The sequence below is a fragment of the Paraburkholderia sp. RAU2J genome (genome assembly GCF_003634845.1).
GTDB lineage: Bacteria > Pseudomonadota > Gammaproteobacteria > Burkholderiales > Burkholderiaceae > Paraburkholderia > Paraburkholderia fynbosensis.
In genome coordinates this window covers 2,176,326-2,406,128 of sequence record NZ_RBXG01000002.1, presented here as the reverse complement: position 1 = coordinate 2,406,128, position 229,803 = coordinate 2,176,326, and the positions used below count along the sequence as shown (strand labels likewise).

Below are 229,803 nucleotides of genomic sequence, written 5' to 3'. Positions count from 1 at the left end.
TTCGACCGTCAGGCACACCGATCGCGCTATTTGCGTTGCACGCCGGCCTCGCGCACCAGTCTTGTCGAGGTGCGTTGTGTCGCACTCGACGAGGCGCGCACCGAAGTATGCGTGAGCTACGAGCTCACGGCGCTCAACGCTGCGGGCGAACAGGCGCTTCAAGATTTCGAAGGCGAGCGCTTCGCTGCAATGATTGACGACTGGGCACGTAAGATCGCGGCTTGTCGCGAGTTGCTGCTGGCAGCTTCAATCTGCTGAGTCGCTCGGCCCGCGGCTGCGGCGGCTTCGCAGCTTCGGCGACACCGACATCCACCGCCGATTGCGCGAGGTGCCGGTCAAATCTGCGGATTGCGGACTTGCTGCCAGTAGCCGGGCCTTCAGCAGGACTCGATACGATTTACGCGCCGCTGTATCGCCGTTCACCGAACCACCTTTTACCGACGACAATGGCCGATCTTCACACGCGAATTGCAAACAGCTTCAACGCGCAGGGGTTGATGCTGACACTTGGCGCACAGCTTCTCCTCGTTAAAGATGGGGAGGTGCAGATCGGCTTGCCTTTTTCTAGTCATCTATCTCAGCAGCACGGCTATCTCCATGCGGGCGCTACGACGAGCATTCTAGACAGCGCATGCGGATATGCAGCGCTGACGAAGCTAGCGCCTGATTTTGACGTGGTGACAGCCGAGTTCAAAATTAATCTCTTGCGGCCAGCTGTTGGTGAGCGCTTTCTGGCTATCGGACGGGTACAGAATGCAGGCAAGACCCTTACCGTCTGCACAGGTGAAGTCCGGGTGTTCTCCGGAGTGGGCGACGAGCATAAGGTGATTGCGATCATGCAGGCAACGATCGCGAATATCCGTCGATAGCGCGATTGACACCGCCACTGAACCGCCAAGTTTTATAACGGCAGGTGTGGCCGATCTCCAGCCAAGCGATGTAGCCGATTGACAGCCGCTGTACTTTGGAGGCTGAGGAACCAACACCCCCGCGTGCCCAAGCGCCAATCTCGCCTCCGATCCACTTTTGTTATCGCCCCCTCCAATACTCGAATTGTTGACGCATCGCACCGCTCGTATATTGCTGAACTATCAGCACGGATAGCAGCGATACAACAACTTACAGGCACGCCCGCCGGGGCGGCCCACAGGAGCACAGCGATGAATAAAATCGATCTGAAGGGGCGCGTTGTCGCCATCACGGGCGGCGCGCGCGGCATCGGCTACGCGGTCGCGCAGCGGGCGCTGAACTCTGGTGCGTCAGTCGCGTTGTGGGACGTCGACGCCGAGCGCCTCGCGCGCAGCCAGCGCGAACTGAGCGAGCTGGGCAAAGTCAGCGCGGTCACGGTCGATCTGACTCAGGAAGCCGCCGTCGCGCAGGCCGTCGAGCAGACCGTCGCCGGGCACGGCGCGATCGACGTGCTGATCAACTGCGCCGGCATCACCGGCGGCAACGGTGCGACGTGGGAACTGGAGCCCGACGTCTGGCGCCGCGTGATCGACGTGAATCTGATCGGCCCTTATCTGACCTGCCGTGCAGTGGTGCCGCAGATGCTCAAGCAAGGCTACGGGCGCATCGTCAATATTGCGTCCGTGGCGGGCAAGGAGGGCAATCCGAACGCTTCGCACTACAGCGCGTCGAAAGCCGGGCTGATCGGTTTGACCAAGTCGCTCGGCAAAGAGCTGGCAACCAGAAACATTCTCGTCAACGCGGTCACGCCGGCCGCGGCCAAAACCGAAATCTTCGACTCGATGTCGCAACAGCACATCGACTACATGCTCTCGAAGATTCCGATGAACCGCTTCCTGTTGCCTGAAGAGGCTGCGTCGCTGATTCTGTGGCTGTCCTCGGAGGATTGCGCGTTCAGCACGGGCTCGGTGTTCGACCTGTCAGGCGGACGCGCCACGTACTGAGCGCTCATAGCGCGCACCCGAACGTCGGCGCCGCAGCCGCTTTCAGAACGGGACAGACACGCGGAGCCGCCGCGCGCGCTCCACGAAGGAGACGACATGGACCCCCACGCGCCCGTTTCACGTCAGGCGAGTGATGGCGGCGCAATGCGCCGCCATCATGCTCACCCCAACACGCCTTCCCGCAACTTACTGCATCGCGCCTGCTAGGCGCATTGTCGACAGTACGTTCGACGCATCGATAACGGAGCTCCTTTCATGGCCATGCCTACTATCCGGCACGTGCGTGCCTTCATCGTTCGCGGCGGCGGTGCGGACTATCACGATCAGCCCGGCGGACACTGGATCGACGATCACATCGCCACGCCGATGGCGCGCTATCCCGAGTATCGCGAGAGCCGCCAGTCGTTCGGGATCAACGTCCTCGGCACGCTGGTCGTAGAGATCGAAGCGAGCGACGGCACGGTCGGCTTCGCGGTGACGACGGGCGGCGAGATCGGCGCGTTCATCGTCGAAAAGCATCTCGCGCGTTTTCTCGAAGGGCAGCTCGTTACCGACATCGAGAAAATGTGGGATCAGATGTATTTCTCGACGCTGTACTACGGCCGCAAAGGCGTGGTCCTGAATACGATTTCGGGTGTCGATCTCGCGTTGTGGGATCTGCTCGCAAAAGTGCGCAAGGAGCCGGTGTACCAGTTATTGGGCGGACCGGTGCGCGACGAGCTGGTGTTCTACGCGACCGGCGCGCGACCCGATCTCGCGAAGGAGATGGGTTTCATCGGCGGCAAGCTGCCTTTGCAGCACGGTCCTGCCGAAGGCGAAGCCGGCCTCAAACAGAATCTGGAGAAGCTCGCCGACATGCGCAGCCGCGTCGGCGACGATTTCTGGCTGATGTACGACTGCTGGATGAGCCTCGACGTGCGCTACGCGACGCGGCTCGCGCAAGGCGCGCACGAATACGGCCTGAAATGGATCGAGGAATGTCTGCCGCCCGACGACTACTGGGGTTACGCCGAACTGCGCCGCAACGTGCCACGCGGCATGATGGTGTCGACCGGCGAGCACGAGGCGACGCGCTGGGGTTTCCGCATGCTGCTGGAGATGGAGTGCTGCGATCTGATCCAGCCGGATGTCGGCTGGTGCGGCGGCATCACCGAGTTGATCAAGATTTCCGCGCTCGCTGATGCGCACAATGTGATGGTGGTGCCGCACGGTTCGTCGGTGTACAGCTATCACTTCGTCGTCACACGGCACAACTCGCCGTTCGCCGAGTTTCTGATGATGGCGCCGAAGGCCGACGAAGTCGTGCCGATGTTCACGCCGCTTCTGCTCGACGAGCCGGTGCCCGTGAATGGCCGGATGAAGGTGCCGGACACGCCGGGCTTCGGCGTGAGATTGAATCCCGAATGCGCGCTGGTGCGGCCTTATCCACGTTGAAGCACGTTCAGGCGCGTTGAATGCGCACGGAGTGAGCGTCGGCCGCACGTCGACGCTTGCAGTTTCGATGACCAGGCAAAGGAGAATGACGTGCTGCTCAAGGATAAGGTCGTGATCGTCACCGGCGGCTCGCGTGGCATCGGCCGCGCAATCGCCGTCGCGTGCGCCGCCGAAGGCGCGGACGTGGCGATCAACTACTGGGGCGATAACGACGCATCCTATGGACGCCGCTCCGCCGTCGCGGAGGTGGTCGAAGAAATAGAGGCGTTGGGGCGGCGCGTGATTGCGGTCGAGGGTAACGTCGCCGCGCGCGACACGGGCCAGCAACTCGTGCGCCAAACCGTCGAAGCATTCGGCAAGGTCGACGTGCTCGCGAGCAATGCGGGCATCTGCCCGTTCCATGCGTTTCTCGACATGCCGCCGGACGTGCTGGAATCGACGGTAGCGGTCAATCTGAACGGCGCGTTTTACGTCACGCAAGCCGCCGCGCAACAGATGAAAAAGCAGGGCACGGGTGGCGCGATTGTCGCGACGAGTTCGATCAGCGCGTTGGTGGGCGGCGGCATGCAGACGCATTACACGCCGACCAAGGCGGGCGTGCATTCTCTGATGCAATCGTGCGCGGTCGCGTTGGGGCCGTACGGTATTCGCTGTAATTCGGTGATGCCGGGCACCATCGCGACCGACCTCAATGCGGAAGACCTCGCCAATGAAGCGAAGAAAGCGTACTTCGAAAAGCGCATTCCGCTTGGCCGCCTGGGACGTCCGGACGATGTCGCCGAGTGCGTGGTGTTTCTCGCGTCGGATCGCGCGCGTTATGTGACGGGCGCCGCGTTGCTGGTCGACGGCGGCCTGTTCGTCAATCTGCAGTAACGCGCGGAACGTGCGAACGTGCCAATACTGCGCGCGATGCCGATTTCAATGCACCGGGTCAGGCGCGATCAGCGAGTCCGGCGCGGACAGCGCGGCGAGATCGTCGCCGTCGCGAGCGAGCGTGCGCGAGAAGCCGCGCAACAGGTCGATGAAACGCAGCGCCGGTTCGGCGAGCGCTTCCCCCTTGCGCGTGAGAATGCCGAATCCGGCAAGACTCTTGCCGATTTCGAGCGGCAATGCGACCAGCAGCTTGCCGCGCACATGATCACGCACGACCGACTCCGGCAGCATCGCGACCGCGTCGTAGTTCTCGAGCAGTTGCAGCGTGGCGAAGATCGACGCGCATTCAGTCAGGTTGACCGGCGTGGCGAGTCCCGCACGCGCGAGTTCTTCCTCGAACAGCACGCGCGCCGGGCTGGTGACGGGTTGTGCGACCCACGGCCAGTCCACCAGTTCGGACAACGTAATGCGCGTGCGCTGCGCGAGCGGATGCACCGAACGCACGACCAGCAGCAAAGTCTCGCGCGCGAGCGGTTCGAAACTGAAGTCGTTGTGCTGCAGCGGACTGGTCAGGCGGCCAAGCGCGAGATCCACTTCGCGGCGATGCAGCAATTGCACGACCTGGTCGCTGGTTTCGCCGAGAATGCGCACGTTGAGCAAAGGGCTTTCGGTTTTCAGCGCGGCCACCGACATCGCCAGCAGATCGGGCGCGGCGCCCATGATCGCGCCGACGGTCAATTGCCCATGACCGCCGCGGCGCTTGACGTCGAGGTCTTCGGCGAAGCGGGTCAATTCGGCGAGCGCGCGCCGCGCGTAAGCGAGCGTGACGACGCCGAGCGGCGTGGGTGTCATGCCGCGCGCGTTGCGCTCGAACAGCAGGAAGCCGAACGCTTCTTCGATGTCGCCGAGCATGCGGCTCGCGCTCGGTTGCGCAACGTTGACGGCCTCGGCGGCCTGATGGAGATTGCGCGTGTCGTCGAGTGCGACGAGCAACGCGAGGTGCTTGAACTTGAGCCGGTTGACGAGTGCGACGGCAGCTGAATATTGGCTCATGGTGGGGGTGCGATTCGGTTTGTGGATCGCCCAATCCCAACTACGGATTGAGTTGCTATCGACGCAGGAATTATAGTCGCATCAGACGCTTCTCCGGAAAGCGCCCCAATACGACGGGAGACAGGCCGCAATGGAAACAATCGCTTTCCGCATGGTGCTCAACCCCGGCATGCGCGAGGAGTACGAACGGCGTCACGCGCAAATCTGGCCCGAACTGGTTGATGCATTGCACCACGCCGGGGTGCGAGACTACCGGATTTTCTTCGATCCGGACTCGAACCACCTTTTCGCCATACTGACGCGGACCTCCAATCACACGATGGACGAACTGCCGCAACTCGACGTGATGCGCAAATGGTGGGATTACATGGCCGACATCATGCAGACCGCGCCGGATCACACGCCGCTTCAGCAGTCGCTCGAACCGGTCTTTCATTTGAATTCGCTTAGCTGACAGTTCACCGCACGACCACGTTAATTGACTTCGAAGTGATCCTCACCGGACGGAGAGTGCTGCATGCAGGTTGTCGATTCGCATATCCACTTGTGGGATCTGAAGACGCATCGCTATCCGTGGCTGGAGAACCCCGGCGTGTCGTTCGTGGGCGACGCGCGCGAGCTCAAGCATGACTACCTGCTCGACGATCTGCTCGGCGAAGCGGGCGATATCGACGTACTGAAACTGGTGCACGTCGAGGCGAATCACGATCCCGCCGATCCGGTCGAAGAGACGCGCTGGCTGCAGTCCATTGCGGATCGCGCGGACTCGCGCGGCATGCCGAACGCGATCGTCGCGGCGGTCGATCTGTCCGCGCCGAATGCGCCCGCGCTGCTCGAGGCGCACGCGTCGTTCGCCAACACGCGCGGCATCCGGCAGATCCTGAACGTGCACGAGAACAAGCTGTTCGATTACGTCGGCCGTCATTTCATGCGCGAGCCGCAGTGGCGCGAACATTTCGCGCTGCTGCGCCGGTATGACATGTCGTTCGATCTGCAACTGTATCCGTCGCAGATGGAAGAGGCCGCTGCGCTGGCGCGTGCGCACGGTGACACGCTCTTCATCGTCAACCACGCCGGTATGTTCGTGGATCGCAGCAGCGTCGCCGGGTATCGCGCGTGGCGCGACGGCATGCGCCTGCTCGCGGGCTGCCGCAACGTCGCGGTGAAGATCAGTGGGCTTGCGATGTTCGATCACCGCTGGACCGTCGAAAGCCTGCGGCCTTACGTGCTCGAAACGATCGATACGTTCGGCGTGGAGCGCGCGATGTTCGCGTCGAACTTCCCGGTCGACCGGCTGTTCGGCTCATATACGGACTTGTGGCGCGCGTATGCGGCGATCGTCGACGGTGCGAGCGTCGCGGACAAAGAGGCGTTGTTTCGCCGCAATGCCGAGCGGTGTTATCGAATCTGATGCGGCAGCAGGCGCATCACGGACGCACCCCGAACGCGAAAAAGGAAAGAAGGAGACAGGCAGTGCAGCAACCCACATCCGCTGTGCCGAGGCTCGAACTGCGGCACGCGAGTAAATCATTCGGCCGCGTGCGTGCGCTATCCGACGGCGACCTCGCGCTCTGGCCGGGCGAAGTGCATGCGCTGCTCGGCGAGAACGGCGCGGGCAAGTCGACGCTCGTGAAGATTCTCGCCGGCGTGCATCAGCCGGATACCGGCGAGCTGCTGGTGGACCGTGCGGCGCGCCGGTTCGCGACGCCCGCCGAAGCGCGCGACGCCGGGCTCGCGGTGATCTATCAGGAACCGACGCTGTTCTTCGATCTGTCGATTGCGGAAAATATCTTCATGGGGCGGCAGCCGGTCGATCGCGTCGGGCGCATTCAATACGACGCGATGCGCCGCGAGGTGGACGGCCTGCTCGCCTCGCTCGGCGTCGATCTGCGCGCGGATCAACTGGTGCGTGGTCTGTCGATTGCCGATCAGCAGGTGATCGAAATTGCCAAGGCGCTGTCGCTGAACGCCAACGTGCTGATCATGGACGAACCCACGGCAGCGCTGTCGCTGCCCGAAGTGGAGCGGCTCTTCGCGATCGTGCGCAAGCTGCGCGAGCGCGACGTCGCGATCCTGTTCATCACGCACCGGCTCGACGAAGTATTCGCGCTGACACAACGCGTGACGATCATGCGCGACGGCGCGAAAGTGTTCGACGGACTGACCGCCGATCTCACCACCGAGTCGATCGTGGCAAAGATGGTCGGCCGCGATCTGGAGACGTTCTATCCGAAGGCCGACTGCGCGCCCGGCGAGGTTCGGCTGTCGGTGCGTGGCCTCACGCGCGTGGGCGTCTTCAAGGACATTTCCTTCGACGTACGCGCGGGCGAGATCGTCGCGCTGGCCGGCCTCGTAGGCGCGGGACGCAGCGAAGTCGCGCGGGCGATCTTCGGCATCGATCCGCTCGATTCCGGCGAAGTCTGGCTCGGCGGCGAGCGCCTGGCGACGGGCCGGCCGGCCGCAGCGGTGCGCGCCGGCCTCGCGCTAGTGCCGGAGGACCGCCGTCAACAGGGCCTCGCGCTGGAACTGAGCATCGCGCGCAATGCGTCGATGACGGTGCTCGGGCGGCTCGTCAAACACGGTCTCATCTCGACGCGCAGCGAGACGGACCTCGCCAACCGGTGGGGCACGCGGCTGCGCCTGAAAGCGGGCGATCCCAACGCGCCGGTCGGCACGTTGTCGGGCGGCAATCAGCAGAAGGTCGTGCTCGGCAAGTGGCTCGCCACCGGCCCGAAAGTGCTGATCATCGACGAACCCACGCGCGGCATCGACGTCGGCGCCAAAGCCGAGGTATATGGCGCGCTGGCCGAGCTGGTGCGCGACGGCATGGCCGTGCTGATGATTTCGAGTGAGTTGCCCGAAGTGCTCGGCATGGCCGATCGCGTGCTGGTGATGCACGAGGGACGTATCAGCGCGGATATAGCGCGCGCCGATGCCGACGAGGAGCGCATCATGGGCGCCGCACTCGGTCAACCGCTTCCTCCGTTGGGAGCCGCCGCATGATGCGCCATTCCTCGACTCATCCCGCGCCGGTTCAGCCGCCGCTGCCCAAACGCTCCGCGGGCACGCCCGGCGGCTTCGTCGCGAGCCTCGCGAAGAGCCGCGAGACCACGCTGTTCGTCGTGCTGGTTCTGCTGATCGTGGGGACCGGGCTCGCGAAGCCGCAGTTCCTGAATCTGCAGAATCTGCGCGACGTGCTGCTGAACGTGTCGATCATCAGCTTGCTGACGGCCGGCATGACCGTGGTGATTTTGATGCGCCATATCGATCTGTCGGTCGGCTCGACCGTCGGCATCAGCGCCTATGCGGTCGGCAGCCTGTACGTCGCGTTTCCGCATATGCCGGTGCTGGTGGCATTGGCGGCGGGGCTCGCGATCGGGCTCGTCGCGGGCGGCATCAACGCGCTGCTGGTCGCGGTGGGACGCGTGCCTTCGCTGGTCGCCACGCTGTCCACGCTGTACATCTTTCGCGGCGCGGATTACGCATGGGTGCACGGCGGCCAGATCAACGCCACCAGTTTGCCCGACGCGTATTCGCGTCTCGCGACCGGCACGCTGCTCGGGATTCCGAACCTCGCGCTGATCGCGCTTGTCGTGCTGGTCGGCCTCGCCGTGTACCTGAAGCAGTTTCGCGGGGGCCGGGAGCACTACGCGATCGGCTCGAATCCCGAGGCCGCGCGCCTGGCCGGCGTGAACGTCGAGCGGCGCGTGATGTCGGGCTTCCTGTTGTCCGGCGCGATTGCCGGTTTCGCGGGCGCGTTGTGGCTGGCCCGTTTCGGCACCGTCGACGCCAGCACCGCGAAGGGCATCGAATTGCAGGTGGTCGCGGCGGCGGTGGTCGGCAGTGTCGCGATCACGGGCGGCGTCGGCACGATACTCGGCGCCACGCTCGGCGCGCTCGTGCTCGGCGTGATCAGCATCGCGCTGGTGGTGCTGCACGTGTCGCCGTTCTGGGAGCAGGCGATCGAAGGCGCGCTGATCGTCGCCGCCATCACCGTCGATACCTTGCTGGCCCGCTCCGTCGCCAAACGCATGATGAGGAAACGCGATCATGGCTAAACCCGATTCCGCGCTGCTCACGCGCAAACGCGAAACGCCGTTGCAATGGGAAGTGTTGCTGGTGATCGTGCTGATCCTGTCGCTCGGACTCGGGCGCTGGCTGTCGCCGGTGTTCCTCACCGGCGCGAATCTGAGCAACGTATTGGCCGATCTGACCGAGATCGCGTTGATGGCGCTGCCGATGACGCTCATCATCGTCGCCGCCGAAATCGATCTGTCGGTCGCCTCGGTGCTGGGTGCGTCGAGCGCATTGATGGGCGTGCTGTGGCACATGGGCCTGCCGATGCCGGTCGTGATCGGACTCGTGCTGATCGCCGGCGCGTTGGCCGGCCTGCTGAACGGGCTCGTGATCGTCAAGCTCAATCTCCCTTCGCTCGCAGTGACCATCGGTACGCTCGCGCTGTTTCGCGGCCTCGCGTATGTGCTGCTCGGCGACCAGGCGGTGGCGGATTTTCCGCCGGCTTATACGGCGTTCGGCATGGACACGGTGGGGGTGAGTTTCATTCCGTTGCCGTTCGTCATCGTGATCGTCGGCGCGGTGCTGTTCACCGTGTTGCTGCAGTCCACCGCGTTCGGTCGCAGCCTCTATGCGATCGGCGCGAATCCGACGGCCGCCGCGTTCTCCGGCATCGAAGTGGCGAAGATCCGCCTGCGTCTGTTCGTGCTGTCCGGCGTGGTGAGCGCGCTGGCGGGCGTGGTCTACACGTTGCGCTTCACCAGCGCGCGCGGCGACAACGGCGAAGGCTTCGAGCTGTCGGTGATCGCGGCGGTGCTGTTCGGCGGCGTGAGCATCTTCGGCGGACGCGGTTCGATGATCGGGGTGCTGCTGTCGCTGCTGATCATCGGCGTGCTGAAAAACGCGCTGACGCTCGACGACGTGTCCAGCGAAACGCTGACTATCGTCACTGGTGTGCTGCTGCTCGCTTCGGTGCTGATCCCGAATCTGGTTGCGCGCTGGCGTGCCGCGCGCGACCGGCGTTTCATTGCGAAGTCGGCCGCTTCTTCATAACGTTTCAAAGGCGCAGGCAAAAGCAGGTTCAACAACTGATAACCCGGACACCACCCCGTCCAACAACAAGGCAGGAGACACTTCATGTTCAAACCTCTTCTACGTCACACCGGCACGGCCGCACTCTGCGCCGCGTTGCTCGCGGCCAGTTGCATGGCGTCGGCCGCCGAGCTGAAAAGCGGCCTGAAAATCGCCTTCGTGCCGAAGCAGATCAACAATCCGTACGAAGTGATCGCCGACGACGGCGGCATGGCCGCGATCAAGGAGTTCAAAGGCGTGGGCAAGGTGGTGGGGCCGTCGGATGCGGGCGCGTCGTCGCAGGTGCAGTACATCAATACGCTGATCACGCAGCGTCAGGACGCGATCGTGATCGCCGCCAACGACGCGAATGCGGTGGTGCCGTATCTGAAGAAAGCGATGGGGCAAGGCATCAAGGTCGTGACCTTCGACTCGGACACGGCGCCCGAGGGACGGCAACTGTTCGTCAATCAGGCGAACGCCGAAGGCATCGGCCGTGGCCAGGTGCAACTGGTGTCGAAGCTGATGGGCGGCGAGGGCGAGTTCGCGGTGCTGTCGGCCACGCCGAACGCGACCAACCAGAACACGTGGATCAAGTGGATGCAGGAGGAACTGAAGAAGCCCGAGTATTCGAAGATCAAGCTCGTGAAAATCGCCTACGGTAACGACGACGATCAGAAGTCGTTCGTCGAAACGCAGGGCCTGTTGCAGGCGTATCCGAACCTGAAGGCGATCGTCGCGCCGACCACAGTCGGCATTGCCGCGGCCGCGCGCTATATCTCGACGTCGTCGAGCAAGGGCAAGGTGGCGGTGACCGGTCTCGGCACGCCGAACCAGATGCGCGCGTTCGTGAAGAACGGCACCGTGAAAGCGTTCCAGCTGTGGGACCCGAACCAGCTCGGCTACCTGGCGGCTTACGCTGCGGCGGCGCTGTCCTCGGGTGCGATCAGCGGCAAGGAGGGCGAGTCGTTCGACGCGGGCAAGCTCGGCAAGCGCACGATCGGGCCGCAAGGCGAAATCATTCTCGGACCGCCGACCACGTTCGACGCGAGCAATATCGACAACTTCAATTTCTAGTTCGGACTGCGTGAGGTCCTTGCGATTTGCGGGGGCATCACGCGTGTAACGAATCGATGCGCGAGGCGCGTTGGGCGACGGGAGCCGCTCACGCGCCTTATCGGCTAGCGGCGAATCGCAAAGCGCTGCGCGTAAGCGGCCGACGTCGCGCCGCTGCCCCACACCTCACCGTCGATCAACACCCGCGTCATCTCTTCATCAGGCACCGCCACGTTCACGCGTGCGGCCGCCTCGCGATACAACTGCGTCTGATTGATCCGCGCCGCGATCTGCGCGTAATCGGTGCGCGCGTCGATCATCCCCCAGCGTTCGAACTGCGTGAGAAACCATGCGCCTTCGAAGGGATGCGGATAGTTGACCGTGCCGTCGTCGAAGAATCGCACCGGCGGATTGCGCGGCGAGACGCAAGCGCTGTAGTGACCGGCGCCGACGCCCGCCCGTGCGCCGAGCCGCGCCGCGATCCGTGTTTCATCGATGCCGATGTAGTCGGGCCGCGCCAGCCAGCGCGCGATGTCCTCGCGATGCCCCGCGCCGTCGAGCCAGCGGCACGCTTCGAGCATCGTCTGCACGAGCGCGCGGGACGCGTTCGGATGTGTGTCGACGAAATCGCGCCGGCACGCGAGCACCTTCTCGGGATGATCGGGCCACACCTCGCTCGTGTACGCCACCGTTCTGCCGACCCGTTGCGCTTCGGCCAGCGCATTCCACGGTTCGCCGACACACAGGCCGTCGAGCTTGTCGTCGGCGAGCGCCGCAACCATTTGCGGCGGCGGAATCACGACGCTCTCGATGTCGCGCAACGGATCGATCCCCTGCGACGCGAGCCAGTAATACAGCCACATCGCGTGTGTGCCGGTCGGGAAGGTCTGCGCGAACACCGGTTTGCGGCCGAGCGCCGCCAGCGCGCGAGGCAGCGTGCCGTGTTCGGCGAGCGCATCGGCGAGACGGTTCGACAGCGTGATGGCCTGGCCGTTGCGGTTGAGGACCATCAGCACCGCCATTTCCGTGTGCGGCGCACCGAGCCCGAGTTCCACGCCGTAGACGAGCCCATACAGCGCGTGCGCCGCGTCGAGATCGCCGGACAGCAGTTTGTCGCGCACGGCCGCCCATGACGGCTGACGCTGGAGTTCGAGCGTCAGGCCGTGCGCGTGGCCGAACTCGAGCAGCTTCGCGGCGATGAGCGGCGCGGCGTCGGACAGCGCCACGAAGCCGAGCCGCAAATGGGTCTTTTCGAGCCGCCCCGAAGGGGACGATGCGTACGGCGCGGCGAGGGGAGCGGGAGTAGTCATGAGTGGCGCTTCATTTGAGCGAGTCGGCCGACGCGACGACAGCGCGCGCGACTTCGGCGAGTTTGACGCCCTGGTTCATCGCGCGTTTGCGCAGGCAGGCGTAGGCGGCAGGTTCGGTGATCTTCTGCTGATCCATTAGCAGGCGTTTGGCGCGGTCGATCAGCTTGCGTTCGGCTAGTTCGTTCTCGACTTGCGCGAGCCGTTCGCGCAACTGCGATTCCTGCGCGAAACGCGCAAGGGCGACTTCGAGGATCGGCGCGAGCCGCTCCGTCGCGAGGCCTTCGACGAGGTAGGCCGTGACGCCCGCATTGACCGCGTCGCGGATCAACTGCTGATTGGCGTCGTGGCTGAACATCAGCACCGGGCGCGGCGCGGTGGCGTTCATCACCGCGAGCTGTTCGAGCGTGTCGCGCGACGGCGACTCCGTGTCGATGATGATGACGTCGGGCCGCTCGTTCTGCACCGCGCGGTGCAGCGCCTGGGGTGTCGCCGTGCCGGCCAGCATCTCGCAGCCGAGGCGGGCGAGGGCATCGCGCAGATCGCCGATCGGTTTGTCGGTATCGGTGACGAGGAGAACACGCAGCATGGGGTAGGTTTATCGACGGCCGACCACCGTTCAAGCAACAGATATGCCAAGCGGCGCCCTCGGGTGTGACTGCAAGGCAATCATGGGGTTGGCGGCGGTCTCCGCGTGAACCGGCCCGGCCCGCTGCACCCCGACGGGGCACGTGCAGCCGATGCACCGAAGCGGCGCATCGGCGCGCCGCTCATGTCGTCAACGCCAGCGTCCGTAGCTGCGCGGCGAAAACAGCACGGTCAGCGCCATCATTGCCGCGACGCAGACGGCCAGCATGACCTAGGCGGCACCGAAACCGCCGCTCCAGCCGCGCACGAATCCGGCCACGACCGGCGCAATGGCCGCCACGATAAAGCCGACGCCTTGCGTGAACGCGACCAGCTTGCCGGCCACGCGATGGTCGGTCGAGTGATCCATCGCGGTGACGAGCGTCAGTGAAAAGGTCCCGCCGAGCCCCGCGCCCGCGACGCCGACCCACAGCAGCGGCGCCGCGTCGGGCCAGACGATCAGGCCCAGCAATCCGGTCAGTTGCGCGGACAAGCCCAGCATCAGCCACGGCCGCCGTCGATGAATCCGTGCGCCTCGCCGGCCAGTTTCACGTGCTGCTGACGGACCTGGCGGGCGGCACCGAACTGCTCGGACTGGTCGGGCAACTGGTCGCGAAGACCGAGTTGTACAAGGCGCTGTTCGATCCGTCGAAGGGTTCGGCCTGTTCCGCCGACGAGCACGCGCGCATTATCGACGCGCTCGATGCCGGCGACCTGGCCGCGGCCCTGGCGGTGATGCGGGAGCATCTCTCGGAACTGGAGGAGCGGGTGGTGGAGCAGGTGCGCAAAAGCGCCACCGCAGAGGATCTCGGGGCGGTGTTCGGGCTGTAGAGAAAAAGCGGCGCGGCGCGCGGAGATGCGCAACATCCGCTGAGGATGGGAAAGGGCGCGGTGCTGAAGGAACTTGCGCAGCGGCGCATGCGCCAGCATCTGCGCGAAGCGCTTTCCACGCTTGCACAGCAACACAGCTTGCGCTGCAGAGCGAACGACCCGTACGTGAGCAAGCCACCTGAACGACCCTCGGTGGGCCGCCTGCACAGCACGGACAAATTCATACGACGCCAAGGTGCGCCGCTCAGGCTCGAATCAACCAGTCAGCGACTCAAGCCGGAGAAGGCGCGCGAAAGGCTTCGCGTACAACTCAATCGCAACGATCACATGACGACCGAGCCCAGCGCGGTCAGCGTACCGTCAAGCCTTTAACGGCGACGGAATTGCGTATTGCGGGCGCCGCCGCCACCGGTGGCGCGCTCGTCTTTGTGACGGAAATTGATCCGGCCTTTGGTCAGATCGTAGACCGACAGTTCCAGCGTCACACGGTCGCCCGCAAGAATACGGATGTGGTTCTTGCGCATGCGTCCGGACGCGTAAGCGCCAACCACGACGCCGTTGTCGAGCGTCACGCGGTAACGGCTGTCCGGAAGTACTTCGTCGACGATACCGTCAAGTTCAAGCAGTTCTTCTTTCGCCATGCATAACTCCTGGTCGATGGGATAACGGGTTGCCGGGTCGCCTAAAGTCGGGCGGCACAGCATTGGATACGGTTGACAGCGGGTTTTCAGGCCCGCTGCGCTTGCGGCATCAGCCTATGCGCTGATAGTACCGCTCAAAGATCGGCGACGGACTGGCCATCCACACGGCCGTCGATCAGTTGTTCGGCGTGAGCCATGCACGCGATGCGCGCCTTGCCCGTGCCGTCGAACGGAAACAGATACTGCAAACGGAACACCCGGCCGTCGGCCGCGGCGTTCGCGCCCACGCGGCAGATGCGCACCGACGCGTCGTAGCCCGCGTCGGGATTGCGGCCCGTCTGCCCTTGAGCCGGGCGGCGCGGATAGACGAGCGGGTGAATTTCGTAACCCTTGTACGTCTTGACAACTGAATTCATGAAGCATGTGTCCTGTAATACGTGGCCGACATGTCACGCGTGTGTTACGCGCGGCACGACAGGCCGGCGGCGCTGCACCCAGGGGCGCGCCGCCATGGAAAAAGTTGGCACAGGCCCGATGGCAAGGGCTTGAGCACGGCCGCGCAAAATCGCGGATTCGACGGAGAAGAAACACGCTGAAGTCGCGCAGACATCGGGCGCGTAAAGCTGAACCGCTCAGCTGTACAACTCGCGACGGCGAATGCATGCGGCGCATTGCCGGAGTGACGGGATCGCCGACGGGCGGCGGTCGAACAGTCGGGGGTGGTGCGGAGATGCCGGGTTGAGACTGCCTGCAGCTGTTGCCTGATGTTGCCGGTGCTACGAATGCGGATACAGCTATTCCAATATGATGCCCTAAATGGGGCTAATTAGATAGCAGAAAGTTCCGCGCAAGGGCAAATCGCCCGTCTGGCGGGACTTTGGGCAATATCCGGTGGGGCGCCGACGGCGCGCCGCGCATGAGCGGAGCGCCGTGTGTGCAGGGCGGCGTTCCGAAACGGAGGCGGATCGGAAGACCGGAGGTCTTTTAGCGCGATGTCTCCGCGACGCGCTTCTGCAATTCCCGGGCGGCGGCAAGCGGGATGCGGGCGTCGTCCCAGCTGGCCAGCCATTCGACCTCTTTCGACGTGAAGATTTGCCCGTGATTGCGCAGCGCGTATTGGAGCGAATCGATGATGTGATTACGTATGATTTCGGGCGTGCCTTCGTCATCGAGCACGGTGCGAAACGCTTCGAGCGTGGCCATCTGTAGCTCCGTGAGGTGAATGGCTCTCTTATCGCATGAAAAAAATCGCCCCGCCACGTGGACAAAAATCGCCGGGTCGCGGTGGGACGCTCGAGCGGGCGCGTGGCGGATTTTGATCCGTGCGGCCCGCGCGGCGGTCGCGAGGGCGGGGCGGGGTGGCTACAATGGCGAGTCGCCGCGGGCGAGGACCAACGTCTTCCTGCACGGTTACCCGCACCGGCTCCGTTTTCGGCATCGGCGCATTCTCACCACTTCGCGCTGGCGCAAACCACGCCGCATCCTTCGAACACTGCGATTTACCATGCGCAACACAAACGTGTCTCCTGTGAAAGACCTGCTGCTGCAGCGTTACGCTCCGATCGCCGACGGCATCGCGGCGCTCCTCTATCCCTGTGCCGAAGTGGTGATTCACGACCTGTGCGATCAGACCATCGCGTACCTCGTGAACAATCTGTCGAAGCTCGAAGTCGGCGGGCCGTCGGTGCTCGACGAGGTCCATTACGCGGCGCGCGGGCAGACGATCGGACCGTACGAGAAACTCAACTGGGACGGCCGGCGCATGCGTTGCGTGAGCAACATCCTGTTCGATGACGACGGCAAGCCCGCCGGCATGTTGTGCGTCAACTTCAATATCGCGGTGTTCGAGGACGTGCGCTCGACGCTCGATCTGTTCATCAAGGGCGGCAGCCTGTCGGACGCGCCCGCGGAAGACCTGTTCCGCGACGACTGGCAGGACCGCATCAACACGTATCTGCACACATGGCTGCGCGAACGGCAGATCGGCATCAATGCGCTCACGCGCGAACACAAGCGGGAAATCGTCGAGGCGCTGCACGCGCAGGGCGCGTTCCGCGGGCGCAGTTCGGCGAACTACGTGGCCGCCGTGCTGACGATGGGGCGCGCGACGGTCTACAAGATTCTGAAGCAGATGAAAGAGGGCGGGTGACGCCCGGAAGAAGGAAGTTTCCTTTGCGGGCGGTTAGCCCGTCGCCACGCTGAGCCGTGGCGGTTTTCAATCACGAGGAGGGATGGCAATGGTGCGTTACCGGCACTACAAAGGCGGAATTTACGAACTGGTGTGCGAGGCGACACTGGAGCCCGATCCGAAGGTCACGATGATCGTCTACAAAGCCGCCAATGGTACGATCTGGACGCGTCCCGCTTCGGTGTTTTTCGAACTGATCGAGCAGGGCGGCGTCAAGGTGCCGCGCTTCGCACCGATCTGATCTGGCGCGGGCGTTCAGTTCATCTCGCCTCGGCTCATCGGGGCTCAGACGAACGCGCACCGTCATGTACTCCCAACAGGAAATCTGAATGCGTTTATTGCTTGCCATCATTCTGCCGTGGTTGCAGTTCTTCACAATCGGCCGCCCGTTTGCCGGCATCATCTGCCTGATTTTGCAGATCACGCTGATCGGCTGGATTCCGGCCGCGATCTGGTCGGTGTACGCGTTGAGCCAGTACAACACCGACCGGAAAATCGCCCGCGCGATGGGCAACGGTGGTTAACACCTGCTTGCGATGAGCCCGCGCCTGCGGATCGAGACCGACACCAAGACCGAGATCGAGGGCGCACGCGCCGCGCTGTGATGCGCGAGCTTGAGGCCGCGCCGTGGTTTATCGCGACGACGGCATGTCGACGGCGTCCGGCGCTTCGATCACCACATCGGTTTCCGCGATCGCCACGCACGGCAGGATATAGCCTTCGGCTTTTTCTTCGCGGCTCAGACCCGGCCATTCGATCGTGTAGCGCACGCGGCCGGCGGTCATCCTGCAGATGCAGGTCCGGCATGTGCCGTTACGGCATGAGCGTGGCAGACGCAGATTCGCAAAGCCGGCGGCTTCGAGGATGGTCAGCGAATCGGGCGCTTCGAAGCTCTGGCCGAGCGGTTCGATGCGAACGCGAGGCGGGCGGGTTGGATCGGACATCGTGTGACGAGGGTGGCTGCGTGCGCGACACTTTACACGGGATGGACCAGGTAGGATTGGTCGCTTCGTGGTTGTGGCAGATCGAGTTGGGTATTTGCCGCTCGCAGCACGCGCATTAAGGCGTGCGGTTCACGTCAAAGGCCGCACGCACCGCCGCGCGCCTCGACAATCACCACTCGATCATCATCCCTGCGCCACCTCAATGCGTCGTCCCGCCGCGCCGCAAATATCGGTACACCGTATTGCGCGCGAGCCCCAACTCCCGCGCCGCGGCAGATACATTGCCGTCGAGCCGCGCGAGCGTCTGTGCGATCAGCGTGGCCTGCCAATCCTCCATCCGCGCTGGCGCGCCACGCGCCGTTCCGGTGCCGTCTCCATTCAGATCGTTACCTGATCCCGCCACCGCCGACCGCGCACTCGCCCCATCCGCCGCCTCGACACAATCCGGCAGAAAGTCATCCGGCAAATCGTCCACCTCGATCTGCTCCGCGCCCTCGGCCATGATGCTCGCGGTGCGCAGCACGTTGGCCAGTTGCCGCAGATTGCCCGGCCAGCGGCATTGCTCGAAGCGCGCGAGCACCGCAGCCGAGACGCGCCGCGGCAAATGCTCGCCCTCCGGCTGCAAGGTCAGCATGCGCGTGACGAGCGCGGCCAGATCGGTGCGCTCGCGCAGCGCCGGCAACGTCACGACGAGGCCGTTGATCCGGTAATACAGGTCTTCGCGGAACGTGCCCGCGTCGATCATCTCGCGCAGGTTGCGGTGGGTCGCGCAGACAATGCGCAGATCGACCGGAATCGGCCGCGTCCCGCCGAGCGGCACGACGGTGCGTTCCTGCAGCACGCGCATCAGACGCACTTGTTGCGCGAGCGGCATATCGCCAATTTCGTCGAGAAACAGTGTGCCGCCATCGGCCTGCACGATCTTGCCGACGCTGCCGCGTTTCTTCGCGCCGGTGAACGCGCCGTCCTCGTAACCGAACAGTTCTGCTTCGATCAGCGTATCGGGCAGCGACGCGCAATTCAGCGCGACGAACGGCGCGGACCGCCGCGGCGAGTCGTGATGGATCGCCCGAGCGAGCCATTCCTTGCCGGTGCCGGTTTTGCCGAGCACGAGGATCGGAATATCGCGGCCACGCAGCTTGGCGACACGCCGCAGAACCGCCGTGACCTGTGCGTCGCCGGTGTCGAGCGTCTCCAGCGTGGCGGGCGGCGCGGGCTCGGCGCAGCGCGGCGGCGTGTGACGGGTGCCGCCCGGCATCGGCGTTCGCATCGCGCCGCCTATGTCCTGCGCCGGTGCGGCGACATGCGCAACACGGCGCGGCGCCGCATATTCGCCGCGCGCGATCACCCGCACGCCGCTTGGTAGCGTCAACAGAATGCTTTCGCCGGGCGAGCGGGCGATCTGCTGCAACAGCGCCGCGAAGGCGACGCCGAACAGCGCCTCGAACGGTTGCCGTTGCAGTTCGGCGAGCGGCTGCCCGAACTGGAACAGCGCGCTGCGGTTTGCCGACAGAAACACGCCGTCCGGCGCGAATGCCGCCAGACCTTCGAACAACGTACCGATGAATTCCGCGCGCGCGTGAAAGTGCACGCGAATCGCGTCGGCGAATTGATTGGAGAACAGATGATTTTCGATCATCTGTGCCGACATCCTGACGAGCGCCAGGGTGTGCTTATGAAAACCGCGCGTGTCGCCGCTTACGTCGAGCGCGCCGATGGTGCGCCCGAACGGGTCCGCAATCGGCGCACACGAGCAGGTGAGAATGCGGTTCGCGTGCAGGAAATGCTCGTCGGCATGCACGACGGTCGGCTGCTGGTCGACCAGGGCGGTGCCGATCGCATTGGTGCCGCGATCCGCTTCGGCCCACGACACGCCCGGACATAACGCGACGCGATTGGCTTTTTCGACGAAGTCGCTATCGCCGAGACTGTGCAGGATCACGCCGTGATTGTCGGTGAGCAGCACCATGCTTTGCGTGTCGACGATCTGCGCGTGCAGCGTTTCCATGACGGGGAGCGCATGCGTATAAAGCGATTGATTGCGCTCGACGAGCTCGCGCAGCGCGGGCCGGCGCAGCGGCTGAAAGTCCGGCGTTTCCGACGCGCGCAGGCCGATCTCGAGCGAGCGCGCGTGCGCCTGCGCGATGACATTGGGCCGGCTGATGCAGGCCGCTGGATCAGAGCGATGAGCAGGGCGATGAGTCAAGGCATGTCTCCGGTGATCGGACGCGCGGCGGGTACTTGGCCCGCCGTTCGATGCCGCAGCGCAGCATGCGCGCGTGTGGCCAAATCCCGATCTTACAGGACGAAACGCGCGGCGCGCGGCAGCGTAAACATCGGAATCGTGCAGGCCGCGTATCGCAAAAATACGTGTGGGGCACCAAAATCAGGCAAACGAAAAGGAAAACTTGCGCGCCGCCCGAAGTCGTCTACAGTGAATCAATTCACCTCCGCGCGGTGCGAAGTGCAGCGCCGTCGCAGCGGGTGACGAGCCCGCGTCGTCAGCATTGGACAAGGAGGAGGAAGCTGCTGGCGCGATCAGATGCAACCGGCGCGCGCACTACCTGGCCACACCATGCGCGGCCCAACCTTCCAGGTGAACCCATGCAGATCCTATTCCCCAATGAAACTCCTGAATATTCAGGTCGCGAACTCACCTTGGCGTTCCCGGCGATGGTCGATGGGCAGAGGGTGGAATGCATGATCACCGCGGAGGCGCTCGAAGATCACTTCGGCGCCGCCTCTCCGCGTCTGGAAGACATGGTCGGCGCATTCGATGCGCACCGCGCCCGGATCGAAGCTGCCACGCGTCGTTTGCTGTCGGAAACGCGGGCGCAGTGTCTCGTGCTCCGCAGCGGCTACGTGCGCTTCTACGAGGCGAACTGGCGCAATTGACGCAAGGCCGTCGAGGTTGCGGCCGAGGACTGTGGGCGCTTCCGGCATCGGACGGCGCTGGAAATATTTTCACGCCATCAAGCTCGCACGGGCAGGAAAGCCGCGCGTCAATCACGGGCCGTCGAAACCCGCGCGCGGCGCGCGCCGTTCGAACCGGCGGTGGCCAGACGTGCTGCCGTTCTTTCTGAGCGCGCCTGACGGTGCCTCGGGCACACCACGACAAATCACACGTTCGACGATGCAGGCGCTTCACGTGCCGCGTGAACGCATGCGAGCACGCCTACGATGCCGACGAGCGCGGCACTCAATCAGACTATCCGCCGCAGCGTCCGGTCCTTGAAAATCACGTGATGCACAATCGCCGCCAGCGCGTGCAGGCCGATCACCCAGTAGAACAGATTGCCGAGCCATTCGTGCGCATCCTTGAGCAGGGGCCGCGCGATCGAATCAGCGCCAATCAACGTCAAGCTGATGTTGACCCGCGCGAGGTTCACCGGCCGTCCGCCGGCATTGACCATCAGGATGCCGAGCAGCGGCTGTGCAAAGATAAACACATAGAGCGCGAGATGCTCCGCGCGCGCGACGAACGCAAGCAGCCGGTTGCCGGTGAGTTCCTCCGGCGCGCCGGCCCACAGTCGCCAGAGCAGGCGCAGCACTGCGAGAGCCAGCACGAGCGTGCCGGCCCAGAAATGCACGCTGGTCCAGAACGTGCGGCTGTCCGAGCCGCGCGGCCCGCATACTTCGATGGCCAGATAGGCCAGCGCGACCAGCAGAAAAATAGCCCAGTGAAAGAAGATCGCGGGCGACGTGTAACGGTCTGCGGGGCGGCCGTAGGACATGGGGCTCCTGCGACCTGGTCGATCGGTTCTGGAATCCTGCGATCATAAACGGTGCTGGAGCGGCAGTGCGCTCTCAATAAAGTACCGTTGATCCGGGATCGGATGCGGCGCGCCACACCTGACCTCGCGCGCGCCGCTCGCCGCTTACTCGCTGCCGAGATAGAAATAACGGAACAGGAAAATCGCCGCGATGATCCACACCACCAGCTTCACCTGACGCGCCTGGCCGGTCAGCAGCTTCAGGCCGGCATACGAGATGAAGCCGAACGCGACGCCGTTGGCGATCGAGTAGGTGAACGGCATCAGCAGCGCGGTCAGCGCGGCCGGCACGACTTCGGTGGCATCGTCCCACGGCAGGTCGAGCATTTCGCGCAGCATCAGGCACGACACGTACAGCAGCGCCGGCGCGGTCGCGTAGGCGGGCACCACGCCCGCCAGCGGCGCGAAAAAGAGCGCCAGCAGGAACAGCACGCCGACCGTGATCGCGGTGACGCCGGTGCGCCCGCCCGCCTGCACACCCGACGCGCTTTCGATGTACGCGGTGGTCGACGAGGTGCCGAGCATCGAGCCGGCCAGAATCGCGGTGCTGTCGGCGAGCAGCGCGCGGTTCAGGCGGTGCATCTTGCCTTCGACCAGCAGCCCCGCGCGATTGGCCACCCCCATCAGTGTGCCGGTCGCATCGAACAGTTCGACGAGGAAGAACACCAGCACCACGTTCAGCACGCCGGTGGACAGCGCGCCGCGAATGTCGAGCTGGAACAGCGTCGGCGTGATCGACGGCGGCGCGGAGACGATGCCGTGGAACTGGTTGCCGCCGAAGAAAAAGCTCAGTACCGTCACGCCGACGATGCCGATCAGGATCGCGCCGCGCACCCGCAGGTAGTCGAGCGTGACGATCGCAAAGAAGCCGATCATCGCGAGAATCACGTGCGGTTCGTGCAGATTGCCGAGCGTCACGAGCGTGGCCGGGCTGCCGACCACCACGCCGGCTTCCTTCAGCGAAATGATCGCGAGGAAGAGGCCGATACCGCCGGTGATCGCGATGCGTATCGAATGCGGGATACCTTTGACGATCACTTCACGCACGCGAAACAGCGTGACGATCAGAAACAGGCAGCCGGAGATGAACACCGCGCCGAGCGCGGCCTGCCACGTGAAGCCCATGCCCTTGACGACCGTGTACGCGAAGTACGCGTTCAGCCCCATGCCGGGCGCAAGCGCGATCGGGTAGTTTGCATACAGACCCATGATCAGCGAGGCCAACGCGGCCACGAGGCAGGTCGCGACGAACACCGCGTCCTTCGGCATGCCGGCGTCGCCGAGAATCGCCGGATTGACGAAGATGATGTAAGCCATCGTCAGGAAGGTGGTTACCCCGGCAAGCACTTCGGTGCGCAGGTCGGTGCCGGCGGCGTCGAAGCCGAAGTAGCGTTTTATCGAGTCCATGAGGCGGGTCTCTCGTCGTTCAGAAAGCGTTTCTTGTGGGTGGTGGAGGCAGATGAGGCGTAGCGGTCCTGCGGGTGGCCTGCTGGCCGACGCGGCGCGGGGCTACGGGCGGATTGTAATCATGAATGGCGGGCGCACGCGGTGCCGCATGGCTGATTCAGCGTGTAAAGGCGGCTCAGGCGCGCGGTTCGACGCGAGAGTGTGGCGTCGGCGCATCAGAGCGCATCGGCGCGCGGCGGCTGGCGCGCGAGCCAGCGATCCAGTTCGCCCGCGAAGCTTTTGCTGTCGCGCGCACTGAAAGCGGCCGGGCCGCCCGTGTCGACGCCGCTCGCGCGCAGCTGGTCGAGCATCGAGCGCATGCGCAGCCTCTCTTCGATGGTTCCGGGCGTGTACCAGTTGCCGCGCGGGTCGAGCGCCTCGGCGCTTTGGGCGAGCACGGCGGCGGCGAGCGGGATGTCGGCGGTGATCACGAGGTCGCCCGCGACGACGCGCTTGGCGATCAGGTCGTCGGCGGCGTCGAAGCCGGCGGGCACCTGGATCGCGCGGATCAGCGGCGACGGCGGCACGCGCAGAAACGCGTTGGCGACCAGCGTCAGCGGCATGCCGGTGCGGCGCGCGGCGCGAAACAGCATGTCCTTGATCACGACCGGGCAGGCGTCGGCATCGACCCAGATTGGCATCGTTCGGATTCCGGCAGCGGGGTTTATCGAAGGGGCGAGATGATACCTTGCCTGCGCGGGGCGCGCGGAGCAAGGGGCGTGAGCGCAGCGGCGGGGTGATGGCGAAGGAGTCGCCGCCTGGCTGCGCAGGCGTACGGCCCGGTGGCATTCTGAAGGTTTGGACTACGACAGGGAGAGTCGGCGATTGAATGTGCAGCCAGTTCACCCGGCCACGCGGGCGCACTACAAGCAAACGTCACCCCTTGGTCTGCCGGCAAAACGCAGGCCATCAGCCGTCGAAGCAGCGTGCGAGGGCCCTATTCGTCGGCGACCATGACAGTCGTCGCGTCCAGCCCGTCAGCCCGCCGCGAGTTATTGCGTCAGCGTCCCGCCCGCCTGCTGCGCGCGCCGTGCCGCGACGATGCGGCCCGCGCGCTGCGCATTTTCCGGGTAGTCGATCCAGTCGAGCGGGTCATAGCCGGCGGCGCGCCATTCGATCAGATCGGCCCGAACCTGCGCCCGCGTTTTCGGCGCCGACGGGTCATTGGGCTGCGGCTGCATCTGCGCGAACGCGGTGCCGATAGTCATGGCGGCCAACAGCGCGCCGAATCCAACTTGAGAAACCATTTTCATGATGAGCTCCTTGGGGAGCGGTTAACCAAACAAGCCCGTCATTCTAATTTCCGCTTGCCTGTCGAGTAACACGATAGAAAGCAATGCATCGTTTCGTGTGGCGGCATGGAACGCGTCAGGCGCGCAGCAACGCGTCGAAGCCGCGCCGGTTTGCGGGCATCCACAAAAACTCTCCCCGCGTCACGGCGCCGTCGGCTTGCCTAAGCGGTCGAGCAGCGCGTTCAGCAGATCGATCGGCAGCGGAAACACGATCGTCGAATTCTTGTCGGCGGCGATCGTCGTGAGGGTTTGCAGGTAGCGCAATTGCATCGCCTGCGGCTGCCGCGCGAGCGTCTGCGCTGCTTCAAGCAGATGCTGCGAAGCCTGCAATTCGCCTTCCGCGTGAATCACCTTGGCGCGCCGTTCGCGCTCGGCTTCGGCCTGGCGGGCAATCGCGCGGATCATTGTTTCGTTGATGTCCACGTGCTTGATCTCGACGATCGACACCTTGATGCCCCACGCGTCGGTCTGCGCGTCGAGCACTTTCTGGATGTCCGCGTTCAGTTGCTCGCGCTCGGCGAGCAGTTCGTCGAGTTCGTGCTTGCCGAGCACCGCGCGCAGCGTCGTCTGCGAAAGCTGGCTGGTCGCCTCGAAGTAGCGCGCCACCTGAATCACCGCTTTCTCCGGATCGACCACGCGGAAATAGACTACCGCGTTGACCTTCACCGAGACGTTGTCGCGTGTGATGACGTCCTGCGGCGGCACGTCGAACACGACGGTGCGCAGATCCATCCGCACCGCCTGCTGCACGACTGGAATGATCAGCACGAGGCCGGGGCCCTTGACCTTCCAGAAGCGCCCGAGCATGAAAACGACGCCTCGTTCGTACTCCCGGAAAATGCGCACCGACGACGCAATCAGCGCGGCCACCAGCAAAATCAGAATGCTGCTGAAACCGAATGTGAAACCGATCATGAGCGTTCTCCTTGTAGGGCTTCGCCCGACGCGACCGGCACCACGGTCAGCGTCAATCCGTGCCGTGCCGTGACGCGCACCGGCTGGCCCGCCTCGACCGGGGCCGCGCTGGACACCCGCCAGCGCTCGCCGTGCACGCGCGCCCAGCCTTCGGGCGCGCCGCTCGCCGTCGCGTGCTCAGTCGAGAGACCGCCGTCGAGCACCACGCCGACGCTGCCGATCAACCCCTCCGAGCCGGTCACCACGGGCCGGCGCCGCGCACGCAGCGCAAGCCGTGACACGCCGAGCACGAACAGCACGCTGAACACGACGACGGCGGCGATCAGCGGCAGCGGGATGCCGTAGCCGGGCACGTCGGTGTCTATCAGCATCAGCGCGCCGATCACGAACGCGACCACCCCGCCGAAGCCGAGCGAGCCGAAGGTCGGCAGAAACGCCTCGCCGATCAAAAACGCGATGCCGAGAAAGATCAGGCCGAGGCCGACGTAGTTGATGGGCAGCATCTGCATCGCGAACAGGCCGATCAGCAGACTGATCGCGCCGACCACGCCGGGCAGAACGAAGCCCGGATTGGCGAATTCGAAGAAGAGGCCGTACATGCCGAGCATCAGCAGGACCAGCGCGACGCTCGGATCGGTGATGACGGCGAGGAAATGACTGCGCCAGTCGGCTTCGAATGTCACGAGCGGCGCGTGGGCGGTGTGCAGCGTGACGTTGCCGCCGCTCGTCGCGATGGTGCGGCCGTCCACCTGGCGCAGCAGGTCGGGCACGTCGCGCGCGACCACATCGACGACGTGCTGCGCGAGCGCGTCTTCCGCCGACAGGCTCACGGCTTCGCGGACCGCGCGCTCGGCCCATTCGATGTTGCGCCCGCGCATCTGCGCGAGGCCGCGGATGTAGGCGGCGGCGTCGTGGACCTGCTTGCGCAGTTCGGTCGATTGGGTGTCGAGGGGAAGGGGGGCGCCTTCACTGGCCGACGTGCTTGGAGCGGGCGTCGAGGCTGACGATTCGCTAGCACCGGAGGCGGAACCAGCGCCGGAAGCGGCACCAGGCAGCCCGGGCACGCCTCGTCCCGGCAACCCCGGCGCTCCACCGCCCGCAGGCGGCTCGCCGCCGCCGATCCCTATCTGCACCGGCGTCGCCGCGCCGAGATTGGTGCCCGGCGCCATCGCCGCGATATGGCTCGCGTAGACGATATACGTTCCGGCACTCGCCGCCCGCGCGCCGCTCGGCGCGATGAACGTGGCGACCGGCACAGGCGAGCCGAGAATCGCCTTGATGATCTGGCGCATCGACGTATCGAGCCCGCCTGGCGTATCGAGTTGCAGCACCGCGAGTTGTGCGTGCTCGTCGGCGGCGCGCTGCAGGCTGCGCACGATGAAGTCCGCGCTGGCCGGACCGATCGCGCCACTCACCGGAATCACCACGACGCTGTTGCGCATGAGGGCGGCATAGAGCGGCGGCGCCATGAATTCGCACGATGCGAACCCAAACGCCAACAGCACGCCGAGCGCGATCATGCCGCGCATCAACCGGCCCACGACGCCGCCACGGATATGCGGCCGGCGCGGACCAGACTGCCGGAACGGGAGACGCACATACGTGCTCATCGCTGACGGCTGCCGCGCCCGGCCAACAGGTATGGGCCGGCGCGGGCCGATACCCCAGAAGAAGGCTGGCCTGCCGCTTACAGCTTAGTCCGATTCCGCGCGCTGCGTGAAATCCGCGCGCGCCGGCCGGTAGTCGCCCGGCCGCATGCCGGTCCACTTGCGAAACGCGCGATGGAACGCGCTCGGCTCAGCAAAGCCGACTGTGCTGGCGATGTCGGCGATCGTGCGCTCGCCGCTTTGCAATTCGCCGATGGCGATGTCGCGCCGCAAGTCGTCCTTGATCGACTGGTACGTATGGCCTTCCTGTTTCAAACGCCGCCGCATCGTCGCCTCGGCGACGTGCAGGCGCGCGGCCATCTGATCGGCGCCGGGCCAGCCGGTGATCGGCAGTGCGCGCAGTGTTTTGCGCACGCGCGCCGCGAGCGAACCGGCGTTGCGATACTTGACGATGAAGCTGCCGGGCGCATCGCGCAGGAACGGCTTGACCGACCTGGTCGTCTGGATCACCGGCAGGTCGACGAAGAGCGGCGCGAGATCGACGTACGACTCGGGCTGCTCGAAGCTCATCTGATCGCAGAACATCAGCCGGTACTCGTGCGCGGCAGGTGGCGCGGCGCAGCGAAAGCGCGCTTCGAGCAACGGGATGCGCCGTCCGACCAGCCAGCACAGCAACCCGTACACGAGGATGAACCAGGTCGCGTAGGCGAACATGGCCGGCGCCGGCGCGCCTTCGCGTTCGACGAATCGGAGGCGCACGCGCTCCGTGCTGGTGTCGATCTGCGCGCCGAGGTCGTCGAGCACGAGGCGCATGAAGCCGACTGCGCGCGCCAACGCCTGCGCGCCGTTGCGCGCGGTGAGCGCGGCCTGCGTCATCGCGATGAAGCTGCCGCTTTTCATGCGGTGCGAATCCTGGCCGAAGAACTCGTCGTCGAGCGCGCGCGCAATCGCGGCCCACAGCGCGCCGTATTGCGCCGACGACACCCGGCTTTTCGGCGAAGCCAGCATCGGCGCGGCGATGCCGGCGGCTTCGGCGAGCGGCAGCGCATCGAGGCCGCGGGCGCGGGCGAGTGCGAGGGTCTCCTCGACCAGACTGACAGAAATCGTGCCCTTGTCGTTTTTCATGGGGAGGCAGGCTGGCTGGCAAAAGCGCTCAGTGTTTTCCTTGTGATGGCTCGCTAAGTCCTTGAAATAGCGGGCCGAAGAAGGTTTGTATAGTAGCAGTATGGCAAATGCGCTCACTCAGAATGATCGCGCTGAGCATCGAAGCCATCCGGCGGCTTGCCTACACTCTGCGTCAACCGGGCCGCGTTCGTGCTGGTCATCGAGCGCCGCGACCGGCCGCACAGCAAGATAGAGGACCGGACTCATGGATAGCTTCTACACCGACGAACAACGGATGATCCGAGACGCCGCGCGCGACTTCGCCACCGAACGCCTTGCGCCGCACGCGGCGCAATGGGACCGCGACGCGCAACTGCCCGCCGACGTCGTCACGCAGATGGGCGAACTCGGCTTCCTCGGCATGATCGTGCCGCCGGAGTGGGGCGGGTCGTACACCGACTACGTCGCCTACGCGCTCGCGCTCGAAGAGATCGCCGCCGGCTGCGCCGCCTGTGCCACGGTGATGAGCGTGCATAACTCGGTCGGCTGCGGGCCGATTCTCAACTTTGGCAGCGCCGCGCAAAAAGATCGCTATCTGCACGATCTCGCGACCGGCCGACGGATCGGCGCGTTCTGCCTGACCGAGCCGCAGGCCGGTTCCGAGGCGAACAATCTGCGCTCGCGCGCGGTACTGCGCGACGGCCAGTGGATTCTCAACGGCAGCAAGCAGTTCGTGACCAACGGCGCGCGCGCGGACCTCGCGATCGTGTTCGCCGTCACCGATCCGGAGCGCGGCAAACGCGGCCTGTCCGCGTTCATCGTGCCGACTGGCACGCCGGGTTTCAACGTCGGCAAGCCGGAGCACAAGCTCGGCATTCGCGCGTCGGACACTTGCCCGATTTCGCTCGACGACTGCGCGGTGCCCGACGCCAATCTGCTCGGCGAACCGGGCGAGGGCTTGCGCATCGCGCTGTCGAATCTCGAAGGCGGGCGGATCGGCATCGCCGCGCAGGCGGTCGGCATCGCGCGGGCCGCGTTCGACGCTGCGCGCCACTATGCGAGCGAACGCGTGCAGTTCGGCAAGGCGCTCAAGGATCATCAGACCATCGCCAACATGCTCGCCGACATGGCCACGCGCCTGAACGCCGCGCGCCTGCTCGTGCATCACGCGGCGCGGCTGCGTTCGGCGGGTAAGCCGTGTTTGTCGGAAGCATCGCAGGCGAAGCTGTTCGCGTCGGAACTGGCCGAGGAGATCTGCTCGAACGCGATCCAGATTCACGGCGGTTATGGCTATCTGGAGGATTACGCGGTGGAGCGCCATTACCGCGATGCCCGCATCACGCAGATTTACGAAGGCACCAGCGAGGTACAGCGGATGGTGATTGCGCGTCATGTTTAGACGGCAGCGGCACGGCGTTTGAGCGCAAAATAGCTTGGCCCGGCGAGTGTAGGTGAAGCATGGCGCCGGCAAGGCAGCAAGGCAAGACGAAGTATCAGCGGGACAAAAGCAGAGCGCATACCGCGCCATCCACGAGCAACCATGTTGCATGGGACCAGAATAAGTGCTGTGCATGGGGGCGGAGTAAATGCTAAAGCACCAACTCCGACCGACAGCTAAAGCGCCCACTCTGGTCGACAGGAGACGACGATGACTGCAGCGAAGGCCTTTTTCGACGCGCGCGATCTGTTATTGCGCCACCGAACCGACTACGACCGCGCCTACCGCGAATTCACCTGGCCGGCATTGGGCGAATTCAACTGGGCGCTCGATTACTTCGACGTAATCGCCCGCGACAATCACAACCCCGCGCTATGGATCGTCGACGACCCCGCCACTGACGGCCTGTGCCTGTCCTACGCGCAGATGTCCGAGCGCTCGGCGCGCATGGCGAACTTCCTGCGCGCTTCGGGCGTCGGCCGTGGCGACCGCGTGCTGCTGATGCTGCCCAACCGCGTCGAACTGTGGGACGTGATGCTCGCGGCGATGAAGCTCGGCGCGATCGTGCTGCCCGCCACCACCCAGCTTTCCGCCGACGATGTGCGCGAGCGCGTGCAGATCGGCGGCGCGAAGTTCGTGGTGGTCGACAGCGCCGAGCTGGCCAAGTTCGCCACGCTCGACGTGCCGCTCACCCGCTTCTCGGTTGGCGCAGCACGCGACGGCTGGTTCGATCTGGCCGCAGCCTGCGACGCGTCGCCGCAATTCACGCCCGACGGCGTCACACAAGCCACCGACACGCTGCTGCTGTACTTCACGTCGGGCACGACGTCGAAACCGAAACTCGTCGAGCACACGCATCAGAGCTATCCGGTCGGTCATCTGTCGACGATGTACTGGATCGGGCTGCAACCGAACGACGTCCATTGGAACATCAGCTCGCCGGGCTGGGCCAAGCACGCGTGGAGCTGCTTCTTCGCGCCATGGAACGCGCAGGCCTGCGTGTTCGTGTACAACTTCGCGCGCTTCGTGCCGAAAGACACGCTGAACGCGCTGGTGCGCTTCAACGTCACCACCCTGTGCGCGCCGCCGACCGTGTGGCGCATGCTGGTGCAGGAGCGGCTCACCGACTATCCGGTCAAGCTGCGCGAGATCGTCGGCGCGGGGGAGCCGTTGAATCCGGAGATCATCGAGCGCGTGAAGCACGCGTGGGGCATCACCATTCGCGACGGTTTCGGCCAGACCGAGACCACCTGCCAGATCGGCAACCCGCCGGGACAGCCGGTGGTCGCGGGTTCGATGGGACGGCCGCTGCCGGGCTACCGGATCGAACTGCTCGACGCGGACGATCAGCCTGTGACCGAAGGCGAAATCGCGCTGCCTTTGAACGAGCGTCCGCTCGGTTTGATGACCGGCTACGCGAACAACGCGAACGCCACCGCGCAGGCAATGCGCAACGGCTTCTACCGCACCTCCGATGTCGCGCTGCGCCGCGACGACGGCTACTACGTCTACGTCGGCCGTTCCGATGACGTGTTCAAATCGTCCGACTATCGCCTGAGTCCGTTCGAACTGGAAAGCGTGCTGATCGAGCACGAGGCCATTGGCGAAGCCGCCGTGGTGCCGAGCGCCGATGCGCTGCGCCTGGCGGTCCCCAAAGCGTTCGTCACCGTGCGCCACGGCTACGAAGCGGGGCCCGAACTCGCGCGCGCCGTGTTCGCGTTCTCGCGCGAAAAGCTCGCACCGTATAAGCGGATTCGTCGTCTGCAATTCAGCGAACTGCCGAAGACCATCTCCGGCAAGATCCGCCGCGTCGAATTGCGGCGCCGCGAAATGGAGCGCGCTGCCGAACCCGCGCGTTTGCCCGGTGAGTACTGGGAAGAGGATTTCCCGGAGCTGCGTTGATCATTTTCATTCCGCCATTTCCCCGTCATTCCGATTATCACCGTCACTCTAAGGCCGCCGGGCGGCCCACGCACAGGAGTTTCAGCATGAGCGCAATTGCTTCGCACCAGGCCGTCGCCAACGTCAAGCTGCTGATCAATGGCGAGTTCGTCGATTCGACAACCCGCGAATGGCGTGACATCGTCAATCCCGCCACGCAGGAAGTGCTGGCGCGCGTGCCGTTCGCCACCGTCGACGAAGTCAACGAAGCGGTGCGCAGCGCGCACGCCGCGTTCAAGACCTGGAAGGACACGCCGATCGGCGCGCGCATGCGCATCATGCTGAAGTACCAGGCGCTGATTCGCGAGCACATGCCGCGCATCGCGAAGACGCTGAGCGCCGAGCAGGGCAAGACGATTCCCGACGCCGAAGGCGACATCTTCCGCGGACTCGAAGTGGTCGAGCATGCGTGCTCGATCGGTACGCTGCAGCAGGGCGAATTCGCGGAGAACGTGGCGGGCGGCGTGGATACCTACACGCTGCGCCAGCCGCTCGGCGTGTGCGCCGGCATCACGCCGTTCAACTTCCCCGCGATGATCCCGCTGTGGATGTTCCCGATGGCAATCGTCTGCGGCAATACCTTCGTGCTTAAACCGTCGGAGCAGGACCCGCTGTCGACGATGCAACTGGTCGAACTCGCGCTCGAAGCCGGCGTGCCGAAAGGCGTGCTGAACGTCGTGCACGGCGGCAGGGAAGTGGTCGACGCGCTCTGCACGCACGAGCTGATCAAGGCGATTTCGTTCGTCGGTTCGACGGCGGTCGGCACGCACGTGTACCGCCTCGGCAGCGAGCACGGCAAGCGCGTGCAGTCGATGATGGGCGCGAAAAATCACGCGGTGGTGTTGCCCGACGCGAACCGCGAGCAGACCTTGAACGCGCTCGCCGGCGCGGGCTTCGGCGCGGCCGGACAGCGCTGCATGGCAACCTCGGTAGTGGTGCTGGTGGGCGCCGCGCAGCAGTGGTTGCCGGAGCTCGTCGCGAAGGCGAAGACGCTCAAGGTCAACGCCGGCAACGAGCCGAACACCGACATCGGCCCGGTGGTCTCGCGCGCGGCGAAGCAACGCATTCTCGGCCTGATCGATGCGGGTGTGAAAGAAGGTGCGACGCTCGCGCTCGATGGCCGCGACGTGAAGGTGCCCGGCTACGAGCACGGCAACTTCATCGGCCCGACGATTTTCACCGACGTCACCACGGAAATGGAAATCTACCGCACCGAGATTTTCGGCCCGGTGCTGCAGGTGCTGAACGTCGCCACGCTCGACGACGCGATCGCGCTCGTCAATCGCAATCCGTTCGGCAACGGCGTCGGCCTCTTCACGCAGAGCGGCGCAGCGGCGCGCAAATTCCAGAGCGAGATCGACATCGGGCAGGTCGGCATCAACATTCCGATTCCAGTGCCGGTGCCGTTCTTCAGCTTCACCGGCTCGCGCGGCTCGAAACTCGGCGACCTCGGCCCGTACGGCAAGCAGGTCGTGCAGTTCTATACGCAGACCAAGACCGTGACGGCCCGTTGGTTCGACGACGACACGGTCAACGACGGCGTCAACACGACCATCAGCCTGCGCTGAGCGGCGCGCGAAAACGGAGAGGACATCATGAAAATAGGCTTTATCGGACTCGGCAATATGGGCGCGCCGATGGCGCACAACCTGCTGAAGGCGGGCCACGCGCTCAACGTATTCGACCTGAACGCCCAAGCCGTGCGGGCGCTCGTCGATGCGGGCGCGAAGGCGGCCGGCTCACCGAAAGCGGCCGTGACCGACGTGCAGTGCGTGATCACGATGCTGCCCGCCGCTACGCACGTGCGCAGCGTACTGAGCGCGGACGACGGCGTGTTCGCGGGCATCGCGAAGGGCGTGACGATCATCGATTCGAGCACGATCGATCCGGCCAGTGTGAAGGCCTTCGCCGAACTCGCGGCGCAGCGTGGCAACACCTTCGTCGATGCGCCGGTGTCGGGCGGCACGGGCGGCGCGGCGGCGGGCACGCTGACCTTCATGGTCGGGGGCAGCGCGAGCGCGTACGAACAGGTCAAGCCGGTGCTCTCCGCGATGGGCAGGAACATCGTCCATTGCGGCGACACCGGCACCGGGCAGGTCGCGAAGATCTGCAATAACCTCGTGCTCGGCATCACGATGGCTGGCGTGGCCGAGGCGATGTCGCTCGGCGAGGCGCTCGGCATCGACGCGAAGGTGCTGGGCGGCATCATCAATACGTCGACGGGGCGCTGCTGGAGTTCGGACACGTATAACCCGATGCCCGGCGTGATCGATACCGCACCGTCGACGCGCGGCTACACCGGCGGCTTCGGCACCGATCTGATGCTCAAGGACCTGGGGCTCGCCACCGACGCCGCCCGCAGCGTGCGTCAACCGGTCTATCTCGGCGCGCTCGCGCAGCAGCTTTATCAAACGATGAGCACGAAAGGCGCGGGACGTCTCGACTTTTCGGCGGTCATCAAGCTTTATCGTCACGCGGCCGACGACGGCACGCAAGGAGGCGCGTGATGATCGAACTCGACTACGCGCACGACGGCGCCGTCGCGCAACTGACGCTCAAGCGCCCGCCCGCGAACGCGTTCACCGCCGATGGCTTGCTGCAATTACAGCACACCGTCGAAAGGCTGAACGGCGAGGCACGCGTGCGTGCGATCGTGATCACCGGCGACGGCCCGAAGTTTTTCAGCGCGGGCGCCGATCTGAACACGTTTGCCGACGGCAACCGCGAAGTCGCGCGTACGGCCGCGGCGCGCTTCGGCGCGGCCTTCGAGACCTTGCAGAACGCGCGGGCCGTCGTGATTGCGGCGATCAACGGCTATGCGATGGGCGGCGGACTCGAATGCGCGCTTGCGTGCGACATCCGCATCGCCGAACAGCATGCGCTGCTGGCGCTGCCGGAGACCGCGGTCGGCCTGCTGCCGTGCGGTTGCGGCACGCAGACGCTGCCGTGGCTGGTCGGCGAAGGCTGGGCCAAACGGATGATACTGACCGGCGAGCGTGTCGATGCGGCGACCGCATTGCGCATCGGTCTCGTCGAGGAAGTCGTGGAAAGAGGCGCCGCGCTCGGCGCCGCGCTGACGATGGCCGCGCGCGTCGCCGGTCTCAGTCCGCAGGCGGTCGGCTTCAGCAAGACGCTGATCCATCAGGCACGCAACGGCGTGCCACGTGCGGCGGCGCTTGCGCTGGAACGCGAGCGCTTCGTCGATCTGTTCGATAGCGCCGATCAGCGTGAAGGGGTCAACGCGTTCCTCGAAAAACGCACGCCGCACTGGCAGGCGGACTCGCGCACGCAAGCAGGGCAGACCTCCCACGCACAGACGGAGATTCACGGATGAGCGCCTTGCAAAGCGTCGCGCCCGATGTGAGCGCGCAGGCGCAGCGCGAGATTCTGTTTCGCGTCGTCAACCGCGTGGCGATCATTACGCTGAACCGGCCGGCCGCGCTCAATGCGCTCTCGCATGCAATGGTGCGTGAGCTTGCCGTGCTGGTCGAACATTGCCGCCATGACAGCGGCATTGTCGCGCTCGTGCTCAAGGGTGCGGGCACGAAAGGCTTTTGCGCCGGCGGCGATGTGCGCGAAGTGCATCGGCTGGCGAAGAATGGTGATCATCGCTGGCTTGCGTTTTTCGTCGACGAGTACCGGCTCGACTACGCCCTGCACACCTTGGCGAAACCGGTGGTCGCGCTGCTCGACGGCATTGCAATGGGCGGCGGGATGGGGCTCGGTCAGGCGGCGCGGCTGCGCATCGTCACCGAGCGCAGCAAGATCGCGATGCCTGAGACGCGTATCGGCTTTTTGCCGGACGTCGGCGCGACGCGTTTTCTGAACGTGCTGCCGGTGGAACACGCGCTTTATGTCGGGCTGACCGGCGTGACCTTGTCCGGCGCCGATGCGTTGCGTCTGCGACTGGCCGACCTGTGCGTGCCGGCGGAATGGCTCGCCAGCTTCGAGGAACGTTTGCAGCGCATGTCGCACGACGGTGATTTGATGGCCGCGTTGCGCGGTGTGTTCGAGCCGCCGTGTAACGTCGTCCCGCATGCGGCGTTGGAGCCGTTGACGCAATCGATCGCGCGGCACTTCGACCGGCGCTCGAGCGTCGAGCGGATCATGGCGACGCTGCGCCACGATCTGGAGCGCGAGCCGCCGCGCGAGGTGAAGCAGTGGCTGCAGTCGACTGACGACGCACTGACCAGCCACTCGCCGACGATGCTCTGCGTCACACGCGAAGCACTGTTGCGCGGCCGGCAGATGACGCTCGCCGAGTGTTTCCGCATGGAGCTGGGCATCGTCAAACGGGTGATCGAGGAGGGCGATTTCTGCGAAGGGGTGCGGGCGCAGTTGATCGACAAGGATCGCAACGCGCGCTGGGCGCCCGCGACGCTGGCGGAAGTGCGGCCCGAACGGGTCCGGCATTTTCTGGCGTCGCCGTGGAAGAGCGAGGCGCATCCGCTCGCGGGGTTGGGGGGCGAGTCGTCATCTGACAATCGTTAGCACGTCTGCGACCACAGCCTTGCGCTGACTGACTCGCGCATCCGATCACGAAGGCCGCATCTGCGGCTTTTTCTACTGGCACGCCTTTCCTCCGACCCCTCGGGCACAAAGCGTGCTCAGATCCCAAAGTTGTTGCTCCGAAGCGGATCGCGCAAAGCGAAGCGGTCCACGAAATGATGCTGGGGCGATGCGCGGGTCGAATGCGTGTGCAATGCAATCCATGCACGGCATCGGGCGACGTGCACGGAAGCGGTACAACGAACCGCAAGCCGTGCTCACGATCAACGCGCTGACACATAGCACGCGCAACATTGCGATCAACCTGGCAATTCATGCATCCCCGCAGCATCACTCGTCTGCAACCTAATCGTTTGAGGAAGACGTCATGGACAAGAATCGTGTCGAAGGTGAAGCGATGCAACTCAAGGGCTCGGTGAGGGAAGCGATCGGCAAGGTCACAGGCAATCGCATGACGCAAGCCGAGGGCGCGGCTGAAAAGCTGGCCGGCCGGATGCAGGCAAAGCTCGGCGAAGCGGTCGACGCGCTGCGCGATCGCGCGAAAAGCTAGCGCGATCAACGCCACGCGCCGCAGCGCTGCCGCTCACCCAGTTCAAGCATGTGAAGCGGCGCATGCCCATCAGGCGCAAATTCGCCGCTGCGTCCCTAACGTCAAAGGACCATCACGATGAACGCAAACCAGCTCGACGGAACGTTCAAAGACGCGGCAGGCAAAGTGCAGGACGCCGTCGGCGGCTTGACGGGCGATCTCGACTTGCAGGCAGAGGGCAAGGTCCGCGAGCTATCAGGGCAGGCGCAGGCGAATACGGCGAAAGGGTCGAGCCGATCGCCGAAGCGACGCATAATCATCCGCTCGGCGCGTTGTTGATCGCGGCGGGCGTCGGCTTTCTGCCAGGCAAGCTGTTGTAGTCGATCCCGCGCAAATCCGGCGCCGCGCCGCGTGGCTGCTGCCGTCGGCAACGAGAGCGGGCACGCCACGCGTTCACAATCCCGCGGCATCCTGATATTGTCCGATGTTCCCGGCGCGCTCGCGGCGCCGGATCTCATCGTCTACTCGAGGAAGGTTCATGCTGGGATTCGATGTCTGCACGGCCAGAAAAGTCTGGACCGCGTCCTTGATCGCACTGCTGTTTTTCGTCATTTATATCGCGTCGACCACGGTGCTGGTGGTGGTGTTCGCGGTGTTTTTCAGCTATCTGATCTACCCGATGGTCGAGTTCGTCGAGCGCGTCAGGCCGCGCCGCATGCCGCGGGTCGCATCGATTGCACTGGTGTTCGTGGTCGTCGTCGCGGTCATCGCGGTGGTCGGTTCGATCTTCGGCGTGCAATTGCAGGACCAGGCGACGCATCTGTTCGCGCAACTGCCCACCTTGCTGAAGTCGGATGTGCCCAGTCGTTTTCCGTTGCCGCACTTTCTCGAACCATTGCGCGAACGGATCGTCGATTTCGTGCGCAGCCAGATCGAGACCGGTTCCGACAAGGCCGTGCCGGTGGCGCGCAGCGTCGGGCTCGGCGTCGTGCACGCGGCCGGCAACCTGATCTACCTCGTGCTGATTCCGATCTTGAGCTTTCTGCTGATCAAGGAAGGTCCGCAGATGCGCGACGCGTGTCTCGAACTGCTGACGGCGCGGCATCGCACGTTGTGGGCGGAGATCGTCACGGACCTGAACGTGCTGTTGTCGAAGTACGTGCGCGCGCTGCTGTTTTTATCGCTGGCCACGTTGATCTGCTATGGCGTCGTGTTCTCGCTGCTCGGCGTGCCTTACGCGTTTCTGCTCGCGGTGAGCGCGGGCTTGCTGGAATTCGTGCCATTTGCCGGACCGCTCGCCGCGGTCGCGATCACGCTGATGGTCGCGGTTTTCAGCGGCTATCCGCATCTGCTGTGGCTGGTGGTTTTTATCGGCCTGTACCGGCTGTTTCAGGACTACGTGCTCAATCCTTATCTGATGAGCGAAGGCGTGGAGGTCAGTCCGTTTCTCGTCATCGTCGGGCTGCTGGCGGGAGATCAGCTCGGCGGCGTCGCGGGCATTTTTCTGGCCGTGCCCGTCATCGCGATGTTGAAGATCATCATCGGCAGAGCGAGGGTTTTTTACGCGACGTCGCACGCGGAGGGCGAAACCGCGAGGCGCGCATTGACCGGGAAAACCGACTGAGGGCAAAAGCCCAACGCCCGCTGACTGTCGGCCCAGTGCAACCGCAGTGGCAGGTTACAAAGTCCAGCGGCCATCTACGACTCAGCACGGCGGGTGATTGACCGGGGATCGACGTGGATGCGCAGTGCACACCTGGGCTCACCGATAACGATGGACTCAGCACACCTCGGGACGATGCCCCCGAACCGTCGCAGACGGCACGGGGAGCGGGTTGGCCGCCGTGGTCAGAATTTCGGGACGGGGCGGGCGCCGAGAGAGTAATCATGCGTATACCACCAGACGTTATTGATGTATTCGGCTAGGCGGTGGTCGATCATGCCGCCCGTGATGGCCGACATGGCGACGCGATCCAGGACTTCGACATCAGGTAGGTCATTAATGGTAAGGGTCGTCATGGCAGTTCTCCTAAAAGATAAGTCAGTGAATAAAAAAGTTTGGCGACATACCGCTCGCGGTGCCGCTAACTGATTTAAAGCACATGGCGCGCCATGTCTCGGCAGAGCGCCGAGAGACTGCTCGTAACAGCTTAAATAGAGCGATATATCGATCTCGGTCGGGTGCGTACAAAAGGGCGCGCGTAGTACCTGATGGTGGGCTGGTACCCAACACACCACAACGTACTGTTGGATCGCGGGCCCTCGAAGGGCTGCTCCGCGTAAGCGGGTAGAGCCGACGTCGTGGCATAGAGCTTCGTACACTCACTTCATCTTTCAAATGGTCCGTACCGGACGGCCCATGGATACGGAGGATCGCGAAATATCGAACGCGCTTGCGCTTGTGCTTATCCGCGACGCTACTGAAATCGGACTCAACGGGGATCTCGAGGTTGAAGCTTTCATACTCGTAGCTGAGTATCATCGTCGCCTCAACAGGTGCTTTAAAAACAGACCGCTAGAACACAGTCGCTGCGAGCTCGCCTTGCAGTGACTTGCGGCGGGAAAAGCGGGATCGGCGCGAGCTTGTGGAAGCCATACTTGACGGACGATTAAGCGACGTCCGAGCCATCGCGCCGACCATGCCGATTTATGGTCATCGAGCCCAATCCCATCCGAACGGAGCGGGATCACGGCTGACGTTGTCATCGCCATCGCCGGTGTCGCGCATCGCCACGTTAACCGTAAAGGTGCTCTGTGCAACTATGTTGTCGGATGCATTGCCGACGTAAACCGTATAAGTCCCCGCGGCGATTTTCCAGCTCTGCGCTGCATTGTCCCAATAGCTAAGCGCGTGAAAACCGTTAATCGGATAGATGTACATCGAAAGGGCCCTCTTCTCGCCCGGTTTGAGCAGCACTTTCTGGAATGCAATCAGCCGCTTCGTGGGTTCGCCGAGGTTGGGCGGCAAGCCCAGGTAGACCTGTGCGACCTCCGCGCCTTCCCGCAGCCCGGTATTCTCCAGGGTCAGCGCGACCAGAATCGGGCCGTTGCCGGTATAGCCACGCGGCGAAACCTGGACGTCGGAAATCTTGAAAGAGGTATACGACAAGCCATGACCAAACGCGAACAACGGTTTGACCTGTCGCGTGTCATACCACCTGTAACCGACCAGTAGACCCTCCGAATATTGCACAACGGGATTTGACCCGGACGTTCCGGGGTAGCGCTCCGGCATGCTGGTAGGAGTATCCGTAGCCAGTCGTGGATACGTCACCGGCAGCTTGCCGGAAGGATTGGCCAGTCCAAACAGCAATCGCGCGACGATGTTGCCGTCTTCCTGTCCCGAATACCATGTCTCCAGAATTGCCGGAACCTGATCGACCCAGGGCATCAGAACCGGGTCGCCATCCTTCAGAACGACGATCGTTCGCTTATTGCGGTTCGCGACAGCCGCTATCAACTTGTCCTGCCCTTTCGGCAACGACAGATCGGGACGGTCACTCCCCTCTCCGGTCACGACGCCCGCCATCACGATCGCGACGTCGGCCGTCGCCGCAGCCGCGGCGACCGCAGCGTCCATGCTGCCGTCGTTCGGCGCGGCGAGCGTCTTCACGGTCGCACTGGAGCCTAGCTGCCGAAGTACGTTCGTGATCCCTTGCTGTGGGCCGACGGTGTAGGTAGGCAGTACTCGCGAGCTACCGCTTCCGCCAGCGATAGCATCATCCACATAGGTATTGTGGCCAACAATCGCGATCGATTTGACCGCGCCCGACAGCGGCAGCAGATTGCCGCTGTTCTTCAGTAGCACCGCGGACTGTTCTCCGATCGCACGGGCCTCGGTTCCGTCATTCTGGATCGTCGTGGAATCGAGCGGCGTACGGACTACCGGACGATCGAAAATGCCGGCTTTGAACATCTGCGTGTAACGACGGGTCAGCGCCTGGTTGACCGTCGCCATGGTCAACGCGCCTGTCGCCAAGGCCTCGTTAAGGTTTGGCGGCGTGAACCAGATACCCGACTGCATCTCGAGGTCCAGACCGGCATTCATCGCCGGTGCAGTCGAATGCGTTGCGCCGAAGTCGGACTGCACGTAGCCCATGAAACCCAATTCACCGCGCAAGATGGCATTTAGCGTTCGCGGCGTTTCACAGGCGTACGTCGAGCCGATCCGGTTATAAGAACACATCACCGAGGCGACGTTGCCCCTTCTGACGGACACGCCGAATGGCAGCAAATAGATTTCGTGAAGCGTACGGTCATCGACGACCACACTCACAGTGTTCCGATTCGCCTCCTGTTCGTTGAGTATGAAATGCTTGGCCATCGCAATGACGCCGGTCGCTTGCGCACCGCGGATCTCGTTTTCGGCTATGACGCCGGCGAGTACGGGGTCTTCACTGAGGTACTCGAAGTTTCGGCCACCCTGTCCAACGCGGACCGCGTTCATGCCGGGCGCTTCGACCACGTGCAGGCCCAGCATGCGTGCTTCACGGCCCAACACGTCGCCGTACGCTCGGGCAAGGGTGGGATCGAAGCTCGCAGCCAGCGCCATCGACATCGGCAATGCGGTCGCCCGGTCCTGCGGCACGCAGTCGCCCGCCCCAATGCCAACCGGGCCATTCGTAATCCGGAACGTCGGGATGCTCAGCGCCGGTATGCCCGGGATGTGACGGGTACTGTTTCCACACGCCGGCACCTCGGCTATCGTGCCGCTTTGGCCATGCAACTGGGCGGCTTTCTGATCCAGTGTCATCGCACTGACCAGCAATGCCGCTCGCCGCTCGGGAGCAAGAGCCGTATTCATCCACGGCGGCCCACTTGCCGCTTGCGGCGCACCCGCTGACAGCGAAACGAACGCGGCAACGGAAACGGCGCTTTCACATGCGACCCGGATCGCGTGATGCGGGATCCAGCGTAGATGAGGTGATGCTTTGAAATTCGACATATATCGGTTCCTCGATCGAGTGATCAAGGAAAAGGGGACCCGATATGCAATGAGCCTCTTCGTTGTTGGTTTACTGCATTGCGAATCCAGTCGCCGTTTTTCTCGAGTCACGGTTCATCGGAGTGACACTCGGCGAGCCCCTCTTAGACCGGCTGCTGAAAATGGATTCACACAAAGTAGTTACTTCAGCGGACGCAGCCGCATCGATCGTCGTCTTATGACTGATTTTAGTGCTGCCGTTCGACGCAGCTTCTATCTCGTAAACCCTGCTGAACAGGCCAACCGTCCCGTCCCGTCCCGTCCAGTAAATCGCCGCGACGTGGTTCTTTGCTCCTGCTTCAGCAACAAAGACCTCGCCCAAAAGGTACGCGCGACCGACGGGGTGATCGAGCTTACCGGGGGCGCTATCGTCGTGGCCACGCCATGGGGTCATACTTGACGATCGCGGGCAGCGGCATGGCACGTTTGCCTGATGAGAGCACGATCCTGCGGTTTTGCCAGCTGCTCGAAACGCACGGCCTGGCGGCGCAGGAGCTCGCACTAGTCAACGAGGTCCTGATCGCGAAGGGCCTGATGCTGAAAGTCGGTTCGGTGGTCGACGCCACGTTGATTTCAGCCCTAGGTTCAACGAAGAACAACGCCGGGACGCCGTGACCCGGACATGCGTTCGACGCAGAAGGGCGGTAACTGGTACTTCGGAACGCGAGCGCTCGACGCGGCTCAAATGTCCGCACTTGGCGAGTGAGCTGCCATCAACGTCCGGTAAGACAGTGCGCGTTCATGGCCGCTCTGTGCCGAACGCGGCAGTCGCTCGTCGACCCCAAGGCGACACTCACAATTCCCCACAGCGGCCATTCAAATTGGCGAAAGTACGCCCAGTGCGGTTTGAGCAGAGCCCGATTGGCACCCACTCGTTCCGCACGATGGCCAATACTGTCGTGGTGCACTCGTGGCCCTTTAAGCGTCGATCATTGACGCGTTCTGATTCAACACGCTTTCCAACCGTTTTTCAGAGCCTTGCCGCCTTGTTCTCCGACGTCTCCGCAAAGACTCGCTGAACTGCGAATTCGAGGAAACCAAATTGAAGCGAGGCGACCATTAAGTGATTGTGCTTATCTCGCCGCAATGCATTGTCACGCGATCTGCTGAACCCATTGACTCCGCCAACCTGGCGCTTCAAAGGGATCTGAAAAGTACTGGGTCTCGTGAATGACCTTGCTGTTGCGGAACTCCATAATGCTTACCGTGTAAGCCGGCCGCCCGTTATAGGTGATGGAGTATTCCGTGATCCATAGATTACCTTCTCCCTGAATTCGCCTGACATCGAAACCTGCCGGCTTGCCTGGATGATGAGTCCGCAGCGCCTGCAAATTCATTCGTCCGACGATTCGTTCACCTGACTGGGGATAGTCACAGATGGCATCGTCATCGTAAATGTCGTGTTCTGCGTCGAGATCGCCGGCCGCCGACGCTTGCCAGTGCGCATTCAGGGCTTCACGTATTTTCTCTTCCTGCATTGAGTGCCTCCGGTTACCGTTTACGTTCACCTATTGCGTGCATCGTGGAATAAAACCGGGCTCCCGTCTTGACGACTTCGAGACTCCAGGAAGCATGTGCTCAATGAGTGCTCTTACCGCGGGAAACAGAGGTCTCAATTTCATCGTGATGGGCCGTTGCTAGCAAGGGTACGGCTTCACGAATTGTCTACGATCTTCGAGCCGGTGTGTCGAACGATCGTTTCTGGCCGATCAGTGCCTCATGGAAGCGGCATGCGCACGCCCAAACCGCGCGATGCAGTCATCGGCAGTAGGCGGACCCGTTGGGACCATTCGAACATGAACTGCGGCCGTCTCCTTCCAGGCGGGGACCGGCCAGTCGTAGGTGGTCGGCCAAGGAAGCGGCCGGTCCTCGCACGACGACCGCCTACCTGATGCAATGGTCGAGGGCGTTCACCGGTTGGTTGTCACCCTGGAGCTTGCAACGCCCGAGCGCCGGGGGTTGTGCGTCTGGTACAGGCTCATGAAATCGATACCTCAAGGCATACTTCCTTGCCTTCAGCTACCAAGTCGCGCAGTTCTTATATGATGTCTCCCATGGTTTGCAGGAACACCGTCGACGAGTCGGCATTTGCCCCGGACGTCGCGCTGGCCGCCGAGGCCACCGCGCGGTCGGTCAGGTGCCAAGGCAGGTGCGACGACTCCGTTTGCGAAAATCGCTGACTATTCGGTCATGTTGAAGGAGCAAAACGCATGTTCGGCCTGACGGTGCTCGACCTCGCCCGTTTTCAGTTTGGCTTCACGATATCCTTTCACATTCTGTTCCCTGCCATTACGATCGGCATGGCCAGCTATCTGGCCGTCCTTGAAGCGTGCTGGCTGCGCACCCGCCAGAACGTCTATCGCGATCTCTATCACTTTTGGCTGAAAATCTTCGCTGTCAATTTCGGCATGGGCGTCGTGTCGGGCATCGTGATGGCCTACCAGTTCGGCACTAACTGGTCTCGTTTCGCGCAGTTTGCCGGAGGCGTGACTGGGCCGTTGCTGACCTATGAAGTGCTCACCGCGTTCTTCCTCGAAGCGGGCTTTCTCGGCGTCATGCTGTTCGGATGGAACAAGGTCGGCCCCGCGCTCCACTTCCTGGCAACGCTGCTGGTCGCGATCGGTACGCTGATTTCGGCGACGTGGATACTCGCGTCCAATAGCTGGATGCAGACGCCACAGGGATACGAGATCGTTAACGGTCGCATCGTGCCGGTGCGCTGGCTCGAAGTCATCTTCAATCCTTCGTTTCCGTACCGCCTCGTTCACATGAGTCTGGCGGCGTTTTTGGCGACCGCCCTGTTCGTGGCCGGGTCAGCGGCATGGCATCTGCTGCATGGCAATGACAACGCTGCGATCCGCAAAATGCTGTCGATGGCGATGTGGATGGTGCTGGTGGTGGCGCCGATCCAGGCGGTCGTCGGCGATGCGCACGGCCTGAACACGCTGGAGCATCAGCCCGCGAAGATTGCCGCGATGGAGGGGCATTGGGAGAATCACGGCAATGAGGCGGTGCCGCTGATTTTATTCGGCTGGCCTGACATGCAGCGCGAACAGACACGCTTCGCCGTCGAGATTCCTCACCTGGGCAGTTTGATTCTCACGCACAGCTGGAGCAGGCAGTTCAAAGGCCTCAAGGACTTTGCTCCCGAGGACCGGCCCAATTCGACGATCATCTTCTGGACGTTCCGGGCCATGGTGGGACTGGGGATGCTGATGATCATGCTCGGTCTGTGGAGCCTTCTGCTGCGCCCTCGTGAGCGACTCCACCGAACTCGCCCGTTCCTGCGCGCGACGCTGCTGATGGGTCCGATGGGCCTGGTCGCGCTTCTTGCCGGCTGGCTGACAACGGAAATGGGCAGGCAGCCGTGGGTCGTCTACGGCCTGCAGCGCACTGCGGAAGCGACCTCGCCAAGCGGCATGCCGCAACTGGCGCTATCGGCCACGTTATTCGTAGTGTCGTACTTCTTCGTGTTCGGGGTTGGCATCGCCTACATCCTGCGCCTTGTGCGAAAGGGACCGTCGCAGTACATCGAAGAAGGGCCACCGTCAGGCGGGCCGGGGCAGGAGCGCACGCCGGCACGACCGCTGTCGGCTGTCGGCGACGAGTCGCCAAGAACCACGCTGCGTGAAAATTCAAGGAGCCGGCGATAATGGGCGTCGACATCTCGTTGATCTGGGCCGCGATCATTTTTTTTGGCGTGATGATGTACATCATCATGGACGGCTTCGATCTCGGCATCGGGCTGCTCTTTGCGTTCATCACGTCGCGCGCCGAACGCGACGTGATGATGAACACCGTCGCGCCGGTCTGGGACGGCAACGAAACATGGCTGGTGCTGGGCGGCGCAGGCATGTTAGCGGCATTCCCTATAGCGTATTCGATCCTTCTCAGTGCGCTGTACCTGCCGCTGATATTCATGCTGCTCGGGCTCATTTTCCGCGGGGTCGCTTTCGAATTTCGCTTCAAGGCGAACGACCGGGAGCGCCCCATGTGGGATGCCGCGTTCATCGGGGGCTCGCTTGTCGCGTCGTTCTTCCAGGGCGTATCGCTCGGCGCGTACATCGACGGCGTGCGTGTCAGCGGCTACGCGTTCGCGGGCGGCCCACTCGACTGGCTGCGGCCGTTTCCGGTGTTCTGCGGTATCGGCGTGCTTGCCGCGTACGCGCTGCTCGGCGCGACATGGCTTGTCATGAAGACGGACGGCAAACTGCAGCAGGCTATGGTCCGTTTTTCGGGACGGCTCGTCTGGACGCTGCTCGCGGCGATCGTCGTCGTCAGCATCTGGACGCCGCTCTCGCAACCGCACATCGCTCAGCGGTGGTTCACGCTGCCCAATCTGCTCTGGTTCTGCCCAGTGCCCCTACTCGTCGCCCTGTGCGTGTATGCGCTGCGAGGTTCGCTGCGACATGAACCTGACATGGGACCGTTTCTCTATGCACTGGCGTTGATCTTCCTCGGCTACAGCGGTCTGGCGATCAGTATCTGGCCGAACATCGTGCCGCCGGGCATCTCGATCTGGGACGCAGCCGGGCCGTTGCAAAGTCAGCTGTTCACGCTGGTCGGCGCACTGTTCATCATTCCATTCATCCTTGTCTATACCACGTGGTCGTACTATGTGTTTCGCGGCAAGGTGCGACCGGGCGAGCACTATCATTGATGACAAGACAACACGGCGTATTGCGTGTCTGGGGCAAGCGCGTCGCGTGGCTCATCGCAATCTGGGCGGCGAGCGTCGCCGCGCTCGGTATTGTTGCGAGCGTGCTGCACATCGCAATGCACGCGGCCGGACTGAGCCACTGAATCGTCAGCGCACCGCGCGACGCCTGGCCTGCCGCGCGTGCCCGGTTTCAACTTCCTGGCTTACGATTGGTCCGCACTAGCCAGGCAGTACCGCTCAAGCCAGCAATATCGCTGCTGATGACCCGCTATTCGACGGGCGCATGCCGACCATAAGTCCAGGGATTTCATGTTGAACGGCCGCTGTTGGGCAGCGGATGGCCATGTATGATGCCCTGCAACACCCCATCGCAGGAGTTTCGCAATGGTAGATGCAGTGAACCCGATGGAAGTTTGGGCGCCATTCGGCACCTTCTCTATGGCGGTCATTCAAGGCGATGGCCGTATCGCTCACCTGAAGGGCCAGGTGTCGCTCGATCGACATGGACAAATCGTCGGGCGAGGGGACATCCGCGCGCAGGTAAGGCAGGCTCTGGAGAATATTCGCAGCGTCCTGGCGTCGATTGGCGGACAGATGGCGGATGTGATTTCGATGGTTCACTATGCAACGGACATTGAGGCCTTTATGGCCACCGGCGGCATTCGCCAAGAGTTTTTTGGCGCGCCGTATCCTGTCACGACGACCGTCCAGGTCCAACGTCTATACCGGCCTGAACTGCTAATCGAGATCGCGGCGATCGCCGAAATTCCCCGCTCGCGGTTTCGCCATCCCGGGCCGGACAACCAGGCACTACGTGAGTGATTTCCTCGCACGGCCAGGCTTGGCCGGCTAGCGCCCGACGACCAAGCGCGGCGATCGCCGCGGGCGCGGCCTCTCACACAAAGGGCATAAGGCGACCCTGAAGGGACATTGGCCTCGCTCCATAACAGCCGTTCCTAGGAATGCATCTGCGCAGCACATTGACGAGTGACGGGACGCCCGCGCCGATTTGCGTTACCCGCAGTCATGCCATACTTCGAGCATCATTTACCTCGCGATAAACACAACCCATATGGCTGCACCGGGAAGCCTTCATCACCTGGAAATCAACGTTTCATCACTCGAAAGGTCGCTGCGATTCTGGGTGCCGTTACTCGAGCGGTTCGAATATACCGAACATCAGGTTTGGAACGGCGGCAGAAGCTACATACGCGACACCACTTACCTCGTGTTCACGCAAGTCGACAAGGTCGATGGCGCTTACAACAGAAGGAGCGTGGGTTTGAACCACCTTGCATTCCATGCGGCGTCTCAAACGCAAGTCGATGAAATAACGCGATGGGTGAAGTCAAATGGATATCGCGTGCTCTATGAGGATCGTCATCCTTTCGCCGGCGGCCCCCAGCACTATGCCCTCTACTGTGAAGACCCCGACCGGATCAAGGTCGAAATTGTCGCCCCGGCCGGCTAGACGTCCAATGCTCGGGATGCCGCTCGAATGATCGACTCTAGCCGACCCGCTTCGGCCTGTCGGTGCAACATTCCTCCAGAGGCAGCTTCGAGGGTTGACGGCCATTCCTGCTGCCGCGGCGACCGACACGCTCCCCGCCTGAAGAGGTGCGAGCAGGCTTTGAGTGCATGCGCCAATACCGGTTTGTCTTTCGAAACGCGCTGCTACCATTAGGCTGTGTTGTGCGGTATGGCGGCTTTCGCGCCTTGCCTGGTCGCAACAAACTGCGTTCCGCGACAACGACTTTCCACGAACCATGTTTCGGGAGGGTTCATGTCGCGTCATTCGTCCAGACTGGCGATCCAGTCGCCCCCAACCCCACGCAATGGGCTGTGCTTTACGCTGGCGTATGCCGGCGCGGCACGCATCGCGCCTCGGTCGCGGCCTGCCGCGTGGAGCCGTGTTCTGCGCCCGCTGCCGCTTGCGCTATGGGTGCCGCTGGCGCTCGCCGCGTGGTGCGTGCCGATGGCCGAGGCGGCCGGACCGCTGCCGCAGGGCGGCGCCTTCGTCCGGGGCCAGGGCGCGATGACGAGCGGCACCACTTCGCTGACGATCGACCAGTCCTCGTCCCGCGGCGTGATTGACTGGCACAGCTTCTCGATCGGCAACGGCAACACCGTCGCCTTCAACAACGGGTCGGGCGCGACACTGAACCGTGTAACGGGCGGCGATCCGTCATCGATCCTTGGCAAGCTCACCGCCACCGGCAGCCTCTACCTGATCAATCCGCAAGGCATCCTCGCGGGACCCTCGGGCGTCGTCAGCACGGGCGGACGCTTCGTCGCGTCCACCCTGGATATCTGCAACGACGCCTTCATCAAAGGCGGCGATGCACTGACGCTGTCGGGCAAGTCGGACGCGAGCGTGATCAACCTCGGCAGGATCAGTTCCAGCGGAGGCGATGTGTTCCTGATCGCCCGTCAGGCAGTCGTCAACGCGGGTACGGTCAAAGCGCCCAGCGGCACGGTGGAACTGGCGGCCGGCGAGACGGTGCTGTTACAGGACTCGGCCAGCAGCAGACAGGTGTTCGTGCAGGCGGGCAGTCACGGCACGGTCGTCAACGAGGGGCGCGTCAAGGCCGCGCAGGTCAGTCTTCAGGCTGCCGATGGGAACGTCTATGCGCTCGCGGGCGGTGGCACGCGCATCCGCGCGACGGGCTCGGCTACCCGCGATGGCCACGTCTGGCTCATCGCGGACAGCGGTCTCGTCAGGCAGCAAGGCAAGATCGCGGCAACGAATGCCGACGGCAGTGGCGGCACGGTCGACACGCAGGCGGCGCAACTGGCGTTCGGCAGGCACGCAGCCGTTCACGCGGGCCAGTGGAATCTTTCAACGCCTGCTTTTATGATCGATGACGCCGCGGCACGGACGTTGCAGCGCAGTCTGAGCGCGGGCACCTCGGTCGATGTCACGACCACGGGTGGCAACGGCGCAACGGGCGACCTAAGCATCGCTTCGCGCCTGCGCTGGCAGGGACCGGCCTCGCTCACGCTTGCAGCATATCGCAATGTCTCCGTCACGGGCGGCACGACGATCGCGAACGAGGGCGCGGGCAATCTGACCTTGCGCGCCGACGCTACGGGCGCCGATAACGGTGGCAGTGTCTCGAACCTTGGCACCGTCGACTGGTCGAAGAGCGCCGGCATCGTGAGCCTTCTCTACGACATGAACGGTCGCTACAGCCCCGGCACGCTGCTCGGCAACGCTTCGTGGACCGCCCCGGTCTACACCGGGCTGGTCACGCAAATCACCGCCTACAAGCTCGTCAATTCGCTGACCGATCTGCAGAATGTTTCGCTCGACCTCGCCGGCAATTACGCGCTCGGCAAGGATATCGATGCGAGTGCGACGATCCTTACTTCCACCCACTCCAGCGGAGTGGACTTCATCCCGCTGGGCAGCGCGGCCACCCCGTTCACTGGTCAGTTCGATGGGAGGGGGCATGTCATCGACCAGTTCAGCCAGAATGAGATTTACTCGCCCTCAGGTACCAAAGCGATTGGCCTCTTTGGCGAGATCGGGACTGCGGGCGTGGTGCGCAACGTCGGCATCACGAACACCGCATTCTATGAGGGACAAGACGACATCCTCGACAACGTGCCGATTGTTATCACTTTCGGCATTCTGGCGGGGCGCAACCGGGGCCTGATTACATACGCATATACGTCCGGCTACCGGGGCGCCACTCACTATGGAAACGCGCCGATCGGCGGCCTGGTGGGCACCAACGACGGTCTGATCGAGCGCTCCTGGAGCAGTGCTACCGTAGGCGACGCCGGTGACGCGGGAGGGCTCGTGGGCGCCAATCTCGGACGGATCGTTCAGTCGTTCGCGACCGGCCGGGTCGTCACGCAGACGTTCGGCTCGCCAGGTGGACTCGTCGGCGTCAACAGCGGCACGATTTCGCAGTCATACGCTGCCGGTAATGTTCTCGGACTTTTTGGGGCCGGCGGATTGGCTTACGCGAATAGCGGTGTCATCGAGCAGTCGTTCGCAACAGGCCCAGTTCTGGGCCCGTCGTATCAGGGGCCGGGCTACGGCACTTACGGCGGTATCGTCGCGTACAGTGTCGGCGGCACTCTTGCAAGTAACGTCTATTGGGACAAAGAGACGACGACACGTACGGTGAGCACCGGATATGGCTCTCAACTGCCTGCGTCGAACGGGATCACCACCGCGCAGATGAGCAATCCGTCGAGCTTCGACGTGTCCTGGGACTTCAGCCCGACCGGCGTGTGGGTCATGCCGGCCGGCGCGACCCATCCGATCCTGCGCTGGCAACTGGCCCAGTAGGCGCTGCTGAGAACCCGCGTGCCTGCACGAGCAGGCACGCGGCGGCATCTCAACGGCCGCTTTCGGCGGCCTGAGCGGACGACCGGACAAAGTAGCCGGTAGCCGCGAGTGTCCACTATCAAAAGCGAACAACGTACAGTTGTCGGCCCAACTGCGCTTGACGTCGCGAGAATAATCGCCTCATCGACGACGTGACGTCTGAGCCGCTCCCCTCGTATCGGCGACTTCCCGTCATGCCGGCGAGATTCGGGCTCCCTTCAGTTAAAGTATCTGCGTCTGTTGCCGATATGCCGTGTGAGCGCCGACCCGTCAAGAGCTCTCCGCAGCCCTGTTTTATAAACATTCAGGTGCCGATCGATAGGCGTCGTCGATGACAAAAGATCGGCCGGCAGCGAGAAGGACCTGTGACGAAAATGCCCAGCGGCGGACCGGGCTTTCGTCACGATTTATCGCTGCAGAGACGCAGCCATGGTTACGCAATCGACTCGACCGCGACGAAAGCCCCACCGGTTCACCATCGAATGCGTCACTGGCGTCTGCCGAGGGGCGCCCAATGCATGCCGAACCTGAAAGTGAACCCAAGTGCGACAAACTGAGTCTGCATCGTGGCTGTTGGTCCTGGCCTGTTTCATTCTTTTCTCGTTGTGTGGTTGCCATCAGCGGGACCACGGTTCTTCGGGCATGAGCGCGCCGACCGGTACCGCCATCACCGCCTTGGTCTGGGCTCCCGACTGGCCCGAGGAAATGCTCCGGATTGCCGCTGAATTCAGCAAGCTGAACCCGGACATACGCGTAAACGTGCAGTTCATGATCGGCAATTCGGTCGAAGAAAATATCAAGCCGCGGATCGCGACCGGCAATTTGCCCGACCTGGTCAGCATCAACCCGAATGCCTATGGGGCCGACCTGGCCGATCAAGGGCTGCTGGCCGACGTCAGCAAGACGTCCGCCTGGAAGAACATGCTGGATCCTCTCAAGAAGGACTGGACCAGCCGCCAGTCCAGGCACTTTGGAATAGCGGGAGGGATGGCCACCACTGCGATCTATTACAACGAGGAGATGTTCGCGAAAGCAGGCATCAAGAACCTGCCCACCAATTTCAACGAATTCCTGGCAGTCTGCGAACAGCTCAAACGCGCTGGCTATACGCCGATAATGTGGAATGGCGGGTTCCCGAATATGCTCGGCAACGGTCCCTTCAGTTCGGGCTTTGCTAACAGCGTGGTTGCGCGCGAGCCGGACTGGAAGAACAAGATCAGCGATGGCACGCTGGATTTGAATACCCTTCAGGTAGCGGAAATTTTCGCCCGGATCAGGCTCGTGCCGGAACGTGGTTTCGCACAGGAATCATTCATGGCGACAGGCTACGACGACGGCATCCGGCTATTCAAGGAAGGCAAGGTAGCGATGGCTTTTCACGGTAGTTGGGCAGCCGGTCTGTTGCTGCACGGCAATCCCTTCGAAGTTGGCGTGTTCATGCCGCCCTGGAACTCGCCAGGCGAGCAGGTAGTACCCGTAATCGGCAGCGAAACCGGCTTTGCGGTGTCTGAAACGCCTAATAAGGCTGCGGCCATGCGCTTTCTCGAGTTCATCGCGGGGCCGGGATTTTCTATTCTCCAGATGAAACGCCAGAACATTCCGCCTTTCAAGCAGTTCCCCGGGACGGTCGTGAGCGATCAGAAGATGGTTGACTACACGAACGCGGTCAGTCGCTATGCTGTAACTGGCAGCCCGTACTATTCGGTTCTACCGTCTAATTCCATCGAGCGCTTGCATCGATTGATGCAGGATGTGCTGTTCGGAAAGATCACGCCAAGGCAGGCTGCAAAACTGCTGGACGACTCCGTTAAGAATGAAGCGAAGATGCACTACAAATGAGTCCACTGATCGCCTGGCTGCGAAGCGCATTCGCCTACTTCTCGTTGGATCTGCTGCGCCGTGTGGAAATTCACTACCGGCTGATAACCGCGTTCATCCTGCTTTCGCTGATACCGATACTTGTCTCCAGCTACATTTCGTATGTGGAGTCAACAGCAGCGCTCAAGCAGAAAGCGGAGATATTTTCCAAAGAGGTCGTCAAACAGGTATCCAAAAACATCTCCTTGCGGATGGAGCAGATCGAGAGGGAGAGCAGCCTTCTGGTGCTCTCCGACCAGGTTCAGGACGCGCTGACCCGCGTCGCACGCGGCAATGAAAAGGAGCAGAGCGAAGCTCGCCAGGACCTGACCCGGCTTCTCCTGAAGCATTACGGCGCGGTTGATTTCATCAACCAGAAATATCTGCTCGACAAGGACAACCGGATCACCGACTCCCAGGCGTTCGCGCAATTGACGCGGGGTGTGGTGCGTCTGGTCGAGCAGGCTCCCGATCGAAATGGCCGGCCTTACTGGGGTAGCTATGACAACGGGGCCGGTCAGCAAGATCTGGGGATGGTGCGTGCAATCATCGGCAAGAGCGACAATCGGCAGATCGGTAATCTCGTTCTAGTGATCCGCCCAGAGTACTTCTCAGCGATTTTCAATGACGTCGCCGTGGGCAGTGGAACGCAGATCTATGTACTTGACGCCAGCAGCGACAAGCTGATCGTTGGTGCCGACGGCTCTTCAATGAACACCGACGGAAAGGCTGAAGCGGGTCTGCTCGAAAGAATCACCAACGCCAATCCACGCGGCGAGGCAAATGGCTTCGTCGACTTCCATGGCAAGCATGGCGGCCGATATCTCGCTGCATACACAGGTATTGCCGGCACGAAATGGTATGTGGTCAGTACGATCCCGGAGAAGAACCTGACGGCGGAGGCACAGTCCGTACGCAACCAGATCATACTGGTGGGCATTTCGGGGTTTCTGCTTTCGATCTTCCTCGCCAACTTCATTTCCCACAGCATCTCCGCACCGCTCAAAGATCTGGTGCAAAGGATGGATGACGCTGGTAGCGATGCAGGCGCAGAGGTGGCAGCGTCGGTGGAGCCGAGCAGTGAGATTGGCGTAAAGGATGAATTGGGCAGATTGGCGCACAGGTTCGAACGAATGAGTGCGGCGATCGGGCAGAAGATCCAGAAGATCAACGAGATCAACGCTTCGCTGGAGCAGACGGTCATCGAGCGAACGGCGGAGCTCGTCGCCAAAGAGCAGGAGTCGCGCACGTTGATCGAGAATTCACCTGACACGATCACACGCTACGACCGGGAGCTGCGCCGCACCTACGCCAATCCGGCTTTCTGCGTCTCGGCGGGCCGCAGCCTTCGCGACTCGCTCGGCAAACGGCCCTCGGAGATTCCCGGCGGCGCTAACGCGTTCGCGTATGAGAAAAAGATAAGCGAAACCATTACAACCGGGAAAAGCCGCCACTTCGAACTTAGATGGCTCAGCAAGGACGGACAGGAACAGTGCAGCCATATTCGGCTCACTCCAGAGATCGACGCGTCGGGTCAGGTGAATTCCGTGCTGGCGGTCGGTCGCGATTTGTCCGACCGGATGGCATTCGAGGCCACCATATGGAAACAGGCCAACTACGATGCGCTGACCCACCTGCCGAACCGCCAGATGTTCCATGCCCGTCTGGAGCACGAAGCCGGTGTTGCGCATCGCTCTGGGCGGCCGATGGCCTTGATGCTGATCGATCTCGATCGCTTCAAGGAGGTCAACGACTCGCTCGGACACGATATGGGCGACATCCTGCTGATCGAGGCCGCGAGGCGCATTACCTCGTGTGTGCGTGAATTCGACACGGTCGCTCGACTTGGCGGTGACGAGTTCACGGTGATTCTGCCCGAGTTGGACGACACCGGCCGCATCGAACAGATCGCGAAGACGATCATCGCCACGCTGGCCGAACCCTTCCAGCTTGGTCCGGACGACGCTTTTATTTCTGCGAGTGTTGGTGTCACGCTTTACCCTGGCGACGGGACAGAACTGGATGTTCTCTTCAAGAATGCCGACCAGGCCATGTACGCGGCCAAAGCCGCGGGGCGCAACCGTTTCAACTACTTTACGCCCGAGTTGCAAGTGGCGGCAGAAAAGCGCCGGCGTCTCACCAGCGATCTACGTACCGCCCTGCAAGCCGAACAGTTCCGTGTTTATTACCAGCCTATCGTCAATCTGGCGACTGGCGAAATTTACAAAGCTGAAGCGCTAATTCGCTGGCTGCACCCTGAACGCGGCACGATCAGTCCATTGGATTTCATCGCATTGGCCGAAGAGACGGGGCTCATCGTTCCTATCGGCGATTGGGTGTTCAAACAGGCCGTGCGACAGGCGCATCAATGGCGCCGACGATTCCATCCATCGTTTCAGATCAGCGTCAACATTTCGCCGGTGCAGATTCGCCAGGACAATCTGGTGTGTATCCAATGGTCGGAGTACCTCATTCGGCAAGGCATGCCTAGACAGAGCGTGGCAATTGAAATAACCGAAGGGCTGTTACTGGACGCCGAATTGAACGGGAAGTTGCTGAGTTTCCGCGAGGCAGGAATCGGGATTTCGATCGACGACTTTGGGACCGGTTACTCGTCCTTAGCCTATCTGAAGCGCTTCGACATCGATTATCTCAAGATCGACCGTTCATTCGTACAGAACCTCGGCTTCGACGGCGGCAATCAGGCGCTCTGCGAAGCAATGGTCATGCTGGCGCACAAGTTGGGATTGCAGGTTATCGCCGAGGGGGTCGAGACGGCGGATCAACGTGATTTTCTCGCCGCCGTGGGTTGTGACTTTGCGCAAGGCTTCTTGTATTCCGAGCCGGTTCCGTCTGATCAATTCGAGGAGCGGGTGTGGCCGACAGTCAGGGAGGCGGCTCACCAGGAGGCGCGCGACGAATCGTGAGCAATTGCCGAACGAGTGTATGCCAGGTATCGAGAAACGAGCCCCGGTCACGGTAGTCTCGAACGGTTGAAACAGTTCGGGACCGGACGGTTGGCTTGCGCCGGCATGCAGCTCAATTAGGGTTAACCCATTCAGAGCTGTGCCGCAAAGTACATACAGTTCTTGCATACGAGCTTGTTCAGACGCGGGGGCATCGCCGCCCAAGGTCGTCTTGCGGTGTTTCCTCAGTTCCACGAACTCGAAGGAGATGACAAATGGAAATCCGCAACCCTTCCCCCGGCCTCTACAACGAAGATCTCGCACCCGCCAGGGTGCGCAACTGGGGTGCCTTTAGCATTTTCAACGTCTGGACCTCGGACGTGCACAGCCTTTGGGGCTACTACCTCGCCGCCAGCCTGTTCCTGCTGTGCGGCAGCTTTACCAACTTCGTGCTGGCGATCGGGCTCGGCTCACTCGTGATCTTCGCACTGATGAATCTGATCGGCTACGCCGGCGAAAAGACTGGCGTGCCATACCCGGTGCTGGCGCGCGCCTCTTTCGGCGTGTGGGGCGCCAACCTCGCGGCGCTGGTGCGCGCCGTGGTGGCCTGCTTCTGGTACGGCGCGCAGACGGCAGCGGCTTCGAGCGCGATAGTCGCGCTGTTGATCCGCAGCACCAGCCTGATGGAGTTCCACAAGGGCACGCACTTCCTCGGCCACTCGGGGCTGGAAGTGATCTGCTACTTCATCGTCTGGGCGCTGCAGTTGCTCATCATCCAGAAGGGCATGGAAACGGTGCGCAAATTTCAAGACCTGGCCGGTCCGGCGGTGTGGATCGCGATGCTGATCCTGGCGATCGGCCTGTGCGTCAAGGCCGGCGGCTTCTCGTTCGAGCATGGCATTCCGATGGACGCGCTGCTCGAGAAGACCAAAGACGCCGGCGTCAGCGGCGAGCCCGGCTCATTCTGGGCGCTGATGGCCGTAGGCGCGACCTGGATCACCTACTTCGCGGCGCTGTACCTGAACTTTTGCGACTTCTCGCGCTATGCGAAAAACCGCGACGCAGTCAAGAAAGGAAATCTGTGGGGCCTGCCGGTCAACCTGATTGCGTTCTCGCTGGTCGCTGGCGTCACCACCATCGCCGCCTTCAGGGTGTACGGCGAAGTGCTGCTGCATCCCGAGCAGATCTCAGCCAAGTTTGACAGCTGGATACTGGCGCTCATCGCGGCGGTGACCTTCGCAGTCGCCACGCTAGGCATCAACGTGGTGGCCAATTTCGTCTCGGCGGCGTTCGACATCTCCAACACGTTCCCCAGGCAGATCAGCTTCAAGAAGGGCGGTTTCATCGCTGCAGCCATCGCGCTCGCGCTCTACCCGTTTGCGCCGTGGGAAGGCAACGCCGCGCACTTCGTCAATGCCATCGGCGCCACGATGGGCCCGCTGCTGGGGATCATCCTGGTGGACTACTATCTGGTGGCCAAGGGCAACATCAACGTCGCGGCGCTCTACCAGGAGCACGGCGAGTATCGCTACGAAGGCGGCTGGAACGTCAACGCGCTGGCCGCGGCGGCGGTCGGCAGCGTGTTTTCGACCTTCCTGCCTAACTTCACCGACCTGCTGCCGGCCTGGTGGAATACATATGGCTGGTTCTTCGGCGTAGTGATCGGCGGCGGCGTGTACCTCATCATGGCGACGCTGCGGCCGCGTACCGCGATCGCCCCGACCCGCGTTTAAGGGTCTTTCCATCCCGATCAGGTAGGGTCAAGCACTGGCGCGGCACCGGCGGGTGCCTCCCGGAAGCGGGCGGTCGGTCACGATAGCCGCGTGCAGCTCGCGAGTCGCAGATTTGGCCGACGACCCGCCTGACGACATCGTTCAAAGAAGGGCACTTTCGGCCAGAACCCGACGTTCGAATGTCCGCGCAACGGCGTCGACGAACGTCTGAAAATGGCTGAACGCGGCCGACGGCGAACGCACCAGATCGACCCGGCTCGGCCGTTCGCGCATTCACCCACCGAACGGCGGTTTCCGGAGTACATCGGTCGTCGCAATTGATCAGTGTCGGGTACCGCGGCAAGGCGGATCTTGCAGAAACGACGCCGGCGCGCCGCGCAACGCGGTAGACGCCTATAACAGCGTCGGCTCGGAGACCATGGTTCAGTGCGGGGCGACTTGCCAGGCGAGAACGGGATGGGTCGCACCGGGTAGCATCACCCACACGCCGTTAGGACCGAAGTCCCACCCAGCAAAACTTTTCGGGTCGCTCATCTGGGCGGTAGTGAGCCCGTTCGACGCCGGCAGATTGCCGCCGCTCGACGGTTGGCCCGTCGTCTGGACGTCCCAGTAAACGTCGTTCCCAAGACCACCGCAGCCTCTGGCGCAGATACCGCCGACCTCAAGCGATACCGCCGCCGTCACGGGGCCCGACGCGAAGGACTGTGTGACCGTTCCGCCGCTGAACCCCCCGACTAGTCCTCCCGCTGGACCGTGCGAGCTAAGTCCCGAGACTGGGCCAGTGGCGTATGACTCGGTGATCGTACCTTCGTTACCGATAACCAGCCCACCGACATTACCATCCGCCGTGACGGTAGCGCTGCTGCCCGATCGCGCGATTAACCCGAAGTTGGTGGCGACAAGCCCGGCGTACTCGTTGCCAAGGTTCCATGAGGCAATGACCCCAGACGTAAACACGTTGGCAATGACGCCGTGATTCTGAACGGCGAGTATCGCGGTCCCGTTAACAAAGTAAAAATACACTTGGCCGACGTTCGCGTTGACGTTCACGTCGCGCACGACGCCGCTTGGACCGATATCGCCAAACACCGCATCGAAGCTCGGCGAGAGGTTGGAGATCGTATGCCACCTACCGTCGAACTGCCCCGTGAACGACGTGCCGGCAGCGAAACCAAGCGTCTGGAACGCGGAATTGCCAGCGTCGAGGTCTTTGCCTAGCGCGTAATTGCCGGCAAGATTGTTTCCGATGTTCTGAAGGTCCGTGACCGAATTGACGAGTTGATAGCCGGTTATCTGCGTGACGAGTCCGCTGTAGAGCGGCGCTTGCCAGGTCGCATTGCTGACGAGCGTGCCGGGGCTGAAACTGCCGTTCATATCGTAGAGCGCGCTGACGATGCCCGTGCTCTTCGACCAGTCGACCGTGCCGCCGTTGACGACACTGCCGCTGTTGTCGATTCCGGAGGCGTCGGCACGCAAGGTCAGATTGCCCGCACCGCTGTTCGCGATCGTCGTGCCGTTCGCGACGGAGACATCGCGGTATGCGGCAAGCGTGAGCGAAGCGGGACCGTGCCAGCGCAGGCTCGACGCGACGCCCAGGTCGCCCGTCGCGCCGTTGGCGCCCGTCGTCTCGACGTCCACCGAGGTGTCCGCGTTCAGGCTGCGCTGCAATGTATGCGCAGCCGAGTCGTCGATCGTGAAGTCGGGCGTCGACAGATTCCATTTCCCCGCGTGAACCGCTGCGTGCCTGCCGAAGACCAGTTGTGCCGCTTGCGTATCGACGGTTCCGCCGCTGCCGTCCGCGTTGCTTGCGGTGATCTTGCCGAACTGCTCGACACGGCCGCTGTCGGCGACCAGCCACACATGGCCGCCGCGGCTGGCCGTGCCCGTCGCGCGGATGCGCGTGCCGCCGCCCGCGAGCGCATACACGTTGCCGTCGGCGGCCTGCAGACTGATCTGCGCGGCGGTTATCCGCCCCTTGTTGACGACCGTGCCCTGACTGCCTGCCTGTACGAACACCTGCCTGCTGCCGGCCGAGTCCTGCAGCAGCACCTGCTCGCCCACGGCCAGTTCGGCCGTGCCGTCGGGCGCTGCGACGGTGCCGGCGTTGATGACGTCGTGTCGCGCAATCAGGAACACATCGCCGCCGCCCGAACTGATCTTGCCGAGATTGATCACGGCTGCGTTCGAGTTGCCCGACAGCGTGAGCGAGCCGCTGCCCTGCACGAACGCGTCCTTGCAGATGTCCAGCGTCGACGCGACGAAACGTCCGCCGGTGGTAATCACGCCCGATGGCGCGACCACGACTCCCTGCGGATTGATCACATAGAGGCTGCCCGTCGCACTGAGCCTGCCGAGGATGGCAGAGGGCGAACCACCCGTCACCCGGTTCAGCGTCGCGCCGGAGCCGTTGTCGAATGTAACGCTGTTGGTTTTGCCGATCGAAAAGCTGTTCCAGTCGATCACCCCGCGCGTCGAACCCGGTTGTGTGATCACGAGGCCGTTGCCCTGGCTTGCTATCGCGCCCGTGCCGGCCACGTATGTGCCGCCTTTTGGAAGGACGCCCGCCGCGAGCGTCGCATGTGCAAAGGACAGCCCGATAAGCGAACTGCCGATGGCGAGCCACATGCGTCCGGTTAACTGCCGACGACGCAGTGCGCCCCGCGCGGGCCGAGATGGGTTTGGACGTGACATACACCCCCCTTTCCGCGTGGGACGCGGAATGGCTGCCGACGACCGGCAGAGCCGACCGGAAACGCGTGAGTCGCAGCATCTGAAGAATAGGGCAGTTGGCGTCGCGGATGCACGCCGATATCTCAGCGTTTTGTGCCTTCCCGTGGGACCTTTTGTGCCACTTCCGTTGTGTGGCAGGACTATGCTGCACCTACGAAATCCCAGTCAAACTGCTCAAGGACGCGACCGTGATTTCTCAGTTGGTTTGTGACACGAACTGTGGACAGCAGATCGCGATAGACAATAGCGGAGTCCGTGTCCAAAGGCCGGGGCCCGGTTGCAATGCGGAGCCGATGTCTGAACGTCCGTCCAACGAGAGGGGCGAATGACGCTGGATCGCCGAATTCACGTATTCGCCTCCATAGGACGGACACCGCGCGCGTAGCCGGGCCTTGGCTCGCACGAATTAGAACAGTATTCGTGTTGCGTCATTGCGGCCACCCAGCCACCTGGTAATCGCAGCCAAATGCCTGCCACACGCCTTGTCTGCGCCCAACCCGAGAATTCTTCCGGTTAGTGCCACAATAAGGTGGCACCAGTGTGCAAGCCAATTCTGGTTACGGAGGCGGACGTGATTCACATCGCAAATGCAGCGGCTTCGGCGACGGGGAAGGAAATCTGCGAGTCCCGGTTCTTCCGAAATTTTGCTTCGGTTCTTGTTGGCGCGATGTTAGCAATAGGTTCAGTACAGGCTCAGTCCACTTCGTTCGACTCGTTTGCCATTCCCTCCGGCAGCGCACCGCACGATGTCGCGCCAGCGCCTGGCGGCGCCGTCTGGTACACCGCGCAGGCGCAAGGCGCAGTCGGAAGGCTGGACCCGCGCAGCGGCAAGACGGAGCGGGTCCCGCTCGGCAACGGATCGGCGCCGCACGGCGTGATCGTCGGTCCGGATGGAGCAGCATGGATTACCGATGGCGGGCTGAACGCGATCGTACGCGTCGATTCGAAGACACTCGCTGTCGCGCGCTTCCCGTTGCCCAAAGACCGACAGAACGCCAACCTGAACACGGCCGTTTTCGACAAACGCGGGCACCTGTGGTTTACCGGACAAGGCGGAATCTATGGTGAGCTTGACCCGGGAAGCGGCAGCATGCGCGTGTTCAATGCGCCGCGCGGGCCGGGTGCCTATGGAATCTGTGTCACCCCTGACGGCAGCTTGTACTTCGCTTCACTAGCTGGCAGCTACCTCGGCCGCATCGATCCGGAGAGCGGCGCGGCGCAAGTCATCGAGCCGCCAACAGCGCAACAGGGAGCGCGCCGGGTATGGTCCGATTCAAAAGGACGCGTCTGGATCAGCGAGTGGAACGCAGGGAAGGTGGGAGTGTTCGACCCGGCGGCGCATCGGTGGCGCGAATGGAAACTGCCGGGCTCCGATCCGCATGTGTATGCGATATTCGTCGACGACAAAGACATCGTCTGGCTCAGCGAATGGAGCGCTAACGCGCTAGTGCGCTTCGACCCACGAACGGAACGATTCGAGATGTTTGCGCTGCCGCGCCCACACGCGAACGTACGCCAGATGATGGGCCGGCCGGGAGAAGTCTGGCTGTCCGAGTCTGGTACGGATCACTTGCTGCGCTACCGGTCCGGCGCAGCGGTTGTCGGCAGCAAGTGACGCCTCAGCGACCGTTACCGTCTCCAGGCAACTCCATGACAGAGGATTCCGATCGCGATCCCGATTCCGATCCAGACAAACTGAAGGGCCCCTGGTGGCATGACGCTGCGGCAAATCCACGAACAGGGGCAGAAATCCGTTTAGCGGAACCGTGAGGCACGAGCCACGCACAACTCGCCCACGTCTAAAAGTCGATGGCAGCGTAAGACGGCCCCTTTAGGCCGTCGATGGCTGTAGTTGACCGCGTGAAATCGTCACAGCGCCCGCGTCGCGTTTTTACACGACCTGGGTCGCGTCCTGCCGTTCGCAGACACGCTATGGCTGGCCGGGCTCGGCGATGCATGTTTGCTCCCGACTCGGCAACCGCGACCGGCGCATTGCGTATCGAGCCATCGTTAGCGACGGCCGCTGCGGCCCCACACGTAGCGTACCCAGCGTTGCCATCGGCTCTGTTGCGCAGCGGTAGTATTGCGCTTTGCCTGCTCTTCGCGGTCGCGCTCGACGCTCTTCTGGACCTGTTGGTGGATCTGGCGCAACGTCAAGCCACCGGGTCCTTTCAGTTCGTCCGGATCGGGTTTGTCTGTCATGGGAATAGCTCATTCCTGAGAAGATCGATTTGATCTTGATACATACGGGCGGTCGCGGCAAGCACGCGACCGCTGCCTTCGAATCTGTAGGACTGGCACAATCGAGATGAACTTCTACCCGCTCGGGAATCCTCATGCCAGACGCTGTCCCGCCTTCAATCGGCCCCCTGTTTGCCCTGTTTCCCTTCATGCGCCCGTATGCCGGGCGCTGGGCGCTCGCGTTCCTGGCGCTGGTGACGTCGGCGGGCGCCACCCTGGCGTTGCCGGTGGCGTTCAAATACCTGATTGACCGCGGCTTCGCCGCGGGTGACCGTGCGCACATTGATCGCTATTTCCTTGCGTTATTCGCCGTTTCGCTGGTACTGGCCGGCGCCACGGCACTGCGCTTCTACCTCGTGTCGTGGCTGGGCGAGCGGGTCACGGCTGATTTGCGAAGTGCGGTCTACGACCACGTGCTGGAGATGAGCCCGCAGTTCTTCGAAACCACGCAGACCGGAGAGGTGCTGTCGCGGCTCACCACCGACACCACCTTGATTCAGACGGTGGTGGGCAGCAGCCTGTCGCTGGGGTTACGCAACTTCTTCCTGCTTACCGGTGGCGTGGCGATGCTGGCAGTGACCAGCCCTGTGCTGTCAGGCTACATCATCGCCACGCTGGTGGTGGTGGTCGCTCCCATCGTTATCTTCGGTCGGCGCGTGCGGCGCCTCTCGCGCGCCAGCCAGGACAAGGTAGCGAACGCGAGCGCGCTGGCGGGCGAGGTCCTCAATGCCATGCCGACCGTCCAGTCGTATGCGCAGGAGCCCTTTGAGGCGCGGCGGTTTGCCGGCGCGGTGGAGGTGGCCTTTGAGACCGCGCTCACGCGCATTCGGGCGCGCGCCTGGTTGACCGCCGTGGTTATCGTCCTGGTGTTCGCCGCCATCGTGTTCGTCCTCTGGCTCGGGGCGCAGGATGTGCTGGCCGGGCGGATGACGGCTGGCCAGTTGTCCCAGTTCATCCTCTATGCGGTGTTCACCGCCGGTGCGGTGGGCGCAGTCGCTGAAGTGTGGGGCGATCTGCAGCGGGCCGCCGGCGCCACCGAACGGTTGTTGCAACTGCTGGCGGCACGCTCGCCGGTGGTGCAGGCCGAGGCCACGGTCACGCTGCCGGCGCGCGGGGACGGCATCCGCTTCGACAATGTTAGCTTTTCGTATCCGTCCCGCCCCGGTATCGCTGCACTCGCCGGGCTCTCGCTCGACGTCCGCGCGGGCGAACATGTCGCGCTGGTTGGACCGTCCGGTGCCGGCAAAACCACGCTGTTCCAACTGCTGCTGCGCTTTTACGACCCACAGGCCGGCAGCATTCTGATCAACGGCGTCCCGACGCGGCAGGTGCCGCTCGTCGAGTTGCGCAAGGGAATCGGGGTGGTGCTGCAGGAATCGGTGATCTTTTCGGGCAGCGTGCTCGACAACATCCGCTACGGCGCGCCCGACGCCACACTCCCGCAAGTGCAGCGGGCCGCCGAAATGGCCGCTGCGGCCGGCTTTATCGAAGAACTGCCGCAAGGCTACGACACGTTTCTAGGCGAGCGCGGAGTACGGCTGTCTGGCGGACAGCGCCAACGCATTGCGATCGCCCGCGCGATCATGAAGAATCCACCCATCCTGCTGCTGGACGAGGCCACCAGCGCGCTCGACGCTGCGAGCGAACGCCTCGTACAAAAGGCGCTGGACAATGCCGCGCAGAACCGCACCACGCTGGTCATCGCGCACCGCCTCGCGACGGTACAGCAAGCGGACCGCATCGTCGTGCTGGAGCAAGGCCGCATCGTCGCGCAGGGCCGTCACGCCGACTTGCTTTTGAGTTCGCCGCTCTATGCCCAGCTTGCCGCCCTGCAGTTTGGCGAGCAGGTTGCGCATACGGGACAGAGCGACGCCGAGTGCGATCGCGTCGACTCGGCGTGAAGACACGATCCAGGTCGGCACGGGCAACTGCAGGGCTCCAACGGACCGACGTGACGCGGTAGCGTAAGGCAATAAGCGGCCAGGAAGGGACATCCGCCATACCGCGATGAACGGCCGAAAAAGAACCTCTAGCGGCGCTTTGTCTTGCGGTTCGAGCGCGGAGAAATGACCAGCCTGCCTGCAGTGACGGCCTTTGCCCGCAATTGCTCAATCCACTCTACAGCGCACGAGTTATCGTACAACCAGCCCCTCAGTGACGATCAGCGCCAGCGGACGACCGCCCGCGCCCCCGGCCAAATACGGGCATGCCCGTCGAAACGTCTATTTGTTTAAAGAGATCGATCGATCTGCCGTAAACAAGTCATCGTACAACGGTGGACTAAAGCGGCATGCGACACGTATCGGTTCGAAAAAGCCTCCTTGCTATCTTCCTGATCTTTGCCACGATGATTTTGGTCGGCGGGGTGCTCGGCGTCACCACGCTCAGTCGTGCGAATGCCAATCTTGCTCGCATTCATCAGATTGCGACGCAGGAAATCCTTGTCAACGACGGATACAAGGATTCCACACGCACCCGAGCCGCGCTGACGCGTGCCTATTCGGCCTTGAAGGAACGCAACGACGAGGCGACACGAGACTCGGCGTTGAAAAGCGCCGGGACGACGCTGGACCGGGCGGCCACGGAAACGCAGTCGTTTCGTGGTGCGGCCTCTTTTAGTGGTCAGGATGACGGGTTGAAACGACAGCTGGTGGAATCGTCGACCAATCTCGCGGCGATCCTGGAGAAAGCCGTCGATGCCGTGCGTGCCGGTGATACGAACGCCTATGTCGCGATCAACGATCGCGACATTACGGCGGCCGGCGCAGCGTATTCGGTGAACGTCGAGAAATTCCAGAGCTTGGCGAACACGCTGTCGAACGATGCCATTGCGCAGGCCGAGCGCGAATATCAATGGGTCGTCAGTCTGGTCGTTATCGGGGGGGCCGGCGCGCTTGCGCTGATCGTCGCCACCCATTTCGCGCTGCGGCGTATCGTGACGACGCCGCTGAAGGAGGCCGCTGACCTGCTCGATCAGATCGCGGCGAACGATCTGACGGCGCTCATCCCCGAAGCGAGCGGTAACGAGATCGGTCAGCTTTTCGCAGCGATGCAGCGGATGCAGCGCGGTTTATCGCAGACCGTGGCGAACGTGCGCAACAGTTGCGAGGCGATTTACGGTGGCGCGGGGGAGATCGCGGCGGGCAACCTCGATCTGTCGAGCCGCACCGAGCAGCAGTCTGCGGCGCTGGAACAAACCGCCGCGAGCATGGAACAGCTGACGTCGACCGTCAAACAGAACGCGGACAATGCGCAGCAGGCAAGCAGACAGGCTTCGAGCGCGGCGGATGTCGCGCAGGGCGGCGGCGAAGTCGTCGAGCGCGCCATCCAGACGATGAATGCAATCAGCGAAAGCTCGCGCAGGATCGCCGAGATTACCGGGATGATCGACAGTATTGCGTTTCAGACCAATATCCTCGCATTGAATGCAGCGGTTGAATCGGCACGGGCGGGCGAGCAGGGACGCGGTTTCGCCGTGGTCGCAAGCGAGGTTCGCAGTCTCGCGCTACGCAGCGCGGACGCTGCCCGTGAAATCAAGGCCTTGATCGGCGCCTCGGTCGAGGACGTGGCGAACGGGAATAACCTGGTCGCGCAGGCGGGGCAGTCGATGAAGGAAATTGTCGGCGCCGTACGCAGCGTGGCCACCATCATGAATGAGATCAAGGCGGCGACGATCGAACAGAGCTCTGGCATCGAACAGGTTGGCCAGGCGGTCACGCAAATGGACCAGGTGACCCAACAGAATGCGGCGCTCGTCGAGGAGGCGGCCGCCGCCGCGAGCGCTCTTGAGCAGCAGGCGCAGTTGCTGACGGATGCTGTCTCGGCGTTTCGTCTTGCCGCTTGACAGACGGCGCGAACGATCAACGCCCGTCGCCGGTCAAGCAACCGTTTCTCAAGTAAAACCGCATCGTTGCTCGTCGTCCGATGGTGGGCGCCGGCCAGCGTTTGGCGATTTCAACCATTTCTATCCGGAGTGTGAGCATGAACGTTAAAGGTGTTCTCGGCGTAGCGGCAATCGGGTTGGCCGCTGTGGTGTCCAGCGCCTCGCAGGCCGCAACGTACGCATACGTATCGAATGCCGATAGCAAGGATATTTCTGTTTTCAGTCTCGACAAGTCGAATGGCTCGCTCGCGGCCGTGGAGACCGTGACGGTCGGCGCAACGGTGATGCCGATGGCGTTTTCGCCCGACCATCTCCGGCTTTATGCCGGGCTGCGCTCGCAGCCGTATCGCGTGGTGAGTTTTGCGGTTAATCCGCTCGATGGCCGGCTGATCGAACTCGGCAGAGCGCCGCTCGCGGAAAGCATGGCGTATGTCTCGACGGATGCGAACGGCCGCTACCTGTTTTCCGCGTCATACGGCGGCAACCTTCTGGCGGTGAACCGGATCGGTGCGGATGGGGTGGTCGGTGAAGTGCAGCAGATCATCAAGACGGGCCCGATGGCTCACGCGATTCGCAACGCGCCTGACAATCGCTACGTGTTCGCGTCGGTGCTCGGCTCGGATGCCTGGCTGCGTCTCAAGTTCGACGCGTCGAACGGCCAGTTGACTGAGGACGCCGCGCCCGCGTATTCGTTGCCACCGAAATCGGGACCGCGCCACTTCATCTTTTCGCCCGATCATCGGTTCGCGTATCTGATCGATGAGCTTGACGGCAAACTGCATGTGCTCTCCTTCGATAGCACGCGCGACACGGTCAAGCCGATTCAGACGATCTCCATCCTGCCGCCTGATTTCTCGGGTGACAAACCGTGGGGAGCCGATCTCCACCTGACTCCCGACGGGCGTTTTCTGTATGCGTCGGAGCGCACATCCAGCACGCTCGCCGCGTATAAGGTCAGCATGCGCTCGGGCAAGCTGACGCGTATCGGCACGTACCAGACTGAAAAGCAGCCACGTGGGTTCAATATCGATCCGTCTGGCGCGTACCTGCTGGCGGTCGGTCAGTTGTCGGCGAATCTAAGCGCTTATCGTATTGACCGGAAGTCCGGTGCGCTGAGCGCGATTGGACAGTATCCGGTGGGTAAGGGGGCGAACTGGGTTGAAATCGTCGAGTTTGATGGTACGAGCACCGATTGACGGTTGGTGAGAGGCCGCCGCGCAGTCCCGAGGGGTTGACGGCGGCCTGGACGTAGACCCGGTTTCGACCAGACGCCTCGTATTGCGAATGGCTTCCCGGATCTTATCCTTGCACTGTTCGGTTCAGACATTGGGATGCATGCTCGCTCGCCGGTCGGCATGGTGCGCCCTCTGATGCTCGTCGAATGCGAGGCGGAGGTTGAGATTGAATGACCGCGCTTGCAGCCCCTTGCGATTGTTATGAGCTTTAAACGCGGGCATGTATTGACCATCGGCAGTAGCGGTAAGCGTCGGTGCCCACGCCAGAATTTTTGAAAGCCATTTGGCGGTCTTGCCGGGTTGCTTGAATGTATTATTAGCAACGAGCAGCGGAACGGTGCCGCGTTATTGACCGACCACCTGCGGCTGGCCGATACAAGCCTGGAAGGGGACGGCCTCGATTCGTGTTCGAATGACTCCAACGGGTCGGGAGCGGGTGTTCCCTTCGCGCTACCGATGTAGGCCGCCGCCTCGAAGAGGTTGGGCATCGCGGGCAATCGGTGCCTCGAGAAGACAACCAAACTCGCGGGCAAAGTCGACAGAGACGCGCGCGTGGACGGCGCCCTGCTTGTCAAAGAACCGCTGGGTTCCTTCGAGAGTGAACACACCTTCATGCCAGATGTTTGGATGGATGTAGAGGCCCTGCTGTCCATCAAAGCGAAAGCACACGAAGTTCTCTGGCGCTATGTCGTCCCCGGGCAGCGCCAAGGGAACGTAGAACGGGCGATGGTCGAGAGGAAAGAACAGTTGTCCACCGTCTGGGTGGTAGTTCGCGTGCCAAAGCAACATGCGCTCCGGTACATTGGTGTTGTCGTCACGGGCTGCTTCAGGCTCCACTGCGTACGCAAGGATGTAGTTGCCGCCCACAGCATCGTTTCGACCGTACAAAATGTCCCCACGCCATTCGCTCACAAACGTGCCTTCGGTGGTGCCTGCCTCATCACCGGTTCCAGGGTCAACGGGCCTTGCACCCACTGCCGGCCACTGCACAATCTCGATCGAACACTCGCTCGGGTCTGCTACAAGCCTGCCGAATCCATCAAGCGTTGTTGGGGTCGCATCGACCACGGGCATTGATACGCGCCGAAGGCCAGAAGGAAGGCTGGGATTGAGGTAATCGATTTCCTGGTTCATTGCGGCAGTCTACAGGAGTAGAACGTACCGACCGCCGATGGCCGAACAAAGTGTTTGACCGCCCCTTGTCCACGTGGAAACGGCCATTGGCACAATGTCGACCTGACGTCGGAAGTGGGTCGAGGGCGGTCCGTCGCGATAGGCGCCGTTCTGCCCATCACAAAGGTGACCTGTGGGACTGGGTTCGGCCATGACGCGCCGCTCGCCCTTTATCGACAGGTTCCCATCTTCGTGAGGACGTGCTTCTCGTGCGACGGGCCGTCGCGAGGCCCGATGTCCCGGCCGGGGCGCAGCGTGCCGGACTTGCGGGCAGCGGTGCTCGCAACAGGTCGTCGGGCTATTTGCTAAAATATGAACGTCGTTTATTATGGCGAATGGGCGGCCGCAGTCCGGCGGCGATCTAACGCTAGTCATATGTGGGTGCTCTGTCATCTCGCAGGTATCCGGCTCGGCTTTAACCTTTACGCCGAAAGTTGTGCGTGGGTACGAGGTTTGGGGCCGCACTACAGGAGGAACTCGCCGTGCCACGCGAAGCCGTCACCGCCTGCCGCATCTGCGCCGGCAACTGTTCATTACGCTTGACCCTGGACGACGCCGGACGCGTCGTTGCTGCGCGCGGCGACCGCGACAATCCGCTCACGCGCGGCTACGCCTGCATCAAGGGCGCGTATCTGCATGAGGCGCATAACAGCGCGGAGCGGCTCTTGCATCCGCTGAAACGGCAGCGCGATGGAAGTTTCGTGCCGATGCCGCTTGACGTGATGCTGGCCGAGATCGCGGCGCAACTCGAGGCACTGATCGAGCGCCACGGCGCCGATGCGGTCGCAGCCTTTCGCGGCACCATGAACTACTCTAACCTCGCCGCCAATCATATGTTGCCCGCCTTCCTCGCGGCGCTGGGTTCGAATTCGTTTTTCTCTACTATGACCATCGACCAGTCGGCCAAATGGGTGGCATTTGAGCGACTGGGCGGCTGGGCTGCCGGCAAAGATCCGTACGCAAGCGCCGACGCGCTATTGTTCGTCGGCACCAATCCGCTGGTATCGCTATCCACGTTCAATTTCGCATTGCAGAATCCGGTCAAGCAGCTCCACGAAGCGAAGGAGCGCGGCCTGAAGCTGGTGGTGATTGATCCACGAGAGACAGAGACCGCCCGCCATGCCGATGTCTTCCTGCAGGTGCTGCCGGGCGAGGACCCGACCGTCCTGGCTGGCCTGCTGCGCATCATCCTGTGTCGCGGCTGGCACGATGATGAATTCTGTGCGCGCTACGTCAAGGACCTGCGACGACTGGCGCGCGCGGTCGAGCCGTTCACGCCCGAATACGTCGCCGAGCGCGCCGGCGTAAGCGTCGAAGCGCTCGAAGCCGCCGCTGCGGCCTTCGCGGAACCCGTCCGGGAGGCCGGCGGCCTGCGCCGCAAGCGTGGCTCGGCCGCGTCGGGAACCGGGCCCAACATGGCGCCGCACTCCAATCTGGCCGAACATCTGGTCGAATGCCTCAACGTCGTGTGTGGCCGCTTTGCTCGCCCCGGCGACCCTGTACCGAATCCCGGCGTGGTCGCCCCACGCTACCAGCGCCGCGCCGAAGTGATTCCGCCACGCCGTTCTTGGGAATCCGGCTGGAAGAGCCGTGTCGGCGGCTATGGCATGCTGTTCGGCCAGAAGATGAGCGGCACGCTGGCCCAGGAAATCACTACGCCTGGCGCCGGCCAGATCCGCGCGCTGTTGGTCGACGGCGGCAATCCAGTCGATGCCGTGCCCGACCAGCGCCGCATCGCCGATGCGCTGCGCCAACTGCAACTGCTGGTATGCATCGAGCCATTCATGACTAACACTGCGCGGCTCGCGCACTATGTGATTCCACCGAAGCTGATGTTCGAGCGCGCCGACCTGCATTCGCGCGACTACGAGTCCTACATCATGTTCCAGCCTTACGCACAATACTCGGGCGCCGTGGCGACGCCGCCGGAGGGATCCGAAGTCGTGGACGACTGGTTCGTGTTCTGGGATCTGGCGCGGCGCCTGGGCAAGACCATCATATTCGACGACGTTCCCCTCGATATGCGCGCAGCTCCGACCACCGACGAGCTGCTTGCGATCCTGGTTCGCCACGGCTCGATCTCATTTGACGAACTGAAGCTGAACCCACAAGGTAAAATCTACGAGGTCGAACCGATGATCGTGCAGCCCGGCGAGCCAGCGAATACCGCGCGCTTCGACGTGATGCCGGACGACGTCGAGCGCGAACTGGCCGGTGTACTGAACGAAGCGGGGGCGCCGCCGGGGTTCACGCATCGCCTGGCCGTGCGGCGCGTGCGCGACGTGCAGAACACCATGTACCACCACCTGCCCGCGGTACGCCGACGCATGCCGTTCAATCCGGCCTTTGTGCATCCCGATGACCTGGCTGCTCAAGGACTGACCGAAGGCCAGTGCGTGGCCATTGTTTCGCCGCACGGCCGCATTCGAGCTATCGTCAAAGCGGACCCGGCACTGCGCCGAGGCGTCGTGTCCATTTCGCACGGTTGGGGACCGATGCCCGACGAGGAGCCCGAAGAGTACGCCGGCGCCAATCCAAACCAGTTGCTCAGCACAACAGTTGGCCTTGATCCGATCAACGCCATGCCGGTAATGAGCGCGATGCCGGTACGCATCGAAGCTGTAGATTGAATCGCAAGAGAGAACCCCCGTTTGAATTGAACGGTTTGTTTTCGAGCGCGACAGTTGAAATCCTTAAATCCGAGCATCGGTCGGGTTCGGCGTTTGATGGCCCAATGGTCCCGCTCCACGATGTTATTCAAGTACTTGATCTGACGAACCCTGCGCGCGCGTCATTCTGAGTGGTATCGAATTGATGCACATGATTAAGAAAGGACAGGTGAAATGTTCGGCAAAAACTTCGTTGTCTGCCGCCCAGCAATTTTACTCGTTGGTTTCATAAGCGATCCTTCGCATATCGCCTTTGCTTGACCCGCTTACCTTACTGCGACGGGAACCACTGGCATGCCATACACAGTAGTCGTCCTGATTGCCCCAATAGCCGTTGCACGCCGCCACACCTGCGCAGTCGCCGCACTGCCGGCTGCAGGTTTTTCACACATTAGCGAAAGCGATCTATCCTTAAAGAGTTCTGCGTAACAATTTCTCGTTTCCTTCCAGAGGAGGTGCGTCATGTCGATGTCTGCCACTCTCCAGGACTGCCTGCGCAGCAAGGGCACCCAGTACGAAGTTGTGCGTCATCCGCTCAGCCATTCCAGCGTCGAAACCGCGGCAGCAGCCCATATTCCCGGCGATCGCCTCGCCAAAACCGTGCTTCTTGAAGACGAGCACGGCTATGTGGCGGCGGTGCTGCCATCCACCTACGCAGTGCGGCTGTCGTCGCTTTGGGCACAGACCGGACGTCAACTTTGGCTGGCCAAAGAGGTCGATTTGCGGGAACTGTTCAAGGACTGCAACGTAGGCGCGCTGCCGCCGGTCTGTACGGCCTATGGCATGCAAACCTATCTTGACGAGAGCCTCACCCGCCAGCCGGACGTCTATTTCGAGGCCGGCGATCATGAAGAGTTGATCCACATGGGTACGGATCAATTCCTCGATCTGATGGACCGGGCCGAGCGGGCACGCTTCGCCCGTCGCATGCAGGGTATGCCATCTTCCTGACTGGCGCCCGCCTGATGCGGTAAGGCTTGCGCAGTGCGGCATAAAAGGCACTGCGTCGCTCAACCTTTGCGCGAGGCAGATCATGCAACGCAGCGATGCGGTCTTTAAGCAGGTGATGGCAGCCTTCGAGCGGGAATCACACCTGAAGCTCCACAATCATGCCATTCATATGAGTTTTGACGGCGACGCCTTGACCGTGACAGGCGAGGTGCCGGATATCCCATCCAAGAAACGCCTTCTTCGCTTGAGCCAGATGCACAGCGAGGGGACACGTGTGGTGGATCAGCTGCGTGTCACCGCCGATCCGGCGGTCGGTGACGGCGAGTTGCGCACGCGTATCTGCGAACGGCTTGCGCAGGCGGTTGAGTTCCGCCACTGCGTGATCTGCGCGCGCGTCAAGGGTCAGCTTGAAGTACTGCGCGGCACGATGGACCCGGCGGGCAACGACGGCAGCGGCGTCGTCGAGGTGACGGTCGACGATGGCGTGGTGACCTTGACCGGGCAAGTGACCAGCCTGTCTCACAGGCGTTTCGCGAGCGTGACTGCCTGGTGGGTCGGCGGGTGCCGCGATGTGGTGAACCTGCTGGAACTGGTGCCCGCCGAAGCGGACGGCGACGATGAGATTTCCGATGCTTTGCACCTGGTGCTCGAAGCCGATCGGCGTGTGCGCGCCGAACAGATCACGATCAATGTGGAAAATCACCGGATCACACTGGCAGGGTGGGTGGCGACCGAAGCCGAAAGACGGCTGGCGGAACAGGACGCCTGGTGTCTGGATGCGATCGACGGCGTCGTCAATCGCATCCACGTGCGGGCCTGATCCGGCCGCCGGTCCGCGTCGGGTACTTTTTCTGCTGGAAAACGTCTGCTCTCTAGCCGGGCAGGCCGGCTAGCGGCTAGCGGCGAGCGTGACGGGACATGAGTGCGTGCAAGTTTCTGTCGGCCGTGACGATGGCCGTGTTGTTCGGAGGATCTCTGGGGGCGAATGCGGCGGGTTCGTGTTCTCCGGCGTTCTCCGAGGTCGATGTCAAAGACGGCCTCAAAGTACAGGCCAATTGTGGAGTCCCCGTCCGGGCCCTCAACCGCATGGTTACCGAATTGAACCGTTCGGTGAAGGGCGCCAGACTCTCCGATCTCCAGATCGTCTCGCTCGCGAGAGCCGCCAACGTGATACTGGCTGCCGTACAGGTGCGTTCGGGCCGCATTGAGCACGGCACCGATACCGCGTTCGCCAACATCGGACCGCTTATTGGACGCCTTGCCGGGCAAATCAGCGCGCGGCCCGACGCGGACCCCGTGGCCGAAGCCCGGCAATGGGGCGTGCGTTACGACGATCTGCTACGCAGATCGTCGATCGCACGGAGTTCCGATCCTCTTGAACTGCAAATAGATGAAGCGCTCGAGCGCTTCGATCTGGACGGTGCATCGCATCGACTAACGAAGCTGCTTGGAGAAAAACAGGGAACCGCGCAGGTGCTCGCGGCCCGTAGTTATGAGGCTGGCGAAATCGAGTTGCTGCGCTTCACGCCGGGCAACGCAGTGCCGTACCTGGAAAGGGCCTACTCGTTGCAACCGGAAGACACCGACACTGCGACTGCGTTTTCGGACACGTTGGCTGAGCAACGCGAGTTTGAACGTGCGGAACCGATTTATCGCGCGCTGCTGTCGCGCTATCAGGCGCTTGCACAGGAGAAGCCCGCAGCCTACCAACCCCACATTGCGCGCATGCTCGAGAAGCTTGGTAACGTCTACGTTGGGCTGCAACGGCCAAGGGAAGCGGAGGCAGCCTACCTGCGGGCGCTGGAGATCTATTGGCTACTCGCGCAGCAGAACCCGCAGGCCTACGGCTCTGCGGTGGCAGAAACCTTCGACAACCTCGGTGTCCTGTATCGCGATACACAGCGCCTGACGGAGGCAGCGCAGGCATATCGCGAAGCGCTGAACATCGATCGTGCATTGGCCTATCGCGACCCCGCGACCTACCAGCCTGAAATCGCGACGATGCTTAACGACCTCGGCATCCTGTACGACGCTACACAACGCCCGAGCGACGCGGAACAGGCGTATCGCGAGGCACTGGAGATCCAGCGGGCTCTCGCGCGCGGCAACCCCGCGGCCTATCGACCGGCGCTTGCGCGTACGATCAACAACCTCGGGAACCTCTATAGTTCCACACAGCGACTCCACGAGGCAGAGCATGCCTATAAGGAAGCGCTCGCGATCCGGCAGCAGCTTGCCCGCAAGAGTCCAGCACTCTATCTGCCCGACGTGGCGCGCACGCTCAGTAATCTCGGCGCGCTTTATCGTGCCACGCAACGGCCGAAGGAGGCTCAGCAGGCTTATCAGGAAGCCTTGCAAATCTATCGTTCGCTTGTGCCGGACACTCCCGCTGTCTACAAGCCAGACGAAGCGCGGATGCTGAACAATCTAGGTGTCCTGTTCACTCATAGCGGGCGTCCGCGCAAGGCGGAAGACGCCTACCGGAGTGCGCTGGACCTTTACCGGACTCTGTCGCGAGATGACCCCGTGACCTACCGTCGGGATGAAGCACGGACTCTCGGCAACCTCAGTGCGCTTTTCAGCCAGACCCGGCGACCGCGCGAGGCGGAAGAGACCCGGCGTGAAGCAGCTCGTCTTCTCGACACAAGAGAAGCGCCGTAAAACAAAGATGCGATTGTTTGGAAACCTAAATAATCACGTAGACTTTCCGCATCGTTTCATGCATCTGCCACAGCCCTTAGGTGTTCGCTTCGAAGAACAACGCATCGCCGCCGGTGAAGTGAATCGTGTCTTTGCCGCCTGGCGTGAAAGCATGGGTTCGTCAAGGCGGCTGCCCGCGTCAACAACCGTGCAGAGAACAGCCATCAGCCGACGCGTGAACGCGAACGACGCATGAGAGGGTTCCGGCTACCCGAACGCACGCAGGTCTTCCTCTCGTGCTTCGGGCCAATCCGGCAACACTTTGCGCTCAAGCGTCATTTGCTGCGCGCTTCGCTTTATCGCAAGCAGCTCGCCGCGCGGTTGGTCGCATGGCCCAAATTCACCCAACCTGCCCAGAATCCGTCCGCAGTCTTCTGAGTGATTGACTTACCTGCCTATGATTCGACGGGTGATCGGTAATGTGACAACGCCCTCACGACGCATCCTATTCAGAAGATCGACGAGCAGGTCTTCGGTGCCGGTTCGTCAATCCGCCGCTGTGCACCTTTGGCGACAATCTGGACCGCGAAACCTGTCGCCGCAACGGAACCTTCGTTCCGAATGAGGTGTTCGTCATTGCCGGTGTCGACCAACGTCGTACCATTTGCTGTACCCGGTCCGTACACTTGCGGCGTACAGTTGGCGTGGTACTCGGTTAACTGTCCCGACGTGATGACTATCAGGCTGTGCCCGGGGTGCCTATGCCAGCCAGTGGTTCCACCCGGCGCCCAAATGTTGGTCTGTATGTACAAGTCTGACGGCCCCTCGGTCTTTTCGAACGAGGACCAAGTATCTCCAGGGAATCCAGGAGCAAACTGCTGAAGCTGGTTCTGTGTGAGACGGTTCATGACTTGAAATTCGGCGAAAGTCCCTTTGGCCAGAGTCGTGCCAGTGAATCCGCTGGCCGGGGTCGCATGGGCAGATGCCACGTGAGAGAGGGCCGCGACCATCCATACGGCAAACCACAGCGGCAACGAGATGTCCCGCCGCAGCCGTTTTCGGCTTGAAAACCGTGTCGTCGAGGCGAGCCCCTCGGCCCAGCGATCCTTCGCCGCGTCCTTTTCATCCCCGAGATCGAGCTTCTTCACCGCACCGCCATCGTATTTCATGTCATCGCCTCGTTTTCAAGTTGGTTGTCCATCTCCTGTCGAGCCTCTCGCGCCCGTGAGCGGTGCGACGTGTGGCGTCGCGGCCGGCAGACCCTGCAATGCCACTGGTTGAAGCGGTAGGTGCGGACAGCGTCTGACGAAACCTCGACACTAACGCAGTGCGTTAGATTCCGATGTCAGTGACGCGTTCCGATGGTGGGCGCCCCCGAGAGCAAAGATGCGCGAGCCCATAATTGGATCTCCGCCCGCGATGGACGGCCGATCCGGAGACAGACGAAACGAGCCGCGGAGGGGAGACCGTTCGTATCGAACCCGGGAGGATGCACGGGCATCCGTGACGAACTCTGGCTGCGGGTGGTTAGCCCGAGGTTGTCGGCGACAAGGCGCTTCAAAGGAGATCGACAAGTTGCGCATGGCGCTCGGCCTGGCAGAATTCGCCCAAGCCAGCGGCGGCTTTGTGGTGCCGCATCTCAGCGGGCACTATCGGCCAAGATGCCTCGGGCAGCACGCGGCCAGGAAGCGTCGTTCACTCACACCGTTGCTTGAACGTTCGGATGTCCGCTGCCCAGTTGCCTCATCATGACGAATCACTCCCGTCGATTGATGTCAGGATTCCAGCCGCATCGGACCACTCCGCGGTTTCCTCCCTCGAGGCTCATTGGGCGCCTGCCCACACGCGCCGCAGCACACTCACAGCCATGTGAATGAGGGCAGGCGTCCAATAACCCTGATATGACTTTCCGTGTCAATCGGAATGTGTGGTTTGCAGTCTTCTCATGCGCAAATGAATTCCCTGATATGACTTTCCGTGTCAATCGGAATGTGTGGTTTGCAGTCTTCTCATGCGCAAATGAATTCCCTGAGGGCGGCGTAGCAGTAAATCTCGACGGTGGATCATCCTGATATCCGCGGGTTGGTTACCGCATTACATGGACCGTCTCATGAGCCTGCCGCATTCTTAAGCCGCAAGTCGGGTGATATCCGTTGCGGGGTTGTGCCGCGGGTTACTCGAGTAGCCGGGCTACGCCGCCTTCAGGAAACTCGTGGATCTATGGGGTGAGCGACGTGGTGCTTCGTAATCAGGTTGCCTCTGTGCGATAAGGTAACGCGAGCGACATCGCCAAGCGCCCGATGTCCCAGATGAAACCTGACAGTTCACGGGCGACGGCCACGACCGTCGTATTGGCATTCTTGCCACGCGCGGCCAGCCTCCGGTATCGGCGACATAGTCGAACCTGCGCGTCCCAGGCGCGATCGATGATGGCCTTGGGAATGCCTTCATGCCGACACTGAATGTCGGCGCTTACACGTGCCGGATGCCGATAGCTCCAGGCCGCCTCCACGAGCAACTTTCTGGCGTAGCTATTGCCGGTCTTGGTGATGCTTCCCTGCCGTCGCTTGTCACCCGATGAGTGTTCTGACGGGACGACGCCGAGCCATGCCATCAATTGACGCGGATGCTCAAAGCGTGACAGATCGCCGAGTTCGGCAAGCATTCCAACGGCCGTGGTGAACTGCACACCGCGCATGGCCTGCAGACCCAGAACGGTCGGATAGAACCGCCAGTTTGTCACTGCCTCACGCAAGGCGGCTTCAACACGCTGGCATTGCGCGAGCCGATCTTCGATCGTACGCCGAAGTTCCTCGAACGCGAATTGTTGCCATTCGCTACCGAACGCATACTGGCTCACCCAGCGTCGGTGAGCTGGTCCCCAGTCGGCATGACCGGCATAGCGTACATCGTGCGCGAGCAGGAACGACTTGAGCCGCTGCCGCGCCTGTCTCAAATCGTCTTTGGCCGTCATCCATGCGCGGGCGAGGTCGCGAAATGCCTCGTCCTCGACGGTCGGCACGTACACAGCTGACAGGTCACCGGCCCGTAGGGACCGCACAAGCTTGACCGCATCGCGCCGATCCGTCTTGACGCGCTCGCCGGGCTTTCTGGGAATCAATGACGGCGCGCACACCATGCAGTCGAATCCCTTCTGGACCAGTTGCCGGTAAAGGCCGTAGCCACATGGTCCTGCCTCGTAAACAACGCGTACGTGTCGCGCTTTCGATTGAAGACGCTTGCACAGGCGATCGATATCCGTCTTCGTCGTACCGGTCTTGCCGGGCAGTTCGACCTCGCCGGTGCCGAACGCATAGGCGACAGTGATCGAATCCTTGTGAACGTCGAGTCCTACGTACAGCGTGCTATCGTGTTCCATGCTGGCCTCCCGTGCGGGAAATCGCCGGGTGTGGCACCGTCCACACCGTGCGGCTCTGGCAGCGATGCTAACCCGCGTTTGATTCCTCACGGCGGGCCAGCCTCTACCTCACGGAAAGTCATAGTGTCTTAACGGGAGTGTGAGTTCGCTGATGCAGGAAGCTGCCGCCGGGCCGCTCGATGCCGCGACCGTCGGCAATCCGTCCCACTGCTGACGTCCAGCCCAGCCCAGTCCTGTCTAACGTCGGCATTGGCCGAATTGTGCGAATAGCATGTCGGTCAGGTGACGGGGTCCTCCTGCCGTTCGCCCATCGGGTCAGGCGGTGGGTGTCGAGTGCCGGGCGGAACCCGTCACTTCGAGGCAACGGCACATGGCTGAGCCGCCACCGTCGGTGGCATAGGGGACCTGCGTGTACTATTCGTGTTGAACACAGCGGACGACTGCTACGGACGTAGAGCATGAGCTGTGTAATTGCAGCTCGCCTCGAAAGCGGTACAGGGAGACGATGAGATGCGCGTACTGATCGTCGATGATCACGATCTGTTCAGAGCCGGATTGGCACTCCTGCTGAGAGAGTTCTTCCCGAACATCGAGTTGCTGCACGCGAGTACGTTGTCTCAAGGCGTGAAGCATGCGCTTGGCGAGTTCCTGCACATCGTATTTCTCGATCTCGATTTTCCCGATGGCCACGGTTGCGGCGCGCTTGCCAAACTGAAGGAGTCGCGCCCTTCGTTACCGGTGATCGTGATATCGGCCGATGAAAGCGTGGAAACCATCGGTCGGTGCATCGAACTTCGCGCCATGGGATACGTCCCCAAGTTGTCACCTCCTGAAGCACTTCATGCAGCGATAAGCGCAGTGCTTGCCGGGGCGTGTTCCTGCCCGCTGCCAGCATCGCGAGGCTCAGGCGTGACATGGGCACGGACGAGGCTCCGGTAAGTGGGCCTGGGAACGCACAGCCGAGCGGTAATCCGGAAATGAGCAGCGCATCCGAGCTGGGACTCACTCCGAGAGAGTTCGAAACGTTGGCGTGGCTGGTGCGCGGGCTTCCGTCCAAGGCGATTGCGCTGAGAATGGGGCTCGAAGACATCACGGTACGAAAATACGTCAGTCATTTGCTCGCGCATTTCAATTTGCGGCGCCGTACTGAACTCATCGTCATGCTGGCGGATAAAGGGATCAAACTCGGCGTCCCGCCAGTCACGGATCCCGCACATGATCGAAGCCTGTCGGCCGTTGGGCAGCGACGAACCGACTGATTTCAGCGAGCGTGCTTTCCGGCGCGGAAGACTTCCGCAACAGCACGAACGGCTCGGCGAAATCGCGAAGTGCGTGCGGAGACACCAGTTCGCCAGTGATGAATGCGACGGGAAGCACGCCTGCCCAGGCGAAATGCTGCCTGATCCGTTCAGCGACCTTGATGCCGTTCGGCCCGTCCCGTAGCCGGATATCGGTGACGATGATGTCGGGTGCGCGGCCATCGTCGGCGAGAATCGCTTCGAATCCCTTCATTGACCCGGCAGAATCCACCAGTGCGCCAGCACTGAGGAACAGCCGGCGCAGGCCCTCGAGAACGGTCGGTTCGTCGTCGCAAAGCAGGATGTATCTGCCGTTAAGGATGGACGTGCATGCGGCGTTCGCTTGATCTTTAGTCTCAATGACGGGTGCTGATTGCGATATCGGGGCGTACAGGGAAAAACGTGATCCGCGCCCTTTGACCGACCAGAAACGCATGCTGTGCTTCGGCAGAATCCCGACTATCCGATTGACGATAGACAACCCAAGTCCGAGGCCTTTCGACCGATCGCGGCCAGGATTGTCAATCTGATAGTACTCGGCGAATATCGCGTCCCGATGCGCGGGCGAGATGCCGACGCCTGTGTCCCACACGTCTATGCGAAGCCGTTCCCCGATCTCCACCCAGCCGACAACGATGCCCCCCACGGAGGTGTATTTGATCGCATTCGATATGAAATTGGACAGTGCCCGTTTGAACAAAGCGTGGTCACTTTCAATAGGCGGCGGGGAGCGCCGGCGCAGGGTGAGTCTCAACTCGATGCCCCGCAATCTCGCCGGCTCGAGGTATTGCTCGAAGACCTCCATAAGCACGGTCCGCGTATCGACTGGCGCCAGGTGCGAAACGTATGAACCCAGTTCGCTATAGTCCTGAATATCCTTGAACATGTCGAGGAGGTCACGTGCCGTTTCCTCGATAACGTCGAGATCATGGCTTGCGGCGTGTTCACTTTCGAGTTTTATCCGTGCGCTGCGAATAAATAGGTTGATCGCGGCGAGAGGCTGCTGGATGTCATGGTAGGCCGATGAAAAGAACCGCTCCTTTTCTCTGACGACTTCTCTCATGCGTTCATTTTGTTGCTTGATCACCCGGGAAGCGGCGTCGACTCGTGCCTTGGCTGCGCGCAACGTCCGCCGGAACACAAATTCGCGCCGGGCAGCGAGTTCAAACTGAATGCAGACGACAATGCCGGCAAGATACATGAGAGACACCGTATTCCCACGGGAAACCCAGGAAACCCAGTGAAGCCTTGGCGTGGAAACAGTACTCCGTAGCCAGAGGTAAATAGCGAGACGGAAGGTTACAACGCATAGGCCGACCAACCATGCTGCCGTGATTGCGCGGAGTCGGAACGATGTGAATATCAGGAAAGTGATAAGAAAATATTCGGGGAAAGTTTCCTCGAAGACCCATCTCGCCGGATAAACGTTCATCAACGCCAATTGGGAAAACCAACAACTCAGTATCACTACGCAAAGTAATCTGACGGACCGGCGCTCGTCAAAGGCGTGTGGTCCCCACATCAACCATAACGGCAGGGCCATACCCAGCGCACCTGCGAGTCGCACATAGCCAACGTGGAGCAGAATGCTGGGATCAAGCGCGTTCAGCAGCCACCAATCACGCCAAACAAACGCGATCCATATCAGTATGAGGCTGGCGCCAGCCAGCCTGCGTTGGCTCGCGTAGCGACGCGCATAGTCCATACGGAACGCACGCTCCATCGCCGCCGACCTGAACTTGCGTACTACGAAGCCTGACGATCTCATAGCCTGCCTGAATCCGGAAAGCCACCGTGGGCGGATAGTGCGCGACATAGAGAGGCTTTATCGGCGCACCACGGGTTAGACAGGTCCCCCGTCACGGATCCCGCACGTGACCGAAGCCTGTCGGCCGTTGGGCAGCGACGAACCGACTGATTTCAGCGAGCGTGCTTTCCGGCGCGGAAGACTTCCGCAACAGCACGAACGGTTCGGCGAAATCGCGAAGTGCGTGCGGAGACACCAGTTCGCCAGTGATGAATGCGACGGGAAGCACGCCTGCCCAGGCGAAATGCTGCCTGATCCGTTCAGCGACCTTGATGCCGTTCGGCCCGTCCCGTAGCCGGATATCGGTGACGATGATGTCGGGTGCGCGGCCATCGTCGGCGAGAATCGCTTCGAATCCCTTCATTGACCCGGCAGAATCCACCAGTGCGCCAGCACTGAGGAACAGCCGGCGCAGGCCCTCGAGAACGGTCGGTTCGTCGTCGCAAAGCAGGATGTATCTGCCGTTAAGGATGGACGTGCATGCGGCGTTCGCTTGATCTTTAGTCTCAATGACGGGTGCTGATTGCGATATCGGGGCGTACAGGGAAAAACGTGATCCGCGCCCTTTGACCGACCAGAAACGCATGCTGTGCTTCGGCAGAATCCCGACTATCCGATTGACGATAGACAACCCAAGTCCGAGGCCTTTCGACCGATCGCGGCCAGGATTGTCAATCTGATAGTACTCGGCGAATATCGCGTCCCGATGCGCGGGCGAGATGCCGACGCCTGTGTCCCACACGTCTATGCGAAGCCGTTCCCCGATCTCCACCCAGCCGACAACGACGCCCCCCACGGAGGTGTATTTGATCGCATTCGATATGAAATTGGACAGTGCCCGTTTGAACAAAGCGTGGTCACTTTCAATAGGCGGCGGGGAGCGCCGGCGCAGGGTGAGTCTCAACTCGATGCCCCGCGATCTCGCCGGCTCGAGGTATTGCTCGAAGACCTCCATAAGCACGGTCCGCGTATCGACTGGCGCCAGGTGCGGAACGTATGAACCCAGTTCGCTATAGTCCTGAATATCCTTGAACATGTCGAGGATGTCGCGTGCCGTTTCCTCGATAACGTCGAGATCATGGCTTGCGGCGTGTCGATCTTCGAGTTTTATCCGCGCGCTACGGATAAATAGGTTGATCGCGGCGAGAGGCTGCTGGATGTCGTGGTAGGCCGATGAAAAGAACCGCTCCTTTTCTCTGACGACTTCTCTCATGCGTTCATTTTGTTGCTTGACTACGCGGGACGCGGCTTCAACGCGTGTCTTGGCTGCGCGCAACGTCCGCCGGAACACAAATTCGCGCCGGGCAGCGAGTTCAAACTGAATGCAGACGCCAATACCAACGAAATACATCAGGAACACCATAGCCCCGGTGGTAAACCAGTGAGACCACGGTGTGGGGATACCCCAGATGTATTGGAGCAGTTCTATAAGATTGTAGGTTGCAACGCATAGTCCGACTAACCATGCTGCCGTGATGGTACGAAGTCGGAATAACGTGAATATCAGGAAAAGGACAACAAAAAAGCCGGGAAAAATCTCCTGTCCGACCCGGAGTGGTGGGTAAACGTTGACCAACCCCAATAGGGCGAACCAGCAGCTTAGCGTCACTATGCAAAGTAATCTGACGGCCCAGCGTTCGTCAAAGGCGCGTGCTCCCCACATCCACCAGACCGGCAGGGCCATACCCACGGCACCAGCAAGTCGCACATAGCCAATGTGGAAGAGGATGCTGGGATCAAGCGTGTTCAGCAGCAACCAATCACGGATAGCAACCGCAGTCCATATCAGTATGAGGCTGGCGCCGGCCAGCCTGCGTTGGCTCGCGTAGCGACGCGCATAGTCCCTACGGAACGCGTGCTCTACAGCCGCCGAGCCAAACTTGCGTACCAGGAAGCCTGAGAATCTCATAAGGCCGCTTGATCAGGAAAGCGCCGTACGCGGAGAGCGCGCGACGTCGAGAGGCTCTATCGGCGCACCGCGGGTTAGACAGGTCCCCACCGAACGTGGCTAAGCGGTACGACGGCACATGCCGGTGAAAGCGGCGCTGGTGGTCATCGGTGCGCAACGCCTTCGTGCGAAAACCCATATGAACAGAATAACAGGTCGCCATTTCTACCATCAGCCACAAATGTATCAACAAATGGGATGTGTTCTTGGCTGCACCGGAAGGTTCAGCAAGGCGCTCCGCCATCATTGAAGGCGACCTGCTGATACGTCACTGGGATCGGCTAACGGGCGTGCATACATCTTTCGTCGGCGTTGCGGGTCCGTCGCCTACGCATGTGCGTTGCGACGGCGTTGCGTCTGACCAAGAATGAATAGGACAGCAACGCTGAGGGGGCATTCGTCGAGTGTACCCGGAGCGCTTGGTCATCGTGATGAGCTGCACCGGCCTTGGCTCTTGCGAAAGACTGCTGTAGGTCGACATGAAGTGAACAGGCTGATCGCTTTAACTCCAAACGAGCCCTCTCAGGAAACCTTATCAATCGATCGCCACCTGTATTGCGGCTCGTGCGCGACACGCTCGATGCGCGTGGATTTCGAGCTCGGGGCACCAGAATAACGAATCGCATGAATGGAAAACTCAACGTAGATAAAGGAACCAACATGAAATCACCACTGATAGTCGCATCCGCTGTCGTGCTGTTTGTCATGGCCGGTGTTGCGCATTCGCAAGGCACACCGCAAGCCTCTCAACCCGCCCCGCAAGAAAACGCCGTAACACAACCCTCTGACCCGAGTGCGGGGACGGAAGCATACGGCGGTACGCCCGACACACGGGTACAAGGCGGTGAAAAACATGCCAGACCGTGCCGGATGGATCCACAATGCAACGTTTTTTTCGGAGGGAGCTAACAAAGAACTGACGGCGCGCGAGCCATGACTGGAAAGTACCCGATGCCCGTATCGCGAAGGGGACGAAATCCTTGGTCCGGCTTACCGCGTTCGCTGTCACTCTTTCAGGTGGTGTCTCCTGAGAGAGGCGGCACCTCGACACGCAAGAGGCGCGACGGCTTCAGGAGCAAGCGGAGGGGGCGTCATAACGAGCATTTGGGCGGTCGCGAAGCTTGAGTGCGAAATCGCCGCGCCAGTTGCAACTGGCAGGACGTCAACGTTGGTGCGGGCCAAGGCCAACTCTTCTTCGCGTCAATTAAGCCTTCGCGGGACCGCTCACTTAAAACGACGTCTCGCCGCGCACTTGTGGAAATTCTTTCCGCGGGCGCAAGTTCGGCGTCGCTGACGCAACCCGTTGATGACGAAAAGGTGAAGAAATGAAAGTGCAACCCTTGGCTGTAACCATCATGCTATTCCTGCTCACCGCGGCCGGCGCTGCCGACTCTCAGGAAATGCAACCGTCAGACGTCGCTAGCCAGTCGTCCAGTCAGCAACCACTAAATTCATCGCAGCGGGCGATGCCGATGGACGGCGGCAGTCCGTGGGACTATGGAGCCCAATCGGGCGGACGAAATGGTTACGGCAAAACCCGAGACGGTCAACCGTGCGTGGCGGGCCTGTCGTGCGATATCTATCAGGGTAGTTAACCTGGCGGCTGTGTCGCGATAAGCCAACTCGCTATCTGAAACGACCGAGACGACCGATACGATAGATAAAACAGATGCTGAATGGGGGCGAGGCGTGAGGGCACCGATCGAGGAAGCTGCCATCCGACTGCTCGACGCCGCCACTGGCAGCAATCCGCCGCCCATAGCTGACGTAGAACCGAGCCCGCTCGCACGTCGGCTATGGCCGAATTTTTGTCACTGAGCGGCGCTACCTTGCGACTGCGGGACCCTGAGACCGGGCGTTTAACCTCTCGCGCCGCGACCGGCGGTGGTGGGGGCGACAGCCGCCAGATGAGTCCGACCCAGAGGCCCGCGCGCGGCGGGCCGGAATCCATGGGAAGACATGGAGGAGACGGGTTAGGTACGAACCCTAGTTCAATCTTGTGCACGCCCGGAGTGGGAAAACCCGCGCCACCGACCTGGCCGGCAGCGCCGCTGCCGGGCAGGGTGGGGCGCCGCGCCGGGGCGGGGCCGGCCGCGTGTCGCGACCTCGGGGTCGGCCAGGGCGTGGCAGGTTGCCCGCGATAACTGGCGTTATCGCGGCTGACCTCCAGTGAGAAATGTAAGTGAACGACCATCGGAAAGTCGTAGATCTCGCAAGGGGGTCAACCCTCCCCAACGCGCCGTGGGACCCATGTCCAGAGGGCCTTTGTAGCCTAAGTCGACACCCTCTGACCAGCAGAAAACCTCATGGTGAACTGCGTCAGCGCGAGCAGCCATAGCAGACGGCGCTCATGCCGGGTACTGATTGAGTACATCGGTCGATTCCTTATTGTTGTTGTTCGACGCGCGGCGTCTGCGCGAGCCTACACCGCCTGCTCATCGCGCTCGCCGATGCCAGCGCGAAACGCGCTGTCCGGTGAGCGCGCACGTTCAATCGTCGAGCGATTCGTGAACCGCTTGCGCGCCCTGTTTCCAGTAACTGGCCGCGCGAATGCGCGACTTGTCGACGCCGCGTTCCGCGCACAGATGCTGGCGCACCGCACGCATTGTCGCGGCTTCGCCGGCGGCCCACACGTAGCCTTCGCCGTCTTCCGGCAGATAGATCTCGCGGACCGCCTGCAACAGCGCCGCGCCGTGTTCACGCGCTTCACTGCGATGACACCAGACCAGATGCAGCTCGGCTTGTGTCGTGAACTCGATTTGCGCCGACGGATCGGCCACTTCGATCACCGCGGCGGCGCGCGTGCCGGGCGGCAGTTCTTCGAGGCGGCGGGCAATGGCGGGCAGCGCGGTATCGTCGCCGACCAGCAGATGCCAGTCGAACGCGATAGGAATCACGAGCGAGCCGCGTGGGCCGCCGATGCCGAGGTGCTGGCCGACTTTGGCCTGCGCCGCCCAGTTCGCGGCGGGGCCGGCCTCGTGCATCGCGAATTCGATATCGAGCTCACGCGCTTCGCGATCGAAACGGCGCGGCGTGAAATCGCGCGCCGTCGGACGCTGGCCTGCCGGAAACACTGGACCGTCGGGACCGGCTTCTGGCAGCGTCGGTTTGTCCGAGCCGGGCTCGGGGAAAAACACCTTGATGTGGTCGTCGAACGAAGCGGAGACGAAGTCGCGCAGATCGTCGCCCGTGAAGGTCACGCGAATCAGGTGCGGGGTCAGCGCGCGCACCTGCTTGACCTGCAGCAGACGGAATTTCAGCGGATGGCGCACACGATGCACGGCCAGGTCGGGTCGATTGTCATTGCTCAGCATGAGGGTGATGCTCCTGTTGGGTTTGAATCGCGCGGGGCGGCCGCGCAGCGGTGCTGCTGGCGTGCGGACACGCAGGCAGCAGACCGCGTGATCTCAGGCGGCGGGTTTGCCGCCGCTGCTTTCGCTATCGGCGCCTTCGATTTCTCTTGCCGCACGCATCAGGATCGCGGCGATACGGCGCTGCTCGTCGGCCGGCGCGTTGTCTCGGCGCAGCAGGGCATGCTTCAGCGTGCGGCGCGCTTCGTTCAGCTCGGGCAGCCAGCCGCCTTCGCTGATGTCGGCGGGTTCTTCGCCGGCAAAGGCGCGGCGCACCGAATCCATCTTGCGGGCGATGTGAGTCAGCTTCGCCAGCATCAATTCGACGCGCTCGCGATTGGCGGCCAGATAGTCACGGCCCATGTCTGCCAGTTCGTAGCGCTTGCGGTTGCCTTCGAGTTGCACGGTGACGTAGCCGAGTTCTTCCAGATACGTGAGCGCCGGATAGACCATGCCGGGGCTCGGACTGTAGAAGCCGTTCGAGCGCATTTCGAGCGCCTTGATCAGTTCGTAGCCGTGACTCGGCTGGGCGTCGATCATCGACAACAGCAGCAGTTGCAGGTCGTCCGAACTGAACTTGCGGCCGCGCGGAAAACCTTCGCCGTCGCCGCCGAAGCCGCCCGGGCCGCCGCCGAAGCGCCCGCCACGACCACCGCCGCGCGGGTCCTGATGACGGCCGATTGCGTGCCACAGCAGCGCTTGCGGCGAGAAGCGGTGGCGGCCGTGCGGGCCGTGCTCGCGTGCATCGGCGTGGAGTTCGCGGCGGCTGTGGTGACCAGCGGCGTGGCCGTGAAACTCGCGTTCACCGCGTGGGCGACGTTCACCGCGTTCACCGCGCCGGCCAGATTCGTCGCTGGAGAACTCGTGGCGCTCGCCGTGGCCATGTGCATTGCCGTGCGATGCATGCCAGTCGCCACGTCCGCCGTGACGGCGTTCGAACTCAGCGCCGCCGCGCTCGCCGCGCTGCGCCTGATCGCGGACGAACGCATGCCAGAGTTTATGGAACGTTGTACGGTCGGGGGTTGCGCAGAAACCGTCATCCGCGCTGCGCGGATGGGAAAAGCGAGGTTGATCTCGCATTCGGGGCACTCCCGTGAATGTCTTAAGATGTGTCTTAAGATATATATCTTAAGATGGTCTGTCAAATTTTTTTGCGACCCGTTATGGGCGGACAACAAAGTCTGCGGGAAGCGGAAAAGGGCCGTTCAGAGACAACAAAGTCTGCAGCAACGCCAATTTACGTTGTGCGATGCACAATTTTTAGGGTGATTGGCCTTCAGTGCGGCCTGCGGCGACGCAAGCTGCCAATAGACGAAGCTTGTGGTGATCGCAAAGTGCGAACTTGCTCTCGTATCGCGGCTTTTTGCCAGCACTCGTCCGTTCTCAGATGAGGCAATTGCATCGCGTCCGCGCGCACCGCTACAGCCGCCGACCAGTGGAGACGTCTCATTCGAGCCATCGGGACGCGCCAGCAACACCGGCACGAGTGATTCGTCCCGTGCGCCTGCAACTTTACCGATTGACCAATTCACGCGGAAAGCAGAGCGCCAGGCACCCGCCAAGGAAAATGAAACCTGCCAGCATTGCCATGCTTGCGGTAGCCGTTCCCGTGAGTTCGCGCAACCATCCTACTGCGTAAGGCCCGACGAAGCCGGCCACATTCCCCATCGCATTCACAAGGGCAATACCTGCGGCAGCTCCGGCACCCGCGAGGATCGCGGTCGGGAAACACCAGAAGAGCGGGAGCGTAGTGAGAATGCCCGTTGTGGCAAGCGATAGCGCGATCATCGCCAGCGTCGTGTTGTGCGACCAAGCGACTGCAAGAAGCAGCGCGACTGCGCCACAGAGCGCGGGCACCGCCGTATGCCACCGACGCTCTCTATCCGGCTTGTTGCAGCCAGATAGACTGCGATGATGGAAGCGTCGGACTTAAGGTGAGTTTGCCAACAGCTTTAACCGGAGGGAGGGTGTAATGAAATATAGCGGAATTGACCTGCATTCGAATAACAGAGTCGTGACTGTCACCGACGAGGCGGACCGGTTGGTCGCAGGAACGCGCCGGCCTAACGGGTACTAAAAGACTGCGCCCGTCTGATCTGCCGGTTCACGAGTACTCCGGTTGTTTCGGAGGACTCATGTTTTCCACGTCGGCACATTGATGGCGTTGGCCCGTGAGGATCCAACTTCCTTTGTTCTCACGCTCACGGGCGGGACGCGTACATTCCATTCATCGAGATGACGCAAGCCAAGTGGATAGGCGACGTACTAGCGCACTCAGGTCAGGTTCATTTCCAGCGGACAATGTAGCCGTTCAAGCACGCGTGCCTCACTAGAACATCCTATTTCGACGGAGCCCTGCGAACGGCTTACCCCCTATCATTCAATCCGGTTGCGCCGCCCGCGCACAACCGGACCATGGCCCTGCCTACTTGGCCGCCGCTGCGACGGCCTGTTTGATGGCCGCATAAATCGGCTTCTGCCCGGCGCTGCTCGTCAGAATGCCGTAATCGCCGGTCGGGTCATCGTACAGTTCGTACCAGTTGAAACCGATCACGTTGTACGTGGCTTTGGCCGCGACGAGTTCAGGAATCGTCTTGGCGATGTACTCCTGTGCTTGTGCGGTGGTGAAGTCGGTGTTGACGCCGATCTCCGTGAACATGATCGGGAGATTGTATGCATCGTGCAAGGACTTCAGAACGTTGTAGTTCGTGCCCGTCACGCCCCACGTGTTCTCAGGATCACCACCGTCAGAGTACCAATGCAACTGAATGATGTCGGTCTTCACCACCGGGTGTCCGGTCGTGCCGTCCGGCTGGACGCCGGTCAGCATGCCTTTGTACCAGCCCAGATGGAGGAAGCCCACAGACGCGGTGGCGATAATTTTTGTCGAGCCTGCAGTGTCAACCGAACGCCAGCCGTCGTACGAGCCACGCAGCGCGCCGCGCCAGATTGGCCACGTGTTGTTGTCGTAGTCGGAGACATTGGCGCCGTCATTGGCCACCGGTGTATCGCCATCGTTGTCGTACTCGTTGCCGAATTCCACCACCGGTACGCCTTTGAGCTTGGTCGCAGCATAAGCCGCCATCGAGTAGGCATATGCGTAAGCGCTCGCCTCTGTCGGCGTCTTGCCGTTGAGCGACGGATCATCCCATGGATAGGCATCGATCATCGGCATGATCGTGATCTTCGAGCCCATGCCTGGAATGACTGTATTGGCCACGGCATCAATCTGATCGTAGCTGTGAATGTCCTGCCGGTTCGCCGTCAAACCCAGGTCGGACAGTGTTGCCGCTTGAGTCGCGAGCGGGATCGACGTGTAGATGCCGCCGTAGTTGTAATGCTCATTGATGCCGAAGAACGGGATCGCTGCCGCGGTAGCGGGAGCGCTGGCAGCAGGACGCGGATCGGCAGACACCACCCAATTGTTGTTCTGCCAGACCCACCAGTTGTTGCCGGTGTTTTGCGCATACATTTTGCCGGCATACCAGAGCAGCAGCTTGACGTTTGCCGTCGACCCAACTGTCTGGCCCGCCCGATAGACCACGCCCTTCTTCACCGACCAGACTGCACCCGATGAATCGTTGAGCGAGGTGGCGGGTGGAATTGCGGTGCCGCTTACCGACGGCGGATGCCTCGCGACATCGACTACAGCCACCGGATCGACAGCGTTGGCGGCGACGGCTGCTGCGTCGCTTTTGTCATCACCTCCACCACCACACGCCGCAATAATTGGGAGTGCTAAGTAGAGTGAACAATTACGTAAGGTTTGAAATTTCATTTGAACTACGAGTGAGTTTTTTTGAAAGTCCTGAACCAAGCAAGCGCTCGTCCTAAGTCCCTTGGAGGGAACTGACAGCGACTGAACACCGATGAAAGGTAGGCGTAACGACCTACGCGCCCCGGTATAAGAGAGACAACTAAATTACGCACGTCCTGCCTTGTTTAGAACGTTCGCTCCCTGCCCAGGCAATGAAGCCGCGATGTTACGCGGCTGAAACGTTTTGAACGAGTATTCCGTCGTAACAATATGTAACGCCGGATAATAAATCGGTTGACTATACTTTTATATTATTAATACTAATGTGTCGAGTTATTTGGCCCTTTAAGACGTCCGCAGATTTAAGAGTGGTGGGAAATGCAGATATACTCCGCGTGCCCGACGGGGAGGGCCTACAGAGAGGGTATTTTTCGAATATTCACTCCGATTTACCGGCGCCACTTCGTATTTGCCCCATTTCCCTAGGCGACGCGATATAGGTGCCAGATCTAAGTGGATATCCTGATTCATCTAAACATTTAGAGCGTGTTTTTTCTCGGGTTTCCCCTGATACCCGTCAAATCGTTGTCGGTAATTTCTGCCGTTAAGCGGGGGAGATTAGCGCGGTAAGCGCGGCTGAAATAATCGCGCCTTACAAACTCGTAAGGCTGCGTCTGGGTGGCGGTACGGAAATTGCTAAACTCCCGGAAAGAATATTGATCTGCAAAGAATCTGGGGTTAGTAGTGGTCACTAATAAACGGGCCCTGATTTCTTTCATAGTCGTCCGCACTCGATGATTGATCGGCGCCAACCGGCCAGCGTCACGGTAGGTCGCGCATGCACGGGCAATAAGGACTGGTCGTCGGTGCATGGACGTTTGCGCGCAACTCCTACGACGACCGCACGCCGGCGGAGCCACTCGACAGAACGCCATTCAACTGCACGATCTGCCCGGGACGTCGCAACCGAACTCCTCGCTGGTCGATCTCGGCTTGCGTGGCGTCGACGCCGAAGCATCGTCAGTACAGCTTTCTAATCGTGGCAAACACAAGACACTGAGCAGCACGCAGCGACACTGGCTCAAGTGACGGCAGCGGTTCGAACCGATCATCGGCCCTGCACTGTGTACTCGTCAGTGAGAATCGGTGTCGGAGGCTTGTTGAACTACTTCGCGAGCTCGATCACTTCATCGGCAAAAACGGTATCACAATGCCACAAAGTCATTAAACAAATGACATACATGCTATCGAGAAATATCCCAGAAACATCGAGAATGCGTTCCAAAGCGGCATTCGCCGTCATCTGAGGAGCGAAGATCATGTTTGCAATTACCGGTGTGACAGGACAGGTGGGCGGCGCGGCGGCGCGCGCGCTGCTGGATGCGGGACATGCGGTGCGCGCGGTGTTGCGCGACGAGAGCAAGGCGGCGCAGTGGACGCAGCGGGGTGCCGAGGTCGCCATCGCGTCGTTCGAAGACGCCGATGCGCTCACTGCCGCGTTTCGGGGCGCGGTGGGCGTCTTCGTGATGATCGCGCCGAACTTCGCGCCGCAGCCGGGCTATCCGAATGCGTACGCGGCGGCCGCGGTGTTGAAGGAGGCGTTGACGAAGGCGAAGCCCGAGCGGGTGGCGGCGCTATCGTCGGTCGGCGGGCAGTGCGAGTCCGGCCTCGGGCTCATCACGCAGGTGCACATTCTCGAACGGGCGCTGGCCGATCTGCCGATTCCGATCGCGTTCATGCGGCCCGCGTGGTTCATGGAGAACTCGCTGTGGGATATTGGGCCGGCTCGCGAAACCGGGGTGATGCCGAGCTTTCTGCAACCGCTCGACCGTGCATATCCGATGGTTGCCACGGCGGATATCGGCCGTGTGATCGCGGACACGCTCGCGCAGTCGTGGCAAGGGCGGCGCGTGATCGAGATCGAAGGTCCGCAGCGTTATACGCAGCATGAGATTGCCGCACTGCTCGGCGGCGTGCTGGGGCGCCGGGTCGAGGCGCGGGCGGTGCCGCGCGACGAGTGGGACGCGCGATTCCAGGCGCAGGGCACGGCGTGGCCCGCGCCACGTATCGAAATGATCGACGGCTTCAACTCGGGCTGGATCGACTTCGAGGACGGGGCGAACGAGCGGGTGATCGGCACGACGGCTTTTCAGCGGGTGTTGGCGGAGCTGGCGGGACGAGCGGGATAACCGGCGGGGCGGTCACCTCTCCTGCAGGTTCGACCGCCCGCCGAGCGTGGACCGTCGCAGCCGTGCTTCCCTTCTCACGTCCCCACAAAAGTCCTCCGCGCGAGCCGTGCTAATCTTGCTGCCTTCGTGGAAGCAACGCGGCAACCCGGACCCCCAGATGGAAGCCTTCGATCCGAACGGCGTCGACCAGACGGTCTTCGTGGTCGGCGAACGCCATGACACGCTTGACGAGCCGTGGCGAGCCTATCGTCACGCACGGCTGATTCACGTAAGCGACGGCGTGCTGACCGTGCGTACCGAGGCTGGCCGCTGGGTCGTGCCGCCCGGGCACGCGGTCTGGATCGTGCCGAACGTGCTGCACTGCCTGCACGCGACGCGTCCCGTGCAACTCTATTCGCTCTATGCCACCCCGGACGCGGCGCCCTTGCCCGTGCAAAGCGGCGCGCTCGTGCCGGACGCGCTCGTGCAGGCATTGCTGAGCGCCGCAGCCGGTCTGCCGCGCGACCAACCGTTCGACGCACCCGCCAGCCGTCTCATGCAGGTGCTGCTCGATCGCCTGCCGGGCTTGCCCACCGCGCCGCTGGGCCTGAACTGGCCGGGCGACCCGCGCATCGAGCGGATTGCCACTGCGCTCAGCGCCGACCCGGCGCAACCCGCGGTGCTCGAAGAGCTCGCGGCGGCCGCTGGTGTCACGGCGCGCACGGCGGCGCGTCTGTTCGTCAAGGAAACCGGGCACACTTTCGGTCAATGGCGCCAGCAATTGCGCCTGCTGGTCGCGCTCGAACATCTGGGCGGCGGCGCGAGCGTCACGCAGGTGGCGCTCGACGTGGGCTACAACGACGTGTCGTCGTTTATCGCGGTGTTCCGCGAGGCGTTCGGCGACACACCCGCGCGCTATTTCCGCTGACGCGCTACCGGCGCGACGCGAGCGCCGGCTGCGTCACCGTACGCGAGAGGCGTGGAGAAAGCGGACCCTCGCGCCCGCGCGCACGGAATGCAACAGCCCATCAACTCGCTCAATGCGCGCCCGCCGCGCCCGGACCGCCGCCGCCCTTGGCCGGCCGCGTAATCCAGATCAATGGAATGATCAGAATGAAGATGATCGCCGACACGAAGAAAATGTCGTTCAGGCCCATCATCGCGGCCTGCGTGTTCACGGTGAAATCGAATAGCGCGTGCGCCGATTGCGTGTCCAGCTGCAGCAGCGACTGGGTCGTGTCGATCTGCTGGTTGAACGCGGGGTTGTCGATGCTGGCCTGTTCGGTGAGCCGCGCATGATGGAGCACGGTGCGGTTATTCCACGCCGAACCCGCGATCGACGTGCCCACCGCGCCGCAAAACACCCGCGCGAAATTCGACAGGCCCGCGGCTGCCGGAATCTTGCTCGGCGGCTGGCCGGACAGAATGATCGAGGTCAGCGGCACGAAGAATAGCGCCATCGGAATGCCTTGCAGCAGTGTGGGCAGCACCAGATGCCAGGTGTCGATTTCGATCACGTACTTCGAGCGCATGTAGAACACGATCGCAAAGCCGACGAACGCCAGCGTCGAGATCACTCGCGCGTCCGAGCGCGGCAGCACGCGGCCCATCACCGGCGCGAGTATCACCGCGAAGATGCCGAGCGGCGCGGTCACGAGACCGGCATCCACGGAGCGGTAGTTCAGATACTCCTGCATCCATTGCGGCAGCAGCACGAGGTTGCCGAAGAACACGCCGTACGCGACCGAAATCGCAATCGTGCCGCCGAGGAAGTTGCGCTGCTGGAAAAGCCGTAAATCGACGATCGGATTCTCTTCGGTCAGCTCCCACACGAGGAAGAACGCGAAGCTGATCAGCGCGGTGATGCCGAGAATCACGATCACCGGCGACGAGAACCAGTCGAGGTCCTTGCCCTTGTCGAGCATGATCTGCAGCGACGCGACCCACGTGATCAGCAGGCCGAGCCCGACCACGTCGATCGGCGGCTTGCGGGTCGGCGACTCGCGGGTGCGATAGATCATCCACGTGACGCCCGCCGCGAACAGGCCGACCGGAATGTTGATGTAGAAGATCCACGACCAGCTGTAACTATCCGTGATCCAGCCGCCGAGCGCGGGGCCCGCAATCGGGCCGACGGTCGCGGTCATTGCCCACAGCGCGAGCGCAGTCGAGGATTTCTCCTTCGGATACGAGCCGAGCAGAATCGCCTGCGACAGCGGAATCAGCGGGCCCGCCACCGCGCCCTGGAAGACCCGCGCGAGCAGCAGGATCGGCAGCGTCGGCGCGATGCCGCACAGCCACGAGGCCAGCACGAACATCAGGATCGCGCCGACGAACAGCTTCACCTGACCGATGCGCTGCGTGAGCCAGCCGGTCAGCGGAATCGACACCGCATTGGCCGCGGCGAACACGGTGATGACCCACGTGCCTTCATCGACCGAGACGCCGAGGTTGCCCGAAATGGTCGGAATCGCGACGTTCGCGATCGACGTGTCGAGCACGTTCATGAACGTCGCGAGCGCGACGGCGACAGTGGCGAGAACCAGTTTGCCGCCTTCGAGCGGCGGTGGCGGGGCAGGCGGCGCGGAAGCGGGCGCGGCGGTGGGCTGGCTCAATGGGCTCTCCGGAACGGGGTGCTGCGGACGGTGTGGACGGATGGGCTGTTCACCGCGAGCGGGAGACGCCCGTCGGCGGGTCCGTCGAATGATCGCAAAAGCATACCTGTATTCGGATTTTGACGTCGTCGCGGATGCGCGCCGGGCGGCGCGGACAAGGTGCTCAGCGTATGCTCGCGGTTGGGGCTGCCGATGGCCTGCGTGACATCGTCGTGGTCAACGCAGGCCGTTCCGGCGTATAAAGCCGGCAACGCATGCGTCGGGCAGGCGCTCGCCGCGCGTGCGCGCACCGCACACGAACCACGAATCGACCGACAGAAAAGGAAACGCATATGGCCTGGGAACAATTCGAACACGGGTGGCGGCGCGCGCCGCTGAGCACGCCTGCCAAAGGCCTTGTCGTGCTGATGCACGGCGTCGGCAGCAATGCGCGCGATCTGGTGCCTCTCGCGGACATCTGGAGCGAGACGCTGCCGGACGTCGCGTTCACCTCGCTCGACGGCACCGACGCGTTCGACGGCGGCTTCGGCGGCCGTCAATGGTTCAGCCTGCGCGACGTCAACGAAGCAAATCGGGAGGCGCGCGTGAGCGCCGCCTATCCGGCGCTGCGCGGCGTGCTCGAAGCAGAACTCGCACACTGGCAGGTGGCTTTCGGCCGCCTTGCGCTCGTTGGCTTTTCGCAAGGTTCGATCATGGCGCTGCATCACGTGGCGGCGAGCGCCGAAGGCGCAGCCGGCGTCGTCGCCTATTCGGGGCGGCTTGCGTCGGCCATCGTCGCGAACAACGGCACGCCGCTCACGCTGATCCACGGCGAGGACGACGAAGTGATCCCGGTGCGCGAACTGGAATACGCCGCCGACGCATTCAGCAACGCCGGCTACACCGTTGACGCGTACGTGCTGCCCGGCATCGGCCACACGATCGACGCCGACGGCGTCGCGCTCGGCCGCGAGGCGCTGGAGCGCTCATTGGGGGCACTGTCGCGCGGTTGACACGGCCCTGATTGAAAAGTGGCTCTAAAGATATTGATCTGCTTGCCGTTAAACGGTCATTAGCTTGAAAATCACCCCCGCCGCGCGGATCGCCCAATGCCCGACGGGCGTGCCGAGCGGCTCGGGGGACCGGGGGCGCCTTTTCAAACTGCCCAGCATGGGTAGACAACGACTTATCAGAGCCTTCTTATGGCCAGACCGACGCCGCATTACCCGCTCTTCGAGCGACTGTTCCGCCCTTCCGTGACGGTGGACCTCGGCACGGCCAACACCCTTATCTATACCGACGACGGCGGCATCGTGCTGAACCAGCCGTCCGTCGTGTGTTTCCAGAAAGAGCCTGCGGCCGGACCCAAGCGCGTCGCCGCGGTGGGCGCGGAAGCCCGCCAGTTGCTGGGCCGCACGCCGCGCAATCTCGAAACGGTGCGGCCGATGCGCCACGGCGTGATCGCCAATTTCTCCGCCGCCGAGCACATGATTCGCCAGTTCGTCGACATGGCGCGACCACGGCCGCTGTTCAGCCGCCGCGCCGCGTTCACGCTGTGCGTGCCGGCGGGCGCCACCCAGGTCGAGCGGCGCGCGATCAAGGAAGCGGCGGTTGCGGCCGGCGCCTGGAAGGTCAGCCTGATTGGCGAATCGCTGGCGTCGGCGCTCGGCGCGGGCATGCCGGTGGGGGACGCGACCGGATCGATGGTGGTCGATATCGGCGGCGGCACCACCGAAGTGGGCGTGATCGCGCTCGGCGGCACCGCGTATAGCGGCTCGGTGCGCGTGGGCGGCGACAACTTCGACGCGGCGATCGTGAGCTATGTGCGCAATCTGTACGGCGTGCTGCTTGGCGAGCAAACCGCCGAGCACGTGAAGAAGAACATCGGTTCGGCGGTGCGTGACGTGCCGTTCGAGCAGATGAACGCGACCGGCCGCAGCGTCGACGACGGCTTGCCGCGCACGGTGCAGTTGAGCAATCACGATATTGCCGAGGCGATCGAAGGGCCGTTGCGTCAGGTGATCGGTGCGGTCAAGCGCGGGCTCGAAAGCGCGCCCGCCGAACTGGTGACGGACATCGCGCACCACGGCATCGTGCTGACCGGCGGCGGCGCGCTGCTCGGCAACCTCGGGCGCCGCCTGACCCGTGAACTCGGGCTCGAAGTGCGGGTGGCCGATGAACCGCTGACCTGCGCGGTGCGAGGGGCTGGTGCGGCTGCCGCGTCCGGTTTGCTCGACGAAGCCGGGTACGAATGAGGGTGGGTCGCGGGAAAAGGCGAGGGGTGTTTTAACGCGCCCACGCTGACGGTTCGGGCGTACGAGTCCTGCTTATCCGGCGGGCCAACGCCGCATCGCGAACGAGCGACCGCATGCTGCGGGCAGCTATGTGACAATACGCGTCCGCGTCCCAATTTCAGGGGTGTTGGGGCATATTCCCCATTCCATTTCTCGCCGGCGCCGCTGAATTGGCGTGCTGCCGCGCTGTCTGTGAACCATCCGTGAATCAATCTGTTTCCGCTTCGTCGTCTTCGCCATCTTTCATCGAACTGCAAAGCGGTCTGCGCATGCCCTACGTGGAAGCGGGCGAGGGCGAACTGCTGCTGTTCGTGCATGGCTCGCTGTGCGATTACCGCTACTGGCAACCGCAACTCGCCGGTCTTTCGAAGCAGTATCGCTGTGTCGCGGTGAGTCTCACGCATTACTGGCCGATCACCGATACCGAGCCCGGTCTGCCGTTCAGCTGGAGCAGGCATGCCGACGAAGTCGCCGAATTCATCGACCGTTTCGGTGCGGGACCGGCGCACGTGGTGGGGCATTCGCGCGGCGGCTGTGTGGCGTTTCATTGCGCACGGCGTCATCCCGAACGCGTACGCACGTTGACGCTCGCCGATCCGGGCGGTCCGCTGCAGATCGCCGGGCGTCCGCCTGCGCGTTTGCCGGAGACCGTCAACGCGCTGCGTGCGAAAGCGGCGCAACTGATCGAAGCCGGGGAAGTGGAAGCGGGCTTGCAGCTGTTCGTCGACTCGGTGAGCCGGCCCGGCTTCTGGGCGATGAGCACGCCCGGCTTTCGCAGGATGGCCACCGATAACGCGCACACGCTCGCGCGGCAATTCCAGGATCCCTTGCCGGCCTACGTGCCCGAAGATGCGGCCGAAGTGCGCTGCCCGGTGTTGCTGATCGACGGCGAGAAGAGTCCCGACATGTTCCGGCGTACCGCCGCCGCGTTGCAATCGTGGCTGCCCGATGCGCGCCGCGAGACGGTGCGTGGCGCGTCGCATGGGATGAACCTCGCGCATCCCGGCGCGTTCAATCGCTACGTCGACGAGTTCATTCGCGCGATGGGCGTGGAGTGAGCGATATGGGCGCGTAGTGCGGCCATATCGCCACCGTGCCGGGCTGCTTGCGGTGCTTCACGCGCGGCAGCCCGGCCCGACTTTCCAATCAGACGATCATGCTCAAACCTTGCGATGCGCGTCTTTATCGAGCGCGCGTTCCGCCGCTTCGCCGACGAGGCCGTGGTAATACAGATGCACGCCGATCGCGAGCGAATCGTTGCGAATTTCGTGGAAGGCTTTCCACGCTTTCACAGGGTCTTTGAACAGCAGATAGTGCGCTTCCTCAGCGATCAGGTCCGCCACTTCATGCAGGCCGTGGCCGTGCAATACATTCACGAGCGCATCGAGACTGCGATGCGTGCGCGCGTCGGTACGCGGATAAAGCATGTGCAGCACTGCCACGTCCTGCGCCTTCAGCGCCGCCGATAACGCAACGACGATGTCCTGATGATTCAGCGCGGTGACGCTGTTCTCTTCCGTGTGAACATGATCCGGAAATAGCGTTTCGAGAGAGGCGTTCATCGGGTCCTTCCTGTTCTTCTGGCTGATTAAAAAAGCCCGCCGTGATGTGGCGGGCCAAAGACAGCGATGTGTTAGCAGGGGAAGCAAAACACGGATCCAGTATCGCAGATGCGCTGCCCCCTGCGCAGTCCGCCTGGAGCAAAACATTGTTGCGGCAAGCGCGCTAACTTTCATTTGGCTGGCAGCGTCGTGCAGCGCGTGGAGAATCTTTCACGCGGTGTATTCGCGTGGTTCACGTGCGCCTCACATGGGCTTCACCGGCAACGAATGTTGCGTGAGCCGAGATGGATTGTTGCCGTCAATCGTCGCAATCGACGACCCCCTGGCCCGTAGAATGCGAGGCGGAGCCTGAGCATGCCAACGCGTCCGGAAGAAACGAAGGTCGGGCATGCCGGCACGTGTGCGATGTGAAAGTATAAGGAACGTGTAGATGAACTCGAAGACACACGCAACGCTGAGCTTTTCCGACAGCGACCAGACGATTGAACTGCCGATCTATCAAGGCTCACTCGGGCCGGACGTGATCGACATTCGCAAGCTGTATGGCCAGACCGGCAAGTTCACGTACGACCCGGGCTTCATGTCCACGGCGGCATGCAATTCCGAAATCACGTATATCGACGGCGACAAGGGCGAGTTGCTGTACCGCGGCTACCCGATCGACAATCTCGCGCAAAACGCCGACTTTCTCGAAACCTGTTATCTGCTGCTCAAGGGCGAACTGCCGAACGCGCAGCAGAAAGAAGAGTTCGTGAACACCGTCACGAAGCACACGATGGTGCATGAGCAGATGCACTTCTTCTTCCGCGGTTTCCGTCGCGACGCGCACCCGATGGCGATTCTGGTCGCCGCAGTCGGCGCATTGTCGGCGTTCTATCACGACTCGCTCGACATCAATAACGCGCAACACCGCGAGGTCTCCGCGATCCGCATGATCGCAAAGCTGCCGACGCTCGTCGCGATGGCGTACAAGTACACCGTGGGTCAACCATTCGTTTATCCGAAGAACGACCTGTCCTACAGCGCGAACTTCATGCGCATGATGTTCGCCAATCCGGCGGAAGAGTATGAGGTCAACGACGTGCTGGTGCGCGCGCTCGACCGCATCCTGATCCTGCACGCGGACCACGAACAGAACGCATCGACCTCGACCGTGCGTCTGGCCGGTTCCTCGGGTGCGAATCCGTTCGCGTGTATCGCGGCGGGCATCGCGTGTCTGTGGGGCCCGGCGCACGGCGGCGCGAACGAAGCCGCGCTGAACATGCTGGAAGAAATCGGCTCGGTCGACAACATCCCCGAATTCATCGCGAAGGTGAAGGACAAGAACTCGGGCGTGAAGCTGATGGGCTTCGGTCACCGCGTCTACAAGAACTACGATCCGCGCGCGAAGCTGATGCGCGAAACCTGCCACGAGGTGCTGGAAGAGCTGGGCCTGCACGACGACCCGCTGTTCAAGCTCGCCATGGCGCTGGAAAAGATCGCGCTCGAAGACGATTACTTCGTGTCGCGCAAGCTGTACCCGAACGTCGACTTCTACTCGGGCATCGTGCAACGCGCACTGGGCATTCCGACCGCGATGTTCACGTGCATCTTCGCGATGGCGCGCACGGTCGGCTGGATTGCGCAGTGGAACGAAATGATTGCCGATCCTGAGCAGAAGATCGGCCGCCCGCGTCAGTTGTTCGTGGGTGAGACGCAGCGCGAAGCCAAACCGGTGACGCAGCGTTGATGTGTCGAGGCCGTCGGCAGTCCGATGACTGCGCGACGGCCTTTTTTGCGCTGAAGTCCTGATTGAAGGCACATGCTGGCGGCATCCTCCCCGCGAAAAAAGACCGGCCCCGCTCGCGTCGCGTCATAGCCAAACCCTCTGCACGTCCTGTGCCACGGAAAATCAGGCAACAAACCTCGCAAAAAAACCGAAACTCCCCTGTGATAAGTTCGTCTGACGCGGACAGACCCTCTACAATCGGAATCGACCGGCCGGCACGAAGCGGCGACCGAATGTGAAACTGAAAGCAGAAGTGAACCCATAGGAGTGACCCTGATGCAGCAGCCAGAAACCCTCGGTGGTGTGTCCCTCTCGGGCGGCGTCGATCACCGCGAGCCCGAGCCGGACGGCGTATTCATCCCGACGGAAAACCTCAATGTCGCGAGTGCCACCCAGCACGTGCTGAAGTCGGGCGACACCTTCATCGTCAACGACCCGCTCGGCGATATTACGGGCCACGACGACGGACTGTTCGTCAACGACACCCGCGTTCTTTCGCAACTGCGCCTGACATTTGGCGGCCGTGCGCCGTCGCTGCTGTCGGGCAGCGTCAGCAGCGACAACACCTCGTTCACCGCGCATCTGACCAATCGTCCGTTGCCGCCGCTCGGCGGCGACAGCACGCCCGAAGGCGTGATCCACGTCGAGCGCGTGCGCGTGCTGTCGGGCACCGTGCTCAACGAAGCCATCGAACTCACCAACTACGGCACGCGCGACGCCGTGGTGCCGCTGTCCATTTCGTTCGCGAGCGACTTTCGCGACATGTTCGAAGTGCGCGGCCTGAAGCGCGACAAGCAAGGCCGTATCGAATCGGCGCGCGTGGAGAATCGTCAAGTGCTGCTCGGCTATATCGGTCTCGACGACGTCGCGCGTAATGTGCAGATCGCGTTCGCGCCGGAGCCGGACAATCTGTTCGACGACCGCGCCGACTACACCGTCAAACTGCCAGCGCAAGCGTGCGTGTCGATTTATCTGTCGGTCGCGGTGCAGGTCGTCGCACAGTCGGACAAGGCGGGCGCCGACGTCTCGCAACCCGTGCATGCGCTGAGCGAAAGCCATCTGTCGCAAATTGATGCGGAGCGTCCGCGCGTTGGCCGCGCGGCGGTGCGCGCCGCATTGGTCGATGCCCACCTCGTGATGCGCGAACGCCGCCGCACGACCGCGCGCGTGCGCTCGAGCAATCCGCTTTTCAATGCATGGATCGACCGCTCGTTCGCCGACCTCGGCCTGCTAACCACCGATCTCGCAACCGGCCCGTATCCCTATGCGGGCATCCCGTGGTTCTCGACGCCGTTCGGCCGCGACGCTGTCATCACGTCGTTGCAGACCCTGTGGCTGCAACCGCAACTGGCCGCGGGCGTGCTGCGCTTTCTTGCCGAGCATCAGGCGCGCGAGAATTCGCCGTTTCGCGACGCCGCGCCCGGCAAGATCATGCACGAGATGCGCAAGGGCGAAATGGCCGCCGCCGGCGAGGTGCCATTCGCGCTGTACTACGGCGGCGTCGACACCACGCCGCTGTTCATCGTGCTGGCCGGCGCCTATGCGGCGCGCACCGGCGACCTCGCGCTGATCGACGAATTGTGGCCGGCGCTCGAACGTGCCGCGCAATGGGTCGCGGGCGTGTGCGACAAGAACCGCTACGGCCTGCTCGACTATCAGCGTGAGTCGGACGGCGGGCTGGCGAACCAGGGCTGGAAAGACAGTCATGACTCGGTGTTCCATGCCGACGGCCGCTTTCCCGACGGGCCGATCGCGCTCGTCGAAGTGCAGGCGTATGCGAGCGCCGCGTTCGACACGATGGCGCGCTTCGCAAAACTGCGCGGCCTGCGCGAACCGGCTGCGCAATACAGCGAGCGCGCGAAGAAAATCCGTCAATGTGTCGAAGAAAAGTACTGGATGGAAGAGTCCGGTTTCTACGGTATCGCGCTCGACGGCCATGGCGAACTGTGCCGCGTGATGGCGTCGAATGCGGGCCACCTGCTGGCCTTCGGGCTGCCGACGCGCGAGCGCGGCGAAGCGGTGGTGCGCGCCCTCGACTCCACGCTGTTCCACACCGGCTGGGGCGTGCGCACGCTGGCCGCGAGCCAGGCGCGCTTCAACCCGATGGCTTATCACAATGGCTCGGTCTGGCCGCACGACAACGCGTTGTGCGCGCGCGGCCTGTCGCATTACGGCGGCAAGGCGGCGGCCGTGCGCCTGTTGCAGGCGCTGTTCCAGGCGGCGGTCAATTTCGACATGCGTCTGCCCGAGCTGTTCTGCGGTTTTCCACGGCGGCGCGGCGAGCCGCCCACCGCGTACCCGGTTGCGTGTCTGCCGCAGGCGTGGGCGGCAGGTTCGCCGTTCATGATGCTCGAAGCCTGTCTGGGCATCGCGATCGACGCCGAGCGGCGCGAAGTGGTGATCGAGCAGCCGATGTTGCCCGAAGGCATCGACTGGCTTGAAATCGGCGATCTGCGCGTCGGCGATTCGTCGGTGTCGATCACGTTCCGCCGCATCGGCGAGAAGGTGGTGGCGTCGGCCGAGCAGGGCGACGTAAGGGTGGTGGCGTTGCTTTAGCCGGCAGCGCGACTGCCTGCCTCATCGCCGATATACCGGTCGGGCATTGCAGAAGGATGTCGTGAAAGGGTGGGTCACTTTCCCGTCGCTCACTTTGACCAACGCAATGCCACCTCGGACCATCCTCGATGCTTCCTGCATGATGAGGGTGGCCAGATAGATAGTCCTCCACACGAAAGGGCGCTTCCGCGACCGGATGACGGCGGAAGCGCGCCTTCTCATCCAATGCCGCCAGGCGCCCGACGAGCGTCTGTCCGCCGGCCATGTTCAGATTTCCTCACCCCCGCGGATGCGCGTCGACTCGCACAAATACGACACGAAAAGGCGCAAAACGCTGTGGTTCATTTGGTTCGCTTTTTGATGACATCTGTTACGCTCAGTCGGCATGAAACACGTAATTTTAAGTAATGTGAAGTCATGTCTTAATCATGTACTGGCATCCGGGTCCGGGCTATTTGCACGCTTCGTGCACTCGCGGGACTCGCGACTGCGCGCAGTCTCGGTCAATCGATACGTTCTAGCGAGACGCTTGCTCCTGAAGTGATCTGCTGTACCCAATTCCTCTTGTAACGACCAGGGCGGAGTACGACATGTTGACAGGATCGAGTTCACGATTGCTCGCGATTAGCGTCTTCCTGGCAATGACCGGTTGCGGCGGAGGCGGAGGGGGAGAGGGCTCGACGGGTGTCTCAAGCAGTGCGGGCGGCGCCGCCAGTGCGCCGGCCGCCGCCAGTTCTCCAGGCGCTGCCAGTGCGCCGGCTTCCGCCAGCACTCCGGCAGCAGCCACCCCGGCGTCAGGTGCATCGACCCCCAGCGCGACGACGCCGACGCTGGCCGCCGCGACACCGGTGATCGACGGCACGACGCTCGGCGACGCCTTCTGGCCCACGGGCTCCACGTCATCAGGCGGACGGGGCCAAGCGGTGGGCAGCCTCAACTGCACCGTGCGCAGCAGCGCCTACACTTATGCGCATCTGTCCATCTATCAGAACGGGCGCCTGCTTGCGCTGCCGGCTAATGTCGGCATGGTCGAGCCGACCATGGCAGCCCAGACTGGCTGTGCGTATCCGCTGCACACGGTGGATTCAAGCGGCAAAATCCACATGGACGCGACCACCCACGTGTCATACACCTTGGGGCAGTTTTTCTCGATCTGGGGGCAAACGATCGACGCATCCAGCGTCGCCGGCGTGAGCGGCTCGCCCATCACCATCTACGTGAACGATGGCGGCGCGCTCACGCAGTACACAGGCGATCCTGCGAGCCTCGTGCTGCCCGCGCATGGCGAGGTGACGATTGAAATTGGCACGCCTTTGACCCAGATCCCGACGTACGCATGGACCGATCCGCCGCCATTCGATCCAAACCCGATCACGCTCGTGTACCTCGGTGTGGTGGGGAACAACTTCTGGCCGTCCGGTAACACCGCGACCGGGGGCAAGGGTTCGAACGTGGACGGTCTGATCTGCGCGCCCAATATGAGCGAGTTGTATCACGTCCATGCACACCTCGCTATTTTCAAGGACGGCCAGTGGCTCGCGCTGCCCGCCCTCGTCGGCATTCTGCCCCAGTGCAACTATGAAATACACACCCACGACCAGACCGGCATCATCCATATTGAAACGCCGACTTTCAAGACCTTCACGCTAGGCCAGTTCTTCGATATCTGGGGCCAACCGCTTAGCAGCACGAACGTGGCCGGTGTGACTGGGAACGTCGTCGCCTACATCAACGACAATGGCGACTCGCGGCGCTACATGGGCGATCTGCGCAACATCGAGTTGACCTCGCTGCGCGACATCACTTTGCAGATTGGCACGCCGGTTAGCACGCTCGCCACCTACTCGTGGTACGAACCGCAGTGAGCGGCCAGGACACGGCGGGCGCGTGATCGTCCGCTGTGTGTTCTTCGGAGTACTGAGGCCGTTTATCGACTACCTAGCTAGCCGGGATGGCGGCGCCGCCATGGCCATGAAAGCGGGCAAGAAACTGCCGTGCGCGCAGCGACTCCGGGCTGCCGAAAAACTTCTGCGGCGGCGCGGTTTCGACAACCTGCCCGCCATCCATGAACACGATGCGATCTGCGACCTGGCGCGCGAACTCCATTTCGTGCGTGACGATCACCATCGTCGCGCCTTCGTTCGCCAGCGAGCGCATCACGCTGAGCACTTCGCCGACCAGCATCGGATCGAGCGCGCTGGTTGGCTCGTCGAATAGCAGCACATCGGGTTTCATGGCGAGCGCGCGTGCAATGCCGACGCGTTGCTTCTGGCCGCCCGACAGGCGCGACGGAAACTGGTCATGCTTGTCGGCGAGGCCCACGCGATCGAGCAGTTCGATCGCTTCCGCCCGCACCGTCGCGCGATCGCGTTTGAGCACGTGCAGCGGCGCCTCCATCACATTGTCGATCACGCTCAGATGCGGCCATAGTGCGAAATGCTGAAAGACCATGCCGATCTTCGCGCGTATTTTCGCGAGGTCGGCGTCGCTCATGCGGATACGCGTGTTGTCGCGCACGCCCATGCGCTGACCTGACACATGCACGCTGCCCGCGTCGGGCACTTCGAGCCAGTTGATGCAGCGTAGCAAGGTCGACTTGCCGCAGCCGGACGGGCCAAGCAGACAGACCGTCTCGCCTTGGGCGACCTTCAGCGACACATCGCGCAGCACCTGATTGTCGCCGAACGACTTCGAGATGCCGACGAGATTCAGCACGTTGGCGCGCGGAGTCACGGCATCGGCCGGCCCGGTTTCCGGCAGGGTTAAAGGCATGGCAGGAGTCACGCTCGACGCTCCTCGGCGAATTTGTTCAGCATGCCGGTGCCTGCTTCGATCGCGAGGCAGATGCACCAGTAAAGGAGAACCGCCGCGACGAAGGCCGCGAACGGAATGAAGTAGGTGGCCTGGATGCCCGTCATTTCATGCGTCAGTTCACCGACCGCGATGACCGTCAGGAACGCGCTGTCCTTGACGATCTGGATCAGCTGGTTGCCCACGAGCGGCGTCGCGCGCAGCATGACGGGCGGCAGGATGATGCGCCGCAGGAGGGTGAAGCCGCGAAAGCCGAACGCTTTGCCGGATTCGATCAGCGACGCGGGCAGTTCGACCCATGCGCCGCGCAACAGCTCGCCCATGTAGGCCGCGTTATAGAGAATCAGCGCGAGAGCGCCCGCGGACCAGTTCGACATGCGGATGCCGAGCGTCGGCAGACCAAAGTAGATCAGGTAGACGAACAGCAGGAACGGCGCGCAGCGCATCGCGTCGACATAGACGGCGGCCACACGGCTCACTGCCTTGTTCTGCGACATCGGCATCGGCATGAGCAGCGCGCCGAGCACGAGCGACGCGACGCCCGAGACGGCGAGCAGGATCACCGTGTTGAGCAGCCCCGCGAGTACGGCGTCGCGCTGCTGCCAGATGATCAGAAAGTCGGCGCTCAAGCGAGGCCTCCGGTGCGAAGACGTTTCTCGACCATGCGTTTCAACCGGATCAGCGCGAACACGATCAGGCCGTACAGCACGAGCGCGAAAATGAAGGGAGGCAGCGGCTCATAGGTATTCGAGCCGACCCGCAGCGCGGCGCGTGTGATCTCGACAATGCCGATCACCGCGACGGCGGGCGTCGACTTGATCTGCAGCGTCATTTCGTTGACGAGTCCCGGCAGGCTCGCGCGATAGACCTGGGGCAAGACGATGCGCCGGATGCGCGTGAAGCGGGGCATCGCGAATGACAGCGCCGCATCATACTGGTCGCGCGGAAACTCGACAAACGCACTGCGCCAGATCTCGCAGTTGAACGCCGACGTGCTGATGGTCAACGCGGCGATCGCAGCGGGAACCGGATCGAGCGAGAGTCCGAGTTGCGGCAGCGCGAAGAACACCAGCAAGGTCAGCGTGACGGTCGGGCACGAACGCACGATGCTCACGTACGAATACACGATGCGCTCGAGCACCGGCACTTTCGCCCAGCGGATCAGTGCGAGCCCGAGCCCGAGCGGCACGCCGAGTACGATGCTGATGAGCGATAGCGATATGGTCGCCAGCGCACCCTGTGTAATGCTCCAGTAGTCGTAAGCGGTCATCAGGCGGGCTCGGCTGCGGGATCAGTTAATGGATTGCGGCATCGATTCGAAGCTCGCGCCAAACCACTTCTTCTGCATCTGATACATCTCGCCGCTCTTGCGCAGATCGAGCAGGACGGCGTTCACCATTTGCAGCGCGGCCGTGTCACCCTTCTTGACTGCCCATGCGATATACACCGGGCTGCCGATCTTCTCGCCGATCACGAATGTATCGGGGCGCGTCCTGATCAGCGAATTCAGGTTGATCTGCGTATTTGCCGCGACGTCGAGCCGGCCCAGCGCCAGATCCTGATAGATCTCCGGGTACGACTGATACTCGACGATCTGCTTGAGGCCCTTGCCGCCATGGGTCTTTTTCAGCTGTTCGTCGAATGCCTTCACGTCGGCCAGCATCGCGCTGCCGGTCTGCACGCCGATGATCTTGCCGACCAGATCGTCAGCCGATTTGATCGGCGAGCCTTTCTTGACCGCATAGAAGGTTGTCGATTCCGCGAGCGGCGCGGTGAAGTCGAACGTGCCTTTGCGTTCCGGCGTGACGAGCACCGCAGTCACCGCCATGTCGTATTTGCCGGTTGTCACGCCGGGCAGGATGCCCGACCACGGCATGATCTGCTGGCGAATCTGCACGGGCAGCTTCTTTTTCACGAGCGCGAGCATTTCGTTGTCGTAGCCGGTGGGCGTGCCGTTGTCCACGAATTCGAACGGCTTGAAATCGTCTTCCGTCGCCACCGAGATATAGCCACGCGACTTGATTTCATCCGCGCTTGCCGCATTCGCGACGTGCGCGGCACCTGCAAACGCGGCGATCGCGAACAGCGTGCGCAACGAGTTCTGCGCGAGACGGCGGAGGCCGGAACGGCGGGTGGCGCCCGCTTCGGCGCGCTGGATGATGAGAGACGACATTGAGTACCCCTCTTTTAGCTGGTGTGACGCGGTTGTCGCGCGGAGAGTGCGCTTTCTTGGCCGGACGGCCGCCTCGTTCATGTGCGAAGCGAAATTCGTATGCACACTTACAAGTTTGCGTCTTAATTGCAAATTGCATGCCAGTCTGGGGGATGCCCGTTGACTCGGGCACCGGCGGTTCCGTGCTCGACGAGATGCGCCGGCAGCGGGCCACGAGCGCACCAAACCAAGACCAAAAGCCCATGCAAAGCACCATCGATGCACTTTTTTGGACCGCGTCACGCGCTGTACGAGCAAGGGCATGTCGCGCAGCGATGACGGACCGGATGTGGACCGCCAGATAACGCGGCAAGCGTTTATTTTGCTGATACGATGTGTGCTGACGAATTGTGGAAAATGTCGGATCTGCGCGCCCAAACAAGGAGGCTTGACGCCATGGAACAGCACAACGAACTCGCCACGCGGGAACCGGCTTCACGCGAAGTCATCGAGCCGGGTGGCCGCTGGTCGAAAAGGCTCGAAACCGGTGACCAGTTGCGTATCGTCGATCTGGAAGGTCAGCAGGCAGTCGATTTCCTTTGCTATGGCGGCGAGATGCCGCTTGACCGGCTGAACGTGCCGAACACGGTGAAGCTCAACCGCTCGTTGTATGTGAGCAAGGGCTCGACGATCTGGTCCGATCGGGCGCGGAAAATGTTCTCGGTGCTCGAAGACACCTGCGGATTTCACGACACCCTGGCAGGCTGCTGCAGCCACGAGATGGATCTGCTGCGCTATGGCGTGCACAACACGCTCAGCTGCCGCCATAACTTCGTGCACGAGCTGGCGAAATGGTCGCTCGGTCCGTCCGAGATCGTCTCGAACATCAACTTCTTCATGCGCGTGACGGTCGGCGAGCAAGGCGAAGTCGAAATCGCGCCGGGTTCGTCGAAAGCGGGGGATTTCGTGGTGCTGCGCGCGGAGATGCCGGTGATCGCGATGCTGTCGAACTGTCCGCAGCAGAACAATCCTGCCTCGGGCTTCAGGCCTACGCCGATCGAAGTAACGGTGTGGCGCGCCTGATCTTCCGCACGCCAACCCCAGCAACCGACAAGAGCACTTCATGGCCGTGAGCCCGAAAAAAGTAAAACCTGCCAAGGAGCCCGGGAGCGACGACACGCTCAAGGACTGGCGTCATACCGCGCTGGACGCGCGCCCCGGCTTTCTGATCCGCCGGCTGCATCAGATTCACGTTGCACTGTTCGTCGAAGAGTGTGCGCCGGAGGGCATCACGCCCGTGCAGTACAGCATTCTCACAGCGCTCGAACAGATGGGGCCGTCCGAGCAGATCGCACTGTCGCGTGCGGTCGGGCTCGATCGTGCGAATACGGCCGATGTGATCGGAAGGCTGGTCGAGCGGCGCTTCATTCAACGCCGCGTATCGAAGACCGATAAGCGCAAGAAGGTGGCGGAACTCACCGATGTCGGGCGGGCGCTGCTAGGGCGTCTCGAAGAAGGCGTCGCGCGCGCGCATGAGCGAACGCTTGCCGCGCTCGCACCGGACGATCGCAAGCGCTTCATGGCGTATCTGGCCTTGCTCGTCGAAACGAATAACGACCGCAGCAGAACACCCGTCGGAGGTGGCGCGAAAAAGAGCAACGAAGACGCGTAACGTCGCTGTTTCTCATAGTGCTTGCCATGTTGATATCGCCGCGTGAACCGCGCGCGTCGTCGTTCGGTGCGATTGAAAAAGGCAGCGCGACGAACGCGCCCGTTCAATTCCGCTGCGAGCGATTCGCGCGCGTCATGCGTCCTTGAGGTCTTGGAGCGCCGCGGCAAACAGGCCGACGTGCGCGGCGAAGAGCCCCCGGCCGAGCAGTCCCGCGCGGCCGTCCGCACCGACCATCGCGATTGCCGCGAGCGGTGCGACGCCGTGCCGGATCACGCGTGCGGCATCGAGACCGGCGTGTAGATCGGCAAAGGCTGGGTGTGTCCCCGCGTACAACTGGGCCTGCTCGGGCTGCCACCCTGCGGAAAGCCACGGCGCGAATGCGGCCGCCGGTTCGGGCGCGTGCCCGAGCGCCTGCGCGCCGAAGCCGGCGGCGTCGATCACGCCGCTATCGCCGGTCAGCGGCGCGGCAGCTACGTCGAGTGCGGGATTCATGCGCGGTCCTTGCGGCGCGGCCGCGCGTGCGGTGGTCCAGTGCGATGGGCGACCCGCCAGCCGGATGCCGACATCGACGCCATTACCCGCGAGCGCGACGACTAGCGTCGATGCAGGCTCCGCACCCTGCGCGGCCGCCGACGTCATCAGGCAACAGGCCGCCATCCAGAGCGTGAGAAAGAACAGCGGCGTCTGCTGGAGCATCGCATGGACCGATGCATCCGTGAGCCGGGGCGAAAGTAACGCGTAAAGCGCCGCGCTCGCGGCCGTGGTGCGGGCATGCAGATCGTCGCCGTTGTCGAGGCCGTGACGGGCGAGGGCGATCAGGTCGACGTGCTCGCCCGACAGCGCGTTGCTGAGCACTGGCGCGAGCACCGTGTCGCGCCATGTCATGCGTTCGAGAATGGCGGGGTCGCGTGAACCGAAGCGCAGTTGCGGCCCCGCGCCGCTGCCCAGTAGCGACCATGCAGCGCCAGTCCGATCGGCAACTTCGACCAGCGCCGTGCTGCCGGAAATCACGGCGGCAAGCGGCGTCACCACGCCATACGATTGCGCCGGAACAAGGCTCACGCGGCCGCTGGCAATCAGCCGCTCGGCGTCCTGCTCGCTCGTCGCCCAGCCTTCGTACAGGCAGCACAGCACCGCCGAGGACAACACCGGCGCAGGCGGCTTGCAGGGGTCCGCGTAGGGCGGCCCTGCGTGCAGCAATGTGAAATCGGGCAAGCCGACGGCGTCGCGTGCGCGGCGAACGGCGCGCCATTGCGGGCGGACGGCATACAGGCGTTGCAGGGCGGCATCGTTGGCCGGAGAGGTCATCGGCGTGCCCCGAAGCCGAACACGCCGCATAGACGCGACCACAGGATCTTCCAGAACATGTTGCCGAGATTCAGCGGTGCGGCGGCAGGCGGGTTCGCACGATGAAGCGGCGCTGCGTCGGGGGTGGTCGGCGGCGCGGGCGCATCGGTGGGCTGATTGACGGGCTGATTCACGGGCTGATTCACGAGCTGATTGACGGGCTGATTGACGGGCTGATTGACGGGCTGATTGACGGGCTGATTGACGGGCTGATTCACGAGCTGATTCACGAGCTGATCGGCGGGCCGGATTGGCGGCTCAATGGCGGCGTTATCGAGCGGCGTATCCACAGACCCGGCGATCCTCGTCGCCAGAGGTTCTGCGTCCGCCATAACGGCCGTGGCCGTTTGCGCATCCCGCTCGACGAGTGCCGCCTGCGCAACCGATTCATCCAGCCGCTTCTTCAAATTCGCGGCAAACGCTTCGGTCATCCGTGTCGCGAGTTCCTTGACGATCCCGCCGCGCGAGAACTGCGCGAGGCTGCCGGCAATCGAATAGTCCACTTTGACATCGACGCGAGTTTGGCCAGGCGTCGAGTCGTCGAGCGAAAACGCGGCTTCGCCCTTCACCCACGACGCGCTTTTGCGATCCACTCCGCTGCCGGTGACACTGCCGCGCCGGGCGGCATCGTCGAGTTTCATCTCGCCGTCGCCGGCAAAACTCGCGACGATCGGCCCGAGCTTCACGGTCATCGCGAGTTTCAGCCGTCCTTCATCCGGCGGCGCGCTCAGCGACGCGCCCGGCAGACACGCGACGATGCCGGCTGTGTCGTGAAAGGAAGCCCACACCACGTCACGCGGGTACGGCACGGTAAAGCTCTGCTCTATTTCCATGAGATGTCCGTTGGTTCGACGCCTGGAATCGGAATCAGACGACAGCAGACGCAGCGAGCGGCGCGGTCTGGCTCGCGCGGCGCGCCTCCAGCACGCGGCGGATCGCGCGCACGATGCCGACGTAGCCCGTGCAGCGGCATAGATTGCCCGACAGTTCGAGCCGCACGCGTTCGTCGTTGGCGTCGGGCAGGCGCGTGACGATGTCGCGTGCGCTCATCAGCATGCCCGGCGTGCAGTAGCCGCATTGCAGCGCGTGTTCGGCCGTGAAGGCGGCGCGCAGCGCGTCCATCACGGCGTCGTCGTCGAAGCCTTCGATGCTCTGGACCTCCGCGCCCGCGCACGACACCGCCGACGTAATGCACGAGCGCGTCGGCATGCCGTCGACCAGCAGCGTGCAGGCTCCGCACACGCCCTGTTCGCAGCCGATGTTGGTGCCGCACAGCATCTGCTGCTCGCGCAGAAAATCGGCGAGGCTCGTGCGCGGCTCCACGGCCGCCGACACGTCTTCGCGATTGACCCGCAGTGCGATGCGCTGGGTGACGCAAGTGACGGGATCGGTCATGTCTGCTTCCTGTTGTCGCGGACCATCGCGATCGCGCGTTCGAGCGCCACGCGATGCACCTGGTATTCGTAGCTTCCCGCTTCGAGGCCGGCTGCCTCGAGATGCGGATCGAGCAAAGCGGCGTCCGCGCTATCGAGCAACGGGCGCGCGTTCGCGATCAGATACGGCGGGCCTTCGACAGCACCGATCACCGCGCGGCAGATGCCCGCCGGCGCATCGTCGAGGACGATCGCAATGGCCTGCGCGAACTCGCCGGGCTTGCGGTTGAACTTGTAGTACGCCCAGCGTGCCGCCGATGACAGACGCCGCACGCGCACGCCGGTCAGAATCTCGTCGGGCTCGAGTGCGGTGGTGAACGCGCCGCTCATCCAGTCGCCGGCCGCGAGCGAGCGCGACCCGCGAGAGCCCGCGATGAGCAGCTCGGCGTCGAGCGCGACCATCGTGTTGATCCAGTCGGCAGCGGGGTCCGCATGGGCGAGACTGCCGCCGAGCGTGCCGCGATTGCGCACGGCGCGATACGCGATGCCGCGCGCCACGTAGGGCATCAATCCCTGCGTGCCGTCGTCCCATTTGCGGTCCTCGATCTCCGCGTGCGTGATGCAGGCACCGAAGAAGGTCGTGCCGCCTTCGATCCGGCATTCGCGCAACGCGGCAATGCCGCGCAGGTCGACCAGCATGTCGGGCTGCGCGAGGCGCAGGTTCATCATCGGACCTAGCGACTGGCCGCCGGCGACGAACTTGGCCATGCCGTCGGTCGGACTGACGATTGCGACCGCGCTGTCGCACGTCGCGGGTTTCGCGTAGTCGTAAATGGCGGCTTTCATGCGGGCATTTCCTTCGTCGCGCGGACCTGGTTCGCCGCTCGCAACGCGTCGACGATCACGCGCGGCGCGATCGGCAGCTGATTGACCTGCACGCCGAGCGGGCGCAGCGCATCGTTGACGGCATTCGCAATCGCAGCGGGCGAGCCGATCGCGCCGCTTTCGCCGATGCCTTTCTGACCGAATTCGGTGTACGGCGCGGGCGTTTCCATATGTTCGATGCGGATCGCGGGCACTTCGGACGCGCCCGGCAACAGATAGTCAGCGAGCGTCGAGGCGAGCGGCTGACCGTCTTCGCTGTACGGCATCGCTTCATAGAGCGCCGTGCCGATGCCCTGCGCGGCCCCGCCGTACACCTGTCCGTCGACGACCATCGGATTGATCAGCACGCCGCCGTCTTCGACGATCACGTAATCGAGAATGTCGGTCTTGCCGAGTTGCATATCGACCGCGACGACGACCGCGTGGCATGCGTAACTGAACGTGCCCGTGTCGCGCTTCGCCTGATACGACGTCGACACTTCGAGGCCGCGCGGATCGACGTCGGGCGGCAGCAGTTGCGGGGCGAGATACCAGGTGCGCGCGATCTCCGCGATCGTGCGGCACGTGCCGGCACCGCACACCGCGCCGTTTTCCCAACGCACGGCTTCGAGCGGCTCCTTCAGCAGCCACGCGCCGATTTTCAGCAGGCGCTGTTTGAGTTCCTTCGCGGCCTGGCCCAATGCGCCACCCGCCATCACGATCGAGCGTGAGCCCCATGTGCCCGTCGAGTAGGGCGTGACGCCGGTGTCGCCGAGCACGATGCGCACGCGCTCCGTATCGATGCCGAGCACTTCGTGCGCGATCTGCGCGAGCGTCGTCTCCATGCCCTGGCCATGCGAATGCACGCCCGCGCGCACTTCGAGAATGCCGTCGGGCGTGAGGCGGATCACGGCCGGCTCGTAGCCCGGCACCATCGGAATGCCCCAGCCGTGGTACACCGACGTGCCGTGCGCGCCCTGCTCGCAGAATACCGCCATGCCGAAGCCGAGCCGGCGGCCATCCGGCTCGCCACGCTGCTGACGCGCGCGGACCGCGGGCAGATCGATCGCGGCAATCGCGCGCCGCACGGCTTGCGGATAGTCGCCGCTATCGAAGTGCTTGTTCGTGATGTTGTCGTAGGGCATCTCGTGCGGCTCGACGAGGTTGCGCAGGCGCACCTCGTACGGCTCCATGCCGGCTTCGACGGCGATCGCGTCCATGATCGTTTCGATCGCGTAGCACACGCCCGTGCGCGCGACGCCCCGATAGGGCAGGATCGGCGGCTTGTTCGTCGCCACCGACCAGGTCCTGCAGCGGTAGCGGTCCATCTTGTACGGGCCGGGCAGAATGCTGCCGACCTGGGCCGCTTCGAGGCAAGCCGAGAACGGATACGACGAGTACGCGCCCGAATCGACGCTGGCTTCGCAATCGACCGCGAGCAGGCGTCCGTCGCGGGCGGCATAGGCTGTAATGTCGTAGTCGTGTTCGCGGCAGTTCGCGTTGGCGGTCAGTTGTTCGCGGCGGTCCTCGATCCAGCGCACAGGTTTGTCCAGATGCATCGCGAGCCAGCCGCAGCACACTTCCTCGGGCAGCAAGATGCCCTTGTAGCCGAAGCCGCCGCCGACGTCCGGCGCGATCACGCGCACTTGGCCTTCATCGAGACCGAGACAGTGCGCGAGGCCCGTGCGCGTGATGTGCGGCATCTGTGCCGAGGTGTGAACGATCAGTTGCGACAGACGCCGGTCCCAATGCGCGACCACGCCGCGGCCTTCCATCGGCGCCATGCTCTGGCGTGCGGTGCGCAGCTTGCGCTGCACCTTGATCGGCGCGTCGCGGCGGATCGCGTCGAGATCGACATCCGGCTTCGCGTCGACAAAGGTTTCGAGAAAGACGTTGTCGCCCCATTCTTCGTGAACGAGCGCCGAACCGTCGCGGCGCGCATCGAGCATATCGACGACGGCCGGCAATTCTTCGAAATCGACGAATACCTGCGCGGCGATATCTTCAGCGGCAGCGCGGCTCGCGGCCACGCACATGGCGATCGTCTCACCGACCTGGCGCACCTTGGCGCGCGCCAGCACGGGCTGTTCGGACGGCTTGAAGCCCGGCAGCCCCGAATTCGCGACGATCGGCTTCACGCCGTCCAGATCGGCGAGCGTGTAGACGAACTTCTCCAGACCAGCGGGCTTCTCGATTCCAACGATATGGCCGTGCGCGATCGGACTGCGCACGAACGCGACATCGACCATGCCGACCATCCGGATGTTGCCGACATATTCGCCGCGTCCGTGCATGAAGCGGTCGTCCTCCTTGCGCGGCAGCGACGCGCCGATGCCTTGCGGCCGCTGCGGCGACTTTATGGTGGCTGCAGGTTTCATCGTGTCTCCTGTGAAGGGCGCGTCAGGCGGCGCGCGCCAGCGGCAGTTGCGGCGCGTCGGCGTCGTAGCGCACGCCGTCGCGCAGACAGAAGCGCGGTGCGAGCATGCGCTCGGTGACGACCTGAGTGCCTTCGTTGTCTTCGAGCACCCAGCGGCCGCGCTTGTCGTCCAGCACGGTGATGTCGGCGACACCGCCCGCCTTCAACGTGCCGAGTGCGCCTTCCATGCCGATCATCTTCGCGGCGTTGCTGGTGGCCATCGCCACGACATGATGGAGCGGCAGGCCGAGCGCCAGCATGCTCGTCATGGCGCTGACGAGGCTGAACTGCGTGCGGCCGAGAAACGAATGCTCTTCGTCCGGATGACTGTCAGGCGTGCCCGCAGGCGAGGGCACATGAGTGTTGTAGCCGTGCATGTCCGCGCCGAGCGTATCGGGTATCACGCCACTGTCGAGCACCACGCGCGCCGTCTTGAAGCTGAAGTGCGAGCCATGGCCGACATCGATCTTCAGCCCACGCGCGACCGCTTCGTGCACGAGCGGATGCAGGTTGCCGTTTTCTTCGACAAAGCCGCCGGGGTGCCGGCTGAACGGATGGGCGAGGATGTCGCCCGGCTTCAGCGTGTCGACCACCTGATTGAAGATCGAATCCGGATTCACGGCCCGCCCGCCGCTTTCGGGCTTCGGCCATAGTTGCCCGAAGTGGATATAGACGGGCAGGCTCGCATCGCGTCCGATCTTCGACGCTATCTTCATGACATCGAGCCCCCAGCGAGCAAAGCCGCCGATCTCCGCGTGCGCCTTCACGCCCTTGACGAGATCCGCATTGGCGAGCGCGGACTTCACCGTCGCCGCGGCATCGAGGCAGTCTGGGCGATAGAGGTCGGGGTAGTAATGGCCTTCGAGGCCGCCCACGAGGTAGGCCGAAATATAGGCGAACACGCGGGTTGCCGCGGGCTCGGCGACGAAATGGCGAAAACCCGGAATCGTGATGCAGCTTGCACCGCCCTGGTCGACGATGGTCGTCACGCCGGAGCGCACGCCGCACTGATCCGCGTTCAGGCCAAAGCGGCCCGTCACGTACTGATAGACGTGGCCGTGCGTGTCGATGAGGCCGGGCAGCACCAGCATGTCACGGCAATCGACCACCTGGGCCGTCGGCGCCATGGCGGAAAGCGCGGGGCCGATCGCGGCGATCGATTTGCCTTCCACGAGAATGTCGAGCGTGGCGTCGAGGCCGGCAGCCGGATCGATCACGCGGCCGCCTTTGAGAAGAAGCTGGGACATGTTCCTGTGCAGTTCCGGGGACGAGATGCGTGGTGTACCGCAAATAGTGTGCCGGTTTGAAGGCGTTACTTCAAAAGTCTGATAAACGCCTTCGTATCAAGTACTTGCAATGCCTTTATAAAATAGATGCGTGCCGTACCACGGATTTCCGCCGTCAGCGCCGCACCAACATGACGAGTTCGGGTCGATGCTGCACCGAAAGCTGGCCCAATGCTTCGCGGTGGTGAATTGCAAGGTATGCCACGCAATTTCCGCAAGCCCGACGGATCGCATAGAATTCAGCCATTCATCCCATATCAGCCCGTCTTTTCCCGCTCTCTCGAAGGCAGCCCATGTCGACCTTGACCCCGCCGGAAACGGACCTCCAACCGATCCGCGCCGAACTCGAACGCTTGCAGGCGAGATCGCCTTTGTTCGAGCGCCCCGGTTTTCTGATCCGGCGCCTGCATCAGATTCATGGCTCGCTATTCGCGGAAGAGACGAGCGAGTTCAATATCACGCCCGTGCAATACAGCCTGCTGACTACGCTCGAAACACTCGGCGAGATCGACCAGAACACGCTCGCCGTCGAGATCGGCCTTGAACGCTCCAGCGTCGCCGAAGTCATCCCGCGACTGCATGCCCGCGGTCTCGTCAATCGCAAGCAGGCCGCGCACGACAAGCGCCTGCGGCTCGTCAGGCTGTCCGCACAAGGCCGGCGGCTGGTGGCGAAAATGGCGCCTGCGGTGCAGCGCGCGCACGATCGAACCATCGAACATCTATCGCCCGCCGAGCGTGACGTTTTCATGTTGCAGATGATCCGTCTCGTCGAGGCCAACAATGAACGGACCGTCGTGCCGTTGCGATTGCCCGAGGCGACGGCAAGCGATGGCGATGATGACACGCCCTAAAACGGTTGCTGCTGCACTGCGTCTGGGCAGACGTGCCCGATCATACGTCGCGACGCCGAACGCGCCATCGCTGTTAACTTTGCGCAAAGCGCCGTCGTGCATGAAGCTGCGAAAGAAAGTGCATGGTTGGCAGGCTTTGTGCTTAGAACGCTGCGTCACGGGATGAGCGTGAAGCTCAGCAACTGATAGGAAAGCTAGGGTTCCGGTCCGCGGTGTGATGCGGATGTCTGGTCCGAGAGCATTCCGGCTCCGGTTACGTTCGGGGCTCCACGGAGGGATAAAAGCCCGGGAGATGCGCATGAAGCGCTCTCCCGTACATTTTCTTCCCTCAGTTCAGGAGCCTTCCGTATGCCGTTCTTGTCGATGAAGACGTTGCGCACGTTGTCGCTCGCTGCAAGCATGCTTGCTTGCCTGTCGTTCTCCACTCCCGCCGCACAGGCTGCCCAGCCCCTGAAGATCGGCACCGTCGTCTGGATCGGCTATGGTCCGTTCTATGTCGCGGAAGCCCTCGATCTCTACAAGAAGTACGGGCTGTCGCTCAAACTCCAGTTCTTCAACGACCCCGGCCTGCTGCCCGCTGCGCTAGCGAGCCATTCGGTCGACGGCGCGATGCTGACCTATGACCAGGTGATCGGCTCCGACGCGAAGGGGATGAAGCAGAAGGTCGTCATGCCGATCGACTTCTCCAACGGCGGCGATGCAATCGTGGCGACGTCCGATGTCAGGAAAGTCGCCGACTTCAAGGGCAAGAAGATTGCGTTCAATCCGCTTTCGCCGTCCGACTTCCTGCTGGCCTACGCATTGCAAACCAATGGCTTGAGCGACAAGGACATCACGGCCGTCAACATGACGCCGGAGGCGATTCCCGGCGCCATGGTGTCGGGCAGTCTGCCGGTCGGCGTCACGTACGAGCCTAACGTTTCGCAGATTCTGTCGGCGGACAAGAGCAAGTTCCATGTGGTGTATTCGTCGCGCAATGCGCCCGGTCTGATCGCCGATGTGCTGGTGTTCGAGCAGCCGTATATCGACGCCCATCCGGCCGAGGTGAAAGGCATTCTTCAGGCTTACGCGGACGGCATGGCCTATATGAAGAGTCATCCGGACGAGGCGAACAGGATCATCGGCAAGGCGCTCGGCATATCGGCGGACGAAGTGAAAAGCCAGCTCGATGGCGTGTACAACATTCCGACGAAGGAAATGCCGCAGAGCTTCGTCAAGGGACCGACGACGCGTTCGTACTTCACGAGCGGCGCGGTGATCGGCGGTCTGCTGCAAAAGAAAGGGCAGATCAGCGCGCCACCGGCGATCGAAACGACGATCGACGCGCAATTCGTCAATCAACTCGTGAAGTGACCGCCATGCGCAGCTTCTATCGATACCGCGACGGCGCGGTCCCGAACACGCTGGCGATCGCCTATTCGTTCGGCGGCTTCGCGTTAGGCATGGCGATGCTGCTGACGGCGAAACCATGGCTCACCGTGCCAGGTACGCTGGTGCTCGCGCACGCGATGATCGTCAGCGCCTATCTGCTGCATGACGCCGCGCACGGCGCGGTGTTTCGCACCGCCGAAGCGAATGCACGGCTCGGCGCGGCGCTCGCGTGGATCAACGGCAGTTGCTATGCGTCGTTCGCGGATCTCAGACGCAAGCACATGCGGCACCATGTCGATCGCGCGGACGTGCTGACGTTCGACGCGAAAGCGTTCCTGCTGGGCTTGCCGCAATGGGTGCGCAGAGTCGTGCTGGCGCTCGAATGGGCGTATTTTCCGGCGGTCGAGCTGATCATGCATGGCTATGTGATCGCGATGCCATTCATGCGCGCGGGCAAACGCTCGCAGCGCCGGCGCGTGGCGACGGTGCTGGTCGTACGGGCTGCGCTGTTCGCGTGGCTGGCGTGGCTCTCATTGCAGGCGGCCGCGCTGTATCTGGTGGCATGGCTCGTCTGCCTGATCGTGTTGCGCTTTGCCGATGCCTATCAGCACACCTATGACGCGTTCGCCGTGCTGGAGGAGGGTGGCGCGATCCCCGCCGACAAGATCAGGGACCATGCGTACGAGCAACGCAACACGTATTCGAACCTCGTCTCGGTCCGCTATCCCGCGCTCAACCTGCTGCTGCTCAATTTCTCGTATCACAACGCCCATCACGACCGGCCGGTCGAGCCGTGGTACCGGCTGCCCGCCGCGCATGCCAGGCTTTACGGCGACGACGACAGCCAGGTCATTCCGATGGCGCGCCTTCTGACGAGCTTTCATCGGCATCGTGTCAAACGGATTCTCGCGAGCGACTACGGCGTGATGGACATCGCGAAGAAGCAGGCCGACGACTTCTATGGCGCGGTCGGCGTGTCGTTTCTAACCGCGGTATAGGTGCACCGATATGCAGATTGCTCTCGATGGCAAGGTTGCTCTCGTCACCGGCGCGGCCACGGGCATTGGACGCGCGACGGCTCGCATGCTGGCTTCGGCCGGTGCGCGGGTCGCGGTGGGACACTTCAATCAGCATGAAGCGGCGAGCGAGGTGTGCCGCGATATCGAAGCGGCGGGCGGCATCGCGCAAGCGTACGACTTCGACGTGACGGACAGCGCGGCGTTTCAGGCGGCGGTGGCGGAACTCGGCGAACGCTGGCGCCGCATCGACGTGCTCGTGAACAACGCGGGCGTGCTGCTCGACAAGCCGTTTCTCGAGACCTCGGAGGCCGACTGGCGTCGCGTGGTCGATATCGATCTGACGGGCGTGTTCATCGGTTGCCGTGCCGTGCTGCCGTCTATGCTGCATGCGCGGCAAGGCGTGATCGTCAATATCGCTTCCGAACTCGGCATGCTTGGCCGCGCGCACTTTGCACCTTACTGCGCGGCGAAGGCCGGCGTCATCGCACTGACACGTTCGCTCGCGCGCGAGTTTGCGCCGACCGTGCGCATCAATGCGGTCGCGCCCGGCCCCGTGGCGACCGCGATGCTGTCCGCGGACCACATGAGCGCCGAAGCGCTGGCGCTCGAGGCGGCGATTCCGGCGGGCCGCGTCGGCTCGCCCAACGAAATCGCCGCCACGATCGTGTTCCTTGCTTCCGACCATGCATCGTTCTACCACGGACAGACGATCAGTCCGAATGGCGGAGCGTGGATGGGCTGAACTCACCTGGCCGCCTCGCGCGATTCGCCTGAGAAAACGCGCGCCCGTGGCCGACAGATTCCGGAGAAGTCATCGATGAATGAAGTCCTGATGCAGCGCTTGAGCTGGGTGAACTATCGCAACCGCGTGCTGAACGACCAGGCGGTCGTGTTGTTGCCGTGCGGCGCGCTCGAACAGCATGGTCCGCATTTGCCGCTCGGCACCGATGCGCTGCTGTCGACGGCGGTTGCGACCGACGTGGCGCGCCAGCTCGGCGGCATCGTCGCACCGGCTTTCAACTACGGCTACAAGTCGCAGCCGAAGTGCGGCGGCGGCCAGCATTTTTGCGGCACGACGAGCGTGGATGGCAACAACCTGTCCCAGATGACGCGCGACGTCGTGCGCGAATTCGCGCGCCACGGCGTGCGCCGGCTCGCGCTGATCGACGGCCACTATGAGAATCAGTGGTTTCTCACCGAAGGGATCGAACTCGCGATGCGCGATCTGTCGCTCAACGGGACGCGCACACCGGCGCTGCGGGTGGTCCGCCTCGAGTACTGGGACTTCTGCACCGGGCCCACGCTGGCGAAGGTATTCCCCGATGGCTTTCCAGGCTATGCGCTCGAACACGCGGCCGTCATGGAGACGTCGATGATGCTGCACTATCACGCGGACCTGGTCTCGCTCGACGACATACCCGACGAAGCGCCGGCGGATTTTCCCGATTACGACAGCTATCCGACGCGCACGTCATGGGTTCCGCTCTCGGGTGTATTGTCGTCGGCACGGGGGGCGAGCGCGGAGAAGGGCGCGTGGCTCGCCGACGAAGTGTCGAGCCGAATCGCGGCCGCCCTGAAGGCCGAATTCAACGACGCGTAGCATCGAACGCATATCGTCAACGGAGACACAGGCAAATGACGCAAGTTTTGAGAGTGTGGCCCTTGCTCACCGCGATGCACCGGTACGACAAATCGGTATCGACGCGCAATCGCGGCGCAGGCACCGAGATCGACGCACCGATCCTCGCCTATCTGATCGAGACACGGCAGGGGCGCATCCTGTACGACGTCGGCTGCGACTATCGCAAGATCGCGGAGCCCGCGTTGCGCGAGCGTTACTACACGCAACGGGCAAGGCCGCTGCCCGTGCCGCAGATGACCGACGAGCAGCGCATTCCGGGCCATCTGGCGCGGCTCGGCCTGCTGCCTTCGGATGTCGACGTCGTCATGATCGGCCATCTGCACTTCGATCACGCGGGGGGCCTGTGCGACGTGTGCGGCTCGGACATTCACGTGCACGCGGATGAACTCGAAGCGGCGCGCGCGCAGGCGGACCTCGGCTACTTCCAGGACGACTTCGCGGGCGACTATCGCTGGCGGGTGCAACGGGACGAGTACGAGCTCGCGCCTGGTGTGCGTGCGATCAACACGCCGGGACACACGGCAGGACATATGTCGTTGTGGATCGAACTCCCGCAGGGCAAGCCCATCGTGCTCGCGGGCGATGCCGCCGACCTCACCGAAAACATCGACGACGAGATTGCGCCCGGGCTGTGCTGGAATGACCGTGAAGACATGGCGCTCGCCAGCATCCGCAAGCTCAAGGCGCTCGCACGCGAAACGGATGCCGCCATCTGGCCGAACCACGACATTGCGTTCTGGCGAACGCTGAGCAGAGGAACCGCATGGCACGCATGACTTCGCTGCCGTATGACGATCAGCCCGCTACCACGCCGCCCGTGCCGGAAACCTATCGCGGACTATGGCGCCGCACGCTGCTGACGACGGGAGACGGACGGATCGATCGCGAAACACGTGTGTTCTGGATGCAGACCGAGCGTTTGCACATCGATATCCGGGTGCCCGCCGCACGCGGTACGTTCGGCGCAGCATCGGCGCTTGCGGCGCTAACGCGTGAGCAATTGATCGAGCTGGCCGCGCAAATGGGCTTCGCGGGCGCGACGACGGTTGACGAGGCCGCCGTCGTGGTCGATCCCGCCGACGGCCGGCTCGACCGCTGCACGTGGCATCGGCAGATCGACTTCAGCCCGCCGAGCAACGCGCGCGATCTGGGGACCATGCGCTTCGAGACGCCGCATGTCGTGCTCGAAGACGGCATCGAAGCCGTGTATCACGAACGCTGGGAGCGCGATCCGGCTTCGCTTGGGTTGACGTGGGCGGTGCGGCTGTCGCGCGAAGCCGCGCATGCGGCGGGTTTGCTGGCCGACGATCTGGATGGCGCGGCGGGCGACGATGCGCCGTCGGTATTCATCGCGCGATGCGGCGATTTTTTCATGTTCGCGCGCAGCCGTTCGCCGCGAGCGCAGGCCGTGCTGGCGTCATACCGGGGCAAGCGCCTCGCCGAAGTCGTCCGCGACCCGGCGCTCGATATCGACGATGTACGGGCTTTGCTCGATTTTGAAATCTCGCTGGGGCGCGTACGCGGCAATGACGGCGCGCGCTGGACGATCGAACTTTCGACGTTGCCCTGGCGCGAAGGTCAGCCTGCATTCGCCGACGCCGTCAGCGCGGCCCTCGATCGGTTTCAGGCCGCGCCCGGGCAGGGCGCCGATCCGACCTGACGCATCACGCACTACTCAACACGGCCAGACAGGAGCTACGATGTCCACCACCGAACACGTGCTGAACCGGAAAATGCCGGCGGCAGAGAGGCCGCAGAAGCGCAGGCCACCTTCGTTATGGGCTGTGCGCGGCGAGATCAGCCGCTCCGCTTATCTGATGTTCGCGCTCGCGGGCCTGCTGGTGCCGTTACTCTCGTGGTGGGCGCTGGCGTCGGCCGGGCTGGTCGCGAAGGTGTTCATGCCGGGGCCGCTCGATGTCGTCCATCGGCTGTCGATCTGGTGGACCGACGACGGCCTGCTGACCGACATCGGCATCAGCATGTATCGCGTCTGCGCCGGATGGGCGCTTTCGGCGCTCGTCGCGGTGCCGCTCGGCCTGCTGATCGGCACGTTCAAGCCGATGCAGGCGCTGCTCGAACCGCTGACCGACTTCATCCGCTATATGCCCGCAGTCGCGTTCATTCCGCTCGTGATGTTGTGGGTCGGCATCGACGAAGGCTCGAAAATCGCGATCATCTTCATCGGCACGTTCTTTCAGATGGTGTTGATGATCGCGGAGAACGTGCGGTTCGTGCCGCTTGCGCAGGTCGAGGCCGCGCAGACGATGGGCGCTTCACGCGAGGAACTGGTGCGGCTCGTGATCTTCCCGTCGGCGAAGCCGGCGGTGCTCGATACGCTGCGTATCACGATGGGCTGGGCATGGACGTATCTGGTTGTCGCCGAACTGGTGGCCGCGAACACGGGGCTCGGGTATTCCATCCTCAAGGCCCAGCGCTATCTGCAGACCGACAAGATCTTCGCGGGCATTCTGCTGATCGGGCTGATCGGTCTCGTGATCGACCAGGCGTTTCGGCTTTCACACCGCCTGCTGTTCAGCAAATGGATGGCCAAACGATGAAATCCCCCATGAAAAAGATCGTCGTCGAAGGGCTGTGCAAGCAGTTCGGGCGCGGTACGAACCAGGTGCGGGCGCTCGCCGATATTGACCTGACGGTCCGCGAAAACGAGTTCGTCACGCTGGTCGGCGCGTCGGGTTGCGGTAAGTCGACACTGTTGCGCATTGTGGGCGGGCTGGAAACGATCGACAGCGGCTCGATACGCGTCGACGATCGCGAGATCGAAGGGCCGGGGGTCGATCGCGCGATGGTCTTTCAGAACTACAGTCTTTACGCATGGCTGACGGTCAGGCAGAACATCCGCTTTTCGCGCCTGCTGAAGGTCAACGGGCGCAACCGGACGCAGGCGGAGGTGGAAACGGCGAGTGGACGCGCCGATGCGCTGCTGCACTCGATGGGCTTGGCGCACGTCGCCGAGGCCTATCCGAACCAGTTGTCGGGCGGCATGCAGCAACGCGTCGCGATTGCACGCGCGCTGATGGGCAAGCCATCGATCCTGCTGATGGACGAGCCGTTCGGCGCGCTCGACGCGCAGACGCGTGAAGTCATGCACGACCTGATCCTGCATGTTCATGCGCTCGAGAAAACGACGCTCGTGTTCGTTACACACGACGTCGAGGAAGCGATCTATCTCGGGCACCGGGTGGTGCTGATGGCGCCGCGGCCCGGACGTATCGATTCGATCTACAACGTGCCGTTTTCCGCGAGGCGCGATCCGGAGATGAAGCTGTCGCCGGAGTTCATCGCGCTTAAGCGTGAGATCCTTGCGCGGATACGGCAGACGTCCGGCATGAAAACGGATCTGGAGACGCTGGAGCAGTTGACGCGCCAGTAATGGCTCGCCATGCCCCGGTATAGCGGACGTGCGAGTTTCGATTATTCGGAGAAAGTTGGGCTATTCGCTTTCGACGGCTTGACCCAACTAGTCTGTTGACGCGCCAGGATTCCCATCTTCTAGCTGCGGCTCAAGGCGCGGAGCCGCATCGTTTCGCCGAACGTCGACCTGCATGTCGACGATCGGTGTTGCGGTCATTGCTATGGCCACCGTGTCTGAGTCCGGCAGTAGCCCGGCAAATGCCGCGATACCGGTCAGGCATATAGCCACGAGAGCAACAGCGGCAGCGGCAATGATTGCATTGGTTCCAACCGACTTCGTTGCGGCTGCGTCGGAAAAGCGGCATGTCATGACTGTCTCCTCGAATGCATTGCTCAATGCAACGTCCATGCCGACCGGGGCAATTGGCGCGAACTGCCCGTAAGGCGGGGCTTTGCGCCGCCGCTGCCTGCATCGAACGCAAGGAGGGAGGGTGAGATGTTGGGTTCGGACGAACACATCGGAGTCATGCTGGCGCCCAGACCAACGTGTCGGTGAGAAAAGCGGCATTTCCTCTATTCCCAGCGGCCATACGGAGTGAACGTCGCCTGCACTTCATACGGCGAGTTGTTCGCTTGAATACGTCGCGCAACCCATCGTTCGATAAAGCCGTCTGGATGGCGGGCCGCGGTGACTGGACGTGGTTCCGGTCAGTGCTGTCTTGCATCACGACCTGCGGCAAGACACGCGGACCGCTTGCCATCACGTGAGGCACGTCCATAAGTCGACGGCGAACATTCCGCGATCTGTCGAGCAGCGATTTCGCGGGCGGTCGCACGCGTGACAGCTTTGTCAAGTCGAGGGCGCTGGACTTATCGATGCGGGTTAATCATCGCTCTTGTGAACTATGCATGACCCGTCGAGGGCCGGGCAGCGCGAACCGAAAAAACGGCACCGAACCGCGAGACTGAAACGAGGAACGGCAGCGCGTCTGGCCAATGCGTGAACACCGGGACACATGCTGAGTCACAATTGCTGACAGTTGAGTCGGGCGGTCTGTTCTACAGTACCGCTATGCACCCCGACCGCGTTGCATACAACCGAATCTGCAAGACTCTCTTGAAAAAACATTTTGACCTGCGCGCTCCGTTTGTTGCGAACGCCACTGGCTCCGATCCGGTCGGGCAGGATGGTGAGCGTCTGGCGGTGGGCGCGCCTCACTCTGTGAATCCGCTGTGCTCAGCTACTCTACCGCCGTCGCGATCCGGCGGACAGGATATCCGCAAGGTCACCCTCGCCGAGGTCGAACATCTGGAGGCCACCGGTGCGCTTACAGTGTGTCGTGTATTTCGGAGTTTCAGCTATGCAGCAAGCCTGCTTTTACATCGGGCTGATCTGGTGTATTACGCGACACTCCATCAGGACGGCGCGTTGTGGCGTGTCCTGACGATGGGCGAGCTGGAAAGCGCAGAGACCGCGTTTCGCCACTTCACGCAGCAAGCCACGCATCTGTCTGAGGAGGATATGCGCCGAACGCTCCTCGAAGCACAAAACGACCAATTGATCCGTCTGATTGAACAGGCGCAGACCCAGTCTGAACGGCTACGTATAGATCTGGAGAGCCATGCCGCCCAGGCACAGCTGGTTGCCCAACGGCAACAGCAGGCGCGCCGGGAGATTGCGCAGCTCGAGGCGCAGCGTGTGGCCGCCCAGGCTCAGTTGAATCGGCTGCGGCGCCAGATCCATCAGCTTGATCTGGCTGGCAATGAACGCTTTCCACGTCCGCCGATCCGTCAAATTCGAACCAACGCTGCTCCTGACTAGAAACATACTCTGCATGAACCGGACGTCGCTGATCGACGGATTCTCAAGGCTTTGTCTGGATGGGGTTGTTGCAAGGTGCCTGTGGGTTGGGTAAAAGCGCAAATCATAAAGTCAATCCAAATCATGCCGGACAAAACCGACCCGTGATCCCTTATCGCGTAAGGAGTCGAGCGCGGCGGTCGACTTTCTGGGGGCAGTTTTGTTCGCGCAGAACCGTCGAAACCAATATTGTCTGCGACAGAACAGATACCCGTCCGGACGAGACAGACTTGCTGCGGCTCATCGAGGACTATCTACGGTTACCGGGAGAGTCGACTCTATGGGCAGCACCATGAGCGCAATCTGCGATTTCCATCCGGAGTAGTGGGCAAGATGGCCGAGTGCACGAACCTATTCGCGCGCGTGGTCGCTGGAGCCACGCGTCTACGCCACCGCAGTCGGTCGCGGTGGCGTACGGTGTGACAGGCTAGCTGTCCGCCTGGCGCGGCTTACTGGTTGTGTTTTCAGTGCTCGCTCGGCCTGACGGCAGGGTCGCTTTCCACCACTTCATGGGTCGCTGCCCAGTACGGCTGCCGGTTGTAGTAGCTATACGTCGACTCACCCCACTTCGCATCTGCCATCGTCGGCCAGTGGTCCTTGTCGAAACCCGGCTCATCCTTGAGGCGCTGTGCCGTAATGTCGACGACGAAGCACTTCTCGTCTGTGTCGAGAGTCAATGCACTCCACGGGATGGCATGCAGGTTGGAACCCATTCCGAGGAAACCACCCTCTGAAAGTACTGCGTAGGCGATGCGTCCGTTTCGGACGTCAAGCATGATGTCTGAAATTTTTCCAACGTGTTCACCGTCAGAGGATATGACCTTGTTCCCATCGAGTGTTGCTGCGGCCATGATGTCCGGCCCCGGACCCTCGCCTATACCACTGCCGACAATGTCGGCTCCGCGCTGTGTGTCACCTTGCGGATTGATTGAGCCCATGATTCACCTCCTTCGAAAAAGGTACTCCAGGGCGCGCAAGCGGTGTTCCTGAACGGTCGGCCGCAGACGTGCGTCCCTTGCTTTCAAGATGACCCGAACCTAATCCTCAAGGCACGGGTTCGAAGGATGGGTTGTCGCTGCGCTGCGGCGGCCATAAAGATCGAAGGGCTCGGTTACTAAAATTGGCGACGAGCTTTAGAACAGGATTTCAAGAAGCGTTTCGCTTATTGGCATTCGGAAGGCGAATTAACAGGCCGCGGAAGTACTGTTCGTCAGCGTCCGCCCATTCTGCAGACGCTATGTTGACCGCCTTGAAAAACCCGAGCGCGCTGGGAAACTCCTGTGCAGCGCAGCGGCATTCGCGTGCTGGCGCGCGGCCCGTCTCCACACGGACGGGCCGCGGGACATCGACCGGAGGGTCGAGGCTTATCTGGAAGGGGCGCCAGCGAAGTCATTGTCGGGGGGCGGCGCGGACGGGTTGAATTTTGGGGGGCCGTTGGGCCAGCGGCAGGCCTCGATGTTTGGCATATCGCTACCGCCTGGTTGTATATATTTCGAAGCGCGCGGTGACCCCGCAGCTGAAAGGTACCGAGGTCCATCCCGTTGACATCAAGGATGGCGCTGCCCGACAGGCTTGCAGCTGGGTAACGCCTCCTTTTCCGTTGTAGCGGTTTGCTCGCCTCTACAGCGTGGGCAATCGCTCAAAGTGGTCAAAGCGGGCAAATGGCGGCTGCAGCTCCGCCACCTCAAGCTCGTCGACGAGTGCTGCGGACATGCCTTCGCTTAGCCAGGCGCACATGTTGGCGAGTTGCTCCGGCGAACCCTGCAGCATCACCTCCACCGAGCCGTCCATCCGGTTGCGTACCCAGCCGGTGACGCCAACGCACTGGGCCTGGCGTACGCAGGCTTCCCGATAGCCGATGCCCTGTACCTGGCCACGCACCTGCACCAGCCGAGTTTCAAGCATCCCATCCTGGTCGTGAGTTTCCACGCGTGTTGTCCTTGCAAAGTGTTGGCGCAGCTTCGCCTCTCAATGAAGTGGCCAGGCTGTAGTCGCATGCCTGCTCATTATCTCCCGTGGGCTTTTCGCGGAAATACCTGAAGAACGCGCTGCCCGGGAAATGCCGCTCTGGTACCGCAGCCGTGCTGCGCGACTGGATGCGTGTTCGAATGCAGCTACGTAACCGTCCAGCGGGATAGCTGCGTCCAGTGGTGCCCCTCCGTTAAAGTGGTGCCCCTTCATTGGCGATGCTCCGGCTCGGTCTTGCGAATCAGACTGACTTGCCCGTTGCGCTCAAGAATGGCGGCCTGCACGTCTTCAAGGTTAGCTGAATCAAGGTGCTGCCGCGCCGTCTCGAGGACATCCGCTCTTGTGATGTAGCCACTACATAGTCGAACGGCGAGCGTTGACCGAAGGAACGTCGGCCCGATATTCGGGATTTGGATGAGCGCGCCAAAGAAGACGGAGGTGGCGCGCGCGGCCGTTTGCGTCATCTGCCTGACGGCCCGATGACTGCAAGCGCGAACCTCTGGTAAAGACGCGAGAGCGCTCGCCGTGCGCCCGCAAACACCGGGCTTTTGGGAGATGTTCTCCGAACGGAGAGCAGTCGGAGCCGCAGGGCCGCTCCCTAACGGATCATCGTCTGGCTAAAATCGTCGCAAAAAAGCTGCTTCCCAGTTTCGCGGAGAAGCTTGGCTCAAAAATTCCCTAACGGTCCGTCAATCCACGCTCTATAACCGTATTTGCAGGGCGATTATTACGTGTCGAAGGGTCCACAAGATCCATTGACATTGCCAATGCGCACGCCAACTTGCGCCTCCCGTCCTCGGCCGGGCGCACTGCGCTCCGTATCTTCCCAACTACCTGGAAATGTGGCCTCGGGCGATTTTAGCCCGCAGACCCGAAGCGGGCTTCGCACGTCCCTAAATCCTGTGTGGATTTCAAATTCGGAGCACGCGAATAACGAATCGAATCAATCGAAAACTCAACGTAGATTAAGGAGCCAACGTGAAATCACCACTGATGGTCGCTTCAGCTGTCGGGTTGTTTGTCATGGCCGGGTTTGCGCATTCGCAAGGCGCGCCCCAAGCCACTCAAGGCGCCCCACAGGAAACCGCCGCGACTCAAGCTTCCGACCCCAGTGCGGGGATGGAGGCATATGGCGGCATGCCCGACACGAGGGTACAAAGCGGCGTAAAACATGCCAGACCGTGCAGGATAGACCCGCAATGCAACGTTTTTTTCGGAGGGAGCTAAAAGCGGACTGATGGTGCGCGGCCAGGAACGCAAAAGCGCTGGGTGCCGCATCGCGAAGGGGGCACGACATCCTTGGTCGGGCTTACCGAGTTTCCTTTCACGCTTTAAGGTTCGGGCGCGTCCTGACAGGGGAGGCGCCCCGACATGCGAAACGCGTGCCGGCTTCAAGAGCGGGTGGAATGGAGGTGACCACGAGAGTTTGGGCGCTCGGGCGTCTTGAGTTCGAAACAGACGCCACGGATCGCATGCGTCAGGACGTAGAGCTCGACTCGGGCCAAGGCGAACCTCTTTTCTCGTTACTCACATCCCCCTCAACGGGCGGCGCGGGCGTGACCGACGTTTCGACCGGACTTGTCTCCTCCTGGGCATCGTGCGACGGTTCGCCCGACGCGTACCCTTTTACCAGCAATCGACGAGTGGTGGCCGATGCTCCCCGTCGGTAATCTCGGCGTCAGCAAGCGTTTCTTCAGCGCATTCTCGAAGCGCCTTGACCGAGCCGTCGAGGTCCGCCCAGTCCTTCAGTGCCTCGGCACGAACGGCAGCTCGTGCGCCATTACAGGTCGTCGACGCTGACCTTCACCGCGTGGCTCACCGTTTTGAGGCGGCACTGGACAAGCGTTGCCAGCTGGCGCTCGTCGTACAGCTCGGCCATCTGGGCCATGAGCTCCGGAGAAACCGTATAGAAGGCCGGCTTGTTGTAATTGAGCACGGCCACAGGCCGGCCTTTACCTCTTCAACCACCTGTCCAGGGTTTTGCCTGAATTCCGAAATGCTGACGGACAGCAGGCTGTGGATGTTTTCCATGGCGGCACTAAACAGGTCATAATTTAGCGCCATTTTTCGCCATATTATTGGCTGCGAGCGCGGGGCACGCTGGCGTTCGGCAACATCACGGGCGTATTGGTCTTTCACGGCACGCCGGTACCGGTCATCGACATCACGCTAACGCAGTGGGAGCCACGTATCGAGGTGCTACGGGCGTCGTCATCACGCGCGCTGCTGCTGCGTGGATTCACATGAACTGGCCGTCTGCCGATATGGGCGCTACTGTTGTACGCGTTGCTGTACATCACATACCTCGTCGTGACGCTTACCCGCTAAAGGTCCATTTGCCATGGACTCATGTGGACGGCCGCCCGCAGGCCGACCACGCGAGCCGCAACGCCATGGTCGCGATGGAAGCAACTGCTACTGGATATCCACACCCTTGCTAACAAGTTCTGTGGCAACAAGGGGGATGCAACGGTGCGAACGGAAATGCAGTGTGACCTCATGAATTGACCCGACGAACAATGTGCGGAACTATCTTTTCGTTGGTGCCTTGACGTGCCGTTGCTTGTTAAGAGATGGCGTCCGCGCGAATGATACAGCCTCGTTAAACAGGTCCGCGAGTGCATCAAATGCAGGGCTGCCTGCGCCAAATGCCAGCCATTGACGCATCGGTGTCCGGTCGTATGGCTTGAAGTAAGAACAACCAGGCGTCTGCAGTAGCGCGGTGACGCGGTCTACAGGCAGCTTGAGTACTATCAAATCGCCGCATACACAGGCGGCCATCGTCGTACCTGCAAAAAAACCCGGGCATCCGAACATCGCTCGCTCGTGGATGTCGTCGTATTGAGCGGCCACCACTCGCAAGGAAGCGAGCGGGGTGTTGTGGTCTGGGTTCGGTTTTTGCACGCCGACTCTCAAGTATGAAGTCGCGAGTAGCGTCGCCCGACGCATGTTTGTTCTCACAAATCATAGGTCAAACCTTGCCGCCGTAACCCCCCGATTGTCACACCTGCCTAACTATACCCCTCTACCCTATATGGGATTCGTTTCTGACATATACTCCCCCACGGTATATGGAGGCCAATCATGAGTCACACTGTTCGCGAAAAACAGAAGCTTCTGAACAGAGTCCGTCGTATCAAAGGACAGGTCGAGGCCATCGAGCGAGCGCTTGAGGAAGAGCGCGGATGCAACGACGTCCTTCAGCAAATCACGAGCTGCAGGGGCGCGATGAACGGTCTGCTGGCAGTGGTGCTCGAGGACCACATCCGCACCCATCTGGTCGACGCAGAAGAAGCTGGCGACGGGCACGACGGGAGTGCAACGGAGCAGTTAATCGAAGTGGTCCACAGCTACTTCAAGTAGAGACAGGGATGAGCGCATTTGAAAACACCGCTTTCGGGGCGGGACACGACCACATCTTCCTGGGCGCAGCTCACGAAAGCAACGCGCGTAAGACGTGGGCCGTGATTGCGCTGTGCAGCGCGATGATGCTCATTGAAATCGGTGGCGGTAGCATGTTCGGGTCGCTGGCGCTTGTCGCCGACGGCCTGCATATGTCGACGCACGCGGGCGCGATGCTGATTGCGGCGCTGGCGTACACCTACGCTCGCAAGCACGCGACTGATCCGCGGTTTGTTTTCGGTACCGGCAAGCTCGGCGACCTGGCAGGGTTCACCAGCGCCATCGTGCTGGCGATGATTGCCCTGCTGATCGGCTACGAAGCCGTCTCGCGGTTCCTCGTGCCTGTGCCCGTTCACTTCGGCGAAGCGATTCCAATCGCGGTGGTCGGGCTACTCGTCAACATCGTCAGTGTCTGGTTGCTAAGCGGTGGCCATCACGGACATAGCCATGGTCATGGCCACGATGAGCATGCGCACGAAGACGAGGCTCAACGCGTATTCGCGCCATCAGGTGTTTTCGTTTTGTCCATCTTTGAAGATGGCGTGCCTCCAGTGTTCCGTATCATGCCTGAAACTTCGAATTCGAAGCTCGACGCGGCCGCTTTCTCTGTGACGACAATACGGCCCGATGGTACATGCCAGCCTTTCGCGCTTGCTGACCGGGGTGGCTACCTGGAGTCGAAAGAAGACATCCCCGAACCGCACGCGTTCAAGGCTATCGTCCGGCTGCCTGATGGCGAGCATGAAGTCGAATTCGAAGAGCACAAGCGCGACCATGACGATGTTCACGAAGCCGCCGTCCGTGACCACAACATCCGGTCTGCCTACATTCACGTGATGGCAGACGCGGCAGTCTCCGTGCTGGCCATCATTGGCCTCGTGCTGGCGCGCGCGTTTGGCTGGCTGTGGATGGACCCGCTTGCGGGTGTCATCGGCGCACTGGTGATTGCGAACTGGTCCTACGGTCTGATGCGCGACACAGGGGGAATTCTGCTCGACATGAACCCTGACCGGAAGATGGCTGACAACGTGCGTCACGTAATTGAGGACAATGGTGACAAGGTGCTCGACCTTCACGTGTGGCGCGTGGGTCCGGGTCACATGAGTGCTGTTGTATCGGTTGCGACCAGCGAATCGCAGCGCAACCCAGGCTTCTATCATGCGGCGCTCAAGCGCTTCAAAGGGTTGTCGCATGTGACAGTCGAGGTGAATCCTACCCGCGCGACGGCTTAAGCAATGGTAGTCAACTCACCGTGTATCGACCTGTGTCGAATTGACGGAAAATCCGGATTCTGCGTTGGATGTTTGCGCACACTCGACGAGATTCGCGGATGGAAAACGATGGCCGACCACAGAAGAAATCAGGTCATCAATGACAGGAATCGGCGCCAGGCGAAGCTCCAGCTTGATATCGACGACCATTAGCGGTGCCGACAACGCCAGTTGGGTTGAACGCCTTTTGAGTTTCCGTTTAAGCCACCCTCGAAGCGTCGAGCGCGTCGCGGTCGCCACGGGCTCGACAAAGGTACGATGGCGGCCCGCACACCTGGCTAATCGCGCCGGACCTGCTTACGAGACCCAACGGCATTCCTGCGTCCTTTTTCATTGCCGGCAGAACGGGCACGAAGGAAAGCCCACCCGTCCCGCGCTGCCACCGACAGTCGACGCCGTCAACGCGTCTCAGCCGAAGAGCAGAGTCGCGACCGCCGTAAGCATTACAACCGCCCAGGATGGACAGCGCCACCAAGTTAGCAATAGCAGAGCCGACAGCGCGAGGCAAAAGTCGGTGGCATTGTGAACGGCATTGGTCCAAACAGGGTCGTATAACGCAGCGAGCAGGATGCCTACCACCGCCGCGTTAATGCCTGCCATCGCTTTGCGCATTCTGTCAAACGACCTCAGCTTTCCCCACATCGGTAACGCCGCTCCTACCAGCAGGAAGGATGGCAGGAAGATTGCCACTGTCACCAGCACCGCGCCCGCCGCGCCGTTGGGACTGCCTTTGCTAACCGCGCCCAGGAAAGCGGCGAATGTGAACAATGGGCCGGGTATCGCCTGAGCCGCGCCATACCCCGCGAGAAACTCGTTAGCAGACACCCATCCAGTTGGCACTACCACAGCCTGAAGCAATGGCAGGACTACGTGGCCACCACCGAAAACGAGTGAGCCGACTCGGTAAAAGCTTGCGAAGAGGTCAAGCCAATGTGCGTGAGCGAGCTTCGCCGCCAGCGGAAGTCCGAACAAGAGACCCACGAACGCGACCAGACAGACGACAGCCTCGGTCCGTGTGCCGGGCATTCCTGAGAGTGATTCAGGGACATCGGTGGGCGTTTTCAGCAAGCATGCGCCGCAGATGGCGGCGAGAACAATCGCGACGATTTGCCCGGAAGTTGCACCCAAGGCGACAACCGATATCGCCGACATGGCTGCGAGTGTGGCTCGCCCCCTGTCTGGGCAAAGCGACCGCCCCATTGACCAGACCGCTTGAGCGACGACAGCCAGCGCGGCCAGCTTCAACCCATGCAGCAATCGCGATGAAACCGCATCAGCGAGATAAGCGAATCCATATCCAAAGGCGACAAGCATGATTGCAGATGGAAGAGTGAAGCCTAGCCATGCTGCAAGTGCGCCGGCAACGCCGCCGCGAAGGCGCCCGATTGCAATGCCGACCTGGCTACTTCCGGGGCCTGGCAAAAACTGGCACAGCGCGACGATATCGCTGTACGTGTGCTCATCTATCCACTGGCGCCTCTTCACGAACTCATCGCGAAAATACCCAAGATGGGCAGCGGGGCCGCCGAAGGAGGTTAGTCCGAGTCGAAGGAAAACAAGAAACAGTGTCCACGCCGACGAATGGCCGGTGAGGTCTGGGGACTTCCGAGTCACGGTGCTCGCTGAATTGTTTTGCATTGCGCTCATCAATTCCGGTAACGGCCGTCTGCAGGGCGAATTGAGCATCATGTTACCTGCGTCCGGACCACATCAGCCGCGCGCGTGCAGGTCGCCTCTCTGATATGACGGAGAGATGACCGAGAGGCCTTCGATTACATCAATTCAAGAGTACTTGAAATATTGAATTGATGCGGATATGATGTCTCACATGGACTCAAATCTCGTTGTCCGCGCCCTGAGCGCGCTTGCTCATGAATCGCGGCTCGCGATTTTCCGTTCACTCGTCGTTGCTGGCCCAGAAGGCATACCGGCCGGTGAGATTGCTCAGCAGATCGGGCTGTCGCCGTCCAGCTTGTCGTTCCATTTGAAGGACCTGGCGCACGCGGAACTGGTGAAAGCCCGCCAGGACGGCCGCTTCATCTTTTACTCGGCCAACTTCGATGCCATGAACGGCCTCATAGGCTTCCTGACGGAGAACTGCTGTGCCGGAGCCGGCTGCTCGCTGCCGGCATCGCCGCAATGTTGTGGAGACAAATCATGAAGCGCATGCACATCCACGTCGCCGTTGAAAACCTCGCGGACAGCGCGCGGTTTTATACCGCGATGTTTGGTGGGATTGAGCCAACTGTCTTGAAAGCCGACTACTGCAAATGGGAGCTGACCGACCCGAAGGTCAACTTCGCCATCTCGCAACGAGGCGCGAAGCCGGGTGTCGACCACCTCGGCATTCAGGTCGAGACGGACGAAGAACTCGCGGAAATGCGCAGCCGTTTTGCAAACGCGGAATTGCCGACGCTGGACCAGACGGCCACGACGTGCTGCTACGCAAAGTCGGACAAGTCCTGGACTATCGACCCGCAAGGCGTCGCCTGGGAGACGTTCCGGACGCTGGAGACTGCACCCATGTATGGTCAATCGCGGCATGACCCCGAACCCGCAGCATCGGCCGCCTGTTGCGCTCCAGCGCCCTCAACCATTGCTTTCCGGAGCCGCACGTGAGCGACCGCCAATACAACGTTCTTATCCTGTGCACAGGCAACAGCGCACGCAGCATCATGGCCGAAGCGTTGTTCAACGTGCTCGGTAAGGGACGATTTGCTGCCTACAGCGCAGGCAGCCACCCCGCCGGAAAGGTTCATTCTTTTGCTATCGAACGCTGTGAATCTATCGGTTACGACACGACAAGTGTGCGTAGCAAAAGCTGGGATGAGTTTTCCCTTCCGAGCGCACCACACATGGACTTCGTCATCACCGTCTGCGACCAGGCTGCGGGCGAGGTCTGCCCGATATGGCCGGGCACGCCGATGACCGCGCATTGGGGATTCGAGGACCCAGCCGCTTTCGAGGGTAACGATGAAGAGAAACGCAAGGTATTCGACAAGGTGTTCCGCCAAATCCTGAACCGCGTAGGTCAGTTTGTGAACCTGCCTCTACACGTTCTCGACCGCAATGCCATCCAGAACGAGTTGCGCGCGATTGGCAACAGGCCCGCAGAGGCAGCAAGTGAGCAGCGCTGAAAACGTAACGCCGGCCGGCCGCATTGCAGCCATCGGCTTCTTTGAACGCTACCTTACCGTGTGGGTAGCGCTGTGTATCGTCGGCGGCGTATTGCTCGGCCAGTGGTCACCGTCCGTGTTCGAATCCATCGGTCGTATGGAAGTGGCGCACGTCAACATCCCGGTGGGGGTGCTCATCTGGGTGATGATTATCCCGATGCTGGTCAAGATTGACTTCGGAGCGATGGCGCAGGTGAAAGGACACTGGCGCGGCATAGGAGTGACATTGTTTGTAAACTGGCTGGTGAAGCCGTTTTCGATGGCGCTGCTGGGCTGGATATTCGTACGGCACGTATTCGTCCCATATCTGCCGGCATCACAACTGGACAGCTATGTTGCAGGGCTGATTCTGCTCGCAGCCGCGCCGTGCACCGCAATGGTTTTCGTCTGGTCGCAGCTTTGCAAAGGCGACCCATACTTCACGCTGTCTCAGGTCGCGCTCAACGACGCCATTATGATTGTCGCGTTTGCGCCCATCGTTGCGCTCTTGCTAGGTTTGTCCGCTATCACCGTGCCTTGGGACACGCTGATTACGTCCGTCGGACTGTACATCATCATTCCGGTCGTCATCGCGCAACTGATGCGTCGAGTATTGCTTGCCCGAGGCAAGGCTCATTTTCAGCGGGTCGTATCGGCGCTCGGTCCGTATTCAATCTGCGCATTGCTTGGCACCCTGGTTTTGCTCTTCGCTTTTCAGGGGCAGGCCATCGTCAAAGAGCCGCTGATTATCGCCATGCTGGCGGTGCCCATCCTCATCCAGGTGTTCTTGAACTCCGGCTTGGCATACGTCCTGAACCGCCGGCTCGGGGTCGCTCACTGTGTGGCTGGCCCATCTAGTCTGATTGGCGCGAGCAACTTTTTCGAGCTGGCTGTCGCGACCGCAATCAGCCTGTTCGGTTTCCAGTCCGGTGCTGCGCTCGCGACGGTCGTTGGCGTGCTCATTGAAGTGCCCGTGATGCTGCTGGTCGTCGGTGTAGTCAACCGGTCGCAGCATTGGTATGAAGCACGTGCAAACCGGGGAAACACAAGATGAGCGTCACTATCTATCACAACCCCGCGTGCGGTACGTCACGCAATACGCTCGCGATGATTCGCAACGCGGGCATCGAGCCTGAAGTAATCGAGTATCTCGAACATCCTCCGACCCGCGAACAGCTCAAGAACACGATTTCTTCGGCCGGATTGACGGTCCGCGAAGCCATTCGCGAGAAGGGTACACCCCCCGCGGAACTGGGCCTCTCAGACGCGTCGCTCACATATGACCAGTTGCTGGACGCGATGCTCGCTCATTCGCAATCAGCCAAAGTTTCCCCAATAACACTGTTTTCAGTGCCATAGGTCGACCGCAGTTGCGCCATGGTTCGATTCATTGGGTTGAAGGGCGACGGCATTGGGCGTCGTAGCTGCCCAGCGATAAGGCGCTTCAGTTCCTGTTTCTGCAGAAAGACCGGGTTGCTCAACCATTCAAGTGGCAACTCATTGAGCGGCGCAATCGAATTGGCCACATGGGCCTCCATCTTCGACCTGGCTCGCGCGACTACCTATCCGAAAGTCGGCCGGCAAGCGGCGCGATAAATACGGTGACGAAGGGCCACGGAGACACAAGACCTGTCTGGGTCGCCGTACGCGCAAGCTGATGCTGGAGCAGAAAAGGCAGCCCGAGATAAGATATGCGAGCGTCTGCGCGACATATGAACAGATAGACCTGCCTCAGTAGCGCTGGAACAACCGTTGACATGGCCGCAGCACCGCCCCCTTGAAGCGCCCGTGCCGCGATTGGAAGGGCTAGTGAAGGGGCAACCGCGCATCCTAGCGATGACGCTGTGAACACAACAACTCCACACACGAATGTTCGCCTGAACCCGAACATCTCTCCCACCGCTGTAAGCGGGAGTAGGGAAACCGAAATAGCTAACTGATACGAGGTCACAACCCAGATAGCTTGCGCCGCCGTCCGCGACATGTCATGCGCGATAGTTGGAAGCGCGACGTTAGCTATCGACGAGTCGAGTTTGCCCAGAAATGAGCCCAGCAAAACCGACAATACCGCCCAATAGTTGATGCTGACCGATTCGTCGTCGAACGCCGTCTGTGCGATGCGTTGCTGCAAGCGATTGCTTCCACCGGACCCATTCACAGCGTTGTGCCTATCCCGAGACGCGGACGCACGGCGGCAATGCAGGCAATTCCTGCACAACGCGTGAACCCTGTTGACTCTTACGAGTCAGAACGCATGCACGATGCCGACCACCACCGCGAGTTGGTTGGCGCCGGTCGCGACTGGGGTTGTCGACCCTGTCGCACTCAAGGCAGACTTCGCGCTGTTGATGACGAACGTGACATCAGTGTACAGCGTGGTGCGCTTGGATAACAGGTAGTCTGCGTTGACGCCTGAGCTTATGGCATGCGCCGAAACCTTCCGAAACGCGTGATAGTACGAAGCCGCCGAAACCTGAAACGCTGGCGTTATCTTGTAGCGAATGCCTCCGAATGCCATGGTCTGCGGCGGTGACGCCGCGACTGTAGCGGCGATATCGTTCAGAAGGAGCTCGTAGCCAGCGTACAGGGTCGCATTGCCGATGGCCCACGAACCGCCTGCGAGATAGCGCCGCTCGCTGTCGCCAGACGAAGCAACGCTCGTACCTTGCCGTTGCTCATAAACCAAAGTCAGGTTAAATGGACCCTGGCGATACCGGCCGCCAATATCAAATTGTTTACCAACGCGGAATTCTCCCGGCACCTGGCCACCATTCGCAATCGTCGAATCGTAGCCGAAACTGTAGAGCGCGTTCAACTCGAACGGACCGGTGTGTCCTAGATACTCGAGTGCGTTATCGGCCCGTCCAACAAACTGCGCATCTTGGGCGGACAAGCCATAGCTGGAGTAGTTGAGAGGGTCCAACGCCAGGAAAAAGCGATACATCGGCGTCATCTGCCGGCCGGCCATCACCGCACCGAACCTGTCGCTCTCCAGACCGACGAACGCCTGGCGGCCAAACAGCCGTCCACCTTGCTGTAAGGTGCCGTTGTTTGTCGCGAAGCCCGATTCAAGCGTGAATATCGAGCGCAGACCTCCTCCCAGGTCTTCCTTGCCCGTGAAACCCCAACGCGAATTGATGCGATTCCCGGTGTTCACGCGAAACAGGGTACCCGAGCCTTGCTTGGCTGCATGCGTGACATACTCGATGCCGGAGTCAAGAATGCCATAGAGTGTCACCGAGGACTGAGCGTGAGCTGCAATAGTTGCCGACGAGCACAACGTAGCGGCGAACAAAGTCCTCACCAGTCGGGTAGTGTGATTCGATTTCAAGCCTGTCTCCTTACCTTATGTTGGTAGTTGTACTAATTTAGTGTCATAGCGACCACGGTCGGTTCTTCGACTTGCATCCGGCCTTGCGAGGCGAATTAAACCTGAGCGATGCGTTTGCTCACGAACAACATCGCTACAAGTCCGATGACCGGTCCGATGGCGAGCGTAAGAGCGGCAAGCACGATGGAATGTGTCCCGCCATAGACGTGTCCGACCGCTAGAGGGGACACAGCACTACCCATTTGCCAGATGGCGTTCGTCCAACCAGCGCTTGCTCCCGCCAGACGTTTTCCGGATGCATCGCTCACCTGTGCCATCAGAACCGGTAGGTAGCCATATGCGAATGCGCCCAAGACCGGTGCGACGATATAAAACTGGATGACCGTCGAGCAAATGCCGAACACCACCAGAGCCATGGCAAACGCGACGAGAATTAGAATGGACATGAGCCGACGCGAGATTCCCGGCAGGTCGGAAATCCACCCAAGCGTGGGTTTCGCGATGACCGCTCCGATGCCGAAGGACGCGATAATCGACCCAGCCACGACAGGAGAGAGGCCGTATTGGCGCGTCATCAGCGCATTTCCCCATGCGCCGAAGCCAACAGTCGCCCAGAGACCGCCGCAACCTGCGATGGAAAGAAATATCAGATTGCGATTGCGCAAGAGGCCGAGCATCTCTTTCGCACTGTTGCGAGCCGGAGCCCGTTCGCCACCCGGGCGATTCTTGAGAAACAGAAGCGAGACGATGCCCCAGGCGAAGGTGGCGACCCCGAGCATGCGAAACGCGCTGGACCAGCCGAACTGCGCAGAAATCGTCGGCACGATTGCATTGGCGAGCACCACCGCGAGCGATGTCGCCGTGGTGTAAATCCCCATCGCACGACCGCGATCTCGCGTGAACCACGCAGGAATCACCTTCATTCCGGCTGAATAGTCAGCCCCGGCGGCGAAACCCATCGCCAGTTGAATCACGATACCCATTGTCAACGAGGTCGTCTCACCAAAGAGGAACGTGAAGACACCTAGCGGAAGCAAGGCGAGCGTCATCATGGCCCTACCGCCGAGAAAGTCGGTCAGCATGCCTCCGATGATGTTCGCAACAACGTATCCCGCGTAGAACGCCGTGACAAAGGCACCCAGTAGCGACACCTTGATACCAAGCGAGGCGCCGACCGGTGCGGCGACCGTGCTCCATGCGACGCGGTCGACGTAGCTGAGAAGAAATGCTGCCCATACGATGAACAGAGCAACCCAGCGGTAGGGGCTCGCCTCCGTTTCACCGGAGCTTGACGCGGCCCAGTCCGCGCCCGATGCGTCACTCGGTGACGTCAGGTTTTTTTCCATGACTCCTCCATGCAGGACGTGCGTACGCCGCCCTTATTCTTCTTCCGTTTTGACATCCGGCATTCAGTGTGCGCCGGGCGTGTAGTGCGGGATTGCGGCGTTACAGGTCCAGCACAAGTCTCCTGGACTTCGAGCGCGAGCAGCACGGCAGAAACTGGTCGTTACGCGACTGCTCTTCCGGAGATAGAAACAGGTCGCGATGTTCCGGCTCGCCGTCGAGCACGCGGGTGAGGCAGGTTCCGCAAATGCCCTGCTCGCACGAAACGGGCACTTCGACTCCAGCGTCCGCGAGCGTTTGCGTCACCGTGCGGTCTGCGGGGACGGTTACTGTCTTGCCGGTGCGCGCGAGGCATACTTCAAAGGCGCCATCGGACGAGGTATCAACGGCGGGTGCCGAGAAGAACTCGTAATGCAGTCGACTCTCTGACCAGCCGTTCGCTCGCGCCGCATCAAGCACCGCATTCATGAAGCCTTGCGGGCCGCAGACATAGAGATGCGTATCCGGGCTTGCCTCCTGTAGCAGCGCATCAAGACGAAGGCGTTGTTGCTCATCCTCGTCGTCGAAGTGATACTGGACGCGCCCAGCCCAGGACGCGTCCGCAAGTCGCTCGAGGAAGGCCGCACGCGAACGCGAGCGTACACAGTAGTGCAGCTGGAATTCTTCGCCGGCACGGTCAAGGTGTTGTGCCATGCACAGCAGCGGAGTCAGTCCGATGCCTCCGGCCAGCAACAGGTGCTTCGCAGGACCGGACGCGAGAGAGAAATGATTGCGAGGCATGCTGACCCGCAGTTCATCTCCTTCTTTGACGGCGTCGTGCATACCGGCCGAACCACCGCGCGATTGCGCTTCCCGTAACACGGCAATCTGATAGCGTGCCCGCTCGTGCGGCGCGCTGCAAATCGAATACTGTCGCACATGCCCCGTTGGCAAGTGAACATCGATGTGTGAACCAGCATCGAACGCCGGCAAATCACGACCGTCCAAGCCGGCGAGTTCGAAACTGACGATGCCGTCAGCCTCCATATTGCGCCGCGCAACCCGCACGGTCATTGTGGAATCGTTCATGGCCACCACCGTCACATAATCGACAGGCCGCCGTCGACCATCAGCGTTGTGCCGGTGATAAACGATGCCTCGTCGCTTGCAAGCCATAGAATCGGCCAAGCCACCTCCTCGGGAGACGCCCATCGTCCTATCAACGACGTGTCCTGCCTTTGTGTCTTGAGCGCCTCTACGCTCTTTCCAGCCGCCTGCGCGCGGTTGACGTGAAAATCAGTCAACGTCGAGCCTGGGCATATCGCATTGGCGCGCACACCGTGCGCCGCCTCCTCGAAGGCAAGCGTGCGGGTCATGGCAAGCATGCCGGCTTTAGTCGCGTCGTAGAGGCCCATGCCCTTGCGGCCGGTGACCGCGTAACAGGACGATACGTTGACGATGCTCGCCGATTCCGCCTTGCGCAATAACGGCAACGCCGCTTTGCAGTAGTTGGAGGTGCCCACGAGGTTCACCGACACCATGCTTTGCCACTCCTCCGGCGTCGCGTCGGCGAGTGCGCTGTAGTTGCGCATTGCGGCATTGTTGACGAGAACGTGAAGCTGCCCAAACGCACGTACTGCAAGCTCGACTGCCGCCGCCGCCTGGTCGGCATTGGCAACGTCGGCTACATACGTTTGAACCTTCGCAGCGGGGTCCCGGCTGAGCAGGTCGTCGGCGACGTTCGCGAGGGCTTGTGAATTTGCATCGACGAGGATGACTGCCGCACCTTCGTCGCAAAACACGCGTGCGGTTGCGGCCCCAATGCCGCCTCCGCCGCCGGTAATCAGCGCGACTTTGTCTCTTAGTCTTGAAGCTTGCATCTCACGCCGGCGTGGTGCCGGCCTCCTTATGCAGAGAAGAATGGTGAGCGTCGAGTGCGCTCAGATGGAGTAAATCGGCTGGCCCTTGCCATCCGAGAGATGGATGACAGCCCACTCTTGCGGTTTCTGGTCACGCGGGAGCAAGGCGCCGGCCGCGCGCACGCGCTGCTGGTCTGCATCGATTGCGGGCGGGTCAGTGTCAAGCTGCAAAGCAGTCGCTGCCTCATAGAGCATGCGTCGAGCCATTACGATGGCTCGGTCCGTCGGCAGCAGCTTCTCTTTGCTGTGGTCCTGAATGGAACCCATGCTTTCCTGCAGCGACGCGTCCTGCATCGCGAAGCCGAAGACGCCTGAATAAGCGCGCTTGTCTTTTTGAGCCTGGCGGTCAATCAGGTAGTCATTGTCCTTGTTCGCCTTCGGACGGAACGTGCCCGGCTCGTATTCGCAGTGAATGCCCTTGCCTGCATTCAGGTCGTTCATCTCTTCCCCGGACAGCGGACGGTCGGGACGGAAGTTGATACTCCACGCCCAGCAGGTATGGTCATCAATCGGCACCCAGACGTGGCCTGCCAGCGAGTGGTCTCCAAACGGCGGAATGAGCGTGTACCACGGGAACAGGTACTGCGTGATTCGCCAGTAATAGGAATCCGGCTCGCCATTGCGACGTCCGAAGAGCGTGAGCCCGAACGGCTGCTTCTCAATTTCGAAGATGACATTGCCGTCAGCCTTGATGTATTCGAGCGCTTTGGTGCCTTGGTGCATCGGGTCTTCGTCGACCTCATAGCGGTGCACATATGAGACGTGGCTCGTATCGATGCCGCCTTCCATCGCCTGCAGGTAGTTGGACTCTTGCAGACGCTTTGATACGAACACGTGATCCGGCGGCAAGTTGCACCACTCGAGGTCCGGCGGTGCCGGTTGCTTGTCTTTGGGGCCCATGTAAGCCCAGACAATGCCGGCGCGCTCGATACACGGGTACGCAGTGATGCTCATGTGCTTACACGCCTGTGGCGCGGACGGCACCTCGACGCAGTTCCCGTTTCGGTCGAATTTGAGACCGTGGTACGAGCAGCGGATGCCGTTTTCCTCGTTCCGCCCGAAATAGAGCGACACACCGCGATGCGAGCAGAACTCGTCAATCAGCGCGGCGTTGCCATCTGAATCCCGGAATGCCAGCAACTTTTCGCCGAGGATTTGCACGCGTACCGGCGGGCAGTCCGGCTCGGCAATTTCGCTCGCGAGCAGAATCGGCACCCAGTAACGCCGCATCAGATTGCCCATCGCGGTGCCCGGGCCGGTGCGCACGAGCGTTTCCGACATGTTCCTGTCCATGCTCAAACTCCAATTCGTATGTGACGTTGTCCGTCTGATGAGATTGTGTTCTCATTCTACGGACACGAAATTTGAAGTCAAGCATCAGCGGCTAGGTAGTTTCTCTACAATGGCGCAGACGGCATTGCCCAAGGGGACAGCGGAACATGGAAGAAAAAAAGACGCACGAGAGCGTTCGTGCGGTTGAGCGAGCTTTGGACATACTGTTGGCGTTCAGACCGGGAGATGAATCTCTAAGCGTCGCTGAGTTGCTTGGGCGAGTGGACCTCAGCCGGCCGACGTTGTATCGGCTGCTAAACACATTGGAGCAGGCCGGGTTTCTCGCATCGTCGGGCGAACCGCAGCGCTTCCACCTGGGAAGCTCGGTGGCTCAGTTAGCCCACGTCTGGCTGAGTGAACACAGAATTGCCGAGCTGGCGCAGCCGGTGCTGCGCAACCTCTGGGAAGCGACATCCGAGACCGTGGCGCTGTTTGTTCCAGACGATACGTATCGACTTTGCGTGGCGGAACTGGAAAGTCATCAGCCGCTCAGTTTTCGACGCGGTGTCGGATACCGCGAAAAGCTGGTGCGCGGCGCCAGCGGCCGCACCATTCTTTCGCAAATGCGACTCACACCAGACGAATTAACGCGTTATCTCGTCGACCCGGCACAGGATGTGTCGGCGTTGATTCATGACATCGAACAAATCCGCTTAAAAGGATACGGTACGAGTCACCACGAATTGATTGATGGCGCCGTCGCCGTGGCGGCACCATTCTTCAACGGGGCCAATCAAGTTGCAGGCTCGCTATGCATCTTTGGTCCGAGCGTCCGGGTCACCGAGCAGCGGGTCGAGCAGTTCGCAGAGTTGCTTAAGCGTGCAACCGTCGCTCTATCCCGGCTTCTCGGCCAGCAAGTGTCGTGAGAATTTGGGCCCATGGCGCACGTAGACACCCTCATTGCTCAGTTCAAACCTGAAGGCAATGAGGCGATACCTGATGACAGGGAACGTCCGCATTACGAGCACAGGTTGGCGGCATAGCGATGGGCCGGGCGAACATCGGTGGTCGTGGCATTGGCGGCAACGGTGTCATGATTGTCGCTACTGACTTGCTGACGCCTCCCGACGACCCAAGGCGCCTGCTCTTTTTCAGACGCTTTGCATTTCAGCGCCAGGTTGCGGAACGCCTCACTTGCGCTAGACTGGCTTGAGCAACCGGGAGGAGACCTGGATGATACGCAAGACGCTCAATGCCTCGCAGCTTCAGCAGGAGGTCAACCGGCGAATCCATCGACTGCAGGAAATCGTCGAGGATGGCGTGAAGATTCGTGTGCCGCGGCCGCAGTTGCAAGAGCCTGACAGGACAGGCTGCAACTGGCACATGACACATTTCGGCAACGCGCTCGGCTTCGAGCGCGACATCGAGGGCGTGCTCAAGGCCGTGCGTGCGGAATACAACCTCAATACCGAAGTGAAAGACGCAGGCAACCCATTTGAGAACTAACCGCGACCGGCGTGGATTCCTTGTTAGGTTCTTGATGGCGCGTGCACTAATTGTGCGCTTACCTCAAATGGTCTGCCTTGCGACGCCGCGTAGCAGATATTCCTCGCTTTGAAACCTATGCTTTCCACGAAACTGATTGGCCGCATGTCGCTCGAAATTGCCGACAACTGACGAATGGACCTTCGGATTCAACCCCGCGCCAAGTGCGCTGACCTCTACGGGAAGACGGCAACTGAACCTTCGCCCGAAAACCTCGCGCTTAATGGCATCAGCGCGATGAATGATGTGCGAACAGAAGAGCACTACGCCTGCGTTCGGTGTCGCGCGGTATTTGCACGCATCCTCGCCGGGCCGTCGACACGGCAGATTTGGATGTTGCTGAACGCCGGCCAGCATTGACGCAACTCTTCAACGCCCTGAATCACTCATGGTCGCGCGAGTCATCGCGCCTCTATGCAGGACATTCAAGCATCAGGGCTGGCAAACTCTAGGCACGGAAGTGCCGACCCGCTTGTATAGACCGGCTGGCCCTAGGCCTTGAGCGCGGAAGCCAGGACGCAGGTCATGGGAATCCGCAGTTCCCCGGCATCGTTCCGATACGCCTCTGCGTCGTGCGCGACTGTCTGTTCAATTGACGCCAGCGCGGCCGCCGTCTGGGCGTTTAGCATCGCGGCAACTCGAACGCCACCGCGCATGAGTGCGTGAAACGGTGTATCCGGCAAACGAAGCACAAGGGTCAGGTCCACCTCTCGCATATGCGGTTGAACGAACCCCGCATCAAGCAATATGCGCTTCGATTCGTCCAAATCGCTGAGCCGAAAGAAGGGTGGTCCTGGCGGCACGGGCACATCGGTTGTCCCGTGCTGCTCGATTGCCTTTAGCACCATCGCGAAGCCGACCGCCTTGTCCGGTGTTGCCCAGACCGTAAAGGCGATTCTGCCGCCGGGTTGCAGCACACGAAACGCCTCCGCGAGTGCGCGCTCGGGGCGCGGAAAATGTAGCATGCCGAAACTGATGCCCACTGCGTTGAAGCTTTCATCGAGGAAGGGCAAATCCTCCGCGTCGCCGATGCGAAACTCAAGCCCCGGAAAAACGCGCCTCGCCTTTTCGACCATCGCGACGGAGAAATCCACGCCAGCGACATCGGCGCCGCGAAGCTTGGCTGCAGCAGCAAGGTAGCCTGGGCCGGATGCTACATCCAGAAAACGCGAACCTCGCTGAATGCCGAGCGCCTCGAGCATCGCGTGGTTCGACTGAGCAGTCAAATCACCGAAATACTCGTCATAGGCCTGCGCGACCCGCTCCCAACCTTCGTGCTCAAATGCGCTGAAGTCGACTTGTCCCATGTTTGCCTCCACTCATTCGGCACCTTGGCGCGTTGGAGCGCGGGCTTTCATGTTCCTCGTAAAGGTACTGCCTGTCTATTGAGGGAACAATCCAGACTGACGGGTGAGCGCAAGCAACTGTGTGGTGCGGCGCACCAGCAATATCGCCGGTTAGAGCGCCAATTGATATCAAATTGGGGTTTACGTCGGCATCCTCGGACGGCGTGCCATCTCCCACCTCGAACATGCCCCGCGCAATGCCATTACGCTGCGTCTCGATTGGCGCCAGTCGGGCGACAGGGCGGCCATCACGCAAAATGGCGGCCTCGTGAAACTCTCCGCACCCGTTGCGCTGCAATCAAAGCGGGAAGGGCTGCGACGGCTTCGTTGATGTCAATGGGTGGTCATCGATGCTCTCCTGAAAACAGGGCGGCGCGTACGACAAGGATGACTTGTAGGATATGGCCCAGGTCCTGGCATTGGCGCTGCTAGAACTTCTCCGCCCATGGCCGTAATTCGACCTGCCAGGTCTAGGCGCTGCGATGCTGACGATGAACGTGAAGGTAACGGTGGAGCAGACGACCGTGTTGGAGGTGCCGGACGATGCTGTCCGCAGCAGGATGATGAAGAGAATGTCGGTGATTCGGCGTGTTCCGGAAATGTCGGAAAGTGATTTTCTTTCCGAATGGAGAGTACATGCAGACTGGGTCTGGACGATGCCGGGCGTCATAAGGTATCGCGCAGAACGCGGTGGTAGGGCTTGAATTGCGAAAGGGACACCGGTGCAGCTACGAAGAACTGCCGATCGCCGGTATCGTCGAGTTCTGATTCGAGAGCACTAATTCGCTGCAGGCGGCGTTCGGTTCGGAGGCCGGGCTCAAAACTATGGCTCATGCGAAGACTTTTCTCTCGGAAATCACTGCATTCCTCGTTGATGAGCACAGGATTATCTAGAACAATCTGTGAGGATGACTGCCACGGTTACGACTTGATGAGAGCGGCGCGCTGCACGCGTGCCGTCTTTTAGGACTGAACCACGCTTCCTTGGCAAAATGGTGAACTTGAACAAACTCCTTTTTTTGTCGTGCCCGAAGTCGGGGTAGATTTGGACTCTGTGGGGGGAGTCTAGCGCCCTCGTGAGCCGCGCGGCACTCTGCGAGAGTGCCGTCCCTTTCCACTAAGAAGAGTCCCGTCCATTTGATGGCTTGATGTCTCAAAGAAGTATTCAAAGAGATGAAGAAGTAAAAAGACATCTTTAGCGAACTGCAGTTATATTCTTTGACCGCTGGCAATTTTAGGTTGGAAGAGTCATTCGACAGGGTGAATGGCATCGTCGGCATCCATGCTGGTATCGGGCGGCATCCATGCCGGAATGTCCACGAGAGGTAAGGAGTCCTGTCACAGCGCAAGCTTGGCCGGCAGATTTGCAGCCGTCTGCGGTACCCGTGGTGAACCGTCCATGCGGTTACGTACCCAGCCGGTGACGCGGACGCCCTGGGCCTGGAGTACGCAGGCTTCCCGGTAGCCGATGTCCTGTACTAGGCCACGTACTCGAATGAGTCGACAGGTGTGGCGCTGTGTCCGGGGGCAGTGCGAGCGACCAGGCGCGACGGTCGGCCCTGATTTGCCGATTGTCGATTCCGCTGTCAATCACGACCTTAGCGTTCTATAACATAAACGCAGCAAGGGTCTTATTGGTCAATTGACGTTACAACGTCCTTTCGCCAGCGCACTTATTGCGCATCCTTCTGCCCCGCCCGGTACCAGCCTCGCGTCATTCCCCCAGGTAGTCATCGAATAAGTCCGGCTTTGGGCACAAACGGTGCAACAAGCCAACTTCGCATTTGCTCGGCTAAACGGCGTCGGAGACGACGCTGTATGGCATTTGGGTGAAGCGAAAGCAAGAGTCAGAAAAAAGCGAAAAGGCTTAATGCAACCATCGCGCGCTCGTGGGGATGTCAATCCCCTTGTTATTCCGGGGTCGTGTTATTCGCAACCCGTTGACGAAAAAGAGGTGACGAGATGAAAGCGCAACTTTTAGCTGTAGTCAGTGCGATATCCCTGTTCGCTGCGACCGGCGCCGCCCACTCGCAGCAAATGCAACCGTCGGGCACGACTGACCCATCGTCTGCCCAGCAGCCGATGACAACTGCTCAGCCAGCTACGACTATGGACCACACCCCTGACCTGGGATACGGACCCCAGCCCGGCGGAAGCAGCGGCAGCGGCAAAGCCAGAAGCGGTGCGCCGTGCACGGTGGGCCTGTCCTGCGATATCTATGAAGGCAGCTAACACGCCTGAGGTTGCCGATGCCAGCTTGACCCGCATGCGGAAATTTGGATGACCACCTTGTTTGGGCCACGAGTCGTTGTTGCTCGAGTCTCGTTTAAGCGGTGAGCGGGTCAGCCGAGGCCTCAATGCGACGTTTTTTGGCAATTGAGTCAGAGCGCAGCCGGGGAGTGTCACGCCGCGGCTTATCATTCGACAGCTTTCCCCGTGACGCGATAGTCGCGGGTGGCCGTATTTGAAATAGCGGCTCTGTTGGCCGGTTCAAGAAGCCAAACCAATCAAACTTTGTGGAGTACTTAGATATGAAAACGCCCAAAGTAGCGGCAGCTATAGCCGCGGTTCTCGCATTCGGATATGTCCAGGCGCAAGATATGGCGCCTGCAACGCAGCCCACAAATCCCACCGTGTCTTCGACAGACTCCGTGGGTGGTGTGTCCGCCACGAGGAGTGACGCTGGCGCTCCAATGGGAAAGACCCGAGCCCAGGTCAAGCAGGAGCTTCTGCAAGCACGCAAATCGGGCGAACTCGACCGCATCAACGCGGAGTATGGGGGGCAATAAAGCAAAGCGCCTGCTCGCACGGGTCGGGTCTGATGCCTCCCATCGTGGTCGTCAACTTTCATATGCGGTCCCGGAAAAGGTCAGGGATGTTGCAGCGAGAACGCACACGATGGGCGCGAAAACGAAGACCCGGATGCGAGGCGGTGCTGTTGGACGAGTACCCAGAAATCTGCACAGTTCGGCTAGTTCCCGTCGCTCGGGCGGTCTTCATCTGCATAGCTCACACTTGCTCGATTTGTGCCGAGACGACCGACGCGCGTGCGGTGGCGCCCCACGTGTTCGTGGACTTCGCCCATCCTGCGAAAAAAACGCGGCTCAATAGCCGTGCACCGGCCCGAAACCAGATTGAATCCCAAGCATCGCGATTGAGCGCGGCGAACTCGTGACCGTCACCAAAAGGTGGTGGCGGCCACCTGCACGAGAAGGTGCTCTGCAGTTGACTTCCGCCAGTTGACAGTGGGCGGGAACACGCTCCACCTGCCGTCATCGTGCCTGAAGAAAAACAACGAGCGCGCTCCGGCTGGTGACGACGTTTCGACGCACACGTAGCGTCTCCCATTCCCGGCGGTGCGACCGAATCTGGTTACATGAACGTGCATCGCGTGAGACGGTGCGAGCCACTTTTCGACCTGACAACGCAGGGACTGCCCGTTCGTGTTTTTCATGTTCCGCTCCAGCAAGTTTTCCGTTCAGGTAACGGGACGGTTTCTCACCGTTCATATCCTTAACGCCGCAGACGCCCGCAATGTTGACCAGGGATTTTGTGATTTCTGAAACCGGATATTTCGAGGTGAGTGGCCCTCCAAGAATTGCCAGGAGCTGGACGAGACCGACGGCACAGTCCGGCTCGTACCCTGACCATCGAAATCCGCGCGCCCGCGTTGCCTCAGGGCGACTCCTGTCGCCTCGCCATGCATCGGCAGTTCCGGGTTGCTGATAAATCGACAGGATGGACGCTTTGTCAGGCAGGTCCGCGGAGAAGTCTGAATCTTTGCCGCTTGAGGCAACGCGAACGTCGTTCCTCTCACGGCGCTGCGCGACCGGCGAGCTAGAATTGTGCTTCGACTCACATAGAGAGAAATGAGCAGATGAATGATGCATTCGAGCGCCGTGCCTTGTTGCTTCACCTTGGAGACGTACTGGAGGTCGCGAACCGTCTCCTGAAATGCGGTGACGGCCACAAGACCGTACGCGAACTCGCCGCAGCGCACGACCCGCTTGGAGGCTTCCCGCTCCTGGAGCAGGTTTCGCCGCGGATGACAGCGGAGCAGTTTGTTCAGCGAGTGTCAGACGCCTTCTTCGCATGGCCACGGGAACTGCTTGAGCCTGAACTGAATCGCAGGCGTCTTGCTTCCACTGTTCGACGGAGCCTGTTTGCCGGCAACGCAAACGGATGGCGTGCGTACGTCGCTGCGTTGCGTAGCGACGTTCGTTGGTTCGGTGTGGGCCTGCCGTCGGTGAAAGTTGGCGAGGACGTGTGCGCTGATTCGACCGATGGCAGTTCCCAGAGCTTGCAGGCGGACGAGACTCCGAGCGCTGGCGATGTCGAGCGCAATGGCGGACAAGCCGAGAACCAACGGGATAGCGTTGAAAGCAGCGGGCGACTCTACCCCTCATGGCCGTGGAAGTCCGACGCTTAAGTGGTGGCGACGGCGTGAGGGTAGATGAATGGTTCGCTTGACCTGACTCCACGTCGCCGGTGATTCCGCTGCGTTCGTCAACGTCGACAGGGTCCGGATTGTGCGCGCCGCTGCTCTGCGGGAGCGTTACGCTTAGGGCGCTGACAAACCGTGGTGGAGGTAGTCCTCGACTGCCTGTATCTGTCGTATCGCTCAAGGAAGGACGTAGTCCCAATGGACGCGCCTTGTCCCTCCCGGAATCGGAATTCCTCGTGCAGAGTCAGGGAATTTCGCATGCGACGGGCGCCCTTGGGTGGCCGTTGGTTTTGCGGATTCGTGCCACAGCCGATTGGCTCGTGCATCCTCCCCGCATATCTCAAACGCACGCCATGTCCAGCCAATCACCGCTTCACGACATCATTAGCCTCGCCGAAATCCAGTCGCTCGCGGACACGAAAACGTTTGCGCGCGGCAAGGCGTATTTCCACAGGGCGCCGTCTCGCGCCTCGAAGAGCGCGATGGTGTCCTTCGCGCGAACGTACGGGGCACGCGCCGGTACAGCGTCGAGCTTGGCGTAGGCGGCGACGGCGAGCTCGCATTCCACTGCCCGCCGGTACGAGGAAATCCGAAACACAGCGGTTGTCAGCGGAAACAGACGGTTCGTCGCGTGAAGTTTCCATGACGTGAAAGGCGTGTTATCAGTTTGACCAGGCGGCTAAATAGTGCTGGTTACGGACGTGCGTCACCGTACATACATAATATTTTGGGCCGGCCGCGGTCAAACTCACGGACGTTCGTGCTGCTATTTTTAAACTAAACACCTAGTGCAGTTGGGCTTAACCATTTAACATACGTAGGCCATCCAAAACAATTAGGATAATATAATAATAATACGAATCAATGTTAACCCGAAGTTTTGGCATTTAAGGAGACATTGAATGGACGTGCTGGTCGTCGAAGATAATGAGGTGGTCGCGGACAGTCTGGCTTTCCTGCTTGACTGCTACGGTCACCGCGCCACCGTGGTGGAAGACGGAGAAAGCGCGCTCTCGCTGCTGTGCTGCCGCGCTTTCGAACTGGTCCTGCTTGACGAGAACCTGCCCGGAATTAAGGGAAGCGCTGTCGCACTGTCGATTGCCAATAGGCCTTTCGCTGACCGGCCCTTCACTGTCTCCATGACTGGAGACAGTGAGGACGACGGACTCACGCGGCTTTTCGATGTCTGTCTGCAGAAGCCGTTTTCCCTCGAGGCACTTTTGCAAGTGATTGAAGATGCGCAAAGCTGTGGTGATGCGAGCGCTCTCCTAGCCGCCTAGGCATTGCTTGGCTGTCAGATGCGCTCACCCCAAGGCCGAGCTAAACGCAAGCCAGGGTTGTGCTCGTCCGGATGGTTCGGACGGCCTTTTGGTCGTATGTGTGCAACGGCAAACGTGAACATTTTACTTATTGGTTGGCGCCACTGCACACGCGAAGGAATAGTTGTACTCGCAACTACAACGCCAACCACAGTGGCATCCGGCGTACCGTCGAAAAGGCAACATGGCGTCATGAGGCCGTCATGACAAATACGTAGATTCGGCCGGCACCGAAATAACCGGTGTTGAATTGCAAAAATATAATCTGAGAGAAGTTAGACAAATGAATCGACATACTCAAAGTATCGGTCATCTCGAGCGCAGTGTCGGCAATGACCGCCTGACGCGCGCCTTGGCCGCACGCCTTAACAGGGCATTGACACGCGCCGGCATCAGTTCGGCACGCGCAGCGAAGTGGCTGGGTGTGAGCGAATATGACGTGCAATATTGGCGACGCGGAATCACCGTGCCGTCGCTGAACGCTTGTACGCGCCTCGCCGCCATCCTCCATCTCGATGTTCACTGGCTTTGCACGGGGCAGCCTCCGGTCGTCTGATTCGCGGTTCGCGGGAAACGCGGGACAGGGGAGTTTGTGTTCCGTGGATTCCCATACGTTCTGAAGTTCGCAACTCGGTCGGCGTTGCACTCGCAATGATCCAGTTGTACGCATCTCGGATGCGGCACAGCAGGCGTCTCTTCCGCAAACCCGGAGGGAATCGATGTGAAGGCAGTTAAACAAGATGCGGCGTTCGCCCAGGCACCGCGTCTCAATCAGTACGAGATGGAGTTGTCGCGAGGCGCCTCGCATATCGCGAGCACGCTGTACGAGGAAAGCATGCTCGCTGCGGTCTCGGAAACCATTCTGGAGTTCGAGGCCTCGCACGGACGCGATGACCTGAAGGCATTTGCGCACGCCCTTCTCAGAAGACTGGAGCAGCGCGGGAAGCCGCTGGCGGGCAAGGTGCTGCAGCACTTTATTGAGCGCGGCCGTTTGCCAGAGGAGGTACCCAGCGCGCCGCCAGTACCTGTGTCTGCTCGCAAACCTGTCGCCCGGAAGCTGAAAGGTACGGCCTTACGGGCGGCCAACGCGCGCCAAGCAGCGTGAGCTGCATACCTGCAGGCGAACTACAAGTTTCAATTCTTAACCGCAACAACCGAGGGAAGAACATGTCAAAGCGAATCGCTTATGTCACCGGCGGCATGGGTGGAATTGGTACAGAAATCTGTCAGCGGTTGTTCAAGGACGGATTCACGGTCGTCGCCGGTTGCGGACCCAACTCTCCCCGGCGGGAAAGATGGTTGAAGGAGCAGGAGGCGCTTGGCTTTTCGTTCACCGCATCCGAAGGGAATGTCGGTGACTGGGAGTCTACGGAGGCCGCGTTTGCCAGGGTGAAGAAGGACGTCGGAGAGATTGATGTGCTGGTGAATAACGCCGGCATCACGCGGGATGGCACGTTTCGCAAGATGTCGATGGAGAACTGGAACGAGGTCATTGATACGAACCTGACCAGCCTCTTCAATGTGACCAAGCAGGTCATCGAGGGGATGGTGAGCAGGGAGTGGGGGCGAATCATCAACATCTCGTCGGTGAACGGGCAGAAAGGGCAGTTTGGCCAGACCAACTATGCGACTGCGAAGGCGGGCATTCACGGCTTTACGATGTCGCTTGCGCAGGAGGTAGCGACGAAGGGCATCACGGTGAATACGGTTTCGCCCGGATACATCGGCACGGATATGGTTCGTGCCGTGCGTCCTGAAGTACTGGACGCAATCATTCAGGGCATTCCGGTGCGCCGTCTTGGGGAGGCGTCGGAAATTGCGTCAATTGTTGCGTGGCTTGCCGGCAATGAATCCGGCTTTGCGACCGGTGCTGATTTTTCGCTCAACGGTGGGCTTCACATGAGTTGAGGCCTCTTTGGACGCGGGGTCCGCGCAGGCCGCTAGAAGTCCCGGCCTGCGTTTTCGCCAAGGTGCCGACGAGATGCAAGCGGCTTCGCGGCGCCCACACTGATGGCGTAATACTGGGCCGGTCGCGCACATGGACGACCGATGTGACTCGCGAAGACAGTGTCACCGTGATAAGACTCTTCCTCCTGATTCGCCGCGCTGTGAAATACAGCAAACGAAAATGCGACATTAAACTTTTGTGGAATGAATATGGCAACCGGAACAGTAAAGTGGTTTAACGACGCCAAGGGCTTCGGCTTTATCACGCCGGACGACGGCGGAGAAGACCTTTTCGCTCACTTCTCTGAGGTTCAGGGCAGTGGCTTCAAAACACTGCAAGAGAATCAGAAGGTCAGCTTCGAAGTGAAGCAGGGGCCGAAGGGCAAGCAGGCTGCCAACATCAAGCCGCTGTAACACGCCCGACGCTCGCCTCGTCGCGATGAATGGGACGTTATGCGGCCCATTTCGCAAAACGTACGGACAGACCAGCTGGAGACCCGCATGCACGACGTGCCGCCTATCGAACCCTCGTCCTACCAAGGTACCCGTAAGACGTTGCGCTTTCTCGCACGCGACGCCCGAAATCCTGGCGCAGCCCTGGTTTACTGGCTGGGGGTGACGGAGCCCTCTGCGGAACCCAGCTTTTTCAACGCCATGCAAATATACGGACCGTTGATGCAGCTGGTTCTACCCGACGAACGGCCTGGCGTCTTCGTGGAGCGCGACGCCGTTCAGAGAGTCCAGGATGCCGGAGTCGTGAAGCGACTCGTTTTCAAGGACGGGTCGTCGCTCGACGTTCGATATGACGGGCCGTGCCGCGACCTCTACGAGGGGTGAATCGCGTTGACGGAGCAGGAGGGACAACCTTGTGCTCACGGCCGGGGATGGACAGGCGGCGCTCGCCAGCTGCCATCGAGAGCCCCGGTCTGACGAATTATGTCGACGGCTAAAGGGCGATACCGCCCCACCCAACATTCCAGTGGTCATGCTGTCGGCGGCGCTACCGCCTGAAACCGGAGGAGCCGCTATGGGACGTACTGTAACTAAAGGCCGCCCCCACAGGCCGTCTGACAAAAGCGATTCATGGTCTGCTCGACGGAGCGCATCCGGACGTTCCGGGACGGATGTTCGAAGAGTGAACGTGCAATATCTCGTTACGGTCACCTGAGCGCTCCGCAGACTCGGTCTTGCTGGTATGAAGTTTTTGGCGTTGTTTCCTGGACGCCGCTGGGCTGCGACTTGTCTTGCAACCTGTTTTCCATTCAGCGGGGAAGCATGCGTGGTGCAGCCGTTGACCTGCCCTTCGACAGCACGCACTTGGTTCAGCGGCGCCGCCTTTCTCATTGCCCGGTGGGCGCCTCGGGCGACCCGCTCCGGTGCGTTGTCCCGCCCTGCGCACCCTGCACGGCTCTGACCAGCGCATCCCCGTCATAGGACTTTGGGAAGTGGGCGCTTGCGCCTGCGGTCAACACCGTCTGCCGCGCAGCGATGTCGTCGCTTGCTGTGATGAAAATGATGGGCGTGGCCGTTCCTGCGAGCGAAAGATGATTCCGTCACGCAGCGACATCTTCGTCCGCGATTGCGTTCGGTGCATCGGGCAGGCCAAGTCGCGCACACACTTTTCCTGACTCTTCTGTTGTTATCCCTTAAGTCTTTGATTTTGCAACGGACAGATTTGACGCAGATACAACTCTCTTGTATTCAACTGCCCCGCAGACAGCCCCGTTGAATCCCCGTCCCCAGTGGTAACATTTGTTGTCATCCCTACCGGCGGCTCGCCCGATCAACGCATGCCAGACAGTTTCGACCAGCTCGCAGCCCTGATCCGGGCGCGCTTCTCCGAACTGAGTCCACAGTTCCAGATGGGAGCAGGTTTTCTGCTCGATCATCCCGACGAAGTCGCGGTCTCGTCGATGCGCAAAGTGGCCGAGCGCGCCCAGGTGCAACCGGCTTCACTCGTGCGCCTGTCGCAGCAACTCGGTTTCCCCGGTTGGAACGAATTGCGTAGTCTGTTCGTCGCGCGCGTGCGCACGCGGCCCGAGCCGCTCACGAGCCGCGCGCGTTCGCTGGTCAAATCGAAAGATGCGCTGGCGAACGATCTGCTGATCGCGCAACAGCACAATCTCGATGTCACCGCCGCGCATAACGGCCGCGTGATCGTCGAAGCCGCGCGGTTGTTGCGGCGCGCGCCGCATGTGCACGTGGCGGGCTTTCGCTCCTGTTACGCGGTGGCGTTCGGCCTCGTGTACGGCTACCGGTTGTTCCGGTCATCGGTGTCGCTGCTCAGCGGCGAGGGCGGCACGCTCGAAATGCAACTGCGCACGGTCGAGCGCGACAGTGCGACCATCGTCATCAGTTTCGCGCCGTATTCGGTCGAAGCGGCGCGCGTGGCCGAGGCCGCACTGGAAAAAGGCAGCAAGCTGATTGCGATCACCGACAGCGCCGTTTCGCCGATCGCGCTGAACGCCGACAAGGCGCTGATCTTTTCGCACGAGAGCCCGTCGTTCTTTCCGTCGCTGGTGGCGGCTACCGCGCTGACGGAATCGCTGGTCGCGCACCTGCTCGCGCTCGAAGGCGCGGGCGCCGTCGAACAGCTTGCGATCGCCGAGCAGTCCCTGCACGCGAAGGGTGCATACGTGCCTTGAGCGTTTCCGTTTGAAGCGAACCCGGTCTTTGCGCGGCGCAAGATCGCTTCATCTGAACCAGTATCGCGCTGGTTGACAACATATGTTGTTTAGAAGTATAAATGCGTACCGATTGTTGAATGAGTGCGAGCCGTGGCGTCGAGACAGGGGGTGGGTCTTTTTCAGGTGAGCGGGGGGCCGTATGACATCGGCTACCGGTTGGGTGAAATCGCGAGGCCGGTGTTCGCCGAGTACATGGCGCAGAGCCGTGCGTGGCACGCGGTCCGGCGCTGGCGCGGCGAGCCGTTCGTGCAGACGCCGCGTGATGCGGCCCGCTCGCACTATCCCGCGTTGCTGGCCGAACTCGACGGCATGGCGGCCGCGCTGGGTTGGCCCGCCGAAGACGTGTTTCTCTGGAACTGCCGCGGCGAACTGATCCATTACGCGCCGGATGGTTGCACCACGCTGGCGGCTGTAGCGGGCGACCAGCGCTTCATCGCACATAACGAAGATGGCGCCCCGTTTCTGCGCGAGTGCTGTGCACTGGTCGAGGTTCGACCTGTCGGCAAGCCCGGCTTGGTGAGCTTCTGTTACCCGGGGTCGCTGCCGGGACACACCTTCGCCGCGAGCCGCGCCGGTATCGCGCAGGCAATCAATAATCTGCGCATTCGCGAGCCCGCTGCCGGCGTGCCCCGGATGATCCTCGCCCGAGTCGTGCGCGACGCCGGCTCGCTCGACGAAGCGTTGCACCTGCTGCGCACCGTGCCGGCGGCGAGCGGTTTTCATCACACGCTCGGTTGTGCGGGCGACGCGCGGCTCTTCAGCGCCGAAGCCAGTGCGCGGCGTTGCTCCGTACGAAGCGTGTCCGGACTTGCCGACCACGCAAATCACATGATTCATCCGGGCTGCGAAGCCGAAGCGCAAATCGTCACGGAATCATCGCGTAACAGGCAATTGCGTGTTGATGCTTGCTGCCGACGCTCGTCACGCCAGTGCAACCCGCTGCGTTGCTCGACGTACTGCACGATCGCGCGCCATCGGGCTTGCCGATCTATCGCGACGACCCGCTCGATCCCGACGACGAAAACACGCTTGCCACCGCGCTCTTCGAAATCGGTGACGCCGGTGTGTCGATGAAAGTCTATCGGCAGGGACACTGCGCACTCGACACCTTCATCGCTCGCGCAATCACGAGGAACTGAAAATTATGTCAACCGTCTTTCATCGTTCACCGAAGCAATCTCTGCCGGTCGCTGTCGCGGGCGACGGCATCGAAATCGTCGACTCGACCGGCAAGCGTTATATCGACGCGTCGGGCGGCGCGGCCGTGTCATGTCTCGGCCACAGCAATCAGCGGGTGATCGACGCGATCAAACGCCAGTCACAACAGCTGCCGTACGCACACACGTCGTTCTTCACCACCGAGCCCGCCGAGGAGCTTGCCGACTATCTGGTGGCGCGCGCACCGGCCGGGCTCGAACACGTGTACTTCGTGTCGGGCGGGTCGGAGGCGATCGAGGCGGCGCTGAAACTGGCGCGCCAGTATTTCGTCGAGAAGGGCGAAACGCAGCGCCGCCATTTCATCGCGCGTCGCCAGAGCTATCACGGCAATACGTTGGGGGCGCTCGCGATCGGCGGCAATGCATGGCGCCGCGAGCCCTTTCTGCCGATCCTGATCGAAGCGCATCACGTGAGTCCGTGTTACGCGTACCGCGAGCAGCGCGCCGGCGAAACCGAAGAGGCCTTTGCCCAACGGCTCGCCGATGAACTCGAGCAGAAGATTCTCGAACTCGGCGCCGATACGGTGGCGGCGTTCGTCGCGGAAACGGTGGTGGGCGCGACGGCCGGCGCGGTGCCGCCGGTGCGTGAGTACTTCCGCAAGATTCGCGCGGTGTGCGATCGTTACGGGGTCCTGTTGATTCTCGACGAGATCATGTCGGGCATGGGTCGCACCGGCGTTCTGTACGCGTGCGAAGAGGACGGTGTCGCGCCGGATCTGCTGACCATCGCGAAGGGGCTCGGCGCGGGCTATCAGCCGATCGGCGCGACGCTCGTGAGCGAGCGGATCTATCAGACGATCGTCGGGGGCTCGGGCTTCTTTCAGCATGGTCACACGTATATCGGCCACGCCATTGCGTGCGCGGCGGCGCTCGAAGTGCAGCGCGTGATTGCCGAAGACAGGCTGCTGCCCAACGTGCAGGCGCGCGGCGAGCAGTTGCGCGGCCGGCTGCGCGAGCACTACGCGCAGCATGCGCATATCGGCGACGTACGCGGGCGAGGGCTCTTCGTCGGCGTCGAACTGGTCAGGGACCGCGCGAGCAAAGCGCCGTTCGACGCCGGGCTGAAACTGCATGCGGCGATCCGGCGTGAAGCGTTCGCGCGTGGCTTGATGGTGTATCCGATGGGCGGCACCGTCGACGGCAAGATCGGCGATCATGTGCTGTTGGCGCCGCCGTTCATCTGCACCGAGCGCGAGATCGACGAGATCGTCAGCCGGCTGACCGACGCGATCGACGGTGCATTGTCCACCGTCTGAGCCCTTTGACTACACCGCCACCCGCGAGAACGATAATGACCGAACGTTTGCCTCACTTCGACCTGTCCACCGCCACGCCCGAACAGAAGAGCGTGCTGGACGACATTCTGTCCGGCCCGCGCGGCAATCTGAACGGGCCGTTTCTCGGCTGGATCCATAGCCCGGAACTCGCGCAGCAGGCGCAGCGCCTCGGCGCGTTCTGCCGCTACCGGACCGGCTTGCCGTTGCGTCTGTCGGAGCTGGCAATTCTGGTGACCGCCGCGCGTTGGCAGGCGCAGGCCGAGTGGTATATCCACTATCCGATCGCGCTCGAAGCGGGCGTGGGCGAAGCGGACGCCGAAGCGATCCGTCAAGGACGCCGCCCGGATTTCGCTGACGCCGACGACGCGCTGATTCACGACTTCGCGAGCGAGCTGTACGACACGAAGCGCGTGTCGGATGCGACCTATGCGAAGGCGGTCGACAGATTTGGGCACCAGGTGGTGATCAACCTGGTGGGCCTGCTCGGCTACTACGCGCTGGTGGCGATGACGCTGAACGTGTTCGGCATGCGAGCGCTAGGGCAGGAGAGTTTGCCGTTCGCCGAGTAGGAGGCGGTTGGGCGCAGCACGCCGCGCAGCACATAATACGAAACGCCCCGGCTGCGAACTTCGCAAACCGGGGCGTTTCTCCGTCTACCACTACAACCTCACCTGCCACAACCTCACCTGCCGCGCCACTGCGTGATGCCGCCGACCGCGCGGCCCTACGCCTTACTGCCCGCGATACGTCGAAAACAAACGTTGCTGCACCGAAGCCGGCGCGCCGGCCGCCGACGAACCGCCGCTCACACCGCCGATGTCCTTCGAACCTTGCGTCGAGGCAAGCGTTGCTGCTTGCGGCACCGTCTTCGGATATTCGGTGTCGTTCTGATGCAGAAGGCCCGCTTTTTGCGCGGCGACGAGTTCGCTGCGCACCTGAGCGCGCGTAACCGGACCGTTGGCCTGCTGGGCGAACGAAACAGCCGGGACGATGAGAGCGGATGCAATGACCACTGCGGAAAGAAGCGATTTCATGATGACCTCCAAGGTATTCGATTGTTGAGGGATCAGGTTTGAATCACCAGTACCGATCCGTTGAAACAAGTCTATTTCCTGCAAGGTCTGCAAAAAAGCGCCGTTGCGATGAAAGATTGTTACTGTTTTTGATGTAATTTCGAAAATAGCCGCCATGGGCCCGACCGCTGGATCGTCACGACGCCGGCACACGTAAGCGCCTATGATGAAGTTCGGTCCACGCCCGCGCCTGCAGCGTCGCGCGACACGTCCGAAGGAAGTCTCCCAGGAGACGACCGATGCCTGAGCCGCGAAACATCCGGGCGAGACCGTAGCGGCGGGCAACATCTTCGGTCGGCACGCGCGCGCAGCAGGGCACCCAACAGGAGAGAGCAATGAAGCGCAAGGCATCGGCAGTCTGGCAAGGCGGCCTGCAAGACGGCAAAGGCTCGATTTCCACCGACAGCGGCGTCCTCAAGGAGACTCAGTACTCGTTTTCGACGCGCTTCGCGGACGGCATCGGCACGAATCCGGAAGAGCTGATCGCGGCTGCGCATGCGGGTTGTTTCTCGATGGCGTTGTCGGCGGAACTGGGCAAGGCTGGCATCACACCGGAACGCATCGGCACCACGGCGACTGTCACGCTCGACAAGGACGGCGGCGGCTTTACGATCACCGCGGTGCATCTCGACGTGGCGGTGAAGATCCCCGGTGGCGACAAGGCCGCGTTCGACAAGGCGACCGCGGACGCGAAGGCGGGTTGTCCGGTGTCCAAGGTGTTGAACGCGACGATCACCATGGACGCGAAGCTTGAAACCTGAGTTTTTCCCGCCCGTTCTGCCCGCTTTTGGCAGGCGGCGCGTGACGAAGCCGGTGAGCGGGCCAAGCCCCACTGCCGGCTTTTTTACGTGCCGCCGGGATCCCCTCTAGCGCCGCTGTACGTGCTCAATTAACCTGAAAACCGATCCTTCGCAAGCCAAATTGCAACGCGAACGAAGCTTCGGGCCGACTCAGTGATAATTGAAGGCGACATGCCGGCACGCCGGCCACCGCCGCGCGCGAATCGCCACGGGCGCGGAAACGCGATGCGCGTCAAAACCAGGCGGCGCTGCGCTAAACCGTTGCAAAACACTAGTCGTCGTGCGACGATTTGCGCCCGTGGAAGTGTGCGCGAGCAGAACATGGAACATTCATGAAATCGACAACCGGATATCGTGCGAAACCGGGGATAAAGACTGAGGAGAGCCAGACAATGTCAAACCAGGCCGCCCCTGCGCGGCCTCCAGCAAAACGGCCATCCAGGAAGGCGCCACAACGGCTGCCCCGCGCGGCGCGGCAGGCACAGGTGCTCGCGAAAGCGGCCGAATATTTTTCAGAGCACGGCCTGAACGCCCAGACGCGCGCGATCGCGCACGCCTGCGGGGTCTCGCAGCGGCTGCTCTACAGTCTGTTCCCGAGCAAAGCCGCGCTGATCGAAGAGGTTTACAACCGCGAAGTCGCCGGCCTGTTCAAAGCGATGTGGTTCGTCCAGTTGAAGGATCGCAGCGTGCCGCTGGAGATGCGCCTCGTCACGTTCTACCGCGAATACTACGAGTCGCTGCTGACGCGCCGCTGGCTGCGACTGTTCCTTTACTCGTCGTTGGCGGGGCTGCGTATGGCGCCGACCTACACCAACGCGGTGGTCACGCACGCGCTGGAGATCGTTGTCACCGAGGCCGCGCATGACGCGGGACGCGGCGTGCCAACGAACATCGACGAACGGACCGAGATCGGCTGGATGCTGCACGGCGCGGTGTCGCACCTGGCAATCCGCCGCCGCGTCTATGCAAACGACAATACGACACCAGCCGAACACGTGATCGCGATGAACGTGCGGGCGTTTCTTGCCAGCGTTCCAGCGCTGCTGCCAGCGCTGCAGGCCGCCTGACGCACCCGCCGCACGCCATCAAAGCGGCGCGACGCACAACCTCCAGACCGCGCGCCGTGCTGCGCCGACGTCGCTCCTCCCGCTGATCCTGACACCCGGGCCGCGCTGCAGTCGCTGCAACGCCGCCCGCTCACTCCACCTGATATCGCAACGCGAAATCTTCCGTCGCGCGCCGGCAGCGAGACCGGCCATGATGCCCGAAGTGCCAGACTCAGCCCCTTTTTGTCGTCGGATGACGTCGTATGGAGCATCAGAATGATGGAAGAGTCCCCGGCTAGGCGATGACATAAGCATTTGAAAATTAACAATAAATTGAATTGACTTGTCGAATTCTCAGTCGTGTCAGATGATGCGGAAGAATTTATGTCTTCAATTGACGATTTATTTTGACGTGAATATTGTTCGCTCCGAAGCGGTCAGGGAAATTTGACCATCACCAGAAGGGGTGCCGCAGCGGCGGCCGGGAGCGAATCATGAGCGAAGTGATGAAGTTCGGCAGTGGTCGTCGTCGTTTTCTGCAGATCTCCGCGGGCGCGGGGCTGGCTGCGGCCGGCATGCTCGGCGGACTACCGCGCGCACGCGCCGCGGACGTCGTTAATCTGTACACCTGGTCGGCGGGAGTCGATACGGTCAAGCGCGAAGTTGCGGCGTTTGAGAAGGAAACCGGGCTTGCGGTCAACTACAACAACCTGCCGTTCGCGCAGTATCGCGAGGCGATGATCACCAAGTTCGTCGGTCAGGCGCCGGTCGATGCGCTGTGGGTCTCCGACGGCTGGCTGCCTGAGTGGGCCGACGCAGGCTGGCTCGCGCCAATAGACGCATATCCGCAACTGCTGAAGTACAACAGCGACGTGCAGGACTTCTGCACGCAGTCGACGCGGTACAAGGGTCATCAGTACGGGATGACCTATTACACCGACTACATGGCGTTCCTCTATGACGCGAGCATGCTGGCGAAAGCCGGCATCTCCGCGCCGCCCGCAAGTTGGGATGAACTCGTCGACCAGTCGCTGAAGATCAAGAAGGCCGGCCTGTCGAACTACCCGCTGATGCTGTCGATGGCGCGCGAGAGCTGGCTGATCGAGTTCATGTCGTCGCTGGTGTTTTCGCACGGCGGGCGCTTCGTCGACGACAGCGGCCGCGTCATGATGGACGATCCGAAGCACGGCGCGATCAGCTCGTTGCAATGGATCGTCGACGCGGTCAACAAACACCACATCCTGTCGCCGGCCTGCGTTGAACTCGGCGAGCTGAACGGCTTCAAGGCCGTCGCCTCCGGCAACCACGCGTTCGCGCTGCTGCCGCGCTACCGGATCCAGGCGCTGAACGATCCACGCCAGTCGCACGTCGCCGGAAACATCAGGCAGGCGCTGATGCCTGCCGGTCCGAACGGTTCGCACGCAACAGTGGCCTGGATGCGCATGCACGCGATGAGCGCGGCCGCCGGCGCAAACCACGCGCGCGCGGCGAACGCGGTACGCCTGATCGAAGCGTTCGGCGGGAAGTTCGACGGTCAGTACGCGTTCCAGAAGGCGATGTTCCTCGACACAGGCACCGCGTTCGGCGTGAAGCCGCTGTTCAGCGATCCGCAGGTGCGCGCCGCATATGAGAAGTACGGCGACTTCGCGATGTTCCAGAAACAGCAGGACCTCGCGCGCAAGAAGGACGTGATTACGCGCTGGTTCGGCGAGTGGGACGAAGTCAACAGCAGCGCGTGGCAGGCCGCGATCCTCGGCCAGTCGAGCGCCGCCGAGGCGTTGAAGAAATCGGCCAGCAAATGGACCGAACTCAGCAAACAGGCCTGAGGTTGCGATGAGTGCACCTGCTCCAACCCGACGCTGGCTCGCGCGGCACCCCGTGTCGGCGGCCGACCAGCGCAGCGCGATGCTGCTGCTGCTGCCGATGTTCGTGGTACTGCTCGCGGTCGCCGTGTTCCCGGTGCTGTATTCGCTGTGGACGAGCCTGTTCGACATCCACCTGACGCGCATGGACGCGCCTTTCGTCGGACTCGGCAACTACATCGCGATTTTCCGCGACCCGGACTTCTGGGCCGCGGTCGGGCGTACGGTGTGGTTCACGGTGGTGTCAGTGCTCGCGATCATGGTGATCGCCACGCTTTTCGCGCTGCTGCTCAACCGGGAGTTCCGCGGCCGCCGCATCCTCTCGGCCGCGCTGCTGATTCCGTGGGCGATTCCGTACGTTGTCGACGGCCTGATGTGGAAGTGGATCTACGACTCCGGCTACGGCGCGCTGAACGGCCTGCTGTTGCAGCTCGGCGTGATCGGCCATTACATGGTCTGGCTCGGCGACACGCACAAGACATTGCTGCTGATCGCCAACGCGTTCGTCTGGAAGGAAGTGCCGCTCGCGACGATCCTGCTGCTCGTCACGCTCAAATCGGTTTCGCCGGACCTCTACGCGGCCGCCCGTGTTGACGGCGCGACAGCGCTGCGCCGCTTCTTGCATGTGACGCTGCCCTCGATGCGGCCAGGTTTCATGCTCGTGATGATCTACGAGGCGATGACGGCGGTCCGTCACTTCGACCTGTTCTTCATCCTGACCGAAGGCGGTCCGGCCGACGCATCCCACGTGCTGTCGTGGCACATCTACGTCGAAACGTTCCGCAAGCTGTCGTTCGGCAGCGGCGCGGCGGTCGCCTACGTGCTAGCGCTCGCCACGTTTGCGATGTCCTACACGATCATCCGTCTGCTCGGCAGGAGGCTCTAGGCATGTCATCCGCTCCGTTTGCCAAACGCATCGCACTGTTCGCCGCCGCGGCGCTGATGCTGGTCTACGTGCTTGCGCCGGTCGCATGGCTCGTGTCATCTTCGCTGCAGCGCGAGGCCGACATCACCTCGATTCCGCCGCACTGGATTCCGCACCCGGCGACGCTCGCGAGCTTCCGCGCGATCGTCCAGGCCGGAACCGGCACGCTGCCGGCCGATGCGTCTTTCGTGCCGTCGAGCGCACAGTATCTGCTGCCGGCGCTGCGCAACAGCCTTGTCGTCGCGTGCGCGGTGGTCGTGCTAAATCTCGTGGTCAGCGTGCCGGCCGCCTACGCGATGGCAAAAATCCGCTACGTCGGGCGCGACCTGTCGGTGTACTTCATGCTTGCCACACGAGTCATTCCCGACATCGCATTGATCGTGCCGTTCTTCCTGTTCGTGCGCAAGCTCGGGCTGCTCGACAACGTCGGCGCGCTGATCATTACCTATCTCGCACTGACGGTTCCGTTCAGCGTGTTCATGCTGCTCAGCTATTTCGAGGGGCTACCCGACGAGCTCGACAAGGCCGCGCGGGTCGACGGCTGCTCGCGGATCCAGGCGCTTATCAAGGTGTTTTTGCCGCTCGCGTTGCCGTCGCTCGTCGCGGTGATCCTGTTCACCTTCCTGACGAGCTGGAACGAGTTCCTTTTCGCACTCATGTTCACGCAAACCGCCGCGTCGCAGACGGTGCCGATCATCGTCGCGTCGTTCACGTCGGATTTCACCACCAGCTTTTCGTTCATCAACGCGGCCGGCGTCGTCGCGATCGTTCCGCCCGTCATCATCGCCGTGGTGTTCGAGCGCTACATCGTCTCCGGCCTGACCGCCGGCGCGGTCAAGGGATAAGGGGATCGAAACATGGCCCAAATCGAGTTTCAACAAGTCGCGAAACGCTATGCCAACGGGCATGTAGCGCTGCACAACCTGAACCTGCGAATCCGGGACAAGGAGTTCCTGGTGCTGCTCGGGCCGTCCGGCTGCGGCAAGTCGACGACGCTCAACATGATCGCCGGCCTCGAAGAGGTTACCGAAGGCAGCCTGCGTTTTGACGACACCGAGGTGAACGACATGCCTGCCCACAAGCGCGATGTCGCGATGGTGTTCCAGAGCTATGCGCTTTATCCCCACAAGAACGTCTATGAGAACATCGCGTTCGGGCTGCGCATGCGCAAGTATCCGCAGCACGAGATCGACTCGCGGGTACGGGCAGCGGCCCGTTCGCTCGAGATCGAGCACCTGCTCGAGCGGCGGCCCGGCCAGTTGTCCGGCGGGCAGCGTCAGCGCATCGCGCTGGGCCGCGCGATGGTGCGCCAGCCGTCGGTGTTCCTGATGGACGAACCGCTCTCCAATCTCGACGCGGCGCTGCGCGTGTCGATGCGCGCCAGCATCAAGGCGCTGCATCAGTCGATGCAGACCACCTTCGTCTACGTGACACACGACCAGGCCGAGGCGCTGACGCTTGCCGACCGGATCGTCGTGATGTGCCAGGGCGTTGTGCAGCAGATCGGCACACCGGATGACATCTACGAACGGCCGGCGAACAGGTTCGTTGCCAACTTCCTCGGCAGCCCGCCAATCAATTTCCTCGACGGTGTCCTCGAAGACGCGGGCGCAGGGCTGTGCTTTCGGCGCGGCGGTCTGTCGCTCGCACTTGACGAAGCCACGCGCCGGCGACTCGCCGCACGCGCCGGCCAGGAGATCACGCTCGGCATTCGCGCGGAGGATATCGACGAGCACGCGCACGACGGGGACTGTCGGATCACCGGCGAGATCACGTCGCTGCTACCGGTCGGTTCCGATCAGTTCATCGGCCTGTGCAGCGACGATCATCAGATGTTCTTCCGCGTAGGCAAGGAACGCTCGTTCGCGGTCGGCGAGCGCGTGTCGATCTCCGTTAGCCGGCGTCGGCTGCATCTGTTCGATCAGGCAAGCGGCACCAATCTCGCGGTGTGATGCCATGAAACCATCCGTTTTTTCATACCACCGGCCCCACTCGCTCGACGATGCGCTCGCGCTGCTCGCCGAGCACGGTTTCGACGCGAAGGTGATCGCCGGCGGCCAGTCGCTCGGGCCGATGATGAACATGCGCTTCGCGCAGCCCGCGCATCTGGTCGACCTCAATGCGCTGCCGCAGCTTGCCGGCATCGAGCGCACCGGCAGCACCCTCAGGATCGGCGCGCTCACGCGCCACCACGAGCTCGCGACCAGCCCGCTTGTACGCGACACATGCCCGCTGCTCGCGCTGGCGGCCGCAACGGTCGGGCACTACGCAATCCGTCAACGTGGCACGCTCGGCGGCAGCCTCGCGAACGCGGACCCGGCCGCACAGCTGCCGCTGATCGTGCGCACGCTCGACGCGCGCATCGAGGTGGCCGGCCCGGGCAGGACGCGGGAAATCGCGGCCGCGGATTTCCTGCTTGCGGCGATGACGACCGCGCTCGAAGCGGACGAGATCGTCACCGCCGTGCGCTTTCCGTGCGCGCGGCCCGACGAGGGCCACGGCTTCGAGATTTTCAGCCGTCGCCACGGGGACTTTGCGATTGCCGCATGCGCGGTTAGCGCCATCGTCGATGCGGGACGCTTCACGCATTTGCGGATCGGCGTGGGCGGCGTTGGCGACGTGCCGGTGTCGCTCGATGACGTCGCGGCGAACTTCATCGGCGCAACTGCCGACGACGCGACGATTGCGTTCGTTGCCGAACGCGTGGCCGCGGCGATCGATCCACACGACCAACCGGGGATCAGCGCTGCGTATCGGCGCGAGCTGGTCCATGCGCTGAGCGCGCGCGCACTCGCGCGCGCCAGCAGGTACACCTTGCAGGACATCTGAACGATTTATGGAAAAGACGGCGATTCATCTCCAGGTCAACGGTGCGTTGTACGACGTGCGCTGCGAGCCTCGCAAACTTCTGTCGGACGTGCTGCGCGAAGACTGCCGGCTGACCGGCACGCATGTCGGTTGCGAACACGGCGTGTGCGGAGCATGCACCGTGCATGTCGACGGGCGGCCCGTGCGCGCGTGCCTGACCTATGCGGTGCAGGTCGACGACGTGCCCATTACGACGATCGAATCGATTGCGGCTGGCGGGCAGTTATCAGTGCTGCAGCAGGCACTGCACGAATGCCACGGGCTGCAATGCGGCTTCTGCACGCCGGGCATCGTGATGACGTTCGAGGCGTATTTGCGCGAGAACGCGAAGCCTACTGAAGCGCAGGTGCGCGACGTGCTCTCCGGCAATCTGTGCCGCTGCACCGGCTACCAGAACATCGTGCGCGCGGTCATGCTGGCGGCCGAACGCCTGCGCGCGGAGGCCGTCGATGTCTGAGGCGGACTTTCGCTACTTGAACCGGCCGGTGCCTCGCACCGAGGACTACCGGCTGCTGACTGGCCACGGGCGCTATCTCGACGACATCGAGATTCCGGGCGCGCTGCATGTCTGTTTCGTGCGCTCGCCCCATGCGCACGCGCGCATTGTGTCGATCGACGCGAGCGCGGCGCTCGCGATGCCCGGCGTCGTCACGGTCGTGACCGGCCGCGATCTTGCGCAGTGGACCCGGCCGCTGCGCGTCGCGCCCCCGATCGAAGGACTGCTGCCGGTCGAGATCGAGACGATGCCAGTCGAGATCGTCCGATTCCAGGGCGATCCGGTCGCGTGTGTCGTCGCGGCGGACCGCTACATCGCCGAGGATGCGGCCGAACAGGTGCTGGTAGAGTTCGACGCGCTGGCCGCCGTGACCGACATGTGGCAGGCGCTTGAGGCCGACGCGGTGCAGATCGATCCGATGGTGCCCGGCAACCTGGTCTCGCACCAGACGTTCACGCACGGCGATCCCGCCGGGGTTGAGGCCACCGCCTATCGCATCGTCGAAGCGAGCTTCGGCCAGCAACGACAGACCCATGTGCCGATCGAGACGCGCGGCTGCGCGGCGGTGTGGGATCTGGGCCGCAAGCATCTGACTTTCCATATCGGCACGCAGGTACCACATCCACTGCGCACGCAACTCGCGGCGCGTCTGGCGCTCGACGAGTCGCAGGTCACGGTGATCTCTCAGGACGTTGGCGGCTCGTTCGGTCAGAAGATTGCACTGTATCGCGAGGAGCTGACGGTCGCGGCGCTTGCGCGCCACCTCGGACGACCGGTGCGCTGGCGCGAGGACCGGCTCGAAAACCTGACGGCCGCCGGGAATTCGCGCGAGGATTTCTGCCGCACGCGCGCGGCAGTAGATCAGCACGGCACACTGCTTTCGCTCACGCTCGAGATGCGCGAGGACTTCGGCGCGTACTGCTTCTTTCCGGCGAACTACCTGGCGCGCGTCGTCGCAATGATCCTGAGCGGGCCGTACCGGCTCGACCACTACGCGTTCGACGTGAAGATCGTGCTCAGCCACAAATGCGGCAACGCGCCGATGCGCGCGCCGATGTCGATCACGAGCTGGGTGATGGAAGGCACGATCGACGCGATCGCGCGCGAACTCGAACTCGATCCGGTCGAGGTCCGCCGCCGCAATCTGATTGCTCCGCAGGAACTGCCGTACCGGACGCCGACCGGCGAAACGCTTGCCGATATCACGCCAACGGAAACCTTCGAGGCGGTCCTGCGGGCGGTCGACTACGCCGGGTTTCGCACGCGCCAGCGCGACGCGCGCGCACGCGGGCGCTATCTCGGCCTTGGGCTGTGCAACGTCGTCGAGCCGACCACCTACGGCTCGCGCTTCTACAAGGCTGCCGGAATTCCCGGTTCGGGTCACGAGGCGAGCTGGATACGGATTGAGCCGAGCGGCATCGTTAACGCGTCAGTCGGACTTGGACCGAGCGGCCAGGGCTACGAGAGCGCGATGGCAAATGCGGTCGCCGAAGGGCTCGGCGTCGAGCCGTCGAAAGTCCGCATCCACATGGGTCATACCGACATCGCGCCATACGGGATGGGCAGCCGCGGCGCGCGTAGCGGCACTGCCGGCGGAGGCGCGCTGTTTCTGTGCGCGCAGGACGCCCGGCGCAAGGTGCTCGCCATCGCCAGCACGCGACTTGACGTGCCCGCCGCGGCGCTGCGCCTCGCCGATGGCCGCATCGAGCAACGCGAAGGCGATGCCTGGCACGGCACCGCGCTCACGCTGACTGACATTGCGCGGCAGGCGTACATGGACCCGACGTCGCTGCCGCCGGGACTCTCGCCTGGCCTCGAGTTTCATCTGACCTACGACCCGCCGGCCATGACGTACTCCAATTCCGCGCACGCGTGCGAAGTCGAGCTTGACGTGGCGACTGGCGCGCTGCACATCGCGCGCTATGTGATCGCCGAGGATTGCGGAACATTGCTGAACCCGACAGTCGTCGAGGGCCAGCAGCACGGCGCGATTGCGATGGGCCTTTCGGGCGCGTTGTTTGAGGAGGTGATCTACGACGAGACCGGTCAGAACACCACCGGCTCGCTTGCCGAGTACCTGATCGCGACGGCAACCGAACTGCCTGAGATCGAGATCATCCCGATGCATACGCCAAGCCGCTCGACTGCGGCAGGTATCAAGGGCATGGCCGAGGGCGGCGTGATGGGCGCGCTCGGCGCGGTTACGAATGCGCTGAATGACGCGCTCGCGCCGTTCGGTGTGGTCGTCGAACGGCATCCGCTGACGCCAATGTTCGTACGCGACCTGTTGCGCGAATCGCTTTGACTGGACGAACTGACATGAATCAGGTTTCAACCCAACCCGCGGTGGGCTTCATCGGCCTTGGCATTATGGGCGGCGCGATGGCCGCCCGGCTCGCCGCAGCCGGCTATCCACTGCATGTGTATAACCGCTCGCGCGCGAAAGCGGAGCCATTGCTGGCGGTAGGCGCGCACTGGCACGACACGCCGGCCTCGCTCGCCGCCGCTGCCGAGATCGTTGTGACGATCGTCGGAATGCCGGCCGACGTGCGCGCGCTGTACCTTGGCGAGGCCGGGCTGATCGCGCATGCACGGCCCGGCGCGGTGCTGATCGACATGACCACGTCGAGCCCCGCGCTCGCGCGCGAGATGGCCGGCCACGCGACTGCGCGCGGCATCGACATGCTCGATGCGCCGGTGTCCGGCGGTGACGTCGGCGCTCGCGAGGGACGGCTGTCGATCATGATCGGTGGCCACGCGCCGGTGCTCGCGCGCGTCGAGCCGATGCTGCGCTGCCTTGGCGCGAATATCGTGATGCAGGGTGGCCCGGGCGCCGGCCAGCACGCGAAGCTGTGCAACCAGATCGTGATTGCGTCGACCATGCTCGGCGTTTGCGAAGGGCTTGCGTATGCGCAGAGCGCTGGCCTCGATCCACATACGGTTCTCAGCGCGATCGGCGGCGGTGCGGCGGGCGGATTCCTGCTGAACAACCTCGGGCCACGCATCGTGCGCGGTGACTTCGCGCCGGGCTTCTTCGTCGAGCATTTCATCAAGGACATGCGCATCGCATCGGAGGAAGCGCGCGACATGGGCCGCGCGTTGCCGGCTCTTGAACTCGCGCGCCGTCTGTATGGACAACTCGCCGACGCCGGCCACGCGAGCTCGGGCACCCAGGCGCTCTTCAAAATCTATGACGAGGAGGGCGCGCAATGAAGTTTGCTGACAGTTGCTCGCTGCCCGCATCCCCGGAAGCGGTGTGGGCTGCGCTGAACGACCCGGAGGTGCTGAAGGCGACGCTGCCGGGCTGCAAGGCGCTCGTGATGCGCGACGAGTGTCATTTCGAAGCGACGGTGCAAGTTCGTGTCGGCCCCGCTGCGGCGACGTTTCGCGGCGAGGTTGAACTCGCCGATCTCGAACCACCGCGTGCATACACGATCATCGGCCAGGGCAATGCGGGTCCCGCGGGTTTCGCGAAGCTGACCGCGCGGGTGACACTCGAAGGCCTGGGCGACACGACGCTGCTCAGCTACGAGGCCGACGTCGAGATTGGCGGCAAGCTGATGAGCGTGGGCTCCCGGCTGATCCAGTCGGCTGCGGCGAAGAACCTCGAGTCGTTCTTCGGAGCCTTCAGCGCGCATATCGAACATAGCGTTGCACCGGCGGTGGAGCAAGCGCCGGTGGCGGACGAAGTCGTTCCCGGCGCCGCGCCAGCCGCCCCCTCCACGCGCGAGCGGGCGCCCAGCCCAGTGCCACCCATCGGGCTAGGCTGGTCGCCGTGGTTGGTCGCTACAGCAGCCGGTTTCGCGGGTCTCTTGATCGGTTTTCTGGTCGGGCATTCGATCTAGCTGGGGCCGGCAGTATAAGTCTCATCGTGGATTTAGTCCCGGGTTTCGCAGTCGTTGATCCGTTTGGTGGGCTCCATTTACTTTTTGAAGAGGGCATTGATGAATAGGAAATTAGTAGTCCTTGTTGCTTTGGCGGCCGTCTCGGATGCCGCCTTCGCACAAAGCAGTGTCACCCTGTATGGCGTCGCGGACAACAGCATTACGTACACCAGCAACCAGGCGGGCCACGCGGCTTACCAAACGTTCAGCGGTGGGCTCGGCGGCAGCAAATTCGGCTTCCTCGGCAACGAAGAGCTGGGGGGCGGGCTGAAGGCCGTGTTCCGTCTCGAGAGCGGGTTCGACATGAACAGTGGCAAGCTCGGGTACAACGGCCGCCTGTTCGGCCGTCAGTCGTACATGGGCCTGTCGAGCGACAACTACGGTACGCTGACGCTCGGCCGCCAGTACGATTTCATGGTAACCAACCTGCAGGGACTCAGCTCCGCGCAACTGTTCGGCGGCTCCCTCACGTCGCACGCGGGCGATGTCGATGGGATCTGGGGCTCGTATCCGGTCAGCAATGCGATCAAGTACGTGAGTCCGGTCTACCGCGGTCTGTCGGCCGGTGCGCTGTACAGCTTCGGCGGCGTGCCGGGCGCGGTGGGCACATCGCAACAGTACGGTTTCGGCGCGAGCTATGCGAGCGGGCCGCTGAAGGTTGCCGCTGCGTTTCTGCAGGTGAACAACCCGGCGGTCGCGCGCTTCGACGGCGGGGCCGCGGCGACGCCCGGCGGTCCGTTCACGAACCCGGTCACGAACCCGATCTACAGCGGCTATGCGACCGCGCATTCGATGCGCACGTTGGGCGCGGCCGCGAACTACACGCTCGGCACCACGACCTTGGGCGCGACCTACACGAACACTGCGTTCAATGATGCGGTCGCAACCGCCAGCACCACGTTCAGTGGTTCAGCGACGCTCGCATCGTACGAGGCGTTCGTTGCGCATTACTTCACGCCGGCGGTCATGACGGGCCTTACGTACGACTACACGTCGGCGCCGCACGCCCACTACAACCAGCTTGCGGCGGGTGCCCAGTATCAGTTCTCGAAGCGCACGTTCACGTATCTGGTGGTCGCGTGGCAACGCGCGAGTGGAGTCGATTCGACCGGCCATGCGGCAGTCGCGGATCTCACTTACCTGACGCCTTCGACGACCGCGAACCAGGTCGCGGTGCGCATCGGCATCCGCCACAGCTTCTGAGTGCGGCATAGCGGCGCCATCCGTGACAGCACGGGTTCCGCACCGGTTGGCGCCGGCTGCGGCCGCGCCGCCCACTTTCGTTCGAGGATAAATCATGTTGGTCGAAATGCGTACCTACCAGATCACGGCGGGCAAAGTTGGCGAGTTCCTGGCGATCTACGAGCGCGAAGGGTTCGGCATCATCACCCAGTATGCGCAGCTGCAGGGCTGCTGGACCAAGGATTCGGGCACGCTGAACTCCGTCGTGTTCTGCTGGGCTTACGACGATTACGCGCACCGCGCCGCGCAACGCGAGAGGTTGGCCGCGGATCCGCAGTGGCAGGCCTTCACGCCGCGTATCCTGCCTTTCCTGGTGCATCAGGAGTCGGTGTTTCTCGCGCCGACCTCGTTCTGCCCGGAGACATCAACATGCGCGGGGTCAAAAGCCGTTGACTTGCCAGTGAGACAAAAATGATCGATGCCGAACTGATCGCCAAGATGACGTCGTGGCGCCGCCAACTGCACGAACGCCCCGAGACCGCTTTCGAGGAAGTGTCGACCTCGGAACTCGTGGCGTCGGTACTGCTCGATCTGGGCTACCAGGTCCACCGGGGGCTTGGCAAGACCGGCGTGGTCGGCACGCTGCGACGCGGCAACGGGCCTGCGCTCGGCCTGCGCGCGGATATGGACGCGCTGCCGATGGGTGAGTTCAATCAGTTCGAGCACTGCTCGCGCAACCCGGGCAAGATGCACGCATGCGGGCACGACGGCCATACGGCGATGTTGCTCGGTGCGGCGGCGCTGCTCGCCCGCGACGACGGCTGGTGCGGCACTTTGAACCTGATTTTCCAGCCGGCCGAGGAAGTCGCCGGTGGCGGCCGCGCGATGATCGAGGACGGCCTGTTCGAGCGCTTCCCGTGCGACGCGGTGTTCGGCCTGCACAATTGGCCGGGGTTGCCGCTTGGTCAGTTCGCGATCAACGATGGCGCGATGATGGCATCGTTCGACACGTTCGAGATCCGCGTCGACGGCAAAGGCTCGCACGCGGCAATGCCGGAGGAAGGGATTGACACGCTGGTGTGTGCAAGCCACATCGTGGTCGCGTTGCAGACGATCGTTAGCCGACGCTTATCGCCGAAGGAAGCGGCGGTCGTCAGCGTCACACAGATTCACGGCGGCGAGGCGTGGAACGTGCTGCCGGACCAGGCGGTGATACGCGGCACGGTGCGCTGTTTCTCGAATGAGATGCAGGCGCGCATCCGCGTGCTGCTCGGCGAGATCAGTACGACGACCGCCCGCGCGCACGGCGCGAAGGCGAGCTTCGAGTACTACGACGGCTATCCGGCGACGATCAACGCGGCACACGCGACCGGCATCGCGCTCGCGGCAGCGCGCGCAACGGTGGGGGCCGATGCGGTGACGCTAGGGTGCAAGCCGTCGATGGCGTCCGAGGACTTCGCGTTCATGGCACGCGTGAAGCCGGGCGCGTATATCTGGATGGGTGTCGACGGCGCAAAGCCGAGCGCGCCGCTGCATAACCCGCATTACGACTTTAACGACGAAGCTCTGGCGATTGGGGCCTGTTATTGGGTGAACGTGGTGAAGGCGTTTAAGGGCTGATCTTTATCCACATCTCGAGCCGCACGGAGATAACGTTGCTGCGCCGGCTTGTAAACGGCGCATGGCGATGTTGACTTTTGTACCGGTGGCTCTTTGTGGTGGTACCTGCCTTTTACGCAACCGGGCGACTTGCTGCAAAGCGATCGAGCTGGCGTCCAATTGCATTACGCATGCATCATGAGGACCATGCCGAATTTTGCAAAACGATTCGATAGCCGTCGTGATCCTCAAATGTTCTACCTGACACATCCCAATAAGGGTTGAGCGACGTCACGCAAACAAATCCGCTCTCGGCGAGGCGATCGCAAGTCGACCGCCACTCAACTCGATCCGGGGCGTAAAACACCAGCAAATCCTCACGTGTCGGTGTTGGCGCTACCGGATGTTCGCGGCACTGTGTGAACTCGAAGTGATAGTCCATGCCGGAACGTCCGAGCATCACCCCATCGAACCCCTGATGGTCTTGAAATTTTGCCAGCACAACCAGGCTGAGCGCGGCGCAATACATGCTTTCTGCCCGCGAAAGGTCACTGACAGGCCTGGCGATTCTGAGATGTGATTGCATCGGGCTTTGTTATCGGGTCGTTGGCCAAGAGTGTCAGAACATCGATCCTCAAGGATACATCGAACGAAAATTGTCGCCAATTCTCGCCGCTTTGCCGAGTGACCGGTTGTGGGCCGCTCAGTGCCTCATGCAAACAGAATGTGGGCACACTGTGGGTCTTTTGCGCGGATATCGACTGGCAACACGTGGTAGATCGTTGCCGCGCTGACCATCCGGCAAGCCACGATGATTTCCCTATCGGTTGCCGGCTTCACAACTCCGAAGACGATGCGCGCCTGCAGATCCCCTGCCCAGGCTCATCAGATCTTGGGCGGCCAGCTCCGGCGAGTCGACGATGAGTTCGTCGCGCGCCGCAGCCTCGCTGATGATGCCGGCCAGTACCGTCCGGGTGCGCCCCGGTCCTGCATCGTAAAAGCGTGTCCTTAACAGCAGGTCGTCATGCAACACGGTCGGCAGCGCGTGCGCCACGCCAGCAACGTGGACATTGACGATGATCTTCAGGAATGCTGCGCCGATTGTAGACAGCCGTTCCCGTAAGGGTAAATTTTCGGCAGCCGCCGGCGGCAGTCCCCGGAGCATCCGGTCCGACACATCACGCACGACCGCTTCGAATAACGCTTCCTTGTCCGAGAAATGGTTATAGACCGTCATCTTTGACACTCCCGCCTCTGCAGCGACGGCCTCCATGGTCACGGTGTCATAGCGCTGGCCGACGAACAGCCTGGTTGCTGCTTCCACAATGGAGGTGTGCTTGGCGGCATCTTTCGGCCGACCGATGCGGCTCTCGGACGAACATTTATGCACGTAATATTTCCTCTTTGCAATTTATGTACTTTGCAGTCTACTATGTGGCTTACTGTACTTGTGGGTATAGAAACAGATGCGCACGCCAAAGGCTAGCAAAAACATTCATCCGAAGTACAACTGCCGCCCATCGACAGCACAGGGGCGAGCCGCTCCGCTTGCGTCTCTGTCATTGGCCGCACTTCTGGCATTCGAGACTATGCTCGCGGGTTGCACGGTCGGACCGAATTACGCAGCGCCGCCAGCGCCCAATGTGTCGAGGTTTACGGAGAAGCCAGTTCCCGCGCGCACGCTTTCCGCGGACACGACCGCGGGCGCCGCGCAAACCCTCGTCGAGGGGCGCGACATTCAGGGTGACTGGTGGGCGCTGTTCCATTCGTCGCAGATCAACGCGCTGGTCGAGCGCGCGCTCAAGGCCAATCCCACGCTTGCTGCCGCTCAGGCGACGTTGCGCGAGGCACGCGAGAACACGCGTGCGGAGCAGGGCAGTTTTTTCCCGCAGATCAGCGCGAGCACATCGGCCGAACGCGAGCGCACCATGCTGGTGAGCCCGGTGCCGCAGACATACAGCCTCATAAGCGGATCGCTCAGCGTGTCGTACACGCTCGATGCATTCGGCGGCATTCGCCGGCAAGTCGAACAACTGAACGCCCAAGCCGAGTATGAGCGCTACGAACTGGAGGCGACCGAACTGACGCTGATCGCGAACGTCGTCAATGCGGCCATCAACGAGGCTTCGTTGCAGGCGCAGATTGATACGACACACGAGATCATCCGCGCGTATACTGCCGCGCTCGACGTTACGCGCCGCCGCTTCGACGCCGGCGGCGTAAGCCAGGTGGACGTGCTGCAGCAGCAGTCGCTGCTGGATGCGCAGATCGCCACGCTGCCCGGTTTGCAGAAGCAGCTCGAGCAGCAGCGCAATCAATTGGCGGTGTACCTGGGCGGCCTGCCGACCGACTACACCGGGTCTACGCTGGATCTCGCCAGCCTCGTGCTGCCGGAGGAACTGCCGGTGTCGCTGCCATCGAGTCTGGTTGCGCAGCGACCCGACATCCAGGCGTATGGCGCCTTGCTGCATTCGGCGACGGCGAACGTCGGCATCGCGGTGGCAAACATGTTGCCGCAGATTTCGCTGACCGGCAGTTATGGACGCGAGGGCAGCCACTACTCAAACCTTTTCAATCCCGCAGGCATTGTGTGGAGCCTCGCGGCTAGCCTCACCCAGCCGGTCTTCGAGGGCGGCACACTCAAAGCTGAGAAGCGCGCCGCCGATGCTGCGGTCGATGTCGCCGCCGCCCAGTACAGCAGCACGGTCAACTCGGCGTTTCAGGACGTGGCCAATGCGCTCGTCGCCATTCATCGGGACGCCGAAACGCTTGCTGCGAACCTCGAGACGCAGAAAACGGCTGCTGCGAGCCTCAGGGTCGCTCAGGCGCAATACCGCGCGGGCGGCGGGACTTACCTCAATGTGCTGAGCGCCGAGCAATCCGATCAGAGCGCGCGCCTCAACCTGATTTCCTCTCAAGCCACTCGCTACACCGATACCGTCGCGCTCTTCCAGGCGCTGGGCGGTGGCTGGTGGCATCGAAGCGATGTCGATCCCAAAGTTGCGCAATGTTGCGGAGCATTTTAAATCATGACCACTGTTACCTCGCTTGCGGATACCGCCAATACCCCGCCTGAACGGCAGCGGCCGCCTAGAACGGTGCTTCGCCTGTTTCTGATGCTTCTGGCGGTGGGACTGCTTGCCGCCGCGCTGATTGGTTTCCACCTGTTCAAGGGGCACATCCTGAAGCAGGTCACGACCGGCATCCAGTCGCAACAGGCGACCGTGTCGACCACATCCGCTGTCTTGCAGCCGTGGCAGCCGACGCTCACGGCCGTCGGATCGCTGCGGGCGTCGACGGGTGCGGACCTTTCGCTGGAAACAAGCGGCGTGGTCGATGAAATCGACTTCGAGTCCGGCCGCGACGTCAAGCAAGGGACCGTGCTGCTCCGCCTGCGTCCGAACGACGATCCCGCCAAGCTCGCGCAGTTGCAGGCCACTGCCGATCTGTACGAGATCACACACAAGCGCGACCTGCAGCAACTTGCGGCGCAGGGCGTGGCGCAGTCGACCGTGGATACAGACGTCAGCAACCTGAAGTCGGCGCGCGCGCAGGTCGCGGCGCAACAGGCGCTGATGAACGAGAAGGTCGTCCGCGCGCCGTTTTCGGGACGTCTGGGCGTGCGTCAGGTCGATGTGGGTCAATACCTCGCTGCCGGCACGACGGTTGTCACGTTACAGGCACTCGACCCGATGTTGCTCGACTTCTATCTGCCACAGCAGGTGCGTGGGCAGATCAGCGTGGGACAGACCGTATCGGTGAGCGTTGATGCGTATCCCGGCAAGACGTTCACCGGCACGGTGACGTCGATGAATTCGAAGGTCGACACCTCGAGCCGCATGCTGCAGATACGCGCGTCGTTTGCGAACCCCGACGGTGCCCTGCTGCCCGGCATGTTCGCCACCGCCAGCGTGGCGAGCGGCGCGGAGCAATCGCTCGTGACGATTCCGCAGACGGCGGTGACGTACAACCCATATGGCAGCCTCGTCTACGTGGTCCACGAGGGCAAGGACGCGCAGGGCAGGCCGCAGCCAAGTGTCCGCCAGCAGTTCGTGACGACTGGCGGGACGCGCGGCGATCAGATCAGCATCCTGAAGGGACTGAAGGCCGGCGACGTGGTTGTGACGGCGGGGCAACTCAAGCTGCACAACGACGCATTGGTCCAGATCGATAACAGCGTGAAGCTGCCCAACGACGCCGCGCCCGTCCCGCAAGATCACTGAACAGGACGGCTCATGAAATTTACCGACATCTTTATCCGCCGGCCTGTACTCGCGTGCGTGGTCAGCCTGATGATCCTTGTGCTCGGCTACAAGGCGTTCACCTCGCTGTCCGTTCTCGAGTACCCGAAAACCGAAAACGCCGTGGTGACCGTGACCACGACGTACTACGGTGCCGATCCGCAGACCGTGGAGGGTTTTGTCACCACGCCGCTGGAAAACGTCATCGCGCAGGCGAACGGGATCGATTACCTGTCGTCGAAGAGCATCGCCGGCACCAGCACGATCACCGCGAACCTCGTGCTCAACTTCGACCCTGACAAAGCGGTCACCGAGATCAACGCCAAGATCAACTCGGTGCTCAACCAGTTGCCGAGCGGCGTGCAGCAGCCGGCCATCACGGTCGCGATCGGACAGTCGCTGGACGCGTTGATTATCGGCTTTTCGAGCGATGAACTCACGCCCAACCAGATCACCGACTACCTCGTGCGCAACGTGCAGCCGCGTCTGCAGGCAGTGCAAGGCGTGCAGACGGCCGAACTGCTCGGACCGCAGTATTTTGCGCTGCGCGCGTGGCTCGATCCGCAGAAGCTCGCGGAGTACGGCCTTACCGCGACCGATGTCACCAACGCGCTTTCCTCGAACAATGTGATCGCAGGACTGGGAACCACCAAAGGGCAGATGGTGCAGTTCAACCTCACCGCATCGACGGATCTGCATTCGGCGCAGCAGTTCCGCGATCTCGTGATCAAGCAGGTCAATGGCGGCATCATCAGGCTGAAGGATGTGGCGAACGTCACGCTCGGCTCGGAAGACTATGAATCCGGCGTGTCGTATAACGGCCAGAAGGGCGTGTACGTGGGGATCCAGACGGTGCCGGGGGCGAGCCTGCTCGATGTGATCAAGGGCGTGAAGGCTGTGTTGCCCGACATTCAGAAGGCACTGCCGGCGGGGTTGCACGGCTCGGTCATCTACGACTCCACGGTATTCGTTGACAGTTCGATTCATGAGGTCAAGAACTCGTTGATCGAGACGGTGGTGATCGTCACGCTGGTGGTGTTTGCCTTCCTCGGCGCGCCGCGCTCCGTGCTGATTCCGGTCATCGCGATTCCGTTGTCACTGGTGGGCACTTTCGGCGTGATGCTCGCGCTAGGGTTCTCGATCAACCTGCTGACCTTGCTCGCGCTAGTACTGGCGATCGGGCTGGTGGTCGATGACGCGATCATTGTGGTCGAGAGCGTGAGCCGTCATCTCGAAGAGGGCATGCGGCCACGCGATGCCGCGATCAAGGCCGCGCGCGAGCTCGCCAGCCCTATCATCGCGATGACCATTGTCCTGATCGCCGTCTACGTGCCGATCGGTTTTCAGGGTGGACTGACCGGCGCATTATTCACCGAGTTCGCGTTCACGCTGGTTGGCGCGGTGACCATGTCCGCGGTTATCTCGCTGACGCTGTCGCCTATGATGTGCAGCCAGTTCTTGAAGCCGCACGATCAGGGCGGCCGTTTTGTCACGCGCATTGTCGACACGATCGATCATGTTTTCGGTTCACTGCGGCGTGGCTATGAACGGCTGCTGCGCAACAGTTTGCGGACCGTCCCGGTGATCCTATTGTTTGCCGGGCTGGTAATTGCCAGCATCTATTTCCTCTACACAAGTGCCGACAGCGAACTCGCACCGCAAGAGGATCAAGGGGTCGTCATTCTGCAGCCAACTTCCGCGCCGGACGCGACGCTGCAGCAAAAGGAGGCGTTCGGCCGTCAGGTCGCCGACATCATGGCCAAGGTTCCCGAGGCCGCGCAGACGTTCCAGGTCGAGAGCCCGTCGCAGTCGATTGCCGGTGTGACGTTCAAGCCGTGGGATCAGCGTCATCGGACTGCGACGGATATCCAGCGCGATCTGCAGAACCAGTTCAACAAGGTAGCAGGTCAGAAGATCGCCGTGTTTCAGCCCCCTCCGCTGCCCGGTTCGCAAGGCTTGCCGATCCAGTTCGTGCTCAAGTCGACGCAGCCGCTGGATAGGCTGAATGTAGAGGCTCAGAAATTCCTCTCGGACGCAGCCGCCAGTGGGATGTTCCTATTTATCGATAGCGACCTCAAGGTCGATCAGCCGCAGAAAGTATTCGATATCGACCGCGACAAGGCCTCACAACTCGGCTTGACGATGCAGCAGGTCGGCACTGCGCTGGGCGGTCTGTTGGGGGGCGGTTATACGAATTACTTCAGTCTCGATTCGCGCTCGTACCAGGTCATTGCCCAAGTGCAGCAGCGCTCGCGCCTGACGCTCGACCAGGTCATGAATTACCAGATCGCGACTGTGAATAACGTGCCCGTGCCGTTATCGGCGATCAGCCATGTGCGGACCGAAACCGTGCCTGAAACCATCAATCATTTCCAGCAGGTGAACTCAGCGACGATCTCCGGCGTGCCCGCGCTCGGCGTATCGCAGGACGCCGCGCTCAGGTCGCTGCAGGCGCTTGCGGCGCGTACGCTGCCGGCGGACGTGTCGATCGACTATTCCGGCCCTTTGCGTCAACTCGTGCAGGAATCGAGCGGCTTTGTGGGCACCTTTGTTCTGGCGCTGATCATCATCTACCTGAGTCTCGCGGCGTTGTTCGAGAGCTTCCGCGACCCGTTGGTGATCCTTGTTTCGATCCCGATGTCGGTAGCGGGTGCGCTCGTGTTCATCAGCCTTGGGCTGGGAGGGGCGTCGCTGAATATCTACACGGAGGTCGGGCTGGTGACACTGATGGGGCTGATCAGCAAGCACGGCATTCTGATTGTGGAAGTCGCGAATGCGGCGCAGCACGAGGGCATGTCGAAACTCGAAGCCATCGTCCATGCGGCGGGGATCCGCTTGCGGCCGATCCTGATGACTACCGCGGCGATGGTGCTCGGCGTCGTGCCATTGATCCTGTCCTCAGGTGCGGGTGCGGCGTCGCGTTTCAACATGGGGCTGGTGATCGGCAGCGGGTTGGCGATAGGTACGTTGTTTACGCTGTTCGTGTTGCCAGCGGTTTATCTCACGTTCGCTGCTCGACATACGCAGGAGACGACCGAGTCAAGGGCGCAGACGGCGGAGATGGTTTAGCCTCTGCTCTACCTCGGCGGTGAAGCGGCCGCTTATGAGATGCCTACCGCCCGATGCGAAGGCATCCGGCGCGGAGCGCTCACCGTCCACCAACACAAGGGTTTATTTCTCGCTCATGCCGCGCAGGGCGATACCCGTTAGCGCGTCCCGTCTTGAGCGCAGGTAAGCGCGGTGCGAAGGCGCCATCGTAACGAAGGAGCCATGCAATGGAAGACGCCATGGGAGGGGCCGTTGTACCGACGGGCGCGACGTCGCCCGCGCAGGGCGAGGCATTCTGGCGCGAGATGGCCGGGGCATGGACGCACGCAGCGGATTTGGTGTTCGACGTTTTTGTCGTGAGCAGGGGCCCGCCGTTAGTACCTTCGTTTATGGCGCAAGAAGGGGTATTGGTCCTTATCGTGAGAAATCTGGCGGTCGTCTTCCGGAGAGCCCCGTGCAATAACGGTCTCCGTTTTTGCGTCCGATGCGCCACGCCCGATCTTGGAAGCTATCGAAAAATCACGGCTGTTCAGAGCAAAGCGCCAGTTATCTGCACGAACGTGACTTACTTTGGATTGCGAGCCCTTATGAAATTGCTGATCAAGAGCGCGGCACGCCAAGCGGGCGTGTTGTGGGGCGTGGCACTGAAGTCGAGCGCGCAGCACAAGCTGACTGAGGCGAACAGGCGGTTCAACCGGAAGCACCTGTTTCGTGTGATCAAGCGGCAATCCGGCTACACCAAGGTGCGGCACAAGGGCTTGGCGAAGAACGCGGCCCAGGTGTTCACCTTGATCGGGTTGACCAATCTTTGTCTGGCGAGGCGAGCGATGCTGACGTAAGCGGGGAAGATGCGCCTGCTGCGCGCCCACGGGGCGCCTGGGGGCGAAAAAGCCCGCGACTCGGCGGGAAAATGGGTCACTTCGGCCCCATTCCAAAAAAATCGACCTTTCCGGTCGATCGCCGACGTATCAGCCGGACCTGATCAGACATTCGTTATGGACCACCTCGAAACGCTGCGAACCTTTTGTACCGTCGTCGAAATGCAGAGCTTCACGCACGCCGCGCATGCGTTGGGTATCTCAAAGACCGTCGTCTCGCGCGCGATAACGGAGCTCGAAGCCAGGCTTGGCGTGCGTCTTCTTCAGCGCACGACCCGACACCTCGCACTCACTGAAGCCGGGGAGGAGTTCTACGCCGGCTGCTCGCGCGTGGTTGCTGAACTGGACGTGCTCGAGGCCGGCGCCGGGGAGCGCGCACGGGAGCCTGCGGGGGTACTGCGGCTCGTCGCCCACACCACCGCGGCGCTGATAGAACTGCCACCGCTGATCGCCGGGTTCCGTGTCCGGTATCCAGCCGTGCAGCTCGAGTTGACGCTGGCGGAACGGCCAGTCGATCTGATCAAGGAAGCCTTCGATCTCGGCATCGTGCTGCCGTTCATGCTGACGAGCGAGCTCACGATCACCCGTGCGTTGTGCCGCATCCCCCTCGCCGTGGTGGGCGCCCCCGGCTATCTGCAGGGGCGCAAGCTACCGCAACGGCCCAACGATCTCGCCGCATTCCGCTTCGTGACAATCCTCGCCTCGATCAGCGAACCACAACTGCGGTTCCGGCGCGGTTCGGAAGAGATTGCCGTGTCACTGGAACACGACGTGTCGACCAACAACGCCGCGTTGAACAAGGAACTGGTGATGAGCGGTGCTGGTCTCGGCGTGTTGCCGCTGACGATGGTCGGCAAGGAGCTGGACGATGGCCGGCTGATACAACTGCTGCCCGACTTCGAGCTCATGAGCGGGGACGCCGAACTCAGGCTCGCCTATCGGGACCGGAGCCTGATGACGGCGAAGGTCCGGGCGTTCATCGACTATGTGACGTCGTACTTCGACGCGCGCGCGGCTCAGCTGGGCCACGCGCAACAGCAGCAAACGGTGGCCGGCGGCAACGGCAGGCCGTCCTGATAGCGAGATGCTCATGCAAACCTTCCCTACTCTCGTCGTCTGCGAGCATTGTGACGGCGTGTACCACCGCCGCGCGCTGGCCACGCGCGAGGTGGCGCGCTGCGCGCAATGTTCGGCCGTCCTCTATCGCGCAAGCCAGCTCGATATCGATCGGTGGCTCGCGCTAACCGTCGCCGCAGCCATCGTCTTCGTGATCGCCAACGTCTGCCCGGTGATCCGGATCTCCCTGCAGGGCCTGCACAGCGAGACGACGCTCTGGCAGTCCGCGGCAGCGCTGGCGCACGGCGCCGTTGCACCGATTGCGCTCGCCACTGCGATGATGATTGTCGTGGTACCGCTTCTCCAGATCGCGCTGCTCGGCTGGGTACTGGCATTTGCCCGCGCCGCACGCCGGGCGCCGGGTTTCGCCTGGAGCATGAGGCTGCTTGCGCTGCTGCGCCCGTGGAGCATCGTCGAGGTCGGCGTACTTGGCATGCTCGTAGCCGTCATCAAGCTGTCCAGTTTCGTGCAGGTGGCAGCCGGCCCCGGCATCTGGGCCACGGCAACGCTGATGGTGCTGATCCCAATGATCGCCAGTCGCGATGTCCACCTGCTGTGGGAATGGACCGACGCGGAGACAGCATGAACGACGGCCCAAACGATCACATTCGGTCCCAGCCCTCCCACGGGTCGGCTGCCTCTCTCGGGGGCGGCCCGGCAGAAGGCGGCGTGAAGCCATCTCCCCGCGCGGGACAACTCGGCCTGGTTGCCTGCCATGGATGCGGACTGGTTTGCGCACATATGCCGCGCCTGAGCGACGACGCCCCGTGCCCGCGCTGCAGACGAGCCCTGCATCGGCGGCGCCCGGACAGCATCGCACGCGCGTGGGCGTTTCTGATCGCTGCGGTGATCTGCTATATCCCGGCCAACGTGCTCCCGGTGATGCACGCGAGCCTTCTTGGACGCGGCAGCGACAGCACGATCCTGCACGGCATCGTTGAGTTCTGGAAAGCAGGCTCCTGGGGCATTGCGTTCGTCATCTTCATCGCGAGCGTGGTGGTGCCGTGCACCAAGTTCCTGGTTCTGGGCCTGCTGCTCGCGACGACCCAGCGGCGCAGTCGCTGGGCGATGCACGAGCGTGCCCGCCTTTATCGGCTCGTCGAGGTAGTCGGCTACTGGTCGATGCTCGATGTGATGGTCGTGGCGTTTGTCTGCGCGCTGGTCCGCTTCCATGCACTGTCCGACAGCGAGCCGCGCATCGGCATTCTTTTCTTCGGCCTCGCGGTGATCCTCACCATGCTCTGCGCCATCAATTTCGACCCCCGACTCATATGGGACGCTGAGGAAACATGAATCCCCTATCAAACGAACCGCTAGCCGAACCGCAAGATCCTGTCGTCACCCGTAGCCGATGGCGGCTATCCCTCGTCTGGCTTGTTCCACTCATCGCCGCGCTGATCGGAGTGTCGATGGTGATCCACGCCTGGCTCTCGGCTGGCCCGGAAATCACCATCTTGTTCAGGACCGCGGCTGGGCTGGAGGCGGGCAAGACCACGGTCAAATACAAGGACGTGACGGTCGGAACCGTATCGGCGGTCGCGCTCAGCGACGATGGCTCGCACGTGGTCGCCTCTGTTTCGCTTGCCAGAAGCGCGCGGAGCCTGGCGCGCGCGGACAGCCGCTTCTGGGTCGTCCGGCCTCGTTTGGGCATGAGCGGTGTCTCGGGTATGGACACACTGCTGTCCGGCGCCTATATCGGCGTGGACACCGGCACTTCGGAGGCCGCGCGCACAGCGTTCACGGGGCTGGAGACGCCTCCCGCCGTCATCAGTGGGACGCCGGGAACGAGCTTCACGATTCATGCGGACGACCTCGGTTCGCTCGACATCGGCTCGCCCGTTTACTACCGGCGCATTCAGGTCGGCCGCGTCGCGTCGTATCGGCTCGACGCCGATGGTCACGGCGTCAGCGTACAGATCTTCGTCGACGCTCCGTATGACCGGTTTGTCACGGCAGATACGCGCTTCTGGAATGCGAGCGGGGTCGACCTCTCGCTGGGTGCTGACGGTTTCAAGCTCAAGACGCAATCTGTGGCCGCGATCGTTGGCGGCGGAATTGCGTTCGCCGCGCCCGTCGGTAGCACGACCGCCGGCCCAGCCGGCGGCCAGTTCAATCTGGCGAAAGATGAAGAGACGGCGATGGCGCCGCCAGACGGTCCGGCCCAGTACATCGAGCTGCGCTTCGCACAGTCGCTGCGCGGCCTGTCTATGGGTGCTCCCGTGGTGTTTTCGGGGATCAACTTCGGGCGCGTGGTATCCATGAAACTCGACTACGACCCGGCCACGCAGCGTTTTCCCATGATCGTCGGCATCGAGGTCTATCCGCAGCGGCTCGGACCGGTGCTCGACAAGCTGCCCAAAATAGATGGCGATATCGAAAAGGTCGCGCAATTCGTGTCCACCATGGTCGCGCACGGTCTGCGCGGACAGGCGCGCTCCGGCAATCTGCTGACCGGACAGCTCTATATTTCGCTCGACTTCGTACCGAACGCCCCGAAGGTCTCATACGACGCCGATGCGCGACCGCTTACGCTGCCGACCGCAAGCGGCGGCTTCGACCAGTTGCAGGAGCAGGTGGCGAGCATCGTCGGCAAGATTGACAAGATGCCGCTCGACTCGATCGCACGCCATCTCGACACGGGGCTCGCGGACCTGGACAGCACCCTGAAGCAGATCAACGGCCAGGTGCTGCCGGCGACCACGCAAACCCTGCAGCAGGCTCGCCAGACCTTCGGCGCCGCGCAGGGCATGCTGGCCGAAGACGGGCCGCTCCAGGAAAACCTGGGCCAGACGCTGCAGGAAGTGCAGCGCACTGCCCGCTCGCTGCGCACGCTCACTGATCTGCTCGGCCGCCATCCGGAAGCGCTGCTGCGCGGCCGCACAGCGGATCAGTCAGCCGTGGCCCCGGTAACCGCGGCCAGCCCTTCTGTTTCACAGGAGTCCAAACAATGAGTTTTTCAGCCCACGCCAGCCTGCGCGCAGTCACGCTCACCGTCGCGCTGGCGCTGAGCGCCTGCGCGTCCGCGCCGGTGCACTACTACACGCTGGTATCCCCGGCAGCACCGCCCGCTTCGGCCCAGCCCCCCGCGCCGTTCGCGATCGACGTGCTGCCAGTGGGCGTTCCCGCCGAGCTCGACCAGCAGGCGATGGTCATACGGCAGGGCGACAGCGGCGTTGCCGTGCTCGACAACGAGCGCTGGGTCGCGCCGCTGGGCGATCAACTGCGCGCCGCGCTGTCCACCCAGCTGGTGCGCCGCCTGGGCACCCAGGACGTGGCCGGTCTCACCCGGCCGGTCAATCAGTCGGTGCTGGGCATCAGGCTGCAGATCCGGCGCCTCGACGCCTGGCCGGGGCACGCAGTGCAGCTCGAGGCTGACTGGAGCCTCGTTTTCGCGCAAGACCCCCACGGTGTCCGCCTGACCTGCCATACGCAGCTGCAGGAAGCGGCGCCGGGTGGTTACGCGGACCTGGTGCGCGCGCAGCAACTCGCCATTGCGAGCCTGGCCGGCCGCATCGCGGAGGATGCGCGAGGCTGGGAGCAGTCGCGACAGCGTGGCTGCACGCCACAGGCCTGAGCCATCACACCCCTTACGCAACGTGCCCTTGCCGTGCAGCGGCCATTACGTTGGCAACCCCGCAGACTGTGATTGTTCGAGGCCTGTCGGAAAGCGACACCTGTACCTCTGCCTGATGCCCACAGCGTGCGTAGGCGGGTAGGTTGTCCCCCGAGCTTCGAACCCGACCGTTACCAGTCACGCACGTCAGGGTAGGCAACTGCTGGTCGTGCACGAGGCCACAGCTTCAATCTCCAATGGTCAGGTTGTTAAATGTGACAAGGCAGAGCAGAGCTTTGCGATCCACCACATTAACGATTTACGTCGGGCGGACGGCGACACGCGTCGCTTGTTAAAGGTTCTTATAGACCGAGCCGGTTTGCGCGGAGTCTTACCCAAAGGGCGCCTAATGACTCACCGCCCTTTTGCGCAAAGCGCATCAGCCCCGGAACACACCGGAAATCAGGCGGGAAAAGTCATGGACACCACGCGGGCGCCATCTGCCGCATTGTCCGCGTGAAAAGCGCCGCCGTGCGCCCCTGTCATCGCGAACCGTCAGCGTTTAGTGCCCGTTGTGTCCCTACGTCGAGATCTGAACCGGCGGTTCGCCGCCGTGAGCGCGTTCTGGGTCTGATTCGTCGGGATTCGGTCGAAGTCCACGTACCGGCAAACCGAAGCTGTCGCCCGCCCTGAGATCGAGACGCAACAGCGCCTCGTCGTCGAGACTCTCGCCGTGATGGCAGCGGCAATGCGTGTCGACGCTCGTACGCGCGAATTGTCGGCGCTCTCGCGCGCTCCTATTCGGCCTGCACGACTTCATCCACCATTTCGTTGAAATCGTCGACGAGTCTTTTCACTTCGCGCCGACCGCTCGCCGGCACGACCGGCGAGCGGTCCGAGACGAAAGTCGCGGGCCCAAATCGCCAACTGATGCGATGGCCGCTGCAAGTACCACGCCGCCAATCAGCGAGAGCACCACGGCGAACACGAGTATCGTGGCCGACGTGCCCAGAAAACGGCGAGCGCGCAGCAGCAGTGCTCGAGTTTGAGCGAGCCCCCGGACTGCCCGCATAGCGCACCCACACGTCGTCGCTGTCGGGTCCGCGACACCTGGCTGTCCGGCGGCAGCTTCACACGCCACGCGTTTTCGAGCGGACCTGACGTGTGCTGGCACGGCGCCGGGGAGCCAAGCGCAATCGCATCGCTCGCATCGACGAACGGCACGCAGAGCGTCGTCGTGATCCGCAAAGCCTCGACCGCGATCAGCAGCGGGCGCTGCACATGCCCGGTGTCGATCTGTGCGCGCTCGCGGTTTTCGAGCACGAGCGCTGTGATATGGACGACAAGGTCAGGCCGACCGTCATCCGGTGGCCTTTGCCGCCGCCACGCTCATGCTATCAGCTTGCGGCGACAACGCGCCTCACTCTCCGCCGCAAACTACGCCCGACGTCGATGTCGAGACCATCAAGCCGCACGCGATCGTTTCGAGTACCGAACTGTCTGGCCGGCTGCCGGCGATCCGTGTCGCCGAGGCGAGGCCGCAGGCCGAACGCATCGTCAGAAAGCGGCTTTTGACCGAGGGCGGGGCAGGTCGCGGCCGGCGCCGTGCTGTATTAGATCGATGCATCCAGCTACCAGGCCACTTACGACCAGGCGGTCGGCACCTGGCCAAAGCCGGCGCGACCGCCAACGCCGCTTAAACCAAGGCGACGCGTTACGCGGATTTGTCGAAGATCCAAGGCGTGAGCCGCAGCTTTACGACGACGTCATTGTCTCGCTCGAAGAGGCCAAAACCGAAGTTATCGCCGATCGCGCCGCGCTGAAGACTGCTGCGATCAACCTCGGCTACACGAACGCAATCGCCAGCGCCCCTTGGCCATTTTTTCATCGACACACCCTGACCGTGGCCGCTCCTAACCGGCTCGTCATTCAGTTCACTGCTGACCGGACCGACGATCTCCGCCGGGGGGGCCGTACCATCCCGACGCGAGCATGGCTCGCTCCAGTTCCTCCAGATAGTCGTTTACCACCCACTCAAACTCGTCCGTGCCCAATTCGCAGTCGGATGGGTTGAGTACTCCGCGCGCCTTGCGAATGGCGATGACGCTCGCTTGAATCGCCCTGATCTCGTCACATCCTGCACGTTGGAGCCGGCGGTCGTCGTTGTTTTCCATCGTCGTGTCATCCTTGCCAACGTGGCGTTCAGGTTAGTAGCGCCGCTGCCCGTCGCAGATATCAGGAGCAACGCATAGCTGGAAGCGTCGTCAGCTCAGTCTGATTTTGGACTGTACGCAAGGACGCGGGGTCCGCTTTCAAGGAGCGTCAAGCTCAGTCGGCTGCGCAAGGTAGGGCCACCGTAGCCCTCGGCAATCTCAAGTACGCGGCTTAACTCAGGGGAGAGCTCGACGCCGGTGGCGCCTCCCCGACAATCGCGGCCCGTAGTCGTTCATCCTTCGCGACGGCGCGAAGGATCCGGTCGCGCAAGACGACGTTGAAAGCTTCGGCCTGTTTCCGGCTGCCGGTGAAGTGGTAGTGTTGCCCGACGCCGGAAACGCCGGAATCGTTGACCTGACTGCTCGCCGACAGCAACAGCACGTCGAAGGTGACCGTCCTGGCTTCGAGCATGGGTTCGCCCCCGGGCGTTCTGACCTCGTCGGGCAGCACTTCTTTGCAGGCACGATCCAGTCTACAAGTGCGGTCTGGCTGCCATGCAAACTGGTGTGCGCTCGCGTGAACGAGATATCCGAGCTGCTGCTGCGACACATCACAATGCCTACCGCGGTCGTGTGGAGCACCGGTTTCCAGATATGGGTTTGGCTGCTGTCCATCTGGGTCACGCGCTTTGTCCGAATGCGCGTAAATGGCTGCCCGCCTTGTCGCGAGCAGGATCCCGGCGATTCCACCGCCGCCAATGACAGTACGGATTGGGCGAGACATAACGGTTCCTGGTTGAACGAAGTACGCCGGCCCTGCGAATGGACGACCGATGTCCACAATCAATGAGCCTGCGAGGTATCCGCCGCCGAGCGCGTGCGCCATGGACCTGTCGAGCGAGCCATCATGACGGCTCGCGCTTTCCCGGTTTCCCAAAAGCTCGTAAAAATACGTCCGTGCCGCGGCGTGTCCGCTTCCTGATTTCCCTATCGGTTGCCGGCTTCACAACTCCGAATGCGATGCGCATTTGCAGATCACCTGCCCACAGGCTCAGCAGGTCCTGGGCCGCGAGTTCCGGCGAGTCGACGATCAGTTCGTTGCGTGCCGCAGCCTCGCTGATGATGCCCGCCAGTACCGTCCGGGTGCGCCCCGGTCCTGCATCGTAAAAGCGTGTCCTTAGCGGCAGGTCGTCGCGCAACACGGTCGGCAGCGTGTGCGCCATGCCAGCAACGTGGACATTGACGATGATCGTCAGGAATGCGGCGCCGATTGCAGACAGCCGTTCCCGTAAAGGTAAATTTTCGGAACCCGCGGGCGGCAGTCCCCGGAGCATCCGGTCCGAAACGTCACCCACGACTGCCTCGAATAACGCTTCCTTGTCGGAGAAATGGTTATAGACCGTCATCTTTGACACCCCCGCCTCCGCGGCGACGGCCTCCATGGTCACGGTGTCGTAGCGCTGGCTGGCGAACAGCCTGGTTGCTGCTTCCACAATCGACGTGTGCTTGGCGGCATCTTTCGGCCGACCGATGCGGCTCTCGGACGAACATTTATGCACGTAATATTTCCTCTTTGCAATTTATGTACTTTGCAGTCTACTATATCAGTTGCTGTACTTATGGGTATAGAAACACATGCGCACGTCAAAGACTACCAAAAACAGGTCTCGTCGCAATAGGGCGTCCTGCTACGCTGGATCGCTTAAAACGAACGCTTGGAAAATGAATGAAGACACTGGATCCGGCTGTGACTCATTTGCTCAAACGGTTGCACTGTCCGCTGGAGGTGTCCCTGACCTGTGTTCGGTGGTGCGTCCCCTTTCCGCTAAGCTGCGTTAGTCTTCGCTATGCTTGGGCCGGCCCCCACGAAAACCGGACACTGGGGTAACACTACTACTATGAGGTGGTCTTCCGCCTATGTTTAAGCCTACAACTAACAAGATGGAACCCGTTGAGGTTCTGACCCAGCCGGAGCGGCGCCGACGCCGCTCGGTTGAAGAGAAACTGGCCATTGTGCGTGAAACCTTCGAACCTGGAGCCACCGTTTCTGGCGTAGCCCGTCGTCATCAGGTGAATGCGAACCAGGTGTTCGCGTGGCGCAAGCGCTATCGGGACGACAGCCTGTACGCAGTGAGTGCAGGTGAGCATGCGGTGTCGGCATCGGACTTCGCCAAAGCCATGAAGCAGATTCGTGAACTGCAGCGACTGCTGGGCAAAAAGACAATGGAAGTGGAAATCCTTCGCGAAGCAGTGGAGTATGGTCGGGCAAAAAATTGCGCGCCCACCATTGCTGCCGGGGGGGAGGCGACCGATGAAGCCGGTCTGTGAAGTCCTAGGGCTGTCGCGCTCGAATCTCGCACGCCGCCGCTCAATTCCACGAACTGGGAACATAGGTGCTACTTCGCGTAGCGATCACTCTGAGTCCAATGTCACTTAGACCGGACTGTGGGGCAGATATTCGGCATTGACCGAATCATTTTGAAACCCGTCCTCTGACACCCGCGCCGATTGACGGCAACGCAGATGACGCCTGATCGGTACGCTATGCCATGAAGCGCGAACGCTTGACACACTCACAGCGCAGAGAACAGACTCGAGAGTTCCTGTTCGAGGCTGCGCGGAGGATCTTCATTGAAAAGGGACTGGCCGCAACAAGCGTGGAGGAAATCGCTAAAGCGGCTGGCTATACGCGCGGCGCGTTCTATTCAAATTTCGGCGGCAAACTGGAACTGCTGATCGAGATACTGCGCCGCGATGGCGATAGGGCGCTAGCGAATCTTGAGCGGCTCACGAACGAGCGTGGCACGCCCGAGGAAATGAAGGAGCGCGCCGTCGCCCACTACAGCAGTTCTTTTCTTGAGAACGATTGCTTTCCGCTTTGGGTCGAGGCCAAAGTACTGGCGTTCCGAGACACCGGCTTTCAGCAGCGCATCAATGCCTTCCGGCAAGAAAAGCTCGAACAGATTAGCGCGTACATCCGTAGGATTTCGGAGTGCGATGGCGGCCCGATCGGGCGCCAGACCGACGCCCTCGCGCTTGGCTTGATGAGCCTGTGCGATGGTGTGCAGTTATTTAGAATGGGCGATCCGCATTTGATGAGTGACAAGGTGATGCAAACAGTGCTTACCGGATTCTTTTCATGTGGATTGTGGGCATCGCCGCAAGAAATACCTTTGGCCGCTCATCGGACGGGCGTGCCCGACTGAGTCGGGGGACGTCGGAACGCCACTGCGGGGCGTATAGGATCCGCGACCACGGCCTGTCACGTTGCCGAGGTGCTCGCGTAAGATGGCCCGATGATGAAATCGAAATCCCTCTATCACGGGCACCGCTTTCCGGCAGCCAAAATCCGTCGACCGCTTTCTGAGCAATCTACCTCTTTGGCACTGCGCCGGCTCACCACCGCGAAGTTGACAGCGCCGCCGTCAGCATTACCGATCTCGTCAAGGAGCGCACATGGCGTCGTCAAGCACAGTTCTTCTGCGGCGGTTCACGAACAAAGCCAGACAGAATTGATAGCCCGCGCACAGGCGCAGTTTCATGGATCGAGCGAGGAGTCTCTGACTCTCGCGGAGGACTATGACACGCTTGCACCTCGACTGCGTGGATGGTTTCTAGAAACGCTCGGACTATCTAGAAGATTCGGAATCTTCGCCAGGTCAAGCTTCAGTCGTTCGTGCCGTTCCGCCCGGCATAGCGGACCGCCAAATGCAACAGAATCGTCTCGTTGGCTTCACATTGAGCCGTTGCCAGCTACACATGCACCGATAAACTACCAGCGACAGAATGCACGGTTCCTGTCGTCAGATGTCGACGGTGAACAACGAATTGTGCGATTTTGACGTCGCACAAGGACGATTGCATGACGTTAGTATTCCCTATGTTCAGCGTTTTCACTCAACACCCTGCTGCAAGTCGACAAAACCCCTGTTGCGTATCTGGCGCACGCAGGGCCGAGGATGGCGACATCGGCGCGGCCACACGGATGCACGCCGGTCTGCCTGGAAGCTCAGAAGCTATGGCGCACACCCACACTGACCTGCGTCTGGCTGTTAGTACCCGAAGGAATGCCGGTGTCCGCTATTTCGGCGTAGGAAAGGCTGAGGCCGTTGCCTCCGGAGACGTGTTGATAGGCTGCCTCGGTGTACAGCAGCGTCCTCCTGCTCAGGTCGTAATCGACCTCCATCGTGACCTGCTGATTGTGCAACGTTGCGCTCGTAGCACCGGAAAGGTGCTCAGTCGTCAAAGTGTAGCCGGCGCCAAGGCTCAGCACGTGCGTGAGCGGGTAATGTCCGTAAGCGCTGTAGTTATCGAAGCGGAGGTCTTCTCCGGCGCTCACACCGAGCAAGTTCCCGCTCGCGAGCGAGAGGTACGTGGAATGTGTATACAACAAACCGGCCGTCCCGCCGCCGATGTCGAAACGGGCACCCGCGCCCAGCACGGTCTGATCGCTCGCGGCGATGGCGTACCCCATGTTCGAATTCACCGCACCGGCGGCGTTCGCGCTCGCCGGATTGATTGCGCTCATATAAGCCGCTGCTACTTGGACCGGACCGTGGTCATAGCCAGTGCCGGCGCTCACGAGACGGTTGTTCTGAAACTGGCCAGCCGCGTTGGAAAAGGCATACATGCCGCCGAAATGCCAACCGCCAATCAACGGACTTTCATATTTCACGGCGTTGCTGACCGTGTAGCTGCCGCCCACCGTATCGTTGTCGTACACGTGTGCCGATGTGTTTCCACCAAACGTGCAGTAGGCCGAGACAGGGCATAGATAATCGGTGACGGACGCGTACTGCTTGCCGAGAGTCAATGTACCCCAGCGGTCATCCTTGAGGCCAACCCATGACTGTCGTGAGAACGTGTAGCCGCTGATGGAACTAGCGCCGTTATTGATGCCGAATTGACCTTCGAGATCGAAGATGGCGCGCGTGCCGCCGCCAAGATCCTCGCTGCCTTTGATGCCCCAGACCGTGGTGTTGTTTGCGGAATTCGCCAGCGCCCATGCGGGGCCGGCTTTACCGCCTGCGGTCTTTTCGCTGTTGGTGAACTGGACGCTTTCGTCCAGCGTACCGTACAGCGTCACGCTGCTTTGGGCATGAGCGACGGATACGAGTGCGCCCGCAACGGCGGTCGCCGCCAAATGTTTGATTTTGATGGACATGACTAGCGCAATTACGTTTTGATCAATAAGGAAGACGGTGTAAGCGGGGCCGGCATTGACTTAAATCTCACGATTTTTCGATCATTCGCCGCACCACCGGTCTATCGGTGGCGCGGCGCTTTCCCGGTGTCAGGCTTTAGCTTGCGAGCAGCTCACGCAGTGCGTTGTGGAGCACCTCGATATCGACGGGGCTGGTGCCCGGGCCGCCCGCGAAGTGCCCCCAGATCGAATCGACCACAACCAGCTTTGCATGTGGCATATGCTTGACCTCAAATTCGCTGTCTTCTGGCGGGAAGTAAAGATCGGTCTTGCAAGGCATGACGATTGCCTTTGCGCGAATCGACGAGAGCGCCATGACGAGGTCGCCTTGGTAAAGTTCGTTATTACTGATATCGCCGTTTTGCCACGTCCACAGCATGCCGAGCAGATTGTTTGCGTCCTTCGACAGCAGCCAACCCTCCCAAAAACCGACGAGAAAGTCTTCCAGGGAGGAATAGCCGAGCTTCTCGAGATCGAGCTTCTCGCGATAAAACGCTTGCGACAATCCCCATCCCGCATAAACTCGTGCCGCCGCGCGCAGACCTTTTTCGGGCTGCGTTTCGTACCAACCGTCAAGAAATGCGGCGTCGGCGGTGAGCGCGGCCTTGACGCCTTCCAGGAATACAAAATTGTGCCTTGAGCATTTCGACGATCCCTGGAACGGCAGGATTCGCTCGACCATGTCCGGATACATCGCCCCCCAATGGAACGTTTGCAACGCACCCATCGACCAGCCCGTGACGAGCGCGATCTTCTCGATGCCGAACAGTTCCGTGACCAGCCGCCATTGCATGCGCACGTTGTCATACGCGGTCACATTCGGGAAGCGCGCCTTACTGTACGGAGCAGGGGTATTGCTCGGGGACGATGAAAGTCCGTTGCAGAACATGTTAGGCACGATGATGAAGTACTTGCGCGGATCAAGCCCCTTATCCTCGCCAATCAGCCATTCGTTCTCGTAATGCTGCCCCGAATACCACGTGGGGTAGATAATCACATTGTCTTTCGCCGCGTTGAGCGTCCCATACGTCTTATAGGCCAGTTTGGCGTCGGGGACACGTAACCCGCATTGGAGCTCGATATCGCCGAGAGAATAGGTCTCGTAGTCCGACATGTTGATACATTCCTTATGAAAGATACATCGAGATGGGCGCGGCCAAGCGTCCGCTCAGGCCTTCTCGCGCCGATAATCGTCAAGCGCGATCGGCAGCCATGCCCGCTTTCTTCGTAACCTGCGCGATCAAGCCGTAGACGATTGCGCTCACTACGAATGCCGATACGGCTGTCGAGAATTCGGGAATCTGTTTTTCGACCGCGTACGCTGCCACCGATCCTATCGCCCACGCCGCGAACGCTTGAGCGCGCCACTCACGGTCAATGCCGGCGCCGGGGCGGGCCAAATACAGGTCGACGATCACGATTGCCCCGATCGGCGGGACGATGATGCCCAGCAAAGAGAGCCAGGGAATGAACAGCGCCCAGACGTTGGTTGTGGCCACGGCAATGCCGATTGCGGCCAGGACGACTGCGGCCGTGCGCATCTTGATGCCGACGATCCTCGACCAGCCGACGGCGGAGTTATAAAGACAGTGAGCGCAAACGGAGCCGAGGCTGCAAAAGAGGAAAACGACTGCAACCGCGCTCAGCCACGTGTGATGCTGATTCAGCATGTATCCAAACATGTTGTCCATCGCGAACGGTTGGGGATCCGGCAACGCGATGGCAGCCGTCATGATGCCGCCCATCAGCATCGCGTAGCAGTTCGCGAACGGAAAGGCCGTGAACGTCGCGATCCATGAATCGCGACCATTCTTTGCCCAGCGATTGAAGTCGGACGAGACTGTGCCGGCATCGACGAAGAGACTGATCACGATTGTCAATCCAACGCCGAATGCCATCGACGATGCCGGGTGGGTGCCGGTATAAGCAGACACGGCATGCCATCCCGCATGTCGGGCCGCATCGATTGCCACCCAGGTCCCGAGCACTAGAAAGAGCGGCACCGAAACCATGCCGAGCCAGTGAAGCCCGCGGATGCCTACGAAGGTGACCGCAAGATAGAGCAAGCCCGCGATAAACGTCATGGCGAGATAGTTCGCGCCAGACGATGAGTGAATAAGATTACCCGTAATACCGGTCTGTACCGCGTACCAGCCCAGCAGCAGGCTGGAAAGCAAGCCCGAAGCCAATGCATAGCCCTTGCGCCCGAAGACCTGGCTTGCCAACAGCGCGAAGTTGAATCCGTGCTTCGCTCCCAGACCGCCAAGCAAGCCAACATAAGCGAACATCAAGAGGTTGCCCGTGATCATCGCGCTCAGCGCACGCCCGAAACCCATTCCCGCGACCAGAATCGAGCCAGTCATCGCACTCGTGATGATCATCGGAAAACTGACCCACACGGTTGCAACCGAGGTAACACTGCGCCGCGCTGTTTTGGGGACGGGAGCGTGCTCGTATTCTTCGCCGAGCACGTGGTCAAGCGCCGTTTCTCTGCCGATGCCTACTGATTGTGGAGATGACATGACGTAGTTCCCAATGGGGCCAAGCCGCCGTCGCGCGAGCCTGAGCCGTGACCAAAAAAAAGCCCACCAGGCGCCTTTGCAGGCTGCGTGGTGGGCTCTGTTGCCTCTTGCATTCGTCGCTGTTGACGAAAGGATGTATTGCTGGTTCGAAGGATCTAGCAACGAAAAAGGGCTGTCAAGTCATTTGCCATTTCATCACGTTTCATTCAACGAGTATCCTGTATCGCGCTTCGCAACCGTCACGTTGCAGCGAAGGCGAGAGACGAATTCTGATTCCTTGACAAGCGTTCGCTTGTTTCGTACGCTTAAGCGCAATGAATGTATCTCCTTGTCGCCAACATTGTCGGCAAGAGCGAAAAGGCAATAGAGCCCGAACAGACTGATGAGTCTGCTCGGGCTTTTTTTTTGTTTCCCGACTCAACCCGGAGAGAAAGCAATGCGTCATGGTGATATTTCGAGCAGCAACGACTGCGTTGGTGTAGCTGTCGTCAACTACAAAATGCCGCGCCTTCATTCGAAGGCTGAGGTACTCGAGAACGCGCGCAAAATCGCCGACATGGTGGTCGGCATGAAGCAGGGTCTGCCCGGCATGGATCTCGTCATCTTCCCCGAGTATTCGACGCACGGGATCATGTACGACCCGAAGGAAATGTATGAAACGGCCGCCACCGTACCCGGTGCCGAGACCGAGATTTTCAGCGCGGCGTGCCGGAAAGCCAATGTGTGGGGTGTGTTCTCGCTGACCGGAGAGCAGCACGAAGAACATCCACGCAAGGCACCGTATAACACGCTTCTGCTCATTAATAACCATGGCGAGATCGTCCAGAAGTATCGGAAGATCATGCCCTGGACACCGATCGAAGGCTGGTATCCCGGCGACCGCACGTATGTATCGGAAGGACCGAAGGGGATGAAGATCAGCCTCATCATTTGCGACGACGGCAACTACCCGGAAATCTGGCGTGACTGCGCGATGCGTGGCGCAGAACTGGTCGTGCGCTGCCAGGGTTATATGTATCCGGCGAAAGAGCAGCAGGTGATGGCCGCAAAGACGATGGCGTGGATGAACAATGTCTACGTCGCAGTGGCGAACGCCACCGGTTTTGATGGTGTCTATTCGTACTTCGGCCATTCGGCGATCGTCGGTTTCGACGGTCGCACGCTTGGCGAGTGCGGAACGGAAGAAATGGGTATCCAGTACGGCGAACTGTCTGTCAGCCTGTTGCGCGACGCACGCAAGAACATGCAGTCGCAAAACCATCTCTACAAGCTGGTGCATCGCGGCTATACCGGAAAGATCAATTCGGGCGAGGACGTCCACGGTGTAGCGGCATGTCCTTACGAGTTCTACACCAAGTGGATCAATGACCCGGAAGGCACGCGCCGCGAGGTCGAAGCAATCACGCGCTCCATGCCCGGGACCCCGGAGTGTCCGATCGAAGGCATTCCGCACGCCGATCCGCAACACCGCTAACACGCCTGGCGCCGGGAAACCGGCGCACCGATTGACAAGGAACGATGCCAATGAAGGATATCCTCGCGCACTACAGATTGGCGACGGAGCGTTATTACCGGCCAATTGGACAAGAGATCGAACTATTCGCCGCGGCACACGCGCGGAGAATGCCGATAATCCTGAAAGGCCCGACCGGATGCGGCAAAACGCGCTTCGTCGAGCACATGGCGGCAAGCCTGAACAGGCCGCTCATTACGGTGGCATGTAACGAAGATACGACCGCTTCCGATCTCACCGGTCGCTTTCTGCTGCGCGGCGATAGCACTGAATGGCATGACGGACCGCTAACCACGGCGGTCCGTTATGGTGCGATCTGCTACCTCGATGAAGTCGTCGAGGCGCGTCCCGATACGCTGGTTGTCATTCATCCACTGGCGGATGATCGCCGCGTCCTGCCGCTCGACAAGCGTGGCGAATTGATTCACGCGCATCCCGACTTTCAGTTAGTCGTGTCATACAACCCCGGATATCAGTCGTTCGGCAAGGATCTCAAGGCTTCGACGCGGCAACGCTTCGGCGCGATCGAGTTCCAGTACCCTGATGAGGCGGCCGAGACCGATGTGGTCGCTCACGAGGGCGAAGTCGATCGCGACATCGCGATTAAACTCGTGCGTATTGCAACTCAATCGCGCAAGCTTCGCGGTCGAGGCCTGGCTGAGGGCATATCGACGCGCATGCTCGTGCACGCATGCGGCCTGATTCGAGGCGGAATCGACGCTCATGCAGCCTGTGCGCTCGCTATGACGCGCCCGCTCAGCGATGACGACGAAGTGCAGACCGCGCTCGACGGCTTTGTCCGCGCGCAATTCGGAGCTTGATGCCGATGCCCGCGGAACGTCTGGGCAACGAAAGCGGGTCGGCGATGCAAGGTGTCGTCGATGCATCGTTCACCGCAGCGACGCGGATGCTTGAATGCTATGCGGCCGGATTCGGGCAGTGGGATGTCGACGCAATGGAGGCGCGAAAAGAACGTGCGCCGACACGCGTCTGTGTGCAGGCCGACCGGCTCGACGAACTCGGCAGCGGCGCATTACGAACGTCGATCGGCGAAGGTGGCGTGATACGTCTTGCGCCAGCCATCGATGAAGGCAGCGACCGCTCTGGCGCGGCGCGCCTATATCAAGCTTCGGTGGCGCATGCGCTGGCGCATTTGAGGTATTCGCGTCCCGCTTCGCCGATCGGCAAGCGGGGCGCGCTAAGGATTGCGGTGGCGTCCTTGATCGAGGATGCTCGTGTCGAACGCTTGTTGATGCGTGATTACCCGGGCCTGCACAGCTTGTGGGGTGCGTTTCATACGGCATCGGGCGAACGCGGTATGTTGACCTTCGCGTCACTGGCGGCTCGCCTGGCGCGCGCGTTGCATGATGTCAGCTACGAGGATCCGAACGAATGGGTCTGTAAAGGCCGGAGACTTTTCGACGCAATTGCCGCGCATCACGAAGATATCGCCGCCTGTCACGAAGTTGCCGACATACTGGCCGTTGACCTTGCGCAGATGCGCGTGAGGTTCGATGTATCGTCGTACCGCGCTGAGCCGCGGTACCGCGACGACAATACTTATTTGTGGACGACCGAGTCCGAAGCGGTGCATGCACGAATGGAATGGGCGCCCGATGCGACCGACCAGACGACGGCGCGGCCGAACGCGGTGGACAGCATGCGCCTACTCGACCATCCGCCCATCGAGACAGAAGCGTGGCGTGCTTATAGGTATCCCGAGTGGCACTCACGAGTAGGGCTCCTTTTACCCGATTGGACGTGCGTCTACGACCGTGCGCCGGCCGCGGAACCTCTGAGTGGGAGCGAGCGTGTCAACGCTGGACTACTCGCCGTCCGGCAAGCGTTGCCATCTGGGTGGCAGCGACCGCCGAGGCGTCTTCGCCGCCGATCCGAAGGTGCTGAGCTCGATCTCGACGCGGTCATCGATGATGGCATCGCCCGACGCATGGGTGTGGCCGGCGATGGAAGAATCTTCGAACAGAAGCGGCGCACGCCGCCAAGCATGTCGGTACTGTTTCTGCTCGATTTGTCCACGTCGACAAACGACAGGATCGGCGTAACACAACAGACCGTGCTCGATATCGAAAAAGAGGCCGCTGCGACGATCGCGTCCGCGCTGGAGCCGACGGCCACACGCGTCGCGCTGCACGGATTTTCGTCAAACGGGCGTCACGATGTCCGATACACGCGTGTCAAGGATTTCGACGAACCGTTTGGCAAAGCGCAGCGAGAGCGGCTGCTAGCACAGAAAGGCGCATTGTCGACACGCATGGGCGCGGCTTTGCGACATGCGGCAGCGCAGTTCGATGAAGAGCAAAGCGAGGCGAAGCTATTGGTGCTCGTCACTGACGGCGAGCCGTCGGACGTGGATGTCCACGACTCCATGCATCTGATCGAAGACGCCCGCCACGCGGTATCGGCTCTATCATCGCGCGGGATCTTGCCGTTTTGCTTCGCATTCGATCGCGATGGGCACCGGTATGTCCGGACCATCTTCGGTCCCGGCCATTACCTCGTACTGAATGGCGCAGGGAACCTCGCCCAGCAGGTCAGCAAGGTACTTGCAAGCTTGAGGTGAGCGGCCATTGCCGAACATATGCCGGCTTTTTTTGGTCGGAGACAATGACGTATCGGGTCGCACGGCGCCCGGTTATTCTGGATCAGGCGAACTAGGCAATTACAGGCGCGTAAAAACGTGGCAAATACCGAAACGATCAAAGTAGGCGTTCTGTTTTCCGAGACGGGTATGATGTCGGCGATCGAGTCGTCGCAGCTTTACGGAACGCTTTTCGCAATACGCGAGATCAATGAGGCTGGGGGCATCGGAGGGCGCGAACTCGTGCCGATTCATCATGACCCCGCCTCCGATCCCGCGAAATATCGCATGTTTGCGGAACGGCTCATTCTGGCAGAAGATGTTCAGGTCATTTTCGGTTGCTATATGTCGAGCGCGCGAAAGGCCGTATTGCCGATTGTGGAGCGCTGCAATCGGCTGCTTTTCTACGCCACGCTCTACGAAGGCTTCGAGTTCTCCGATAACGTCATCTATACCGGTGCAGCGCCCAATCAGAACAGTGTGCAGTTGGCCGATTTCATGACGTCCAACTTTGGTGCGCGTGTCTATCTCGTCGGATCGAATTACATCTATCCCTACGAGTCGAACCGCATCATGTCCGACCTCGTCTCGCAGTACCGGGGTGGCGTGAAGTTGGGCGAACGGTACGTCCGCCTTGGTGCCACGGAGGACGACTTCGCCGCAATCGTCGAAGACATTCGCGCGGCCCGGCCCGATTTCATTTTCTCCACGGTGGTCGGCGACGCAACGCGGCACTTTTATAGCGCCTATGCACGAGCCGGCCTCGATCCGGCGTCGATGCCGATCGCGAGCCTGACGACCTCAGAAGTTGAAGTCGCCCAAATGGGCGCGGACATCGCCGAAGGTCACTTTACTGCGGCGCCTTACTTTCGCTCGATCGACTCTCCGGGCAATCTTGCCTGTCTGGAGAAATTCGACCGGATGTTCGGCCGCGAAACGATTCCTAACGCGAGCTGGGAAGCGGCGTACTTTCAAGTTCATCTCTTTGCGCAAGCCATGCTCGCGGCCGGCTCGCACGACCTTGAAACGCTCATGCCGGAATTGCTGCGCTGCGAATTGGACGCGCCGCAGGGACGCGTCAGGATCGATCCGTCGACTCACCACACGCATCTCAATCCGCGTATCGGCCGGGTCAACCGGGAGGGACAATTCGACGTTGTGTGGCAAGCCGTCGCCCCTGTACGGCCGGACCCGTATCTCGTCGCGCATACACTCGGCGACTGGATGGTTCAACGATGAGCTGGAGCAGTGAATGAACGACGAAGAGGAAGCCGGCCGAGGCGTGCCGGCGCCGGCCCTGCCCATCTCTCACTTGCTAATGGATTTGCGGTCATTGCGCGTGTGCGTGTTTCATCCGCACGACCGCGACGGTGCGCAGCTTACCCAGCAGCTGCAGCGCATCGGCTGCCACGTGCAGGCGTTTTGGCCGCCGCTGCCGTCTGCACCGGCAGGCACCGACGTCGTTTTCTTCGCCCTGTTTCCGGACATCCTGGACCTCCTTGACGATTGGTGCGCGGACGACGACGCACCACCGTCGATTGCGGTTCTCAACTATGAGAACCCGACGCTCATCGAGGCGATGCTGCACATCGACGCAAAAGCCGTCGTTACGTCGCCCATCCGGTCGTTCGGTCTCCTCAGTGCGCTCGTCCTTGCACGCGAGCTCGGGCAGGAGCGCAGGAAACTGCGCAAGCGCATCATGCGTCTCGAAGAAAAACTCGGTAGCGCGCGCAAAGTGGCGGAAGCACAGGAGATACTCTGCCGCCAGCGCGGCGTCAACAAGGCCGAGGCGTATCGCATCATGCGCGAGCAGGCGATGGCCAAGCGGATGACGGTAGAGGACATCGCTTCCGCGCTTATCAACGCGAACGACATTCTGTCGTCAGGCCGCTGACGCAGCACCTGACGCGGCAGGGTGATTCCGCCCTGACTTGCTCCTTCGCTTGATCGCTCTGCGGACGGCCGTCCGCGAGGCTGCAATCCCTCAGTCGTCATTTCGCGCACCGCGCGGTAAGACGCCGTGTAGCCAGAGCCCTTCAGCCGACGATTTACCTTTACTACGTGGTCTGCGGTGTCACCAGATTCAACGCCATGCGCGCAGCCGTGGTACGAGTCTCCACGCCCATCTTTTCGAAGACGTGTTCCAGGTGTTTGTTGGCGGTGCGCGGGCTCATACCGAGGATATCGGCGATATCAATCCCGCATATGAGTCGGTGAAGGTCAGTGAGACCTACACGAATGCGTTCGTCGAAGGGGCGCTGCGCAAATCGCGCTGACACCTTTAGTTACCCGTTACCTCAACGAACCAAAAGCGCCACTAGCCATGGGCTCGCGGGAGCTCAATCGTGCAACCGGCCGGGACATCGGGGATGTGAGCGAGGCTCTACCGCCCGCATATCACCGTTATCGGGGCCGTTCTTTCCGTTCGCACCAGCATCGGATCGTTTCGTAGGTGACCACGACATCCCGCTTAGCATCGACTCCTGTATGTCGCGCAAGCGCAGGCTTAACCGGTAGTACCAGCGAACCACACAACTGATGATGACGGCAGGAAGCGGTGGCCGCGATAAAGCGATTCTGTTTCCATTCTACCGGCGCCTTCTCACCAATCTGACAGTGCCCGCGGCGGCATTACATTTCTCATTTGACGCGACTGCACGGTCGCAGGGCAGACACAGTTTCCGCCGCACTGGATGACCTTACCTAGACTTCTGAACCGCGCGAGCACGGCTATTTCCAGGTTAAATGCTGTCTCCCCACGGGGTGTGGTACGCAACGCACCGTGCTTTGACAGCCGGCGCTTCCCGCGGTTTTTTGCCTCAGTCAGAGGAGCCGGGTAACACCCCTGGATCGCAGCCAGTTTTGATTAACTAAACTTCACGTTCGGGATGTGTAAGCGCGCTGAGCGACCAGATATTGTGATGGCAAGCATTCGTGTCGTCGGGCATCGGGCTCGCATAGTCGATGACGACGGCGGTTTGTGATTTCTCAAAGTCGCGATAGCCTGGAGCTCGATATGAACAGCCGATTCAAACTAACCTCAATCATCGCCTTGATGATGATTAGCGTATCCGCGAGCGCCGCGGAAAAATTCTCGGCAGAGGAATGTCACTCGTATCCCTTTGTAGCTGCCAAAGCGGGGATAACACATGCCGACATCATGCGGGAATTGTCGGAGCTCGAATCGGTTGGATACCAACCGGCCAGAAATGATCCGCAGTATCCGAACCAACTCACGCGGGCGGAGGAGCGCCTGCATGCAAAGTTCGTTGCCGATTGCGCCCCGGCAATGCAGGCGTCCGCGAAGGGGAACCAGGACGCCCCGCCAAGCTCCTGACCTGTCGGCTTGGGCCACGCCCGCGCCAGCTGCCTGGCGAGTTGCTTTCTGAGTCAGGATCGCGAGATTTAGTCTTCCGAATTTGATTCGCGCTACGCCCGGCCTCTAAAAATTCCGATTTCAGGGTCTGCACATCGCAGCCTCGTCGCCCACGGCATGACCTTCTGTCACGTGCCGTCATAGGCGATGCGCTGACCGAACCCTATCCGAAAGGAGCATTGAATTGATAGCGAAAGAAAGAAAATCTGACAGCGACCACGATGATCCAGATCGCTCGCGACGAAAGTTGATTGTTGGCGGCGGCGTGGCCGCAGCCGGTATGTTGCTGTCGGGCGTCGCGCAAGCTCAGAAGTCGCCCAGCGGCGCACCGACGATGGACGGGCTGCCCGTGCCGGTGCCGCCGGCGGATAAGACGGCCGGGCCGATCATCGCTGGCCGAGATTCCAGGTTGCAGGGACGCGTTGCGGTCGTCACCGGGGCGGCCCGCGGAATCGGTCGCGCCATTGCGGTCGAGTTCGCGGCAAATGGAGCGGACGTCATTGCGCTCGACATCTCGGGACCGGTCAGTACCGCCTCCGATGCAGCACCGGCCACGCCGCAAGAGCTTGCTGAGACAGTCAGCATGATCCAGGCGTACGGGCGCCGCGCCGAAGGTATTCGCGCGGACGTCCGCGACCTGGGCGCGCTGCGCGCCGCTGCTAATCGCATCGAACAGCATTACGGAAAGATCGATATCGTGGTAGCCAACGCCGCCATTCAGTACTGGAAGTCACTTCTGGACCTCCAGGACACCGAGTGGACGGACGTCATCGACAATAACCTGAACGGGACCGCGAATACTATCCGAGCGTTCGCACCCATGATGGTCAAGCGCAACTATGGCCGCATCATCGTCGTTTCTTCGATGCAGGGACGGCACGGTACGAAAGACGCAGCAAGTTATGCGGCGTCCAAGTGGGGCATCTTTGGGCTGATGAAGTCGGCGGCCCTCGAACTCGGTCGCTACAACATTACAGTCAACGCCGTGGTACCGGGGCTCGTCGCCACCGCTTTGACGCTGTACGAAAAGCGACTGACCGAAAGCGTCGGTGAGACCGGCTACCACAAACCGAACGGTTTCCTGACGCCGCAGGAGGCGTGGGACCGCCGCGCGGCGACGATGCCGCTTGGAGTCGGGTGGGTACAACCGGAAGACATCTCGCCTGCGGCGGTATATCTTGCCTCGGATGCCGCCGCGATGGTCACCGGCTCCGAAATCGAGGTTACGGGCGGCGACAGCGCGAAAAGTCTATAGATTGATTTGTGACTCGCTCCGCCTCTCATCAGGGCGTCGATGCCCCTTGATGCCGAAGTGCCGGTCGAGTTGCAGGGGAGCTAGGCGGACCGCTGTTCATTCGCCGCATGAGGCGCGTCAACTTGGCCCGGGCTGGCGAGTCGGCATGTTCGAAAGCGCGGCATGCCGTGATGCAGCTTCATGGGCTCGCTCGTGGTTAGGTCAGCATTGGCGCGATACCCGCCGCACCGCCGCGTCGTTTGCGGCCACCACAAGGCGGCTAATGCCCATTTCGCGGCTGGGAATCACTGAACGCGATCTCGCCCAGCACTCTGCGGAGCGCTGGGCTCAAACGTCATCGTTCGTAGTGCGTGCGATAGCTCGCCACGTCAGAAGCGATGGATCATAGCGACGCGATAGACCATCTGGTTCTCGCTGCTAGACATGCCGGCCGCGGCGGGGATTTGAGCGAAGTCAAAGTCAGTGCCGGTGTGCGCGCTGACGACGTGTTGGTAGGCGCCTTGCACATAGACTGACGTGCTCTTGCTCAGATCGTAGTCAAGCGTGAGACCGACCTGGTGCCATTTGGGAGTAAAGGAACCGCTCGTCGAGTGAAGATGGGCGACCGTAAACGTGTAAGCTGCACCGAGCCACAGGTCCGGTCGGAAGAAGTACTGCTCATTTGCTTCGAAATTGTCGAATTTCCACGAATTCCATGTGCCGCCCGAGGGTCCACTCTGTGACGCGAAATACGCGTTAAAAGTCGGGTCATACACGTCGACATGCGAATAGGCTAGCCCGGCCAGCGAATGGGCAAAGCGGTAAGACGCGGCCACGCCGATATCCTGCTGCGACGAACCGGCGAACAGTACGTCGGTGGCAACCGAGCCGCTTGAGTTCGCGCCAGGGTTGTCGAGCTTGAGATAGGACGCTGCCATCGTCAAACCACCGTTCTGGTAGTTCAACGTCGCGCCCCAGGTGCGATTGTTCGCGAACCCGCCCGCCTGGTTGCTAAAACCGTACATCGCTTCGCCAGTCAGGCCACGGTATGTCGGGCTCACATACTTGACAACGTTGTTCACGCGGAAATCCCAGTCTGCGTTGTCGTTGTCGAACGGGTGCGAGTTCACATCGCCAGCATAATTTCCGGCCGCGGTAAGGCCGCCGAAGCCAAGATCGTCGACGCTCGTATCGTACTGACGGCCGAACGTGACGGTCCCGTACTGATCGGACGACAATCCTACGTACGCCTGACGGCCGAACAGACGCCCGCCTTGGCCTGCCTGTCCACTGTTTGTATCGAAGCCGCTTTCCAGCTTGAATATCGCCTTCAGACCGCCACCGAGATCTTCATCGCCTCGCAAGCCCCAACGGCTCCCGTACGTGTCACCGCTTTTCATTTGATACGTGCCGTGTCCGTTTGCGTTGCTTGTGAAGTTGAGGCCCTCATCAAGAAGCCCATAGAGTGTCACGTTCGATTGTGCATGCGCAACGCCGGCGACCAGCGTCAAGGAGGCGAAAGCTGCCCACGTCAAGTTCGTCTTTTTCATTTTGACTCGCTATTTAAGGATTGTCCGCATAATGTTGCCAGGAGCCGCAGACGATCGATCTCGAGACTACCTACGCAATTTCGGTCGCTCGGCTCGAAAGGCGATGCAAGTCTAGGCAGCGAGAATTGCTACCGTTCACAACAAAATGAAATCGAGCATTCAGGAAAGTTAAACGAAGCGTGTGAGTCGTTCTCGGCGTGGAAAATGCCGACAGAAAGACGTGTTGCGGTGGCGCAAGCCGTTGTATTTGGGTACCCCTTCGCTTGACTTACTTTTTTTAGCGTTGGTGTCGGCGCGAAGCAAAACTAAAAAAGGCTTCATCAACGTGGAGCGGGCACTTTAGGGAAAGCGAGCAATGATGCACGCATCCTCAACCATGGACATTGCATCATGAATCAGCTTCAGGCGATGCGCGTCTTCACCCGTGTAGTCGGCCTCGGCAGCTTCAATCTGGCGGCCAGGCAGCTTGGCGTGTCAGCGGCATCGGTCACGCGCAGCATTGGCTTGCTGGAAGCTCATCTGCATACACGTTTGATCAACCGGACTACGCGCACGCTGTCGCTAACCGAGGCAGGTCGCGATTATCTCGAGGGCTGTCGCGCGATTATCGAGCAGTTGGACGAAATGGAAACGTCCCTCGTACAGTCGACCCGGGAGTTGCGCGGGGCGCTGCGGGTTGCAAGCGTGGCAACCTTCGCTGACGGCGGACTCGTACGCCTCGTTGCCGCCTACCGCGAGTTGCATCCTGGCGTGTCTTTCGAGGTAACGACTTTCGATGTCCATATCGACATGGTCGAAGGTGGCTTCGACGTCTGCTTCTCAGACGATCCCGGGCTATTCAGCTCAGCGCTCGTTTGCCGGCCGCTTCTGCGTATCCCGCAGATTGTCGTCGCATCGCCTCAGTACCTGTCCAGGCACGCCACGCCAGTTGCCCCCGCGGATCTGACGAGACACACGCTGCTGTACCGGTCAGGAAGCGGCGCTCGCTGCTGGGAGTTCGCGGATCGTAACCGGCTTTCTCGCGTCACCGCATCCGCCGGGATTGCGTCGTCCAGCTATGCAATGCTGAAGTCCGCATGCATGCACCACTTGGGAATCGCTTTGTTACCTCGCTCGATCGTTGAATCGGAATTGCAACGCGGCGCGCTTGTCGAGCTATTCGAACAGTTCAGTGTCGGCAGCGGCGCGCGAAATCTTTGCGCGTTGTATTCGTCGCCGGGCCTGTTGTCGAGGAGGGTGCGAAGCTTCGTAGACTTTGCGGTGGACCACTACCGCGCAATGGATCGTGCGTCATCGCTTAAGGCGGTCGCTTGAACGTCAAGCCACCGTCTTTCAGTGAGGCTTTGCGGCAAGCTCCGCACTGCACCTGACAACTGCACGTCCAGCCGGGCTGCGTGAGAGGTGTCTAGTTCTTCACGGCAATTCAGGTGATCGCTGAGCCGCATCACGCTTCAAACGCCGCCTGTCTGCCGTTCGACATGCCACCAGGCTGATGCGCTGTACGTGGAGCGGTTACCGAGAGAGGAAGTCGCAAAGGCCCGCCGCGGGCAGCAACGCGTACAAGCGTCCCCGACCTCTACGGTGCCGCCTTGAGCTCTCGTCCATAGGAGACTCGCTAACTAAAAGTTCCTTAATGTTCGAGGTAGAACCCTGTTAGCGCCCTACGTTCAGAATCCCCTCATAAACATGCGTGCCATGCATCAAGCGCATACCGATGCCTGCGCGCGATGACTTTGCGCTTTCCTGAATGGAGCTGTTCCGATGTTGAAACTGGTCAGGCTGGCGTTGACGCGGCCCTATACGTTCATCGTGCTTGCGATGCTCATTCTACTTTTGGGCCCTTTATCGGCATTGCGCACACCGACGGACATTTTTCCCGACATACGCATTCCGGTGATTAGCGTCGTATGGAGCTATACGGGACTTCAGCCTGACGACATGGCGGGCAGAATCGTTACCTATTACGAACGCACGCTCGGCACGACAGTTAACGATGTCGCGCATATTGAATCCCAGTCGTTCACGGGATACGGCATCGTCAAGATATTTTTCCAGCCAACGGTCGACATCCGGACCGCGACGGCGCAGGTCACATCGATCTCGCAGACCGTGCTCAAACAGATGCCGCCGGGTACGACTCCGCCGCAGATCCTCAACTACAACGCATCGACTGTTCCCGTATTGCAGTTGGCGTTGACAAGCGACACACTTGACGAGCAGCAACTGGCTGACTATGCGACAAACGCGATTCGCCCGCAATTGCTGAGTGTGCCGGGCGTCGCTATTCCGACGCCATACGGCGGAAAGACGCGAGAGGTGCAAATTGACCTCGATCCCAAAGCGTTGCAGGCGAGAAAGCTGTCGGCAGAAGACGTCGCCGCGGCGCTTGCCCGGCAGAACCAGATCATTCCTGCCGGCACGCAGAAGGTTGGCGCATTCCAGTACAACGTCAAGCTGAATAATAGTCCAGTAGACCTCGACGAGTTGAATGCGCTGCCTGTGAAAGTGGACGGCGACGCGACAATCTACATTCGCGATGTCGCGCATGTACGGGACGGATATCCGCCGCAAACCAATATTGTCCGGGTGGACGGCCGCCGCGCGGTGCTAATGAGTATCCTGAAGAACGGGTCCGCTTCGACACTCGACATCATTTCTGGCGTCAAGGCGAAACTGCCGCTCGTCGAAGCTTCGCTTCCCCCGCAATTGAAGCTGATCACGATGGGCGACCAGTCAAAGTTCGTCAAGGGTGCCGTGAGCGGCGTGGTGCGTGAAGGCGTCATCGCAGCGGCCCTCACGTCCGCCATGATCCTGCTCTTCCTCGGCAGTTGGCGCTCGACGCTTATCATCGCGGCGTCGATTCCGCTAGCCTTGCTTGCGGCAGTGGCGGCGCTTTCCGCGATGGGCGAGACGCTGAACGTGATGACGCTAGGCGGGCTCGCGCTGGCAGTAGGAATACTTGTCGACGACGCGACGGTCACCATTGAGAACATCAACTGGCACCTGGAACAGGGGAAAGACGTGCAGCGGGCGATCATGGACGGCGCGCAGCAGATCGTCACGCCAGCTCTGGTTTCATTGCTGTGCATCTGCATCGTGTTCGTTCCGATGCTGTTGCTCGACGGCATTGCGCGGTTCCTTTTCGTGCCGATGGCGGAAGCCGTGATGTTTGCGATGATCGCTTCGTTCATTCTGTCGCGCACGTTTGTGCCGATGATGGCGCAGTACCTCCTCGCGCCTCATGCGTCGGGCGGGCATGCAAGCGGCGAACTCGCGGCGATAGTCGAATCTCACGGCAGCATGTCGACAAGTCCAACGTCGCGCAATGCGTTTGTACGTTTCCAGCGCGGCTTCGAGCAATGCTTTGTGCGCGTGCGAAATGTTTACCGCGTGCTTCTCGGCCTTGCGCTGACGCACCGGAAGCGCTTTGTGGTCGGCGTACTGGCCGTCGTATGCGTGTCCTTCCTGCTTTCACCGTGGCTCGGACGGAACTTCTTTCCCGACATCGACGCGGGCGAGATCTCCTTGCATGTGCGCGCGCCGGTTGGGACACGCATCGAAAATACGGCAAGTATTTTCGATCACGTTGAAAACACCATTCGCCAGGTTATTCCGCCGGGTCAACTCGGCAGCGTGGTGGACAATATTGGCCTGCCAGTCAGCGGTATCAACCTGACATACAACAACAGCGGCACCATCGGTTCGCAGGACGGCGACATCATGATCTCGCTAGGCGAGAATCACGCGCCAACAGCTCAATATGTGACAAAGCTGCGCGAAGTGCTGCCGCACCTATTTCCGGGTACGACTTTCTCTTTCTTACCGGCGGACATCGTTAGCCAGATCCTGAATTTCGGCGCACCGGCACCGATCGATCTGCAAGTCGCCGGGCCGGACCAGGCCGGGAATCATCGGTACGCGAACGAACTGTTGCGACGGGTGCGGATGGTCTCCGGTATTGCCGATAGCCGTATCCAGCAGGCGGTCACTTATCCGCAGTTCACCATCACGGTGAACCGCTCTCACGCGGGACAACTGGGCATTAGCGAGGAGGATGTGACGGACTCCGTCGTTGCAACACTCGCAGGTACGAGCCAGGTAGCGCCCACGTACTGGCTCAATCCAACGAACGGAGTTTCATACCCGATCGTCGCGCAAACCCCCGAATACTGGATGGCATCGCTGTCCAATCTCGATAATCTCCCGGTAACAGACGCAAGTGGCCGCTCGCAATTGCTCGGCGGTGTCGCGAGTATCGCGCGCGGCGTCGGCGGCGCGGTGGTATCGCACTACAACATCGAGCCGCTGTTTGATATTTACGCCACTCCGCAGGGTCGCGATCTGGGTGCGGTCGCGAGCGACATCGACGGCATCGTGCGTGCCACAGCGAAAGATGTGCCCAAAGGCTCGACGGTCACACTGCGCGGTCAGGTGCAGACCATGAATAGCGCATTTACCGGGCTGTTACTCGGCCTCGTCGGGGCCATCGTGCTCATCTATCTGCTGATCGTCGTCAACTTCCATTCGTGGGGCGACGCATTTGTGATCATCTCAGCGTTGCCTGCGGCGCTGGCTGGCATCGTGTGGATGCTGTTTGCGACGCACACGCCGCTGTCGGTGCCGGCGCTCACTGGCGCGATTCTTTGCATGGGTGTGGCAACTGCAAATAGCGTGCTGGTCGTCAGCTTTGCACGCGAACGGCTCGCGGTGACTCACGACGCCCTGCGGGCGGCCTTCGAAGCGGGCTTCTCGCGGTTTCGTCCTGTGTTAATGACGGCACTCTCGATGATCATCGGCATGGCTCCGATGGCGCTGGGTCTCGGCGACGGTGGTGAGCAGAACGCGCCGCTCGGACGAGCCGTTATCGGCGGCCTGATCTGCGCGACCTGCGCCACCTTGCTGTTCGTTCCGGTCGTCTTCAGTCTCGTGCATCGGCGCGATGCCGCCCCACCTGACGCTGGACCGGGAGAACACGACTCACACGATCATTCACCTTCCGAACCTGGAGTCATCCATGTCAACTGACATCGACATAGCAGCGCCGCGGCGGCTGCGGCCTCTCAAACTCGCAGGAGTTGTCGCTCTGCTGGCTGCCGCAGCGGTTGCAGCGACCGGCATCGCAACGCGCGTCCATGCAAAGGAGCAGATGGCCAAATGGTCGGCCGCGCAGGCGATTCCAACGGTCGTCGCCAACCCGCCGTTGCATGATAGTTCTGCGCAGGTGCTGGTCTTACCAGGCCAATTGTCGGCCTATGTGAAGGCACCGATCTATGCGCGCGTGTCCGGTTATCTGCATGCGTGGTATGCAGACATTGGTGCGCACGTGAAGGCCGGGCAGTTGTTGGGCGAAATCGATACACCCGATCTCGATCAGCAACTCGCTCAGGCACGTGCCGATCTGCGCACCTCACAGGCGAACGAAACGCTCGCGGCATCCACGGCGCGCCGGTGGACCGAGATGCTGCAGCAGGACTCCGTATCGCAGCAGGAAGCAGACGAAAAGACCAGCGACCTTGCGGCAAAGCAGGCGATGGTGGCTGCGAACCAGGCGAACGTTGCGCGGTTGGAGGCCCTTGAATCGTTCAAACGGATCACCGCACCTTTCGATGGGATCGTGACTGCGCGAAAGACCGATGTCGGCGCGTTGATCAGCGCGGGCGGCGGCAACGGACCGGAGTTGTTCACCGTTTCCGACGCACGGCAACTGCGCTTGTACGTCAGCGTGCCGCAGAACGAAGCCGCCGTAATCCGGCCCGGACTGGTCGCGAGTCTGACCGTGCCGGAACGCCCTGGTATGCAGTTCTCCGCAAAGCTTGTCGACACGGACGACTCCATCACACCTTCTTCGGGGACGCTGCTGGTGCAATTGGCAGTCGATAATTCCAGCGGCGTGCTGATCCCGGGCGAATACACCGAAGTTCATTTTGAACTGCCCACGGACAACCATGCGATGACAATTCCTGCTAGCGCGCTGATGTTCCGGGAAAGCGGTTTGCAAGTGGCGGTGGTCGGTCCGGGCAATCACGCAATGCTGAAGCGGGTGAGCGTCGCGACCGATCTGGGTACCAAGATTGTGATTGCATCGGGTTTAACTGCCACCGACCGGGTGATCGACAACCCGCCTGATTCGTTGGCAAACGGCGATCCAGTGCGACTTGCTTCGACATCCGCGACGACCGCGCTGACACAGCACAATGAAGCGGAGCGCAGTCATGGTTAGGCGTCGCGTATGCACGGTTCTGATTGCCGCAGCGCTCGTGAGCGGGTGTTCGTTCGCGCCGCCGTATCAGGTACCGCCGTCGGCCATGCCGAGCGCGTTCAAGGAGGCCGGCGGATGGCAACTCGCCGAGCCTGCCGACCATATGCCGCGCGGTGAGTGGTGGACTGTGTACCGCGATCCTGTCCTCGATGAACTGGAAAGCAAGGTGGCCGGCGCTAACCCCGACCTGGCCGCGGCAATTGCCAGGCATGACCAGGCGCAAGCGTATCTGGACCAGGCTCGCGCTGGCCTCTTTCCCACCATCGGCGCTTATTCGCAGTTCTCACGCTCGCGTCAGTCCGACGACCGGCCATTGAGGGGCGCTAATCAACCAGCGCTCTACAATTCGGCGACTGTCGATGTCGGCCTGAACTATGACCTCGATCTGTGGGGAAAGGTGCGCAATGAGGTTGCCGCGGGCAAGGCGGCGGAGCAGGCGAGCCAGTACGACATCGAGTCATTGCAATTGAGTTTGCAGGCAAAGCTTGCTGAGGCGTATTTCCATCTGCGTGGTCTCGATCGACAGCAGGAATTGCTGGCGGATACCGTTCGCACCTATGAGCATGCATTGCAGTTGACTGAAAGCCGGCACGGTGGGGGTATCGCATCCGATCTCGATGTGTCTCGTGCTCAAACCCAACTTGAATCGGCAAGGGCGTCAGTTGAAGATGTGTCGGCACGAAGGGCCTTGTACGAGCATGCGATCGCGACTATTGCGGGTGAAGCGGCTTCAAAATTCTCTCTAGCGCCCGCCGTCGCCCCGACGTATTTGCCGTCGATCCCAGCTGGAGTGCCTCTCGCGCTGCTGCAACGTCGGCCCGATATTGCGGCTGCCGAGCGCCACGTCGCCCAGGCGAACGCGCAGATCGGCGTCGCCAAAGCAGCTTTTTTCCCGGATGTGTCGTTAGGTCTTGACGGCGGTTATCAAAGCACAACTTTATCCCCGTGGCTGGCAGCGCCTAACGAGATGTGGTCGATCGGTCCGAGCCTGCTGATGACCCTGTTCGACGGCGGCCGGCGAGCGGCCGTCACGCGGCAGGCGCAGGCAAAGCTCGCGGAAAATGGCGAAAAGTACAAGGCGACGGTGCTACTGGCAGTACAGCAGGTCGAAGATCAGCTTTCGCAGTTGCATTACCTGGGCAACGAGTCCGCGAAAGAAGAAGGGGCGCTTTCGGCTGCGCAGCGTACGCTCGAGTTGTCGATGTCGCGTTACCGCGATGGCGTCGTCAGTTATCTGGATGTCGTCACTGCGCAGGCAATAGAACTCGAAACGCAAACCTTGGTGCTGGATTTGCAAACTCGCGAGTTGATCGCCTCCGCTGCACTGATAGACGCGTTAGGCGGTGGATGGGCCAACGAACCCGCCGATATGCCTACGTCCACAACGACGAAGTAATAGTCACGTTTCGCAGAACAGGATGCCTCGCAGCGATTCGCGGCGAGGCGTCCTGCTCGTCATGCACAACGCGAGTTAAAGACAGACGTCTAGAAGCGGTGGCGCAAACCCATTGCGACCACGGTCTGCTGATTGCCTGCTGACGGTGCCAGCGTGAAGATCGAAGCGTTGCCGAGCGCCGGTATGCCGCTGGCGCCGGACACATGCTGATAGACCCCTTCAAGATAGACGTCTGTACGGTGCGACAGCGCATAGTCGGCTTGCAGCATCACCTGATTCCATTTGGGCGATGCGACGCCGCTCGCGCTGCTGAAATGCCCATCGGTGAAGGTATAAGAGCCGCCGAGGCTCAGGGCGGGCGTAAGCGCATATCGCGCGTTCAGTTCGTAGTTGGTGAACGTCAAGAGGTCCCCCTTGAGAGCGACGTACGCACCGCCTTGCGCGACTTGAGCTGGGTCGTCCATGATCGTGCGCGTGACTACCAGGCCGACGGTGGCGGCCCCGAATGCGTAACGGCCCGCTGCGCCGAGGATGCGTTGACGCGCGCCCGTCAGCATCGCGTCGCCGTCACTGCTGCTGATCGCACCACCTGTGTTGGTGGGCGCGTCGACGCCGCCTGGATGATTACCCTGAAAATATCCGACTGCCAGGTCAACCGGCCCGCGCGACCATGCGGCTCCGGCGCTGAACGCGTTATTGTTGCTGAAGCCGCCAGCCGCATTGCTGAATGCATAAGCCCAGCCGAATTTGAAACCGTGGTAATCCGGGCTGCGGTACTTGACCGCATTGTTCATGCGGAAGTCGTTAGCCAGGTTGTCGTTATCGAATGGGTGATCCGCGAGATTTCCGCCGAAGCCGGAGCCGGTTGCCGACAAGGGCGCGACAAAGTCGACGAGGAAGTCGTATTGGCGCCCCATGGTCACCGTGCCCCACGTGTTGCTCGACAATCCCACCCACGCCTGCCGCCCGAAGACGTCTCCGCCATTAGCCAGTTTGCCGTTGGTAATGTTGAATCCGTTCTCCACATCGAACACCGTGTGCAAGCCGCCGCCCAGGTCTTCGGTGCCACGCAGCCCCCAGCGGTCACCGTTGAGATTGCCGCTCGCCATCATCCAGTTGTTATGTCCCTGACCGTTGGCTGTCTTCTGGTTACTAACATAGTTGATAGCCGTGTCGAGCGTGCCGTAGAGAGTGACATTGCTCTGAGCGTGCGCGGCTGTCGCGAAAGCCGCCGCTAGCGCCGCGCAGCCTGTTGCCAATGCTTTATTCATGTGATTTTCCTAGGGAGAGATAGGTCTGCCGCGCTTTCGGGCGCGAGTGCGCGCCTCGATGCGACCGACTGGCGGGAATGTATTCGGACACGATTGGCTGCGGATGATAAAAAGCGATCGATTAAATGAAATTCCTTTAATGTTCCGATCCGCACGGGTTCAGCGATTCGTCATCGCACACTATGTCTTCGATAAACTAATTTTCACCGTTCAGCTAGTTATCCGATAAAGGTGGCTGGTTATGCTGATCCTCAACCGGTTCTCGCGAGGCATAACGCTCAGCGACCGGCTAATTAACCTAAATGTTGAGGATGAGAAAATGAAACGGATCACATTGGCGATCGTTCTCGCTGGAACACTGTCGGCCGCAACGGCCTTTGCGCAGTCGGCTCCGGCCGGTTCCGCGGGTAGCACGCAGATGAGCAGTCAGGCGGCTCAGGTCGCGTCAAATGCCACATCGGCGGGCGCGGCCAGTGGCCAGTGGGTGCCGCCATATGGTCAAGCGGAGGCGCCGAAGACCCGCGCTCAGGTCTACCAGGAACTAGTGCACGCCGAACAGGATGGGCAACTTGCTTACCTGAACTCGACGATCTATGCGCACCCGTAACGTAGCAAAGCGCCTGGCCAACGGCGGCACGATGACGTCGTTGGCTGAGATTCGTGCCCTACAAACGCTTGTAATCTGGAGCCGAGATGAACCGAAGCCGATCCTCGAAATTTCGCATGGCCTTGATTTTGGCGACCGTTGCTAGCGGTCTCCTGTCCGGCTGCGCGGCGGACGCAACGAAGGCCGCCGACCAATGTGTCGGTCCACCAAGCTATTGCAACGTCTACTTTGGCGGATCATAGGGAGTGCGCTTCCCTTGGTCGGGAAGCGTACAGTCAGCGGCATGCGAAGCGGGAAAGAAGCGGGAAAGAAGCGGGAAAGAAGCGGGAAAGCCACTATGTGTCGGATCGACCGGCAACTTTCGTCAACCATTCGTCAGCGTGAGCTGATAGCCGTAGCGTTTTAACGTATCGATGTGTAAATCCGGATAATGCGGCGCGAGCTTGCGACGCAGACGCGATATCACAAGATTGACGCTCGAAGCAGCAACGTCATCGTGATCAGGCCACGCATAGCGGATCAGATCGGATCGTGACACAGGCAGATTCGGCTGGCGCAGCAGGCATTCGAGCAGCATGGATTCGCGGCGCGTTAGATAGAGCCGCTGTCCCCCCAGCACCAACTCCCGCGTGGCGGTATCGAATGTGGGACAAACGGGCACCTGTCCCTCCCGTTGGACCGCATCAGGGCTAACGCGCCGCAATGCATGCATGCGTTCATGCAATTCAATGAAAGACAGCGGGTGGCAGAAGCAGGCGTCAGCACCGGCTCGCAGTACCTGCGTCCTTTCCTTTGCGTGAGCCGCACCGAGCGTCACGATAATCGGTGCACCGCGGCTTTCGCTCGCGAGTTTGGGTAGGGCAGCTAGCAGGCTGGCATACGGCGGGACGTCTGTCGACATGACAATCACTGCGTCAAAGAGCTCTTGCCCAGCCAGGAAGATCGCATCCTTCAAATCATCGACCTGCTCGAGGCTGTGCGCGCTCTCGATCAGGGCTTTGTGAAGCCAGGCGGCTTCCGGTTGTGTACCGGTAACTAGTAGGACACGCATGAACTGTCGAGTGCGAGGGGTTGATTGAGAAAATCGGTCATGTCAATGTTTTGGTCCAGCACTGAATCGTCACGCGCGTGCCCGGGTTCGCATCGCTGATGCGCATGCTGTAGTCATGCACGTTCACGACTGCCGAGACGATGCTCAGCCCGAGACCGGAACCCGGCAGATGTCGCGTCCGGTCGCTGCGATAAAAGCGCTGCAGGACCGCGTTGCGTTCATCCGCCGGAATGCCAGGACCACTGTCGATGACATCGATCTGCGGGCCACGCGACGTCCGAATGAGTTCGAGCCTGACGGTGCCCCCATCCGGCGTGAACTTGATCGCGTTGTCAAGCAGATTACTGAGAGCTTCAAAAATCAACGCGCGGTCCGCATGCGTCGTTCCGACGTTCGCAATGTGTGTGACGACGCCGATCGACCGGCTCTCGGCCAGCGGTTCAAAGAGTTCGCCGACTTCCGTCAAAAGCGAGGCCAGTTGCATTTCCTCGAAACCGCCGCGGCGTTGCAAGCTTCCGATTTCGGAGATACGCAGCATCGCACGGAAGCGCTCCAGCAGCGCATCCGTGTCGCGCCGTGCGTCATTGACTAGCTTGTTCAGCTCGGCGTCTGGTAGTCCGGCTATTCGCTCGTCAATGTGCACCAGCGACGTGCGTATATGGCTAAGAGGCGTTCTGAGATCGTGAGCGATTCCGTCGCAGGTTCCTTTCACCTCGTTCATCAGCCTTTCGACTTCGGCGAGCATGTGGTTGACCAGTTGAGCAAGCATATCGATTTCATCGCGTCCCCCAGTCGGCAGACGTTGTCCGAGATCGCCGCGTTGCGCAATACGTTGGGTCACGCGGCGGATCGCTTTCAGGCGCCGAACCTGTCTGACGCTCAGTGCTAGTCCGGCAATGACGCCCGCGCTGAGACAAAAAAGACCACCGCCAATCAGCGCAATGATCATGGTTTGCCGTATGCGCAAGACATGGGTAAGATCTCTCGCGATCACCAGCGTGTCACCGTTCGCACGCTGGGCGGCCATGACGCGAACCATAGGGGCCGCTTCGTTGCCTCCGAGTACGAGTTTGCCTCCGAGCGTCATACCCACGCGATTAACGGGGACACCAGGCGGGCGCACGAGTATATCGCCAGCCAGATGCCGTCCGTCGGAAGCAAACAGGCCGTAAAAGTTGGGGTGCATGCGCTCGTGTTCGGAACGCTGACGAACGGCGTCGGCGAGACTGTCGACGGGCGTGGTATCGAAATAGATCAATTGCCAGTGGAGGACTGCATCGGTTTCGCGGTCCATGACGAACGTGACCGAACGTTCCACCAGCACTAACAGCAGCATGACAGAGACAGAGAAGATCGCCGCGTAGACCGTCACAATGCGCAAGGTTGTTGAATGCCAGCGGCCGCCCAGCACCGGCTGCGAGGGGAATGCCTGGTCGCTCAAGATGCCGCTAGCCAAGTAAATATCCCGAACCGCGTACGGTCTGGATCAATGGTTGCACGCCAGGCGGATCGATTTTCTTGCGCAGACGGCCCATATGAACATCGATCAGATTAGTGCCCGGGTCGAAGTGATAGCCCCATACTGCTTCGAACAGCATCGTGCGGGTGATTGTCTGACCCGCATGGCGCATCATGTATTGGAGTACACGATATTCGGTGGGGAGCAGCACGATCTCTTTGTCGTCGCGTGTAACCGTGCGTGCGACCAGATCGAGTTCGAGGGGACCGACTCGCAAGGTTGTCTCGGATTGTGCCGGTTGCACTTGCCTGCGGCGTAGCAGCACTTCTATGCGTGCTGCCATCTCGTCGGCATCGAAGGGTTTCGTGAGATAGTCGTCGCCGCCGGCGCGCAAGCCGCGAATGCGTTCGTCGACGTCGCCCAGCGCGCTCAGCATGAGCACAGGCGTCTGAATGCCGATGCCGCGCATTGTCTTGAGTATCGTCAATCCGTCGGCGCCGGGTAGCATGCGGTCGAGGGTGATGACGTCGTACTCATCGCTGAACGCGCGCGCCATTCCCTCGCGGCCGTCCGCAACCCAATCGACGGTGAAGCCACGATCATTTAGCTCTCGCACGATTTCGCGCGCCGTCATCTCGTCATCTTCTATGGTCAACACTTTTGACATCGTTTTTCCTCGGTTCGCGTCCAACGGAGCAGCGCGAGATGCGCTAATTCGGCATGCAGTGCTCCTGGTCGAGGGCCACCAGATGCTCGGTTATCGCTTCGCGCAGTTGTGCGAGGCTGTGCGTCGGTAATGCGAACCCGGTCCATCCCAACCCGCTATGCCGAAGGAGCAGTACCGCGCCGTCATACAGCGGGTGCTTTTCGGTATGCCAGCATGGGTCCATTTCCAGTACAAACTGCTGCTGTGGGGACGGTTGCAGGGGAATATCGGGGCGCATTCCCGCACGCAGGTAGCTCAGACGGTGAATCACTCCATCGATGTCTTCTGCGTCTAGAAGCACCGCTGCATTTTCAATACCCATGCGTATCGCGGGTTTTCCGTGTTCGTTGACGACTTCGAGACTCATAGCTTGCGGCATTGCGTGCTCCCAGGATAGGTTGTACTCGCCCATTATTGCGCGCGGAAAACCCCGGCTGTCTGAAAGAGCGCGATGCTTCGATGAACATTTCTTTAAACACGAGACTATCCTAAGAATTCCCGCGTGGAAGAGGCATGTTGCAGCTTAGTCCTGGTCGCATTTCAGGGCTTTCGCCCGCACATTAAAAAATTTTAATGGTGGCGTCGGCTCAAGCCGGCGGCTCGACATGCCCGTATTTCAGCATGTAGCCGGCGCTGACAACGGCATGGATCAGTGCCACCGCAAAGCCTTTATCGACCTTCTTCAGTAGACGATTGACAGGCGTCTCGACCAGGTTCGCGCGGGGATCGAAATCGTATGTCCATGATGCATCGAGCGACATACTGCGCGTGACGACTTGCCCGGCATTGCGGGCGAGGCATTCGAGCAACATGAATTTGCGGCGCTGCAAGCGCAACTTGCGCCCGCCGCGCATTGCGGTCTCGCCTGAACTCCGATCGATGTCCATCGAGATCTTCAATGCTGCCGCTGGTTGCACTGTTCAACTGCTATGCCGGCCACCATTGCTGGCGACGCAAGGCGCTGCTCTAAAAGCGAGTGCTTTTTGCGAAGTTGAGCGCTGTACCCGATCACCGACGCACGGCCACGGCAGCTTCGACGTGCAAAGAGATTAACTAATCTTCATCGTTTGGGTAGCAAGCCGATACCGGCAGCAGACTACGCTGGTCAGCAGCCTGTTTACACGTTTAGTACCCAAGCGGTCGGCTATCCGGCTTGCCCGGCAAATCAGTATGAACGTCGTGATATCGCATTCGCGCCTATTCACTACGTCTTTGGTCGTGCCCAAACGACGATAGCCAACACCTGCAAAACGCCAACAAAACGGGAGATCGTAATTCCTTGGAGACAATCCATGCAGTCCAGCTCAACTGACTCCCACCGCCGACAGTCGCCGATTATCGCCATCTTTCGCGTGACAGCCGGTAATTTTCTTGAGCAGTTCGATTTTTTTCTCTTCGGCTTTTACGCTACGCAGATCGCCGCCGCCTTCTTTCCTCTGCATAGCGAGTTTGCTTCGTTAATCTCCACCTTTGCGGTATTCGGTGCCGGGTTTCTGATGCGCCCGCTTGGCGCGGTATTTCTCGGCGCCTACATCGACGACGTCGGTCGGCGCAAGGGCCTTATCATGACGCTTGGCCTCATGGCCAGCGGTACCGTACTGATAACGTTCGTGCCTCGGTACTCGACAATCGGGCTCCTGGCACCGGCTCTCGTGCTGATTGGCCGCTTGCTCCAAGGCTTTGCGGCGGGCGCCGAGCTCGGCGGGGTTTCTGTTTATCTTGCGGAATTGGCGTCGCCAGGAAAGAAAGGTTTCTATACCAGTTGGCAGTCAGCCAGCCAGCAATTGTCGATCGTTGTTGCAGCGAGTCTCGGGTTTGCCCTAAACCGACTGATGGATGCGGCGGCAGTCGCAGCATGGGGATGGCGTATCCCATTCTTCGTCGGTTGCCTGGTTGTGCCGTTCGTGTTCATGCTCCGATACAAGCTCGAGGAAACAGAGGAATTCAAGAGGCGCGAGACTCGACCAGCGATGCACGATGTGATCCGCACCTTGGCCGCCAACTGGAAGGTCGTGGTAGCTGGAGCCATGCAGGTAGCCATGACCACCACCAGCTTCTACCTCATTACTGTCTATGCACCGACATTCGGCAGGACTGCCTTGCGCTTGGGCACGGCGGACAGCCTGCTCGTGACCGTCTATGTCGGCCTGTCGAACTTTATCTGGCTGCCGATTAGCGGTGCCTTGTCGGACCGGGTAGGGCGCCGACCGCTGCTGCTGTCGACAACTGTGCTTGCGCTCGCCACCGCGTACCCCGCACTTTCGTTTCTGGCCGACGCGCCGACATTCGGCAGAATGCTAGCAGTGCTGCTTTGGCTTTCGTTCCTCTACAGTATGTACAACGGTGCAATGGTCGTGTCCCTTGAGGAAGTGATGCCACCGGAGGTGCGCGTTGCGGGGTTTTCGCTTGCTTATAGTGCTGCGACTGCGCTATTCGGCGGCTTCACGCCGGCAATCTCCACAGCATTGATCCACGCAACGCACGACAATGCGACACCTGCCTGGTGGTTGAGCTTTGCTGCGGCATGCGCATTCTTCGGTACCTTGGCTTTATGTCGGCATAAGCCGGCGTCTGTGAATCCGTCTTCAGCACGCGAATCTCGGTCTGTTCCGCGACCTTAGTCAGCACGGGCGCTTATCCTTCCGACCGCCAATCCGAATCAGCGCATGTCGAATAGCTCCTGATGGAAGTCTTCGTGCGCTAATCCACGTGCAACCAGACCGTGCCGCAAGTTCTGGCCAAAACTCGCTGGCCCGCAGAACCAGACATCGGAGGACATCCAGTCGGGCACGATCTCACAGACGCGCTGCCCGGTCAGGCGGTCGTCCTTGCCGCTAATCAGCACGTGAAGGCGCACGTTGGCGGCCATTGCCAGTTGACTCACCTCGCGGACAAACTCGTCGTCCATTGCGTTAGTGCTATAGAACAGGTCCACTGCGCGTTTATCGGAATGACGCTCTCGCGCTTGCATTCGCGCGAGAAATGGGGTTATCCCAATTCCGCCGGCGATCCAGATCTGTCTTGGTTTGTCGCTGCGAAAGTCGAAGCGGCCATAGGGCCCTTCAACGCTGACGCGGTCGCCAGTCTTCAGAACGGCCGGCAATTGCATGGTGTAATCGCCAATGCGCTTGATATGAAAGCGCACTTTGCCGTCGTCGTGCCAGGCCGAGGAGATTGTGAACGGATGCGCACCCTCGTGCGCGTCGAACGTGACGAAGGCAAATTGTCCGGCGGCATGACCCAACCAGCGGTCCTTGAGTTTGATGACGATGCTGAGTACCCGCATCTCCCGGTAATGCACAAGGTCCTCGATATGCCCGGCTGCTTGTCGCGTTCGTCCGATACGGCGCAGCAGCGAGACGGACGTGGCCATCATGGCCAGAAAAATCAGCAGTGTTATGACTGGTCCAATCGCTGTGGTCCAGTAGCCGTGCTTCATGAGTACCACCGCATGGAACGCCAATAGCGGGTACGCAACTGCCAGCAGCCGATGTGTCTTGAAGAAATGTCGGTAGGGAAAGGCTTTCAGCAATGCAACGACGATGATTGCAACCGTTGCATAGAATGTCCATTCGCCAATCCCTTTGGCGAGCCCATGCTGCGCGTCTAGAATCTGGACAAAGGCTGACGGCGCGACCGATGGTGACAAGCTGCGCTCGCGCAACGGCCTTTGCATCCACCCCAGGCCGATTAGCCAGCTTGGAGACTTTGCACACAGCCAGTGAAGTGTGGAAAGCACCAGTGCGCTGATACCGAGCCATTTGTGCAGTCGGTACATCTTGTCCAGCCCGCCGAGAAAGCGCTCCATGCTGGTCGGCCGGACTGCTATAACGATGCCCGAGCTCATGCAGCCGATCGCGAGAATGCCGGTCAAGTTGATCATTGACAGTTGCAAGGCGCGGAATCCATGCGACCCGGGCAATGAAGTTTCAGCAATTAGCCAGAGCAGGGCCAGCCCTGTCAGCAAAAGCAGATAGGTTAATCTGATGTTTTTCATGATGTGGATGCGCCGCAGTGTGACTCCGGTGCGCAGTCGTCGAGCCGCGCTGGAGCTGAGAACACGGTTGAAACGGCCTGTCGTTAGTTGACAGCAGCCGAGAGCCTTCGTCCGGCTATGTCGACGGTGTTTCGGGGTGCCGAGCTTACTGCTGGACGGTGACCGGATCAGACTGACGCAATTGATCAATAGCCGGGGGGGGCGGGCGATTGGATGTCTGCGATGTTGAGAGTCGGCAGATCCGGAAAGAAGCTTCCGACCCGTCGCCGTTTCGTGCCTGCGCCCGGTCACCATTCTTCGTGAGTTGAAGAAAGTTTGCGGACGAGCCAATGTAACCCGTACAGCGTAAAAACTCGGCTGCCGGAACATGAAGTTATTTTTATGCAGTTGTCAGTGCAATCGCTCACCGCGCGTTGCCTGGGCAGCGTCGCGGCGAGACGCGGACTTGCGAGATGAACTAGCTTGCCTTGCTGAGGGTGCTAGAGTCAACATGGGCGAACGACTTGCCGTACACATGTAATTGCGTTTTTTGCGCGTATTTCAATGTATCTCCCGTCATGTCGAACGTGATCGAGAAAACACTTGTCGCGTCGTTCTTCAGCATGTACTGAGATTCAGCTACCCCGTGAGATTTTGACGTTAGAGTCATCTTATCGCCGGCTTTTCCTTCCGCCACAACGCAGACCGCCCGGGGAATACAAAATGAGTCATAGACAGTCTGGTTCTTCTTGTCGTAAATCAGATAGCCGCGTTGGTCATGGAACTGTTTGTTGTCCCTTTTTCGGAACACCTGCAGCGTGTAAGCCATTGCCACCAGGTATTGATCGCTGGCATTCGTTGCATCCGCTGCGGGTTCAAAGGTCAACTGTTCGTAATAGGGTTCCACTGCGGGATTGCCTGTGCCTACTTTGGAACCCACTTGACCGGGCGCCACATCGACGCCGCCGGCAGCAACGGTTCTCCAGGTTCCGGCCAGTTTGGCTAATGGACCGAAGTCCATTCCTTTAAGGACGGTTCCCTGCGCGTATGCGGTGGACATCGTTGACAGGGCGATTGCAAAACAAACGACGTATTTATTCACGATTTGCGTTCCGTTATTCAAAAAAAGTTTTCTTGTCTGACGGCTATTTGACAAGAGAAGCCCAAAAATAGGAGAGCGTCGAACGTGCGCTAGCCGGCCGTTTTACACTACGCTCATCCCACGATGTCCGTAGTATGCCGTGCGAAGCTTTACAGGCGTTTCGCGTCAACGTGAAAAAATTGTTATGTAAGCCCCTCAATGTAAGCCCCCAGCGCATGCGAATCCTGCTGATCGAAGACGATATGCGCGCCAGCCAGTTCCTGGCGCGTGGCCTGAGCGAGAGCGGTCTGATTGTTGACTCGGTGGCCGACGGCGCGACCGGTCTCGCCTATGCGCGGGAGGGCATCTGGCAGAGGGTTTTTTGGTTAGCGATTGCGGCTACAGACGTACAAGCGGCGTTGTCACGTTACCGTGGCGGTCGCGTAAGATGTCGCGATGAAAAAGACGAACTCGCTCTATCACGGTCACCGCTTTCCCGCCGCAGTCATCAGTTGCGCGGTGCGTTGGTATTTCCGCTTCCAACTGAGCCTGCGCGATATCGAGGAATTGCTGTTCGAACGCGGCGTGGTGGTGAGCTACGAGACGATCCGCCGATGGTGCGACAAGTTCGGCGTGGGCTTCGCGCATCGCGTCAAGGTTGCGCGCCGCAAACCGGGCAGCACCTGGCATCTCGATGAGATGTTCGTGACGCTGCGCGGTGAGCCATACCTGCTGTGGCGGGCCGTCGATGAGCATGGTGCCGAACTCGAGATCCTGTTGCAGAAGCGGCGTGACAAGGCTGCAGCCAAACGTTTCTTCAACCGCATACTTCGCTCATGCCCTGTGCCGCGCAAGATCGTGACCGACCAGTTGCGCAGCTACCCGGCCGCAAAGACCGACATTCCCGAATTGGCGAACGTCAAACACGTGTTCGTTAAAGCCGCGGCGCGCGTGAACAATCGAGTGGAGAACAGCCACCAACCTACCCGCGAACGCGAGCGTCGCATGCGGGGATTTCGCGACTGCAAACGCACGCAGGCATTCCTCTCGTGTCTCGGTCCGATACGGCAGCATTTCGCGCTCAAGCGGCATCTGCTGCGTGCTTCGCTCTATCGCAAACACCTCGCGGCTCGATTCGCTGCGTGGCACGAATTCACCGACCTCACCCAGAATCCGTCGAATGCTTGCTGAGCAATGATGACCTCTGCCACCATTTCGTCTCGCTACCGGCAAGTTGACAAAGCCCTCATCGCTGGAATATCGCTTGCTACAGGGTCCTTCGCGCACACGGTGTTTGCGACGGGCGTCCTGCCGCAAGGCAGGCCGCTATGTGGCCAGCGCGGGAATCATAGCAAGCCAGGCTACGTTGTTCAAGGAACCAATCGGGCAGGGCTGACGGAATGGAACGCGCCATAACGGCAGGTTGCAATCGCTTCAGCGTCGGACTGTGAAGCGGCCTGTGCGAAGGCAACCGACCACCGGCCGCAGACATCGCGATAACGGATCGAATAGATAAACATGGCAATCTCCTGTGGCATCCACGTTCAACGGGGCTGTGGCGCCCTTCGGCTGGTCGGCCAGACGATAGGCGGTCGAACGATTTGGTCAGCGTTCTTCTTATGTACCGCGTAGAAGACGCTGGTCGCTACCGCCGACATCGGATCGTCTCGACGCAGCTGGATCAGATCTCTTGCGTTCCTGCTCATCGTGACCTCACTGCATACAGATGCGACCAAGCTAAGGTCAAAAGTCCGGCGATACAGTGCTTATCCAGCCAGGGGACGAACGTGTACTCGTCTTACGCGCTGCTACGGAATAAGTCCAGTTACGCGAAACGTCCAAATTAAAACGCACTGGACTGTCATCGGAGCCGGCCGGCATCCCCGATCCAAAACCGGCTCCTGGACGTACTTATTGCGACGCTGCGACCGCCTGTTTGATCGTGGCGTAAATCGGCTTCTGCGAAGCGTTGCTGGTCAGAATGCCGTAATCGCCGGTCGGATCATCGTACAGTTCGTACCAGTTAAAGCCGATCACGTTGTACGTGGCTTTTGCCGCGACGAGTTCAGGGATCGTCTTGTTGATGTACGTCTGCGCCTGAGCGGTAGTGAAGTCGGTGTTGACGCCGATCTCCGTGAACATGATCGGGAGATTGTATGCATCGTGCAAGGACTTCAGAACGTTGTAGTTCGTGCCCGTCACGCCCCACGTGTTCTCAGGATCACCACCGTCAGAGTACCAATGCAACTGAATGATGTCGGTCTTCACCACCGGGTGTCCGGTCGTGCCGTCCGGCTGGACGCCGGTCAGCATGCCTTTGTACCAGCCCAGATGGAGGAAGCCCACAGACGCGGTGGCGATAATTTTTGTCGAGCCTGCAGTGTCAACCGAACGCCAGCCGTCGTACGAGCCACGCAGCGCGCCGCGCCAGATTGGCCACGTGTTGTTGTCGTAGTCGGAGACATTGGCGCCGTCATTGGCCACCGGTGTATCGCCATCGTTGTCGTACTCGTTGCCGAATTCCACCACCGGTACGCCTTTGAGCTTGGTCGCAGCATAAGCCGCCATCGAGTAGGCATATGCGTAAGCGCTCGCCTCTGTCGGCGTCTTGCCGTTGAGCGACGGATCATCCCATGGATAGGCATCGATCATCGGCATGATCGTGATCTTCGAGCCCATGCCTGGAATGACTGTATTGGCCACGGCATCAATCTGATCGTAGCTGTGAATGTCCTGCCGGTTCGCCGTCAGACCCAGGTCGGACAGTGTTGCAGCTTGAGTCGCGAGCGGGATCGACGTGTAGATGCCGCCGTAGTTGTAATGCT

199 protein-coding genes, 15 pseudogenes and 1 riboswitch (2 of these 215 running past the window's edge) are annotated in these 229,803 nt (G+C 61.7%); of the genes and pseudogenes, 132 read left to right on the top strand and 82 right to left on the bottom strand.

Annotation, left to right across the window (positions count from 1 at the left end; all coding sequences use genetic code 11):
* The 5 genes from B0G69_RS28260 to B0G69_RS28240 all read left to right on the top strand — a co-directional run.
* Positions 1-258, top strand: partial view of an SRPBCC family protein gene (locus B0G69_RS28260; protein ID WP_121323060.1) — the 3' portion only. Its footprint begins 207 nt before the window's first position; only the last 258 of its 465 coding nucleotides appear in the window; its start codon lies off the left edge, out of view; the stop codon is at positions 256-258.
* 188 nt (positions 259-446) lie between these two features.
* Positions 447-869, top strand: coding sequence for a PaaI family thioesterase (locus B0G69_RS28255; RefSeq protein ID WP_121323058.1), 423 nt, complete (start codon positions 447-449; stop codon positions 867-869).
* Between the two features lie 291 nt (positions 870-1,160).
* Positions 1,161-1,913 carry an SDR family NAD(P)-dependent oxidoreductase gene (locus B0G69_RS28250; RefSeq protein ID WP_121323056.1) on the top strand — a complete coding sequence of 251 codons (753 nt, stop codon included), beginning with the start codon at positions 1,161-1,163 and terminating at the stop codon, positions 1,911-1,913.
* A gap of 255 nt (positions 1,914-2,168) precedes the next feature.
* Entirely contained in the window at positions 2,169-3,347 is a 1,179-nt protein-coding gene (gene rhmD, locus B0G69_RS28245) for an L-rhamnonate dehydratase (RefSeq protein ID WP_121323054.1), read from the top strand.
* A 90-nt stretch (positions 3,348-3,437) separates the two neighbouring features.
* On the top strand, positions 3,438-4,220 hold the full coding sequence (locus B0G69_RS28240; RefSeq protein ID WP_121323052.1) for an SDR family NAD(P)-dependent oxidoreductase: 783 nt from the start codon (positions 3,438-3,440) through the stop codon (positions 4,218-4,220).
* Positions 4,221-4,265: 45 nt separating this feature from the next.
* Here B0G69_RS28240 and B0G69_RS28235 read toward each other — a convergent pair whose 3' ends face one another.
* Complete coding sequence (locus tag B0G69_RS28235; protein WP_121323050.1) at positions 4,266-5,273, bottom strand: LysR family transcriptional regulator; 1,008 nt, start codon at positions 5,271-5,273, stop codon at positions 4,266-4,268.
* A gap of 130 nt (positions 5,274-5,403) precedes the next feature.
* On the opposite strand from B0G69_RS28235, the gene rhaM reads away from it, so the two are divergent.
* From rhaM to rhaS, 6 genes are all read left to right on the top strand, one after another.
* On the top strand, positions 5,404-5,727 hold the full coding sequence (gene rhaM, locus B0G69_RS28230; RefSeq protein ID WP_121323048.1) for an L-rhamnose mutarotase: 324 nt from the start codon (positions 5,404-5,406) through the stop codon (positions 5,725-5,727).
* A gap of 63 nt (positions 5,728-5,790) precedes the next feature.
* Positions 5,791-6,684 carry an amidohydrolase family protein gene (locus B0G69_RS28225; RefSeq protein WP_121323046.1) on the top strand — a complete coding sequence of 298 codons (894 nt, stop codon included), beginning with the start codon at positions 5,791-5,793 and terminating at the stop codon, positions 6,682-6,684.
* A 62-nt stretch (positions 6,685-6,746) separates the two neighbouring features.
* On the top strand, positions 6,747-8,276 hold the full coding sequence (locus B0G69_RS28220) for a sugar ABC transporter ATP-binding protein (protein ID WP_121323044.1): 1,530 nt from the start codon (positions 6,747-6,749) through the stop codon (positions 8,274-8,276).
* Entirely contained in the window at positions 8,273-9,331 is a 1,059-nt protein-coding gene (locus tag B0G69_RS28215) for an ABC transporter permease (RefSeq protein WP_121323042.1), read from the top strand. The genes B0G69_RS28220 and B0G69_RS28215 overlap by 4 nt, the downstream gene beginning before the upstream one ends.
* Positions 9,324-10,340 (top strand): ABC transporter permease, encoded by a 1,017-nt coding sequence (locus B0G69_RS28210; protein ID WP_121323039.1) that lies wholly within the window; start codon positions 9,324-9,326, stop codon positions 10,338-10,340. The genes B0G69_RS28215 and B0G69_RS28210 overlap by 8 nt, the downstream gene beginning before the upstream one ends.
* An 84-nt stretch (positions 10,341-10,424) precedes the next feature.
* Positions 10,425-11,435: a rhamnose ABC transporter substrate-binding protein gene (gene rhaS, locus B0G69_RS28205; protein WP_121323037.1), complete on the top strand. Its 1,011-nt coding sequence runs from the start codon at positions 10,425-10,427 to the stop codon at positions 11,433-11,435.
* Between the two features lie 104 nt (positions 11,436-11,539).
* On the opposite strand, the gene B0G69_RS28200 is transcribed toward rhaS, so the two are convergent.
* The 3 genes from B0G69_RS28200 to B0G69_RS28190 all read right to left on the bottom strand — a co-directional run bounded on the left by B0G69_RS28200 (position 11,540) and on the right by B0G69_RS28190 (position 13,850).
* Positions 11,540-12,724, bottom strand: coding sequence for a CmpA/NrtA family ABC transporter substrate-binding protein (locus tag B0G69_RS28200; RefSeq protein WP_121323035.1), 1,185 nt, complete (start codon positions 12,722-12,724; stop codon positions 11,540-11,542).
* A gap of 10 nt (positions 12,725-12,734) precedes the next feature.
* Positions 12,735-13,310 carry an ANTAR domain-containing protein gene (locus B0G69_RS28195; RefSeq protein ID WP_121323033.1) on the bottom strand — a complete coding sequence of 192 codons (576 nt, stop codon included), beginning with the start codon at positions 13,308-13,310 and terminating at the stop codon, positions 12,735-12,737.
* A 270-nt stretch (positions 13,311-13,580) separates the two neighbouring features.
* Entirely contained in the window at positions 13,581-13,850 is a 270-nt protein-coding gene (locus B0G69_RS28190; protein WP_241991569.1) for a hypothetical protein, read from the bottom strand.
* An 11-nt stretch (positions 13,851-13,861) separates the two neighbouring features.
* Between B0G69_RS28190 and B0G69_RS28185 the strand changes: the two are divergent.
* Positions 13,862-14,179: pseudogene (locus tag B0G69_RS28185) on the top strand (FCD domain-containing protein); the annotation flags it as partial.
* A gap of 368 nt (positions 14,180-14,547) precedes the next feature.
* On the opposite strand, the gene infA reads toward B0G69_RS28185, so the two are convergent.
* The 3 genes from infA to B0G69_RS28165 all read right to left on the bottom strand — a co-directional run bounded on the left by infA (position 14,548) and on the right by B0G69_RS28165 (position 16,023).
* A complete protein-coding gene (infA, locus tag B0G69_RS28175) occupies positions 14,548-14,820 on the bottom strand; it encodes a translation initiation factor IF-1 (RefSeq protein ID WP_012427521.1) in 273 nt (90 codons plus the stop codon).
* A gap of 134 nt (positions 14,821-14,954) precedes the next feature.
* Positions 14,955-15,236, bottom strand: coding sequence for a hypothetical protein (locus tag B0G69_RS28170; RefSeq protein WP_121323029.1), 282 nt, complete (start codon positions 15,234-15,236; stop codon positions 14,955-14,957).
* A 568-nt stretch (positions 15,237-15,804) separates the two neighbouring features.
* Positions 15,805-16,023: a hypothetical protein gene (locus tag B0G69_RS28165; protein WP_121323027.1), complete on the bottom strand. Its 219-nt coding sequence runs from the start codon at positions 16,021-16,023 to the stop codon at positions 15,805-15,807.
* Positions 16,024-16,324: 301 nt separating this feature from the next.
* On the opposite strand from B0G69_RS28165, the gene B0G69_RS28160 reads away from it, so the two are divergent.
* The 3 genes from B0G69_RS28160 (at position 16,325) to B0G69_RS28150 (ending at position 17,532) form a co-directional block, all read left to right on the top strand.
* The gene (locus B0G69_RS28160) at positions 16,325-16,969 is read left to right on the top strand and encodes a PAS domain-containing protein (protein ID WP_121323025.1); all 645 of its coding nucleotides are present in this window, start codon (positions 16,325-16,327) and stop codon (positions 16,967-16,969) included.
* Between the two features lie 88 nt (positions 16,970-17,057).
* On the top strand, positions 17,058-17,249 hold the full coding sequence (locus B0G69_RS28155) for a DUF1653 domain-containing protein (RefSeq protein WP_121323023.1): 192 nt from the start codon (positions 17,058-17,060) through the stop codon (positions 17,247-17,249).
* Positions 17,250-17,337: 88 nt separating this feature from the next.
* On the top strand, positions 17,338-17,532 hold the full coding sequence (locus B0G69_RS28150; RefSeq protein WP_121323021.1) for a YqaE/Pmp3 family membrane protein: 195 nt from the start codon (positions 17,338-17,340) through the stop codon (positions 17,530-17,532).
* Between the two features lie 108 nt (positions 17,533-17,640).
* Here B0G69_RS28150 and B0G69_RS28145 read toward each other — a convergent pair whose 3' ends face one another.
* A complete protein-coding gene (locus tag B0G69_RS28145) occupies positions 17,641-17,952 on the bottom strand; it encodes a 2Fe-2S iron-sulfur cluster-binding protein (protein ID WP_121323018.1) in 312 nt (103 codons plus the stop codon).
* Between the two features lie 199 nt (positions 17,953-18,151).
* Positions 18,152-20,158 (bottom strand): sigma-54-dependent Fis family transcriptional regulator, encoded by a 2,007-nt coding sequence (locus B0G69_RS28140; RefSeq protein WP_121323016.1) that lies wholly within the window; start codon positions 20,156-20,158, stop codon positions 18,152-18,154.
* A 398-nt stretch (positions 20,159-20,556) separates the two neighbouring features.
* Between B0G69_RS28140 and B0G69_RS28135 the strand changes: the two genes are divergently transcribed.
* Positions 20,557-20,847 (top strand): DUF1488 domain-containing protein, encoded by a 291-nt coding sequence (locus tag B0G69_RS28135; protein ID WP_028194698.1) that lies wholly within the window; start codon positions 20,557-20,559, stop codon positions 20,845-20,847.
* A 308-nt stretch (positions 20,848-21,155) separates the two neighbouring features.
* On the opposite strand, the gene B0G69_RS28130 is transcribed toward B0G69_RS28135, so the two are convergent.
* The 7 genes from B0G69_RS28130 to B0G69_RS28100 all read right to left on the bottom strand — a co-directional run bounded on the left by B0G69_RS28130 (position 21,156) and on the right by B0G69_RS28100 (position 28,110).
* Complete coding sequence (locus B0G69_RS28130; RefSeq protein WP_121323014.1) at positions 21,156-21,686, bottom strand: cytochrome b/b6 domain-containing protein; 531 nt, start codon at positions 21,684-21,686, stop codon at positions 21,156-21,158.
* 144 nt (positions 21,687-21,830) lie between these two features.
* Positions 21,831-23,132, bottom strand: a complete 1,302-nt coding sequence (locus B0G69_RS28125) for an NCS2 family permease (protein ID WP_121323012.1) — start codon at positions 23,130-23,132, stop codon at positions 21,831-21,833.
* 215 nt (positions 23,133-23,347) lie between these two features.
* A complete protein-coding gene (locus B0G69_RS28120; RefSeq protein WP_121323010.1) occupies positions 23,348-23,812 on the bottom strand; it encodes a YaiI/YqxD family protein in 465 nt (154 codons plus the stop codon).
* Between the two features lie 351 nt (positions 23,813-24,163).
* The gene (locus tag B0G69_RS28115; protein WP_121323008.1) at positions 24,164-24,424 is read right to left on the bottom strand and encodes a DUF4148 domain-containing protein; all 261 of its coding nucleotides are present in this window, start codon (positions 24,422-24,424) and stop codon (positions 24,164-24,166) included.
* A 180-nt stretch (positions 24,425-24,604) separates the two neighbouring features.
* Positions 24,605-25,378: a slipin family protein gene (locus B0G69_RS28110; RefSeq protein ID WP_121323006.1), complete on the bottom strand. Its 774-nt coding sequence runs from the start codon at positions 25,376-25,378 to the stop codon at positions 24,605-24,607.
* Entirely contained in the window at positions 25,375-26,988 is a 1,614-nt protein-coding gene (locus tag B0G69_RS28105; RefSeq protein ID WP_121323004.1) for a nodulation protein NfeD, read from the bottom strand. Before B0G69_RS28105 ends, B0G69_RS28110 begins: the two co-directional genes overlap by 4 nt.
* 84 nt (positions 26,989-27,072) lie before the next feature.
* The gene (locus tag B0G69_RS28100; RefSeq protein WP_121323002.1) at positions 27,073-28,110 is read right to left on the bottom strand and encodes an AraC family transcriptional regulator; all 1,038 of its coding nucleotides are present in this window, start codon (positions 28,108-28,110) and stop codon (positions 27,073-27,075) included.
* Between the two features lie 244 nt (positions 28,111-28,354).
* Between B0G69_RS28100 and B0G69_RS28095 the strand changes: the two genes are divergently transcribed.
* From B0G69_RS28095 to B0G69_RS28055, 9 genes are all read left to right on the top strand, one after another.
* Positions 28,355-29,488, top strand: a complete 1,134-nt coding sequence (locus B0G69_RS28095) for an acyl-CoA dehydrogenase (RefSeq protein ID WP_121323000.1) — start codon at positions 28,355-28,357, stop codon at positions 29,486-29,488.
* A gap of 249 nt (positions 29,489-29,737) precedes the next feature.
* Positions 29,738-31,429: an AMP-binding protein gene (locus B0G69_RS28090; protein ID WP_121322998.1), complete on the top strand. Its 1,692-nt coding sequence runs from the start codon at positions 29,738-29,740 to the stop codon at positions 31,427-31,429.
* Between the two features lie 86 nt (positions 31,430-31,515).
* Positions 31,516-33,036 (top strand): CoA-acylating methylmalonate-semialdehyde dehydrogenase, encoded by a 1,521-nt coding sequence (locus B0G69_RS28085; protein ID WP_121322996.1) that lies wholly within the window; start codon positions 31,516-31,518, stop codon positions 33,034-33,036.
* A 27-nt stretch (positions 33,037-33,063) separates the two neighbouring features.
* A complete protein-coding gene (mmsB, locus tag B0G69_RS28080) occupies positions 33,064-33,975 on the top strand; it encodes a 3-hydroxyisobutyrate dehydrogenase (RefSeq protein WP_121322994.1) in 912 nt (303 codons plus the stop codon).
* Positions 33,975-34,802, top strand: coding sequence for an enoyl-CoA hydratase (locus B0G69_RS28075; RefSeq protein WP_121322992.1), 828 nt, complete (start codon positions 33,975-33,977; stop codon positions 34,800-34,802). Before mmsB ends, B0G69_RS28075 begins: the two co-directional genes overlap by 1 nt.
* Positions 34,799-35,959, top strand: coding sequence for an enoyl-CoA hydratase/isomerase family protein (locus tag B0G69_RS28070; RefSeq protein ID WP_121322990.1), 1,161 nt, complete (start codon positions 34,799-34,801; stop codon positions 35,957-35,959). Before B0G69_RS28075 ends, B0G69_RS28070 begins: the two co-directional genes overlap by 4 nt.
* 385 nt (positions 35,960-36,344) lie before the next feature.
* Positions 36,345-36,527, top strand: a complete 183-nt coding sequence (locus B0G69_RS28065; protein WP_121322988.1) for a CsbD family protein — start codon at positions 36,345-36,347, stop codon at positions 36,525-36,527.
* A gap of 117 nt (positions 36,528-36,644) precedes the next feature.
* Positions 36,645-36,845, top strand: a complete 201-nt coding sequence (locus B0G69_RS28060) for a CsbD family protein (RefSeq protein ID WP_241991494.1) — start codon at positions 36,645-36,647, stop codon at positions 36,843-36,845.
* Positions 36,846-37,044: 199 nt separating this feature from the next.
* Positions 37,045-38,130 carry an AI-2E family transporter gene (locus tag B0G69_RS28055; protein WP_121322986.1) on the top strand — a complete coding sequence of 362 codons (1,086 nt, stop codon included), beginning with the start codon at positions 37,045-37,047 and terminating at the stop codon, positions 38,128-38,130.
* A 224-nt stretch (positions 38,131-38,354) separates the two neighbouring features.
* On the opposite strand, the gene B0G69_RS41120 is transcribed toward B0G69_RS28055, so the two are convergent.
* Both B0G69_RS41120 and B0G69_RS28045 read right to left on the bottom strand, forming a co-directional pair.
* Positions 38,355-38,525: a hypothetical protein gene (locus tag B0G69_RS41120; protein ID WP_158608987.1), complete on the bottom strand. Its 171-nt coding sequence runs from the start codon at positions 38,523-38,525 to the stop codon at positions 38,355-38,357.
* 634 nt (positions 38,526-39,159) lie between these two features.
* Positions 39,160-41,451, bottom strand: coding sequence for a glycoside hydrolase family 3 C-terminal domain-containing protein (locus B0G69_RS28045; RefSeq protein ID WP_241991493.1), 2,292 nt, complete (start codon positions 41,449-41,451; stop codon positions 39,160-39,162).
* Between the two features lie 459 nt (positions 41,452-41,910).
* On the opposite strand from B0G69_RS28045, the pseudogene B0G69_RS28040 reads away from it, so the two are divergent.
* A pseudogene (locus tag B0G69_RS28040) lies at positions 41,911-42,157 on the top strand (IS5/IS1182 family transposase); the annotation flags it as partial.
* Between the two features lie 427 nt (positions 42,158-42,584).
* Here the strand turns inward: B0G69_RS28040 and B0G69_RS28035 are convergent.
* Positions 42,585-42,968, bottom strand: a complete 384-nt coding sequence (locus B0G69_RS28035) for a nuclear transport factor 2 family protein (RefSeq protein WP_121322982.1) — start codon at positions 42,966-42,968, stop codon at positions 42,585-42,587.
* A gap of 732 nt (positions 42,969-43,700) precedes the next feature.
* Between B0G69_RS28035 and B0G69_RS28030 the strand changes: the two genes are divergently transcribed.
* The 9 genes from B0G69_RS28030 to B0G69_RS27990 all read left to right on the top strand — a co-directional run bounded on the left by B0G69_RS28030 (position 43,701) and on the right by B0G69_RS27990 (position 56,988).
* Entirely contained in the window at positions 43,701-45,143 is a 1,443-nt protein-coding gene (locus B0G69_RS28030) for a cytochrome ubiquinol oxidase subunit I (RefSeq protein ID WP_121322980.1), read from the top strand.
* Positions 45,143-46,150 (top strand): cytochrome d ubiquinol oxidase subunit II, encoded by a 1,008-nt coding sequence (cydB, locus tag B0G69_RS28025; protein ID WP_121322978.1) that lies wholly within the window; start codon positions 45,143-45,145, stop codon positions 46,148-46,150. Before B0G69_RS28030 ends, cydB begins: the two co-directional genes overlap by 1 nt.
* Positions 46,150-46,293, top strand: coding sequence for a DUF2474 domain-containing protein (locus tag B0G69_RS28020; protein ID WP_121322976.1), 144 nt, complete (start codon positions 46,150-46,152; stop codon positions 46,291-46,293). The genes cydB and B0G69_RS28020 overlap by 1 nt, the downstream gene beginning before the upstream one ends.
* 241 nt (positions 46,294-46,534) lie before the next feature.
* Complete coding sequence (locus B0G69_RS28015; RefSeq protein WP_121322974.1) at positions 46,535-46,972, top strand: RidA family protein; 438 nt, start codon at positions 46,535-46,537, stop codon at positions 46,970-46,972.
* A 250-nt stretch (positions 46,973-47,222) separates the two neighbouring features.
* Positions 47,223-47,621 (top strand): VOC family protein, encoded by a 399-nt coding sequence (locus B0G69_RS28010; RefSeq protein WP_121322972.1) that lies wholly within the window; start codon positions 47,223-47,225, stop codon positions 47,619-47,621.
* A 504-nt stretch (positions 47,622-48,125) separates the two neighbouring features.
* Positions 48,126-50,453 (top strand): filamentous hemagglutinin N-terminal domain-containing protein, encoded by a 2,328-nt coding sequence (locus B0G69_RS28005; protein ID WP_199731412.1) that lies wholly within the window; start codon positions 48,126-48,128, stop codon positions 50,451-50,453.
* 681 nt (positions 50,454-51,134) lie between these two features.
* The gene (locus B0G69_RS28000; RefSeq protein WP_121322970.1) at positions 51,135-52,331 is read left to right on the top strand and encodes an extracellular solute-binding protein; all 1,197 of its coding nucleotides are present in this window, start codon (positions 51,135-51,137) and stop codon (positions 52,329-52,331) included.
* Complete coding sequence (locus B0G69_RS27995; protein ID WP_121322963.1) at positions 52,328-55,276, top strand: EAL domain-containing protein; 2,949 nt, start codon at positions 52,328-52,330, stop codon at positions 55,274-55,276. Before B0G69_RS28000 ends, B0G69_RS27995 begins: the two co-directional genes overlap by 4 nt.
* 254 nt (positions 55,277-55,530) lie before the next feature.
* Complete coding sequence (locus B0G69_RS27990; protein WP_121322961.1) at positions 55,531-56,988, top strand: cytosine permease; 1,458 nt, start codon at positions 55,531-55,533, stop codon at positions 56,986-56,988.
* A 423-nt stretch (positions 56,989-57,411) separates the two neighbouring features.
* On the opposite strand, the gene B0G69_RS27985 is transcribed toward B0G69_RS27990, so the two are convergent.
* Positions 57,412-59,613 carry a filamentous hemagglutinin N-terminal domain-containing protein gene (locus tag B0G69_RS27985; RefSeq protein WP_241991492.1) on the bottom strand — a complete coding sequence of 734 codons (2,202 nt, stop codon included), beginning with the start codon at positions 59,611-59,613 and terminating at the stop codon, positions 57,412-57,414.
* Positions 59,614-60,385: 772 nt separating this feature from the next.
* Between B0G69_RS27985 and B0G69_RS27980 the strand changes: the two genes are divergently transcribed.
* Positions 60,386-61,333, top strand: a complete 948-nt coding sequence (locus B0G69_RS27980; protein ID WP_241991491.1) for a lyase — start codon at positions 60,386-60,388, stop codon at positions 61,331-61,333.
* 395 nt (positions 61,334-61,728) lie between these two features.
* Here B0G69_RS27980 and B0G69_RS27970 read toward each other — a convergent pair whose 3' ends face one another.
* Entirely contained in the window at positions 61,729-61,920 is a 192-nt protein-coding gene (locus B0G69_RS27970; protein WP_121322954.1) for a hypothetical protein, read from the bottom strand.
* Between the two features lie 134 nt (positions 61,921-62,054).
* Between B0G69_RS27970 and B0G69_RS27965 the strand changes: the two genes are divergently transcribed.
* The 3 genes from B0G69_RS27965 (at position 62,055) to B0G69_RS27955 (ending at position 67,038) form a co-directional block, all read left to right on the top strand.
* Positions 62,055-63,860 (top strand): ABC transporter transmembrane domain-containing protein, encoded by a 1,806-nt coding sequence (locus B0G69_RS27965; protein ID WP_121322952.1) that lies wholly within the window; start codon positions 62,055-62,057, stop codon positions 63,858-63,860.
* Positions 63,861-64,249: 389 nt separating this feature from the next.
* Entirely contained in the window at positions 64,250-65,803 is a 1,554-nt protein-coding gene (locus tag B0G69_RS27960; RefSeq protein ID WP_121322949.1) for a methyl-accepting chemotaxis protein, read from the top strand.
* A gap of 137 nt (positions 65,804-65,940) precedes the next feature.
* Complete coding sequence (locus B0G69_RS27955; RefSeq protein WP_121322947.1) at positions 65,941-67,038, top strand: beta-propeller fold lactonase family protein; 1,098 nt, start codon at positions 65,941-65,943, stop codon at positions 67,036-67,038.
* A 489-nt stretch (positions 67,039-67,527) separates the two neighbouring features.
* Here the strand turns inward: B0G69_RS27955 and B0G69_RS27945 are convergent, their stop codons facing one another.
* Positions 67,528-68,211 carry an ureidoglycolate lyase gene (locus B0G69_RS27945; protein WP_121322945.1) on the bottom strand — a complete coding sequence of 228 codons (684 nt, stop codon included), beginning with the start codon at positions 68,209-68,211 and terminating at the stop codon, positions 67,528-67,530.
* A gap of 521 nt (positions 68,212-68,732) precedes the next feature.
* On the opposite strand from B0G69_RS27945, the gene B0G69_RS27940 reads away from it, so the two are divergent.
* On the top strand, positions 68,733-70,880 hold the full coding sequence (locus B0G69_RS27940; RefSeq protein WP_121322943.1) for a molybdopterin-dependent oxidoreductase: 2,148 nt from the start codon (positions 68,733-68,735) through the stop codon (positions 70,878-70,880).
* 56 nt (positions 70,881-70,936) lie between these two features.
* Here the strand turns inward: B0G69_RS27940 and B0G69_RS27935 are convergent.
* A pseudogene (locus tag B0G69_RS27935) lies at positions 70,937-71,029 on the bottom strand (IS6 family transposase); the annotation flags it as partial.
* 2 nt (positions 71,030-71,031) lie between these two features.
* Here B0G69_RS27935 and B0G69_RS41510 point away from each other — a divergent pair.
* The 6 genes and pseudogenes from B0G69_RS41510 to B0G69_RS27910 form a co-directional block, all read left to right on the top strand.
* Positions 71,032-71,151, top strand: a pseudogene (locus tag B0G69_RS41510) (IS6 family transposase); the annotation flags it as partial.
* Between the two features lie 230 nt (positions 71,152-71,381).
* Entirely contained in the window at positions 71,382-71,870 is a 489-nt protein-coding gene (locus tag B0G69_RS27925; protein WP_121322941.1) for a YbaK/EbsC family protein, read from the top strand.
* A gap of 82 nt (positions 71,871-71,952) precedes the next feature.
* The gene (locus B0G69_RS27920; protein ID WP_241991490.1) at positions 71,953-72,690 is read left to right on the top strand and encodes a BON domain-containing protein; all 738 of its coding nucleotides are present in this window, start codon (positions 71,953-71,955) and stop codon (positions 72,688-72,690) included.
* 98 nt (positions 72,691-72,788) lie between these two features.
* Positions 72,789-74,531, top strand: a complete 1,743-nt coding sequence (locus tag B0G69_RS27915) for a tetratricopeptide repeat protein (protein ID WP_121322939.1) — start codon at positions 72,789-72,791, stop codon at positions 74,529-74,531.
* On the top strand, positions 74,491-74,766 hold the full coding sequence (locus tag B0G69_RS41505; RefSeq protein WP_199731435.1) for a hypothetical protein: 276 nt from the start codon (positions 74,491-74,493) through the stop codon (positions 74,764-74,766). The genes B0G69_RS27915 and B0G69_RS41505 overlap by 41 nt, the downstream gene beginning before the upstream one ends.
* A pseudogene (locus tag B0G69_RS27910) lies at positions 74,709-74,948 on the top strand (IS6 family transposase); the annotation flags it as partial. The gene B0G69_RS41505 and the pseudogene B0G69_RS27910, both read left to right, overlap by 58 nt.
* 71 nt (positions 74,949-75,019) lie before the next feature.
* Here the strand turns inward: B0G69_RS27910 and B0G69_RS27905 are convergent.
* Together B0G69_RS27905 and B0G69_RS27900 are read right to left on the bottom strand one after the other, a co-directional pair.
* Entirely contained in the window at positions 75,020-75,679 is a 660-nt protein-coding gene (locus tag B0G69_RS27905) for a cupin domain-containing protein (protein WP_121322937.1), read from the bottom strand.
* 1,079 nt (positions 75,680-76,758) lie between these two features.
* A complete protein-coding gene (locus B0G69_RS27900; RefSeq protein WP_121322935.1) occupies positions 76,759-77,889 on the bottom strand; it encodes an IS110 family transposase in 1,131 nt (376 codons plus the stop codon).
* Between the two features lie 510 nt (positions 77,890-78,399).
* On the opposite strand from B0G69_RS27900, the gene B0G69_RS27895 reads away from it, so the two are divergent.
* Positions 78,400-78,828, top strand: coding sequence for a response regulator transcription factor (locus B0G69_RS27895; RefSeq protein WP_147440780.1), 429 nt, complete (start codon positions 78,400-78,402; stop codon positions 78,826-78,828).
* A gap of 261 nt (positions 78,829-79,089) precedes the next feature.
* Here B0G69_RS27895 and B0G69_RS27885 read toward each other — a convergent pair whose 3' ends face one another.
* Complete coding sequence (locus tag B0G69_RS27885) at positions 79,090-80,388, bottom strand: hybrid sensor histidine kinase/response regulator (protein WP_158608985.1); 1,299 nt, start codon at positions 80,386-80,388, stop codon at positions 79,090-79,092.
* Between the two features lie 658 nt (positions 80,389-81,046).
* A complete protein-coding gene (locus B0G69_RS27880) occupies positions 81,047-82,903 on the bottom strand; it encodes a hybrid sensor histidine kinase/response regulator (RefSeq protein WP_121322927.1) in 1,857 nt (618 codons plus the stop codon).
* Positions 82,904-84,267: 1,364 nt separating this feature from the next.
* Between B0G69_RS27880 and B0G69_RS40745 the strand changes: the two genes are divergently transcribed.
* A complete protein-coding gene (locus B0G69_RS40745) occupies positions 84,268-84,537 on the top strand; it encodes a hypothetical protein (RefSeq protein WP_147440779.1) in 270 nt (89 codons plus the stop codon).
* 894 nt (positions 84,538-85,431) lie between these two features.
* Here B0G69_RS40745 and B0G69_RS27870 read toward each other — a convergent pair.
* From B0G69_RS27870 to B0G69_RS27855, 4 genes and pseudogenes are all read right to left on the bottom strand, one after another.
* Positions 85,432-86,256 carry a siderophore-interacting protein gene (locus B0G69_RS27870; protein ID WP_121322923.1) on the bottom strand — a complete coding sequence of 275 codons (825 nt, stop codon included), beginning with the start codon at positions 86,254-86,256 and terminating at the stop codon, positions 85,432-85,434.
* A gap of 93 nt (positions 86,257-86,349) precedes the next feature.
* Complete coding sequence (locus B0G69_RS42140) at positions 86,350-87,372, bottom strand: PadR family transcriptional regulator (RefSeq protein WP_241991489.1); 1,023 nt, start codon at positions 87,370-87,372, stop codon at positions 86,350-86,352.
* A gap of 432 nt (positions 87,373-87,804) precedes the next feature.
* Positions 87,805-88,173 (bottom strand): annotated as a pseudogene (locus B0G69_RS27860) (MFS transporter); the annotation flags it as partial.
* 544 nt (positions 88,174-88,717) lie between these two features.
* Complete coding sequence (locus B0G69_RS27855) at positions 88,718-90,070, bottom strand: glycosyl hydrolase (RefSeq protein ID WP_121322919.1); 1,353 nt, start codon at positions 90,068-90,070, stop codon at positions 88,718-88,720.
* A 1,298-nt stretch (positions 90,071-91,368) separates the two neighbouring features.
* Between B0G69_RS27855 and B0G69_RS27850 the strand changes: the two genes are divergently transcribed.
* On the top strand, positions 91,369-92,238 hold the full coding sequence (locus B0G69_RS27850; protein ID WP_121322917.1) for an NmrA family NAD(P)-binding protein: 870 nt from the start codon (positions 91,369-91,371) through the stop codon (positions 92,236-92,238).
* Positions 92,239-92,395: 157 nt separating this feature from the next.
* Positions 92,396-93,145, top strand: a complete 750-nt coding sequence (locus tag B0G69_RS27845; RefSeq protein ID WP_121322915.1) for a helix-turn-helix transcriptional regulator — start codon at positions 92,396-92,398, stop codon at positions 93,143-93,145.
* Positions 93,146-93,254: 109 nt separating this feature from the next.
* Here B0G69_RS27845 and B0G69_RS27840 read toward each other — a convergent pair whose 3' ends face one another.
* Complete coding sequence (locus B0G69_RS27840) at positions 93,255-94,832, bottom strand: DHA2 family efflux MFS transporter permease subunit (RefSeq protein ID WP_121322913.1); 1,578 nt, start codon at positions 94,830-94,832, stop codon at positions 93,255-93,257.
* 332 nt (positions 94,833-95,164) lie between these two features.
* Between B0G69_RS27840 and B0G69_RS27835 the strand changes: the two genes are divergently transcribed.
* The 3 genes from B0G69_RS27835 (at position 95,165) to B0G69_RS27825 (ending at position 98,163) form a co-directional block, all read left to right on the top strand.
* Entirely contained in the window at positions 95,165-95,824 is a 660-nt protein-coding gene (locus B0G69_RS27835; protein ID WP_121322911.1) for a dienelactone hydrolase family protein, read from the top strand.
* 189 nt (positions 95,825-96,013) lie between these two features.
* A complete protein-coding gene (locus B0G69_RS27830; RefSeq protein ID WP_121322909.1) occupies positions 96,014-97,066 on the top strand; it encodes a rod shape-determining protein in 1,053 nt (350 codons plus the stop codon).
* Positions 97,067-97,374: 308 nt separating this feature from the next.
* Entirely contained in the window at positions 97,375-98,163 is a 789-nt protein-coding gene (locus B0G69_RS27825; RefSeq protein WP_121322907.1) for an alpha/beta hydrolase, read from the top strand.
* A 102-nt stretch (positions 98,164-98,265) separates the two neighbouring features.
* On the opposite strand, the gene B0G69_RS27820 is transcribed toward B0G69_RS27825, so the two are convergent.
* A complete protein-coding gene (locus B0G69_RS27820) occupies positions 98,266-98,667 on the bottom strand; it encodes a hypothetical protein (RefSeq protein WP_121322905.1) in 402 nt (133 codons plus the stop codon).
* A gap of 430 nt (positions 98,668-99,097) precedes the next feature.
* Between B0G69_RS27820 and gltA the strand changes: the two genes are divergently transcribed.
* From gltA to B0G69_RS27800, 3 genes are all read left to right on the top strand, one after another.
* Positions 99,098-100,396, top strand: coding sequence for a citrate synthase (gene gltA / locus B0G69_RS27815; RefSeq protein ID WP_121322903.1), 1,299 nt, complete (start codon positions 99,098-99,100; stop codon positions 100,394-100,396).
* A 315-nt stretch (positions 100,397-100,711) separates the two neighbouring features.
* Positions 100,712-102,991, top strand: coding sequence for an amylo-alpha-1,6-glucosidase (locus B0G69_RS27810; RefSeq protein ID WP_121322901.1), 2,280 nt, complete (start codon positions 100,712-100,714; stop codon positions 102,989-102,991).
* A gap of 590 nt (positions 102,992-103,581) precedes the next feature.
* The gene (locus B0G69_RS27800) at positions 103,582-104,856 is read left to right on the top strand and encodes a hypothetical protein (RefSeq protein WP_241991488.1); all 1,275 of its coding nucleotides are present in this window, start codon (positions 103,582-103,584) and stop codon (positions 104,854-104,856) included.
* A 73-nt stretch (positions 104,857-104,929) separates the two neighbouring features.
* On the opposite strand, the gene B0G69_RS27795 is transcribed toward B0G69_RS27800, so the two are convergent.
* The 4 genes from B0G69_RS27795 to B0G69_RS27780 are packed head-to-tail and all read right to left on the bottom strand — an operon-like array spanning position 104,930 to position 107,975.
* Positions 104,930-105,763, bottom strand: coding sequence for an amino acid ABC transporter ATP-binding protein (locus B0G69_RS27795; RefSeq protein ID WP_121322897.1), 834 nt, complete (start codon positions 105,761-105,763; stop codon positions 104,930-104,932).
* Positions 105,764-105,771: 8 nt separating this feature from the next.
* Positions 105,772-106,431 carry an amino acid ABC transporter permease gene (locus B0G69_RS27790; protein WP_121322895.1) on the bottom strand — a complete coding sequence of 220 codons (660 nt, stop codon included), beginning with the start codon at positions 106,429-106,431 and terminating at the stop codon, positions 105,772-105,774.
* Positions 106,428-107,072, bottom strand: a complete 645-nt coding sequence (locus B0G69_RS27785; RefSeq protein ID WP_121322893.1) for an amino acid ABC transporter permease — start codon at positions 107,070-107,072, stop codon at positions 106,428-106,430. Before B0G69_RS27785 ends, B0G69_RS27790 begins: the two co-directional genes overlap by 4 nt.
* 21 nt (positions 107,073-107,093) lie before the next feature.
* Positions 107,094-107,975 carry a transporter substrate-binding domain-containing protein gene (locus B0G69_RS27780; protein ID WP_121322891.1) on the bottom strand — a complete coding sequence of 294 codons (882 nt, stop codon included), beginning with the start codon at positions 107,973-107,975 and terminating at the stop codon, positions 107,094-107,096.
* Between the two features lie 435 nt (positions 107,976-108,410).
* On the opposite strand from B0G69_RS27780, the gene B0G69_RS27775 reads away from it, so the two are divergent.
* Both B0G69_RS27775 and B0G69_RS27770 read left to right on the top strand, forming a co-directional pair.
* Positions 108,411-109,037 (top strand): DUF1989 domain-containing protein, encoded by a 627-nt coding sequence (locus B0G69_RS27775; protein ID WP_158608984.1) that lies wholly within the window; start codon positions 108,411-108,413, stop codon positions 109,035-109,037.
* Between the two features lie 40 nt (positions 109,038-109,077).
* Positions 109,078-109,626, top strand: a complete 549-nt coding sequence (locus B0G69_RS27770) for a MarR family transcriptional regulator (RefSeq protein ID WP_121322887.1) — start codon at positions 109,078-109,080, stop codon at positions 109,624-109,626.
* Between the two features lie 132 nt (positions 109,627-109,758).
* Here B0G69_RS27770 and B0G69_RS27765 read toward each other — a convergent pair whose 3' ends face one another.
* The 6 genes from B0G69_RS27765 to B0G69_RS27740 are packed head-to-tail and all read right to left on the bottom strand — an operon-like array spanning position 109,759 to position 116,873.
* Complete coding sequence (locus tag B0G69_RS27765; RefSeq protein WP_121323925.1) at positions 109,759-110,934, bottom strand: DUF1116 domain-containing protein; 1,176 nt, start codon at positions 110,932-110,934, stop codon at positions 109,759-109,761.
* Positions 110,931-111,806, bottom strand: a complete 876-nt coding sequence (locus B0G69_RS27760; RefSeq protein ID WP_121322885.1) for an SRPBCC domain-containing protein — start codon at positions 111,804-111,806, stop codon at positions 110,931-110,933. The genes B0G69_RS27765 and B0G69_RS27760 overlap by 4 nt, the downstream gene beginning before the upstream one ends.
* A gap of 34 nt (positions 111,807-111,840) precedes the next feature.
* The gene (locus B0G69_RS27755; RefSeq protein ID WP_121322883.1) at positions 111,841-112,368 is read right to left on the bottom strand and encodes a (2Fe-2S)-binding protein; all 528 of its coding nucleotides are present in this window, start codon (positions 112,366-112,368) and stop codon (positions 111,841-111,843) included.
* Positions 112,365-113,192 carry an FAD binding domain-containing protein gene (locus tag B0G69_RS27750; RefSeq protein WP_121322881.1) on the bottom strand — a complete coding sequence of 276 codons (828 nt, stop codon included), beginning with the start codon at positions 113,190-113,192 and terminating at the stop codon, positions 112,365-112,367. Before B0G69_RS27750 ends, B0G69_RS27755 begins: the two co-directional genes overlap by 4 nt.
* Positions 113,189-115,588: a xanthine dehydrogenase family protein molybdopterin-binding subunit gene (locus tag B0G69_RS27745; protein WP_121322879.1), complete on the bottom strand. Its 2,400-nt coding sequence runs from the start codon at positions 115,586-115,588 to the stop codon at positions 113,189-113,191. Before B0G69_RS27745 ends, B0G69_RS27750 begins: the two co-directional genes overlap by 4 nt.
* A 22-nt stretch (positions 115,589-115,610) precedes the next feature.
* Positions 115,611-116,873 (bottom strand): amidohydrolase/deacetylase family metallohydrolase, encoded by a 1,263-nt coding sequence (locus B0G69_RS27740; protein ID WP_121322877.1) that lies wholly within the window; start codon positions 116,871-116,873, stop codon positions 115,611-115,613.
* Between the two features lie 332 nt (positions 116,874-117,205).
* Here B0G69_RS27740 and B0G69_RS27735 point away from each other — a divergent pair, with 332 nt between their 5' ends.
* From B0G69_RS27735 to B0G69_RS27695, 9 genes are all read left to right on the top strand, one after another.
* Entirely contained in the window at positions 117,206-117,763 is a 558-nt protein-coding gene (locus B0G69_RS27735) for a MarR family transcriptional regulator (protein ID WP_121322875.1), read from the top strand.
* Positions 117,764-117,946: 183 nt separating this feature from the next.
* A riboswitch (guanidine-I (ykkC/yxkD leader) is annotated at positions 117,947-118,057 on the top strand.
* 54 nt (positions 118,058-118,111) lie between these two features.
* Positions 118,112-119,116 (top strand): ABC transporter substrate-binding protein, encoded by a 1,005-nt coding sequence (locus B0G69_RS27730; protein ID WP_199731362.1) that lies wholly within the window; start codon positions 118,112-118,114, stop codon positions 119,114-119,116.
* Positions 119,117-119,121: 5 nt separating this feature from the next.
* The gene (locus B0G69_RS27725) at positions 119,122-120,132 is read left to right on the top strand and encodes a fatty acid desaturase (protein ID WP_199731360.1); all 1,011 of its coding nucleotides are present in this window, start codon (positions 119,122-119,124) and stop codon (positions 120,130-120,132) included.
* Between the two features lie 10 nt (positions 120,133-120,142).
* Positions 120,143-120,895, top strand: a complete 753-nt coding sequence (locus B0G69_RS27720; RefSeq protein WP_121322871.1) for an SDR family NAD(P)-dependent oxidoreductase — start codon at positions 120,143-120,145, stop codon at positions 120,893-120,895.
* A gap of 75 nt (positions 120,896-120,970) precedes the next feature.
* On the top strand, positions 120,971-121,753 hold the full coding sequence (locus B0G69_RS27715) for a creatininase (RefSeq protein ID WP_121322869.1): 783 nt from the start codon (positions 120,971-120,973) through the stop codon (positions 121,751-121,753).
* A gap of 35 nt (positions 121,754-121,788) precedes the next feature.
* Positions 121,789-122,571: an N-acyl homoserine lactonase family protein gene (locus B0G69_RS27710; RefSeq protein ID WP_121322867.1), complete on the top strand. Its 783-nt coding sequence runs from the start codon at positions 121,789-121,791 to the stop codon at positions 122,569-122,571.
* Complete coding sequence (locus B0G69_RS27705) at positions 122,559-123,455, top strand: hypothetical protein (protein ID WP_121322865.1); 897 nt, start codon at positions 122,559-122,561, stop codon at positions 123,453-123,455. Before B0G69_RS27710 ends, B0G69_RS27705 begins: the two co-directional genes overlap by 13 nt.
* A 40-nt stretch (positions 123,456-123,495) precedes the next feature.
* On the top strand, positions 123,496-124,353 hold the full coding sequence (locus B0G69_RS27700) for an ABC transporter permease (protein ID WP_121322863.1): 858 nt from the start codon (positions 123,496-123,498) through the stop codon (positions 124,351-124,353).
* Between the two features lie 8 nt (positions 124,354-124,361).
* Positions 124,362-125,186: an ABC transporter ATP-binding protein gene (locus tag B0G69_RS27695; RefSeq protein WP_241991487.1), complete on the top strand. Its 825-nt coding sequence runs from the start codon at positions 124,362-124,364 to the stop codon at positions 125,184-125,186.
* Between the two features lie 87 nt (positions 125,187-125,273).
* Here the strand turns inward: B0G69_RS27695 and B0G69_RS27690 are convergent, their stop codons facing one another.
* A complete protein-coding gene (locus B0G69_RS27690) occupies positions 125,274-125,564 on the bottom strand; it encodes a hypothetical protein (protein WP_199731359.1) in 291 nt (96 codons plus the stop codon).
* 720 nt (positions 125,565-126,284) lie between these two features.
* Between B0G69_RS27690 and B0G69_RS27685 the strand changes: the two genes are divergently transcribed.
* Entirely contained in the window at positions 126,285-126,989 is a 705-nt protein-coding gene (locus B0G69_RS27685; RefSeq protein WP_158608983.1) for a DUF2968 domain-containing protein, read from the top strand.
* 503 nt (positions 126,990-127,492) lie between these two features.
* Here B0G69_RS27685 and B0G69_RS27680 read toward each other — a convergent pair.
* The 4 genes from B0G69_RS27680 to B0G69_RS41115 form a co-directional block, all read right to left on the bottom strand.
* Positions 127,493-127,966 (bottom strand): PRC-barrel domain-containing protein, encoded by a 474-nt coding sequence (locus B0G69_RS27680; protein ID WP_121322857.1) that lies wholly within the window; start codon positions 127,964-127,966, stop codon positions 127,493-127,495.
* Between the two features lie 682 nt (positions 127,967-128,648).
* On the bottom strand, positions 128,649-128,933 hold the full coding sequence (locus B0G69_RS27675) for an acylphosphatase (protein WP_121323923.1): 285 nt from the start codon (positions 128,931-128,933) through the stop codon (positions 128,649-128,651).
* A gap of 272 nt (positions 128,934-129,205) precedes the next feature.
* Positions 129,206-129,460 (bottom strand): hypothetical protein, encoded by a 255-nt coding sequence (locus B0G69_RS27670; protein ID WP_241991486.1) that lies wholly within the window; start codon positions 129,458-129,460, stop codon positions 129,206-129,208.
* 1,316 nt (positions 129,461-130,776) lie between these two features.
* Positions 130,777-130,938 carry a hypothetical protein gene (locus B0G69_RS41115; RefSeq protein ID WP_158608982.1) on the bottom strand — a complete coding sequence of 54 codons (162 nt, stop codon included), beginning with the start codon at positions 130,936-130,938 and terminating at the stop codon, positions 130,777-130,779.
* Between the two features lie 137 nt (positions 130,939-131,075).
* On the opposite strand from B0G69_RS41115, the pseudogene B0G69_RS43010 reads away from it, so the two are divergent.
* A pseudogene (locus tag B0G69_RS43010) lies at positions 131,076-131,324 on the top strand (sodium:calcium antiporter); the annotation flags it as partial.
* 201 nt (positions 131,325-131,525) lie between these two features.
* Here B0G69_RS43010 and B0G69_RS27660 read toward each other — a convergent pair.
* The gene (locus tag B0G69_RS27660; RefSeq protein WP_158608981.1) at positions 131,526-131,900 is read right to left on the bottom strand and encodes a TfoX/Sxy family protein; all 375 of its coding nucleotides are present in this window, start codon (positions 131,898-131,900) and stop codon (positions 131,526-131,528) included.
* Between the two features lie 180 nt (positions 131,901-132,080).
* Here B0G69_RS27660 and B0G69_RS27655 point away from each other — a divergent pair, with 180 nt between their 5' ends.
* The 3 genes from B0G69_RS27655 to B0G69_RS27645 are packed head-to-tail and all read left to right on the top strand — an operon-like array spanning position 132,081 to position 133,822.
* Positions 132,081-132,359, top strand: coding sequence for a metal/formaldehyde-sensitive transcriptional repressor (locus B0G69_RS27655; RefSeq protein WP_121322850.1), 279 nt, complete (start codon positions 132,081-132,083; stop codon positions 132,357-132,359).
* Positions 132,360-132,367: 8 nt separating this feature from the next.
* A complete protein-coding gene (gene dmeF / locus B0G69_RS27650) occupies positions 132,368-133,630 on the top strand; it encodes a CDF family Co(II)/Ni(II) efflux transporter DmeF (RefSeq protein WP_121322848.1) in 1,263 nt (420 codons plus the stop codon).
* A gap of 3 nt (positions 133,631-133,633) precedes the next feature.
* Positions 133,634-133,822 (top strand): DUF1289 domain-containing protein, encoded by a 189-nt coding sequence (locus tag B0G69_RS27645; RefSeq protein WP_121322846.1) that lies wholly within the window; start codon positions 133,634-133,636, stop codon positions 133,820-133,822.
* A 255-nt stretch (positions 133,823-134,077) separates the two neighbouring features.
* Here the strand turns inward: B0G69_RS27645 and chrA are convergent, their stop codons facing one another.
* Positions 134,078-135,307: a chromate efflux transporter gene (gene chrA, locus B0G69_RS27640; RefSeq protein ID WP_121322844.1), complete on the bottom strand. Its 1,230-nt coding sequence runs from the start codon at positions 135,305-135,307 to the stop codon at positions 134,078-134,080.
* 190 nt (positions 135,308-135,497) lie between these two features.
* Between chrA and B0G69_RS27635 the strand changes: the two genes are divergently transcribed.
* The 5 genes and pseudogenes from B0G69_RS27635 to B0G69_RS27615 all read left to right on the top strand — a co-directional run.
* Positions 135,498-135,830, top strand: a complete 333-nt coding sequence (locus B0G69_RS27635; RefSeq protein ID WP_199731358.1) for a metalloregulator ArsR/SmtB family transcription factor — start codon at positions 135,498-135,500, stop codon at positions 135,828-135,830.
* The gene (locus B0G69_RS27630) at positions 135,827-136,288 is read left to right on the top strand and encodes an ArsI/CadI family heavy metal resistance metalloenzyme (RefSeq protein ID WP_121322842.1); all 462 of its coding nucleotides are present in this window, start codon (positions 135,827-135,829) and stop codon (positions 136,286-136,288) included. Before B0G69_RS27635 ends, B0G69_RS27630 begins: the two co-directional genes overlap by 4 nt.
* The gene (locus B0G69_RS27625; protein ID WP_121322840.1) at positions 136,285-136,806 is read left to right on the top strand and encodes an arsenate reductase ArsC; all 522 of its coding nucleotides are present in this window, start codon (positions 136,285-136,287) and stop codon (positions 136,804-136,806) included. The genes B0G69_RS27630 and B0G69_RS27625 overlap by 4 nt, the downstream gene beginning before the upstream one ends.
* Positions 136,793-137,878 carry an ACR3 family arsenite efflux transporter gene (arsB, locus tag B0G69_RS27620; protein ID WP_121322838.1) on the top strand — a complete coding sequence of 362 codons (1,086 nt, stop codon included), beginning with the start codon at positions 136,793-136,795 and terminating at the stop codon, positions 137,876-137,878. The genes B0G69_RS27625 and arsB overlap by 14 nt, the downstream gene beginning before the upstream one ends.
* Positions 137,875-138,135, top strand: a pseudogene (locus B0G69_RS27615) (arsenate reductase family protein); the annotation flags it as partial. The gene arsB and the pseudogene B0G69_RS27615, both read left to right, overlap by 4 nt.
* 247 nt (positions 138,136-138,382) lie before the next feature.
* Here B0G69_RS27615 and B0G69_RS27610 read toward each other — a convergent pair.
* The 6 genes from B0G69_RS27610 to B0G69_RS27585 all read right to left on the bottom strand — a co-directional run bounded on the left by B0G69_RS27610 (position 138,383) and on the right by B0G69_RS27585 (position 144,690).
* Positions 138,383-138,982, bottom strand: a complete 600-nt coding sequence (locus B0G69_RS27610) for an MFS transporter (RefSeq protein WP_241991485.1) — start codon at positions 138,980-138,982, stop codon at positions 138,383-138,385.
* An 87-nt stretch (positions 138,983-139,069) separates the two neighbouring features.
* Complete coding sequence (locus B0G69_RS27605; protein WP_121322834.1) at positions 139,070-140,155, bottom strand: porin; 1,086 nt, start codon at positions 140,153-140,155, stop codon at positions 139,070-139,072.
* A gap of 95 nt (positions 140,156-140,250) precedes the next feature.
* On the bottom strand, positions 140,251-141,501 hold the full coding sequence (locus B0G69_RS27600) for an MFS transporter (protein ID WP_121322832.1): 1,251 nt from the start codon (positions 141,499-141,501) through the stop codon (positions 140,251-140,253).
* A 100-nt stretch (positions 141,502-141,601) separates the two neighbouring features.
* Positions 141,602-142,567 (bottom strand): PDR/VanB family oxidoreductase, encoded by a 966-nt coding sequence (locus tag B0G69_RS27595; protein ID WP_199731408.1) that lies wholly within the window; start codon positions 142,565-142,567, stop codon positions 141,602-141,604.
* Between the two features lie 11 nt (positions 142,568-142,578).
* Positions 142,579-143,358 (bottom strand): SDR family oxidoreductase, encoded by a 780-nt coding sequence (locus B0G69_RS27590; RefSeq protein ID WP_121322830.1) that lies wholly within the window; start codon positions 143,356-143,358, stop codon positions 142,579-142,581.
* A gap of 60 nt (positions 143,359-143,418) precedes the next feature.
* The gene (locus B0G69_RS27585; RefSeq protein WP_121322828.1) at positions 143,419-144,690 is read right to left on the bottom strand and encodes an aromatic ring-hydroxylating dioxygenase subunit alpha; all 1,272 of its coding nucleotides are present in this window, start codon (positions 144,688-144,690) and stop codon (positions 143,419-143,421) included.
* A 146-nt stretch (positions 144,691-144,836) separates the two neighbouring features.
* On the opposite strand from B0G69_RS27585, the gene B0G69_RS27580 reads away from it, so the two are divergent.
* Complete coding sequence (locus B0G69_RS27580) at positions 144,837-145,595, top strand: IclR family transcriptional regulator (protein WP_121322826.1); 759 nt, start codon at positions 144,837-144,839, stop codon at positions 145,593-145,595.
* A gap of 307 nt (positions 145,596-145,902) precedes the next feature.
* Positions 145,903-146,175: a hypothetical protein gene (locus tag B0G69_RS27575; protein ID WP_121322824.1), complete on the top strand. Its 273-nt coding sequence runs from the start codon at positions 145,903-145,905 to the stop codon at positions 146,173-146,175.
* A 530-nt stretch (positions 146,176-146,705) separates the two neighbouring features.
* Here B0G69_RS27575 and B0G69_RS27565 read toward each other — a convergent pair.
* Entirely contained in the window at positions 146,706-147,521 is an 816-nt protein-coding gene (locus B0G69_RS27565; RefSeq protein WP_121322820.1) for a methyltransferase domain-containing protein, read from the bottom strand.
* A gap of 521 nt (positions 147,522-148,042) precedes the next feature.
* On the opposite strand from B0G69_RS27565, the gene B0G69_RS27560 reads away from it, so the two are divergent.
* Positions 148,043-148,264, top strand: a complete 222-nt coding sequence (locus tag B0G69_RS27560) for a hypothetical protein (RefSeq protein WP_121322818.1) — start codon at positions 148,043-148,045, stop codon at positions 148,262-148,264.
* 691 nt (positions 148,265-148,955) lie between these two features.
* On the opposite strand, the pseudogene B0G69_RS42135 reads toward B0G69_RS27560, so the two are convergent.
* A pseudogene (locus B0G69_RS42135) lies at positions 148,956-149,057 on the bottom strand (acylphosphatase); the annotation flags it as partial.
* 1,034 nt (positions 149,058-150,091) lie between these two features.
* On the opposite strand from B0G69_RS42135, the gene B0G69_RS27550 reads away from it, so the two are divergent.
* Positions 150,092-150,349, top strand: coding sequence for a DUF4148 domain-containing protein (locus tag B0G69_RS27550; RefSeq protein ID WP_121322814.1), 258 nt, complete (start codon positions 150,092-150,094; stop codon positions 150,347-150,349).
* A 389-nt stretch (positions 150,350-150,738) separates the two neighbouring features.
* Here the strand turns inward: B0G69_RS27550 and B0G69_RS42130 are convergent, their stop codons facing one another.
* Complete coding sequence (locus tag B0G69_RS42130) at positions 150,739-151,014, bottom strand: hypothetical protein (protein WP_121322812.1); 276 nt, start codon at positions 151,012-151,014, stop codon at positions 150,739-150,741.
* 423 nt (positions 151,015-151,437) lie between these two features.
* On the opposite strand from B0G69_RS42130, the gene B0G69_RS27540 reads away from it, so the two are divergent.
* From B0G69_RS27540 to B0G69_RS27480, 10 genes and pseudogenes are all read left to right on the top strand, one after another.
* On the top strand, positions 151,438-151,989 hold the full coding sequence (locus B0G69_RS27540) for a hypothetical protein (RefSeq protein WP_121322810.1): 552 nt from the start codon (positions 151,438-151,440) through the stop codon (positions 151,987-151,989).
* Between the two features lie 917 nt (positions 151,990-152,906).
* A complete protein-coding gene (locus B0G69_RS27530; RefSeq protein WP_121322808.1) occupies positions 152,907-153,284 on the top strand; it encodes a response regulator in 378 nt (125 codons plus the stop codon).
* 760 nt (positions 153,285-154,044) lie between these two features.
* On the top strand, positions 154,045-154,428 hold the full coding sequence (locus tag B0G69_RS27520; RefSeq protein ID WP_121322804.1) for a hypothetical protein: 384 nt from the start codon (positions 154,045-154,047) through the stop codon (positions 154,426-154,428).
* 62 nt (positions 154,429-154,490) lie between these two features.
* A complete protein-coding gene (locus B0G69_RS27515) occupies positions 154,491-155,231 on the top strand; it encodes a 3-ketoacyl-ACP reductase (protein WP_121322802.1) in 741 nt (246 codons plus the stop codon).
* Positions 155,232-155,480: 249 nt separating this feature from the next.
* Positions 155,481-155,684, top strand: coding sequence for a cold-shock protein (locus B0G69_RS27510; RefSeq protein WP_116119606.1), 204 nt, complete (start codon positions 155,481-155,483; stop codon positions 155,682-155,684).
* 87 nt (positions 155,685-155,771) lie between these two features.
* Positions 155,772-156,107: a hypothetical protein gene (locus B0G69_RS27505; RefSeq protein WP_121322800.1), complete on the top strand. Its 336-nt coding sequence runs from the start codon at positions 155,772-155,774 to the stop codon at positions 156,105-156,107.
* 953 nt (positions 156,108-157,060) lie between these two features.
* On the top strand, positions 157,061-157,915 hold the full coding sequence (locus B0G69_RS27495; RefSeq protein ID WP_121322796.1) for a MurR/RpiR family transcriptional regulator: 855 nt from the start codon (positions 157,061-157,063) through the stop codon (positions 157,913-157,915).
* Between the two features lie 150 nt (positions 157,916-158,065).
* Positions 158,066-159,096, top strand: a pseudogene (locus tag B0G69_RS27490) (C45 family peptidase).
* A gap of 5 nt (positions 159,097-159,101) precedes the next feature.
* Complete coding sequence (locus tag B0G69_RS27485; RefSeq protein ID WP_121322794.1) at positions 159,102-160,430, top strand: aspartate aminotransferase family protein; 1,329 nt, start codon at positions 159,102-159,104, stop codon at positions 160,428-160,430.
* Between the two features lie 35 nt (positions 160,431-160,465).
* Entirely contained in the window at positions 160,466-161,020 is a 555-nt protein-coding gene (locus B0G69_RS27480; protein ID WP_121322791.1) for a carboxymuconolactone decarboxylase family protein, read from the top strand.
* Between the two features lie 162 nt (positions 161,021-161,182).
* Here the strand turns inward: B0G69_RS27480 and B0G69_RS27475 are convergent, their stop codons facing one another.
* Positions 161,183-161,485 carry a DUF4148 domain-containing protein gene (locus B0G69_RS27475; protein ID WP_121322789.1) on the bottom strand — a complete coding sequence of 101 codons (303 nt, stop codon included), beginning with the start codon at positions 161,483-161,485 and terminating at the stop codon, positions 161,183-161,185.
* Positions 161,486-161,859: 374 nt separating this feature from the next.
* Here B0G69_RS27475 and B0G69_RS27470 point away from each other — a divergent pair, with 374 nt between their 5' ends.
* The 14 genes from B0G69_RS27470 to B0G69_RS27405 all read left to right on the top strand — a co-directional run bounded on the left by B0G69_RS27470 (position 161,860) and on the right by B0G69_RS27405 (position 176,207).
* The gene (locus B0G69_RS27470; protein ID WP_025597457.1) at positions 161,860-162,285 is read left to right on the top strand and encodes an OsmC family protein; all 426 of its coding nucleotides are present in this window, start codon (positions 161,860-161,862) and stop codon (positions 162,283-162,285) included.
* 329 nt (positions 162,286-162,614) lie between these two features.
* Positions 162,615-163,391 carry a TetR/AcrR family transcriptional regulator gene (locus B0G69_RS27465; protein ID WP_241991484.1) on the top strand — a complete coding sequence of 259 codons (777 nt, stop codon included), beginning with the start codon at positions 162,615-162,617 and terminating at the stop codon, positions 163,389-163,391.
* 473 nt (positions 163,392-163,864) lie between these two features.
* A complete protein-coding gene (locus B0G69_RS27460) occupies positions 163,865-165,196 on the top strand; it encodes an extracellular solute-binding protein (RefSeq protein ID WP_121322785.1) in 1,332 nt (443 codons plus the stop codon).
* A 7-nt stretch (positions 165,197-165,203) separates the two neighbouring features.
* Positions 165,204-166,118 carry a sugar ABC transporter permease gene (locus B0G69_RS27455; RefSeq protein WP_121322783.1) on the top strand — a complete coding sequence of 305 codons (915 nt, stop codon included), beginning with the start codon at positions 165,204-165,206 and terminating at the stop codon, positions 166,116-166,118.
* A 2-nt stretch (positions 166,119-166,120) separates the two neighbouring features.
* Positions 166,121-167,002, top strand: a complete 882-nt coding sequence (locus B0G69_RS27450; RefSeq protein WP_121322781.1) for a carbohydrate ABC transporter permease — start codon at positions 166,121-166,123, stop codon at positions 167,000-167,002.
* A gap of 12 nt (positions 167,003-167,014) precedes the next feature.
* Positions 167,015-168,109 carry a sn-glycerol-3-phosphate ABC transporter ATP-binding protein UgpC gene (gene ugpC / locus B0G69_RS27445; RefSeq protein ID WP_121322779.1) on the top strand — a complete coding sequence of 365 codons (1,095 nt, stop codon included), beginning with the start codon at positions 167,015-167,017 and terminating at the stop codon, positions 168,107-168,109.
* A 4-nt stretch (positions 168,110-168,113) separates the two neighbouring features.
* Positions 168,114-168,986 carry a xanthine dehydrogenase family protein subunit M gene (locus B0G69_RS27440; protein WP_121322777.1) on the top strand — a complete coding sequence of 291 codons (873 nt, stop codon included), beginning with the start codon at positions 168,114-168,116 and terminating at the stop codon, positions 168,984-168,986.
* Positions 168,987-168,993: 7 nt separating this feature from the next.
* Complete coding sequence (locus B0G69_RS27435) at positions 168,994-169,482, top strand: (2Fe-2S)-binding protein (RefSeq protein ID WP_121322775.1); 489 nt, start codon at positions 168,994-168,996, stop codon at positions 169,480-169,482.
* Complete coding sequence (locus B0G69_RS27430; protein WP_121322773.1) at positions 169,475-171,826, top strand: xanthine dehydrogenase family protein molybdopterin-binding subunit; 2,352 nt, start codon at positions 169,475-169,477, stop codon at positions 171,824-171,826. The genes B0G69_RS27435 and B0G69_RS27430 overlap by 8 nt, the downstream gene beginning before the upstream one ends.
* On the top strand, positions 171,817-172,734 hold the full coding sequence (locus B0G69_RS27425; protein WP_241991558.1) for an NAD(P)-dependent oxidoreductase: 918 nt from the start codon (positions 171,817-171,819) through the stop codon (positions 172,732-172,734). The genes B0G69_RS27430 and B0G69_RS27425 overlap by 10 nt, the downstream gene beginning before the upstream one ends.
* Complete coding sequence (locus B0G69_RS27420) at positions 172,731-173,366, top strand: carbon monoxide dehydrogenase subunit G (RefSeq protein WP_121322768.1); 636 nt, start codon at positions 172,731-172,733, stop codon at positions 173,364-173,366. The genes B0G69_RS27425 and B0G69_RS27420 overlap by 4 nt, the downstream gene beginning before the upstream one ends.
* A 99-nt stretch (positions 173,367-173,465) precedes the next feature.
* Positions 173,466-174,608 carry a porin gene (locus tag B0G69_RS27415; protein WP_199731357.1) on the top strand — a complete coding sequence of 381 codons (1,143 nt, stop codon included), beginning with the start codon at positions 173,466-173,468 and terminating at the stop codon, positions 174,606-174,608.
* A gap of 94 nt (positions 174,609-174,702) precedes the next feature.
* Complete coding sequence (locus B0G69_RS27410) at positions 174,703-175,062, top strand: NIPSNAP family protein (protein WP_121322764.1); 360 nt, start codon at positions 174,703-174,705, stop codon at positions 175,060-175,062.
* Complete coding sequence (locus B0G69_RS27405) at positions 175,059-176,207, top strand: M20 aminoacylase family protein (RefSeq protein ID WP_121322762.1); 1,149 nt, start codon at positions 175,059-175,061, stop codon at positions 176,205-176,207. Before B0G69_RS27410 ends, B0G69_RS27405 begins: the two co-directional genes overlap by 4 nt.
* Before the next feature lie 175 nt (positions 176,208-176,382).
* Here B0G69_RS27405 and B0G69_RS27400 read toward each other — a convergent pair whose 3' ends face one another.
* Together B0G69_RS27400 and B0G69_RS27395 are read right to left on the bottom strand one after the other, a co-directional pair.
* Positions 176,383-176,772: a VOC family protein gene (locus tag B0G69_RS27400; RefSeq protein WP_121322760.1), complete on the bottom strand. Its 390-nt coding sequence runs from the start codon at positions 176,770-176,772 to the stop codon at positions 176,383-176,385.
* A 234-nt stretch (positions 176,773-177,006) separates the two neighbouring features.
* Entirely contained in the window at positions 177,007-177,576 is a 570-nt protein-coding gene (locus B0G69_RS27395) for a TetR/AcrR family transcriptional regulator (protein ID WP_241991483.1), read from the bottom strand.
* 76 nt (positions 177,577-177,652) lie between these two features.
* Here B0G69_RS27395 and B0G69_RS27390 point away from each other — a divergent pair, with 76 nt between their 5' ends.
* From B0G69_RS27390 to B0G69_RS27350, 9 genes and pseudogenes are all read left to right on the top strand, one after another.
* The gene (locus tag B0G69_RS27390) at positions 177,653-179,212 is read left to right on the top strand and encodes an efflux transporter outer membrane subunit (protein WP_121322758.1); all 1,560 of its coding nucleotides are present in this window, start codon (positions 177,653-177,655) and stop codon (positions 179,210-179,212) included.
* A 3-nt stretch (positions 179,213-179,215) separates the two neighbouring features.
* Positions 179,216-180,409, top strand: a complete 1,194-nt coding sequence (locus B0G69_RS27385) for an efflux RND transporter periplasmic adaptor subunit (protein WP_241991481.1) — start codon at positions 179,216-179,218, stop codon at positions 180,407-180,409.
* Positions 180,410-180,421: 12 nt separating this feature from the next.
* Positions 180,422-183,496: an efflux RND transporter permease subunit gene (locus tag B0G69_RS27380; RefSeq protein ID WP_121322754.1), complete on the top strand. Its 3,075-nt coding sequence runs from the start codon at positions 180,422-180,424 to the stop codon at positions 183,494-183,496.
* Between the two features lie 677 nt (positions 183,497-184,173).
* Positions 184,174-184,314, top strand: a pseudogene (locus B0G69_RS42120) (IS5/IS1182 family transposase); the annotation flags it as partial.
* A gap of 156 nt (positions 184,315-184,470) precedes the next feature.
* A complete protein-coding gene (locus B0G69_RS27370; protein ID WP_121322752.1) occupies positions 184,471-185,430 on the top strand; it encodes a LysR family transcriptional regulator in 960 nt (319 codons plus the stop codon).
* Between the two features lie 13 nt (positions 185,431-185,443).
* Positions 185,444-186,055 (top strand): paraquat-inducible protein A, encoded by a 612-nt coding sequence (locus B0G69_RS27365; RefSeq protein ID WP_121323919.1) that lies wholly within the window; start codon positions 185,444-185,446, stop codon positions 186,053-186,055.
* A gap of 155 nt (positions 186,056-186,210) precedes the next feature.
* The gene (locus B0G69_RS27360) at positions 186,211-186,762 is read left to right on the top strand and encodes a paraquat-inducible protein A (protein WP_121322750.1); all 552 of its coding nucleotides are present in this window, start codon (positions 186,211-186,213) and stop codon (positions 186,760-186,762) included.
* Positions 186,759-188,420, top strand: a complete 1,662-nt coding sequence (locus B0G69_RS27355) for an MlaD family protein (RefSeq protein ID WP_121322748.1) — start codon at positions 186,759-186,761, stop codon at positions 188,418-188,420. The genes B0G69_RS27360 and B0G69_RS27355 overlap by 4 nt, the downstream gene beginning before the upstream one ends.
* Positions 188,417-189,043, top strand: a complete 627-nt coding sequence (locus B0G69_RS27350; protein WP_121322746.1) for a PqiC family protein — start codon at positions 188,417-188,419, stop codon at positions 189,041-189,043. The genes B0G69_RS27355 and B0G69_RS27350 overlap by 4 nt, the downstream gene beginning before the upstream one ends.
* Positions 189,044-189,985: 942 nt before the next feature.
* Here B0G69_RS27350 and B0G69_RS27340 read toward each other — a convergent pair.
* The 5 genes from B0G69_RS27340 to B0G69_RS27325 form a co-directional block, all read right to left on the bottom strand.
* Positions 189,986-190,345, bottom strand: a complete 360-nt coding sequence (locus tag B0G69_RS27340) for a hypothetical protein (RefSeq protein ID WP_121322742.1) — start codon at positions 190,343-190,345, stop codon at positions 189,986-189,988.
* Positions 190,346-190,736: 391 nt separating this feature from the next.
* Positions 190,737-190,910 carry a hypothetical protein gene (locus B0G69_RS41110; protein ID WP_158608980.1) on the bottom strand — a complete coding sequence of 58 codons (174 nt, stop codon included), beginning with the start codon at positions 190,908-190,910 and terminating at the stop codon, positions 190,737-190,739.
* Positions 190,911-190,956: 46 nt separating this feature from the next.
* Entirely contained in the window at positions 190,957-191,196 is a 240-nt protein-coding gene (locus tag B0G69_RS41105; protein WP_158608979.1) for a hypothetical protein, read from the bottom strand.
* A gap of 211 nt (positions 191,197-191,407) precedes the next feature.
* Positions 191,408-192,061, bottom strand: a complete 654-nt coding sequence (locus B0G69_RS27330; RefSeq protein ID WP_199731352.1) for a hypothetical protein — start codon at positions 192,059-192,061, stop codon at positions 191,408-191,410.
* Between the two features lie 19 nt (positions 192,062-192,080).
* Positions 192,081-192,734 carry a TetR/AcrR family transcriptional regulator gene (locus B0G69_RS27325; protein WP_121322740.1) on the bottom strand — a complete coding sequence of 218 codons (654 nt, stop codon included), beginning with the start codon at positions 192,732-192,734 and terminating at the stop codon, positions 192,081-192,083.
* Between the two features lie 167 nt (positions 192,735-192,901).
* Here B0G69_RS27325 and B0G69_RS41500 point away from each other — a divergent pair.
* From B0G69_RS41500 to B0G69_RS42115, 4 genes and pseudogenes are all read left to right on the top strand, one after another.
* Positions 192,902-193,006, top strand: a pseudogene (locus tag B0G69_RS41500) (IS6 family transposase); the annotation flags it as partial.
* 110 nt (positions 193,007-193,116) lie between these two features.
* Positions 193,117-193,552, top strand: a pseudogene (locus B0G69_RS27315) (transposase); the annotation flags it as partial.
* Positions 193,553-193,724: 172 nt separating this feature from the next.
* The gene (locus B0G69_RS27310) at positions 193,725-194,381 is read left to right on the top strand and encodes a TetR/AcrR family transcriptional regulator (RefSeq protein WP_121322738.1); all 657 of its coding nucleotides are present in this window, start codon (positions 193,725-193,727) and stop codon (positions 194,379-194,381) included.
* 250 nt (positions 194,382-194,631) lie between these two features.
* Positions 194,632-194,810: pseudogene (locus tag B0G69_RS42115) on the top strand (SAM-dependent methyltransferase); the annotation flags it as partial.
* A 374-nt stretch (positions 194,811-195,184) separates the two neighbouring features.
* Here the strand turns inward: B0G69_RS42115 and B0G69_RS27300 are convergent.
* From B0G69_RS27300 to B0G69_RS27290, 3 genes are all read right to left on the bottom strand, one after another.
* Complete coding sequence (locus B0G69_RS27300) at positions 195,185-196,339, bottom strand: porin (RefSeq protein ID WP_121322736.1); 1,155 nt, start codon at positions 196,337-196,339, stop codon at positions 195,185-195,187.
* A 136-nt stretch (positions 196,340-196,475) separates the two neighbouring features.
* Entirely contained in the window at positions 196,476-197,492 is a 1,017-nt protein-coding gene (locus B0G69_RS27295) for an alpha/beta fold hydrolase (protein ID WP_121322734.1), read from the bottom strand.
* A 79-nt stretch (positions 197,493-197,571) separates the two neighbouring features.
* Positions 197,572-198,900, bottom strand: coding sequence for a cytosine permease (locus tag B0G69_RS27290; protein WP_121322732.1), 1,329 nt, complete (start codon positions 198,898-198,900; stop codon positions 197,572-197,574).
* A 436-nt stretch (positions 198,901-199,336) separates the two neighbouring features.
* Between B0G69_RS27290 and B0G69_RS27285 the strand changes: the two genes are divergently transcribed.
* From B0G69_RS27285 to B0G69_RS27265, 5 genes are all read left to right on the top strand, one after another.
* Positions 199,337-200,374 carry an aliphatic amidase gene (locus tag B0G69_RS27285; RefSeq protein WP_121322731.1) on the top strand — a complete coding sequence of 346 codons (1,038 nt, stop codon included), beginning with the start codon at positions 199,337-199,339 and terminating at the stop codon, positions 200,372-200,374.
* A 50-nt stretch (positions 200,375-200,424) separates the two neighbouring features.
* A complete protein-coding gene (locus tag B0G69_RS27280) occupies positions 200,425-201,234 on the top strand; it encodes a CbbQ/NirQ/NorQ/GpvN family protein (protein ID WP_121322730.1) in 810 nt (269 codons plus the stop codon).
* A gap of 389 nt (positions 201,235-201,623) precedes the next feature.
* Positions 201,624-202,994 (top strand): VWA domain-containing protein, encoded by a 1,371-nt coding sequence (locus B0G69_RS27275; protein WP_158608978.1) that lies wholly within the window; start codon positions 201,624-201,626, stop codon positions 202,992-202,994.
* A gap of 117 nt (positions 202,995-203,111) precedes the next feature.
* Positions 203,112-204,251, top strand: coding sequence for a transporter substrate-binding domain-containing protein (locus tag B0G69_RS27270; protein WP_121322727.1), 1,140 nt, complete (start codon positions 203,112-203,114; stop codon positions 204,249-204,251).
* 13 nt (positions 204,252-204,264) lie between these two features.
* Positions 204,265-204,906, top strand: a complete 642-nt coding sequence (locus B0G69_RS27265; protein WP_121322725.1) for an ANTAR domain-containing protein — start codon at positions 204,265-204,267, stop codon at positions 204,904-204,906.
* Between the two features lie 163 nt (positions 204,907-205,069).
* Here the strand turns inward: B0G69_RS27265 and B0G69_RS27260 are convergent.
* Positions 205,070-205,207: pseudogene (locus B0G69_RS27260) on the bottom strand (LuxR C-terminal-related transcriptional regulator); the annotation flags it as partial.
* An 821-nt stretch (positions 205,208-206,028) separates the two neighbouring features.
* Between B0G69_RS27260 and B0G69_RS27250 the strand changes: the two are divergent.
* Entirely contained in the window at positions 206,029-206,349 is a 321-nt protein-coding gene (locus B0G69_RS27250; protein ID WP_121322722.1) for a DUF4148 domain-containing protein, read from the top strand.
* A 223-nt stretch (positions 206,350-206,572) separates the two neighbouring features.
* Positions 206,573-207,643, top strand: coding sequence for an SDR family NAD(P)-dependent oxidoreductase (locus tag B0G69_RS27245; protein ID WP_121322720.1), 1,071 nt, complete (start codon positions 206,573-206,575; stop codon positions 207,641-207,643).
* 368 nt (positions 207,644-208,011) lie between these two features.
* On the opposite strand, the gene B0G69_RS27240 is transcribed toward B0G69_RS27245, so the two are convergent.
* The gene (locus tag B0G69_RS27240) at positions 208,012-209,172 is read right to left on the bottom strand and encodes a porin (protein ID WP_121322718.1); all 1,161 of its coding nucleotides are present in this window, start codon (positions 209,170-209,172) and stop codon (positions 208,012-208,014) included.
* 390 nt (positions 209,173-209,562) lie between these two features.
* Between B0G69_RS27240 and B0G69_RS27235 the strand changes: the two genes are divergently transcribed.
* From B0G69_RS27235 to B0G69_RS27220, 4 genes are all read left to right on the top strand, one after another.
* Entirely contained in the window at positions 209,563-210,486 is a 924-nt protein-coding gene (locus B0G69_RS27235; RefSeq protein ID WP_121322716.1) for a LysR family transcriptional regulator, read from the top strand.
* Positions 210,487-210,933: 447 nt separating this feature from the next.
* Positions 210,934-214,197, top strand: a complete 3,264-nt coding sequence (locus tag B0G69_RS27230; RefSeq protein ID WP_121322714.1) for an efflux RND transporter permease subunit — start codon at positions 210,934-210,936, stop codon at positions 214,195-214,197.
* Positions 214,187-215,392, top strand: coding sequence for an efflux RND transporter periplasmic adaptor subunit (locus tag B0G69_RS27225; protein WP_121322712.1), 1,206 nt, complete (start codon positions 214,187-214,189; stop codon positions 215,390-215,392). The genes B0G69_RS27230 and B0G69_RS27225 overlap by 11 nt, the downstream gene beginning before the upstream one ends.
* Positions 215,385-216,827, top strand: a complete 1,443-nt coding sequence (locus B0G69_RS27220) for an efflux transporter outer membrane subunit (protein ID WP_121322710.1) — start codon at positions 215,385-215,387, stop codon at positions 216,825-216,827. Before B0G69_RS27225 ends, B0G69_RS27220 begins: the two co-directional genes overlap by 8 nt.
* 89 nt (positions 216,828-216,916) lie before the next feature.
* Here B0G69_RS27220 and B0G69_RS27215 read toward each other — a convergent pair whose 3' ends face one another.
* Positions 216,917-218,098 (bottom strand): porin, encoded by a 1,182-nt coding sequence (locus B0G69_RS27215; protein ID WP_121322708.1) that lies wholly within the window; start codon positions 218,096-218,098, stop codon positions 216,917-216,919.
* 319 nt (positions 218,099-218,417) lie between these two features.
* Here B0G69_RS27215 and B0G69_RS27210 point away from each other — a divergent pair, with 319 nt between their 5' ends.
* Positions 218,418-218,705 (top strand): DUF4148 domain-containing protein, encoded by a 288-nt coding sequence (locus B0G69_RS27210; protein WP_121323918.1) that lies wholly within the window; start codon positions 218,418-218,420, stop codon positions 218,703-218,705.
* A gap of 364 nt (positions 218,706-219,069) precedes the next feature.
* On the opposite strand, the gene B0G69_RS27205 is transcribed toward B0G69_RS27210, so the two are convergent.
* The 5 genes from B0G69_RS27205 to B0G69_RS27185 form a co-directional block, all read right to left on the bottom strand.
* Positions 219,070-219,756: a response regulator transcription factor gene (locus tag B0G69_RS27205; protein ID WP_121322706.1), complete on the bottom strand. Its 687-nt coding sequence runs from the start codon at positions 219,754-219,756 to the stop codon at positions 219,070-219,072.
* Positions 219,757-219,793: 37 nt separating this feature from the next.
* Positions 219,794-221,197, bottom strand: coding sequence for a HAMP domain-containing sensor histidine kinase (locus tag B0G69_RS27200; RefSeq protein ID WP_121323917.1), 1,404 nt, complete (start codon positions 221,195-221,197; stop codon positions 219,794-219,796).
* A gap of 7 nt (positions 221,198-221,204) precedes the next feature.
* Positions 221,205-221,882 carry a response regulator transcription factor gene (locus tag B0G69_RS27195; RefSeq protein ID WP_121322704.1) on the bottom strand — a complete coding sequence of 226 codons (678 nt, stop codon included), beginning with the start codon at positions 221,880-221,882 and terminating at the stop codon, positions 221,205-221,207.
* A 43-nt stretch (positions 221,883-221,925) separates the two neighbouring features.
* Positions 221,926-222,300, bottom strand: coding sequence for a hypothetical protein (locus B0G69_RS27190; RefSeq protein WP_121323916.1), 375 nt, complete (start codon positions 222,298-222,300; stop codon positions 221,926-221,928).
* A gap of 208 nt (positions 222,301-222,508) precedes the next feature.
* Positions 222,509-222,808 carry a winged helix-turn-helix domain-containing protein gene (locus B0G69_RS27185; protein ID WP_121322702.1) on the bottom strand — a complete coding sequence of 100 codons (300 nt, stop codon included), beginning with the start codon at positions 222,806-222,808 and terminating at the stop codon, positions 222,509-222,511.
* 405 nt (positions 222,809-223,213) lie between these two features.
* On the opposite strand from B0G69_RS27185, the gene B0G69_RS27180 reads away from it, so the two are divergent.
* A complete protein-coding gene (locus B0G69_RS27180; RefSeq protein ID WP_121322700.1) occupies positions 223,214-224,542 on the top strand; it encodes an MFS transporter in 1,329 nt (442 codons plus the stop codon).
* 38 nt (positions 224,543-224,580) lie between these two features.
* Here the strand turns inward: B0G69_RS27180 and B0G69_RS27175 are convergent, their stop codons facing one another.
* A complete protein-coding gene (locus B0G69_RS27175; RefSeq protein WP_121322698.1) occupies positions 224,581-225,918 on the bottom strand; it encodes a ferric reductase-like transmembrane domain-containing protein in 1,338 nt (445 codons plus the stop codon).
* Between the two features lie 457 nt (positions 225,919-226,375).
* Complete coding sequence (locus tag B0G69_RS27170; RefSeq protein WP_121322696.1) at positions 226,376-226,999, bottom strand: heme-binding beta-barrel domain-containing protein; 624 nt, start codon at positions 226,997-226,999, stop codon at positions 226,376-226,378.
* Between the two features lie 435 nt (positions 227,000-227,434).
* On the opposite strand from B0G69_RS27170, the gene B0G69_RS27160 reads away from it, so the two are divergent.
* Positions 227,435-228,169, top strand: a complete 735-nt coding sequence (locus tag B0G69_RS27160) for an IS6 family transposase (RefSeq protein WP_121322694.1) — start codon at positions 227,435-227,437, stop codon at positions 228,167-228,169.
* A 179-nt stretch (positions 228,170-228,348) separates the two neighbouring features.
* Here B0G69_RS27160 and B0G69_RS41495 read toward each other — a convergent pair whose 3' ends face one another.
* The gene (locus B0G69_RS41495) at positions 228,349-228,498 is read right to left on the bottom strand and encodes a hypothetical protein (RefSeq protein ID WP_175166516.1); all 150 of its coding nucleotides are present in this window, start codon (positions 228,496-228,498) and stop codon (positions 228,349-228,351) included.
* A 391-nt stretch (positions 228,499-228,889) separates the two neighbouring features.
* Positions 228,890-229,803 carry the 3' portion of a glycosyl hydrolase gene (locus B0G69_RS27155; protein ID WP_241991480.1) on the bottom strand. The gene runs 412 nt beyond the window's last position, so 914 of the gene's 1,326 nt are visible here — the last part of the coding sequence; its start codon lies beyond the right edge, outside the window — the gene reads right to left on this strand; the stop codon is at positions 228,890-228,892.

What these genes read in the sequence shown, in the direction of transcription:
- B0G69_RS27720 (WP_121322871.1), top strand. Translation starts at nt 120,143, where the DNA reads ATGCAGATTGCTCTCGATGGCAAGGTTGCTCTCGTCACCGGCGCGGCC.
- B0G69_RS27850 (WP_121322917.1), top strand. Translation starts at nt 91,369, where the DNA reads ATGTTTGCAATTACCGGTGTGACAGGACAGGTGGGCGGCGCGGCGGCG.
- B0G69_RS27160 (WP_121322694.1), top strand. Translation starts at nt 227,435, where the DNA reads ATGAAAAAGACGAACTCGCTCTATCACGGTCACCGCTTTCCCGCCGCA.
- B0G69_RS28085 (WP_121322996.1), top strand. Translation starts at nt 31,516, where the DNA reads ATGAGCGCAATTGCTTCGCACCAGGCCGTCGCCAACGTCAAGCTGCTG.
- B0G69_RS28130 (WP_121323014.1), bottom strand. Translation starts at nt 21,686, where the DNA reads ATGTCCTACGGCCGCCCCGCAGACCGTTACACGTCGCCCGCGATCTTC.
- B0G69_RS28225 (WP_121323046.1), top strand. Translation starts at nt 5,791, where the DNA reads ATGCAGGTTGTCGATTCGCATATCCACTTGTGGGATCTGAAGACGCAT.
- B0G69_RS27390 (WP_121322758.1), top strand. Translation starts at nt 177,653, where the DNA reads ATGCGCACGCCAAAGGCTAGCAAAAACATTCATCCGAAGTACAACTGC.
- B0G69_RS28135 (WP_028194698.1), top strand. Translation starts at nt 20,557, where the DNA reads ATGCAGATCCTATTCCCCAATGAAACTCCTGAATATTCAGGTCGCGAA.
- B0G69_RS28190 (WP_241991569.1), bottom strand. Translation starts at nt 13,850, where the DNA reads ATGCTGGGCTTGTCCGCGCAACTGACCGGATTGCTGGGCCTGATCGTC.
- B0G69_RS27575 (WP_121322824.1), top strand. Translation starts at nt 145,903, where the DNA reads ATGATACGCAAGACGCTCAATGCCTCGCAGCTTCAGCAGGAGGTCAAC.
- B0G69_RS27900 (WP_121322935.1), bottom strand. Translation starts at nt 77,889, where the DNA reads ATGGAACACGATAGCACGCTGTACGTAGGACTCGACGTTCACAAGGAT.
- B0G69_RS27540 (WP_121322810.1), top strand. Translation starts at nt 151,438, where the DNA reads ATGAATGATGCATTCGAGCGCCGTGCCTTGTTGCTTCACCTTGGAGAC.
- B0G69_RS27405 (WP_121322762.1), top strand. Translation starts at nt 175,059, where the DNA reads ATGATCGATGCCGAACTGATCGCCAAGATGACGTCGTGGCGCCGCCAA.
- B0G69_RS27385 (WP_241991481.1), top strand. Translation starts at nt 179,216, where the DNA reads ATGACCACTGTTACCTCGCTTGCGGATACCGCCAATACCCCGCCTGAA.
- B0G69_RS27765 (WP_121323925.1), bottom strand. Translation starts at nt 110,934, where the DNA reads ATGACCTCTCCGGCCAACGATGCCGCCCTGCAACGCCTGTATGCCGTC.
- B0G69_RS27195 (WP_121322704.1), bottom strand. Translation starts at nt 221,882, where the DNA reads ATGTCAAAAGTGTTGACCATAGAAGATGACGAGATGACGGCGCGCGAA.
- B0G69_RS27175 (WP_121322698.1), bottom strand. Translation starts at nt 225,918, where the DNA reads ATGAAAAACATCAGATTAACCTATCTGCTTTTGCTGACAGGGCTGGCC.
- B0G69_RS28095 (WP_121323000.1), top strand. Translation starts at nt 28,355, where the DNA reads ATGGATAGCTTCTACACCGACGAACAACGGATGATCCGAGACGCCGCG.
- B0G69_RS27290 (WP_121322732.1), bottom strand. Translation starts at nt 198,900, where the DNA reads ATGTCATCTCCACAATCAGTAGGCATCGGCAGAGAAACGGCGCTTGAC.
- B0G69_RS28100 (WP_121323002.1), bottom strand. Translation starts at nt 28,110, where the DNA reads ATGAAAAACGACAAGGGCACGATTTCTGTCAGTCTGGTCGAGGAGACC.
- B0G69_RS27960 (WP_121322949.1), top strand. Translation starts at nt 64,250, where the DNA reads ATGCGACACGTATCGGTTCGAAAAAGCCTCCTTGCTATCTTCCTGATC.
- B0G69_RS27210 (WP_121323918.1), top strand. Translation starts at nt 218,418, where the DNA reads ATGAAACGGATCACATTGGCGATCGTTCTCGCTGGAACACTGTCGGCC.
- gltA (WP_121322903.1), top strand. Translation starts at nt 99,098, where the DNA reads ATGAACTCGAAGACACACGCAACGCTGAGCTTTTCCGACAGCGACCAG.
- B0G69_RS27880 (WP_121322927.1), bottom strand. Translation starts at nt 82,903, where the DNA reads ATGAGATTCTCAGGCTTCCTGGTACGCAAGTTTGGCTCGGCGGCTGTA.
- B0G69_RS27400 (WP_121322760.1), bottom strand. Translation starts at nt 176,772, where the DNA reads ATGCAATCACATCTCAGAATCGCCAGGCCTGTCAGTGACCTTTCGCGG.
- B0G69_RS27750 (WP_121322881.1), bottom strand. Translation starts at nt 113,192, where the DNA reads ATGAAAGCCGCCATTTACGACTACGCGAAACCCGCGACGTGCGACAGC.
- cydB (WP_121322978.1), top strand. Translation starts at nt 45,143, where the DNA reads ATGGGCGTCGACATCTCGTTGATCTGGGCCGCGATCATTTTTTTTGGC.
- B0G69_RS27580 (WP_121322826.1), top strand. Translation starts at nt 144,837, where the DNA reads ATGGAAGAAAAAAAGACGCACGAGAGCGTTCGTGCGGTTGAGCGAGCT.
- B0G69_RS27475 (WP_121322789.1), bottom strand. Translation starts at nt 161,485, where the DNA reads ATGAAATCGCTTCTTTCCGCAGTGGTCATTGCATCCGCTCTCATCGTC.
- B0G69_RS28210 (WP_121323039.1), top strand. Translation starts at nt 9,324, where the DNA reads ATGGCTAAACCCGATTCCGCGCTGCTCACGCGCAAACGCGAAACGCCG.
- B0G69_RS27430 (WP_121322773.1), top strand. Translation starts at nt 169,475, where the DNA reads ATGTCTGAGGCGGACTTTCGCTACTTGAACCGGCCGGTGCCTCGCACC.
- B0G69_RS28020 (WP_121322976.1), top strand. Translation starts at nt 46,150, where the DNA reads ATGACAAGACAACACGGCGTATTGCGTGTCTGGGGCAAGCGCGTCGCG.
- B0G69_RS27630 (WP_121322842.1), top strand. Translation starts at nt 135,827, where the DNA reads ATGAAGCGCATGCACATCCACGTCGCCGTTGAAAACCTCGCGGACAGC.
- B0G69_RS27600 (WP_121322832.1), bottom strand. Translation starts at nt 141,501, where the DNA reads ATGGAAAAAAACCTGACGTCACCGAGTGACGCATCGGGCGCGGACTGG.
- B0G69_RS27205 (WP_121322706.1), bottom strand. Translation starts at nt 219,756, where the DNA reads ATGCGTGTCCTACTAGTTACCGGTACACAACCGGAAGCCGCCTGGCTT.
- B0G69_RS27435 (WP_121322775.1), top strand. Translation starts at nt 168,994, where the DNA reads ATGGAAAAGACGGCGATTCATCTCCAGGTCAACGGTGCGTTGTACGAC.
- B0G69_RS28200 (WP_121323035.1), bottom strand. Translation starts at nt 12,724, where the DNA reads ATGACTACTCCCGCTCCCCTCGCCGCGCCGTACGCATCGTCCCCTTCG.
- B0G69_RS27450 (WP_121322781.1), top strand. Translation starts at nt 166,121, where the DNA reads ATGTCATCCGCTCCGTTTGCCAAACGCATCGCACTGTTCGCCGCCGCG.
- B0G69_RS28015 (WP_121322974.1), top strand. Translation starts at nt 46,535, where the DNA reads ATGGTAGATGCAGTGAACCCGATGGAAGTTTGGGCGCCATTCGGCACC.
- B0G69_RS27970 (WP_121322954.1), bottom strand. Translation starts at nt 61,920, where the DNA reads ATGACAGACAAACCCGATCCGGACGAACTGAAAGGACCCGGTGGCTTG.
- B0G69_RS27560 (WP_121322818.1), top strand. Translation starts at nt 148,043, where the DNA reads ATGCTGACGATGAACGTGAAGGTAACGGTGGAGCAGACGACCGTGTTG.
- B0G69_RS28045 (WP_241991493.1), bottom strand. Translation starts at nt 41,451, where the DNA reads ATGTCGAATTTCAAAGCATCACCTCATCTACGCTGGATCCCGCATCAC.
- B0G69_RS27180 (WP_121322700.1), top strand. Translation starts at nt 223,214, where the DNA reads ATGCAGTCCAGCTCAACTGACTCCCACCGCCGACAGTCGCCGATTATC.
- B0G69_RS40745 (WP_147440779.1), top strand. Translation starts at nt 84,268, where the DNA reads ATGAAAGTGCAACCCTTGGCTGTAACCATCATGCTATTCCTGCTCACC.
- B0G69_RS27225 (WP_121322712.1), top strand. Translation starts at nt 214,187, where the DNA reads ATGTCAACTGACATCGACATAGCAGCGCCGCGGCGGCTGCGGCCTCTC.
- B0G69_RS27915 (WP_121322939.1), top strand. Translation starts at nt 72,789, where the DNA reads ATGAGTGCGTGCAAGTTTCTGTCGGCCGTGACGATGGCCGTGTTGTTC.
- B0G69_RS28165 (WP_121323027.1), bottom strand. Translation starts at nt 16,023, where the DNA reads ATGGCCACGCTCGAAGCGTTTCGCACCGTGCTCGATGACGAAGGCACG.
- B0G69_RS27190 (WP_121323916.1), bottom strand. Translation starts at nt 222,300, where the DNA reads ATGCCGCAAGCTATGAGTCTCGAAGTCGTCAACGAACACGGAAAACCC.
- B0G69_RS28090 (WP_121322998.1), top strand. Translation starts at nt 29,738, where the DNA reads ATGACTGCAGCGAAGGCCTTTTTCGACGCGCGCGATCTGTTATTGCGC.
- B0G69_RS27855 (WP_121322919.1), bottom strand. Translation starts at nt 90,070, where the DNA reads ATGAAATTTCAAACCTTACGTAATTGTTCACTCTACTTAGCACTCCCA.
- chrA (WP_121322844.1), bottom strand. Translation starts at nt 135,307, where the DNA reads ATGCAAAACAATTCAGCGAGCACCGTGACTCGGAAGTCCCCAGACCTC.
- B0G69_RS27300 (WP_121322736.1), bottom strand. Translation starts at nt 196,339, where the DNA reads ATGTCCATCAAAATCAAACATTTGGCGGCGACCGCCGTTGCGGGCGCA.
- B0G69_RS27440 (WP_121322777.1), top strand. Translation starts at nt 168,114, where the DNA reads ATGAAACCATCCGTTTTTTCATACCACCGGCCCCACTCGCTCGACGAT.
- B0G69_RS27770 (WP_121322887.1), top strand. Translation starts at nt 109,078, where the DNA reads ATGGCCGTGAGCCCGAAAAAAGTAAAACCTGCCAAGGAGCCCGGGAGC.
- B0G69_RS28105 (WP_121323004.1), bottom strand. Translation starts at nt 26,988, where the DNA reads ATGAGCACGTATGTGCGTCTCCCGTTCCGGCAGTCTGGTCCGCGCCGG.
- B0G69_RS27670 (WP_241991486.1), bottom strand. Translation starts at nt 129,460, where the DNA reads ATGACGCAAACGGCCGCGCGCGCCACCTCCGTCTTCTTTGGCGCGCTC.
- B0G69_RS27530 (WP_121322808.1), top strand. Translation starts at nt 152,907, where the DNA reads ATGGACGTGCTGGTCGTCGAAGATAATGAGGTGGTCGCGGACAGTCTG.
- B0G69_RS28195 (WP_121323033.1), bottom strand. Translation starts at nt 13,310, where the DNA reads ATGCTGCGTGTTCTCCTCGTCACCGATACCGACAAACCGATCGGCGAT.
- B0G69_RS28145 (WP_121323018.1), bottom strand. Translation starts at nt 17,952, where the DNA reads ATGTCCGATCCAACCCGCCCGCCTCGCGTTCGCATCGAACCGCTCGGC.
- B0G69_RS27985 (WP_241991492.1), bottom strand. Translation starts at nt 59,613, where the DNA reads ATGTGGCTCGCCATCGGCAGTTCGCTTATCGGGCTGTCCTTTGCACAT.
- B0G69_RS28110 (WP_121323006.1), bottom strand. Translation starts at nt 25,378, where the DNA reads ATGATCGGTTTCACATTCGGTTTCAGCAGCATTCTGATTTTGCTGGTG.
- B0G69_RS27460 (WP_121322785.1), top strand. Translation starts at nt 163,865, where the DNA reads ATGAGCGAAGTGATGAAGTTCGGCAGTGGTCGTCGTCGTTTTCTGCAG.
- B0G69_RS28070 (WP_121322990.1), top strand. Translation starts at nt 34,799, where the DNA reads ATGAGCGCCTTGCAAAGCGTCGCGCCCGATGTGAGCGCGCAGGCGCAG.
- B0G69_RS28250 (WP_121323056.1), top strand. Translation starts at nt 1,161, where the DNA reads ATGAATAAAATCGATCTGAAGGGGCGCGTTGTCGCCATCACGGGCGGC.
- B0G69_RS27410 (WP_121322764.1), top strand. Translation starts at nt 174,703, where the DNA reads ATGTTGGTCGAAATGCGTACCTACCAGATCACGGCGGGCAAAGTTGGC.
- B0G69_RS41120 (WP_158608987.1), bottom strand. Translation starts at nt 38,525, where the DNA reads ATGACGACCCTTACCATTAATGACCTACCTGATGTCGAAGTCCTGGAT.
- B0G69_RS27645 (WP_121322846.1), top strand. Translation starts at nt 133,634, where the DNA reads ATGGTAGTCAACTCACCGTGTATCGACCTGTGTCGAATTGACGGAAAA.
- ugpC (WP_121322779.1), top strand. Translation starts at nt 167,015, where the DNA reads ATGGCCCAAATCGAGTTTCAACAAGTCGCGAAACGCTATGCCAACGGG.
- B0G69_RS27655 (WP_121322850.1), top strand. Translation starts at nt 132,081, where the DNA reads ATGAGTCACACTGTTCGCGAAAAACAGAAGCTTCTGAACAGAGTCCGT.
- B0G69_RS27730 (WP_199731362.1), top strand. Translation starts at nt 118,112, where the DNA reads ATGCCGTTCTTGTCGATGAAGACGTTGCGCACGTTGTCGCTCGCTGCA.
- B0G69_RS27265 (WP_121322725.1), top strand. Translation starts at nt 204,265, where the DNA reads ATGAACGACGAAGAGGAAGCCGGCCGAGGCGTGCCGGCGCCGGCCCTG.
- B0G69_RS28170 (WP_121323029.1), bottom strand. Translation starts at nt 15,236, where the DNA reads ATGAATTCAGTTGTCAAGACGTACAAGGGTTACGAAATTCACCCGCTC.
- B0G69_RS27990 (WP_121322961.1), top strand. Translation starts at nt 55,531, where the DNA reads ATGGAAATCCGCAACCCTTCCCCCGGCCTCTACAACGAAGATCTCGCA.
- B0G69_RS27745 (WP_121322879.1), bottom strand. Translation starts at nt 115,588, where the DNA reads ATGAAACCTGCAGCCACCATAAAGTCGCCGCAGCGGCCGCAAGGCATC.
- B0G69_RS27485 (WP_121322794.1), top strand. Translation starts at nt 159,102, where the DNA reads ATGTCAACCGTCTTTCATCGTTCACCGAAGCAATCTCTGCCGGTCGCT.
- B0G69_RS27965 (WP_121322952.1), top strand. Translation starts at nt 62,055, where the DNA reads ATGCCAGACGCTGTCCCGCCTTCAATCGGCCCCCTGTTTGCCCTGTTT.
- B0G69_RS28030 (WP_121322980.1), top strand. Translation starts at nt 43,701, where the DNA reads ATGTTCGGCCTGACGGTGCTCGACCTCGCCCGTTTTCAGTTTGGCTTC.
- B0G69_RS27800 (WP_241991488.1), top strand. Translation starts at nt 103,582, where the DNA reads ATGTTGACAGGATCGAGTTCACGATTGCTCGCGATTAGCGTCTTCCTG.
- B0G69_RS27710 (WP_121322867.1), top strand. Translation starts at nt 121,789, where the DNA reads ATGACGCAAGTTTTGAGAGTGTGGCCCTTGCTCACCGCGATGCACCGG.
- B0G69_RS27185 (WP_121322702.1), bottom strand. Translation starts at nt 222,808, where the DNA reads ATGGACATCGATCGGAGTTCAGGCGAGACCGCAATGCGCGGCGGGCGC.
- B0G69_RS27360 (WP_121322750.1), top strand. Translation starts at nt 186,211, where the DNA reads ATGCCGCGCCTGAGCGACGACGCCCCGTGCCCGCGCTGCAGACGAGCC.
- B0G69_RS41495 (WP_175166516.1), bottom strand. Translation starts at nt 228,498, where the DNA reads ATGTTTATCTATTCGATCCGTTATCGCGATGTCTGCGGCCGGTGGTCG.
- B0G69_RS27470 (WP_025597457.1), top strand. Translation starts at nt 161,860, where the DNA reads ATGAAGCGCAAGGCATCGGCAGTCTGGCAAGGCGGCCTGCAAGACGGC.
- rhaS (WP_121323037.1), top strand. Translation starts at nt 10,425, where the DNA reads ATGTTCAAACCTCTTCTACGTCACACCGGCACGGCCGCACTCTGCGCC.
- B0G69_RS27585 (WP_121322828.1), bottom strand. Translation starts at nt 144,690, where the DNA reads ATGGACAGGAACATGTCGGAAACGCTCGTGCGCACCGGCCCGGGCACC.
- B0G69_RS41110 (WP_158608980.1), bottom strand. Translation starts at nt 190,910, where the DNA reads ATGAAAAAATGGCCAAGGGGCGCTGGCGATTGCGTTCGTGTAGCCGAG.
- B0G69_RS41105 (WP_158608979.1), bottom strand. Translation starts at nt 191,196, where the DNA reads ATGGAAAACAACGACGACCGCCGGCTCCAACGTGCAGGATGTGACGAG.
- B0G69_RS27755 (WP_121322883.1), bottom strand. Translation starts at nt 112,368, where the DNA reads ATGACCGATCCCGTCACTTGCGTCACCCAGCGCATCGCACTGCGGGTC.
- B0G69_RS27250 (WP_121322722.1), top strand. Translation starts at nt 206,029, where the DNA reads ATGAACAGCCGATTCAAACTAACCTCAATCATCGCCTTGATGATGATT.
- B0G69_RS27595 (WP_199731408.1), bottom strand. Translation starts at nt 142,567, where the DNA reads ATGAACGATTCCACAATGACCGTGCGGGTTGCGCGGCGCAATATGGAG.
- B0G69_RS27845 (WP_121322915.1), top strand. Translation starts at nt 92,396, where the DNA reads ATGGAAGCCTTCGATCCGAACGGCGTCGACCAGACGGTCTTCGTGGTC.
- B0G69_RS27455 (WP_121322783.1), top strand. Translation starts at nt 165,204, where the DNA reads ATGAGTGCACCTGCTCCAACCCGACGCTGGCTCGCGCGGCACCCCGTG.
- B0G69_RS27700 (WP_121322863.1), top strand. Translation starts at nt 123,496, where the DNA reads ATGTCCACCACCGAACACGTGCTGAACCGGAAAATGCCGGCGGCAGAG.
- mmsB (WP_121322994.1), top strand. Translation starts at nt 33,064, where the DNA reads ATGAAAATAGGCTTTATCGGACTCGGCAATATGGGCGCGCCGATGGCG.
- B0G69_RS27830 (WP_121322909.1), top strand. Translation starts at nt 96,014, where the DNA reads ATGGCCAGACCGACGCCGCATTACCCGCTCTTCGAGCGACTGTTCCGC.
- B0G69_RS27785 (WP_121322893.1), bottom strand. Translation starts at nt 107,072, where the DNA reads ATGACCGCTTACGACTACTGGAGCATTACACAGGGTGCGCTGGCGACC.
- B0G69_RS28160 (WP_121323025.1), top strand. Translation starts at nt 16,325, where the DNA reads ATGCGCAACACAAACGTGTCTCCTGTGAAAGACCTGCTGCTGCAGCGT.
- B0G69_RS27310 (WP_121322738.1), top strand. Translation starts at nt 193,725, where the DNA reads ATGAAGCGCGAACGCTTGACACACTCACAGCGCAGAGAACAGACTCGA.
- B0G69_RS27285 (WP_121322731.1), top strand. Translation starts at nt 199,337, where the DNA reads ATGCGTCATGGTGATATTTCGAGCAGCAACGACTGCGTTGGTGTAGCT.
- B0G69_RS27715 (WP_121322869.1), top strand. Translation starts at nt 120,971, where the DNA reads ATGAATGAAGTCCTGATGCAGCGCTTGAGCTGGGTGAACTATCGCAAC.
- B0G69_RS27295 (WP_121322734.1), bottom strand. Translation starts at nt 197,492, where the DNA reads ATGTCGGACTACGAGACCTATTCTCTCGGCGATATCGAGCTCCAATGC.
- B0G69_RS27820 (WP_121322905.1), bottom strand. Translation starts at nt 98,667, where the DNA reads ATGAACGCCTCTCTCGAAACGCTATTTCCGGATCATGTTCACACGGAA.
- B0G69_RS28255 (WP_121323058.1), top strand. Translation starts at nt 447, where the DNA reads ATGGCCGATCTTCACACGCGAATTGCAAACAGCTTCAACGCGCAGGGG.
- B0G69_RS27925 (WP_121322941.1), top strand. Translation starts at nt 71,382, where the DNA reads ATGTCGATGTCTGCCACTCTCCAGGACTGCCTGCGCAGCAAGGGCACC.
- B0G69_RS27480 (WP_121322791.1), top strand. Translation starts at nt 160,466, where the DNA reads ATGACCGAACGTTTGCCTCACTTCGACCTGTCCACCGCCACGCCCGAA.
- B0G69_RS28235 (WP_121323050.1), bottom strand. Translation starts at nt 5,273, where the DNA reads ATGAGCCAATATTCAGCTGCCGTCGCACTCGTCAACCGGCTCAAGTTC.
- B0G69_RS27495 (WP_121322796.1), top strand. Translation starts at nt 157,061, where the DNA reads ATGCCAGACAGTTTCGACCAGCTCGCAGCCCTGATCCGGGCGCGCTTC.
- B0G69_RS27905 (WP_121322937.1), bottom strand. Translation starts at nt 75,679, where the DNA reads ATGAAATACGATGGCGGTGCGGTGAAGAAGCTCGATCTCGGGGATGAA.
- B0G69_RS27415 (WP_199731357.1), top strand. Translation starts at nt 173,466, where the DNA reads ATGAATAGGAAATTAGTAGTCCTTGTTGCTTTGGCGGCCGTCTCGGAT.
- B0G69_RS27995 (WP_121322963.1), top strand. Translation starts at nt 52,328, where the DNA reads ATGAGTCCACTGATCGCCTGGCTGCGAAGCGCATTCGCCTACTTCTCG.
- B0G69_RS27330 (WP_199731352.1), bottom strand. Translation starts at nt 192,061, where the DNA reads ATGGCGCACGCGCTCGGCGGCGGATACCTCGCAGGCTCATTGATTGTG.
- B0G69_RS27810 (WP_121322901.1), top strand. Translation starts at nt 100,712, where the DNA reads ATGCAGCAGCCAGAAACCCTCGGTGGTGTGTCCCTCTCGGGCGGCGTC.
- B0G69_RS27760 (WP_121322885.1), bottom strand. Translation starts at nt 111,806, where the DNA reads ATGGAAATAGAGCAGAGCTTTACCGTGCCGTACCCGCGTGACGTGGTG.
- B0G69_RS42130 (WP_121322812.1), bottom strand. Translation starts at nt 151,014, where the DNA reads ATGAAAAACACGAACGGGCAGTCCCTGCGTTGTCAGGTCGAAAAGTGG.
- B0G69_RS27675 (WP_121323923.1), bottom strand. Translation starts at nt 128,933, where the DNA reads ATGCTTGAAACTCGGCTGGTGCAGGTGCGTGGCCAGGTACAGGGCATC.
- B0G69_RS27895 (WP_147440780.1), top strand. Translation starts at nt 78,400, where the DNA reads ATGCGCGTACTGATCGTCGATGATCACGATCTGTTCAGAGCCGGATTG.
- B0G69_RS27740 (WP_121322877.1), bottom strand. Translation starts at nt 116,873, where the DNA reads ATGTCCCAGCTTCTTCTCAAAGGCGGCCGCGTGATCGATCCGGCTGCC.
- dmeF (WP_121322848.1), top strand. Translation starts at nt 132,368, where the DNA reads ATGAGCGCATTTGAAAACACCGCTTTCGGGGCGGGACACGACCACATC.
- B0G69_RS28125 (WP_121323012.1), bottom strand. Translation starts at nt 23,132, where the DNA reads ATGGACTCGATAAAACGCTACTTCGGCTTCGACGCCGCCGGCACCGAC.
- B0G69_RS27780 (WP_121322891.1), bottom strand. Translation starts at nt 107,975, where the DNA reads ATGTCGTCTCTCATCATCCAGCGCGCCGAAGCGGGCGCCACCCGCCGT.
- B0G69_RS27695 (WP_241991487.1), top strand. Translation starts at nt 124,362, where the DNA reads ATGAAAAAGATCGTCGTCGAAGGGCTGTGCAAGCAGTTCGGGCGCGGT.
- B0G69_RS27945 (WP_121322945.1), bottom strand. Translation starts at nt 68,211, where the DNA reads ATGAACCAGGAAATCGATTACCTCAATCCCAGCCTTCCTTCTGGCCTT.
- B0G69_RS27350 (WP_121322746.1), top strand. Translation starts at nt 188,417, where the DNA reads ATGAGTTTTTCAGCCCACGCCAGCCTGCGCGCAGTCACGCTCACCGTC.
- B0G69_RS27870 (WP_121322923.1), bottom strand. Translation starts at nt 86,256, where the DNA reads ATGCTGAGCAATGACAATCGACCCGACCTGGCCGTGCATCGTGTGCGC.
- B0G69_RS27705 (WP_121322865.1), top strand. Translation starts at nt 122,559, where the DNA reads ATGGCACGCATGACTTCGCTGCCGTATGACGATCAGCCCGCTACCACG.
- B0G69_RS27420 (WP_121322768.1), top strand. Translation starts at nt 172,731, where the DNA reads ATGAAGTTTGCTGACAGTTGCTCGCTGCCCGCATCCCCGGAAGCGGTG.
- B0G69_RS28055 (WP_121322986.1), top strand. Translation starts at nt 37,045, where the DNA reads ATGCTGGGATTCGATGTCTGCACGGCCAGAAAAGTCTGGACCGCGTCC.
- B0G69_RS27240 (WP_121322718.1), bottom strand. Translation starts at nt 209,172, where the DNA reads ATGAAAAAGACGAACTTGACGTGGGCAGCTTTCGCCTCCTTGACGCTG.
- B0G69_RS27825 (WP_121322907.1), top strand. Translation starts at nt 97,375, where the DNA reads ATGCCCTACGTGGAAGCGGGCGAGGGCGAACTGCTGCTGTTCGTGCAT.
- B0G69_RS28005 (WP_199731412.1), top strand. Translation starts at nt 48,126, where the DNA reads ATGGCCGAGGCGGCCGGACCGCTGCCGCAGGGCGGCGCCTTCGTCCGG.
- rhmD (WP_121323054.1), top strand. Translation starts at nt 2,169, where the DNA reads ATGGCCATGCCTACTATCCGGCACGTGCGTGCCTTCATCGTTCGCGGC.
- B0G69_RS27980 (WP_241991491.1), top strand. Translation starts at nt 60,386, where the DNA reads ATGTTAGCAATAGGTTCAGTACAGGCTCAGTCCACTTCGTTCGACTCG.
- B0G69_RS27280 (WP_121322730.1), top strand. Translation starts at nt 200,425, where the DNA reads ATGAAGGATATCCTCGCGCACTACAGATTGGCGACGGAGCGTTATTAC.
- B0G69_RS27835 (WP_121322911.1), top strand. Translation starts at nt 95,165, where the DNA reads ATGGCCTGGGAACAATTCGAACACGGGTGGCGGCGCGCGCCGCTGAGC.
- B0G69_RS27215 (WP_121322708.1), bottom strand. Translation starts at nt 218,098, where the DNA reads ATGAATAAAGCATTGGCAACAGGCTGCGCGGCGCTAGCGGCGGCTTTC.
- B0G69_RS27795 (WP_121322897.1), bottom strand. Translation starts at nt 105,763, where the DNA reads ATGCCTTTAACCCTGCCGGAAACCGGGCCGGCCGATGCCGTGACTCCG.
- B0G69_RS27380 (WP_121322754.1), top strand. Translation starts at nt 180,422, where the DNA reads ATGAAATTTACCGACATCTTTATCCGCCGGCCTGTACTCGCGTGCGTG.
- B0G69_RS27370 (WP_121322752.1), top strand. Translation starts at nt 184,471, where the DNA reads ATGGACCACCTCGAAACGCTGCGAACCTTTTGTACCGTCGTCGAAATG.
- B0G69_RS27590 (WP_121322830.1), bottom strand. Translation starts at nt 143,358, where the DNA reads ATGCAAGCTTCAAGACTAAGAGACAAAGTCGCGCTGATTACCGGCGGC.
- B0G69_RS28075 (WP_121322992.1), top strand. Translation starts at nt 33,975, where the DNA reads ATGATCGAACTCGACTACGCGCACGACGGCGCCGTCGCGCAACTGACG.
- B0G69_RS28000 (WP_121322970.1), top strand. Translation starts at nt 51,135, where the DNA reads ATGAGCGCGCCGACCGGTACCGCCATCACCGCCTTGGTCTGGGCTCCC.
- B0G69_RS28065 (WP_121322988.1), top strand. Translation starts at nt 36,345, where the DNA reads ATGGACAAGAATCGTGTCGAAGGTGAAGCGATGCAACTCAAGGGCTCG.
- B0G69_RS28115 (WP_121323008.1), bottom strand. Translation starts at nt 24,424, where the DNA reads ATGAAAATGGTTTCTCAAGTTGGATTCGGCGCGCTGTTGGCCGCCATG.
- B0G69_RS27365 (WP_121323919.1), top strand. Translation starts at nt 185,444, where the DNA reads ATGCAAACCTTCCCTACTCTCGTCGTCTGCGAGCATTGTGACGGCGTG.
- infA (WP_012427521.1), bottom strand. Translation starts at nt 14,820, where the DNA reads ATGGCGAAAGAAGAACTGCTTGAACTTGACGGTATCGTCGACGAAGTA.
- B0G69_RS27680 (WP_121322857.1), bottom strand. Translation starts at nt 127,966, where the DNA reads ATGGGCTCAATCAATCCGCAAGGTGACACACAGCGCGGAGCCGACATT.
- B0G69_RS27775 (WP_158608984.1), top strand. Translation starts at nt 108,411, where the DNA reads ATGGAACAGCACAACGAACTCGCCACGCGGGAACCGGCTTCACGCGAA.
- B0G69_RS42140 (WP_241991489.1), bottom strand. Translation starts at nt 87,372, where the DNA reads ATGCGAGATCAACCTCGCTTTTCCCATCCGCGCAGCGCGGATGACGGT.
- B0G69_RS27230 (WP_121322714.1), top strand. Translation starts at nt 210,934, where the DNA reads ATGTTGAAACTGGTCAGGCTGGCGTTGACGCGGCCCTATACGTTCATC.
- B0G69_RS28120 (WP_121323010.1), bottom strand. Translation starts at nt 23,812, where the DNA reads ATGCCAATCTGGGTCGATGCCGACGCCTGCCCGGTCGTGATCAAGGAC.
- B0G69_RS27550 (WP_121322814.1), top strand. Translation starts at nt 150,092, where the DNA reads ATGAAAACGCCCAAAGTAGCGGCAGCTATAGCCGCGGTTCTCGCATTC.
- B0G69_RS27635 (WP_199731358.1), top strand. Translation starts at nt 135,498, where the DNA reads ATGGACTCAAATCTCGTTGTCCGCGCCCTGAGCGCGCTTGCTCATGAA.
- B0G69_RS28155 (WP_121323023.1), top strand. Translation starts at nt 17,058, where the DNA reads ATGGTGCGTTACCGGCACTACAAAGGCGGAATTTACGAACTGGTGTGC.
- B0G69_RS27725 (WP_199731360.1), top strand. Translation starts at nt 119,122, where the DNA reads ATGCGCAGCTTCTATCGATACCGCGACGGCGCGGTCCCGAACACGCTG.
- B0G69_RS27565 (WP_121322820.1), bottom strand. Translation starts at nt 147,521, where the DNA reads ATGGGACAAGTCGACTTCAGCGCATTTGAGCACGAAGGTTGGGAGCGG.
- B0G69_RS27355 (WP_121322748.1), top strand. Translation starts at nt 186,759, where the DNA reads ATGAATCCCCTATCAAACGAACCGCTAGCCGAACCGCAAGATCCTGTC.
- B0G69_RS27735 (WP_121322875.1), top strand. Translation starts at nt 117,206, where the DNA reads ATGTCGACCTTGACCCCGCCGGAAACGGACCTCCAACCGATCCGCGCC.
- B0G69_RS28215 (WP_121323042.1), top strand. Translation starts at nt 8,273, where the DNA reads ATGATGCGCCATTCCTCGACTCATCCCGCGCCGGTTCAGCCGCCGCTG.
- B0G69_RS27885 (WP_158608985.1), bottom strand. Translation starts at nt 80,388, where the DNA reads ATGTATCTTGCCGGCATTGTCGTCTGCATTCAGTTTGAACTCGCTGCC.
- B0G69_RS27505 (WP_121322800.1), top strand. Translation starts at nt 155,772, where the DNA reads ATGCACGACGTGCCGCCTATCGAACCCTCGTCCTACCAAGGTACCCGT.
- B0G69_RS27955 (WP_121322947.1), top strand. Translation starts at nt 65,941, where the DNA reads ATGAACGTTAAAGGTGTTCTCGGCGTAGCGGCAATCGGGTTGGCCGCT.
- B0G69_RS27515 (WP_121322802.1), top strand. Translation starts at nt 154,491, where the DNA reads ATGTCAAAGCGAATCGCTTATGTCACCGGCGGCATGGGTGGAATTGGT.
- B0G69_RS27220 (WP_121322710.1), top strand. Translation starts at nt 215,385, where the DNA reads ATGGTTAGGCGTCGCGTATGCACGGTTCTGATTGCCGCAGCGCTCGTG.
- B0G69_RS27920 (WP_241991490.1), top strand. Translation starts at nt 71,953, where the DNA reads ATGCAACGCAGCGATGCGGTCTTTAAGCAGGTGATGGCAGCCTTCGAG.
- B0G69_RS28150 (WP_121323021.1), top strand. Translation starts at nt 17,338, where the DNA reads ATGCGTTTATTGCTTGCCATCATTCTGCCGTGGTTGCAGTTCTTCACA.
- rhaM (WP_121323048.1), top strand. Translation starts at nt 5,404, where the DNA reads ATGGAAACAATCGCTTTCCGCATGGTGCTCAACCCCGGCATGCGCGAG.
- B0G69_RS28010 (WP_121322972.1), top strand. Translation starts at nt 47,223, where the DNA reads ATGGCTGCACCGGGAAGCCTTCATCACCTGGAAATCAACGTTTCATCA.
- B0G69_RS27510 (WP_116119606.1), top strand. Translation starts at nt 155,481, where the DNA reads ATGGCAACCGGAACAGTAAAGTGGTTTAACGACGCCAAGGGCTTCGGC.
- B0G69_RS28060 (WP_241991494.1), top strand. Translation starts at nt 36,645, where the DNA reads ATGAACGCAAACCAGCTCGACGGAACGTTCAAAGACGCGGCAGGCAAA.
- B0G69_RS27235 (WP_121322716.1), top strand. Translation starts at nt 209,563, where the DNA reads ATGAATCAGCTTCAGGCGATGCGCGTCTTCACCCGTGTAGTCGGCCTC.
- B0G69_RS28035 (WP_121322982.1), bottom strand. Translation starts at nt 42,968, where the DNA reads ATGCAGGAAGAGAAAATACGTGAAGCCCTGAATGCGCACTGGCAAGCG.